This window comes from Variovorax sp. Soil_C_17, from assembly GCF_057657265.1.
Genome location: NZ_JBDGIT010000001.1, coordinates 170,760 through 394,021 on the forward strand (window position 1 = coordinate 170,760; position 223,262 = coordinate 394,021).

Sequence of the window (223,262 nt, forward strand, 5' to 3'; positions counted from 1 at the left end):
GGCGCCGGCCAAGCTCAGGGCGCTGCTGTCGACGCGGCGCGCGGGGCGCATGGCTTCCTGAGCCGGCGGCCGGCCCGGAACCCAGCCAACCGCAACTGTTATAGAAGACACGCGTGCAGTCAGCCGAGTGCAAGCGCTGACCGCTCTCGATCGATTGCGAGGCGGTCTGCGCCTAAGCATGCGGATGAACATTTCCAAGAGGGGTTGGAGCTGCATTTAAACAGCGTGGAACGGAGCCGCGGGATTCAAGAAAGACGCGTTCAGGATGGGCGAGCGCCGAATACATAGAGGGAGCTCTAACTCGACTCGATCCAGTCCCCAAGACCCGTGTTACGCAGGCTCGTCGATCCGCGAAGGCGCGATTCAGGCCGCGGCGCACGCATCCGATGCATCGGATGTCGCACCAGCGTCGGGGCCGGCTGTCGGCTGTCGGCTGTCGGCTGTCGGCTGTCGGCTGTCGGCTGTCGGCTGAGCCTGCCATGCGCCGAGACTCACCCTCGACTCCCGCGATGCGCGCGAACCCGAGGGCCGATGCGGTTACTTATCGAGCTCCGTTGCCGCCCCAAAGCCTGGGGGAACTCAGGAGCATCAGCGGTTACCTATTGCCAGAGCCGAGCCCGGCGACATTGGCTCTCATCGCAGTCTTTGCTCGGGCGGGAGCGAGCCCGGGCGGTCTTTGGCTTGGTGAACATTTCAAGAGGAGGCGCAGTTGAATCCATGGGATGAAAACTCGAGATGCCGAAGCAAGACAAGAATCGATATCCCCAAGCGATACCAATCGTTTGCGGACGACGCCACGACAAACGATCGCACAGAGATCGGTTTGTGAGGATCATCAGGACGCAGACGACATGAAGGATCTGGAAATCGCCCAACGCTTTCTGAAATTCGTCAACGACTTCTATCGGTTTGCAGGGTGGGACCAACCAGTGTTCGAGTTCGACGCGCGGGCGTCAATCGCTTTCGAGGCTTGTGTGGAGGACGTGAGCTTCAGCGTCGGTTACGACCCACTGAGCGCGCCGATGTGCCTGTTCGTTTATTGCGTGTTCGGCGTGGTGCCGCTCGCCACTGAAGCGGCGGCGTTGCGCCGCCTGCTTGCTCTCAATGTCTCGATGGCTAAGCAGCACAACGCGACGTATTGCATCGATGACAGCACGCAGGAACTCGCGTTCTACATGCGCACAACAATGGATGTCGACGCGTCGGCCCTGCACGCGAAATTAACGCAGATCGCGCAGTTGGCGCATCGGTGGCGGCGCGACTGTCTCACCTGGGAACACCAGGACACTGAGCCGATGCCAAAGGCAGGGCAACCGCCGTCCTGGACGGACTTCGCTTGATCCCAAGGATGAACATTTTTAAAGGAGTCGAAATTAACTCGATAAGTTGTGTGTATAAGAACTTGGATCTGGATATGCGATGGCGCGCAGACCCTGCCGTGGCGCCAGGCGCGTCGCCGAGACATGGTCGTCCGCCAAGTCCCTGCTCCGTTCCCCCCTCATGGGATGAGAAAGGCATTCCAGAGGGAGTAGGCTTGATTGAGGGCCAGGCTGTGCCAACGACTTCGCCGTCTCCCACGCTGGTGCCCCCGGCCATCAGGCGATCGCTGGCCGACCCCGTACCCCGGAATGCGCGAGTTTGTAATGCCTTCGCCCTTAAAAACCGGACTCTCGACGACGTGAGGAGGACAACTACCGCACTCATCAAGCGCCTTGGCTGGCGAGAGGGCCGAGCATGCATGGATGAGATGATACGAGTCGAAGCGCGGCCCAACGTCATCGTTTGCAGTGCCCTGATCACGGCCTGCGGAAGGGACGGGGACGCTGACGAAGCGCTCGCAGTCTTCGAAGAAATGCGAGCCATGGGGATTGAACCCGACGTCCATGCCTTCAGCGCTCTGATCTGGGCTTGCGCGAAAGGCGAACACCCTGAGAAGGCGCTGGAGATCTTCCAGGAAATGCGGGACGAGGGTCGCATTAAACCCAACGCCTACACGTTCAATTCTCTGCTTATGGCTTGCGCAAAACTCGGGCATGCCGACAAGGCGGTGTGGGCCTTCAATACGATGCAAGATGCAGGAGTCAGGCCCGACGACGCCACCTACGACGCATTGATCGCGGCGTGCGAGAAGCAGGGGCGCGACGACCTGTCATCGGAAGCCTTGGAGGACGCAGTGGCGTTCAAGGTGTACCAAGAGGCGCTCGGCTACGACCCGAAGTCCGGTATCTTGGATTTTCACGCCGGACCGATCGTGACCAATCCGACCCGCCGACCAGAAGCCGGCATCGCTGTCCCTGTCGCGCAGGCGCTATTCAAATATCACTTTCGCAAAGGCCATATCGTTCCGGGCAAAGTCGTTCCAGGCACACTGTTCATCGTTGGCCAACATGGCGTCCTCAAGCCTGCCATCGAGCAGTGCATCCGGGACATCGGATGGACGCCTACCGACTTCGTGGATGAGAATGGAAAACTCAACCCCGGAAGGATTTGGGGTCGAGAGTCGACATAGGAACCTCGAAGCCGCGCATCGCGTCTGGAACTCGTCACAGCTGCGAACGCCACCATGACCTGACCGCCGACGTGACGCTCCGCTTCCCGCAACCCGGCCCCGGCGCTCCGCATAATCCCCGCCGATGGACCGCCTCAAGCAACTCGAATCCTTCGTCGCCATCGCCACCCGCGGCAGCCTCACGGCCGCCGCCAAAGCCGAGGACGTCGCGCCCGCGATCATGGGGCGGCGCCTCGACGCGCTGGAGGAACGGCTGGGCGTCAAGCTGCTGGTGCGCACCACCCGCCGCATCACCCTCACCCACGAGGGCAGCGCCTTTCTCGAGGACTGCCAGCGCCTGCTGGTCGAGCTGGCCAATGCCGAGGCCAGCGTGAGTGCGGGCGGGGTCAAGGCCAGCGGGCACCTGCGGGTGACGGCGCCGGCGGGCTTCGGCCGTCGCCACGTGGCGCCGCTGGTGCCGCGCTTCCATCACCTGCATCCCGAGGTGACGATCTCGCTGAACCTGAGCGACCGCGTGATCGACGTGGCCGGCGAGAGCTACGACTGCGCGGTGCGGGTGGGCGACCTGCCCGATTCCTCGCTGGTCAGCATGCGCCTGGCCGACAACCGCCGCCGCTGCGTGGCGACGCCCGACTTCATCCGCCGGCACGGCGCGCCGCGCCATCCCAGCGAGCTGGCGCGCTTCGCTTGCCTGACGCTCTCCAGCGATGCCTCGCAGACCCGCGGCTGGGCCTTCCGCGTGCCCGGTGCCAACGGCGAGCACGAGGTCATCTACCTGCGCCCCACCGGCCCGCTGGACTGCTCCGACGGCCAGGTGCTGCACGACTGGTGCCTGGCCGGCCACGGCATCGCATGGCGCAGCACCTGGGAGGTGGAGGCCGAGATCGATGCCGGCCTGCTGGTGCCGCTGCTCGACGACTTCGCGGCGCCGCCCAACGGCATCTATGCCGTCTTTCCCCAGCGCAAGCACCTGCCGCTGCGGGTGCGGCTGTGGCTGGATTTTTTGAAGGCGCAATACGCACGGCCGGAGTTCTGGGGCGGCACAATCGCTGCGCCTGCGACTTCCCCGGAAAGAACAAGATGACCCTCGAAGCGATCCTTGCGTACATGCATTTCCTGGCCATCCTCACGATGGTGGTCTTCATCTCGAGCGAGGCCGCGCTGTGCCGCGTGGAATGGCTCAATGCAGCGGCGGTCGAGCGCATCGCCAAGGTGGACATGGTCTATGGCATCTCGGCCATCGCCGTGCTCGCCACCGGCCTGGCGCGCACCTGGTGGGGCATGAAGGGCACCGCCTGGTACTGGACCAACCCGCTGCTGCATGTGAAGCTCGGGCTCTTCATCATCATCGCCGTGCTCTCGATCTTCCCGACGCTCACCTACTTCCGCTGGCGCAAGGCCGTGCGCTCCGGCGGCACGCTGCCCGATGCGGCGGATGTCAAGAAAACGCGCAAGCTGGTGATGATCCAGGCCCACCTCATCGCGCTGATACCGCTGGTGGCCGTGTTCCTGGCGCGCGGCTTCGGGGCACGGGGCTAGCCGTGCAGCCGGCGTCCATCAAGGCGCTGTTCGCCGGCACCATCTTCCTCAGCGCCTTCCTGCTGTTCCTGGTCCAGCCGCTGGTCGCCAAGCAGATCCTTCCCTGGTTCGGCGGCTCGGCGGCCGTGTGGTCGGTCTGCATGGTGTTCTTCCAGGTCGCGCTGCTGGCCGGCTACGCTTATGCCGACTGGATTTCCCGCCGGCTTGCGCCGCGCACGCAGGCGAAGCTGCACGGCGCGCTGCTGCTGGCCAGCGTGGCCTTCATGCCAGTGCTGGCCGACGCGTCGTGGAAGCCCGGCGGCGGCGAGGAGCCGACGCTGCGCATCCTCGGCCTGCTGGTCGCGACCATCGGGTTGCCCTACTTCCTGCTGTCCACCACCGGGCCGCTGGTGCAGGCCTGGATCACGCGCACGCCGTGGGGCGCACAGGTGTACCGCTACTTCTCGTTGTCCAACCTGGCCTCGCTGGCGGCGCTGCTCTGCTACCCCGTGCTGATCGAGCCGCGCAGCACCGTGCAACAGCAGGCCTGGGCCTGGTCAACGGGCTACGGCGTGTTCGTGCTGCTGTGCAGCGCCACCGCGTTCTACGTCGCCGGACGCTGGCCGGCGGCAATCGAGGTCGTGGGGCCGTCGGGCGACGCGCCCGCGCCAGCGGCCCGCCCGGAGACGAAGCCGCGCCTCATCGACCAGCTGCTGTGGCTGCTGCTGCCCGCGCTCGGCTCGTGGCTGCTGCTGGCCGTCACCAACCACGTCACGCAGAACGTGGCGCCGGTGCCCTTCCTCTGGGTGCTGCCGCTGTCGGTCTACCTGCTGACCTTCATCCTCAGCTTCGAAAGCGACCGCTGGTACCGCCGGGCGGTCGTCCTGCCGCTCGCGGCCGCGATGCTGGCGCTGTGCGCCTACGGGCTGCAGGACGGCATCGGCTCGCAGTTGCGCACCGGCCTGCCGATCTACCTGACCGGGCTGTTCCTGCTGTGCCTGTGCCTGCACGGCGAGACGGCGCGCCTGCGTCCGGGGCCGTCGTACCTGACGCGCTTCTACCTGATGCTCTCGCTGGGCGGCGCGGCCGGCGGTGCGCTGGTGGGCCTGGTCGCACCTCATGTGCTGCCGACCTTCTACGAGCTGGGGATCGGACTGGTGCTGTGTGCACTCGCCGCGGCGCTGGTCTGGCGCCACCGGCGCATGGGCGTGCTGGCCTCGCTGGCGATGGCGGCCTGCTGCGGCTGGTTCCTGGCCGAGGAGCTGCGCGACGACGCGCGCGCCAGGCGCATGGACCGCAACTTCTACGGCGCGATGATGGTGGTGGACTCGGGCATCCTGCCCGACGACCGCGTGCGGCGCCTCTACCACGGCGCGACCCTGCATGGCGAGCAGTACCTGTCGGCCGCCAACCGCCGCTGGCCAGGCTCCTACTACAGCAGCAGCTCCGGCGTCGGCCGCGCGATCGAGGCGGCGCCGGCCGGCCCGCGGCGCGTGGGTCTCATCGGCCTGGGCGCGGGCACGTTGGCTGCCTACGGCCGGCCGGGGGACGTCTATCGCGTCTACGAGATCAACCCGCGCGTCTTCGAGCTGGCGGACACGGAGTTCAGCTACCTGCGCGACAGCGAAGCGCGCATCGAGCGCGTGCTCGGCGACGCCCGCCTGCAGCTCGAACGCGAAGCGCCGCAGGGCTTCGACGTGCTGGCCGTGGACGCCTTCTCGGCCGACTCGGTGCCGGCGCACCTGCTGACGGTGCAGGCCATGGACATCTACCTGCGCCACATGAAGCCCGGCGGCGTCGTCGCCTTCCATGTGTCCAACCGCTACCTCCATCTCGACACGGTGGTGGCGAAGCTCGCGCAGGTCCGGGGCCTGCACACGGCGCTGATCGACGACACGCCGGAGGAGATCGATGTCGAGCGCAGCATCTGGATGCTGGTGGCGCGCGATCCGCAGGCGCTCGAGCGCGAGCCGGTGCGCAGCGCCGCCACGCAGCACGAGGCGGCAGCGGACCTGGCGCCCTGGACCGACGACTTCAACAACCTGTTCAGCGTGCTCAGGTAGCGGCCGCCCATGAAATAGCCCCGCCAGACCGAAGCCTGCGGGGCTATTTTGTCTGCCGCTTGCGGCGTGGCTCAGGCGGCCGGCTTGGCGGAGAGGCATTCCTTCATGAAGGCCTTGCGCTCGTCGCCCTTCAGTGCCTTGGCCTTGGGATCGGCATTGCAGGTCTTCATCTTGTCCTGCTGCGTCACCGGCTTGGCCGAGAGGCAGGTCTTCATGAAGGCCTTGCGATCGTCGCCCTTCTTGTCGCCGGCCTCCTTGTTGCACATGGCCATCTTGCTTTGCTGGGCGGTGGGCTCTTTCGCGGCAGGGTTGGCCGGCGTGGCCGGGGTGGCCGGTGTGGCAGGCATGGCCGGCGCGGGTGCGGCCTTGGCGGCCGGAGCAGCCGGCGTCGCGGGAGCGGCCGGTGCGGCCTTGTCCTGCGCATGCGCGGCGCCGACGCAAAGACAGGCGGCCATGGCCATCAGGGAGAGAAGCTTCTTCATGGTGTGGGTGTCCTCTGAGGTGAGTGGTGACAGGGGCCCCGGGCCGGGGCCGACCTTGCTAACGGCTGCTGCCATGCGGAGGATGACCGCAGCCGCCGGGGGGCCGGGTTTGCCCCCGGTAAAATCCCGCGATGCTATTGGTCAAACAGGAGCTGCTCGCGGCGCTCGCGAACACGCTCGAATCCCTTTCCCCCGGCTCCGGTGCCAAGGCGATCTTCGAATCGCCCAAGGTCGCGGCCCACGGCGACCTGGCCTGCACGGCTGCCATGCAGCTCGCCAAGCCGCTCGCGCGCAGGCCACGTGAACTGGCCGAGGACATCAGCGCCGCGCTGCGCGCCACGCCGGCCTTCCAGCAATGGGTCGACGCCATCGAGATCGCCGGTCCCGGCTTCCTCAACATCCGCCTCAAGACGGCTGCCAAGCAGCAGGTGGTTCGCGAGGTGCTGGCTGCCGGCGAGGCCTTCGGCCGCGAGACCGCGACGGACGAGCGCGTGCTGGTCGAGTTCGTCTCCGCCAACCCCACCGGGCCGCTGCACGTGGGCCATGGCCGGCAGGCCGCACTGGGCGACGCCATCTGCAACCTGCTCGCCACCCAGGGCGCGCAGGTGTGGCGCGAGTTCTATTACAACGACGCCGGCGTTCAGATCCAGACCCTCGCCACCAGCACCCAGCTGCGTGCCAAGGGCTACAAGCCGGGCGATCCGCAATGGCCCGAGCAGGCCTACAACGGCGAGTACATCGCCGACATCGCCAACGACTTCAAGGCAAAAAAGACGGTGCGTTCGGACGATCGCGAATACACCGCCAGCGGCGACGTGGAGGACATCGATTCGATCCGCCAGTTCGCCGTGGCCTACCTGCGTCACGAGCAGGACCTGGACCTGAAGGCCTTCCAGGTGCGCTTCGACAACTACTACCTGGAGTCCAGCCTCTACACCAGCGGCCGGGTCGAGGCCACGGTCAAGAAGCTGGTCGATGCCGGCAAGACCTACGAGCAGGACGGCGCGCTGTGGCTGAAGTCGACCGACTACGGCGACGACAAGGACCGCGTGATGCGCAAGAGCGACGGCAGCTACACCTACTTCGTGCCCGACGTCGCCTATCACATCGCCAAGTGGGAGCGCGGTTTCCACAAGGTGGTGAACATCCAGGGCACCGACCACCACGGCACGATCGCGCGCGTGCGCGCCGGCCTGCAGGCAGCCGGCGAGGGCATCCCCGCCGGCTACCCCGACTACGTGCTGCACACGATGGTGCGGGTGATGCGGGGCGGCGAAGAGGTCAAGATCAGCAAGCGCGCCGGCAGCTATGTCACGCTGCGCGACCTGATCGAATGGACCAGCACCGACGCCGTGCGCTTCTTCCTGCTCAGCCGCAAGCCCGACACCGAATACACCTTCGACATCGATCTCGCACTGGCGCAGAACAACGACAACCCGGTCTACTACGTGCAGTACGCCCATGCGCGAATCTGCTCGGTGCTGGCGGCCTGGGGCGGCGACGTGGCAACGCTGGCGCAGGCCGACCTGTCGCCGCTTGAAAGCCCGGCCGCCCAGGCCCTGCTGCTGATGCTGGCAAAGTACCCGGATATGCTGGCCGCTGCGGCCCAGGACTTCGCGCCGCACGACGTCACCTTCTACCTGCGCGAGCTGGCCGCCAGCTACCACAGTTACTACGACGCCGAGCGCATCCTGGTTGACGACGAGCCGGTGAAGCGCGCCCGCCTCGCGCTCGTCGCCGCCACCGCGCAGGTGCTGCACAATGGCCTCGCGATTCTCGGCGTGAGCGCGCCGCGCAAGATGTGATTGCTACCCTCCACATGACTACAAGACGACAACGCGGCAACATCGTCATCGGCCTGATCATCGGGCTGGTGCTGGGCCTGGGCGTGGCGCTGGGCATCGCGGTCTACGTGACCAAGGTGCCCATCCCCTTCATGACCAAGACGCAGCGCGGCGGCCCCGAACAGGACGAGGCCGAGGCGCGCAAGAACCGCGACTGGAACCCCAACGCTCCCCTGGCCGGCAAGGCCGCACCCGTGCGTCCGCCGGAGCCGCCCGCCGCTGCCCCCGTGGCGCCGCAGCCCTCCGCCGCTGCGCCCGGCTTCCCTCAGACCGCGCCGGCTCCGGTGGTGGTCCCTCCGACGGCGCAGCAGCAGCAGCAGCAGCAACAACGCGCAGCGCGCCCGCCCGTGCCGGCCGAAGCCAACGCGTCGCCGCCGTCGAACGACCCGATCGGCGATCTCGCCCGAGCCCGTTCGGGCACCGGCCCCGGCACCGCCACCGCCGCCGCAGCGCCCAGTGCCAGCGATCCCTTCATGTACTTCGTGCAGGCCGGCGCCTTCCGCACCCCCGAAGATGCCGAGACGCAGCGCGCCAGGCTCTCCCTGATGGGCGTGGAGGCGCGGGTCACCGAGCGCGAGCAGGCCGGCCGCACCGTCTACCGGGTGCGCGCGGGGCCTTTCAACAAGAAGGAAGATGCCGACCGGCTCAAGGAACGGCTCGACGGCGGCGGCCTCGAGTCGGCCCTGGTGCGCGTGCAGCGCTGAGCCACCTCTTTTCACGCTCGCGCCGTCCCCGGGGAACTCCGGCGGCATCGCGGGCTCTGTCAGCCGCACAGGAGAACCTTACACATGAAACGTCGTGATTTTTCGCTGGCCGCCACTTCGCTGGGGCTGCTTCCTCTGATGACCCCGGCCCAGGCGCAGACGCTGGGGCCCAAGGCCGGCACCGACTACGCAGTGCTCGACAAGCGCGTGCCGGTCGACGCGCCGGCCGGCAAGGTCGAGGTGATCGAGTTCTTCTGGTACAACTGCCCGCACTGCAACGCCTTCGAGCCCACCCTCGAGGCCTGGATCAAGAAGCTGCCGCCGCACGTGGCCTTCAAGCGCGTGCCGGTCGCCTTCCAGGCCAGCTTCCAGCCGCAGCAGAAGCTCTACTACGCGCTCGAGGCCATGGGCAAGGTCGACGAATACCAGCTCAAGGTGTTCAACGCCATCCACCAGCAGCGCCAGAACCTCGCGAGCGAGCAGCAGATCATCGACTGGGCGGCTGCCAACGGCCTGGACAAGGCCAAGTTCACCGAGCAGTACAAGTCCTTCAGCGTGGCCAGCAAGATCCAGCGCGCCAAGCAGCTGCAGGACGCCTACCAGGTCGCCGGCGTCCCCTCGATCGGCATTGCCGGGCGCTGGTATGTCGACGGCGACCTCGCGAAGAGCATGGAGCGCGCCCTGCAGGTCACCGATTTCCTGATCGGCGAAGCCCGCAAGAGTGCCTGACAAGACCCTTCCCTTCGCAGGAAAGCCCGCTTCGGCGGGCTTTTTCATCCGGGCGACCGAAGTCCGGTCGATGAGGCCGCATACAATCCGCCAGCAAGTTTCGTGCCTTATGACTTCGCTACTTCTTACCTTCCCCCGCTCCCGCCATCTCTGTCGTGCTTTCGTATTCGCCTCGATGCTGGCGGGGCTGGTGCCGATGGCGCAGGCCGAGAAGGCGGACCGCACCAAGCCGATGAACATCGAAGCCGACGCGATGCGCTATGACGACCTCAAGCAGACCAGCGTCTTCACCGGCAACGTGGTGGTGACCAAGGGCACGATCGTCATCCGCGGCACCCGCATCGACGTGCGGCAGGACCCGGACGGCTACCAGTACGGCGTGGTCACGGCTGCGCCCGGCAAGCTGGCCTACTACAAGCAGAAGCGCGACGCCGGCACCGACGAGTGGATCGAGGGCGAGTCGGAAGTCATCGAGTACGACAGCCGCGCCGACAACGTGAAGTTCATCCGACGCGCGGTGATGCGCCGTCTCTACGGCGCGACCGTCAACGACGAGAGCAGCGGGCCGCTGATCGTCTACGACCAGAGCAACGACACCTTCACCGTCAACGGCTCCTCGCTGCCGCCCAATGCGGGCGTGGCGGCGCCGCAGGGCGGGCGCGTCCGGGCCATCCTGACGCCCAAGGCGGCTGCCTCGGCGCCCGCGGCCGGCACCCGGCCGGCGGCTGCGGCCCCTGCCGCGGCGCCGGCACCGGCGAGCGGCACCGGCCTGCGCTCGAGCACCACCCTCGGCGCGGAAGAGCGCAAGTGACGGAGGACCGGGGCATGCTCAATGGCCGCAACGACGTGCCGAACAGCCGCCTGGAGGCGCGCGGCCTGCAAAAGACCTACGGCAGCCGCAAGGTGGTCAAGGATGTCTCGCTGGGCGTCGAAAAAGGCGAGGTCGTGGGCCTGCTGGGCCCCAACGGCGCCGGCAAGACCACCTCCTTCTACATGATCGTCGGCCTGGTGCGGGCCGACGCGGGCGAGATCAGCATCGACGGCGTGCCGATCGCCCACATGCCGATTCACCGCCGCTCCCGCATGGGCCTGAGCTACCTGCCGCAGGAGGCCTCGATCTTCCGCAAGCTGACGGTCGAGGAGAACGTGCGCGCGGTGCTCGAGCTGCAGCGCGAGCCGAACGGCGACGGCCGGCCCGTCCCCCTGTCGAAGCAGCGCATCGAGGAGCGCCTGAGCGAGCTGCTGCACGACCTGCGCGTCGACCACCTGCGCGATTCGCCGGCGCTGGCGCTGTCGGGCGGGGAGCGCCGCCGCGTCGAGATCGCGCGCGCACTGGCCACCCAGCCGCGCTTCATCCTGCTGGACGAGCCCTTCGCCGGCATCGACCCGATCGCGGTGATCGAGATCCAGCGGATCATCAACTTCCTGAAGGAGCGCGGCATCGGCGTGCTCATCACCGACCACAACGTGCGCGAGACGCTGGGCATCTGCGACCACGCGTTCATCATCAGCGACGGGCACGTGCTGGCACAAGGCACGCCCTCGGAGATCGTCGACAACGCCGAGGTGCGACGCGTGTACCTGGGCGAGCATTTCCGGATGTAGGGGCCTGTTCAATGAAACAAGGGCTCTCGCTGCGGGTCTCGCAGCACCTGGCGCTCACGCCGCAGCTGCAGCAGTCGATCCGCCTGCTCCAGCTGTCGACGCTCGAGCTGAGCCAGGAGGTCGAGCAGATGCTCGACGAGAACCCCTTCCTGGAGCGCACCGCCGACGAAGCCCCGCGCGAGGAGTTCGGACTCGAGGCCGCCGACGTCCCGGTACGCGATGACGACCGCCAGGCCGAAGGCGAGAGCGAGTTCGTCACCGGGCCGGCACCGGCCACTGCCGACAGCGCGCCGGCCTCGCCCGCCGACAGCGAGACGGCGGCAGCCGCCGACGCCCCCGAGAGCGAGCCCGACTGGGAAGGCGACGGCTCCGTCGACCTGGCGCCGGACGACAGCGAATGGGGCGGCGATGCGCCCGCGCGCGCCAACAACCTCGGCAACGACGAGCGCCCCGATGCGACCGAGCTGGCCAGGAGCCAGGAGTCGCTGCAGTCCTTCCTGCACCGCCAGGCGCTGTCCCTGCGCCTGGAGGAGAACGACCGCGCCGCGCTGCGCTTCCTGATCGAGTCGCTCAACGACGACGGCTACCTCGAGGACTCCCTGCCGGCGCTGGCCTCGGGCCTCGCGGGCGACGACAACGACCAGTTCGACGAGCTGGTGCATCACTTCCAGGTCGCGCTCGGCCTGCTGCAGAGCCTGGAGCCGGTCGGCGTCGGCGCGCGCAGCCTGGCCGAGTGCCTCACCATCCAGCTGCGTGCAGGGCAGGACGAAGACGACACCGACGAAGAGGTGCAGGTGCGCCGCACCGCGATCGCGATCTGCAAGCACCCGATGGAGCTGCTCGCCAAGCGCGACTTCAAGCGCCTCGCCACCCTCACCCGCAGCAACGAGGAAGAGGTGCGCGCAGCCCTCCAGCTGATCTCCCGGCTGGAGCCCAAGCCGGGACGCCGCTTCGTCGATGTCGAGCGCAACGTGGTCATCCCCGACGTGATCGTCACGCGCATCGGCCACGGCACCAGCGCCCGCTTCCGGGTCATGCTCAACCCCGAGGTCATGCCGCGGCTGCGCGTGCACGACATCTACGCCGGCGCGCTGAAGGCGCACAAGGGCGAGGGCAGCCAGGCGCTGTCGCAGCGGCTGCAGGAGGCGCGCTGGTTCATCAAGAACATCCAGCAGCGCTTCGACACCATCCTGCGCGTCTCCACGGCCATCGTGGAGCGGCAGAAGAACTACTTCGTCCACGGCGAGCTCGCCATGCGCCCGCTGGTGCTGCGCGAGATCGCCGACGAGCTGGGCCTGCACGAGTCCACCATCAGCCGCGTGACCACGGCCAAGTACATGGCCACGCCCTACGGCACGGTCGAGCTCAAGTACTTCTTCGGCTCGGCCCTGGGCACCGAGACCGGCGGAAACGCCTCCAGCACCGCGGTGCGCGCGCTGATCAAGCAGTTCGTGAGCGCCGAGGACGCGAAAAAGCCGCTGTCGGACAGCCAGGTCTCCGAGATGCTCAAGGAGCAGGGCATCGAGTGCGCGCGCCGCACCGTGGCCAAGTACCGCGAGGCGCTGCGCATCGCGCCGGCCAACCTGCGCAAGGCACTGTAGCGATGCGCGCGCGCCCAAGCCTTTGGCCGCAGTGGATGCGCCTGGGCCTGGCGCTGATGGCGGTGCTCTTCCTGGCCAGCGGCTGTGCCATGCTGCCTGCCGAGTTCGAGCGCACGCCTTCGAAGGCGGTGCCGCTCTCCCCCGGCACCACGCTGGGCCGCATCGCGAAAAGCGCGCAGCCCGACCCCGACCTGAGCGGCTTTCGCCTGATGCCCGGCGGCGACTTCGCCCTCGACACCCGGCTCGAGCTGGCGCGCCGCGCCGAGCGCACGCTGGACGTGCAGTACTACCAGATCCACAACGACGAGACCGGCCGCTACCTGATGCGCACGCTGCGCGACGCGGCCCGGCGCGGCGTGCGCGTGCGTCTGCTGATGGACGACCTCTACACCTCGGGCGACGACGAGCTGCTGCTCGCCCTGGCTGCCACGCCCAACCTCGAGCTGCGCCTCTTCAACCCCTTCCCGGCCGGGCGCGGCAGCATGCTCGGGCGCTTCTCGGCCTCGCTCTTCGACTTCAGCCGCGTCAACCGGCGCATGCACAACAAGCTCTTCATCGCCGACGGCGCGATGGCGGTGGCCGGCGGGCGCAACATCGGCAACGAGTACTTCACGCAGACGGCCGGCGCCAACTTCATCGACCTCGACACCTTCGTGGCCGGCGCCCTCATCCCGCGGCTGGCGAGCCTGTTCGACCAGTACTGGAACAGCGAGTACGTGCGGCCGATCGAGGCCGTGGCCGCCTCCCGCGTGCCGCGCGAGGAGCGCCAGCGCCGCTTCGAGGAGGCGACCAGCCCGCAGACCACGCCGCCGCCGCGCCCGCCGGCGCCCAACGACGTGCTGGGCTACAGCCCGATCGTGGAAGACCTCAAGGCCGGCAAGCTCGACCTCATCTGGACCCGGGCCGAGGCCTACGCCGATTCGCCCGAGCGGGTGATCGGCAGGCAGGCCAACTACGGCGGCATCCCGCTGCTGGACGTCGACAGCGTGCGCTACAACGTCATCGAGCAGATCCGGCGCGGGCGCTCCGACGTGACCATCGTCTCGCCCTACCTGATCCCCGGCAAGGGAGGGCTGGAGGCGATGCGCGAGGTGCGCAGGCGCGGCATGAAGATCAGCGTGGTCACCAACTCGCTGGCCGCCACCGACGAGCCGGTGGTTCACACCGGCTACCGGCGCTACCGCGAAGACATGCTCAAGCTCGGTGCCGAGATCTACGAGCTCAGCTCGCAGCGCACCCGGCGCAGCGTGCGCCTGGGCCTCTTCGGCACGCAGATCGGGCGCCTGCACGCCAAGTCGGCCGTGATCGACGGGCGCACGCTCTTCGTCGGCTCCATGAACTTCGACCCGCGCTCGGACGTGCACAACACCGAGATCGGGCTGATCATCTTCAGCCGCGAAATGGCGCAGCAGGTGCTCAAGCTGATCGAGGTGCTCAAGCAGCAGGGCGCCTACAAGGTGCGCTTCGCGCCGGGCACCGAGCGCATCGAATGGGTCAGCGAGGAGGCGGGTGTCGAGCAGGTGCTGACCAGAGAGCCCGACTCGACATGGTGGGACCGCGTGATGCTGGAGATCCTGGCGCCGCTGGCGCCGGAGAGCCTGTTGTAGCCCCGAACGGGCGGAGGCGGCCCCAAATGGCGACCCTCGCCGAGCTGACGTTCTCCGCTTTGCCGGGCCTCAGGCTCAGCTCGGCCCGCCCGTGATGTTCACCGCCTCCACCTGCACCAGGAGCCGCACCTTGTCCTCGAAGCCGAAAGGGATGCCCCAGTTGATGCCCCAGTTGCTGCGTTCCACCGTGGCCTCGAAGTCGCCGCCGCAGACCTGGCGCTTGATCAGCGGGCTCAGGTAGCAACCGAAGCGGCTGGCCTTGAGCTTGACCGGCTTGGTCTGGCCCATCAGCGTGAGCGAACCGTCGACCTCGGTCACCTTGTCGCCGTTGAAGTCGATCTTGTCGGCCACGAAGCGGGCGACCGGAAACTCGGCGACGTTGAGGAAGTCCTTGCTCAGCACGTGGCGGTTGAGCAGGTCGACGCCGGTGTTGATGGAGCTGATGTCCATCGTGATGTCGATCTTGCCGCCCTTGCCCGTGCCATCGATCTTGATGGTGCCGTCCTTGGTGCTGAAGCGGCCGCGGTTGGTGGTGGTGCCGTAGTGGCCCATCTCGTACATCACGAAGGTGTGCGTGGGGTCGACCACGTAGCTCGCGCCCTTGACCGGCCCGCCGGCCGGCTGCGCGGCCATCTCCGGAGCGGTCTGCGCGGCGGCCAGGAATGCGGCCGCCGCCAGCGAGGCGGCGGCAACGGACTGGATGATCATCGTGGCGGGCTGGGGCATGGCGTTGGGTGCTTGCATGGCAAAGTCAAAGTGGACGCAGGCCTGTCAGGACCAGCTTGAAGCGCACCTGCACTTCGTCGCCGACCATCGAGGTGTCGGTCCATTCGCCCTCGCCGACCTTGAAGGCGAGGCGCTGGATCGTAAAGCTTCCGGTGGCGGTCGAGCGGTCTGCCGACTGGGTGATCGTCACCGGCACCACGAGTTCCTGCGTATGCCCCTTGATCGTCAAGCGGCCGGCGATGTCGAAGCGTCCTCCCCCCAGGCCCTTGATCGCGCTGGACTGGAAGCTGGCCTTGGGGAAGCGCGCGGTGTCGAGCCACGGCGCCTTGGGCAGCTCGGCGTCGCTCTGCGGCACGCCCAGCGTGGCGCTGGCCATGTCGACCTGCAGCGCCACGGTGCCGCCTTCGGGCTTCTTCGGATCGAAGGCGATCTGGGCATCGAACTTGCGGAACTGGCCTTCGACCGGCACCCCCATCTGCTTGCTGACGAAGCCGATCTGGCTATGGCCCGGCGCGAGCTGGGCCATGGGCTCGGCGCCGCCCGCGGCGGCGGCCGCAGCGAGGGTCAGCGCGGCCGCCCACAGGGCGCGCCGCGCGGGGCGAAGAAGGCTCATCGGGCGTGCCCCTGGCGCGAAAAAGGCCACATGCGGTCCATCAGGCCGTCGTGGTCGACGAAGTGATGCTTGAGCGCCGCCGCCGCATGCAGCAGCACCACGGCGCCAAGCGCGTAGGCGGCGCCGTGATGCAGCGGCTTCAGCACCGCCTCGGCGAATTCCTTGTCGACCGGCACGAAGTCCGGCAGCGGCACGACGCCGAACCAGACGATCGGAAAGCCCAGCGCCGAGCTGTAGGCCCAGCCGGCCAGCGGCACCGCGAAGAAGAGCAGGTAGAGCAGCAGGTGCGTGCCGCGGTGCGCCACCAGCTGCCAGCCGGGCATGGCCTCCACGATGCAACCCGGCAGCGGCGGCGGCGGATGCGACAGGCGCCACAGCAGCCGCAGCGCCGTCAGCCCCAGGATGGTGATGCCGGCCCACTTGTGCCAGTTGAAGAGCTTGAGCCGCTGCGGCGAGAAGGGCAGTCCCGTCATGTAGAGGCCGGCGCTGAAGGAAGCGACGATCATCAGCGCGAGCAGCCAGTGCAGCGTCATCGCCACCGCGCCGTAGCGCCGGGCGGGGACGCGGGAGGCGGCTGCGGCCTGGGGATTCAGCGGCTCGGCGGGCATGGGCAGAGCATAAGGCTACGGACGCTGCCCGAGCGCCCGTTCCGCCCGTTCCGCCCGCCGCGCCTAGCCGATGCTCCAGCGCGCGATCAGCAGCAGGCCCGAGCCCAGCACCAGCATCAGCACGAAGGGCACCACCAGCCAGGGGGCGTCGTGCGGCTCGGGGTTTTCCGGCGTCTTCATGGCGATCTTCCCTTCGAGGGCGAGGTGCTCAGAAGGTGCTCACGGCTTCGTCCGGCACCGGCGGGGCGCTGCGCAGCGCCTCGCCGGCGGCCGGCACCGAGGGGTCTCCGCTGCCGGCAGGCGCGGGCGCGGGCGAGGCAACCGAGAGCGCGGCGGGAGGGCTTGCCTCGGCCTGCCAGTGGCCGAGCAGGACCAGCACCGCGAGCAGCGCCGCCCCCAGCGCGACGGAGCCGAGCAGCAGCTGCTGCATGCGGCTGCGACGGCGGGGCGGCCGGTTGACGAAGACGGTGTGCGGATGCGGTTGCATGGTGACTCCTTCCTTGCTCCATCGAGACGCGCGACGTGCGCATGGATGCAATCTAGAAGGGAAGCGCTCGGTGAGAAATTCCGCTTTCGCGCCAGGCATCCCGCGATCGCGGGAGGGCGCCGAGGCGAGCGCGTTCCGGCAGGCGGCGCTCAGCCTGCTGCGCCCGCGGGCATCGTCATCGGCAGGCAGAGCACGACGCAGCAGCCGCCGGCAGCCGCCGTGCGCACATCGAGCGTGCCGCCCAGCCGCTGGGCCCGCGCGCGCATGTTGTGCAGCCCGTGGCCGCCGCCCTGCCGTCCAGGCCCGTCACCCAGGCCGCGGCCGTTGTCCTCGATCTCCATCTCCAGCATCTCCCCGGCACGGCGCAGCTTTACCTCGACTCGCGTGGCGTGGGCGTGCTTGAGCACGTTGGTCAGCGCCTCCTGCGCCACCCGCAGCAGCTGCAGCGCGGCATGCGGCGAGAGCGTGGTTCCATCCTCCGGCAGGTCGATGTCCCAGCCGGAGCGCACGCCGGCCGCGAGCAGCTGTGCCTCCCAGCGGAACCTGAAGTTGCCCAGGGCCGCGCCGAGGTCGTGCTCGCCGGAGGCCAGGGCGTCCAGCGCCAGCCGCATGTCGGCAATGCAGGCGCGCAGCGTGACCGCGATCTGGCCCTCGTCCATGTCGCCGCGCTCCACCCGCGACAGCGACGTGAAGAGCTGGGAGCCCAGGCCGTCGTGCAGGTCGCGCATGATGAGCTGGCGCTCCTCCGCGGCGGCATGCTCGCGCTCCAGCGCGGCCAGGCGTGCGTAGTTGGCCGCCAGGGCGCGCTCGCGGTCGGCCACCCGCGACTCCAGCGTTCGGTTGAGCTCCTCCAGCGAATGCAGGGTGCGCAGGAAGCGCGCCGTCAGCAGCGCGCCCATCGCGACCAGCAGGGTGTTGGAGCCGTAGTGCAGCAGGTGGATGCGGTGGCCGGTCCATTCCGGCAAAAAGCGCCCGAGCAGGCGCGGGTCCCAGGTCAGCAGGTAGTCGTGGATGCCCACCAGCACCGCGAAGGCCATCACGGCCGAGAGCGCCGCCGCCGTCAGCGTGCCGCGGCGCCGCGCGTAGCGGACCGCGACCGCGATGATCAAGAGCCCTACCCCCACCATGCCGCCCAGCCACCAGCGCGCGATGGCCTGCTCGGCCGCGAAGCCGCCGAGCGCGAACCACAACGGCCCCACCAGCCCGTAGGCGACCAGCGCCCGGTCGAGCCAACGGCGGCGCATGCCCGCGTAATGCAGCGTGAACACCGCCATCACGATCACGAAGCCGCCGGTGGCGCATTGGTACAGCACCCGCCACCACTGCCAAAGGCCGATGGGGAGGGCATCGATCAGGAAGGTCATGGTGCGCACCGCCCACAGCACGGCCGCCAGGCCGAACAGGCCGTAGAGCGACTCGCTCGGGCGGCGCCACCAGATGAAGGCGACGAAGCCGGCGACCAGCACCGACACCAGGACGGTGAGCTCGGGCACCGTGCGAACCCAGAACAGGCGCTGGTTGTGCAGCGGCTGGATTTCGTCCCGCGGGCCGATGCTGGGCTGCGCGAAGCGCATCGGATAGTCGCCGCTCGGCGCCGCTGCACGGATCGCCAGCTCGTTGTAGCCGGGGCGCAGCAGGGAGGCGGGCAGCAGCGTCATCTGCGGCCGATAGGTGCGCGCATGGACCGCCTCGCTGCGCTCCGCCACGCTGCCGATCAGGCTGCCGTTGAGCCAGATCTCGCCGCCGTCGTAGAGGTAGGGCACATACACGGCCCATTGCGTCTGGCGCACCGGGTCGTCCGGGTAGTCGAAGCCGACGCGGTACCAGGCCGGCGCACGCGCCAGCGCCGGGCGCGAGTAGCCGGCATCGTCGGGCAGAGTCACCGGCCGCCAGGCGGCGCCCGGGGGCGGGGGCGAACGCTCGACCGCGGGCGCCGCGAGCACGGCGGCCTGACGCGGCGACTGCAGGGCCGCCCGCGCACCGCCTGCGAGGCAGACCACGATCAGAAAGACCAGCGCCAGCCCGGCCGCCCGCGCGCCGGGGCGACGCATCACAGCAGCCCCATCTGGCTCGCTTCGTAGACAGCCTCGCCGCGCGAGTGCACGGCCAGCTTGCGGTAGATCTTCTTGACGTGCGCCACCACGGTGTGCGGCGAGATCTCGGTCAGCTCGCCGATGGTCTCGAAGCTCAGGCCCTTGGCGGCCAGGCGCAGGATCTCGGTCTCGCGCTCCGTCAGGGGCGAGGGCGTGGCGTCCTTGGGCGCCGGCTGCAGGGCCGGGGCAGGCGGCGTGGGCGCCGCGCTGATGCGAAAGCGCGCGAGCACCCGCCGCGCGATGCTGGGGCTGATGGGCGAGCCGCCGGCGCGCAGCTCGTGGATGCTGGCGGCAATGGGCCCGGCGCCCGCGTCCTTCAGCAGGTAGCCGGTGGCGCCGGCCTCGATCGAGTCCACCACGTGCTGGTCGTCGCCGAACATGGTGACGACCAGCACGTCGCATTGCGGATGGTGGCGCGCCGCGTGCCGGATCACCTCCACGCCGTCGATGTCGGGCAGGCCCAGGTCGACCAGCATCACGTCGGGCGGCTGGGCGTCCAGCATCGCGATCGCCGCGCGCCCGGTGCCCACCACGCCCGCGAGGGTGAGGCCCGGATCGGCAAGCACCGCATCCGAGAAGCGGCGCATGAACTCGGGTGTGTCTTCGACGATCAGCACGCTGGTGGTCATGGCAGCCCCTGTGGCAATGCGACCCGGGGATTTTCCCACCGGGGTCGCGCGCGGCCATAGCGCAAACGCGGTACGGGGCGCATGGGATACTGGCCGGCCATCCCCGCCATGAACGATCTCTCCCTTTTCCTGCCCTGCGCCGCCGGCGTGGAGGACTTCCTTGCCCAGGAGGTGCATGCCCTGACCGGTCGCGCCGGCGACGAGCTCCTGGTCCTGCGCGGCGGCGTGCGCGTGCGCGCCGACTGGCGCGAGGCGCTCAAGCTCAACCTGCACAGCCGTCTCGCGCAGCGCGTCCTGATCGAGCTGGCCCATGCGCCCTATCGCAACGAGCACGACCTCTACGCCATTGCCGGCGGCGTGGCCTGGGAGCTCTGGTTCACGCCGAAGAACACTTTCAAGATCGAGACCACGGCCCAGCACAGCCCGCTCAAGAGCCTCAACTTCGCGACCTTGCGCATCAAGGACGCGATCGCCGACCGCTTCCGAGCCAAGGCGAACGGCGTGCGGCCGAGCATCGAGACCCAGTGGCCCGATGCGCGCGTCTTCGCGCACCTCGACACGGAGCACTGCACCCTCTACATCGACATGTCCGGCGAGCCGCTCTTCAAGCGCGGGTGGCGGCAGGACAAGGGCGACGCGCCGCTGAAGGAGACCCTGGCCGCCGCCATGCTGGCCGCCAGCGGCTGGTGGAACCCCGAGCGCGGCGAGGTTTCGCAGGCACCGCTCTACGACCCCTGCTGCGGCAGCGGCACCATCGCCATCGAGGCGGCGCAGCTCGCGCAGGGCATCGCGGCCGGCGCGCAGCGGCGCTTCGGCTTCGAGAAGCTGCTGCCCTTCCAGGCCCATGTGTGGTCGCAGCTCAAGGCCGAGGCGCAGGCCGCGGTGAAAACAGCGCCGGCGGCCGCGATCTTCGGCTCCGACGTGTCGCACCGCATGGTCGACTTCGCCGAACGCAATGCCGAGCGCGCCGGGGTCGCCGGCGCCGTGCAGCTGCGCGGCGGTGATGCGCTGCAGCGCATGCCGCCCGCCGAGTCGGGCGTGATCGTGCTCAACCCGCCCTACGGCGAGCGCATCGACATCGGCGGCGTGGCCCGCGGCAGCCGCAGCAGCCGCGAGGAGGCGCAGACCGAGGACGGCGGCGAGTTCTTCGTGCAGCTCGCGAGCCACTGGAAGAAGCACTACGCCGGCTGGACCGCCTGGGTGCTGACGCCCGACCTGCAGCTCCCCAAGCGCATGCGGCTCAAGGAGTCGCGCCGCATTCCCATGTGGAACGGACCGATCGAATGCCGCCTGTTCCGCTTCGACATGGTGGCGGGCTCGGCGCGCGGCCGGACGGTTGCATAAAGCACACATCGCGCAGGGAAACGCCGCAGGTCGTTTGACCCGGTCCTGTGGCCTTGCAACAATCGCGCATCTTTATTTCGGAGCCTCGTGCGTGGACAGTGCCAGTCGAATCAGCGATGTGACGCGAACCTCGGCGTTTGCGGCATCTTCGGCACCCCGTTAGCGCAGCTCCCATGCGCTGCACGCCGAATCTGCCGCAGCGCAATCTTCTTCTTTCCCAGGTCCGCTTCCCGCCGCTGATGCATGCAGCCATCGGTGCGCAGCCGCGCATTGCCCGGCCGCAGCTGCCTGGTCGTCCCGCCGTGGGGCTCTTCATGTCGAAGGAGCCTTGTCATGTGCCAACGGACGAATGCGCATCCGCCCGCTCACACGCGTGATCGGGCGACTTCATCGCCTCAAGCCACCGAGAAGGAGAGCGCGCTGGACCTGGCCCAGTCGCTGGACCGCAGCGGCCTTTGGCCCTGCCGGCGCATCCGCAATTTCCTGCTGTCGCAGCAGCCGCTGCGTACGCCGCAGCGCTGAGCGATTCAACTCTGGATGTAGTTGCGCAACTGCTCGATGGTCTCTTCGTGGTCCGCGATGATGTCGTCCATCAGATCGCGGATCGAGATCATGCCGACCACCCGCTCGCCGTCCACCACCGGCAGGTGACGAATGCGCTTCTGGCTCATGAGCGCCATGCAATCGCGTGTGCGGGTGGAGGGCGTCACGGTCAGCACGTCGGGCGTCATCAGTTCGGCGACCAGGACTTCCTTCGAGTTGCGCCCCTGCAGCGCCACCTTGCGCGTGTAGTCGCGCTCGGAGATCACGCCGACCAGCTTGTCGTGCGTCATCACCATCAGCGCGCCGACCTCGTGGCTGGCCAGCGCCTCCAGCGCGTCGAACATGGTGGCGCCGGGTTCGATGCGCCAGACGGCCGAGTTGCGGCGCTTGAGCAGTTCGGAGACAGGTTTCATGGATCGCAGCTCCCGAAGAACGGTGGATCGACTGCGGCCCATGCAAGGGCCGCGCCAGCTCCCCCATCGTAGACGCAGCGCGCGACATCCCTGCGGCAATGCACGTTCCACCCGCGGGGGCAATGCGCATCGCCGATGGCCGCTGCGCCGCCCCAGCCGACGTACTAGCCGGTTCGGCGGATGGACAGCGGCAGGCGCGCGCCGCACCATGCCTCGCGCGGCGGACACCCCTGCCCGCCCGAGGAGCAGCGATGCACATCCTGATGAGCAAGGGAAGCGCCAGCGACGATGTCGAGCGGCTGCGCCGGGCACTCGCCAAGGCGCTGGGCGAAGACGCGAAGCTGTTCCCCTCCCTCCAGGCCTCCGGCACGCCGATCGACGAGGACTTCGATGGTGCGATTCGCCGTTGGCAGGCCGGCGTCGGCCTGATCGGCGACGGCGTGATCGGGCCGCGCTGCCAGCTGCTGCTGGACCTGATCGCGATCGACGCGGACAAGTTCGAGCTCACGCTCAACGTCGGCAACGTGAGCCGGCTGTTCCCCGCCACCAAGCCGGCCAACATCGCGCGCTACCTGCCCTACATCGAGGCGGCGCTCGGCGTCGCGCAGCTCACGGACCGCTCGATGATCCTGGGCACCCTGGGCACCATCCGCGCCGAGACCGAGGGCTTCGTGCCGATCGCGGAGGCGCCCTCCAAGTTCAACACGCCGCCGGGCGGCGCCCCCTTCAGCCTGTACGACACGCGCGCTGCGCTCGGCAACAGCCGGACTGGCGACGGCGAGCGCTACCGCGGCCGCGGCTTCGTGCAGCTGACCGGCAAGGACAACTACACCCGCTACGGCCAGCGCATCGGGGTTCCGCTCGAGACGGCGCCGGACCGGGCCAACGCACCGGAAGTCGCGGCGGTGCTGCTCGCGCTCTACCTCTCGGACAAGGCGACCCGGTTCCGCCAGGCGATCCGCGGCGGCGACTTCGGGCAGGCCCGTCGGCTGGTCAACGGCGGCGTGCATGGCCTCGATCGCTTCAAGGACGTGTTCGAGCGCGCCGCCGCGGTGTGGCCCGCGCCGCGCGTGGGCGCGGGTGCGGCCCGGCGCGGTGCCACCGCCGCCGAGGAGGAGGCGCCCTCGCATCGCTCCATCGTTTCGCGCACGCGCAAGGACGCGGCCGACCTGCGCGACCGCCTGTTCCAGCCGAGTGCGATCGGCCTGCCCGACGAATTCCCGCCGCAAGAGGAGGTGCGCCAATACCTGCCCGCCTACACCCGGGCCGGCCTGATCCTGGACCAGGGCCGGGAGGGCGCCTGCACCGGCTTCGGCCTGAGCTGCGTCGTCAACTACCTGCGCTGGGTCAAGGCCGGCCTGCCGCCGAAGATGGATTCGGTGAGCCCGCGCATGCTCTACACGCTGGCGCGCCGCCATGACGAGTACGAGGGCGAGAACTACGAGGGCTCGAGCTGCCGCGGCGCGCTCAAGGGCTGGTTCAACCACGGCGTCTGCCTGGAGCCGGACTGGCCCTACCTGCCCGAGAAATCGAACCCCGCCACCTACGGCTATGCGAGCCGGGCCGCGCAGAACACGCTGGGCATCTACTACCGCATCGACACCCGTTCGATCACCGACGTGCAGGCCGCGATCGCGCAGCACCGCGCGGTCTTCGTCTCGGCCTTCACGCACCCGGGCTGGGACGCGGTGCCGATCACTTCGGCGCCGAAGCGCCATGCGGACCTGCCGCTCATCGCCTTCGACGGCCGGCGTTCCGAGACGGGAGGCCATGCCTTCGCCCTCATCGGCTTCAATGCGCAGGGCTTCATCCTGCAGAACTCCTGGGGCAGGAACTGGGGCGCCGGCGGATTCGCGGTGCTGGGCTACCTCGACTGGCTGGCGCATGCGATGGACGCCTGGGTGGTCTCGCTGGGCGTGCCCGGCGTGATCGCCGGCCGGCTGGCCGTGGGCGGCAGCGGCGCCGCGGGCCTTACCGGCGCCGACCGCAGCCAGTGGTGGGACACCGGCCTGGCCTACCAGCACAGCGTGGTGCTGGGCAACGATGGCCGCGTGAGCCGCTACCTCACGGAAGACGAGCCGCCGCGCAAGCTGCAGCAGCAGGCCTGCGTGCTGCCGGACGACTGGTTCCGCAGGCAGGCGTCGGCGCGCAAGCGCCTGGTGCTCTACGTGCACGGGGGACTCAACAGCGAGGAAGAGGCGATCAAGCGCGCCAGCGCCATGGGCCGCTACTTCACCGGCAACGGCTGCTATCCGCTGTTCCTGGTGTGGAAGACGGGTTTTCTCGAATCGGTGGCCAGCCTCATCGCAGACGCCTTTCGCCGCGAGCCCGCCCGTGCCGGCTTCGGCGAGTGGTTCAGCGAGCAGACCGACCTGCTGGTCGAGAAGAGCGTCGGACGGCCGGCGGCACGGCCCTTGTGGAGCGAGATGAAGGAGAACGCCGGCTTGGCCTTCGCCGATCGGCGCGGCGGCGACCTGCTGCTGGATGCAATGCAGGCGCTGGGCAGCAACTGGGGTGCGCAGTTCGAGCTGCACCTGGTCGGCCACTCGGCCGGCGCCATCGCCATCGGCCACCTGCTCACGGCGCTGGCCGCACGCAAGCGAGCCGGCCGCGATGGCGGACTGAGCGAGCGCGTCGCCTCGGTGAACCTCTATGCACCGGCCTGCTCCGTCGCTTTCGCCAACCGCCACTATGCCGGCGACACGGCGCTGATGGAGCGGCTGCACCTGGAACTGCTCACGGACGAGGTCGAGCGCCGAGACACGGTGGGCCCCATCTATCGCAAGTCGCTGCTGTATCTGGTCTCCAATGCGCTGGAGGCCGATCTGCACACGCCGATCCTGGGGCTGGACCGCGTCAACGACGAGAGCTATTCGGGCTGGGACGGCTCGTCCGACACGGGCGAGGCGCTTGCGGTTTGGCGCCAGGCCGCCAAGGCCGTGAAGCTCGAGGCGCGCACCTGGCGGGTGCAGGAGCCACGCATCGAGGTGGCGCTCGATGGTGAAGGCCAGCCGGTGCTGCAGGCGGCGACACATGGGGGCTTCGACAACGACGTGGCGCTGATGACGCGCACGCTCGAGCGCATCACTGGTGCGAAGCTGGCGCTGCCGGTGGACGACCTGCGGGGCTTCTGAGTGGAGGGCGGCTTAGCATCCCCGTCCATGCGCATCGTCATCGACACCAACATCGCCCTCGACCTCCTGGTCTTCGACGACCCGGGCTGCGCAGCGCTGCTTGCCGCGCTCGATCTGGGCGAGCTGCAATGGATCGCCAGCAGCGCAATGCGCAAAGAGCTTGCGCGCGTGCTCGATTACCCGCTGGTGGCTGCGCGCCTCGCCCGCAACGGCCGCGATGCGGCGCTCGTGCTCGCGGCCTTCGACCGGCGCGTGCATCCGGTGGACAAGCAGCCCGCCCGCGCGCCCTGCCTGTGCCGCGACCCCGACGACCAGATCTTCGTCGACCTCGCGGTGGCGCAGCGCGCGCGACTGTTGAGCAAGGACCGCGCGCTGCTCGAAATGCGCGGGCCGCTCGCGCGCCTGGGCGTCGAGGTCGCCATCCCCGGCGGCTGATGCCGGCTACCGCCGCGTCGGCGCGGCATCGCTGCAGTACCAGCGCCACAGCAGCCGCGCCACCGCCCGCGAGCGCTGCGTGTCCCGGCCCCAGCGACGTCCCGAGGGCAGATGCCGCAGCCAGCGCATGCGCCGCGCCGCCAGCGCCAGCCGATCGCGCACCTCGTCGCCGGCATCGGCCAGCGCCGCATGCCAGTGCGTGCCGGCCGCGCCCGCCGAGGCGGCGCGCACCAGCATGGCGGTGGAGTGCAGGTAGCTGAGCCAGTCGCGCACCTGGCATTCGGCCAGCGGCAGGGTCTCGCCCGGGTCGTCCTCGAAGTCGATGTAGCCGATGGTGCCGTCCGGGCATTGCACCAGGTTGCGGTCGAAGGCCTGGCTCAGGTAGGTGCCGTGCGCGTGGACGTTGGCAATGGCGTCGAGGCCTTCGCGCCACACCGTGAGCAGCGCGCTCGGGCCGACGGCCGCCGCATGGTCCAGCCGCTCCTGCAGCACCACCGGCGGCCGGCCGCTTTCGCCGAGGTCGGAGATCAGCAGGCCGTCGGGTTGCTGGGCCAGCACCGCCGGCACGCGCAGGCCGGCAGCGCCGAGCGCGCGCAGGCGGCGCGCCTCGGTGGCGATGGCGGCCTCGCCACCGGGGTTGGGCACCGGCGTCAGCACGTCCAGCCGCAGCAGGCCGGCCACCATCGCCATCAGGTGATAGCCCAGCTTGCCGTGCGGCGGGCCCGCCTTCTTGAGCCAGACGCGCTCGCTGCCGAGCCGGTGGCTGGCCACCGCCTTCTGCTGCTGCGGCAGCATCGCGCGCAGAAATTCCGCGTAATCGCCGGGCTCCAGCGGGGCCGGGCCGGTTTCCAGGGGTGCCGGCGCCGATGCCGCGCCCTTGCGCGACTGCACGCGCGTGCCGCGTTTCGCAACGTTCATGGGGCCAGGATTGGCTGTTGCGCCCGGCCGGCCGGCGAGGCGCGATCGGAGGCGGTGCCGGTCGAAGGTCGGAAGTCGCGAGTCGCAGGCGACGGAGGCAGGGGTGCTGAAATGACGGGTCTCCCGGGAGCTTGTTGCATCATAGAGGGCTGCCGCCGCATTGCCATGATCACGACCCCTGCCCCCTCCCCCGACCACGCTCCCCTCGGCCCCGACGATTTCGACGCCCTCGATCAAGCGCTCGACGCCATGCGCGAGCATGACGAGGAAACCCCGCAATGGGAATTCTGCGAGGGCTTCATGGCGGCGCTGGTGTGCATGCGCCGCCCGGTCGAGCCGGCCGAATACTGGCCGGTGCTGCTGGGCGAGAGCTTCGTGCCGGCGCAGCACATGGAATTCGCCTGGCGCTGGAAGCGGCGCTGGCGCGAGACCGAGGAAGGCCTGGACGCCGAAGTGCAGTCGCTCGACGACGAGCGCGCCTGGCAGCCCGAGGTGCTGGACACGCGCGGCGCCGTCGCGGCCCTGCCGGAAGAAGAGCGGGGCGAGATCGCCGACGAGGACATCCCCTCCTTTGCCCAGGTCTGGGCGCTGGGCTTCATGTACGCGGTGGAGAACTGGCCCGAGGAATGGACCCCGCCGCGCGACAAGGAGGCGGCCGCCATCCTCGACGAGGCGCTGAACGCCATCGTCGCCCTGACCGAGGACGACCGCGGCAAGCCCACGCTTTCGATGTACAGCGAGGACGGCCCGCCCAGCGTGAGCCAGCAGCGGGTGGACGAATTCGGCGACGCGATCTGGGCCGTGTACGACCTGCGCCGGCTGTGGCGCAGCCAGGGGCCGCGCGTGGAGACCGTGCGCAAGGAGGCGACCCCGGGCCGCAACGACCCCTGCCCCTGCGGCAGCGGAAAGAAGTTCAAGAAGTGCCACGGTGCCGGCTGAGACCAGCCTGACGCTTCCGGTCCGCAGCGCCTGGGCCATGGTGCTGACCCTGTGCACCGCCTTCGCGCTGAGCCAGGCCTACCGCACCGTGGGCGCGATCATGGCCGGGCCGCTGCAGGCGGAGTTCGGGCTTTCGGCGCAGGCATTGGGCCTGTTCTCCGGCTCCTTCCATTTCGCTTTCGGCGCCATGCAGCTCTTCATGGGTGTCGGCATCGACCTGCATGGGGTGCGGCGCACGGTGCTGACGGCGTTCCCGTTGGCGATCGCGGGCGCGCTGCTGTCCGCGCTGTCCACCCACTTTGCACTGTTGATCACCGGCCAGGTGCTGATCGGCGTCGGCTGCGCGCCGGCCTTTTTGGTGTGCACCGTGTTCATCGCGCGGCATTTCCCGGCGGCGCGCTTCGCCTCGGTTTCCGGGCTGGTGCTGGGCATCGGCGGGCTGGGCATGCTGCTGACCGGCACGCCGCTCGCATGGCTGGTCGAGGCCCGCTCCTGGCGCATGGGCTTCGCGGTGCTGGCCGCGGCCTCGGCGCTGGCCTGGCTCAGCATCCTGCTGTGGGTGCGCGAGCCGGCGCGCGAGGCAGCGCGGCCGAAGGAATCGCTGTTGGCCGCGCTGCGCCAGTTCGGCGTGCTGTTCGCGATGCCGCACACGCTGGGCATCCTGCTGCTGGGCGCCGTGACCTACGCCGCCTTCATCTCGCTGCGCGGGCTGTGGCTGGGGCCGCTCTTGATCGAGCGCTACGGCTACTCGCTGGTGCAGAGCGGCAACGTCGCGCTGATCGTGTCGGTGGTCTCGCTCTTCGGGCCGCCGCTGTTCGGCCGGCTGGACCGCGACGGCCCGGCGCGCCGGCGGCGCATCGTGGCCTGCTGCGCGGTCTATGCGGCACTGTTCGCCGCCATCGGCGTCTTCCATGCAGCCTGGATCGACATCGGGTGCGCCATCCTGATCGGCCTGTTGTCGGGCTTCATCGTCTGGGAGTACGCCGACGTGCGGGTGGCTTACCCGGCCGCGCTCACCGGGCGCGCGATGGCGGTGTTCACCATGGCCATGTTCCTCGGCGTGGCGCTGATGCAGTGGCTCACCGGCGTGGCGGCTTCTGTGGCGCAGTCGCAGGGCGTGGAGCCCTACACCGCCGTGCTGGCGGCCATCGCGGCACTGCTGGTGGCCGGCTGCGCCGCCTTCGCCTGGCTGCCCGCGCCGCCCGGCGCGGTGGCGCCCAGACCTAGATTTTGAAGGCGCGCTGTGTCTCCGGCCGCACCAGGTCCACGTACTCGCGGTGCTTGCGGATGTAGCCGGCGATGAACTGGCAGGCGGGGATGACCGGCATGCCCCGCGCCCGGGCGTCGTCGAGCACATGGCGCGCGACGGCCGAGCCCACGCCCCGGCCCTCGAAGGCGGGCAGCACTTCGGTGTGGGTGAACATCACCGCGTTCGTGAGCAGGTTGTATTCGCAGTAGCCCGCGAGCTGGCCCTCGATGGCCGCCTCGTAGCGATGCTTTTCGGGATGGTTGGTGATGGTGATCGTCATGACGTGCGTGCCATGTAGGCGGCCAGGTTTTTCGCGGCGCCGGCGCGCACCTTGTTCTTCAGCATCGGCGTCCAGCCCAGCAGCAGGCCCGGCGGGCCCAGCGCCTGGCGTGACCAGGCCCAGAAGTCGAAGCGGTCGCGCTGGGTGGCGATCAGGCCCTCGGGCGTGAAGCCGAACTCGGAGTCGATCGCGTTGTCGACGATGCGGCCGGTGGCGCCGAAGCGGTAGTGCGCATCCCAATGGGCACGGCCGGTGTCGCCATCGGCCTGCACGTCGCGCCAGCTGAGCTTCCAGACATCGGCGCCCTTGGCGCGGGTGGCCTCGCACAGCATCTTCCACATGGCGCCGACCTCGCGGCCGCTCTTCAGCGAGAAGGCCTCGTCGTCGAAGCGCGCATCCGGCGCGTAGCAGGCGGCCATGGTGTCGGCGTCGAGCCTGGCGAAGGCTTCGTAGAGGCGCTGGATGGTGTCTGCGTTGCGCATGGGCGGGATCGTAGCCTAGGCAGCACGCTCGCTAGGCTGCGCGCAACAGCGTCAGCAGCGTCTGCAAGGCGTGATGCACCGTGGCCGCCCGCACCGCGGCCCGGTCGCCGTCGAAGCGTCGGCGCTCGGTGCGCACGCGGCCTTGCACCGACCAGCCGAACCACACGGTGCCCACCGGCTTCTCGGCGCTGCCGCCGCTCGGGCCGGCCACGCCGGTCACCGCCACCGCGACCTGGGCCCGCGAGCGCGCCACCGCACCCTCGGCCATGGCGCGCGCCACCGGCTCGCTGACCGCGCCCTCGGCCGCGATCAGCGCAGGGTCGACGCCCAGCAACTCGGTCTTGGCCGCGTTGGAGTAGGTGACGAAGCCACGCTCGAACCAGTTGCTGGAGCCCGACAGATCGGTGCAGGCACCTGCGATCAGCCCGCCGGTGCAGCTCTCGGCGGTGGCCATCATGCGGCCCTGTTGCTGCAACAGCTCGGCCAGTTGAAGCACCAGCGCGGGCGTGTCGGATTCGGGTGCGGGCGAAACGTTGGTCATGGGCACTACCAGGCGCGGAAGAAGGCAATCACCAGCAGCGTGCAGAAGGCCGCCACCAGGTCGTCGAACAAGATGCCGAAGCCCGCCGCGCTCCACGACATGGTGGCGGGCGTCGCCCGGCGTTGCTTGAAGAGCTGGTCGGCCCAGGCGACCGGCCCCGGCTTGGCGGCATCGAAGAGGCGGAACAGCGCGAAGGCCACGAGCTGTGCCGGCAGCCCGGCCGGCGTGACCAGCCACAGGACCAGCCAGAAGGCGACGACCTCGTCCCAGACGATGGCGCCGGGGTCGGCAATGGCCATGTGGCGCGCCGCCACGGTGCAGGCCCACCAGCCGATGGGCAGCGAGGCCAGGATGATCCACCCGATGGCCGCCGCGGGCAGCCAGCGCTGCATGAGCACGAAGGCGGCCCAGGCCCACAGCGTGCCCACGGTGCCGGGCGCCCGCGGCGCCAGTCCGGCGCCGAAGCCCAGCGCGATCAGGTGCGCGGGATGGGCGAGCATGAAGCGCAGCGTGGGGCGCCGCACGGGCGGGATCGGCATGGCGCTGGAGGGAGAAGCGGATTGCATGGAACGACAGTGTCGCCCAAGACGCGCGTTGCCATCTATTGCGCACATCCACCAGGCAGGAGGCAAGTTGACGCCCGGCCCCATCGAGACGGACGACCATCACCAGCAAGTCGACGCGGCGTCCGCCTACCCGACGCGGCCACGCACCGCCCAGGCCCTGGCCCGCAGCGCAATGCCGCCATCGGTCCCGACCGGCAAGCCCTCTCGAATGCGTTCACGCAAGCGCTCCCGATCTTCGTCGCTCAGCGACATCGCGTAACGTGGCGCCGAGCCCTGTCCGCCGAGGAAGGGCTTCCAGTAGTCTTCGAAGTCCTTGAAGGGCGTCTCGATCTCGATGGCGTGCAGCTCGACGCGGTGCAGCCCGGCGCCCGCGAACAGGGCCTCCACCGGTTCCGGCGCGCATAGCGCCGGGAGTCGCCGGCCCTCGTCGAGCGCTGCGGCCGCCTGATCCAGCTCGACGGCCGCGCTCCAGAAGTAGCGCATCAATTCCATCCCGGCGGCGTAGTCCCACACGTAGGCGGCCACCGTGCCTCCAGGCTCGACCGCACGCGTCATGTCGGCCACCGCGCGTGCGGGTTCCGGCAGAAAGTTCAGCACCAGCCCCGTGACGGCCGCGTTGAAGGAGCCGGGCGCGACCGGCAGCGCCTGCGCATCGCCGACCTCGAAGGACGCCCGCGGGTCCGTGACGTGCGCCCGGGCATGGGCTACAAAGCCGGCCGACGCGTCGATGCCGAGCACGGATGCGGGCTGGGCCTGGTCCAGCAGGGTCTGGGTCAGCGCGCCCGTGCCGCAGCCAACATCGAGCCACTTCAGATGCGGCCCGAGCCCGAGCCACTCCACGAAGTGCGGCGCGACCTTGCGGCTCCAGCGGCCCATGTAGGGTTCGTAGAAATCGCCGGCCGTCCAGGTTGTGTCTCGTGCTGTCATCGCTTCATCCTCGATGTCTTCATGAACGCAGCGTCGGCGCCCATGGTCCGACCGGGCCGCGCTTTCTGCAAGCGTCCCCCTCCTCAGCGGGAGGGATGTGCAGGCACCGTGCCCTTCACGATCACGAACTCGCCGGGGATGCGGTAGCCGCCGCCTTGCCGCCAGGGCTCGATCGCCTCGAGGTAGCGGGCCCGCACGCGCGTGCGGGTTTCATCGCCGAAGCGCGACCAGGCCAGCGCGACCGGCCCGCCCGCAAAAGCCGCGATGCAGGCCTCCTCGCCATCGGCGTAGCACAGCGTGCTCGCGATGCGCTGCTGCACGATGTGTTCGAAGCCGGCCTCGGCGCACGCGCGGGCCAGCGCGTCCTGCTGCCCCAGGCGGAAGAAGAGCGGGCACACCTCGCTGCGGACCTCGGCATCGACGATGGGGAACAGCGCCGACCAGCCGCAGCACGCCCGCTCGCCCCAGACCGCCAATGCCGCCCTGCCGCCGGGACGCAGCACGCGCCGCATCTCGCGCAGGGCCTGCGCGGGCTCGGGCACGTACATGAGGCCGAGCGCGCACAGCGCCAGGTCGAAGCCGCCATCGGGCAGCGCCAGCTGCTCCGCGTCCATGCGCGCGAAGCCGAGCTGGCGCAGGCCGCGCTGCGCGGCGCGCTGCCGCGCCGCATCGACCATGTGATCGGACAGGTCGGTGCCGAGCACATGGCCTTGCGGGCCCACCGCCTCCGCCGCGGCCAGCGCAATCAGGCCCGTGCCGCAGGCCACGTCGAGCACGCTTTCCTGCGGCCGAGGGGAAGCGAACGCCATCAGGGCTTCGTGCGCGGGGGCCAGCTGCGCCTGCCAGCGCGCTTCGTAGACGGCAGCCGCCAGGTCCCAGCCGTAGCGCTGGATCCTTCGCTGCAGCCGCGGCTCCATGGCTCGAAGACTCAGCGGCGGGTGATCACGATCTCGAGGTACTCGCTGGGCACCACCAACGAATCCGGCCCGGCCCGGTTCAGGCGGTTCAGGAGTTCGCCCAGATCCTTCTCCAGCTCCGAAGCCTTCTCGGGCGGCAGGCTGGCGAAGGCCTTGAGCACCGGCCCGTACCAGGTGCGGAACACCTCGATGAAATGGGCCGCGGAACGGTAGCGGAAGTTGAAGAGGCGCGGCGTCGCCTGGATCGAAGCGGCCTGGTCGCCGAACAGCGTGCGCAGGTGCGCTTCGGTGCCCCACAGCGAGGGCGGCTGCACGCCGGCGGGCGGCGGCAGGTGCCGGCCCAGGGTCTTGAACATCTGGCCGATGAAGCCCTCGGGCGTCCAGTTGGCCATGCCGATGCGGCCGCCGGGGCGGCACACGCGCAGCATCTCGGCGGCGGACTTCGCATGGTCGGGCGCGAACATCACGCCGAAGGTGGAGAGCACGGCATCGAAGCTCTTGTCGCCGAAAGGCAGGGCCTCGACGTCGGCGGCCTGGAACTTCACCTCCAGGCGCTCGGCCTTGGCGCGCTCGGCACCGCGGTCGAGCAGGCCGGCCACGTAGTCGGTGGAGGTGACCTTGCAGCCGCGGCGCGCCGCCGCCAGCGTGGCGTTGCCGTTGCCGGCCGCGACGTCGAGCACCGCTTCGTCGCAGCGCAGGTCACAGGCCTCGGCCAGCTGCTCGCCGACGATCTGCAGGGTGGTGCCGATGATGGCGTAGTCGCCGCTGGACCAGGCCGCCTGCTGGCGGGACTTGACGGCATTGAGATCGACGGGTGCGTTCATGGCGAATGGCTCCTTGGGGATGGGCCGGGGGTCCGGCAAAGGGTCGATGGGCTTGGAACGGACGGTGGCCGCTCCCCGGCTCCCGTCCTGCCGCTACTGGACCACCGCGGGGGCCGCCGCGTCCTGCCCGTGCGTCGCCCGTGCTTGCCCGATCGTCCTCGACCGGTTGCGGGCGGCCGTGGAGCTGGCGCAGCGTCCGCGATTGCTGACCCGGCGTCCGCGCGAAGGCATCGGCTGTTCGGCCTAGTTGGCCTCCGGGGCCCAGGCGCCCACAATTTCGTCCTCGGCCGACCGGAGAGCAACGGACATGAGCATGCAAGACATCGCTGCGGCCGTGCAGCGCGCGCAAGCGGCGCTGGAGCGCCGCCCCGACATGGGCCTTCACGACGACGCACCTGCCACGGCCCGCTGGCAGGGCGGCGTGCGCGTCGAATCCTGCCACCCCAACGGCACCGCCATGCTGACCGACATGCCCTGCGAGCTCGGCGGCACCGGCGACCGCGTCACGCCCGGCTGGCTGTTCCGCGCAGGCATCGCGTCCTGCGCCGCCACCTCCATTGCAATGTTCGCGGCGGCCGAGGGCATCGCGCTGGGCACGCTCGAGGTCCGCGTGGGCAGCCGGTCCGACACGCGCGGCCTGATCGGCATGGCAGGCGCCGATGGGCAGGAGATCTACGCCGGGCCGCGCGACATGCAGCTGCAGGTGCGCATCGCCGCCGAGGGGGTCTCGCCGGAGCGCCTGCGCGCGCTGGCCGAGGCCGGCGTTCGGCGCTCGCCCATCCCCAACGCGGCGCAGAACCCGACGCCGCTGGCGTTGCAGGTCGAGGTGGCCTGAGCATGGACGCGCTGTCCGAAGTCCTGCGCGTCGTGCGCCTGGTGGGCGCGATCTTCATCCATGGCCGCTTCACCGCGCCCTGGTGCTACCAGTCGCCGAGCGCCGACGCCGCTGCGCCTTTTCTGGAGCCGGGCGCGGAGCGCGTGGTGATCTTCCATCTGATCACCGAAGGCGAATGCTTCGTCGAGCTGGCCGGCGAGCCGCCGATGCGCCTGGTCGCCGGCGACGCGATCATCTTCCCGCAGGGCGATGCGCACCGCATGACCTCCGAGCCCGGCCTGCCACCGGCAACCGGCGCGCGGCTGGACGAAGTGCTGTCGCGCCGCCCGCGCATGCTGGCCTACGGCGGTGGCGGTGCCACCACGCGCCTGGTCTGCGGCTATCTGGCCTGCGATGCGCGGCTGGCGCGCCTGCTGCTCGCGGGGCTTCCGCGGCTCTTGCGCGTCAACGTGCGTGGATCGAATGCCGGCATCTGGCTCGAGAGCTCGGTGCGCTATGCGCTGGCCGAGGCGCGCTCGCCGCGCCCCGGCGGCGCCGGCGTGCTGGCCAAGCTGGCCGAGCTGCTGTTCATCGAGGTGCTGCGCCTGTACACCAGCGAGCAGGGCGAGGGCCGCACCGGCTGGCTGGCCGGCATGGGCGATCGCATCGTCGGCAGCGCCCTCACCGCGCTGCACAGCCGCCCGGCCCAGGCCTGGACGCTCGAGGAGCTGGCCCGCACGGCCGGCAGCTCGCGCTCGGTGCTGGCCGAGCGCTTCCAGCAGCTGGTGGGCACCGCGCCCATGCAGTACCTGACGCAGTGGCGCATGCTGCTGGCCGCCAACCTGCTGTGCCGCAGCAACGCGCCGCTGGCGCGCATTGCCGAGGACGTGGGCTACCAGACCGACACCGCCTTCAGCCGCGCCTTCCGGCGCGAATACGGCTGCCCGCCGGCGGCGTGGCGGCGCAACCGGTCGGCGCGTGCGCAGTTGCACTAGACATGGTGGTCGCGGCAATTGCTCAGCTTCTGAAAAACTCGCCCAGATTCGCGCACGGCTGCCTGGGCTGAGGCTGCTGGCTGCCTTCTGCCGCAAGCCATGCGTCGAGCCGGCGGCCCATCGTCCGCCTGAACAACGGCGGGATCATCGCCATCAGCAACATCACCGGATAAGAGGCCGGCAGGCGTGGGCTGTTTGCGAATCCGCCAAGTCGAAAGTAGGGAAGCGAGGGGTGGACATGATGATGTCCGTGGTACGCATGATTCAGCGTCACCCATGCTTGCATTGCGCATCTGTCTTCCCACGAGTAGCCCACGGCTCCAAGACCCGGTGAGAGCCGATCCGTGAGGCCCCAATGCTGGATATAGGTGATCGCCTGCATGGTGAACGCCGTGCCCGCGATCACGAACCCGTAGAACACGACGCCGCGCCAGCCGGCAACAAGGCCGAAACACACCATGACCGCGATCGTCATCAGTGCAGTCCAGGCAATCCTGTTGTTCCAACGCGCGCGGCCGCGCCGGACTTGATCCAGGCGCTCCCACTCCTGTGCCCGCTGAAACGATCTGACGTACCGCTTCCTGGCATAGGTGAAGATCGATTCGTCGACCTCGGGACTGTCGCCGTTGTCGCGCCCACCCACGTTGACGTGATGGGATCTGTGCTCTTCCAGCATCTGGAAGTAGCCGATGCTTCCCGCAAGAAGTCTCGCCGCGATGCGCTGCCACCCAACGGGTCGATGCAACAGCTCATGCGCGATGGTCAGGTTCAGCGAGGTGACGACCCAGAACGACAGGGCAAAGCAAGCCAGTTGAGCAGGTTGGAGTTGCGACACCACGAACATGGCCCACGGCAGGACAAAGGCCCACATGAGCGCGTGCGCCAACGGAATGCTCTTCAGGAAGATGAACTGCATCCGGGATATGCGACCGATTTCAGCAGGTTCGGCGAGATCATCCGGCAGCAGCATGCGGACCATGGGCAGGACGCCGAAGAAGAATGCGAAGACGAACCATGGCGCCCCAAAAATCACTCCTGCAACCAGGAGGACCATGGGTGACAGTGCCAGGAGATGCCCAGCGGCCCTGAGCGAGACGGACATCCTCATTCGTCGAGCAAGCCGCTCTCATAAGCAAGCTTCGCTGCCATCGCACGCGTCGGGACATTGAGCCTGAGCGAGAGTCGTGCGAATCTCTGGTCAATGGTTGCCGGCCTTGTGTCGAACAGCCGTGCGATCTCCTTCGATCCAAAGCCCTGGTGGGCAAGCCGAAGCAGCTTGAGTTCGTCTTCCCGGATGTTCAGGTTGTGCAGAAGGTCGCGCCGGATCTTTTGCGACCACCATTCCAGGAGTTCCGCGGCAATCGAACGAAGGCACATCTTTGCCGGCGCAATCGTCTGGCGGGTGAAGTAGTCCGGGTCTTCGCTGGTCAGGTAGAGCACCCCCATCCGCGAGCGCCCGGCTGCCGTGTGGCAGGGAACGATGGCCAAGCTTTTGAAGCCTGTCTCCCGCGCGCGTTGACGGAATTGCCGCTGGCCCTCCGTGCGAAGCGGAATCTCGTCGCCAGCCGTGGGCTCGGTGTGGTGCTGCGCATAGATAAGAAAGGGATCGATCGCGAACCAGCGCTGCTGCACATAGAGATTGCACCAACTTGCGGCACAGGCAACGATGTACCGATAGCTCTCGAAGTCTTCGTCGCCCCGGGTAAACGACGCGAACACGGCGCCGTTGCACCCCAGCATTCCTGCGACTTCCTTGACGATTGCAGCGACCTCCGCGGCATGAGTCTGTCGAGAAATTCGGTCGATGACGTCGCCGAGCTCACGAATGAAGGCCGAATCGCTAACCACCGTCGCAAGACTTCTTTTCATGGTTGTCTCCTGCGCCGTAGTACAGCTCGTCAAATCGGCTCTTGACGAAGACCATCAGTCCTGGGGCGTGGTGTCGATACTCATCGAATTCGATCCAGTCCAGGAACGCGGCGCGGCTGTCGAACAGAATGTTCATCTCGAACAAGCCGACGCCGACCACCTTGAGTCTGCGTACGACCCCTACACCGCTTCTGCATTGCAGGCGCACGACTTCGAACTCGAGTTTTCCGTGATGGACAGAGCCGACGAGGAACGGTTTACTCGTCATCGAGAGCATCGGGTTGCAGCTCGATGTGGCCGCACTGCGCGCATGGCAGCGCAGAAATCGGGGCTGGCACTGAATCCACCCGCCATGCCAGCGTCTGCTCGAAATCGCAGCGGATGCAATTCCTGATGCAAGCCGCAAACACCTGCTCGCAATTGGCGCAGACAAAGTCATCGTGCAACTCGTTGACTTCGATCAGCTCGAACGCATCCAGCTCGGCGTGACCGCAATGGGGGCAGAGGATTTCCATTCTTGAAAGGCGGGGCAGCGCCTTCTCCCTGGGCGTGATTTTTGATTCGATGACCGCTGTTTGAGCAGGCCGCTTCGCTCTCGCGAACCAAGTCGCGCCAAAGCCGGCCAATGCTAGAGAAGTCTGACGCTCGCAAAGTGAATCTGCGACATTTCGAGAGATTTGCTGTGTCTTGCGGTTCTCAAGCCTTCCGAACCGGCCTGCCGTCCCGGTTGTCGTACAGGGTCATGCAACCTTCCAGACAGCCCGAGCAGCCGAAGAAGTCATAGCCCTCTCCACCACACTTCAAGTGATGAACGAGCGGCTTGCCGCATTCTTCGCAGGCGAAGTCCGTGAGCATGGTCGAATCCGGAAAGATGCTGCCCATGGCGGCGATTTCCCGCTTCAGGCGTCCATAGGTCAGCGACACCCAGGAGATGTAGTTGATCTCTCTGTGGATCACTTCTTCGAGAAACTGCTCGAACTCGCGCACGTAATCGGCGTTCGGCATGGGCGATCCGCGCCTCGTCGAAGCGAGTCTCAAGTGCCCGCCGAACGCGGCAAAGGATGTTCTCACCTTCGCAACTCGCCTCGGTCTACGCTTGCCCAGCATGTCGTTCCTTTCGCAGCCGGCAACAGGATGTCGCCTTGCGGGGAACGATAGGGGTTGCAGTCATCTCCAGGATGTCAGATCCGCTGAGGCGATCTGACATCCTGAACAAGGCCGGCTGGGTTAGATGCCACCTGCGCTGCGACGGTGACCCACGCTCTCAGGCCGCGCCCCTCGCAGCCGCGCGACCAGCGCATCGACATCCGCCGGCACGCGATCGCCACGCCAGGCCACATGCTGGTCTGCGCGGCACAGCACCAGGCGATGGCCGTAGGCGCGCGGGATTTCCTTCGCGTCCACGTCGAGCACTTCGAGCGGCATGCGCGCCTCGCGGGCCGCCTTCTCCAGCGCGCCGATCTCGACGCGGCGATCGAAGCGCAGCAGCGTGTAGCCGGGGCCGAAAGCGTCGTACAGCGAACGCCCGTCGGCCAGCCACAGGTGCGGTGCGCGGCAGCCCGGCACGGTGGAGGGCGTGAAGCTTCCCATGGTGTAGGCAGGTGCCGCTTCGCCGTCGGCCACGATGATGGGCGAGCGCGTGTAGAAGTAGCCGAAGTTGAGGCCGGCGCAGCAGAACTGCTGCACGTTCAGCGCATAGGCCTCGCGCCCGATCTCGGCGCGCAGCGCATCGCCCTCGGGCCCGGGCGCCTCGATGTCGCTCGGCACGGCGCGGCGCGCGCGGATCATCTTTTGCGCATGGTCCATCGCAAACTGCGAGACCTGCTCCGTGATCGGCTGGCGCTCGGCCTGGTAGGCGTCGAGGATGCCTTCGTCGGCCCAGCCCTGCACGCAGCCCGCGAGCAGCCACGAGAGGTTGATCGCGTCGGCGATGCCGGCATTCATGCCGTAGCCCGCATAGGGCACCCACAGGTGCGCCGCGTCGCCGGCGATGAACACGCGGCGCTCGCGAAAGCGGTCGGCCACCAGCCGGCGCCCCACCCAATCCTCCTTGCTGATCACCTCGTAGTCGAAGTCCTCGCCCACGCCGAGGATCTCGCGGATGGAACGGTCGCGGTCCACGGAATCGAACTCCGGCTCATCGGCATTCAGATGGTTGTGCACCAGCCAGGTCTCGCGTCCGTCGATGGCGAACATCGTGCCGCAGCGGCGCGGATTGACCGAGTAGTAGGACCAGGCCGGCTTGCCGGGGATCAGCGCCCGCAGCTGCGGCGCGCGGATGTAGGTCGACTGCACGCGCTGGATCACGGCCGTGCCTTCCAGCTTCGCGCCGATGCGCTTGCGCACGCCGGAGCTGCCGCCGTCGCAGCCCACCAGGTAGCGGCAGCGGATGCGGCGGGTGTCGCCGGTGTCGAGGTCGGTGGCATCGGCCGCCACGCCGTCGGCATCCTGCTCGAAGTCGCCCACCTGCGTGCGGTTGAGCAATCGCACGTTCGGCAGCGAGGCGGCATGCTCGAGCAGGATCGGCTCCAGGAAGAGCTGATTGATGCGATGCGGTGGCTCCGGCGTGGGCCACCAGGCGTCCGGGCCCTCGGTCTCGGTGTAGCGGTCGCGCCGGCAAGGGATGGGGATGCGCGTGAGCTCGATGCCCGTCACGCTGGTGCGGAACACCACGTCGTTGGGATGGTCGGCCGGCAGCCCCGCGTCGCGCACCTTCTGCACCACGCCCAGGCGGCGGAACTGCTCCATGGTGCGGGCCGCCACGTGGTTGCACTTGACGTTGGGCGGCTCGGCATAGCGGCGCGTCTCGGCCACCAGCACCTTCACGCCGCGCGAGGCCAGGTCCATCGCCAGCGTCAGGCCCACGGGGCCGGCGCCGACGACCAGGACGTCGGCCTTCAGTTCTTCCTTGTCGTGCATGTGCTCAGTCCAGCTTGATGTTGGCCGTCTTGATGACCTGCGCCCATTTCCTGGTTTCGGCGCGGATGTAGTCGTCGAAGGCCTTGGGCGTGCCGGGCGCGGGTTCCACGCCGAGGTTGCGCATGGCGGCCTGGATCTGCTCGTCCCTGAGGGCGGCGTTGATCTCCGCGTTCAGGCGCGCGACGACGGGCGCGGGCGTCTCGGCCGGCGCCACCACGCCGAACCAGCCGGTGGAGTCGTAGCCGGGCAGCCCGGCCTCGGCCACCGTCGGCACCTCCGGCAGCATGGGCAGGCGCTGCGGGCTGGTCACCGCGAAGGCGAGCAGCTTGCCGGCCTTGATCTGCTGCAGCGACGAGGGCAGGTCCACCACCGCCAGCGGGATCTGGCCCGCCATCGCGTCGACGGCAGCCGGCCCGGAGCCGCGGTAGGGCACCTCGACCAGCTTCACCTCCGCCATCTGCGCGAAGAGCGCCGCCGACAGGTGCATGGCCGTGCCGTTGCCGCCATGGCCGATCGAGAGCTTGCCCGGCTGCGCCCGCGCCAGCGCGAGCAGCTCGGCCTGCGTCTTCGCGCCGATGGAAGGATGGCCCACGATCACGAAGGGAATGGCGGCCAGCATGGCCACCGGCTTGAGATCCTTCTGCGGATCGAAGGGCATTTGCGCATAGAGGCTGCTGTTGGCCGACAGCGCCCCGGCCGCGCCCACGCCCAGCGTGTACCCGTCGCCCGGCGACTTGACCACCGCCGTGAGGCCGACGTTGCCCCCGGCTCCGGGACGGTTGTCCACCACCACCGGCTGGCCGAGCCGGTCGTTGAGCTTCGGCACCAGCATGCGCACCACCGCATCGGCGCTGCCGCCGGGCGGGAAGGTGACGATCACGCGGATCGGCTTGTGGGGGAAGTCGGCGGGGGCCTGGGCGCGCGCGGGTGCGGCGAGCAGCCCGGCGGCCGCGAGGAGCAGGCCCAGGGCTCGGGCAAGTGTCTTCATGCGTGTTCCTTGTCGATGTCTCCGAAGGGCATTGGACGGCAGCGCCATTCATTCGTAAATCAAAAAATTCCGAACGAAATATGATTCGACCTGATGAATCCCCTGCCCAAGTTCAGCCCCACCATCCGCCAGCTGCGTGCCTTCGTCGCGGTGCATCAGCTGCGCAAGCTCAGCGCGGCGGCCGAGAAGCTGTTCGTCACGCAGTCCGCGGTCAGCATGCTGATCCGGCAGCTCGAGGATGGGTTGGGCACGCGGCTCTTCGACCGAACCACGCGCTCGCTGCAGGCCACCGCCGCGGCCAACGAGATGCTGCCGGCGGCCGAGCGCATCCTGCGCGACGTCGATTCGCTCTCGGCCGACTTCCGCGAGCTCGCGCAGCTGCAGCGCGGCAGGATCTGCCTGGCGATCACGCCCACGCTGGCCTCCTTCCTGCTGCCGGAGGCGATCCGCCGCTTCGGCGAGGCGCATCCGGGCGTGCGCGTGGTGGTGGACGATTGCGCGCCCGACCAGTTCGTCGCGCGCATCCTCGGCGAGCACGTCGACTTCGGCATCGGCACGCCCGAGCGGCCCGGCGCCGAGGTCGAGACCCAGACGCTGATGCGCGACCACCTCAGCCTGGTCTGCGCGCGCGGCCACGCGCTGGCGGCGAGCAAGAAGCCCGTGCGCTGGGCCGACCTGGCCGGCCATCCTGTCATCACCGTGCGCCCCGGCTACGGCATCCGGCCCCTGATCGACGCCACGGCGGCGCAGGCCGGCGTGGCGCTCGAGGTCGTGAACGAGGTGTCCTTCCTGTCGACCGCGCTGTGGATGACGGCCAGCGGCATGGGCCCGTCGATCATGCCCTCGGCCTTTGCCCGGGCCGCGGGCGATGCCGCGCTGGTGGTGCGCAGCCTGACCGCGCCGCGCGTCTCGCGCGACGTGTTCGTGGTGACCAAGCGGGGCCGCTCGCTGTCGGCGGCAAGCCGCAGCTTCATCGAGACGCTGCGGCGGGCGCTGAAGAAGGGTTGAGCCCGGCGCCCTCGTCAGAGCGCAGGGCGCGGCTGCTGGACCCAGAGCTGGACCGACGGCCGCGCCCACTGCGCCTTGGCATAGCGGGCCAGGCGCGGCGACATCTCGTCGCCATTCAGGATCAGCCGGTTGAGCATCAGCGCGAGGTCGACATCGGCGATGGACCACTGGTCGAACAGGTGGTCCCCGCCATGGCTCAGCAACTTGGTGGCGACCGCGATGAGCTTCTGGGAGGCATCGAACGCCGCCGGCGAGAGCGGCCGCGAAACAGGCCGGTAGAAGACGACTTCGGTGGTCCGCTCCTGCCGCAGGGGCCCCAGGTCGCTGCGCAGCCAGGCCTGCACCTGCCGCGCGCGGGCCCGCGATCGCGGATGCCGCGGATAGAGCAGCGGGCCGGGAAAGACTTCATCCAGGTACTCGGCGATGGCCGAGGATTCCGTCAGCGCGAAGTCGCCGTCGACCAGCGTGGGCACGCGGCGCGTCAGGGAGACACCGGCGAACGAAGGGGCCTGGTTGGCGCCGGCGCGGAGATCGAGCGCCTGGACGTCGAAGGAAAGCCCCTTCTCCTTGAGCGCCACGAAGGCGGACATGGCGTAAGGCGATGCGAACTGGGAATCTACGTACAGCAGCATGACTTTTCCGTGATGGCCGGGAGGGTGCGACCATAGCGCATCCGGCGAGCGCCGGTGCCGCCGGGCGCGCCGCGCTCAGGCCGGCTGGAAATGTTGTTGGATGCGCTGCGCCACCCGCTTGGGATGGCGGCACAGCGCGTCGATCGGGTAAGAGCCCACGAAGAGGCCGTTCACATTGAGTTCCACGCTCGCGAAATAGGCGCCCAGCGAAGCGCCTGCGTCGAACAGGCAGAAGGCCAGCGATTCGAAGGTGCCGCTGTCGCCTGCCGGCCCCGCACCGGCGACGAAGGCGCTGATGCGGTAGCTGAAGGCGTTCGATCCGACGCGTTGGATTTCGACCAGGGGCTTCATTCGACTGCGGGCGAAGGGACGGGAGCGTGAAATTGTGGGGACCCTGATGGTCGCCGCTGCGCCGGACTGCGTAAATAGTCCAATTGGACCGGGCCCAGAGAGGGGGGACTTGGGCAGAATGCCTGGACGCTCGCTCCCCCGTCCTTTCGCCTGCCCGCCTGTCGCCTGCCTTCGTGTCTGTTTGCCTCATGCTGCCGCCCCGCATTCTTCTCGTCGACGACCATGCGCTGTTCCGCAGCGGGCTGCGCATGGTGCTTGCCGCAGGCATCGCCGATCTGGAGGTGGCGGAGGCCGCCTCACTCGAAGAGGCCTTGCGCACCTCGATGCAGGAGCCGGCGCTGGTGCTGCTGGACATCCAGCTGCACGGCCTCAACGGCCTGGAAGGCATCGCGCTGGTCCGGCGCAAGTGGCCGCAGGCGCTGGTGGTGATCCTGTCCTCGGAGGTCTCGCCGCAGAAGGTCCGGCTGGCCATGGAGCGCGGCGCCGCGGCCTTCGTCTCCAAGGCCGAGCCGGCCGCCAAGATCCTCGCGGTGATCGGCCAGCTGCGCCAGGGCCTGCCCGTGGCGGCCGGCGGCCTGCCGGCGTGCGAGGGCGGCACGGACGCACAGCCGCTGCTCACGCCGCGCCAGAGCGAGGTGCTCGACCTGATGTGCCAGGGCCTGTCCAACAAGCTCATCGGCCGGCGCCTCAACCTGTCCGAGAACACCGTGCGCGGCCATGTGCAGGCGGTGCTGGCGGCGCTGCAGGTCTCGAGCCGCTCCGAAGCCGGGTTCGCGGCACGGCAACGCGGGCTCGTGGCCTGATGGTGGGGGCGTCGCGCCTGCCCGAGGACCGCATGCTGGTGGAACAGCTGCGGCTGCAGCTGGGCAACATCGGCGCCTCGCTGATCCCGACCATCCTGCTGGCGCTGCTGCTGGTCTGGGTGCTCTCCAACGAATCCAACGCACTCGCGATGCGGGCCTGGGCCGGGGTCATCATCCTGATCAAGCTCTACCTCGTGCGGGATGCGCGGCGGCTGCTGGCCAGCGAGATCAGCCCCGCGAGCGCACGCGGGCTGCTGCTGCGCAAGCTGGTGCTCAACCTCATCGACGGGGCGGCCTGGGGCTCCCTGGCCTGGGCCGCACTGGGCACCACCACGATGGCCGGCAACGTGCTGGTGCTGGCGGTGCTGGCGGGCGTTGCCGGCAGCTCCATGTCTTCGCTGGCGCCGATTTTTCCGGCATTCATCGTGTTCGGCGCCACCGAGCTGATCGTGCTCGGCTCCAAGCTCTGGACGATGGGCGACCCGGCCTACGACGCCCTCGGGGTGGCCGCGATCATCTACAGCGCGGCCCTGGTCGGGCAGGCGCGCAACGGCTCGCGCGCGGCGCGCCGGGCCATCGGGCTGCGCTTCGAGAACCACGAGCTGATCGAGCGGCTGCGCATCGAGACCGAGCATGCGCAGGCCGCGCACCGCACGGCCGAGGAGGCCAACCTCGCCAAGTCCCGCTTCCTCGCCGCCGCCAGCCACGACCTGCGCCAGCCGATCCACGCGCAGGGCCTGTTCCTCGAGGTGCTGGCGCGCAGCAAGCTCTCGGCCGACCAGTACGACGCGCTGGCCAACGCGCGCGCCACCTGGCAGGCCTCGGCCGAGATGCTCGACACGCTGCTGGACTTCTCGCGCATCGAGGCCGGCGTCGTCGAGCCGCAGATGCAGGTCTTCCCGCTGCAGCCCCTGCTCAACAAGATCGAGAACGAGCTGGCGCCGCAGGCCGATGCCAAGGGCATCGTCTACCGCTCGCGCGAGACCCACGCGGCGGTGCGCTCCGATCCGGCGCTGGTGGCGCTGATCCTGCGCAACCTGGTGTCGAACGCGATCCGCTACACCGAGCAGGGCGGCGTGCTGGTGGCCTGCCGCGCGCGCGGCGAGCAGGTGCTGATCGAGGTGTGGGACACCGGCATCGGCATCGAGCCCGCGCAGCACCGGGCGATCTTTCGCGAATTCCACCAGCTCGGCAACGCCGAGCGCGACCGCCGCAAGGGCCTGGGCCTGGGCCTGGCCATCGCGCAGGGCCTGGCACGGGCGCTGGGGCAGCCGCTCGCGCTGGCGTCGACGCCGGGTCGCGGCAGCGTCTTCCGGCTGGCCTTGCCTGCGGCGCGCGCCGGGGTGGTGGCCGAAGGCGCCGCGGAAGCGGTGCCGGGTCCGGCGCGCGTGTTCGACCTGCGCGTTCTGGTGATCGACGACGACGAATCCGTGCGCACCGGCATGCGCCAGCTGCTCGGCGCCTGGGGCTGTGTCTGCGACGTGGCCGACTCCATCGAAGAAGCGCAGGCCCTGGCGCGTACGCACCGGCCGGGCCTGGTGATCAGCGACTACCGGCTGCGCGAGCTGCGCACCGGCGCCGAAGCCATCGCGGCCTTGCGCGCGGAGTTCGGCACGGACCTGCCGGCGCTGCTGATCACCGGCGACACCGCGCCGCAGCGGCTGCGCGAGGCGCGTGCGACCGGGGTGCCGCTGCTGCACAAGCCGGTGCTGCCCAGCCAGCTCCACCGGGCGATGAGCGCGGTGCTGATGGGTCGCGAGCTCGATTCCTCGTTCGCGGGGCTCGAGATGCGCCGGGCCTGAGCCTCACTCGCAGCGAAACAGCACGCCCTGCTCCGCCGGTGCCTTCCCCAGCATCCGCGCGGTCAACCCCTTCTCCCGGCAATGGTCGCCGGCCTGCACGTAGGTGGTGGCACGCAGCGTGCCGTCGCGCAACGGGACGACCTGGTTGGGCGGCACCCCGCAACCGGCGATGAGCAAAGCGATGGAGAGGGATGCGAGCCAGTTCATGCGGGTATTCTGCAGTAGTTCCCCTGGCCCGCCGCCGCCGCGCGGCTCTATAACCCGGGGTGGACCTTCATCCGATGCCGACCATCCCTCCTCTCAAGCCGAGGTGCCCATGACCCGTACCGTCGCCGAAAAGCGCGCCCTCTTCCGCCAGCTCCATGCCGAGGGCTGTTTCGTGCTGCCCAACCCCTGGGACCTGGGCAGCGCACGCTTCCTGCAAAGCCTGGGCTTCCAGGCGCTGGCCACGACCAGCTCCGGCTTCGCCTGGTCGCGCGGCCATGCCGATGGCGCTCTTTCGCGCGCCGAGATCCTCGCCCACCTGCGCGAGCTGGTCGCGGCCACCGACCTGCCGGTGAACGCCGATTTCGAAAGCGGCTTCGCGGCCGATCCGCAAGGCGTCGCGCAGAGCGTGTGCATGGCCATCGACACCGGCGTTGCCGGGCTGTCGATCGAGGACTCGACGGGCGATGCGGACCATCCGCTGTACGACATCGACGTGGCGGTGGCGCGCCTGCGCGCCGCGCGTGCGGCCATCGACCAGGAGGGCGGCGAAACGCTGCTGGTCGGCCGGGCGGAGAACTTCTTTCAGGGCCGCCCCGACCTCGAGGACACCATCGCCCGGCTCAAGGCCTATTCGGAGGCCGGCGCCGACTGCCTCTACGCCCCGGGCATCCGCACCCGCGAGCAGATCGAGGCGGTGGTCGCCGCGGTGGCGCCCAAGCCGGTCAACCTGCTGATCGGCGGCACCAGCGAGTTCACGCTGCAGGACATTGCCGCGCTGGGCGTTCGGCGCGTCAGCGTCGGCGGCGCGCTGGCGCGCGCGGCCTGGGGCGGGTTCATGCGGGCTGCGCGTCCGTTGCTGGAAGGCCGCTTCGACGGCTTCACGGATGCGGCCTCGGGGCAGGAGCTCAACGGCCTGTTCCGCTGAGTCGAGCGCGACTTCAGAAGAACAGCCAGTAGAACAGCCCGCCGAAGATCGCCCACTTGACCAGGTAGTAGCTGGGCTTGTTCCAGGCCTTCAGCCGCTTGCCCAGCACCCGGATCTTGTAGACCTGTGCAAAGGCCTTGTTCAGCCCGCCGATCGGCTCGCCCTCTTCGTTCTGCGTGGCGGCCGCCTTGATCATGCGCCAGCCGATCTCGCGGTTGATCCAGCGCGCGATCGGGTTGTTGAGCGGGCGCTCGATGTCGCAGAACAGGATGAGCCGGGTCTCGTCGGTGAGGTTCTCGGCGTGGTGGATGTAGGTCTCGTCGAACATCACCGCCTCGCCGTCCTTCCAGTGATAGGACTGGCCGTCGACGAAGATGCGGCAGCTTGCCGCATCCTGCGGCACCTTGAGGCCCAGGTGGTAGCGCAGCGATCCGGCGAAGGGATCGCGGTGCCGCACCAGCGTGCTGCCCGGCGGCAGGATGGCGAACATCGCCGCGCGCACGGAGGGAATGCCTGCGAGCAGTTCGGTGGTCTTCGGGCACAGGCCCTTGGCCGACGGCAGGAAGTCGCCGTACCAGTTGAGATAGAAGCGCTTCCAGCCGGTGCGGAAGAAGGAGTTGAAGCCGATGTCCGTGTAGCCCGCCGCCGCCTTGATGTGGCCCTCGTCGAACAGCGCCAGGCCTTCGTCGCGAATGGTCTGCCAGTTCTGTTCGAGCACCTCGAGCTCCGGGAACTGCTTCACGTCGATGTAGGGCTTGGAGGGCACCGAGGAGAACCAGTACATCAGCACGTTCAGCGGTGCGAGGAAGGTCGAGTGGTCGCTCAACTGCCGGCCGATCCGGTGTCGCACCTTGCCGCGGAAATGCACGTAGAAGCCGGAGGCCAGGAAGACCAGGGGAATCAGGAGCTTGTAGGACAGGAAGCTGGGCATCGCTGCGGGCGAGACGGGGGGCGTCGCCGGGATGAAGAGGAGCCGGGGATTCTCGCTGAATCGCGCATGGCGCGCAGCTTCGCCCTGGGAGGGTCTGGGTCCTGCCCGTCACCCCAGCGCGGCAATCTTCCCGGCCAATTCCTGCGACTGCGCTTTGAACTTTGCCAGGTTTGCCTTCTTCAGCTTCGCCAGGTTATGCAGCTTCCACTGGATCGCCGGCAATGCATCGAGATGGTCCACGGCCATTCGGCTCCAATCCGGCTCGCCGTCGGCCAGGGACATGAGGAAGGCTCGCTCATTCGCATCCAGGTCTCGGTGCAGGATGGCGATCATCTGTTCCCGGGCCGCGAGCAAGGCATCCAGTTCGACCGGCTCGGTGGTCATCCCGTTGAAGTTGGCCTCGAACTCGTAGGTCACGTCGTGGAGCGGCGGGAACAACACCTCGTGGATCGGCCGGTTGTGGCTTGCCAGGTACACCACGAACGCACGCCGAATGCCGTCGCTGATGCCGCCGTTGGCCAACAGATGCATCACGTCGAAGAGATCACGCGGATGCTGCCGGTCCATCGCAGCGACGAGCTTCCCCCCGTAGACGTCGTCGAGCGAAACCACCGGGATTTCGAGCTCGACCTGAAGGACCTCCTGCGCCTTGGCCGTCAGCCCCGCGATCTCGACAGGCCTGACGGTGCCACGCATCACGTAGTTCACCTCGATCTTGACTTCTATTCCGTCTCGTTTCACCAGAAGCTTTGTCTCACCCGCATCGGGTGAGCCGGCAAGGTGGGTTTGAAACCCCTTTGACTTCAAATGGTCGGCAGTTCGCCCGAGCGACGCCTTGATTTGCTTGAGCGCTGCGGCGCGGGACAAGGTGTGGTCCGGCAAGACCAAATCGAGACCCACCGACAGGCGCGGCATGTCGCGCACGAACAGGTTGATGGCCGTGCCGCCCTTGAGAGCGAAAGTGTCGTCGGCAAGGACGAACGGCGCGACCTGGGTCAGCAGGCGCGCAGTCTTGAGATAGATGTCGTTCACTTCTTGAGGACCATCAACCCTTCGTTGGTTCGAGAAACCCAGGGTCGATCGGCCCCGGCCGGCAGCTTTGCGGGGTCCAGCTTTCTTGCCCAGGGCAGGCTGAGTTCTCGTCCGAGCTGCAGGCACAGGCGAACCGTCTTCACGTTCGTGCACTCTCGCAGCAGGTCGCCAAGAACCGACGCGCGAAGGCCGTAGGCGCTTTCAGCCAGCTCGCGCGCTTCGGCCAACGGCTGCCGCACGCCCACTTCGCTCATCAGCTCGAGGAACGCACGTTCAGGGGAGGACACGTTCGGCCCGTTTGCGCGGCCCTCGAAGGGGCCGGCGTGCTTCATGCCGGTCGCGTCGCTGCTGAAGAGCTGCTTGCGGTGATATTCCGCCGGGAAGGAATCCGTGAACCACGCCGGCAGTCTGGCCGACTTCAAGCCATAGAGCTGCAATTTGGGATTGTGGGAAACATAGTGGCGCACGCCATGCCAGTCCAACGCAGTCTTGCCGCCGACGTGGAGGCCAGGGATCTGGCGCTGGAGCAGCCCCAGGCTGGGATCGCGCTGCAGCGCGGCGTCGGGACGCAGGTACACGCCGCGCGCCAGACGCTTGAGCCACCCTGCGCGAACGTAGTGGACTGCCAGGTCGGCAGAGATGCCTCCCAGGGCCAAGTCTCTGCTGGTCACGGGCGTGCCGCCGGGAACCTGCGCCAGGAGCTTGTTTAGTTTTGATCGATTTATCGTAGTCAAACTACGATTATTGGTAATTTCCAAATTCGAACAACCTTTTGTTTTGTTCGAATTGTGGTAATCACACTACGATACCCAAAGCAAAACCAAATCACTGCCGGGTCCGCTGGGCGCCCTTCGTGCGTGCCTGGCGAGCAGGCTACGCCCGGGCCTGGAAATGGTCGAAGGCGGCGAACTGCTGTGCGACTGGCCCGCCCTGGGCATCGACGATGCGCAATCCGGGTAGCGCCTCGATGCGCCCGATGCGGGCGACGGGCGTCGCACTGAGCCGCCCGGCGTCGAGCACGGCGGCGGCGGCGGCGGGCGGCGCGCTGAAGAGCAGCTCGTAATCGTCACCGCCTGCCAGCGCGCAGGTGCGGCGCAGCGCCGGATCCAGCACTGCTGCGGCGGGAATGCCGATCAAGGCGCAGGCGGCGTCCGCATCCAAGGTCGCGCCCACGCCGCTGGCGGCAAGGATGTGCCCAAGGTCGCCGACCAGCCCGTCGCTCAGATCGACCGCGGCGGTGGCGATGCCGCGCAGGGCCACGCCCAACGCGACGCGCGGCTCGGGTTGCTCCATGCGCCGGCGCGCCCGGTCGAAGGCCTCGGGCGGCAGCGCCAGGGTTCCGCGAAAAACTTCCAGCGCCAGCCGCGCATCGCCGAGGCTGCCGCTGGCCCAAAGCTCGTCGCCCGGCTTCGCGCCGGAGCGCAACAGCGCCGCGCCGGCCGGCACTTCGCCGAAAACGGTGATGCAGAGGTTGAGCGGCCCGCGCGTGGTGTCGCCGCCGACCAGCTCGCAGCCATGCGCATCGGCCAGCGCGAACAGGCCGCGCGAGAAGGCCTCCAGCCAGGGCTCGTCGATTGCCGGCAGCGCCAGGGCGAGGGTGAAGGCCAGGGGCTTCGCACCGCAGGCCGCCAGGTCGCTGAGGTTGACCGCGAGCGCCTTGTGCCCCAGGCGCGCCGGCTCGACGGTGGAGAGGAAATGGCGGCCCTCCACCAGCATGTCGGTCGACACCGCGAGCTGCATGCCGGGCGCGGGCGCCAGCAGGGCGCAGTCGTCGCCCACGCCCAGCGGGGAGCGGGTGGCGGGGCGCCTGAAATAGCGCTCGATGAGATCGAACTCGCCCATCGTCGTGCTCAGCCTCTCAGCCGTGGCGAAAGCGCACGGCCGCCTGCCGCACCACCTCGGCCAGCAGCCGCTCCTTGGCCTGGCGTTCGCGCAGCCATCGCGCGTCGTTGCGATTGGCCTCCACGCTGGTGCGCAGCTGGCCCAGGGCCTGGGTGGCATCCAGCGCCTCGCTGTGCCATTCGAGCTGGGTCATGGTCATGAGGATGTGGTCGCGCAGCGGCATGTGGCTGCCGGTGGCCGGGTCCACATAGAGCGCGTCCAGGCCGAAGCGGCAAGCCTGGAAGCGGTTGTAGGTGTAGACCAGGTAGTCGTCCTCGGTGGGCGTGAAGGGCTGCTCCTGCAGGAACCAGGCCGCGAGCGACTGCACGTAGCCGGCCAGCGCCGCGGCGCGCTCCACCGTGAGCGGCGTGTCGAAGACGCGGATCTCGATGGTGCCGTACTCGGGCTTGGGCCGGATGTCCCAATAGAAGTCCTTCATGCTGCGCACGACGCCGGTTCGGGTCATGCGCTCGAAGTAGTTGCCGAACTCGCGCCAGCTGAGCGTGAACGGCGCGCGGCCCGACAAGGGGAAGGCGAACACCGAGTTGAGCCGCGCCGAGTCGAACTGCGTGTCCTGCCCCTGCACGAAAGGCGAGGAGGCCGACAGCGCGATGAAGTGCGGGATATAGCGCGACATGCGGTGCAGCATCAGCAGGGCGCCATCGGCATCGGGGCAGCCGATGTGCACGTGCTGGCCGAAGATGGTGAACTGCTTCGACAGGTAGCCGTAGAGCTCCGACAGCTCGCGAAAGCGCGGCTTGTCGTAGATGCGCCGCTCATGCCACTGCTGGAAGGCATGCGTGCCACCGCCCACCACCGCGATGTTGAGCTTGTCGGCGTTCTTCACCAGCGCGTCGCGAATGGGCGTGAGCTGCGCCACCACGTCCTTGGCCGAGTGGCAGATGTCGGTCGAGATCTCGATCATGCTCGAGGTCATCTCGGGCACCACGCTGCCGGGCAGCGGGGTCTGGGCCATCAGGCGCAGCATGTCCTCGGTATAGGGCGCGAGGTCGTAGTCGTGGGTGTTGACCAGCTGCAGCTCGAGCTCGACGCCCAGCGACAGGGCGACCGACTTGTTGAAGGGCTCCAGCGGCAGCACGCGGCTCTCGGGGGAGTCGGGCAGGCCCGGCGATGCGCTCATCGCTGCGTCTCCTCCGTGATGCTGAAGGCCTCGGGCATCCAGGGCCTGGAGCTCTCGCCGGCGCCGTGGATGGCCACGGTGGCGAGCACTGCGCCCAGCACCTCCATCAGCAGGATCGCGGGCAGGGCGATCTGCGTGATCATCGCGCCCAGCAGCGGCGAGGCGGTGACGAAGCCGGAGGTGATCAGAAGCGCGATGGAGGACAGGGGCGCCATCGCGCAGCCCACCCACAGGGCCTGGCGCCAGCTCGCGCCGCTGCCCGGGTTGGCGATCGCCACGCCGGCGATCTTGGCCACCGTGCGCACGGCGATCACGGCCAGCACCACGCTGGCGATGGGCAGGCTCCAGTCGGCCTGTGCCGCTACCACGGACACCAGCACGAACATCAGCATGGTGAGCAGCGAGGCGGCCGTGCCCAGCTGCCGCGGCCAGACCCAGGGCTTGGGATGCAGGGCCTTGAGCAGCACGCCGCCGATCAGCGCCGCCAGCGGCGCCGAGCCGCCCAGGTGCGCGGCCAGCGCGGCGCCGGCTGCAATGATCGCGAGCAGCAGGATGGAGGTGTTCTCGCTGGTCGGGCTCATCACGCGCAGGGCCGAGCGCAGCGACAGCGCCATCAGCGCGCCCACCACGAAGGACAACCCCAGCACCACCGCCACCGGATAGAGCTTCTGGAACAGGCCCAGCGGCGCATGCTCGATCAGCCCGGCTTGCGCGTAGCCGAGGGTCAGCGCATAGAAGGTGTTGAGCGTGGCGAGCGTCAGCGCCCGCTCGGTCACCGGGCCGGAGCCGCGGGTGTCGATCACCACCCGGCTCAGCACCGCCGGCGAGGCCACGATGGCCATCAGCGCGATCGGGTTGGCCACAGGATCGGGCACGTCCATCCAGTGCAGCACCCAGAACACGAAGAAGTAGGTCAGCGTGGCTTCCAGCAGGCTCTGCACCAGCACCATCGGGTTGTGGCGGAACCAGCGCAGCGGCAGCCGGCCGCCGGCCTCGAACAGCACGATCGCCACGCCGAGCTCGAGCAGGAACAGGCTGATGCCCTGCAGCGGCCACATCACGCCCTCGAAGCCGGCCAGGCCGACCACGGTGCCGACCATCGAGTAGCCGACCACCTTGGGCATGCCTGCATAGCGTTGCACCAGGTGGCCGGCCGCGGCGGCGGCGGCCAGCAGCAGCGACCACAGCACGGTGGGCAGGCCCGCCGAGGGCCGCAGCCACTCGGACCAGAAGCCCAGCAGGTCGTTGGGAATGAAAGAACTCATCAGGCCAATCTGTTAAGCACGCGAGCACCGGGCAGGCATCGCGCGTCGAGCAGAGCGCACGGGGGCGTTCATGGCTCGGGGAAGAAGGTTGCGTTCAGTGCAGCACGCGCGGGACGGGCGCGCCGCCCGCGTCGGCTTCCAGCACGAACATGGGAATCGCGACGTCGAAGCGTTCGCCGCGCTCGGTCACGAAGAAGTAGCTCCCATGCATGGTACCGCTGGGCGCCTGCAGCCGGCATCCGCTGGTGTAGCGGAAGGACTGCCCGGGCGCCAGCAGCGGCTGCTGGCCGATCACGCCGAGGCCTTTGACCTCCTGCGTCTGTCCGCTGGCGTCGTTGATGAGCCAGTGCCGCGCGATCAACTGCGCTGCCACCCGGCCGGTGTTGGTCACGGTGATCGTGTAGGCGAAGGTGTAGACCCGGTCTTCGGGCGAAGACTGGTCCGGCAGGTAGCGCGGCTCCACCTGGATCTTGATCGGAGGGCTGGACATCGGCGCGATGTTAACAATTGGTGAGGAAACAGCCTGCGACAATTGGCCCCCATGAGCAGCAGCAGCACCTTCCGCATCGCCCCTTCCATCCTTTCGGCCGATTTCGCGCGCCTCGGCGCCGAAGTGAGCGATGTGATCGCCGCCGGTGCCGACTGGATTCATTTCGACGTCATGGACAACCATTACGTGCCGAACCTCACCTTCGGCCCCATGGTGTGCCAGGCCCTCAAGCCGCACGCGAAGACGGCCGGCGGCACGCCGGTGCCGATCGACGTGCACCTGATGATCGAGCCGGTGGACGCGCTGGCCGCCGCCTTTGCGCAGGCGGGAGCCGACTACATCAGCTTCCACCCCGACGCCTCGCCCCATACGCACCGCAGCATCCAGGCCATCAAGGCGGCCGGCTGCAAGGCGGGGCTGGTGTTCAACCCCGGCGCCGGGCTGGAGCCGCTGGACTGGGCGATCGACGACATCGACCTGATCCTCATCATGAGCGTGAACCCGGGCTTCGGCGGCCAGAGCTTCATCGACTCGGCCCTGCGCAAGATCGAGCTCGCCCGCAAGCGCATCGAGGCCAGCGGGCGCGACATCCGCCTGGAGGTCGACGGCGGCATCAAGACCGACAACATCGCGCGCGTGGCCGGCGCCGGCGCGGACACCTTCGTGGCCGGCAGCGCGATCTTCAATGCGAAGAGCTACGCAGGCGTGATCGCCGAGATGCGCGCGCAGCTCCAGGCGGACTAAGGCCTGACCTTCTCGTTGTAGACCCGGTCGGCCACCGGGCCGCGGTCGGTGTCGACCACGCCGCGCTCCACGTCCTCCATGCCCTTGCGGCCCTGCTCGGCGGAGCCGCCCTGGTTCTGCTGGCTGTCCGAGGACTGGTCGCGCTCGTGGGGCAGGCGCGGAGCCGATTCGCCGCCCTGCTCGACCTTGGTCTGGCCGCCGCCGGCGTCCTTCAGCGGGTCGGTCTTCGGGGGCGCCTTCTCCTTCTTGCTTGCCATTGCTTGCTCCTTGGTCATGCCGTCTTGTGGCACGGCATCGCGGAAAGCCCGGTAGGACCGCCATGCGCGGCCCTGTAGGATCAGCGGCGAGATGAGCGAGCCGCAGCCCCACGTTCCCGACCTTCTTCGCATCCACGGATTCACTTCCCTCGAGCCCGGGCCGAAGCTGATCGTCCTGGGCGGCGTGCACGGCGACGAGACCTGCGGCACGGAAGGCATCGAGCGCACCCTGGCCGAGCTGGACAGCGGCGCGCTGCAGCTGTTGCGTGGCCAGCTCACGCTGGTGCCGGTGGCCAACCCGCTGGCGCGCCGCCTCATGCGGCGCGAAGGCGAACGCAACCTCAACCGTCTGTTCAAGCCCACCCCGTCGGGCGAGGCGCCGGCCGATTACGAAGCCCGCATCACCGACCTCCTGTGCCCGCTGCTCGAGCGGCACGACGTGCTGCTGGACCTGCACTCCTTCCAGAGCGCGGGCGAGGCTTTCGCGATGATCGGCCCGCGCGACAACGCCGGCACGCTCGAGCCGTTTTCCCGAGCGTTCGAGGAAGGGCTGCTCGCGCTGCACATGGGCACGCCGCGCGTGGTCGAGGGTTGGCTCGACATCTACGCGGCCGGCCTGGCGCAGCGCGCCGGCGGCCAGCCGGCCGACGAGGCCGCGCTGGCCTTCGGGTGGGGCACCAACGAATACATGCGCAGCCGCGGCGGCTACGGCGTCACGCTCGAATGCGGCCAGCACCAGGACCCGGCCGCGCCCGAGGTCGCGCACCGCGCCATTCATGCGGCGCTGCGCCTGCTGGGCATGGTCGCGCCCGATCCGCAGGCCGAGCCGCCGGTGGCGCCTTCGCTGCTGCGGTTGGTCAGCGTGACCGATCGCGACAGCGAAGAAGACCAGTTCGTGCGCGAGTGGGCCACCTTCGACCCGGTGGCGAAGGGCGAGCCCATCGGTGTGCGCGCCGACGGCACGGTGCTGGCCGCCGAGCGCGACGGCTTCATCGTGTTCCCGAACGCACAGGCGCTGCCCGGCGCCGAGTGGTTCTATTTCGCGATCAAGAGCGATCGCGACCTGCGCCGGCCCGGCGCCTGACGCTGGCACTGACGGCCGGCGGGTACCGCGGCCGGACGGCGCGCGCCCCTGACGCGGGGCTCCGCCGCCTTCCTACATGCGCGGCTCGAGGGACGTCCTAGGGTGGACCCCCCTGGAGATTGCCCATGCCCGCATCCAAGACCCCCGCGCCGCGCGTCCTGTGGAAAGGCGCCATCAGCTTCGGCCTGGTCCATATCCCGGTGGCGCTCTACGCGGCCACCGTCGATCACAGCATCGACTTCGACTGGCTGGACAAGCGCAGCATGGACCCGGTGGGCTACAAGCGCATCAACAAGAAGACGGGCCGGGAGATCGCGCGCGAGCAGATCGTCAAGGGCGTCGAGGTCGAGGACGGCCAGTACGTGGTGCTGAGCGACAAGGAGATCGCCGACGCCTATCCACGCACCACGCAGACCATCGAGATCGAGACCTTCGTCCCCGCCAACAGCATTCCCTTCGTCTACCTGGAGCGGCCCTACTACCTGGCGCCCATCAACCGCGGCGGCAAGGTCTATGCGCTGCTGCGCGAGACCTTGGAGCGCACCGGCCGCATCGGCGTGGCACGGGTCGTCATCCAGACCAAGCAGCACCTCGCGGCCCTGGTGCCGGTCGGTCCGGGGCTGGTGCTGAACCTGCTGCGCTGGGGCGCCGACATCCGGCCCTGGAAAGACCTGCCGCTGCCCGCCGAGAACGCGAAGAAGGCGGGCCTCGCCGAACGCGAGATCAAGATGGCCACCGAGCTGGTCGAGGACATGAGCTCGGACTGGGACCCCGAGGCCTTCAAGGACTCCTTCAAGGACGAGATCCTGCGCCTGGTCGACCGCAAGATCGAGGCCGGCAAGACCGAAGCCGTGGCCAAGCTCGGCCCCGTGGAAGAAGAGGAAGGCCGGCCGAGCGCGAAGATCCTGGACCTCACCGAGCTCTTGCAGCGCAGCCTGCGCAAGGGCGGCAAGGCAGGTGCCGACGAGGAAGAGAGCGGCAGCGAGGAAGCGCCCGCCAGGGCGCGCAAGCCGGTCGCCAAGCGCGCGGCCCGCAAGCGCGCCCCGGCCCGGAAGGCGGCAGCACGCCGCAAGGCAGCTTGAGGCACGGCCGTGGCAAGCAGGCCCCGTGCAAGCGAAGCGCTGGCGCCCTACCGCCGCAAGCGCGATTTCAAGAAAACGCCGGAGCCGCACCAGGTCGGCCGCGCCGGCCGCGGCGCCCATGCCTTCGTGGTGCAGAAGCACCACGCCCGCCAGTTGCACTACGACTTCCGCCTGGAGCTCGACGGCACGCTCAAGAGCTGGGCCGTGCCCAAGGGGCCTTGCCTCGATCCGACGGTCAAGCGCATGGCGGTGCATGTGGAGGACCACCCGGTCTCCTATGCCGACTTCGAAGGCACCATCCCGCCTCGGCAGTACGGCGCCGGCACCGTGATCGTCTGGGACCGCGGCGAATGGGAAGCCGAGGGCGACGCGCGACGCGGCCTGGCCGAGGGCAAGCTCAAGTTCGAGTTGCACGGCGACAAACTGCGCGGCCACTGGACGCTGGTGCGCATGCGCGGCAAGGGCGAGAAGCAGGAGCCCTGGCTGCTGATCAAGGAGCAGGACGCAGAGGCCCGGCCGCTCGCGGACTACGACGTCGTCGAGGCCGAGCCCGACAGCGTGCTGACCGGCCGGGACGTCGACCATCCGCCGGACCTGAGCTACGGCCGCAAGGCCGAGCCCGCCAAGCCGCCCACGGCGCGCAAGGCCGCCGCGCCGAAGCCCCGCCGGGCCACGCTGCCCGAGCGCCTCGAACCGGAGCTCGCGACCCTGGCCTCGTCGCCGCCACCGGTGCCTGAAGACTGGCTCTACGAGCTCAAGTACGACGGCTATCGCGTGCTGGCCCGCATCGAAGGCGACGAAGTCCGGTGCATCACGCGCAACGGCAACGACTGGACGTCGAAGCTGCCGGCGCTGGCGAAGTCGCTGGCGCAGTTGCCCACGCGCTCGGCCTGGCTCGACGGCGAGATCGTGGTGGCCGGCAAGAACGGCGCGCCCGACTTCCAGGCGCTGCAGAACGCCTTCGACCGGCGGGCGACGGCCGACATCGTGTACTGGCTCTTCGATGCGCCTTTTCTGGACGGCGAGGACCTGCGCGCCCTGCCGGTGGAAGAGCGCCGCGCGCGGCTCGCCAAGCTGCTGGGCAAGGCGCCGCCGGCCGGCCTGCGGCTCTCCGAGGCCTTCGATGCCACCCCGCGCGAGCTGCTGGCCTCCACGGCGGAGCTGGGCTTCGAAGGCATCATCGGCAAGCGCAAGGGCTCGGCCTATGTGTCGCGCCGATCGCCCGACTGGATCAAGCTCAAGAACCAGCGGCGCCAGGAATTCGCGATCGGCGGCCATACCGCCCCGAAGGGCTCGCGCACCGGCTTCGGTTCGCTTCTCCTGGGCGTGTACGACGACAGCGGCCGGCTGCAGTACTGCGGCAACGTGGGCACCGGCTTCGACACCGGCCGGCTGGCCGACATCAAGGCGAAGCTCGACCGGCTGGCGAGCGACGAATGCCCCTTCGAGAAGCGGCCCGCGGGTGTCAAGGCGCAGTGGGTGGAGCCGAAGCTGGTGGCGGAGATTGCCTTCGGCGAATGGACGCGCGACGGCCGGGTGCGCCAGGCCGTGTTTCAGGGCCTGCGCAGCGACAAGCCTGCCTCGCAAATCCGGCGCGAGCAGGCGCAACCCCCGGCCGCGATCCGCCAGGCCCAGGAGGCGAGCCCCACGATGAAGGCACTGAACATCACCAACGCCCAGCGCGTGATCGACAAGACCAGCGGCGTCACCAAGGGCGAGCTGGTCGCCTACTACGACCAGGTGGGCGAGCTCATGCTGCCCCACCTGAAGGGCCGTCCGGTCGCGCTGGTGCGAGCGCCCGAAGGCGTGGGCGGCGAGCTCTTCTTTCAGAAGCATGCGAGCCGGAACGAGATGCAGGGCGTGAAGCTGCTGGACCCGGCGCTCGACCCCGATCACGAGCCGCTGCTGCAGATCGACAGCGTGCGGGGCCTGCTCTCCGCCGCGCAGATGAACGTGCTGGAGCTGCACACCTGGAACGCCACGTCCAACGCCATCGACCGGCCCGACCGCTTCACGCTGGACCTCGACCCCGGCGAAGGCGTCGAGTGGGCGACGATGCAGGAGGCGACCCTCCTGGTGCAGACCCTGCTCGACGAGCTCGCGCTGCCCGCCTTCCTCAAGACCAGCGGGGGCAAGGGCATGCACGTGGTGGTGCCGATACGGCGGCATTACGGCTGGGATGCGGTCAAGGGCTTCGCCCAGGCCCTGGTGATCCACCTGGCCGAGACCATTCCCGAACGATTCGTCGCCAAGAGCGGCCCGCGCAACCGCGTCGGCAAGATCTTCGTCGACTACCTGCGCAACGGCTTCGGCGCCACCACCGTGAGCGCCTGGTCGGTGCGCGCGCGGCCGGGCCTCGGCGTCTCCGTGCCGATCGAATGGGACGAGTTGCCCATGCTGCAGAGCGCCGCGCAATGGACGGTGCGCACGATCGGCGAGCGCCTGGCAGTGGGCAACGAGCCATGGGCGGCGATGGAGAAAAGTCGCAAAGGGCTGGCGGCGGCGATGAAGAGGCTGGGCTACGAGCCCTCCGATGCGCCGTGAGCCTCAGCCCTCCACTTCCTCGGTCACCACTTCGAAGCGCTCCAGCGTGTGCTCGCCGAACACCATGGTGATCGGCACGTCGGCCGCGTCGCGGCCCTGGGCGATCATGATGCGTCCGATGCGCGGCTTGTTGTGGCGCGCATCGAAGGACCACCAGCGGTCGCCGAGGTAGACCTCGAACCAGGCGCTGAAATCCATCGGGTAGGGCACCGGGGGTATGCCGATGTCGCCGAGATAGCCGGTGACGTAGCGCGCCGGCACGTTCATGCAGCGGCACAGCGTGATGGCCAGGTGCGTGAAGTCGCGGCACACGCCCCTTCGCTCATGCCAGGCCTCCAGCGCCGTTCGCGTGGGGCGCGCGCTCGGATAGTCGAAGACCAGGTGCTGGTGCACGTAGTCGCAGATGGCCTGCACCAGCGGCCAGCCCTTGGGCACCTGGCCGAAGCTGCGCCAGGCGAAGCCCAGCAGCTCGCCGTCGACTTCGCAGTAGCGGCTGGGCAGCAGGAAGCGCAAGGTCTCCACCGGCAGCTGGTCCGGCGTGTGTTCGACCGCGCCGAGATCGACCGCGTCGGGCCAGCCTGTGTCGTAGACCTGCGCGTCGTTGCGCAGGCGCACCCGCGTGACTCCGGCGGGTACGCGCACGCGTGCGCAGTGGTTGTCGAAGGCATCGCGGTAGAAGTCGGTCACCAGCGGTGGGCTGATGGTGATGTTCTCGCCACCGACGACATCGCCGGCGCGCGAGGGGTGCACCTGCAGCATGTAGATCAAGGCGGTCGGCGAGTTCACGCCGAGTTCGATGTCGTAGCCGATTCGGATGAGCATGGGGTGTGTGGCTTGGAGGTGTGGACGCGGCGCGCGAGCGACGACGCATCCTAAGGCGCGACGCGAAAACGGTACGTGAGCCGGTGCGCGCGAGCGCGCGTAGGCCGGCCTTCAAACCCGTCAGTGCGGTCCTACCGCCGGCCGCTGGGCCTTCCCACAGACGTCGGCGCGCGGCCACTACGGGGGGTCTTCGGCGCACCGCCTAAGCTGAAGCATTGCACGCGGCCGCATTGCCGGCCGTGCCTCCCGACCTGCGATCTCCACACCACAATGACACGGAGCGAATCATGGAGCTTTCCTCGTTGCTCAGCGTCCTCGATGCGCCCTGGTTCGACGATGTCATCGTCTGGACCGTGGCAGCGGTGGCGGGCATCGTCGCCCTGGCGGTCGTGGTCAACGCCCTGGACGTCTTCTTCGATGCCGGCTGATGCCGCGGCGCCCCGGGACAACAGAAGGAACTCCCGATGACGCCAACGAACAAGACCGCGGGCAGCCGCCGCCCCAAGCCGGTCAACGGCAGTACGGACAAGCAGGAACAGCTGGCGGCCTCCGTCGCCGAGAACGCGCCGCGGCTCACGACCAACCAGGGCGTCCAGGTCCCCGACAACCACAATTCGCTGCGGGCCGGCGTGCGCGGGCCCTCGCTGCTGGAAGACTTCATCCTGCGCGAGAAGATCACGCACTTCGACCACGAGCGCATTCCCGAGCGCGTGGTGCATGCGCGCGGCGAGGCGGCCCACGGCTATTTCGAGGTCTACCGGTCGATGTCGCAGTTCACCTCGGCCGACTTCCTGCAGGACCCGTCGGTCAAGACGCCGGTCTTCGTGCGCTTCTCGACCGTGGCAGGCTCGCGCGGCTCGGCCGACACGGTGCGCGACGTGCGCGGCTTCGCCGTCAAGTTCTACACGCGCGAGGGCAACTACGACCTCGTGGGCAACAACATTCCGGTGTTCTTCATCCAGGACGCGATCAAGTTCCCCGACCTGATCCATGCCGTCAAGCCCGAGCCCCACCACGAGATGCCGCAGGCGGCCAGCGCGCACGACACCTTCTGGGACTTCGCCTCGCTGATGCCCGAGACCACGCACATGCTGATGTGGATCATGTCGGACCGCGCGATCCCACGCAGCCTGCGCATGATGGAGGGCTTCGGCGTTCACAGCTTCCGCTTCGTCAACGCGCGCGGCGAGAGTCATTTCGTCAAGTTCCACTGGAAGCCCAAGCTGGGCATCCACGGGCTGGCCTGGGACGAAGCGCAGAAGATCGCCGGCAAGGACCCGGACTTCCACCGCCGCGACCTCTGGGAGGCGATCGCACGCGGCGATTTCCCGGAGTGGGAGCTGGGCGTGCAGATGATCCCGCAGGACAAGGAGCATTCGCTGCCCTTCGACCTGCTGGACCCGACCAAGCTCATTCCCGAGGAAATGGTGCCGGTGCAGCGCATCGGGCGGCTGGTGCTCAACCGCAACCCCGACAACTTCTTTGCCGAAACCGAGCAGGTCGCCTTCCATCCGGGCCACGTGGTGCCCGGCATCGACTTCAGCAACGACCCGCTGCTGCAGGGGCGGCTGTTCTCGTACACCGATACGCAGCTCTCGCGGCTGGGCGGGCCCAACTTCCACGAGCTGCCGATCAACAAGAGCGTGTGCCCCTTCCACAACTTCCAGCGCGACGGCATGCACCGCCAGACCATCGCGCGCGGCCACGTGGCCTACGAGCCGCATTCGCTGAACGACGGCAAGGAATTCCGCATCGATGGCGGCAGCGGCGGTTTCCAGTCCTTCCCCGAGGAGATCGAAACGCCCAAGCTGCGCCGCCGCAGCCCCAGCTTCGACGACCACTTCACCCAGGCGCGCCTGTTCTTCAACAGCCAGAGCGCGGCCGAGAAGGAGCACGTCATCGCGGCCTTCCGCTTCGAGCTCTCGAAGGTGACGGCGCCGACCATCCGCCAGCGCATGGTCGACAACCTCGCGCATGTCGACGAGAAGCTGGCGCGCCGTGTGGCCGAACCCCTGGGCATCGGGGCGCCCGACCCGAAGGCGGCCGCCGGCCGCGCCGGCTTTCGCGAGCACCGCATGAAGCTGCCGATCGAAGAATCGGCGGCGCTGCGCATGGTCGACAGCGGCGACGGCTCGATCAAGACCCGCCAGATCGCGATCCTGGCGACGGACGGCATCGACTCGGCCTCGCTCAAGCCGATCCGCGAGGCCCTCGAGCAGGCCGGCGCCCAGTGCAAGGTGGTGGGGCCGCGGCTGGGCACGGTCACCAGCGCATCCCGGCGGCAGCTGGAGGTCGACGCCACCTTCCAGAACACGCCCTCCGTGATGTTCGACGCCGTGCTGGTGCCGGCCGGCGCGCAGGGTGCCGAGGCACTGGCTCGCAACGGCGACGCCGTGCACTTCGTGCTCGAGGCCTACAAGCATTGCAAGGCGGTCTGCACCGTGGGCGAGGGCGTGCAATTGCTGGCCACGCTGGGCATCGGCGCCGACAGCAAGGCCTACCCGGCCGGCGTGGTGGTGGCCGCGACGCCGACCACCAACCTGGGCGACAACACCGCGGCCCTGAAGATCGCGCATGACTTCATCGCGGCGATCGGCAAGCACCGGCATTGGGACCGGCCGAACGTCGACGCCGTTCCGGCCTAGATCTATCGGGAGCGAAACCTAGAGGCCTGCGAGTCGCCGCATTCTTGCGATGACCGTCGGCACCCTGGCTTGTTCTGCCGCATCGGTCCGAAAATGCATCGGCAATTGGTCCACGAATGAAAGATCTTGCAGGAGATCTTCGAATTCCTCCCGGAGATATTCCCTCAGCGGGTCAGGCGCATCATCGACCTCGGCGCCCAGAGTCGGGCGGCCGTCGATCAGGTTCACGATGTCTTCCATGTCGTGGTGAGCGTAGTCTCCGCCGCCCCGGCTGTAGAAGGCTTCGAGCTTTGTCGCCAGGAAGACCGGCGCAGTCGCGGCAAGAATCCTTCGTCCGCTGGGGAGCGTTAGCCTTTGAGCGCTTCGGATGACTTCGGAGTACCAGCGATTGGTTGAGTGCCCCAGAACGCTTTCTTCAGAAGGCATGACATCCAGTATGAGGTCGCCGCGCTTCCATCGGCACATGTGCTCATCGGCAGGGCTTTGTCCAAAGCCTCGTGCACGCAGGCGAGGAACGAGCCCCTGATAGTAGGCCGTCACCGATGCGACCTCGGCGACGAGATCGACGTCGATGGTTTGTCGAATGGGTGGCCTCGCCCGATCTGTGATGAGCAGGCCCACACAACTCCCCCCCACAAGGACCAGTTCTTCACTCAACGCGCCCAAAGCCGCAGCAACCAGTTCCACGATCGCGACGTTGGGGTCTCGCTCGTTCATATCAGCTCCGCAAGTCTGCTGCTTGCGATCTCGCGTTCTCTGGCAGCGCCGACGCGAAGTGCGTCCAGCAGAGACAACGCCAGGTACAACGCAGGGTCGGCCTTCGCGGCCGCCGGCAACGACGAATGAAGAGGCTGGAGACTGGGCCCCCAGGCTGTTCCCTCCGGATCGGGCCAAACGGGTGCGAGCACATCTGCAGTTCCAAACTCTTCGATGAGACCGGGCCCTCCAACCGCCGTTGGGATCCCGCGAGTCAAGCTGCCGAGTTGCCCTGGGAAGCAGTACTTGGCGCCATGGATGACGAACTCCTTCAGATTCGCCGGAATGGATCTGATGCTGCCGCTTGCTCGACTCAGCAGCCTGGCCTGCTCCGCTCTGCGAACCGAGCCATGGATGAGCGACAGCGCAATGAACAGCTCGCGCGAAAGATCGGCGAGCAAGAACGAGCGATTCGGGTTGACTGCGACCTTCACCGCAACCATCAGATCTTGTGGTTTGAGAGTCAGTTGCTTGGCCTCATTCAATGCGAGCTCCTTGTTTTCCGATTTCCGGAAACGAGAATATACCCAAACTAAAACCTCGCCACCGAGCTTTGATTTCCAGAAACACGAAAATTAGGCAGATGCCGAGTTTAACTTCCTTGCAATCTGATTGTTCGACTGATAGTATTCTTATTTTAGTATCTGATAGCGAACAAACAGGTTCTACGCGCGCTCACGATGTCCGAAAACCCACGCAAAAAGAGCCCCCGGGCCCCCTCCATCCCCCTGGATGAGGCAGTGGAACGAGCCATGCGCGCTTACGACAAGGGGCGCCTGCAGGCGGCGCCGGTGGATGTGATCGCGCAACACATCGGCTACAAGACAGCCAACAACGGAGCAGCACTACAGGCCCTCGCATCATTGCGTTACTTCGGCCTGCTGGAACGTCCCAAGGAAGGCTTGCTTGCCGTCACCAAGGACGTCGAGGCGTACCGCCTTGCCCCGGAGCCGCACATCGCGCGATCCCTCTTGCTGAGATTCCTGCGAGCGCCCGCCCTCTTTGCAGAACTGCTCGACAAGTACCAGGGCGGACTTCCTTCCGACGGCAATCTCAAGGACGAGTTGATTCAACGCGGATTCCTCCCTTCGACGGCTTCCTCCCTCGCTGCGGTGTTCAGGCGCTCCGTCGAGGTTGCTCGCTACTATGAGCATTCGCAACCAGAGCAGCTTGTTGCCGTTCCGCAGGCAGATTTAGCATTTCTGAACGATGCGCCTGCGTCAGGTCCGACAGTCGAGCGCGCCATGGCACGACCGCGCATCGCGGAGCCTGGAGATGGCGCAAAGCCCCTGCCGGGAGACGGTGGGCACGACCGCATACCGGTGCGTTTGCCCGGCGGCCGCCGGGCCTTTCTGCTCATTCCTTCGGTGTTTTACGAGGCTGACAAACAACGTCTCAAGGCACAAATAGACCTCTTGCTCACAGAGGATGGCGAGTAAATCAAGGCGCTCCGGAGCAGAACGAAATTGTTACCGGAGTTGTTACTTTAGACCGACGCGGTTACAACCCTGGGTTTGCCAGTGTTAATCCTGCTTGAGGTCGCTCGTGCTTCCCAATGATTCGGTCTACCGCTTCGACAACATCGAACTGCATCCTTCCACCCGGCAACTGCTGGTAAAAGGCCAGCCCGCCCCGCTGGGGGCGCGGGCCTTCGATGTGCTTTCGGCCTTGATCGCGCACCGCGAGCGCATGTTGACCAAGAACGAGTTGCTCGAGATGGTCTGGCCGAACGTGGTGGTGGAGGAAAACAACCTCCAGGTGCATGTGAGCGCGCTGCGAAAGCTGCTGGGGCCCAAGGCCATCGTCACGATCCCGGGCCGCGGCTACCGCTTCGCGGCTGCGCTGGACGCGCTGCCCGCATCGGCTGCGGCCGCCGCCGCGGGCACTGCCCCGCCTGCACCGAGCCTCAGGGGCGCTCCCGTTGCATCCGCCCCCCGGGCGCTGCGCTCGGACACCGGCAACCTGCCCGCGCTGCTGCCCCCCTTGCTGGGCCGTGATGCCGAGCAGACGATGCTGCGCGAGCTGGCGCGCAAGCATCGGCTGCTCAGCTTGCTGGGGCCGGGCGGCATCGGCAAGACCAGCCTGGCGCGCGCCGTGGCCCGCCAGGTGGCGCACGAATTCCGGGACGGCGCCTGGATGGTCGAGCTGGCCTCCGTCTCGGACCCGGCCGCGCTGCCCGGCGCGGTCGCGCTGGCCCTGGGCATCCACCTGCCCGGCCGGGCCGACGCGAGCGTCGAGCTGGCCGAGCGCCTGCGCGGCCACGAACTGCTCGTGCTGGACAACTGCGAGCACCTGATCGAGTCCGTGGCCTCGCTGGTGAGCGACCTGCTCGATGCCGTGCCGGAGCTGCATGTGCTGGTCACCAGCCAGGAGCCCTTGAAGCTGGCGACCGAGCGGCCGGTCCGGCTCGGCGCCCTGGCCGTGCCGGACCATGCCGTCCTGGCAGACGCGGCAACGCACGGGGCCGTGGCCCTGTTCGTGGCCCGGGTCGGCGCCTTGCAGCCGAACTTCCGGCTCGACCAAGGCAACCTGGACGCGGTGGTGGACATCTGCCGCGAGCTCGACGGCCTGCCGCTGGCGCTGGAGCTCGCCGCCGCGCGCGTGCCGCTGCTGGGCGTGCAGGGCGTGCGCCAGCACCTGGCACAGCGCCTGCACGTGCTGAAGAACGGCGTGCGCGATGCGCCCTCGCGCCACCGCACCCTGCGCACCACCCTCGATTGGAGCCATGCGCTGCTGAGCCCGGACGAGCAGAAGGTGTTCCGCCGGCTCGGCGTGTTCGTCGGCGGCTTCGGGCTCGAACTGGCACAGCAGGTGGCGTGCGACGAGAACATCGACATCTGGGCCGTGCTGGATCATCTCGGCAACCTGGTCGACAAGTCGATGGTCGTGGTCGATGCCGGTCCGGTGCCGCGCTACCGCCTGCTGGAGACGGCACGCGCCTACGCCCGCGAGCAGCTCGAGGCGGCCTGCGAATGGGACACCCTGCGGCAATGGCATGCGCGCTGCATGCACGCGGCGCTCGACCGCCGCGTCTATGCCGGGTGCCAGGTCGCCGAAACGGTGGACCAGTGGGTGCTGGCCAGCACGCCCGAGATCGACAACCTGCGCAGCGCGATCGAATGGGCTTGCGGCCCGGGCGGCGATGCCGCCGTGGCGCTCGACCTGGTGAACGTCGCCGCCGTGCTGATGTACCAGGCCGGCCGCTACCCCGAGTGCCTGCGCTGGATGCTGATGGCCGAGCCCCTGATCGACGAAGCCACGCCGGCGCAGGTGGTGGCCGAGTTCAGCCTGGGCCTGGCGCTGGTCGGGCTGCATGGCGGCGTCAGCCTGCAGCGGCGGGTGCAGCTGCTCGACCGGGCCTGCGAGATCTTCGAGCGGCAGCCGCCGGACGGTCTGCTGGCCCTCAGCCTGTGCTCGAGCGCCTACGTGGCCGCCGTGAGCGGCGATTTCGACGGCGCCGAGCGCAGGCTGGCCCAATGCCGCAAGCTGGTCGAGCAGCCCGGGCTTCGCGCCTTCAAGGGCACCTTGCTCTATTGCACGGGCATGGTGCGGCGCTACCAGGACCAGCCGGTCCAGGCGCTGGCGGCCTTTACCCAGGCGCTGCCGCACGTGCGCTCGGAGGGCAACGCGCGCACGCTGTTCCATGTGCTCAACAACCTGGCTGCGATGCACCAGGAACTGGGGCACATCGACGAGGCGGTGGCCCAGTTCCGCGGGCTCATCGACCATCTGCAGCGCTCGCCGCTGGCCGATGCGCAGATGCTGGCCTTCGCGCTGAACTGGTACGCGCACGCGCTGACCGGCCAGGGCGCGCTCGAGGAGGCCTGCGCCCAGGTGCTGCGAAGCCTGCCGCATTGCCGCCGCTCGCTGGGGCTGCGTCACTTCTCGGGCATGCTGGCGCTGCTGGCGGCGCGCCAGGGCCGGCTGCGCGAGGCCGCGCTGCTGGTCGGCTGCGACGACGCCGCGCGCCGGCGGCGCGGCGAGCGGCGCTCGCCCAGCGACGAGCGCACGATGACGGCGGCCATGGCGCTCATCGGCAGCGCGCACCCGGCGGCCAGCGTCGAGGCCTGGCGCCTGGAAGGCGCCGGGCTCGACGAGGATGCCGTGGTGGCACTGGTGTCCGACCATCTTCTCAACGCTGCGTCGGATCCGCACGTTCGAGCTGCGTGATCAGATAGGGGTAGACGTCCCGCGCCGCATCGCGTCCGATGAACAGGTCCATGTGGGCGTAGCCGTCGAAGATGTGGCGCGTGTAGAGGGCCGGGTCGTTGAAGGCCGACAGCCAGCGTTGCGTGCGGATGCAGGTCTCCGGGAAGAAGAGCTGGTTGCCGGCGCCGGCCACGAAGCTGATCGGCAGCGCCAGGCGCTTCGCCTTCTCCGGCACGAGGTAAACGTCGCGCCCCTCGCTGTCCACCGCCCTGGCCTGCTGCATCATCAGGCTCAGCTGCTCGAAGGGGCGCAGCGATACGCAGCCGAACATTTCCGCCAGCGCCGTGTGGGTGGCGTTGTTCAGCTGCGCATGCGTGTACGAAGGCCCGAAGATCGAGAACACGCGGCGGCACAGCGGGTTCTTGCATTCCTCGCCGTCGGGAACGGGCACCTTCCAGGCCAGCGTGTCGATCTCGCGGTCGAGGTCGGTGGTGCCGGGCACGCAGTCGAAGCGGTCCTCGAGCGGCGCATAGCCTTCCAGCAGCCGGGCCAGGCCGAGGTCGGCCTTGGCGTAGTTGAGCCAGTTGGTGACCGGATGCAGCGTCAGCTGCGAGGAGACGATCGAGCGCACGCCGGTCATGCCGTCGAGCAGGGCCATCAGCAGGCTCATCGAGCCGACGCAATGCGCGATCGCCTGCAGGTCCGGTGCGCCCGTGGCCTCCAGGATGAAGCGCACCGCGGCCGGCCAGTCGATGCGGGCGATGTCGTCGATGGTGAACGGAGCGATGGGGCTGCCGGAGTCGGGGCTGGCCCGGTAATCGAAGAGCCACACGTCGTAGCCGCGCGCGCACAGCGCTTCCACCAGGTTCTGCTCCACCGTGTCGGTGGCGAAGGACGAGGCCCGCACCGAGAAGCCCGGCGCCAGCACCACCGGCCCGCGGGCGCCGCCGGCATAGCGGGTCAGCTTGATCTCGAAGCCATCGCCGACGTCCACCCTGTGCGTCACCGGCACCGGTGCGCGCAATGCCCGCCGTTGCAGCTGGGGGAGGTCGAGCGCCGGGAAGTTGCTCAGGTCCGCCAGCAGGCCGCCGTAGGCGCGGAACAGCGTCGTGCCGAAGAAGCCGCCGAACTTGGCCAGGTACGCGGCGTTGATGGCGTCGCGCGCGGCCGGCACCTGCTGCTCCAGCTCGCCCAGCAGGTTCGTGGGCGGCTCGAGACGAAGGGAAAAGGCCTGCCGCAGAAGGTCTTCGAGGTCGAGCGTCAGGATGCCCTGCGCGACCAGCGGGCGCTGGGCGCTTTCTGCGTCGTGCACCCGCACGAACAGCGTGGTGGTGTCGGTCCATGGTGAGGACCCCGGCCGCTGGTGCAGCACCTTGTGCCCCTTGAAGCGCAGCCGCGAGTCGCCGCGCTGCAGCACCATCTCGTAGGTCATGGTCCAGGTTTCCACCCGCTGCGCGTCGGCCGGCAGCAGGTGGAACACGCCGCTCTGCACGGGCATCGGCTCGTGCCACAGCGCCGGGCAGGTGACGCTCCCTGAGATGGTGGCGGCGTGGGTCGGGTCCGTGACCATCTGGTACAGGTCGTGGGTATGGATGGTCAGCTCGAAGCGCATCGCCTGGTTGCGCACGCGGCCCCACGCGCTCGCAACTTCGTAGTCGTCGGCGATGCGGCGTGCCGCGCCGGAGCGCGCGACCACGGCCTCGGTGCTGATCCACCCCTGCATGGTCTCGGTGAACTGGAAGCTCGGGCTGAGCAGCGCCGGGTCTTTCTCGATCAGCAGCTTGATCGCGTGCTTCGCCAGCTCGATGGCGCCCGCTTCGAGGTGGCCGGTCGCGTTCCGGAGCAGCGCTTCGGCGTCGTGCGCGATCGACGAGATCTCGCGCGCCATCCGCTCCAGCAGGCCCGAAGGCGGCGCGGGGGGAAGTGCCGCGGCGGTTGCGGAGGCGCCGGCGCCCGCCGGCAAGACCTGGCGCGGCTGCAGGCCGAGGTCGATCGCCCAGCCCCGGGCGTCGCACAGCGCCTGGCAGGTGCGCTCGGCCAGCGCGGTGATGGTCAGCAGCGGATTCACGCCGGCCGCGCCCGGCAGCACCGCGCCATCGCAGACATACAGGCCTTCATGCACTGCGTCGCCTTCGCTGCCGGAGAACACCTGGCCCTGGTGGTTGACCACGCCATCGCCCGCGTTGTCGCCCATGCCGCAGCCGCCGAGCGGATGCACGGTGATCAGCTTGCGGCCGAGCGATTCGGCCGACAGCGGATTCGGGATGAACTGGCCCTGGATGGCATCGTTCGCGGCCCGCAGCCACGCCTCGTCCTTGGCGATGGTGGGGCTGGAGCCGGCCTCCGGCCAATCGATGCGCAGCCGGTCTTGCTCGAGGTGCAGGCGGCCGGCCGCCTCGTCCACGCTCATCACCAGGTAGGTCTGCGTGCGGCCCGCCGCGCCGGTGTAGGCCAGCCGGGTCAGGCTGCCGGGGTCGCTCTGCACCGCCTCGCCCAGTGCCTGCGCATCGAGCAGGCGGGGCTTGGCCTGCGAGGCGCCGTAGGCGAATTCGCCGCCGAGCATCGCGTCGGCGAAGAACAGGGCCGGCGTCAGCAAGGAGGCCAGGGCGCCGGGGATGACGCCCTCCTCGATCACCAGCCCGTCGCGCACCTCGGGCGTCTGGCGCATGTCGATCACGCCGGTGATGCATGGCCCCGGCAGATCGGCCGGCGCGACCTCGTTGCGCCCCGTGCCCACGCCGTTGATGTTGCGCTGCACCGCCTGGCCCTGCGCGTCGGTGCCGGACTGCCAGTAGCTGTTGTAGCCCAGCGCGAGCACGTCGCCGTTGCCGGAGAAGCGCTGGCCGAGCCGCTCCGACAGCGGCAGGCCCATCGCCTTCGAGCGCAGCAGGATCTCGGTCGAGCCCAGGGCGCCCGCGCCGAGCATCACCACGTCGGCCGTGACGCTGCGCCGGCCGGCGCTCCCCTGCGCGGCCGGGCCTTCGGCGCCGCGCAGCGCGACCTCGTCGAAGAACACGCGCCAGCGCGCGCCGTCGCGCTCGACGTGGCTGACCCGCGCGCCGGTGAAGATCTGCGCACCGCGGCCATGCGCGTCGGGCAGGTAGTTCATGCGCGTGGTGTTCTTCGCGCCCACGTTGCAGCCGCTGGTGCAATCGCCGCACAGGTTGCAGCGCGGCTGCGCCACGCCGAAGGGGTTCACCTGGTCGACGAAGTTCACCGCGATGGGCGGACGCTTGAAGGGCTTCTTCATCGTCGCGGCCGATTTCTGCAGCGCCAGCAGCTTGTTCAGAGGCGGAAAGTCTTTCGAATCCTCGGGATAGGGCGAGGGGTCGAGCATCTCCCGGGCCCGCGCGATGTAGGGGTCGAGCAGCTTCGGGTCGCGGCGGAACTGCGCCGGCCAGGGCGTGGCATCGAACAGGCGCGGGTCGATCTCCAGCGCGACGTTGGCATTGATCAGCGAGGTGCCGCCCAGGCCGCAACCCACCATCGCCAGCATGTCGTCGTTCAGGTGCAGGTTGTACAGGCCGTCGGCCGCGCCGAGCTTGCCGCGCGCACCGTCGATCTGCATGTCGGCCTGCGCGGTGGCGAGGTCGTTCGGGAACTGGCCGGGCAGGATCTCGCGGCCGCGCTCCAGCACGCACACCGCCTGGCCGGCCCGCGCAAGGCGCGAAGCCGCCACGCCGGCGCCGTAGCCGGAACCGACCACGACCACCGTGTAGTGCGCGGCGATCTCGCCGAGGGGGCGGGAAATGGGCTTCATCGTCATGCCTGGGTCCTCGCCGCCGTCCTGGCCCGGGCCGCCATCCCGGCCCGTGCGTCCGCGATCACCGACACCGAGGCGGTGAAGAACTCGTCGAGCAGCAGCGTGGCGCGGCTCTGCGTGGCCTTTTGCGCGTGGCGCGAGAACGCCTCCCAGGCCGGTGCGATGCGTTCGATGCCGGCGGCCAGTGCCGCCAGCATCGGGTTGTCGCGGTCCCGGAAGCCGCCGATGCCGCGCGCGTGCACGGGGGCCACGCGCCCGTTCACCGGATCGTTGAACAGGCGCAGCGATGCGACGTTCAGCGCGTCGTCGATGAACATCGCCGAGGCGCCCTGCGTGCTGGTCATGGTGGGCTGGTCCATCACCCAGCCGCCGGTGTTGAAGATGCCGACCGGCCGGTCGTAGCCCGGCACCGGCAGTTCGTCCTCGAAAGGCTTGTGGCTGTGGCCGAAGACGAAGCTGAAATCCAGCTCCGAGGGCTGGAGCCCGGCCTGCTCGAGCTGAAGCTTCACCGGCCCCGAAAGGTACCAGCGCAGGTCCGCCACGTCGTCGCTGCTCATCACCTCGGCATAGCCGTCCCGCTGCGACTCGGCACCCCGGCCCAGCGTGGCATCGAGCGCACCGAGCACGAGCTGGTTGACCGTGACGCCCTGGAACACGTCCGTGCTGCCGCTCACGCCGAAGTTCTGGTCGAGCTTGGCCACCACCAACGCAGCCAGCCGTTGCGAGAAGTCGTGCGATGCGGCGGCATCGCGCATCACCTCGTAGAGCTTGCCGGCGCCGGCCCCGGTGAGGCCGGAGCTGCCGAGGTCGGACCACATGAAGTCGACCCAGGCGCCGTTCTGGCCCTCCAGGTCGGAGACGGTCACGGCCGCGGGGTTTCGTCCGGCGCTGCGGCCCGGGGCCTGCGCGTTCAGCATCGTCATCACCCGGTACATCGGGTCGATGTAATGGCCGTGGTGCAGCACCACGCAGCGCCGGCGCGACGCATCGAGCAGGCCGAGGTTGGGGTAGGCGATGTCGACCCGCGCGTCGGCCAGGCCCGGGCAGCCGGCGGCGAGCCGCGTCAGCATCGCCGAGCCGATCCGGGAGGCCTCGGCCTCTTCGCCCGCAGGGTCGAACAGCGCGGTGTGCTTGATCAGGTCATCCTCGACACGGCCCTGCTGCAGTGCGTCCTGGTACTGCTGGTCCTGCGCGATGCGCCAGAGGTGGTGGTCGTGGTTGCCGGGCACGTACAGCACGCGCGGGGCGAACACGGGCCGGCCGCCGTCCTGCATCACCGTCTCCACGAAGCAGCGGAAGGCGGCCGCCACATCGCCCATCGGCGACAGCCCCATGTCGAGCACGTCGCCCAGCAGCACCAGGGTCGGGGGCGGGCCGTCCATGGTGGCCAACAGCTCGCGCAAGGCGCTGCCGAAGGCGATCTGGGTGTCGCTCGGGCGGCCGGGGTCGGGCCGGCCTTGCGCGTCGGCGTAGGTCAGGATGCTGTAGGCCGCGCCGAGGTGGAGGTCGGACAGGCAGACATAACGCGGTGCTTTGTGGGCCATGGTTCGTGGGCGATCGATCGAACCCGGCGGGGTCCGTGCCGGGACTGTCGCCGAAGGCGCACGCGGCGTCACCAAGGCGGCCCTTAAACGTTCTGAATTCGTGCGTTGGCGGGCGGCCTGAAGCGGGCTTCAGAACGCTTCAGTACTACTTAAGGACCGGACGCGGCGTGGTGCGAGATCCTTGCGCTCCTTTCACAAGCCAACCGGAAGAGCCCATGCCCAACGTGAACACCAGCCCGGCAGCAGCCATCGCCGCGACGCGTCGTGCCGTGGGAGTGCCCCGGCACGTGCGGCTGCGCAACGGCGCGCCCGTCCAGATCCGCGCCGTGCGCTCCGACGACGCGAGACGCTTCGGCGCCTTCGTCGCCAGGCTGTCGGCCGCCTCGCGGGGCGAGCGCTTCGGCCGCGGCCTGGGGGCCTGCTCGCCGGCGATGCTGGTGGACCTGGTCAACGTGGATGGCGTGCGCCATGTCGCTTTCGTCGCGACGCTCCGGCTGGATCGTCACGAGGAGGTGATCGGGGAGGCGCGCTACGACGTCAGCGCCCAGGGCGACTGTGCGGAGCTGACGCTCGTCGTGGGCGACACCTGGCAGGGCCAGGGGCTGGCCGACCACTTGCTCGATCTGCTGCTCGACTCGGCACGCCATGCCGGCCTGCGCCGTCTGGTCTGCGAGGTGCCGTCCTCCAACCGCCGCGCGATCCGGTTCATGCAGCGCATGGGCTTCGTTGCAGGCGCGCAGGGGGCTGACCGGCCGGTGCTGCACATGGAGCGCAGCGTGGTCGCTCGGATGCCGCAGGCGCCCGCGCCGCGGGCCGTCGACGTGCTGCGGCGCTGGCTGAGCAACCAGTTCTTCCAATTCGGCTTCTGAATGGCCTTTCGGGCCGGGATAAGATGCCGCGCTTTTGGCGCACCGGCGCACGAAGGGACCGACATGGCGATCACCACCGATGGACCGCGTGCGGGCGCACCCGTGCGGCGCATTCGCGAGCTGCCGGGGCCGCGCGGCCTGCCGGTGCTGGGCAACGCACTCCAGATCGAGCGCGAGCGCCTGCACCAGAAGGTCGAGCAGTGGGCGCGCGCGTACGGCGAGATCTACCGCTTTCGGATCGCCTCCCGCGAGTTCGTCGTCATCTCCGACCCGGCGACGGTCGCCGCGGTGCTGCGCGACCGGCCCGACGGATTCCAGCGCAGCGCCAAGCTCAATGCGGCGGCCCGCTCGCTCGGCTTCAACGGCCTGTTCACCGTCAACGGCGACGAATGGCGTCGGCACCGGCCCATGGTGCTGCGCGGCCTGGACCCGACCCACATCAAGGCCTTCCATCCCACGCTGGTGAAGGTCACGCAGCGCTTCGAGGGCCGCTGGCGCCGGGCCGTGGAGGCCGGGCAGGCCATCGACCTGCAGGCCGACCTGATGCGCTACACCGTCGACGTGACCGCGGGCCTGGCCTTCGGCACGGACATCAACACGCTGGAGTCGGACGAGGAGGTGATCCAGCAGCACCTGGACAAGCTGCTGCCCGCGCTGGCCAAGCGCGTGCTGTCGCCGCTGCCGCGCTGGCTGACGCGGCGCGACCGGGCGGTGGAAGCGGACCTGGCCGCGGTACACGGCGCCGTGAACGCTTTCATTGCCGCCGCGCGGCAACGGCTCGCCGACCAGCCCGAACTGCGCGAGCACCCGCGCAACCTCATCGAAGCCATGATCGCCGAGCGCGACCGGCCCGGCTCCGACCTGAGCGACGAGGACGTCTCCGGCAACATGCTGACCATGCTGCTGGCCGGCGAAGACACGACGGCCAACACGCTGGCGTGGATGATCTGGCTGCTGCATCGCCACCCCGAGGCCGCGCAGCGAGCCGCCGAGGAAGTGCGCCGCGTGCTCGGCGCCGAGGCCCATCCCAGCCACGAGCAGCTGGGCCGGCTCGATTTCGTGGAGGCCTGCGCGCACGAAACGATGCGGCTGAAGCCGGTCGCTCCGCTCCTCATCCAGGAGGCGGTGCGCGACACGGTGGTGGGCGGCGTGGCGGTGCCCGCCGGCACGCCGGTGATGTGCCTGATGCGCCCCGGTGCCGTGAATGCCGCGCATTTCGCCGATCCCCAGGCCTTCCGGCCCGAACGCTGGCTCGCAGGGGATGGCCCGGGCCGCGCCGCGGGCTCGGCCAAGCGGGTCGCCATGCCTTTCGGCGCCGGGCCGCGCACCTGCCCCGGCCGCTACCTCGCGCTGTCGGAGATGAAGATGGTGGCCGCCATGCTGCTGCGTGCCTTCGACATCGCGGACGTCTCGAACGCCGACGGCACAGAGGTGCAGGAGCGGCTGGCGTTCACGATGTCGCCGGTGGGGTTGAGGCTGCGGCTGCAGCGCGCGCCACGAGCTTGAAGGTGCCGGTGGCCATCGCCACCAGCGTGCCGTCCTCGGTGTGGACTTCACCGCGCGCGAAGCTGATGGAGCGTCCGCGCCGGTCGCAATGGGCGGTCGCGATCAGGTCGCCGCTGCCGGCCGAGACGAAGTGCAGCGTGAGGTCGATGGTGACCACGCCGAAGCCGGCGGGATCGTGCGAGCGCACGGCGGCTGCCAGGGTGCAGTCCAGCAACGATGCGATGGCGCCGCCATGCACGTCGCCGCGGCTGTTGGTCTGTGCGGCCTGGTAGTGCATGCGGATGCTGGCCCTGTCCCGACCGATGGCCTCGCCGCGCAGGGCCATGGCGCGTGCCATGGGCATCGGCAGACCGAACAAAAGGCCAAGTGCTTCTCCCTGGAAGGCGTTGGCGTCGGACACGTCGGGACTGCTCGTCATGCGAACTGCCTTGCGTCCTTGCCGTTGCGGCTGGCTTGATCGATCAGTGCGCAGTCATCATCCATACCCATCCTCGTGACCTGGCCCGAATGTAAGGCGCACGCCGCGCGCCTGACAAGCGCTGCCGCCGGGCGCGCCAGCCCTGTACCTGCGGGCGCAGATTGCAAGCTGTTCGCGCAATGGTGACGCATTGCACGAACGGCCCCAGGCCAATCGGCCGCTGGGCCGTTTGGCGGATAGGCAAGCGCGCGCTCCGGGCCTAGCATGACGACGCATCTTCTCTCCGGGAGTTCGTCGCCATGGACACCAAGCACGCCAGCCTGCAGCCACAAGACCCGGTCGCCGCCAAGCTCGGGACCTACATCACCCGCGCAGGGATCGCCCTGGCCGCCCTCCTCTTCGCGCTGTCGTACCTGCGCAGCTGACGCGGCTGCCGCGCGTCTACTCCGCGTCGGGCGCCACCGGGTGCGCCGCCATCTGCTCCAGCGCCTTGACCAAGGCCGAATGATCGAGCTGGTCCCAGCCGTGCGCGGCGCAGGACTGCATCAGCTGCGCGGCCGAAGCCGTCTGCGGCAACGCCACCCCCATCGATCGCGCGCCGGCCAGCGCCAGGCTCAGGTCCTTCTGGTGCAGCGCGATGCGGAAGCCCGGGTTGAAGGTGCGCTTGATCATGCGTTCCCCATGCACTTCCAGGATGCGGCTGGCCGCGAAGCCTCCCATCAGCGCCTGCCGCACCTTGGCCGGATCGGCGCCCGCCTTGCTTGCGAACACCAGCGCCTCGCCCACGGCGGCGATGTTCAGCGCCACGATGATCTGGTTCGCCACCTTGGTGGTCTGGCCGTCGCCGTTGCCGCCGACCAGGGTGATGTTCTTGCCCATCTTCTCGAACAGCGGCTTCGCGCGCTCGAAGGCGGCCTCGGGCCCGCCCACCATGATGGTCAGGCTGGCGGCCTTGGCGCCCACCTCGCCGCCGGAGACCGGCGCGTCCAGGTAGTCGCAGCCCAGCTCGTTGAGCTTCGCGGCGAAGCGCTTGGTGTCGATGGGCGAGATCGAGCTCATGTCGATCACCAGCTTGCCCTTCGACAGACCGGCGGCCACGCCCTCCTCGCCGAGCAGCACCTGCTCGACATCGGGCGTGTCGGGCAGCATGAGGATCACGACCTCTGCCGCGCGCGCGACCTCCGCGTTGGTCTTGCAGACGGTGGCGCCCTTCAGCGCATCCGGCACCTTGCTGCGCGTGCGCACGATCATCTCGTGGCCGGCCTGCATCAGGTTCTGCGCCATCGGCGCGCCCATGATGCCCAGGCCGATGAATCCGATCTTCATGTGGAGTCCTTTCAGTAGGTGGAGGAGTTGGAGGGCGTCGCGCTCGGCGGCGTGGCGCGCATCTTGGCCAGTACTTGCTGGGCGCCGGCGGCGATCAGGCGCGCGTCGGAGCTCACGGTGACGAACTGGAAGCCCTTGGCGACGCGGGCCAGCGCGCCCTCGGCCGTGCCGTTGTGGATGCCGGCGACCAGCCCATGGGCCTTGGCGCGCTCGAGGATGTGGTCGATGGCTTGCGCCACGGGCGGGTCCACGTCGTCGAAGACCGGACGGCAGCCGAGTGCCAGCGACAGATCCGAGGGGCCGATGTAGACCGCGTCCAGGCCCTCGACCGACAGGATGTCGTCCAGGTTGTCCAGCGCCTGTGCGGTCTCGATCATCGCGAAGGTGACGATGGTGTCGTTCGCCTCCTGCGGATAGTCGGCCCCGCCGTAGAGCAGGGCGCGCACCGGGCCGAAGCTGCGCGTGCCGCGCGGCTCGTAGTGGGTGTAGGCCACCAGGCGCTGCGCTTCCTCGCGCGTGTTGACCATGGGGCAGATCAGCCCGTAGGCGCCGGCATCCAGCGCCTTCATCAGCGCGGCCGGATCGAGCCAGGGCACGCGCACCACCGGCACCGTGTCGGTGGTGGAGATGGCCTGCAGCATGCCGACCATGGCCTGGTAGTCGACCACGCCGTGCTGGAGGTCGATGGTCAGCGAATCCCAGCCCTGGTGGGCCATGGTCTCGGCCGAGAAGCCGTTGGGGATGGCGAGCCAGCCATTGACGGCGGCCCCACCGGACTTCCACAGCGTGCGCAGGCGGTTCTCTCTCATGGGGCTTCCTTCAGGAGGGTGGGTCAGCGGACGAAGGCGGGGCGCTTCGGATCGAAGCTCCAGCCGGGGATCAGATATTGCATCGCGGCCGCATCGTCGCGCGCGCCCAGGCCATGCTGCTTGTAGAGCTGGTGCGCCTTCTCGACCTCGGCCATGTCCAGCTCGACGCCCAGGCCCGGCTTCCTGGGCACCTGCACCAGGCCACCCTCGATCTTGAGCGGGTCCTTGGTGAGGCGCTGGCCGTCCTGCCAGATCCAGTGCGTGTCGATGGCGGTCACGCGTCCCGGCGCCGCGGCACCCACGTGCGTGAACATGGCCAGCGAGACGTCGAAGTGGTTGTTGGAATGCGAGCCCCAGGTCAGACCCCAGTCGCGGCAGCTCTGGGCCACGCGCACCGAGCCGGCCATGGTCCAGAAATGCGGATCGGCCAGCGGGATGTCGACCGACTGCAGCGCCAGCGCGTGGCTGAGCTGGCGCCAGTCGGTGGCGACCATGTTGGTTGCGGTCGGCAGGCCGGTGGCGCGGCGGAACTCGGCCATCACCTCGCGGCCCGAGAAGCCTTCCTCTGCGCCGCAGGGGTCCTCGGCATAGGCCACCACGCCGCGCATGCGCTGGCCCAGGCGGATCGCATCCTTCAGGAGCCAGCCGCCGTTCGGGTCGAGCGTCACGCGCGCCTCGGGGAAGCGCTCGTGCAGCGCGACCACGGCATCGACTTCCTCGTCCCCGCGCAGCACGCCGCCCTTGAGCTTGAAGTCGTTGAAGCCGTAGCGCGCCTTGGCCGCCTCCGCCAGGCGCACGATGGCCTCCGGCGTCATCGCCTTCTCGTGGCGCAGGCGCGACCAGTCGTCGGCGGCATCGGCCTCGCGTGCGTAGGGCAGGTCGGTCTTGTCGCGGTCGCCGACGTAGAAGAGATAGCCCAGCATCTCCACCGCCTCGCGCTGCTGGCCTTCGCCGAGCAGCGCGGCCACCGGCACGTCCAGGTGCTGGCCGAGCAGATCGAGCAGCGCGGATTCGATGGCCGTCGCCGCGTGGATGGTGGTGCGCAGGTCGAAGGTCTGCAGGCCGCGGCCGCCGCTGTCGCGGTCGGCGAACTTCTTCTGCACTTGCTGCAGCACCCGCTGGTGAGCCCCGATGGGCTGGCCGACGACCAGCTCGCGGGCGTCTTCCAGCGTCTGGCGGATCTTCTCGCCGCCGGGGACCTCGCCGACCCCGGTGCGGCCGGCGCTGTCGGTCAGCACCAGCAGGTTGCGGGTGAAGAAGGGGCCGTGGGCGCCGCTCAGGTTGAGCAGCATGCTGTCGCGGCCGGCCACGGGAATCGCGCGCAGCTCGGTGATGACGGGGGTGGTGGTGTCGGACATCGCGCTTCAATCAGTCGATGGTGATCTTGCCGGTCTCGATCACTTTCTTCCAGCGATCGAACTCTTGTTTCTGGAACGTTGCAAACTGGGCCGGCGTGTTGCCCACCACTTCGAAGCCGATGGCGGTGAACTGCTGCTTGACGGCCGGGTCGTTGAGCGCGGCCACGATCGCCTCGTTGGCCTTGGTGCGCACCGTGGGCGGCAGGCCCTTGGGCGCGACGATGGCCTGCCACGAGTAGACCTCGACGTTCTTGACGCCGGCCTCGGCCATGGTGGGCACGTCGGGCAGCACCGGCGAGCGCTTCGTGCCGGTCACCGCCAGCGCCTTGAGCTTGCCGCTCTTGATGTGCTGGAACACCGCATTGACGTTCTGGAAGGACGCTTCCACCTGGCCGCCGAGCAGGTCGGTGATGGCCGGCGCGCCGCCCTTGTAGGGCACATGCAGGCCGGTGGTGCCGGTCTCCTGCCAGAACAGCTCGGCCGTGAGGTGGTCGCTGGAGCCGTTGCCGGAAGAGGCGAAGGTCATCTTGCCGGGGTTCTTTTTCTCGTGGGCGATCACGTCCGCCAGCGTGTTGTGCGGCGAGGCAGCGGGCACCACCAGCACATTGGGCGCCTGCACCGCCACGGTGATCAGGTCGAAGTCCTTCAGAGCGTCGTACTGCAGGCCCTTGATCAGGTGCGGTGCGATCACCAGCGGCCCGAGCGACGCGACGAGAAGCGTGTTGCCGTCGGGCGCCGCGCGCTTGACCAGCGTGGCACCGATGGTGCCGGTGGCGCCGGCCTTGTTGTCCACCAGGAAAGGCTGGCCGAGCTTCTCGGTGAGCTTCGGGCCGATGGCGCGCGCCACCATGTCGGTCGAGCCGCCGGCCGGGAAGGGGACGACCAGCGTCACCGGTTTCTGGGGCCATTCCTGGGCGTGGGCGAAGCAGGCCGTCAGGCCGATGGCCAGGGCGCCGAGCAGTTTCTTCATGGGCTGTCTCCGGAAAATTAAAAAAGGGGCGCCACTCGAGCATCGACCTTCGTGGTAGCGCTACCGTGGCATGCCCGAATGGTAGCGCTACCGTTTTCCGCGTCAAGTGCCCGTTGCTCAGGGTTTCTACCGATCAGGCGCTGGCCCGCTCGACGATCGAAAAGCCGATGTCCACCACCCGCTCGGGCACCGCGCGCCCCTCGGCGCGCTCCACGATGAAATGCGCCGCCTGCCTTCCGATGGCTGCGCTGTCGATGCGCACCGTGCTCAAGGCCGGATGCAGGTCGGCCGCGAACTCCAGGTCGCCGAAACCGACCACGGCCAGCTGCTGCGGCACCGCGACACCGCGCGCCTGGGCCTCGATCATCACGCCCAGGGCGAGCAGGTCGGAGCTGCAGAACACGGCGTCGATGCCCGGCGTGCCTGCGAGCAGCTCGGCCAGCGCGCGGCGCCCGCTCCCGAGCGTGGTCGGCGCGGGGACGTAGATCAGCGGCACCTCGGGCAGGCCGGCGGCGCGGGCCGCGTCGCAAAACGCCTGGTGGCGCCTGCGCGAGCGCTCGTCGTCCCCCGCCACCACCGCCAGCCGCCGGCGGCCCCGGGCGCGCAGGAAATCGACCACCGCGCGGCCCACCTCGGCATGCGAGAAGCCCACCAGCATGTCCAGCGGCGTGGGCGTGAGGTCCCAGGTCTCGACCACCGGGATGCCGGCGGCCAGCAGGCGCCGGCGCCCCTCGGTCGAATGGAGGATGCCGGTCAGCACGATGCCGTCGGGCCGGCGGCCGATGATGGCTTCGAGCAGCGCGTCTTCGCGCGACTCGGCATAGCCGCTCTGGCCCAGCATGAGCTGGTACCCGTGTTCGGCCAGCGCCTCGGTGAGGGACTGCACGGTCTGCAGGAACACCGGCCCCGCGATCGTCGGCACGACCGCGGCCACCAGCCGGCTGCGCGTCGAGGCCAGCCCGCCGGCCATCACATTGCGCACGTAGCCCGTGCGGGCGACGGCGTCCGCGACCTTCCTGAGCACCTCGGGCGAGACCTGGGCCGGGGTGTTGAGCGCCCGCGACGCCGTGATGGGCGCGACGCCGGCCAGCTTGGCCACGTCGTGCAGCGTGACGGCGCCGCTGCCACGGCGGCTGCGACGTGCGGGGGAGGCCTCGGGGTTCATTGGCGCGATTCTAGTGGGACGATAGCGCTACCTTCACCCCTTCGGCAGAGGCTCGGCAAGACAGGCGTGCGCGGCGCCGGAGCCTCCTTTCGGCTAGTGCTTCCGGTGAATGCTTCCGTTTGCAACGCGCAGTAGAGTCAATGCTCACCTACGGGACCGGACGCCATGGCCAAGCAGATCTACATCACGCGACGCGCTGCTTGCAAGCGGAGCGGGCAGCCGGTCGGCAAGGCCTGAATGCCATGGACAACCTTGCCACCCTCACCCTGCCCGTCGCGGCCTGCCCGGCGACCGTGAGCAGCGACTGGCCCACGCAGCAGCCGGACTGGGCCGAGTTCGAATGCGCCGGCAAGCGCGCCCTGCCCGAAGGCCTGCGGCTGCACGACTACGAGATCGTCGGGCCCATCGGCGAAGGCGGCTTCGGCGTCGTCTACCTGGCCTGGGACCTGGCGCAGGAGCGCCACGTCGCGATCAAGGAATACCTGCCGGCGGTGCTGGCCGCACGTGCCAGCGCCTCCACCGCGGTGGTCGTCAAGTCGCCGCGCTACCGGGACAGCTTCCGCATCGGGCTGCGCGCCTTCGTCAACGAAGCGCGCATCCTGGCCCGCTTCGACCATCCCTCGCTGGTTCGCGTGCTGCAGCACTGGGAGGACAACGGCACGGCCTACATGGCGATGCCCTATTACCAAGGCCCCACGCTGGCACACGCGCTGGCCGAGTTGGGCCGCCCTCCCGAGGAGGCCGAGCTGCGCGCGTGGCTGCGGCCGCTGCTCGACGCGCTCGGCACGATGCACGCGCTGAGCTGCTATCACCGCGACGTCGCGCCCGACAACATCCTGCTCACCGACACCGGCCCCGTGCTGCTGGACTTCGGCGCCGCGCGGCGCGTGATCGACAGCGCCGGGCAGTCCTCGGCAGTGGTGTTCAAGCCCGGCTTCACGCCCATCGAGCAATACGGCGAACTCGCCTCGATGCGGCAGGGGCCCTGGACCGATCTGTATGCGCTGGCGGCGGTGGTGTATGCCGCGATCACCGGACAGCCGCCCATCTCGTCGATGGAACGCATGCCGGACGATCCCCTGCAGCCGCTGCGCGAACTCGCGCACGGCCGCTATGGCGAGCGCTTCCTGGCCGTCATCGACGCCGCGCTGTCGGTGCTTCCGCAGGACCGTCCGCAGAGCGCGGCCGAGTTCGCAGCCCGGATGGGCGCCGAGGCCCCGGCATGCGAGACGGGCGGCGATGCCGCCCGCGCGCCCAGTGAGCCGCCGGCGGTGGAGTCAGCAAAGGCGCCTGCGCTGCACGCCGCGGCCCGGAGTTTCGTGCCTGCGATCGCCCGGCCTGCGGCGCCCAGAGTCCAGCTCTTTGCGGCAATGCCGCCGCGCCCGCGCCCGACGCCGGCGCCGGTGCCCCGCAGCCGCTTCAAGCTCCCGGCGCTGGCGGCGACCGCGGCCGTGCTGGTCGGCTTGGTAACCGCCGGGCACTACCGCGTCGGCGATCCGACGCGGACGGAACCGCCGATGGCCGTGCTGGCCACCATGCCTGCGACGCCGGCTCCGACGCCGGAACCCTCGGCTGCGGCGCCCACGGCGCCTGCTGTGCGGGTGGCAGCGATCCCCCCACCGCCGACACCGGCACTTGCGCCGGCCCAGGTGCAGCCCCCGCGCCTTCACGCCGTGCCACCGGCGCCGCTGGATGCACCGGAGTCCGCGGCGAACGTCCAGGCCTTGCCATTGCCTGGCCGCGCCGCGCTGCCGCCCGTCGCCCTTGCACCGGCGCGCGCCGATCCCTCGCCCGACAAGGCGTCGCGCGCTTCCGTCAGGCCGTCGCGGCAGGCCGTGGAGCCGGCCCGCCCGGTCCGGCGCGAGACGCGCACGCCCGCGCCCGACCCACCGCCCAGCGTGGTGGCCGCGGCCGCGCCGGCCCCCGCCAGCCGCTGCAGCGAGCTGCTGCTGCGCGCCTCGCTCGAACCTCTGGGCGCCGGGGACGCGGCCGTTCTGAAAAAGGGATGCGAATGACGATCACGACCTTCACCCGCTGCCGAGGGGCCCTGTCCCTGGCCGCCGTCCTGCTGCTCGTGGCCGGCCTCGCCGGCCTGGCCGGCTGCGCGACCCCCGCGCCGCCGCCGCCCTCCAAGGCCGAGCTGCCCTTCGACCAGGCCGTCGCCCAGGCGACCGACGGGCTGGTCATGCAGACGCCGAAGCAGCCGGCCCTGATCGCGCGCATGAGCGCCAAACGCGGCGTGGTGCTCGACCCGATGATCGATGCTCGCAGTGCCCAGCAGACCGTCGCCACGCAGCAGCTGCAGGAGCGCGTCAGCGAGCGCATCGGCTCGAAGCACGAGTCGATGGAGATCCTGCCTTTCCAGCGCTCGAACCTGGCCAGGGCACGCTACCTGCTCACCGGCACCATGACGCGGCTGTCGGTCGAGCAGGCGCGCAGCCCGCTGCGCATCGACCTGGCCTTGACCGAGCTGGCCAGCGGCATGGTGGTGGCCCAGTCTTCGGTGGTGGCGCGCGACGACGGCCTGGACCACACGCCGCTGCCCTACTACCAGGACACGCCCGTGCCCCTCAAGGACCCGATCATCGAAAGCTACGTGCGCACCACGGCCACGCCGCCGGGCCAGCGGGCCGACCCGTACTACCTGGAGCGCATCGCAGTGGCGCCGGTGATCAAGGACGCCACTACCCACTACAACGCCGAGCGCTACCAGGACGCACTGACGCAGTACAACAGCGCCGCCGGCGGCACGGCCAGCGACGCCCAGCTGCGCGTGCTCAACGGCATCTACCTGAGCTCGGCCAAGCTGGGGCGCACGGCGGAGGCCGAGCAGGCGTTCGGCAAGATCGTCGCCTACGGCATCGCCCAGCAGCAACTGGGCGTGAAGTTCCTGTTCAATCCGGGCGGCACCGCGTTCTGGTCCGACGCGAAGATCAGCGGCCCCTATCCCATGTGGCTGCGCGAGATCGCCAAGGCCAGCGCCGAGGCCGATGTCTGCATGGACATCGTCGGCCACACCAGCCGCACCGGCTCGGCCGCCTTCAACGACATGCTGTCGGTGCAACGGGCGCGCTACATCCGCCAGCGGCTCATCGGCGAGGCCATGGAGCTGAGCGGTCGCACCAAGACCAGCGGCAGGGGCTTTCGCGAGAACATCATCGGCAGCGGCACCGACGACGCGGTCGACGCGCTGGACCGGCGGGTCGAGTTCAGGATCGTGGGCTGCGGCTGAGCGGCGCGGTCTTCATGCGCGAGGGCGTGGCCTGTGCCGAATGGCGCTGCGCTGCCGCCCCGGGCGAGTCCCGCGGGACGGTTCAGGCCAGGCAGCGCACGCGCCGGTTCGACAGCTTCACCAGCAGCTCGTCGGCCACCTCGACTGCACGGTGTTCCATGACGGCGACCGGATAGCTGCCGATGACGATGTTGTCGAAGCTGACGGTGGCATAGCTGAATTCGCGGCCCAGCGCGGCCGCCGCATCCTGCAGGCACCGGGCCACCGTGGGCAGCCCTTCACGCGCGTAGCGACGGGTGCCGTCGCCGATGCCGATGTACGAGTTGAAGTTTCGGTCGCCGCGTTTCGTGATTTCGACGGCAGGTTGCATCGCTGTTCTCCCAGAGTTCGCTGGGGCGATTCTGGCGAGCAGGCGGGCCGTGCGGAACTGGCCATTGGTCTAATTTGCCGCCCGGGTCCTCCATCTTGAGGAGGCCGCCCGGCCTGCGGCGGCCTCCTCCTTGCTCAGCTGCGGGCGCGCTCCTGGTCGCGCAGCATCTTCACCTGGTCGTGGTTGCGCTGCGCGCCCTCGGCCTGCCGCTCGACCACGCTGCGCACATCGGCCGGCAGGTTGTACTTCAGGGCCTTGCGGTAGCGCGCCACGGCCGCGTCCTCGCCGCGCTCGCATTCCTCGAGCATCGATAGATCGCTGTTGGCGCCCACCATCCCCTTCACATGCACCCAGCCGCGGTGCATCGCGCCGGCCGTGCTGCCGCCCTGCGCCGGCTTGCCGCCTTGCGCCTGGATCAGCTGCGCGAGCTCGCTGGCGGCTTGCGCGCAGGCGGAGGCACGGTCGCTGAACAAGCGCTTCATCTCGGGCGATTTCACCTCCTCCGCGCAGGTGCGAAAGCCGTATTCACCGTCACGCGCGTTCTCGAGCAGGTCGTTCAGGATGTCCACCACCTCGCCGGCGGCCAGGACTTCGTTATCCACTGCCATGAAAGTACTCCTTGGAATCAGCGGTCCCCGACGCGGGAACGCTTGCTGGTGCCTGCAATGATTGAGGGCTGGGCCGCCCGCTGCGTCAGCCTCGCCTGACGGCGCCTGTAGGGCGGTGCCGCGCGCCGGAAGCCCAGGCCGCGTCACTTCGTCGAGAGGCTCGCTTAGTCCGCCATGAAGCAAAGAACGGCGAGGCGCCGGCAGCTTGATGGGCGGGTTCACCTGCCTCTTGTCGAAGCCCCGTCGTGCCTCGACTTCAGCCCTCGCAACGAAATGCCAGCCGGCTTCCCGCACAAGGGCCAGCAGTCCTTGCCGCGCGAACAGCCATCGCCGCGCATCGCGTGGCTCGTAGATATTCGAGAGCTTTTCGATGATGAACTCCAGTTCGAGCAGTCGCTTTTCTGTGCCCGCTCGGGGAAGCATTCGGCCCGCGCTCCGCGCTCCATTGCGACACCGTGTCTGGACTGTCGCTCAGGACGTTGGCAACGTCCGTAAAGCTCATGGCCCCCTTCCCGTGCATCGATTCGAGGCGTCGTGCAACCGCATTGGTTCTCATGGCCGGCGATCCAACGTGTCAACCCGCAACAACGAGCATGCAAGCTCCGACTCCCCCCGGGCATGTGCCGAAGCTGCTTCCTCGAGCAGCGCCTTGGCGAAATTCGGATCGCGTTGCATGCGAGCAGTCACGGTCTTCGCATACCTGCGAGTCAACGGCGCAGGACGCCTCCTTGTCATGCCGGTTCCAGGCCGATCGCTTCGGCGATGTGTGGAAGCTTCGAGCCGTAGTGCGAGTCACGTGACGCCGGGCTTTGCTCGGCTCGGGAAAAGTCGATGCTGTTGATCATGTACGCGGCGAACACCTCTTGTGCCAGCGCATCGTGCTCGTCCTCGCCCTGATTGCCAGGTGTCGGCTGTCCAGATATCACCGATTGCAGTCCTCCCAGCGGCGGGTGCACATGGGTCGCATCGTTCATGGCTGCTATGGCCTCCCAAAGTTTGTTTCTTCTTGAGATGGCCGCGCTCATGCGCGAAAAAGATCTTGCTGGCACTTCTAAATCGCCGTCAGATTGCGCGACAAAAAACGAGTTTTTGTTTGCCAACGGCTCGACTACAGTCCGCGGCACCAAAAACAAGCGGGCTCCCCCAATGAATAAAAAGATCGCTGCATTGCCAGCGCTTGCATCGATGTCGCACGCATCGATGCCATCCGATCGCCATCTGCCGGCGCGGATGTCGAGCCGCACAGTCCTTGCCGTTTTCCTGTTCGGCGTTGCTCTCGCAGCCCATGCCGGTTCCGTGAACCACACGTATGACGCGCTGGGCCGCCTGGCCAGCACCGTCTACAGCAACGGTACCTCCTCCACCACGATCACCTACAGCTTCGACGCCGCAGGCAATCGCACCTCGGTGGTGAACACTTCGCCGTAGCCAGCCGGCTCTCGCTGCACGTCGCAATGCGTGCAGCAAGTTCTCCAACAAAAATCCTCGGGGAGTTCCCATGTCCAAGCTCGCGCGCGCCTGCGCCGTTGTCGTGGCCGTTGCCACATCGCTTGCAGGCGGCATCGCTGCCGCGCAGATCCAGAGCGGCGTGGCTCGCAAGGCGGCACCGCCTTCGGTCGCCCTCGGCGTTCCCGTCGCCAATGCCAATGCCAGCCAGCGTTCGTCTTCCAATGCCGCGGCGGGCTCGGGCAGTTCCCTGAGCTTCGCCAGCGGCCAGCCCGCCCTACGCTACCTGCCGGACGATCTGCCCACGGCCAAGGACCCGGTGCGGCGCGAAGCCGTCAAGGACGGCGCGAAGGATGCCGGTGCTGTCGCCCGCGGTGCAGCCCCAGCCGGCAACACCAGCGAGTTCGCCCCCGCCCCCGGCGTCCTGCGCGCCAACATGCCCCCGGTCAGCTTCGCCGAGGCCCAGCGCGTGCTGAAGGCGAGGGTCCTTCCGGCCAACCTCAATCAAGGCGTCACTGCGGCTCCCAAGACCAGCAAGACCTCGGCCTCGACCTCAACCTCAATGGTCATGAAGATCTCCGGCGACGCCAACGCCCTGGGTCCGGCCTCCATCGCCGAGCTCGCGCGCTCCTTGCGCCACCACACCGGCCAGCAGCTCATCGGCGAGCTCGGGCTGTACTACTACAAGGCCCGCTTCTACTCGCCGAGCCTGGGCAGGTTCCTGCAGACGGACCCGATCGGCTACAAGGACGACGTCAACCTGTATGCCTACGTCGGCAACAACCCCGGCAACCGGATCGATCCGACCGGGCTGGCATCGCTGGGGGCGTGGGCGAGTTCCGCTCGGGCGAGTACCTCATTGAGCACCTTGGCCGGCGAAATCAGCTGGATCAATGGGGGAACTGCACCGGCGGGCTCGGGAGATGCCTCGCACCAAGTGGCTTGGATCACGCCGATGGACATGATGAATGCCAAGAGACATAGCCTACTTGAGGGCGGAGGAGGTGGCGGCGGGGGTCTTGCCGGCGGATCCGGGCTTGGAGCAGGTGCACGTCCACCGAACTACACCCCGCCCGGGGCAGGACGAAGCGGTGCCTTCAACGAAGCGAAGCGCCTGAACGGTGTACCGACAAGCCAACAGCCGACACAGGTTCTGCAAAATGTGGATAGGCGCAATGTTGAGCAGCCGGGACGAATCTACGAGTTTGAAATCCCAGCTCGAGGCGGCGACACGAAGACAATAAGAATTCGTGATGATGCAGGTGGCCATAACTATGGTCCTGGTAATTCGCAGAACCGCGGACCTCACTTCAACGATCCGAAGGGCAACCACTATGACTATTAATATCAGAGTAGAAGCGGCAGAAAACCTCTTCACAAAGAACGAAGTAATAAATTTTGCCCAAGCCGCCGCCCCATCGACGAACGCTGTGGCAGGCGCAAGCTGGGTTGTTGATGGGTCCTCTTATGAGGCATTCCTGCTTGTGTTCAATCACGTCCTTACGTTAGTAAAAAGCAGGCTTCCCGACCACGAGTTATGGCTGCTCGTCGGATCGCAGGTTTGGCAACCCGATACAAGAGTAGTTCGCTACTACAAACTTTGGGACGGTTTGCGGCGACGCGGGCACAAAATACCAGACAACAAACAATCGATTGAAGAAGTAATGATCGAATCTCAGGGTAAATTAAAATTTTTTGGAGCGGCCAAACTGTTTGAGTTCGCAGTCGAAGAGGCTGCCCGAATTCTGTTTGAGGAGCACTGCGCATACGTTGTCGCTTGGCCCAGCGGTCTCCCTATCCATACCTTGCTTGAGCATGGCTGGTCTTCCGATGCACGGCCCGACCTTGAGTTCATTAGTCGCAGCGCCGACTCCGATGCATTGCTGCTCAAGAAAATTGGGGAATTCGACGACCCCGAGCGTGGGCTTCTTGCCATGGGTCGCCAGCCCGTTGTGAACGCACTCTTTTCCTAAGGACTGCAACGAAGACAGTCACCCGGACAACAGAAGAGATTGACTGCGTCCACTTGAACGGGCGAGATGCATTCGCTGGCAGCCGCGCCTACCTCGGAAGCAGGTTGACCATCCAGCACTACCACGACCGGCCCGACGTTCAGGTACACCGGCCAGCAGCTCATCGGAAGTGGATGGGGCAACGGTTTCAGCAACGTGGGGCACTTGATCACCAAGCCGTATTGACAAGCCAATCCGGTTGGCGGCACCGATGTTGTTCGTGGCGGGCGTGGTTCCCGGTTTGGGCTCGATGGGAACCCCGTCGGCGTCGCAGACGACGCCTACCCCTACTCCCTTCGCGCTAGACCGTATTGCGAATAGCCCGCCCCCCACCCCCCTCCTAGACTCGCCCCCGACGAGGTCTGAGGGGCGCGCACTTCGCGCGTCGGCGGCACGCGAGCGCGGGCCGCGACGACCGCGCGCGGGGGTCGAATGCAAAGTCTTTCGGGGTTCGGACAGGCGCACCTTGCGCGCAGGTGGATCGGCGCAGGAGCCCTCGGACTCGCGGCGCTGCTCGGTGGCCCATGGGCGCTGGCACAGGCGCCCGATGCCGAGGCGGCGGCCAGCAAGCAGGAACAGGCACGGCTCGCCGACACCGACACGCTGCTCGCGCTCAGCAACGACGGCGCCGTGCTCTACGGGCAGGACAGTCCCAAGCTCTCGGGCTACCAATACTGCAGCCAGGCCGTCGCGCTGGCCGAGGCGGGCGAATTCCGCCAGAGCGTGCGGGCGGCGAGCAAGGCGTTGCACCTGGCCAACACCACGCGCGATCCCAACCTGCTCGCGATGGCGAACCGCGACCTCGCCATCGTCTACAGCTACTCCGGCCAGCTGGAGAAAGCCGAGGAATTCGCGCGCGAGGCGCTCAAGCACGAAGCGCGCGACCCCAAGCTGGTCGTCGGGCCGGCGAACAAGGTGATCGGCGACGTGCAGACGCGGCGCGGCGACTACGCCGGCGCGGTCGCCACCTACGAGATCGCGCTGGCCAACAGCTCGCAACGCTACGCGCCGCTGGTGCAGTCCTCGCTCGTCAACGCCTTGATCGAATCGGGCGACACCTCGCGCGCGCGGCAATTGCTCGGCACGCTGCCGACGCCGCGCGAGGCGCCGCTGGCCGCGCAGTTGGAGCGCACCCGCGCGCGCCTGCTGCTGGCCGAGAACAAGCCGGCCGAGGCGCGCGATCTCTACATGCAGCTGACCACGCGCGCCGTCGGCACCGACAGCGGCTACTACCGGCTCTGGGCCTGGGACGGCGTGGCGCGCAGCGAGCTCGCGCTCGGGCAGAAGCAGGCGGCGGCGGATGCGGTGGGTCGCGCGCTCGGCAGCGTCGACGCGGTGCGCGCGAAGTTCCGCAGCGAGGAATTCAAGATGGGCCTGTTCTCCGACCTGCAGTCGGTGTTCGAGCGCGGGGTCGGCCTGTACAGCGATGTGGGCGATTCACGGCAGGCCTTCGAGCTCAGCGAGCGCAGCCGTTCGCGCGCGCTGCTCGATGCGGTGCGCGGCCGGGCGCGGCTCCACAGCGAGGCGGCCGCGACGGTCGACCTGGCGACGCTGCAGCGCACGCTGGCGCCGGACGAGCGCGTGCTGCAGTTCCATGCGCTGCCCGACCGCCTGCAGGCCTGGGTGGTCAGCCCGACCGGCATCGAGGCCAAGAGCATCGCGATCAAGCGCGACGACCTCGTCGAGCTGGTCGAGACCTTCCGCAACTCGGTGGTGCGCGGCCGGCGCGCCGCCATCGGCAATGCCGACAAGCTGGGCGCTGCGCTGATCGGCCCGCTGGGCCTGAAGGCCGGCGAGCGCCTGGTGATCGTGCCGCACGGCCCCTTGCACTATTTGCCCTTCCAGGCGCTGCGCGTCGACGGCCGCTACCTGATCGAGACCCATCCAGTCTCCGTCGCCCCGTCGATGAGCATCGCGGTGCAGCTGGCGCAGCGCTCGCCGCGCGCCGAAGCGGTGCTCACCGCCTTCGGCAATCCGCGCATCGAGGACAAGTACGACCTGCCGGGCGCCGAGGCCGAGGTCAGGCAGTTGGCCCGGCTGTTCCCGCGCAACAGCGTCTACATGGGCGCGGCAGCGACCAAGACGCAGTTCCGCGACGTCGCCGCGCGCGCGCCGCTGATGCACGTGGCCGCCCATGCCGAGGCCGACCAGGTCGATCCGCTCTATTCGCGCATCCTGCTGGCCAACGAGGACGGCAAGCAGAACTTCCTGGAGGCGCACGAAATCCTGGGCTTGCCGATGCAGGGCAGCGCGCTGGTCACGCTCTCGGCCTGCGAGTCGGGCCTGGGCCGCGTCGCGCAGGGCGACGAGGTGCTGGGCTTCACGCGCTCCTTCCTGTCCGCGGGCACCGGCAGCCTGATCTCGTCGCTGTGGCCGGTGTCGGACGACGCCACCGCCATCCTGATGGGCACGCTCTACGCCGAACTGGCCAAGGGCAGGGACATCCAGCAGGCCATGCAGGCCGGGCAGCTGGCCGTACTGAAGGAACCCCGCATGTCACATCCCTTCTTCTGGGCCCCGTTCAACCTGATCGGCAACTGGCGGCTCAAGGTGGGGAGCCCGGCATGAGGGGAGCACACGCACGGTCGACGCCCTCGCGGATCCGCCCTGTCGCACTCGCCGCCTCCTCGCTCGCGGTGGTGTTGCTGGCGCTGGCCGCCTCGCAGGTCCACGCGGCGGGCGACGCGCCGGTCACGCTCGCGCCGACCCACGACCCGTGCGGCAGTTGCGACCGCCCCGTGGCCCAGGCACCCGCCGCACCGCAGAGCCTGCCGGCGCCGCCCGCGCCGGTGGCCAGCTTCCGGCTCAACGACCTGCGGCTCAACGGCGCCCGGGCACTCAGCAACGAGGAGCTGCAAGCCATCACGCGCCCCTACATCGGCCGCGAGGTCACGCTGGCCGACCTGGAGTCGCTCGCCCAGGCCATCACTGCCAGATATCGCGAGCGCGGCTATTTCCTCGCGCAGGCCGTCGTGCCGGTGCAGACGGTGCAGGGCGGCGTGGTCGAGATCAGCGTGATCGAAGGCCGGCTCGGCAAGGTCGAGGTGGTGGTCGCGCCCGATGCGCCGATCAGCGAGCAACGCGTGCGCGCCTTCCTCGCGCCGGTGCAGTCCGGCGAGGCGATCCACGGCCAACGCTACGAGCGCGCGATGCTGCTGCTGTCGGACCAGCCCGGCATTCGCGTCTCCTCCGGCCTGCAGGAGGGCACGCAGCCCGGCACCACCGACCTCACCGTCGAGGTCGCGGCCGGCCCGCGCTGGGTCTTCAGCGCCGAGGCCGACAACCACGGCACCAAGGAGTCGGGCCGCTATCGCGTGGGCGGCACGGCGCGCTGGCTCAGCCCGGCCGGCATCGGCGACAACCTCGATCTGCGCGCGATGGTGTCGGACGACGGCCTCTGGTTCGGCCGCGCTTCCTACGAGGCGCCCATCGGCGCAAGCGGCCTGCGCGCCGGGGTCGGCCTGGCGCGCGTGCGCTACGAGCTGGGCGGCCAGTTCGCCGACCTGGACGCGCGAGGCCGCGCCGATGTGTTCGACGTCTCGCTCAGCTACCCCCTGATCCGCCAGCGCCAGCAGAACCTGTTCCTGCGCCTGTCGGCCGACCACAAGAAGCTCGAGGACGAGTTCGGGGCGGTCAACCTCACCTCCGACAAGCGCATCCGCGGCCTCGGCCTGGGCTGGTCCTGGGAGCGGCGCGACGAGCTGCTGGGCGGCGGCTACTGGGCGAGCTCCGGCACCCTCTACCACGGCAAGCTCGACATCCGCGATCCGCAGACGCTGGCCTTCGACCAGGGCATCGGCGGCCATCGCACCGACGGCGGCTTCACCAAGGCGAGCTTCCTGTTCTCGCGGCTGCAGTCGATCATCCCGCGGCACTCGCTGTTTCTCTCGGTGGGCGGCCAGTGGGCCAGCAAGAACCTCGATGCCTCGGAGAAGCTGGCGCTCGGCGGCGCGCGCGCGGTGCGGGCCTACCCTTCGGGCGAGGTGCTGGCCGACGAGGGCTGGATCGGCACGGTCGAATGGCGCTGGTCCTACAACGAAGAGCTCACGCCCTTCGTGTTCTACGACGCGGCCCGCGGCAAGCTCGCGCGCGATCCCACGCTCTTCGACGGCGAGAACAAGCTGAGCCTGCGCGGCTACGGCATCGGCGTGTCGTGGTCGCGGCCCGGTAACTTCTCCATCAACGCGACGCTCGCCTGGCGCGACGGCACCCGGCCGCCGCAGACCGACGGCGGCGGCCGCAATCCGCGGCTCTACGTGCAAGCACAGAAGGCCTTCTGACATGAACTCCCAACCGAAGCCGAGGCGAGCCGAGCGCACACGGCCTGCGCATTTCCCCTTGCGCCCGGTGGCGCTGGCGCTGGCCTGCATGAGCGTCGCGGCGCCCGCCCTGGCGCAGCTGCCGACGTGGAACAACTTCGTCGTGCGCGGCGGGACCGTGGCAGTGGGGAGCGGGTCCGGCAATCTGCCGATCACGGCCGCCGGCGTGCCCTCGGCCGCAGGCACCATCCTGCCGATCACGCAGGGCACGGCGCGCGCCATCATCGACTGGCAGGGCTTCTCGATCGGGCCGGGGAATGCCGTGAACATCACGCAGCAGGCGGGCCCGCGCAGCGTGCTGCTCAACCGCGTGACGGGCAACGAGCTCTCCACCATCGCCGGCTCGATGAGCGCCAATGGCCGTGTGTTCCTGGTGAACCCCAACGGCGTGCTGTTCGCGAGCGGCTCGGCCGTCAACGTCGGCGGCCTCGTTGCCTCCACGCTCAAGATGGGCACCAGCGATGCGGACTTCATGGGCGGCAGCGAGCGGCTGGTGTTCCAACAGGAGGGCAACGTGCTGCGCACGGTGGAGAACCGCGGCAGCATCACCGCCGTCGGCGGCGGCACCGTGGCGCTGATCGGCGGGAGCGCCGGCAACAGCGGCAGCATGGTGGCGCAGGGCGGCACGGCCGCGCTGGTGTCGGCCGACACGGTGACGGTCGACTTCGCGGGCGACGGCCTCACCACCTTCAAGGTCTCGCCCGGCCTCTTCGGCAGCGTGAGCAACAGCGGCCTGGTGCAGGCCGACGGCGGCCGCGTGGTGCTGATGACCACCGGCGGCAGCGAGGTGGGCCAGGGCGTGGTCAACAACCGGGGCGTGCTGCGCGCCGACACGCTGTCTTCGCGCAACGGTGAGATCGTGCTGGACAGCGGCAGCTCGGCGGGCGGCGTCACCATCAACGGCGGCCTGCTCTCGGCCAGGGGCAACGAAGCCGGGCTGCAGGGCGGCACGATCGATGTCACCGGCCGCACCGTGCTGCTGCAGCCCTACGTGCCGCCGGCGTCGGCCGCGGCGGTCCCGCTGCCGAACGACGGCGGCGTCCTCGACGCCAGCGGCGCGGCCGGCGGCGGGCGCATCCGGCTGCATGCCACGGCGGTGGGCGGCAACGCGCAGACGGGCGCCATTGCGGTTGCCGCCGGCAGCCGCATCAGCGCCGACGCCACGATCGCCGGCAACGGCGGCGACATCCGCCTGATGGGAGAGCGCACGCTGCGCGCCTACGGCACGATCACGGCGCGGGGAGGGCCGGCCGGCGGCAACGGCGGCTTCATCGAGACCTCCGGTGGCTATGCCGTGCCCGCCGGCGACAACAATGGCGGCATCGACCTCGCGGGCCTGAGCACCGATGCCTCGGCGCCGAACGGGACGGCCGGCCAGTGGATGATCGACCCCTTCGACGTCACCATCGTCAACGGCGACGCCGACGGCACCCTGACCGGCAACCCCTTCGTGCCGGTCGCCGCGTCGACCATCCAGGACGGCGACATCAACGCGGCCCTCAACGGCGGCACCAGCGTGCGCATCACCACCGGCGACCCGGGCGCCGGATCGGCGTTCCTCGGCGACATCGTCATGGACGACGTGCAGATCGAATACACGGGCAACAAGGGCCCGCTCACGCTGCAGCTGGACGCCCACCGCAGCGTGCGCGGCAATACCGCCTCGGTGATCGCCTCGGTCGGCGATCCGCTGAACGTGATCTTCAACGCCGATGTCAATGGCGCCGGCGCGGCAACGGGCGGCGGCCAGGTCAGCTACAGCGGCGCGATCTACAGCAACGGCGGCAACGTCGTGATGAACGGCGCGTGGGCGAATGCCAGCAACGGCATGTGCAGCATCTGCCTGACGACGGCGCTGATCGACACGCGCACCGGCAACCAGCAGCTGACGCCCGGCGTGCCAGGCGCATACACCGGCGGCAGCGACGCGGGCCTGGGCGGCGCAGTGCAGCTGCGGGGCATCAGCACGTTCGGCGACACCTTCCAGACCAGCGTCGGCGCGGTCCTGGTCCAGAACAGCATCATCAGCACCGCGACCGGCGACATCTCGATCTTCGGCAGCCACAGCACGGGCAGCGGCGTGCGGCTCGAGAACTTCTTCAGCGTCGGCACGCTGAGCACCACCAGCGGCAACATCTCCGTGACCGGCATCGGCACTTTCAACAACAACGTCGCGGGCGCGCCGGGACATGGTGTCGAGATCAACAGCGAGACGCTGCGCACCGTCAGCGGCAACATCACGGTGACGGGCCGACGCCTGGCCGGCGGCACGGCGGTGGGCTCGGGCGTGTTGCTGCAGGACGGCGCGTTGCTGCAAACCACCGGCGGCGGCGACATCGTCGTGACCGGCCAGCACGACGCCACCGGCGCCGGCGTGAACATCGCTCCCCCGGCGTCGACCACCTCGGGGCCGGGCGGGCAGATCGACGGCAGCCGCAACGTGGTGCTGCGCGCCGTCAACGACGGCAGCACCGATGCGCTGGTCATCGGCGGCACGGTGCGTGCCGGCAATGCGCTCGACCTGCGGCCCGGCGGCGTCGACCTCGCAGGCAACGCACTGGACCGCACCGACCTGCCGATCGCCATCGGCAGCACCGTCAACACCGGCTTCGCGGTCTCGGCCGCCGAGCTCGGGCTGATCACCACGCCGACGCTGGTGGCCGGCAGCGACACGCACGCGGCCGACATCACCGTGGTGGGCCCCTTGGCGCTGGCCTCGGCGCTCACGCTGCACAACGGCGGAGGCGGCAACATCCGGCTCGCCGCGCCGGTGTCCACGCCGCAGCTGGGCCTGCTGAGCGCGGGCGACATCACGCAGGCAGCGGGCACGGCCATCACCGCCGGCGCGCTGCTGGCCCGCTCCAGCGGCGGCAATGTGCTGCTCACCGAGCCGGGCAACAACGTCGCCGTGGTCGGCGGCGGCGCGGCCGGGCGCTTCGAATACACCGACGCCGACGCATTGGCGCTCAGCACGCCCGCGGTCACGAGCTTCAATGCCGCGACCAACCTGGCGCAGACGGTGGCCGGCACGACCGTGAGCGCCGACCGGGTGCTGGTGCGCACGCTGAGCGGCGACCTCTCGCTCGGCACCGACGTCACGAGTACCACCAGCACCGACCTGGTGGCTGCTGCGCGCTTCCAGAACCTGGGCGCCTACACCATCGCCGGTGCGCCCTGGCGCGTGTGGGCCGACACCTGGGTCGGCGAGACACGCGGCGGGCTGTTCGGCTCGGGCCTGCTGCCCAACCTCTACCACTGTGCCTACCTGGGCCTGTGCACGGTGACGGTGACGGCCGCCGACGACCATTTCATCTACGCGCAGCAGCCCGCGGCAACGGTGCTGGTCCACAGCGCGGCGCGGCCCGGCGGCTTTCCCAATCCGCTGTTCACCTACAGCATCACGGGCTTGATCCTCGGCGACACCGGCGCGGGCTTCGTCGGCACGCTGAGCAGCCCGGCCACTTCATTCAGCCTGAGGGGCACGTACCCGATCAACGGCAGCTTCAGCTCGGCCGAGGGCTATGCGGTCACCGTGGTGCCCGGCGTGCTCACCGTGGGCGGGCTGGTGGAACTGATCAAGCCCGACCTGGTGCGCGACAACCCGAGCACCTGGCTCTACGACCGCAACATCGGGCCTGCGCCCATTTGCCTGGCGACCGGACCGCTGGAAGGCGACCGCGCTGCGCAGGGCGGCGACGTGCTGGCGCGCGAATGGTCGCGCGTGCGCTCGCGGCCGAATCTCACGAACTGCATCGACACGGAGCGGCGCAATGGGTGTGGGGACTTCTGATTTCGCGCGAGCTCACCGCCGGGCCAGCGCACGGCCGAAGTCCCCGGTGTAGGTGCGTTGCCCCTGGTGCGCCAGGCGCGAGTGCGCATCGACGTACACCTTGCCCTCCAGTGCCTGCCAGCGCCGGCAGAAGGCGTAGTCCTCGCTCAGGTAGCGCCCGTTGCCGGGTTCGGCCATGACATCGAAGAATCGGTAGTGCGGCCGGGCGTGCGCGGCCGGGTCGTCGGGATGCGCGTCGGGCGTGTAGCGCAGTTCGGGACAGGCCGCCGCGATCCGCTCGAGCACGCTGCGGGCAATGAGCATGAAGCCGGTGGGTGCGTCCAGCACTTCGAGGAAGCCGTCCTCGTCCGCCGTGCCCGGCGCCTGCAAGGCATTGGCCGGAAAGCGCGCATGGGCGGCCTCGAACTGCTCGCGCGTGGTACCGGCCGGCAGCGGCGCGTGCAGCCCCTCGGCCGGCCAGCCCTCGCTCTTCACCGGATAGACCCCGGCCACCACCTCGCGGCCGGCCAGCAGCAGGCGCAGCGCAGCCTCGGGCTCGAAGCCGATGTCGGCATCGATCCAGAACAGATGGGTCCAGCGCGCATCCGCCAGGAATTCGGCCGCCAGCCGGTTGCGTGCGCGCGGGATCAGGCTGTCGCCGTCGAGAAAGCGCGTCTGCATCGCGAAGCCGTGGGTCCAGGCCAGATTCACCAGTCCGAGCAGGCTGCGCACGTAGATCGAGCTCAGCGCGCCGCCATAGCTCGGCGTGGCGATGAAAGGACGGATGTGCTTCAGGGCCGAGGGGTCGAGCATCGGTGCATTGTGGCGCTCGCCAGCGGGTTCGGGAAGGCAGTGCGGCGATCGGCAGCGGGCGGGCAGGCGCCGAACAGGCGATCCGCAAGCATTCGCTAGTGGTCCGGCCTCAGTTGCTGACGTCGAAACAAGTCGATCTTCTGCCAAGACGTCTCGCCAATCGCCGTCCTCACGTCCTCGCCATCGAACATGTCCGCCATCACGCCCACGGCATGGTTCGTGGCAAGGTTGCGATCGAACCTGCAGTCTGAAGAATCGTTCAGAAGGCTGATCAGCGCATCCGCCGCCGAGGCGTGCAGCGCAACCCTTCTGCTCGGCTCGACTTGAGCAATCCAAGCAAACGTGTTGCGCCCCAATTGCTCGTCGCTCAGCATCGCGCGCATGACATTGCGCAGGGCGTCATCCGACAGCAAGCGTTCAACGCCCACGAACATGTGCAACATGGCATTCAGGGCCTGGTGAGCGAAAGGAAATTCCAATTGATGCAGCATTTCGTCCGCACCTCCGCGCACCCCGTCTGCCGCGGCAGCATCGATTGCTTTCGCTCCCAGCAGCAGCATCGGATGCCGGGGGAGCAGGGCGGGGTCGTGACCCATGGCCCACAACAGCCTCCAGCCACGCGACCACGGAAACGAGAGATCGATCCGGTGCGCAGAAAGATTGAGCAAGGACATATGCTTTGACAGCTTGATCATGTCGTCTGACGGTGTGCCTTCGGCAACCCCCGTGATCTGAGCGCTTGCGTCTTTCGTTCGTATCACCGTTGTGTGGATCTCTGGCAAGTAGGGCCCAAGATCGATGCGATGCGCGAGTAGCTTGAAAAACGAAGCGACAACGCTGCCCGGGGAAGCAGCCGCCAACAGATCGGCCACCACCGCTTGCGCGACCAATGCTTGACCCTCGCCCATCTTCAGAATGAGGTCGAGTCGCACGGAATAGTCCGCGCGGCAGAGCCTCGGCAACAGATCGGTAATGCTGCTGATCGGATCGTTGTCGATTGCAGACGAGAGATTTCCAAGCATCCGCCAGATGACCCACCGCTGGTCTCCGGGCGTCGGAAAGACCAACGAAAGAATCGCGCCGGCAAGATTCAAGTACTTCGAATCGCCGGTCTCGGCCAGCACGATGGCCATCTCAAGCGCCACTTCAAGCTGTTCCATCACCGCGGCAGCTGCATGCCTCGGTTGCAGCAACAAGAAACTGAAAGACCGCCGCTGAAAGTTGTATCCGGCCACTGCAAGCCTGTCGATCACGGCCCCGAGAAGTCTCTCCCGCGCCACGACGCCAAAGTCCGTGGATGGGGCCATCCGGATCAGAAGTGCGGCCTTCCGCAGATCCCCGCTGCCGACAGCTCGCCGAAAGTCCTCGGTCAGGCCGGCGAGCTTGCTCGTCGGCTTCCCGACCCAAATGCTGGCCCTGCCCCTCGGAGAAGTAACCTTGTGGCGCTCAAGGCCCAGTTCCAGATTTGTCAGGATCTCTTGAAGCGAGTTCTTGTAAGTCCCATAGTCCGGCTCTCCCCAATGCACCAAGCACCCCAGCAACACGAGCATGAGGTGAGATCTCAACCCTTCGCACGCGCTTTCGTCGATCTTTTCGCTCAGTGCCGCAAGAGCCCGCACACGATTCACGCACTCCTGTGTGGTCTGCGAACTGGCCGCCAGCTCCACGGCGACGCACAGCACTTCAGGTCGCTTGGAGAATTCACTCAGAACAGGACTGATGATGTTCAACATCGCCTGCGAAGCATCTCGCGCTTCGAGATCGTTGGCGATCATCAGAAGCGAGTGCAACTCCTTGAGGCACTTGCCGGGATCGTCCATCTTCTGAATCCGCTTCAGCACGATGCGCAACACTGCGACAAGCTCATCGTTCGTCAGCTTTTTGACCTTGTCGTCGTCGAGCGCTGGAAATAGTCCCTTCACGCTTTTTCTTGTTGCTTGCGAGCAAAACGGCAGCAGTCTCAACAACTGGACAACGTCGTTGTGCCCCAACGCACTCTGTGCCGCGGCGTCCAACGCTCGCTGAATGGATTTTTGGACTTTTTCATCATCGCAGGTTCTCAAACGATCGATGCACTCACGTCCGCAATGCTTTAACAGGGCCAAGCGCACCTCCAATTTGCACATGCGCAAGAGCGTGTCTGCCGCCCCGAAGCATTTTGCTTGCTCCAGGATCACGATGGCCTCGGCGATCTTCTCGAGGCCTTGCTCGCCGAGCATCGATACCGCGACGATGCAGTCCTTTTGCTTTTCCAGGCCAGTGACTCCTGCCAGAAGCTCCTGCACACGTTCCCATTCACCGCCGCAGCTTGTTTCCATCAAGGTTGGAAGTGACTTCAACGGATGTTTTTTACCTTCAACCCGCTTTGGCGAGTCGACGTGTTCATCTCGGGTCGGCCGCCATGACGCCAATATGGCAGAAGCGCGCTTGATCTCGTCAGGATTGCTTTTGACAGCGGATAAAAATGAGCTCATGGCATTGCCTTGTCTGAGGTGAGTAAGAGAGGGGAGACGCTTGCGCGCGCGCCGGCTGCCAGCGCACGCTGCTGCGCTCAGCAGCGCAGGAATGCACCAGAGCTGATTTGGGCCAGGCCCACGCCGGAATGCAGCAATGGCTCGGGCGCGTCGCGCTGGAGGCGTGCGATCCACGACTCGGCGGTCCGCATGAACGCATCCACGACAGTTGCCCATTCGGCTGGATCTTCGGGAACGGCCGAAACCAGCATGGACAAGGTCAGCAAGCCCGTCTGTCGATGGACGTCGACAGTCCAGTCCGCATCCTCGCCCGTCCAACGCGCCACGATGCCCGCCATCTGGCGCAGCTCCTCTTCGTCGACGTCGTCATCCTCGTCGGCTTCCACGATGGCCTGCAGCAGCTCGGCGCGCACGTAGCCGGCGCCGGCATGGAGCTCGACTCGGCCGTCCGGCAGCATCGCGGCGTAAACCTGCAGGCGCCCTTCCGCTTCGAACACGAGGCTGCCGCCGACGCTGACGCATGTCGGCGCCTGCTGTATCGAGGCAAGATACAAATCGAGACTGTGACCTAATAGAGCCGTCATCTTGGCGTCGCTCTTCTGGGGAATGGTTATGCCGCTGAGTAACGGATCTTTCGCTTTGGTTCCATCGCCGCGAAAGATGACGTGACTCGGCGACGAAGGCCGCGAGCCATGATGCGTGCCCTGACCCAGCCTGAAATCGGAGAACCATGAGACGTCGATGCCCCCCTTGGATGAAATGCCGCCCCAGTCCGCGCAAGGCAGAAGCGCCCCTGACGGGGCACGCCTCGTGAGCGCCGCTCCGCCCAAGGTCGACGAAGCAATCGCTCCACCCGCCCTCGTCACCTTCGCCGAAGCCTTCCGCTTCTGGCTCAAGCTCGGCTTCATCAGCTTCGGCGGTCCGGCAGGGCAGATCGCGATCATGCACACCGAGCTGGTGGAGCGCCGCCGATGGATCAGCGAGAAGCGTTTCCTCCATGCGCTGAACTACTGCATGATGCTGCCCGGCCCAGAGGCCCAGCAGCTCGCCACCTACATCGGCTGGCTGATGCAGCGGACCTGGGGCGGCATCGTCGCCGGCGGGCTGTTCGTGCTGCCCTCGCTGTTCATCCTGATCGCGCTGTCGTGGATCTACCTGCGCTTCGGCGACGTGCCCGTGGTGGCGGGCCTCTTCTACGGCATCAAGCCGGCCGTCACGGCACTGGTGCTGCATGCGGCGCACCGCATCGGCACGCGGGCACTGCGGAATGCGTGGATGTGGGGCATCGCGGCGGCGGCCTTCGTGGCCATCTTCGCCTTCGACACGCCCTTTCCGGCGATCGTCCTCGCGGCCGGGCTGATCGGCCATGTCGGCGCGCGTCACGCACCCGCGGTCTTTGCGCTCGGCGGCGGCCACGGCAACGGGCAGCAGAGCTACGGGCCTGCCCTCATCGACGACGACACGCCGACACCGCCTCATGCGCGCTTCTCGCGCGCCCGGCTGGCGAAGCTGCTGGCCCTCGGAGTCGGGATGTGGGCGGTGGCCATGGGCGCGCTCGTCGCGACGCAGGGCCTGCAGGGCACGCTGACGCAGATGGGCTGGTTCTTCACCAAGGCGGCGCTCCTGACCTTCGGCGGCGCCTACGCGGTGCTGCCCTATGTCTACCAGGGCGCGGTCGAGCAGCACCACTGGCTGTCGGGCGCGCAGATGATCGACGGCCTGGCGCTCGGCGAGACGACGCCGGGGCCGCTGATCATGGTGGTGGCCTTCGTGGGCTTCGTCGGCGGCTGGCTGAAGCAGGTGCTCGGACCCGAGGCCCTTTTTCTCGGCGGCGCGCTGGCTGCCACGGTGGTCACCTTCTTTACCTTCCTGCCCTCCTTCGTCTTCATCCTGGCCGGCGGCCCGCTGGTCGAGGCGACGCACGGCAAGCTCGGCTTCACTGCGCCGCTGTCGGCGATCACCGCGGCGGTGGTGGGCGTGATCCTGAACCTGGCGCTGTTCTTCGCGTACCACGTGCTGTGGCCGCAAGGCTTCGGCGGCCCCTTCGATCTCGTGTCCGCCGTCATCGTGGTCGCGGCTGCCCTTGCCCTGTTCCGCTTCAAGATCGGCGTGATGCCCTTGCTCGGCGGCTGTGCGCTGGCCGGGCTCGCCGTCACGTTGGGCAGGCCCTTGCTCTTTTAATGAAGAACGTTCCATGGGCAAGCCCGTCGAGCCGGCGGCGTGGGCCGCCCGTTGCGCGGTCGGGCTGCGTGTTCCTCACCGGATGTCGGACAAGCTGTCCCTCTTGTCCTCGCGGGTCACTCTCCGTGAATGACCTTGTGTTGCCTGAGCGCGGCGATCTCCGTCTCGCTGTAGCCCACCTCGCGCAGCAGTTCGCCGGTGTGCTCGCCCAGCAGCGGCGGCTGCAGCCGGATGCCCGGCCGCTCGCCGGCCAAGGTGAAGGGCATCAGCGGCACCTTCGATTGGCTGCCGTCGTTCATGCGCACCGGCGCGAGGCCGCCGGTGGCATTGAGATGCGGGTCGTCGAAGAGCTCGTGCGGCTTGGCGATGGGCGCGAAGGGCAGCTCGTTCTTCTCGAACACGGCGCTGAGCTCGGCCGCGCTGTAGCCGGCGAGGTGCGAGCGCAGCATCGGCAACATCCAATCGCGCGCGAGCACGCGGTCGTTGTTGGTCTTCAGGCGCGGATCGGCCAGCATGTCCTCGAGGCCGAAGGCCTTGCAGAAGATGGTCCACTGCTTGTCGCTGACCGCGGCCAGGAAGATCTGCTCGCCGTCCTTGACGGTGAAGACGTCGTACACCGCCCAGGCGGAGATGCGACTGGGCATCGGGTCGGCCGCCTTCCCCGTGGCCGCGAACTGCATCATGTGCTGCGCAACCAGGAAGATGTTGTTCTCGAACAGCGCCGACTGCACCTCGCAACCCTCGCCGGTCTGCTCGCGCTGGCGCAGCGCGGCCATCGCGCCGATGGCGCCGAACATGCCGCCCATGATGTCGTTGACGCTGGTGCCGGCGCGCAGCGGGTCGCCGATGCGCCCGGTCATGTAGGCCAGGCCGCCCATCATCTGCACCACTTCGTCGAGCGCGGTGCGGTGATCGTAGGGGCCGGGCAGGAAGCCCTTGTGGCTCACGTAGATGAGGCGCGGGTTGAGCTTCTTCAGGCTCTCGTAGTCCAGGCCCAGCTTCTTCATGGTCCCGGGCTTGAAGTTCTCGCTCACGATGTCGGCGCCGGCGATCAGGCGCAGCGCGGCCTGCACGCCCTCGGGCTGCTTGAGATCGAGCGCGATGCTCTTCTTGTTGCGGTTGAAGGTGGGAAAGAAGCCGGCGCCGGAGCCCAGCAGGCGCCGCGTGGCGTCGCCGTCGATGGGCTCGACCTTGATGACCTCTGCGCCAAGGTCGGCCAGGAGCATCCCGCAGGTGGGGCCCATCACCATGTGGGTGAACTCGACGACGCGAACGCCCGCGTAGGGGAGTTGCTTCTCCGTGCTGTCAGACATGTGCAGATCCTTGAACGAAGCCCTTGGGCAGCCCGGCCTCGGGCGTCATGCCGTAGACCGGTTCGCCCGGCAGGCCGGCGATGAGCGGCGCGCGGGCCGCGATGAGCTTGTCGATATCGATGCCGGTGGCGACGCCCATGGCCTCGAACATGAAGACCAGGTCCTCGGTCACGACATTGCCCGAGGCGCCGGGCGCATAGGGACAGCCGCCCAGGCCGCCCAGGGAGGCGTCGAAGGTGCGCACGCCCTCCTCGTACGCCGCGAGGCAGTTGGCGAGGCCCAGGCCGCGGGTGTTGTGCATGTGGGCCGCGCCGGCCTTGTCGCCCAGCTCGGCTCGCAGCCGCCTGAAGAGTCGGCGCACCTGGGCCGGATTGGCGTAGCCGACGGTGTCGGACAGGCCCGATTCGTCGGCACCCGCTGTCACGCACTGCACGGCGAGGCGGATCACTTCGTCCTCCGGGACCTTCCCCTGCAGCGTGCAGCCGAAGGCGGTGGAGATGCCGGCCTCGAGCTTGACGTGCGGCGCGATGTCGCGGCGCAGCTGCGCGATGGCGCGCACCTCCTCCACCATTTCCTCGCGCGTCTTGCGCACATTCGCCAGCGAGTGGGCAACGCTGGCCGACACCGGCATGGTGAGCTTGTGCACGCCGGCGGCGAGCGCGGCTTCAGCACCCTTGCGGTTGGGCACCAGCGCCATGACGGTAAGCCCGGGCAGCCTGACCGCATGGCGCACCACCTCGGCCGCATCGGCCATCTGCGGCAGGAGGCGGGCCGGCACGAAGGAGGCGACTTCGATCTCGCGCACGCCGGCGGCGTGGAGGGCATCGATCCAGCGCAACTTGTCGGCGGTCGGCATCGTGGCCCTGACGGACTGCAGGCCGTCGCGCGGGCCGACCTCGCTGATCAGCACATCGGGGATTGGCATCGGGTTTGTCTCCTGGGGAAGGTCTGGGCACCGTCACTCCCCGGCATGCACCCACTCGATGAGGTTGTTGCGCATCGTCACGATCGTCTTCTGCAAGCGCACGAACTCGTCCGGCGCGAGGCCCGTGGCGTCGGCGAGGCTCACTTCCCCGGTCTTTTCGCGCAGCCGTCGACCGCTCTTGGTAAGGCTGATTCGAACCTGGCGCTCGTCTGCGGGATCGCGCTGCCTCTCCACATAGCCCATCGCTTCGAGCTTCTTCAGGATCGGCGTGAGCGTGTTCGATTCGAGAAACAACTTTTCGCCCAGGTTGCCGACGGTCTGATCGTCCTGTTCCCAGAGCGCGACGATGGTGATGTATTGGGTGTAGGTCAGCCCAAGCTTCTCGAGCAGCGGTTTGTAGGCCTTGCCGAAGGCCAGGTTTGCGGAGTAGACCGCAAAGCACAGGTAGTCCGAGAGCTTCAGATCTTCGGGGATGGTTGTCTTGCCGTTCGATTTCATGTGTGTCCTCTTTCGCAGGAGACCCGCGTCTCACCTGAGCAAAGACTATAAATCGCATGCGATCGTATCGCAAGAACTCGAAAAGCTTCCCTGGACTCGGGGCATCTGCTGCGGCAACAGGCCCGCAGACCGTGCCTGCGGGCTCTGTTCAGCTCAGAACGCGGGGCGTCAGGTAAGGACGTTCAGGGCCACGTCGATGTTGCCGTGCACGGCCTTCGAGTACGGGCAGATGTCGTGCGCCGCATGCGCGAGGGCCTCGGCGACCTCCTGCGCCAAGCCCGGCACCCGGACATCGAAGCGCGCTTGAATGAAATAGGCCTTGCCGGTCTGGCCCAGGTCGACCTGGATGTCGACCGACAGATCGGCCGGCAGCGCGACCTTCTCCTGCTTGGCCACCAGCCCGATCGCCGAGATGTAGCAGGCGGACCAGGCGCCCGCAAACAGTTGCTCCGCGGTCGGATGCGCCTGGATGGCCGAGAACACGTGCGCGGGATTCGCGTCGCCGGGCGACGAGAGCCGGAGGTCGACGCGATCGCCAGGGCCGCTGACGCGGGTGTGGGTCTTGCCCGAGAGGAGGACTTTTTCGATCTTGCGCATGATGGTTCCTTGAAGTTGAGGTGGTTTGAAATCGCATACGTTTATATCGCATGCGATGAACTGGATGATACACACGAGCGAGATCAATCCACGGTAATTTGTCACACGCGGCGTGTGCCCTTTTCCCGTGCGGCACGACTCCGGCGAGGTAGGCGATCTATTCCGCCTTGAAGCCCGAAGCCTCGATGAGCGCTTCCCAGCGCTTCAGGTGCGCCGCCTGGATGGCCGCCAACTCGGCCGGCCCGGAAATGCGCCGGAACCAGGCCGAGGTTGTAGATGCGCTCCTGGATCTCGGGCGCGCGCGATGCGTCGCCGCCCTGCGAGAGCAGCAGGCCGGCGCGGTTCAGCGCGCGGGCGCGTGGTCCCGCAACGCCGCCAGCACGGCTTCGTTCTGCTCGGGCAGGCCGACCGTGATGCGCAGCCAGTGCGGCAGGCCGTAGTTGTCGAGCAGCGCGACCTCGATGCCTGCGGCCAGCAGGCGCGCATGCACGGTGCGGCCCTCGCCGACCTGCACCATCAGGAAGTTGCCCGCGGACGGAATCGAGGCGAGGCGAAGCTCGTGCAAGCCCGCTTCGAGCCGCGCCCTTCCGGCGAAATTGAGCTGATAACTGCGCGCCAGGAAGGCTCCGTCGCCCAACGCCGCCGCCGCCGCGGCTTGCGCCGGCGTGCTGACATTGAAGCGCGGCCGATGCGCATTCAGCCGCGCCGCCAACGCGTGCTGGGCAACGCCGTAGCCGATGCGCAGGCCGGCCAGCCCATAGGCCTTGGAGAAGGTGCGCGCGACGATCAGGTTGGGGAAGCGCCGCACCCAGGCGATGCTGTCGTAGCGCTGCCCCGGCGCGAGGTACTCCCCATAGGCCTCGTCGAGCAGCACCGTCACCTGCGGCGGCACCGATTCCAGGAAGGCGAGCAGTGGGGCGGCCTCGATGAAGGTGCCCGTGGGGTTGTTGGGATTGGCGACGAAGACCAGCCGCGTGTCTTGCCCGATGGCAGCACGCAAGGCGCCGAGGTCGTGGCCGAAGTCCCGCGCGGGCACCACCGTGCTGCGCGCATGGGCATGTGCGGCCGCCTGGCCGTAGACCACGAATCCGTACTGCGAGTAGACGACATGCTCGCCCGGCTTGACGCTGACCTGGGCCGCGAGCTCGAGGATCTCGCTGGAGCCGCTGCCCAGCACCAGCCAGTCGGCCGGCACGTCCAGCCGCGCCGACAACACGTGCTTGAGCGCCGTGCCGTTGCTGTCGGGGTAGTTGCCCGCACCCTGGAGCGCGGCTGCGGCGGCGCGGCGCGCGGACTCGGGCATGCCGAGCGGGTTTTCGTTGGAAGCCAGCAGGATCATCGCGAGGGCCGATTTATTTAAGAAGTTAAATGTAGAAAGCGTTTGCAGACTGCCTATCAGGGCCTACCCTTTGGCTTGTGCCCTTGCCGGGACCCGGCGCGGACGATTACCTCCAATTTAGTCATTGATCAATCGCTCCCGAGGCTCTTACTCATCAATGAGGTATCGAATAAAGTCACCGACTGCATTCTTCCGTCTTGAATTCAAGGAGTAGACAACCATGACCGCCCGCACGACCGTCCACGGCCTCCAGGTCGCCACCGAGCTTCATCGCTTCATCGAAGACCAGGTGCTGCCGGCCACCGGCGTCGCCGGCGATGTTTTCTGGAAAGGCTTCGACGCCATCGTCGGCGATCTCGCGCCCAAGAACATCGCGCTCCTCGCCGAGCGCGACCGGCTGCAGTCGGAGATGGACGCCTGGCACCAGGCCCACCCCGGCCCGATCACGGACATGCCGGCCTACCGCGCCTTCCTCGAAAAGATCGGCTATCTGCTGCCCCAGCCTCAGGGCGTGAAGGCCACGACGGCGAACGTCGACGCCGAGCTCGCGCTGCAGGCCGGCCCGCAGCTGGTGGTGCCGATCCTCAATGCCCGCTATGCGCTGAACGCCGCCAATGCGCGCTGGGGTTCGCTCTACGACGCGCTCTACGGCACCGACGCCATCCCCGAGACCGGCGGCGCCGAAAAAGGCAAGGGCTACAACCCGGTGCGCGGAGCCAAGGTGATCGCGTTCGCACGCGAAGTGCTGGACCAGGCCGCACCGCTGGCCAACGGCTCGCACAAGAATGCGACCGGCTACGCCGTCAAGGACGGCCAGCTGATGGTCGCGCTGCAGAGCAGCAGCACGCCGCTGGCGGAGCCCGCGCAGTTCGTCGGCTACCAGGGCGATGCGGCGGCGCCAAGCTCGGTGCTGCTCAAGCACAACGGCATCCATCTCGACATCCGGATCGATCGCAGCACGCCGATCGGCAAGACCGACGCCGCGGGCATCAGCGACGTGGTGCTCGAAGCCGCGCTGTCCACCATTCTCGACCTGGAAGACTCGGTGGCGGTGGTCGATGCGCAGGACAAGGTGCTCGCCTATTCCAACTGGCTCGGCATCCTTCAGGGTACGTTGACGGAGGAGGTTCAGAAGGGCAGCAAGACTTTCACCCGCGGCCTCAACCCGGACCGCGAGTACACCGGCGCCGACGGGAAGCCGGTCAAGCTGCACGGCCGCTCGCTGATGTTCGTGCGCAACGTCGGCCACCTGATGACCAACCCGGCCATCCTCTACGGCGAGGGCAAGGAGATCCCCGAGGGGATCATGGACGCGGTGATCACCACCACCATCGCCACGATCGACCTGAAGCGCAAGGGCAACTCGCGCACCGGCAGCGTCTACATCGTGAAGCCCAAGATGCACGGCCCGGCCGAGGTGGCCTTCGCCAGCGAGCTCTTCGGCCGTGTCGAGCAGATGCTGGGCCTGCCGGCCAACACGGTGAAGCTGGGCATCATGGACGAGGAGCGCCGCACGAGCGTCAACCTCAAGGCCTGCATTGCCGAGGCGGCGGCGCGGGTGGCCTTCATCAACACCGGCTTCCTGGACCGCACCGGCGACGAGATGCACACCGCGATGCGCGCCGGCCCGATGCTGCGAAAGGGCGACATGAAGACCACGCCCTGGATCCAGGCCTACGAGAAGAACAACGTGCTGGTGGGCCTCTCGTGCGGCCTGCGCGGCAAGGCGCAGATCGGCAAGGGCATGTGGGCCATGCCGGACCTGATGGCCGCGATGCTGGAGCAGAAGATCGGCCACCCGAAGGCCGGCGCCAACACCGCCTGGGTGCCCTCGCCCACGGCGGCCACGCTGCATGCGCTGCACTACCACCGCGTGAACGTGGCCGAGGTACAGAAGGAGCTGGAGAAGATCGACGCCGATGCGCAGCGCGACGACATCCTCGCCGACCTGCTGAAGGTGCCCGTCGCGGCCGAGGCGAAGTGGACGGCGCAGGAGCGCCAGCAGGAGCTGGACAACAACGTGCAGGGCATCCTCGGCTACGTGGTGCGCTGGATCGACCAGGGCGTGGGCTGCTCCAAGGTGCCCGACATCCACAACATCGGCCTGATGGAAGACCGCGCGACGCTGCGCATCTCCAGCCAGCACATCGCCAACTGGCTGCTGCACGGCGTGGTCACGAAGGAAGAGGTCGACGCCACCTTCCAGCGCATGGCGGCGGTGGTGGACCAGCAGAACGCGGGCGATCCGCTCTACCAGAACATGGCCGGCAACTTCGGCACCTCGGCGGCGTACAAGGCGGCGCAGGAGCTGGTGTTCAAGGGCGTGGAGCAGCCGAGCGGGTATACCGAACCGCTGCTGCATGCGTGGCGCTTGAAGGTGAAGGCCGGGCGGGGCTGACAGACCGTTTGCGGACAGACGCCACAGCGCAACGAGCGGTAGTATTCGGCCTATGCAAATCGCCACTGGAACTGTTGTCAACGGCAAGATCGTCCCCGAAGGGGTCGCTCTTGCCGAGGGGGCCGTTGTCACAATTGTCTCGCGTGGTGCTGACGAAAGCTTTTCGCTGGCGACATCGCAGGAAGACGAATTGATTGCCGCCATGGCAGAAATCGAGCGCGGGGAGTACGTGTCGCTCGAAGACCTCCTGAAGTCTCTGCCTCCGCGCGTTTGAAATGACCCTTCGGGTCAAGATTTCCCGTCGAGCGGCAGCTCAAGTGGAAGGAGCCGCCGAGTGGTGGCGGTTGAACCGCCCTGCGGCGCCTGGCGCCATCGCCACCGACATTGGAGCGGCCGTGTCGCTTCTAGCGGAACAACCCGGTGTGGGCGCGAAGTACGAAGGCGCTCGAACTCCGGGGGTGAGGCGTCTTTTTGTGAGCAGAGTCGGCTACTTCATCTACTACAAGGTCGAGGGCGACAGTCTCCATGTGCTGGCCTTTTGGCACGCAAGCCGCGGTCATCAGCCGGTCGTATGAGCACGCATGTACTTTGAAAAAGGGCGCTCGACATGGCAACTACCAAGGACGAAATCGCAGCATTCATAGCCAGCGAGTTCCCGCAAACCAAGTGCGCCGTTCTCGATGCAGGCAATGGTGGCGCGACCGTCGCTCACGAGATCGGCCCAGCCGAGTTGCGGCCGGGAGGCACGGTCTCCGGGCCTGTTCTCATGGCCACGGCCGACGTGGCGCTCTACGTCGCTATCCTCGCTGAGATCGGCATCGTTCCCTTGACGGTGACCACCAGTCTGAACATCAACTTCCTTCGCAAGCCGGTGGCATCGGCACGCGTCATCGGCGTGTGCAAGCTCATCAAGCTGGGTCGCTCGCTGGCGGTTGGCGAGGTCAGCCTGTACTCGGAAGGTCGGACTGAAGTCGTGGCACATGCGGTTGGAACGTACTCCATTCCGCCAAAGGCAAGGTGAGCCCTGACACGAGGTCTCCACCTATGCGCAATGAATCAAGGTGTTCGACACGGCGGCTCACAAGGAGCGTATTGCGGGCATCGTGGCCAAAGCCAACGAGCAGAATCTGACCCGCCTTGCAAGGTCTCAGCGTCATGTAGCGGTGCCATTACAAGCATCATCGGGTTGAAGCGACCTCATGCTCGCGCGCAGTGATGCCTTTCAACGCCCATCGCCGAGGCGCGCCTGCACCTCCCGGCGGCTGAGCTGCCGCTTGGTGGCCGCGTAAACGAAGTCCTGTCCATACATCGCGATCGATGCCCTGGCTGAGTTCCGAATACACCGCATCCCAGGGCCGGTGTAGCTGCTTGTGCAGCCAGCGCTTGAGCGGCGCGAGGTTCTCGTTGAGCCACTTCCGAGAGGCATACCCGCGCTGCATGCCCAGGTGCGCGCCGCGATCCCTGCTGTTGCGCCAGTTGCGCCCGTCGCCCTGCACGCCGCCGCCGCGGCGCGGGCGCTCGACGATCACCTTGTACATGTCCTCCCGCATCTCAAGGCTCCTCGATCTGCCGAATGGCCTTGAGCAAGGCGACCCGTTGCGCGCGCCGTTCGGCGCCTCGGGTGCGCAGGTGGCGGCCTGCGCCCTGGTTCGAGGCGCGATGCGCCATGGCCGCCACCACGGGATTGCGCGGCGCCGGCGCAGCCGGCAGCGGAAAATAAAAACGGCCCAGACGCTTGTCGTCGTTACGGGCTCTGCGTTGCGAACTCATGGCCGCACACTCCAAAAACAAAAAGCCCCGGCTATGGCTGCGCCGGGGCTTTGTCGAAAGGCCTCGGCTGGACGTGGCACATCCAGCCGGGACGGTCGGAGTGCGGATCAGGGGTTCAGAAAACAGTTCATGAATGAGGTGGCGCCAGGGAGGTCAATCGTCGCCCGGCGCGGGGCAAATGCTTGCTGAAACGGAGCGCGGATTGTGTCGAGGCAGGCCGTGACCTGCAAGCCCCGGGTCGCGCAATCGTGGCGCAAAGGCGACGGACAATTCGGGTCTCGAATTGCAACGGAACTCCGCACATGACTCCCTCGCACCGCCGGCCCCAGGTCTGCGTTCTCGGCAGCGCCGAGCCCGGCTCTGCTGCCCATGAGCTGGCAGGTGAAGCCGGGGCGCTGCTGGCGCGCCTTGGTATCACCGTGGTCAGTGGCTGCGGAAGCCCGGCAACCCGGGTGGCCGCCGAGCGCGCCATCGAAGCCGGTGGCCTGGTGCTCAGCATCGTCCCGCCCGACGAGATGCCGCCGCCGGACTGGCCTGCCACCGTGGTCATCCCCTGCGGCATGGGCGATGCACGCAACCTGCTCATGGCGCTTTCGGGGGATGCCTGCATCGTCATCGGCGGCCGTGCGGGAACGATCTCCGAGGTCTGCCTGGCCTGGCTTCACAAGCGTCCCTTGCTGCCGCTGGTGGGCTGCGGCGGCTGGTCGGATGCACTGCCGACGAATCCTCCGGACGAGCGGCAGAACTCGCCCATCCTGCCCTGGGACTCGACCGCCGAGCTCGAGAGCCGGCTGCGTGGCCTGGGCCTGGTTCGAGGGCAGTCATAGGGCGCTCCTCTTTCGTGGCGAAGGCAGGCGATTCAAGCGCTCTGGGGCGCCCTCACCCGCGCCCTCTTCCCGAGGCAGCGGCAGTCAAGCGGGGTCCGGCGCCTCTGGACGCGCTCGCGCAGGGGCCAGCGTTCGCTTCACCTCTGCCGGATCCATGCCGTACATCTCCGCGAACTCCGCCACCGAGCGACCGCTGGCCTCGAAGGCCCGGCGCAGCGCCTCGCGCTTGGCGTTGCGCGCGCCCAGTTCGGCGAAGGCCTCGTCGAGCACTGCGTTGGCGGTCTCGTCGTTGCTGCGCACGACGAGCATGTAGTCTTCGCGCGAGAGGCCCGAGGCCTCGACGGCCGCCATCAGGCGCGCGCGCAGTTGCGGACGCAGGTCCTCGCTGCTGCGCGCCTGGCGCCTGCGGAACACCTCCAGGATCGCGTGGTGCACATGCTCGGGGGCGACGGGCTCCACGGGAACGCCGTTCAGGTCGTGGCGCGGCTTGCCCGCTGCCACGGCTTCCAGGTAGCGCGTGGAACGCGCATGCAGCCCGAGCGCGACCTTCAGGTCCTCGCGCTTGAACTCGTCGGCATGCGCCGCGAGCAGATCCTCGAACACGCCGAGCTTCAGCGGCAGGAAGCGGGCGCCGAACAGCCCGGGGTAGAGCTCGAAGAGGCGTTCGAGCACGGGGTGGGTGCGGCGCGGCCGCGCGGGCTGCTTGCCCGGCGCCGGCTGCTGCGCCTGCGGTTTCGATTGGGCCGCGCCGGCGCGCCGGTGCTTGCGGCCGCGCCGTGCGTTCTGTTCCTCCTGCGCCGGCGCGGGCTGCGGCGAAGGGGCGGTGTCGGTGTCTGCTGTGTTCGAGGTCATGGATGTCGGGCCCTCCCAGGCCATAGCCGCAAGAAGCGGCGCGGACCCGAACTGTAATGCCGCGGCGAGATGCTGCGACTTGCCGCCGCAACGGCCTGCCTCGTGCTGCCCCCCCGTCCTACACCCATGCGCGCGCCGCACCGACCCGGGCCTGGACCCATGTGTCTACGTTTGCAAACACTGAGGCCCAGTCACAACCATCCACCCCTTCAAGGAGATCCTCATGTCATCCATCTCGATTCGCACCGCACTGAAAGCCTCCGCTGCCGCGCTGGCCCTTGCCGGTGCAAGCTTCGCCGTCGCCCAGGGCAACCCGCCGACCACCGGCTCGCCGAACCCTGCAACGGGGGCAGGCCAGCAGGCGCAGGGCACTCAGGGTTCACAGGGCAGCACGCCCATGGGCACGACGGGCACGCCGGCCGCACAGGGCGGCACCTCGGGCAGCGGAACGATGTCTTCGGCCGACACGGCCCCCAGGTCCTCCGACACCACGCGCATGGCGCGCGCTGACCGCAACTGACCGTGCGCCGAATGTCGCCGACCTTGCCGGGCGCGGCGCCCGGCGTGCTCGCACTGGCCCTGATCGCTGCTTCGCTGGCGCTCCCTTTGCCGGCGCGGGCCCAGGGTGAGCTCGAGAGCCTGGTCCAATGGGTGCGAGCCACCGGCGACAACGGGGGAACGGCCTTCGCCGTGGTCGACAAGAAGGGCGCTCGCGTCCATGTTTTCGACGCCGGCGGCAAGGAGCGGGCGTCTGCGCCGATCCTCCTCGGCATGGCGCGGGGCGACGATTCGGTGCCCGGCATCGGCGAGCGCCCCATGGCGCAGATCCGGCCCGAAGAACGCACCACGCCGGCCGGCCGCTTTGCCAGCGAGCCGGGGCGCAACCTGCAAGGCGAAGACATCGTGTGGGTCGACTACGACGCAGCGGTCTCGATGCACCGCGTGCGTGCCACCAACCCGGCCGAACGCCGCCTGGAGCGGCTCGCGACGCCCGGCGTCGAGGACAACCGCATTTCCTACGGCTGCATCAACGTGCCTGCGGCCTTCTACGACACCCATGTGAAGCCGACGCTCGGCACGGGGCGCGGGGTCGTCTACGTGCTGCCGGAAACGAGGCCCCTGGCCGCTGTGTTCGGCCTGGGCACGCGCGTCGCCGCGACGCCGGCTGCGCCACGCTGAGGCAGATCAGGCGCGCTGCGCGGCTTCGGCCTCGGCGCGCAGCCAACGAACGAAATCCTGCGCATCCGCATTGCCGGCCGCGCGCCGCGAGCTCTCGATGAAATAGGCCCGGCGCGAAGCCACATCCGTACCGAAGGGCGCGACCAGGCTCCCGTTCTCGACCAGCTCGCGCAGCAGCGGCAGCCGGCCGATCACCACGCCCTGTCCGGCCACCGCAGCCGCGACCGCGTCGGTGTATTGCGTGAAGCGCACGGAATTCTTCATCCGCAGTTCGGTGAGCCCCATCACCTCGAGCCAGGGCTCCCAGTCGACGGTGGGGGCCTCGTACTTGGGTGCATCGATGGTCAGCAGGGTCTGCTCGACCAGGTCGTCGGGCGATCGCAGCTGCCCGGCAATCCTCGGCGCGCACAGGGGGATCACCGACTCCTCGAAGAGCGCGGGTCCGGTGCCCCGCTCGATGGGCACGAAGCGCACCGCCACGTCGATGCGGCTGCGCTCCAGGTCCAGCACCTCCAGCGTGGCCGACAGCCGCACGTCGACCCGCGGATGGTCCGCGGTGAAGCGGGAGAGCCGCGGGATCAACCAGAAGGAGGCGAAGCCCGGCGTGCAGGTGATCGCGACCTGGCGCAGCATCGGTGCCGCCCGCAGCCGGGCCGTGGCATCGCGCAGGCGCTCCAGGCTTTCGACCACCGCGCGCTGCAGCACGGCGCCGCCCTCGGTCAGTGCCAGGGCGCGATGACGGCGCTCGAACAGCAGCACGCCCAGGCTGGCCTCGAGCTGCTGGATCTGACGGCTGACGGCCGATTGCGTGAGGAAGAGCTCGCCCGCTGCCTGCGTGAAGCTCAGCGTGCGGGCCGCGGCCTCGAAGCTGCGCAGCAGTTCCAGCGGCGGCAGCTCGGCGCTCGCGGGCAAGGGTTTCGCATTCTCTACGCGCATGCAACGAGTTCCATTTGACCGTGTGACTGTGGCTCTCCGGCTCACTATATTCATTCCACAGTCGAATGCAAAAGGATTCCGCCATGAACACCGCTCCCAGCCGTTTCCACCTGAGCCTGGCCAAGCGCACCATCTTCACCCTGCCCGACGCCGCCGGCGTGGGCATCGAATGCCGCAGCGGCAGCGTGTGGGTCACGCTGGACCACGATCCGCGCGACATCGTGCTGGCACCCGGCGAGCGCTTCGAAGGCGACCAGCACCGGCGCATGCTGGTGTCGGCGCTCGAGCCCTCGTGCATCACCGTCTCGGGCTCGCGGCCGGCGGCGATGCCGGTGCGCCAAGCGCCCGCGCAGTCGCCTTGGCGACTCCGGCCCCACGGGATGTCCCCGGCTTGACCTTGCAGCCCCGGGGTTGAACCATCGACTCTCGTGGCCGCAGTGGACCCAGCGACGCCGTCACCCCAGGTGACGGCGTTTTTGCTTTGGGTTGCGCCGGCCATGGCTTTCTCTTCTCCTGACGAGGACATCACATGGCAGAGGCATACATCGTGGCCGCCACGCGCACCGCCGGCGGCCGCCGGGGCGGCAGGCTGGCGGGCTGGCATCCGGCCGACCTGGCGGCGCAGGTGATCGACGCGCTGGTCGCGAAAAGCGGCATCGACCCGGGGGCGGTGGAGGACGTCATCCTGGGCTGCGTCAGCCAGGTCGGCCAGCAGGCCAGCAACGTGGCGCGCAACGCGGTGCTGGCGTCGAAGCTGCCCGAATCGGTGCCCGGGACCTCGGTCGACCGGCAGTGCGGCTCTTCGCAGCAGGCGCTGCATTTCGCGGCGCAGGCCGTGATGTCGGGCAGCATGGACGCGGTGATCGCGGGCGGCGTCGAGAGCATGACGCGCGTGCCCATGTTCACGCCCAACGCGCTGCCGGCCAAGGCCGGCCTGGGCAGCTACACCAGCCCGGCCATGCAGCGCCGCTACCCGGGCGTGGAGTTCAGCCAGTTCACGGGCGCCGAGATGATCGCGAAGAACTACGGCATTCCGAAAGAGGCGCTGGACCGCTACGCCTTCGAAACCCACCGGCGCGCGATCGCCGCGACCCGCGAGGGCGCGTTCGCCGGCGAGATCCTGCCGGTCGAAGTGCGGCTTGCCGACGGCAGCGCGGCGGGCGAGATGCATGCCGTGGACGAAGGCATCCGCTTCGATGTCACGCTGGAGGGCATCGCCGGCGTGAAGCTGATCGCCGAGGGCGGGCGCTGCACCGCCGCCACGGCCAGTCAGATCTGCGACGGCGCCAGCGGCGTGCTGGTGGTCAACGAGCGCGGTCTGAAGGCGCTGGGCGTGCGGCCGCTCGCGCGCATCCACCACATGAGCGTGCTGGGCCACGACCCGGTGATCATGCTGGAAGCACCGATCCCCGCCACCCGGCGCGCTTTGCAGAAAGCCGGCCTGAAGATCGACGACATCGATCTCTACGAGGTCAACGAAGCCTTCGCGCCGGTGCCCATCGCCTGGCTGCAGGTGCTGGGCGCCGACCCGGCCCGGCTCAACGTGAACGGCGGCGCGATCGCGCTGGGCCATCCGCTGGGCGCCTCGGGCACCAAGCTCATGACCACGCTGATCCATGCGCTGGAGCAGCGCGGCAAGCGCTATGGGCTGCAGACCATGTGCGAAGGCGGCGGCATGGCCAACGTGACGATCGTGGAGCGGCTCTGATGGCGGCCGTTCTCTGGGAAGCCAAGGACGGCGTGGCGACGCTGACGCTGAACCTGCCGGCCAAGCTGAACCCGATCGCGCTCGACCTGCAGCACGAGCTGCGCGCCGCGCTTGCCCGCGTGCGCGAGGACCGCGGCGTGCGTGCGGTGGTGCTCACCGGCGCCGGCAAGGCCTTCTGCGTCGGCGCGGACCTGAGTGCGATGCGCCCGCCCGAAGCCGACGAGACGCTGGGCGACCAGACGGCAAAGTGGATGCAGTCGGTGAGCAACCCGCTGATCGAGGCGCTGCGCGCGCTGCCGGTGCCGGTGGTGTGCGCGGTCAACGGCGCCGCCGCGGGCGCCGGCGTGGGCCTCGCGCTGGCCGGCGACGTGACGATCGCGGCGAAGAGCGCCTACTTCTACCTGTCCTTCCTGCCGAAGCTCGGCATCGTCCCGGACCTGGGCTGCACCTGGATCATTCCGCGGCTGGTGGGCCCGGCGCGCGCCATGGGCATGAGCCTGCTCGACGAGCGCCTGGGCGCCGAACGCGCGGCGCAGTGGGGCCTGATCTGGGCCTGCGTCGAAGACGATGCGCTGCTGCTCGAGGCGCAGCAGCTCGCGCAGCGCCTGGCGCGCCTGCCCGCGCACGCGGTCATCGAGGCGCGCCGCGCCTTCGAGGCGTCGGCGCGCCACACCCTGCCCGAGCAGCTGCACTACGAAAGCGAGCGCCAGCGCGAGCTGCTGAACCGACCCAGCTTCGCCGAGGGCGTCGCCGCCTTCCTGCAGAAGCGCGCGCCGAATTTTCCGGGGAGACAGGCATGATCGAACGCACCCTCTTCACGCCCGACCACGAGGCCTTTCGCGACAGCTTCCGCCGCTTCATGGACAAGGAGATCGCGCCCTTCCACGAGGACTGGGAGGCACACGGCTACGTCGACCGGGCGCTCTGGAACAAGGCCGGCGAGAACGGCTTTCTGTGCATGTCGCTGCCCGAGGAACACGGCGGCGCGGGCGCCGACCTGCTCTATTCGGTGATCCAGTTCGAGGAGCTGTGGGCGCGGGGCTTCACCGGCGTCGGCTTCGGTCTGCACAGCGAGATCGTGGCGCCGTACATCCTGCACTACGGCACCGAGGCGCAGAAGAAGAACTACCTGCCGAAGCTGGCGAGCGGCGAGATGGTGGGCGCCATCGCGATGAGCGAGCCCGGCGCCGGCAGCGACCTGCAGGCCGTGCGCACCGCCGCGATCAAGCAGCCCGACGGCAGCTGGCGGCTCTCGGGCAGCAAGACCTTCATCACCAACGGCTGGCATGCGGACCTGGTGATCGTGGTCGCCAAGACCGACCCCGAAGGGGGCGCCAAGGGCACCAGCCTGTTCCTGGTGGAGCGCGGCATGCCGGGCTTCGACAAGGGCCAGCGGCTGAAGAAGCTGGGCCTGAAGGCGCAGGACACTTCCGAGCTCTTCTTCAACGACGTCCACCTGCCGCCCGGCGCCCTGCTCGGCGGCGAAGCGCAGGAGAACCGCGGCTTCGTCTGCTTGATGGAACAGCTGCCCTGGGAGCGGCTGCAGATCGCGATCAGCGCGGTGGCGGCCTCGCAGGCGGCGATCGACCACACCGTCGCCTACGTGAAGGACCGGAAGGTCTTCGGCCAGCCCGTGGGGGCCTACCAGAACACGCGCTACACGCTGGCCGAGCTGCAGACCGAGGTGCAGGTGGCGCAGGTCTTCGTCGACAAGTGCATCGAGCTGCTGATGCAGCAGAAGCTGGATACCGCCACCGCCAGCATGGCCAAGTACTGGACCACCGACCTGCAGTGCAAGGTGATGGACGAGTGCGTGCAGCTGCACGGCGGTTACGGCTTCATGTGGGAGTACCCGGTGACGCGCGCCTATGCCGATGCGCGGGTGCAGCGCATCTATGGCGGCACCAACGAAATCATGAAGGAGGTGATCACGCGGGCCATGGGGCTGCCGGGGCGCTGAAGCGCTGGCATCCGGCGGAGGCCTGCGGGAGAATGCCCGCATGCCTACCCTCAATGCCTTCTATGCACAGTCCGGCGGCGTCACGTCGGTGATCAATGCCTCGGCGGCCGGCGTGATCGAAACCGCGCGCCGGCACGCCGACCGCATCGGTACCGTCTATGCCGGGCGCAACGGCATCCTCGGCGCGCTGGCCGAGGACCTGATCGACACCAGCCTCGAATCGGCCGAGGCCATCGCGGCGCTGCGCACCACGCCCGCGGGCGCCTTCGGCTCCTGCCGCTACAAGCTCAAGTCGCTGGAGAAGAACCGCCGCGAGTACGAGCGGCTGATCGAGGTCTTCAAGGCGCACGGCATCGGCTACTTCTTCTACAACGGCGGCGGCGATTCGGCCGACACCTGCTTCAAGGTGAGCCAGCTGTCGCAGGCCATGGGCTACGCGCTGCAGGCCATCCATGTGCCCAAGACCATCGACAACGACCTGCCGCTGACCGACTGCTGCCCCGGCTTCGGCTCCGTCGCGAAGTACGTGGCGGTGTCCACGCTCGAGGCCTCGCTGGACGTGCGCTCGATGGCCGCGACCTCGACCAAGGTCTTCGTGCTGGAAGTGATGGGCCGCCATGCGGGCTGGATCGCGGCGGCCGGCGGGCTGGCGGCGGACCACGGCATCCCGGTCGTGATCCTGTTCCCCGAGATCCCGTTCGACCAGCCGGCCTTCCTGGCGCGGGTCGATGCGCTGGTCAAGCACCATGGCTACTGCACGGTGGTGGTGTCGGAAGGCGCGCACCATGCCGACGGCAGCTTCCTGGCCGAGCAGGGCAGCAAGGATGCCTTCGGCCACGCGCAGCTCGGCGGTGCGGCGCCGGTGGTGGCGCAGATGGTGAAGGAGGCGCTGGGCTACAAGTTCCACTGGGCGGTGGCCGACTACCTGCAACGCTCGGCGCGCCACATCGCCTCGGCCACCGACGCGCGGCAGGCCTACGAGCTGGGGCAGCGCGCCGTGGAGCTCGCGCTCGAAGGCAAGAACTCGGTGATGCCCACCATCGAGCGCACGTCCGACAGCCCCTATGCCTACCGCATCGGCAGCGCGCCGCTCGACCGGGTGGCCAATGCCGAGAAGTTCATGCCGCGCGACTACATCTCGCCCGACGGCTACGGCATCAGCGACAAGGGGCGTGCGTATCTGCTGCCGCTGATCCAGGGGGAGGACTATCCCGCCTACCGCGATGGGCTGCCGGTGTACGTGACCCTGCAGAACCATTCGGTCGAAAAGAAGCTGCCGGCCTTCGAGATCGCGAAGTGATGGGCGTGAAGCCGGGCCTCGATGCCGCGCGCTGCCCGCTGTGCGGCGAAGCCAATCGCTGCGCGATCGAGCTCGAACGCGAGTCCGGCCAGGCGCAGGGGCCCTGCTGGTGCATGCAGGCCGGCGTCAGCGCGCAGGCGCTCGCCCGCATTCCCGCAGAGGCGCGAGGCCGGGCCTGTATTTGCGCGCGCTGCGCTGTTGATGCAGTTGCGCCGGAGCCCGCTTCGACTCCCTCTGCCTCCGGGAGAGGGTTGGGGTGAGGGTACCGGGCCTTCGCTCGGGCGCACCGCTTCATCGACCGCCCGATGCCCTCACCCCCGCCCTCTCCCCAAGGGAGAGGAAGCAAGTCCATGGGCCTATGGCTAGCAGCCGGCGCGCTGCTCCGAAATCACCTCGTGGATGAACTGCAGCTTTCCCACCGCCACGCGCGGCAGCACGAAGGGGTAGTAGTCGGGCTGGCCCATGCTGCGCGACAGCTCGTTGAGCACGTTGGTCAGCCGCACCCAGCCGTTGAGAAAGTCGAGGAACTCGGCGGCCTTCGGATGCTCGGGCTGCCACAGGTCCGAGGGCTCGAACAGGTCGCTGGTGAGCTCCACGTTTTGCGCATCGACGCCGAAGCTCATCGCGGTATCCGCGGTGTCGGCCATGTGCAGGTAATGGGCCCAGGTCTCGGCCCAGTCCTCCCACGGATGTGAGCTCGCGTAGCTGGTGACGAAGCGGTTGGCCCAGTCGGGCGGCGGGCCGCTCTCGTAATGCGCCTGCAGCGCCGCCGCGTAGTCGGCACGCTCGTCGCCGAAGAGCTCGCGGAAGGGCTCGAGCCAATGCGTGGGCTGGACCAGCAGGTCCCAGTAATAGTGGCCGATCTCGTGGCGGAAATGGCCCACCAGGGTACGGTACGGCTCGCGCATCTCGGCGCGGATGCGCTCGCGCACCGCGTCCTCGGCCTCCTCGGCGTTGAGGGTGATCACGCCCATCTGGTGGCCGGTCATCACGTGCGGGCCGCCCGGGAGGTTGCCGAGGAAGTCGAAGGCCAGGCCATGCACCGGATCGGCCAGCCGCGTGACCACAGGCAGCTGGAGCGCCAGCAACTGCGAAATCAGCCGGCGCTTGGCCAGCTCGAGCTTGCGCCACAACTCGCCGTTGCTCTCGATCGAGAGGTCGGGAATGGTGCGCGTGACGCTGCAGGCCAGGCAAAGGCCGGGGACCAGCCCGTCGGTGTTGAAGGACGGATCGTCGCCCTCGCGCGGCGCCGGCACCATCCAGTTGCAGGCCGCGGGCGTCAGCAGGTTGGCGCAGCGCCGGTAGGCCTTGCCTTCCGGGTCGCCGAAGAGGGTGAAGGTGTCGGGCTCGGCGCCCTCGCGCGTGTCGGGTGCGAGCGGCACCACGCCCAGGTGGTCGATCACGTAGCCGAGCGGCGTGTGGCAGGCCAGGCACTGGCTGTTGCGCAGGAACACGGGCCGGCCGCACTGGCACTGGTAGGCGCGGGTGACCGTCGGCGCCTTCAGCTCGGCAGCCAGCGTGGGGGCGGCCTCGGTGCCGTTGGATGTCTTGTCGTCGGTGGCGGATTCCATGTCTCTCTTCTCTTTGCGTGGCCTGCGGAAGAACGACGGGCCATTGTCGGAGCGGCCGCGGCGGCGCCCGGCCGTGCAATGCCCGTATCCTTGTAGGACAGCCCGAACAGGCTGCGCCACGATGATCGACACGCCCCCGACTCTCTCCCTCAGCGCCCGCTACGGGCCGCGCTACCGCTGGCTGCTGCTCTTTTCGGTGATGGTGGGGGTGATGGCCTCGATCATGTCCTCCACCATCGTCAACGTGGCGATCCCGGGCTTGAGCCACCATTTCTCGCTCGGACAGGAGCGCGCGCAATGGGTCAGCTCGGGCTTCATGGTGGCGATGACGGTCTCGATGCTCACCACGCCCTGGCTGCTGGCGCGCTACGGCTACCGCAGCACCTACGTGGGCACCATGGTGCTGCTGCTGGCGGGCGGCATCAGCGGCGGCCTGGCCAACCACTTCCCGCTGGTGCTGGCCGCGCGTGTGGCCGAGGGGCTGGCGGCCGGGGTGGTGCAGCCAATTCCGGCCATCATCATCCTGCGCGCCTTCGAGCCGCACGAGCAGGGCCGCGCCAGCGGCATCTTCGGCATGGGCGTGGTGCTGGCACCGGCCGTGGGCCCCAGCATCGGCGGCGTGCTGGTCGACCTGTTCGGCTGGCGTTCGATCTTCTTCATGGTGGTGCCCTTCTGCGTCGCCTCGATCTGGCTGGCCTACAAGTTCGTGCCGGTCACCGCGCCGGGAGGCGTCACCGCCGCGCGCAGCGGGGCGCTGGACTGGTGCGGGCTGGCGCTGGGCACGGTCGGCACGCTGTGCCTGCTGAACGGACTGGTCCAGCTGCGCGGCGACACCCCGCTGCAGGCCGCGGCACTGCTGGCCGGCGCCGGGCTGGCCTTCGGGGCCTTCATCGCCTGGCAGCGGCGCGTCGCGGCGGCCGGCGGCACGCCGCTGATGAACCTGGCACTGTTCCGGCATCGGCAGTTCGCGATGGGCAGCGTGGTGGCCTTCATCTACGGCACGGCGCTGTTCGGCTCGACCTACCTGCTGCCGGTCTACATGCAGGTCGGGCTGCACCTGTCGGCCTCGCACGTGGGCACCATCCTGCTGCCGGCCGGGCTGGTGCTGGCCCTCACCATCGCGGGCGTGGGCCGGCTGGCCGACCGGCAACCGACCTGGCTGCTCGTGTGCATCGGCCTGGCGCTGCTGGCCGCCTCCTTCGCGCTGATGCCGGTGCTGCAGCTGGACAGCCCCATCTGGCTGCTGGCGGTCTTCGCGGTGATCGGACGGGTGGGGCTGGGCTTCATCCTGCCCTCGCTCAACCTGGGGTCGATGCGCCCGCTGGAGAAGCCGCTGATCGCGCAGGGGTCCAGCGCGATCAACTTTCTGCGCATGCTGGGCGGCGCCGCCGGCGTGAGCCTGTGCGCGATCGTGCTCGAATGGCGGCTGGCCGCGCGTGGCGATTCGCTGGCGAACACCGCCCCCAGCACGGCGCGGCTGGCGGCCTTCGACGAGGTGTTCATGCTGCTGGCCGGGCTGTGCGCACTGGCCGTTTGCGCCGCGTGGCAGCTAAGAGAAAAGCGCGAGCCCTGAGCCCTGCGCTGCGTTCTAATCACCCGCATGTGCCAGCTTCTCGGAATGAACTGCAACACGCCGACGGACGTGACTTTCAGCTTCTCGGGCTTCGCGCAGCGCGGCGGTCGCACCGACCACCATGCCGATGGCTGGGGCATCGCTTTCTTCGAGGACCGCGGCCTGCGGCACTTCGTCGACCACCAGCCGGCCTGCGAGTCGCCCGTGGCCGAGCTGATCCGGCGCTACCCGATCAAGAGCCGCAACGTCGTTGCCCACATCCGCAAGGCCACGCAGGGGGCGGTGAACCTGCAGAACTGCCATCCCTTCGTGCGCGAGCTGTGGGGGCGCTACTGGGTGTTCGCCCACAACGGCGACCTGAAGGACTTCCGGCCGCGGCTGCACGGCAACTTTCACCCGGTGGGCAGCACCGACAGCGAGCATGCCTTCTGCTGGATCATGCAGGAGCTGGCCAAGTCGCACGCCGACGTGCCCACGGTCGATGAGCTGACGCTCACGCTGCGCGAGCTGGCGCCGCGCTTCGCACGCCATGGCACCTTCAACTTCATGCTCTCCAACGGACAGGCGCTGTGGTCGCATGCGTCGACGAACCTCTGGTACATCGAGCGGCGCCATCCCTTCCTGACGGCCGAGCTGTCGGACGAGGACCTGTCCATCGACTTCGCCGAGCACACCACGCCCGACGACCGCGTGGCGGTGGTGGTGACCGCGCCCCTGACCGTCAACGAGACCTGGACCGCCTTCGCGCCGGGCGAGCTGGCGGCCTTCGTGGACGGGCAGCGCCGGGCCTGAGCCCGGCCGAGGCTCAGCGCAGCTCGGCCTCGAGCGCGTCGATGAACATCGCCGGCACGTCGAAGCCGGTCTGGTCCGTGATCTCCTGGAAGCAGGTCGGGCTGGTGACGTTGATCTCCGTGAGCGAGTTGCCGATCACGTCCAGGCCGATGAGCAGCAGCCCGCGCTCGTTGAGCACCGGGCCGATGGCCTCGGCGATGCGCCGGTCCTGCTCGGTCAGCGGCTGCGCCACGCCCTTGCCGCCGGCGGCGAGGTTGCCGCGCACCTCGCTGCCCTGGGGGATGCGCGCCAGGCTGTAGGGCACGGGCTGGCCGCCGATCACCAGGATGCGCTTGTCGCCCTGCGTGATCTCGGGCAAGAAGCGCTGCACCATGATCGTCTCCGCGCCGTGCTTGTTGAGCGTCTCGACGATGGAGCCGAGGTTCAGCCCGTCGGCCCGCACGCGGAAGATGCCCATGCCGCCCATGCCGTCCAGCGGCTTCAGGATGATGTCCTGGTGCTCGGCATGAAAGGCGCGCACCGCATCCGGGTCGCGCGTGACCAGGGTGGGCGTGGTGTACTCCGCGAACTCCATGATCGCGAGCTTCTCGGGATGGTCGCGCAGCGACCGCGGCTTGTTGATCACGCGCGCGCCCTCGCGCTCGGCCTGCTCGAGCAGGTGGGTGGCGTAGATGTATTCGGGGTCGAAGGGCGGGTCCTTGCGCATCAGCACCAGGTCGAAGGCTTGCAGGGGGCGCTCGATCACGGCTTCCTCGCGGAACCAGGTGGCTTCGCCGGTCAGCGTGATCTCGCGCACCTTCGCGACGACGGGGCGGCCGCGCTGCCAGGTCAGGTCTTGCGGCAGGCAGGCCGAGAGCTTGTGGCCGCGGCGCTGCGCCTCGCGCATCATCGAGAAGGTGGTGTCCTTGTAGATCTTGAACTGCTCGAGCGGATCGGCAATGAAGAGGATGTGCATCAGGATGTCTTTCCGGCGTTCGATGAAGGGCGGGCCGCGTCTGCTGCCGCAGCGGCCCGGGCGTCTTGCTCGATCTTGCAGGCAGGCCCGATGTCCTTGCCGGCGAAGGGTTTGGGTGCTGGGTGCTGCATGGCCCTGGGTCGGCTAGATCTCGATCTTCGAGCCGAGCTCCACCACCGCGTTGTTCGGCAAGCCCAGGAAGCCCGCCGCTCCGCTCGCACTGTGGTGCATCTGGGCGAACAGCTTCTCGCGCCACGGCGCCATGCCGCTGCTGAGCGTGGGAATGACCACGTCGCGCGAGAGGAAGTAGCTGGTGGTCATCGGCTCCAGCTGGCAGCCGCGCAGGCGCGTATGCTCGAGCGCGCGCGGCAGGTCGACATCGTTCTTGAAGCCGTAGTGCACGATCACCTGCCAGCAGTGGTGGCCGAGCGCCTCCATCTCGATGCGCTTGTCCATCGGAATCCAAGGCACCTCGTGGTTGCGCACGGTGACGAACAGGTTCTGCTCGTGCATCACCTTGTTGTGCTTGAGGTTGTGCAGCAGCGCATTGGGCACGACGCCGGGCTCGGCGGTCATGAAGACCGCGGTGCCGTCGACCCGTGCCGGCGGATTGACGAAGACCGAGTCCAGGAAGCCGCGCAGGTCGATGGCCTCGGCCATCTGCATCTGGCCCATGAGGCGGCGGCCTTCCTTCCAGGTCAGCATCAGCATGAAGACGGAGCCGCCGATCACGAGCGGGAACCAGCCGCCCTCGAACAGCTTGAGCAGGTTGGAGGCGAAGAACAGGAAGTCGACCACGAAGAAGGCGCCGGTCGCCGCGATGCACAGCGCCAGCGGGTACTTCCAGGCGTAGCGGATCACGAAGAAGGTCAGCACCGTGGTGATCAGCATGTCGGTGGTGACGGCGATGCCGTAGGCCGCGGCCAGGTTGCTGGAGGAGCGGAACATCACCACCGCGAGCACGATGGCGACGAACAGGCCCCAGTTGACGAAGGGGATGTAGATCTGCCCCGCGGCACGCACGCTGGTGTGCTCGATGTTCAGGCGCGGCAGGTAGCCCAGCTGGATCACCTGGCGCGTGACGCTGAAGGCGCCGGTGATCAGCGCCTGCGAGGCGATCACCGTGGCCGCGGTGGCCAGCAGCACCAGCGGGATCAGCGCCCACTCGGGCGCCATCATGAAGAAGGGGTTCTTCACCGCCGCGGGGTTCTCCAGCAGCAGTGCGCCCTGTCCGAAGTAGTTGAGCGTGAGCGCCGGCATGACGATCGAGAACCAGGCGACGCGGATCGGCCGCTTGCCGAAGTGGCCGAGGTCCGCGTAGAGCGCCTCCGCCCCGGTCACGCACAGCACGGTTGCGCCCAGGATGATGAAGCTGGTGCCCGGGTTGTCCCACATGAAGCGCAGCGCGAAGTGCGGGCTGACGGCCTTGAGGATGGACGGGTGGGTGAGGATCTGCGAGACGCCCAGCAGCGCAATGACGAGGAACCACGCCAGCGTGATGGGCCCGAAGAAGCGGCCGATGCCGGCGGTGCCGTGCTTCTGCACCGCGAACAGGCAGAACAGCACGACCAGCGTGATCGGGATCACGTAGTGCTTGAAGTGCGGCGACACCACCTCCAGGCCCTCGACCGCCGACAACACCGAGATGGCCGGGGTGATGACGCCATCGCCGTAGAACAGCGAGGTGCCGAAGATGCCGACCACCAGCAGCACGTGGCGCAGCCGGGGCTTGTCGACCACCGCCTGCGAGGCCAGCGCCAGCATCGCGACCAGGCCGCCCTCGCCCTCGTTGTCGGCTCGCAGCACCAGCACCACGTACTTGAGGGAGACGATCACCGTCAGCGTCCAGAAGAACATCGACAGGATGCCGTAGACGTTCTCGACCGTGAACGGCACATGGCCGTGGCCGAACACCTCCTTGACCGCATACAGGACGCTGGTGCCGATGTCGCCGTAGACGACGCCGATGGCCGCGAGGATCAGCGCGGCGGAGGAGGATTTGGTGGGAGACACGGAAATCGATGCACAAGGGTGTGCGGCGTGAACTTCACGCCCGGCGCTTCGGCGGCCTCATGCGGCCTGTCCTGTCGCCCTCCGCCCTCGGGGTTTGCGTTGCTGTGGGGTCGCTATTTTGCCGCCACCCGGACCCGCCGCAAGACCGGGCGATTAAGAAATCATTCGTACGTCTCGGCGTCCGGATCGGTGGCCTCCATTTCGTAGCTGGCCGCCACCATGGCCAGCCGGCCGATCACCCCGTACATGTAGAAGCGGTTCGGGGCGCTCGCGCCAGGCTTGGCGCCCGGCTGCGGTAAGTGCGCACTCTCCGAGAAGGCCAGCGGCACGAAGCTGGCGCCCGGGATGTTCAGGTTTTCGTCGGGGCTGCGCTCCGCATGCACCCGGTAGAAGCCGCCGACCACGTAGCGATCCATCATGTAGACCACCGGCTCGGCCACGCCGTCATGCACGCGCTCGTTGGTCAGCACGCCTTCCTGCACGATCAGGTCGCCAGAGGCGCGCACCTCGTCGTTGGCGGCGGCGCCGCGGGCGCGTGCGCGATGGTTGAAGGCCTCCAGGTCTTTCACGTCGCGCACCGTCATCACGCCCATGGGGTCGGCGCCGTTGTCCGACTTGACCACCACGAAGGGCTTTTCGTTGATGCCGTATTCCTTGTACTTGCGGCGGATCTTGGTGAGCAGCGCATCGACGTGGCTGGTGAGCACGTCCAGCCCCTTGCCTTCCGCCAGGTCGACGCCGCCGGCGCGGGCGTGCATGGGGTTGATCAGCCAGGGGTCGATGCCCAGCAGCTTGCCGAAGCGCTTGGAGACTTCTTCGTAGCTGTGCAGGTGGTTGCTCTTGCGGCGCACCGACCAGCCCGCATGCAGCGGCGGCAGCAGGTACTGCTCGTGCAGGTCCTCGAGGATGCCCGGCGTACCGGCCGACAGGTCGTTGTTGAGCAGGATGGTGCAGGGGTCGAAATGCTTGAGCCCCAGGCGCCGCCGGCTGCGCACCACCGGTTCCAGGCACACGCTCTCGCCGTGCGGCAGCTCGATCTTCTTGGGCGACTTGATGGCGGGGTCGATGGAGCCGACCCGCACGTTGAGCCCTGCCATGTGGAAGATCCGCACCAGCCGCGCCACGTTGGCCAGGTAGAAGGTGTTCTTCGAGTGGTTTTCCGGGATCACCAGCAGGTTGCGCGCCTCGGGGCAGATCTTCTCGATGGCGGCCTGGGCGGCCTGCACCGCCAGCGGCAGCATGTCGTCGGTGAGGTTGTTCCAGCCGCGCGGATAGAGGCTGGTGTCGACCGGCGCCAGCTTGAAGCCGGCATTGCGGATGTCGACCGAGCTGTAGAAGGGCGGCGTGTGCTCCATCCATTCGAGCCGGAACCAGCGCTCGATGGCCGGCATGGAGTCCAGGATGCGCTGCTCCAGTTCGTTGATCGGGCCGGTCAGGGCGGTGACGAGGTGGGGAACCATGAGGCGGCCTTGTTATGCGTGTTCTGCGACGAAAGGTGGAGTGGAATTGTAGGATTTGAGGGCACCCGCCAGGATGACAAGCGCCTGCTCCCGGCCCTTCAGCTCCGAACTTCGCCTTGCCCCAGCACCACGTATTTCAGCGAGGTCAATCCCTCGATCCCCACCGGCCCGCGCGCATGGAACTTGTCGGTGCTGATGCCGATCTCGGCCCCCAGTCCGAACTCGAAGCCGTCGGCGAAGCGGGTGCTGGCATTGACCATCACGCTGGCCGAGTCGACTTCGCGCAGGAAACGCTGGGCATGCATGTGGTCGCGGGTGACGATGGCGTCGGTGTGGTGGCTGGAATAGCGGTTGATGTGGGCGATGGCCTCGTCCACGCCCTCCACCACCTTGATGCTGATCACGGCCGCCAGGTATTCCTCCGACCAGTCGGACTCGACCGCGTCGACCACCCGGGCACCCGGGGGCAACGCGCCCTCGGCCCGCAGGATGCGCGCGGCGGCGGCGTCGCAGCGCATCTCGACCCCCTTGGCCGCGAAGATGGCGCCGATCTCGGGCAGGAAGCTCTCGGCCATCGAGGCTGCGACCAGCAGGCCCTCGGCCGCGTTGCAGGGGCTGTACTTCTGCGTCTTGGCGTTGTCCACGATGCGCACCGCCATGTCCAGTTCGGCGGTGTCGTCGACGTACACATGGCAGTTGCCGTCCAGGTGCTTGATCACCGGCACCTTGGCCTCGCGGCTGATGCGCTCGATCAGGCCCTTGCCGCCGCGCGGGATGACGACGTCCACGAACTCGGGCATGGCGATCAGGCGGCCCACGGCCTCGCGGTCGGTGGTCTGCACCAGCTGCACTGCCTCCACCGGCAGCCCGGCCTCGGCCAGCGCCTCGCCCACCAGCGCGGCCAGGGCCTTGTTCGAGTCGATCGCCTCCGAGCCGCCACGCAGGATCGCCGCGTTGCCGCTCTTGATGGCGAGGCTGGCGGCCTCGATCGTCACGTTGGGCCGGCTCTCGTAGATCATGCCGAAGACGCCGATGGGCACCCGCATCTGGCCCACCCGGATGCCGCTGGGCTGCTGGCGCATGCCGATGACTTCGCCGATCACGTCGGGCATGGCGGCCAGCTGCTCGCAACCCAGCGCCACGGTCTCGATGGTCTTGGGCGTGAGCTTGAGGCGGTCGACCATCGGAGCCGAGAGGCCGGCGGCCTGGGCGCGCTCGACGTCGCGCGCGTTGGCGGGTGCCAGGGCTTCGGCGCTCTCGCGCAGGCGCCGCGCCAGCGCCTTGAGCGCCTGGTTCTTGGTCGCCGCGGGGGCCTTCGCCATCAGGGCGGAGGCCGTCTTGGCCTGCAGCCCCAGGGCCTGCATGTGTTCGTTGACGTTGAAGGCGTTCATGGCGGTCATTTTCCCACGCGAGGCCCGCGGGACTGGGCGGCGCATGGAAACGCCGGGTTCCTGAAAAAGCAACGCCGCCGGGGCGGCTTCAACCGCGCGCCGGCGCCGCACAGGCCCGGCACAGCATCAGCGCCAGCCGCTGCAGCGCCTGCCAGCCGCTGGCCGGCCAATCGGGCTGCTTCAAGCCCTTGACGATGCCGTCGACCACATGCGCGGCGCGCAGCAGGCGGGCCAGCGCGCGATCGTCCAGCCGCGGCAGCACGCGCTCGAAGGTGCGCTCGCGCGGGCCCCAGATGCGGTTCTCGCGCAGCGCCATGGGCAGCGGGCGGCCGGCGGACATGGCGTCCTTCACCCGCTTGAGCGCGCGGATGTCCTCGGCCAGCGTGTAGTGCACCAGCACCTCGGCCTCGCCCTCGGCCTGCAGGCCGTCGAGCATGCGCGCGACCCGCTGCGGATTGCCGCCCAGCACCGCCTCGGAGAGCTTGAAGACGTCGTAGCGCGCCACGTTGTTGACCGCGGCCTCGACCTGCTCCCAGCCGAGCTCGCCCGCGGGATAGAGCAGCGCGAGCTTCTGGATCTCCTGGTGTGCGGCCAGCAGGTTGCCCTCGACGCGGTCGGCGAAGAACTGCAGGGTGCGCTGGCCCTCCTCGCCGCCCTTCACGCGCTGGTCCTGGCGTGCCAGCCGCTGCGCGATCCACTGCGGCAGCGCGGCGCGCTCGATGGTCTCGACGGGCAACGTGACGCCATGGGTCTCGAGTGCGGCAAACCAGGCGCCGGTGCGCGTGGCCTTGTCCAGCCGCGGCAGCAGCACCAGCGTCAGGGTGCTGTCGTTGCCCACGGCCGCCTCGGCGATCTGCTGCAGCGCGGCACTGCCGTCCTTGCCCGGCTTGCCCGAGGGGATGCGGATCTCGACGATCTGCCGGTCGGCGAACAGGCTCAGCGAGCCGCCGGCCGCCAGCACCGCGCTCCAGTCGAAATGGGCGCCGGCCACGGTGTAGGAACTGCGCTCGGTGTAGCCCTGCTGACGCGCCGCGGCGCGGATCGCGTCGGCCGCCTCCTGCGCGAGCAGCGGCTCGTCGCCGTGGATCACGTAGAGCGGCTTCAGCCCCTTCTGCAGGTGGGCTTCGAGCTGGGCCGCCGCGAGCTGCATCAGAGGCTCTTGACGGCCGCGAGCCGGCGCAGGGTCTGCTGGGCGATGTCGGCCTGCATGTCGCGGTACAGCAGCTCGGTCTCGCTTTCCTTTGCGAGGGCGGCGGTTTCGTTGTAGGTGATGTCGCGGGACTGCTCGAGCACGGTCGGGCCCAGCAGCTCCTTGCCGCCGGGCGTGCGCAGCCGGATGCGCATCGTGAGACGCAACTGCAGCTCGCGCACCTGGCCGGACGAGTTGGTGGAAAGCACGGCGCTGCCGCGGGTCTCGGACAGGACGTCGAGGATCGCCTCGGCCCGCTCCTTCTCCTCCTCGGGAATCAGCTCGACGTTGCCGGCGGCGCGGAACTGGCGGCGCAGCGCCACCACGTAAGCCGACTTGCCCGGCACCGCCAGCGACTTGAAGGCGAAGTCCGGCGCCCGGCGCAACTGGAAGCCGCAGCCGGCAAGCGCAAGCATGGCTGCCGCGCCGGCGAGCAGGGTGCGGCGCGAGGGGATGGGTCTGTTCATGTCCACGGTCATATCACCACGTTGACCAGCCGCCCCGGCACCACGATCACGCGCTTGGCCGTGGCACCTTCGGCGTGCTTGACGAAGGCCTCGCTCGCCAGCGCGATCTTCTCGATCTCCGGCTTGGTCGCATTGGCCGGCACGCGCAGCGAGCCGCGCAGCTTGCCGTTGACCTGCAGCATCAGCTCGATTTCGTCCTGCTCGAGCGCGACCGTGTCGACCTCCGGCCAGCGCGCGTCGAGCAGGGCGCCGTGCAGCTTGTCGTAGCCGAGCGCATGCCACAGCGCATGCGTGATGTGCGGGGTGGCCGGGTAGAGGCAGCGCAGCAGGATGCCGAAGCCTTCGCGCACCGCCGCCCGGTCGCCCGGGCCGCCGTTGGCCTTGAAGCTCTCCAGCGCGTTCAGCAGCTTCATCGCGCCCGACACCACGGTGTTGTACTGCATGCGCTGGTAGTCGTAGTCGATCTGCCGCAGCACGGTGTGCACCTCGCGGCGCAACACCTTGGCCTCCTTGCCGAAGGCCGAGCGCGGATCGACCGTCTCGATGTCGATCTCGGTGCCTTCGGGCACCGCCGCCTGGGCCGTTCCCAGCGCGACGCCGTAGTTCCAGACCCGGCGCAGGAAGCGGAAGCTGCCCTCCACCGCGGCGTCGTTCCACTCCAGCGTGGCCTCGGGCGGCGCGGTGAACATGGTGTAGAGGCGCGCGGTGTCGGCGCCGTACTTCTCGATCAGGTCCTGCGGGTCGACACCGTTGCGCTCGCTCTTGCCCATCTTTCCGACGCCGCCGTACTCGACCGTCGTGCCGTCGGCCAGCGTGCCGCCGGTGATGCGGCCCTGCGCGTCCAGCACCTGCGTCACCTCCGAAGGCGGGAAGTACTCCTTGCCGCCCTTCTCGGTGCGCCGGTAGAAGATGTGGTTGAGCACCATGCCCTGCGTGAGCAGCTTGCTGAAGGGCTCGTCGACCTTCACCAGCCCGAGGTCGCGCATCACCTTGGTCCAGAAGCGTGCGTAGAGCAGGTGCAGGATTGCATGCTCGATGCCGCCGATGTACTGGTCCATGGGCATCCAGTACTTGGCGCCCTCGCCGACCATCGCCTGGTCGTTCTTCGGATCGCAATAGCGCATGAAGTACCAGGCGCTGTCGACGAAGGTGTCCATGGTGTCGGTCTCGCGCCGCGCCGGCTTGCCGCAGACGGGGCAGACCACGCCGGCATGGAAGCCTTCGTGCTTGTGCAGCGGATTGCCCGAGCCGTCGGGCACGCAGTCGGTGGGCAGCACCACCGGCAGGTCCTTCTCGGGCACCGGCACCGCGCCATGCTCGTCGCAGTGGATGATGGGGATCGGCGTGCCCCAGTAGCGCTGGCGGCTCACGCCCCAGTCGCGCAGGCGCCAGGTGGTCTGCATCTCGCCCAGGCCCTTCAGGTGCAGCGCATGCGCCACCGCCTTGACGGCCTCGGCATAGGACATGCCGCTGAAGTTGTCGGAGTTGATGGTCACGCCGCGCTGCTTGTCGGCGTACCAGTCCTGCCAGCGGTGGTAGTCGAAATGCGGCTCGTCGTCGACCAGCACCACCTGGATGATCTCGATGCCGTACTTGTTGGCGAAGGCGAAGTCGCGCTCGTCGTGCGCCGGCACGCCCATCACGGCGCCGTCGCCGTAGCCGATCAGCACGTAGTTGCCGACCCAAACCGGCACCGGCTCGTCGGTGATCGGATGGAGCACGTGCAGGCCGGTGGGCACGCCCTTCTTCTCCTGCGTCGCCAACTCGGCCTCGGTGGTGCCGCCGCTCTTGCATTCCTCGATGAAGGCGGCGACCGTGGGGTCCAGCTTCGCGGCATGCAGGGCCAGCGGATGCTCCGGCGCCACGGCGCAGAAGGTGACGCCCATGATGGTGTCGGCCCGCGTGGTGAAGACGTACATGCGGCCGGCCTGGATGAGCTCGCCCTTTTCGTCCCTGATGTCGTGCGGGAAGGCGAAGCGCACGCCCTCGCTCTTGCCGATCCAGTTCTCCTGCATCAGCTTGACGCGCTCGGGCCAGCCCGGCAGCTTGTGCTGGGTGTGGTCGAGCAGTTCCTCGGCGTAGTCGCTGATCTTCAGGTAGTAGCCGGGGATCTCGCGCCGCTCGACGGTCGCGCCGGTGCGCCAGCCCTTGCCGTCGATCACCTGCTCGTTGGCCAGCACGGTCTGGTCGACCGGGTCCCAGTTGACCACCTGGGTCTTGCGGTAGGCGATGCCCTTCTCGAGCATCTTGAGGAACAGCCACTGGTTCCACTTGTAGTAGCTGGGATCGCAGGTCGCGATCTCGCGGCTCCAGTCGATCGCCAGGCCCATGGCCTGGAGCTGGCCCTTCATGTAGCCGATGTTCTCGTAGGTCCACTTGGCCGGCGGGACGCCGTTCTTGAGCGCCGCGTTCTCGGCCGGCAGCCCGAAGGCGTCCCAGCCCATGGGCATCAGCACGTTGTAGCCGCTCATGCGCAGGTAGCGCGTGAGCATGTCGTTGATGGTGTAGTTGCGCACATGGCCCATGTGCAGCTTGCCGCTGGGATACGGCAGCATCGAGCAGGCGTAGTACTTCTTCCTTTTCGCGTCCTCGGTCACGCGGTAGGCATCGGCGGCAGTCCAGGCTGCCTGGGCGGACGACTCGACATCGCTGGGTTTGTAGCTGGGGTTCATGGGACTTCGACAACAGCCCGGCATCGGCTGGCCGGGGAAGGCGGATTATCGCGGCTGCGGCGCCGGGGCGGCGTCCGGCTGCGAACCCGGGCAACGAAGCAGCCAAGAGCACGCCAGAAATGCTAGGCTGGCGCCCCGACGGCAAAGACGACGGAGGCAAAAGATGGAAAGCAGCACGCAGCCGAATCTTCAGGCCCACCAGCTCGTTCGCCGCACCATTGCGCTGGTGCTGGCAGGCGGACGGGGCTCGCGCCTCAAGCAATTGACCGACCGCCGGGCCAAGCCGGCGGTGTATTTCGGCGGCAAGTTCCGCATCATCGATTTCGCGCTCTCCAACTGCCTCAATTCGGGCATCCGGCGGATGGCGGTGGTCACCCAGTACAAGTCGCACTCCCTCATGCGCCACCTGCAGCGCGGCTGGAGCTTTTTGCGTGCCGAGCTCAACGAGATGGTGGACGTGCTGCCGGCCCAGCAGCGCGTCGGCGAGGAGCACTGGTACCGCGGCACGGCCGACGCCGTCTACCAGAACCTGGACATCATTCAGACCCCCTCGACGCCGCACGACTACGTGGTCGTGCTGGCCGGCGACCACGTCTACAAGATGGACTACTCGATCATGCTGGGCGACCACGTCGCGCATGGGCGGGGCTGCACGGTCGGCTGCATCGAGGTGCCCCGCATGGAAGCCGTCGCCTTCGGCGTGATGGCGGTGGACGACGAGCGCAGGATCACCGCCTTCCTCGAGAAGCCGGCCGACCCGCCGGCCATGCCAGGCCAGCCCGAGATGGCGCTGGCCAGCATGGGCATCTATATCTTCGACTCCGAGTACCTGTACCGCCTGCTGGAGGAAGACAGCGCCGACCCGGCCTCCAGCCACGACTTCGGCAAGGACATCATCCCGCGCACCGTCGCCCAGGGGCGGGCCGTGGCGCACCCCTTCGGCATGTCCTGCGTGACGCGCGCGCGCCACGGCGCCGACGCCAAGGCCTACTGGCGCGACGTCGGCACGATTGATGCATTCTGGGCGGCCAACCTCGACCTGGCCTCGATCACCCCCGAGCTCGACATCTATGACACCAACTGGCCCATCTGGACCTACCAGCGGCAGCTGCCGCCGGCCAAGTTCGTGCTCGACCGCGCCGGGAAGCATGGGATGACGGTCAATACCATCGTCTCGGGCGGCTGCATCGTGTCGGGCTCGCACGTCAAGGATTCGGTGCTGTTCTCGGGCGTGCGGGTGCACTCCTTCTGCAGGATCGAGGAGGCGGTGCTGTTGCCGGACGTCCAGGTGGGCCGCGGCGCGCGGCTTCGCAAGGTCGTGATCGATCGCGGCTGCGTGATTCCCGAGGACATCGTCGTCGGCGAGGATGCCGCCTCGGATGCGGCGCGCTTCGAGCGCACGGAAGGCGGCGTGGTGCTGATCACGCGCGAGATGCTGAAGCGGCTAGCGTCCGAATGAGGATCCTCCAGGTCAGTGCCGAGCTGTTCCCGCTGCTCAAGACCGGTGGCCTGGCCGACGTGGCCGGCGCGCTGCCCCGGGCCTTGCTGGCCGCGCATCAGGACGTGCGGGTGCTGCTCCCGGGCTTTCCGGCCATCCGGGATGGCGTGGCCGACGCGGTCCAGGTGGCCGAGCTGGAGGCCGCGTGGGGCGAGCGCGTGCGCCTGCGCCTCGGCCACATCAGGACCGAAGGCGCGCCGGACCTGCAGGCCTACTGGATCGACGCACCGTGGCTGTACGACCGCCCGGGCAATCCCTACGAGGATGCGCAGCGACAGCCCTACGGGGACAACCACCGGCGCTTCGCGCTGCTGGGCTTTGCCGCAGCGCGGATCGCGCACGGGCTCGATCCGGCCTGGCAGCCCCAGGTGGTTCATGCGCACGACTGGCATGCGGCCCTGGCCCCGGCCTACCTGGCATTCGCGCCCCGCCGCGGGCATCCGCGCGTCGGCAGCGTCTTCACGGTCCACAACCTGGCTTACCAGGGGCTGTTCGCGCCCTGGGACTTCGCGGACCTCGGCCTGCCGGCCACCGCCTGGGGGATGGATGGCCTGGAATATCACGGCCAGCTCTCCTTCATGAAGGGCGGCCTGGGCTTCGCCGACCGCATCACCACCGTGAGTCCGACCTACGCCCGCGAGATCCAGACGCCCGGGCAGGGCTGCGGACTGGACGGCCTGTTGCGCCGTCGCAGCGGCGTTCTCAGCGGCATCCTCAACGCGGTCGACGACCGGGTCTGGAACCCGGCCACCGACGCGCTCCTGCCGCAGCGCTTCGGGCCGGGGCAACTCGCCGGCAAGATGCGCTGCAAGGCGGCGCTGCAGGCGCAGCTCGGGCTCGCGCCCGGGGCCGAGACGCCGCTCTTCGTGGTCGTGAGCCGCCTGACCGAGCAGAAGGGTCTGCACCTGGTGCTCGGCGGGCTCGACGCCCTGCTGGCCCAGGGAGGCCAGTTGGCCGTGCTCGGCAGCGGCGATGCCGGGCTGGAGCGCGCATTCCGCGAACGGGCCACGGCCACGCCGCGGTCGGTCAGCGTCACGCTCGGCTACAGCGAGCCGCTCGCGCACCACCTCTTCGGCGCCGGCGACGTGACCCTGGTGCCCTCGCTCTTCGAGCCCTGCGGCCTGACGCAGATGTACGGCCTCAAGTACGGCAGCCTGCCACTGGTGCACCGCGTCGGCGGGCTGGCCGACACCGTGGTCGATGCCACGCTGGAAGACATGGCCGACGGCCGGGCCACCGGCTTCTGCTTCGACACCTTCGACGCCGACGGCTTCGGGCGCGCACTGCGACGCGCCTTCGCCCTCTACCGCCGCCCGGCCGACTGGGAAGCGGTGCGCGCCAGCGCGATGGCCCGCCCCGCCGACTGGGGCAGCGCGGCCGCCCGCTATCTCGACATCTATGCCCGGGCGCTGGCCTGAGGCGACGACAAGCACTACCCCTCCGACATCATGTCCATCGCCGATTTCTCGTACGACCATCCCGACCGCGACGTCGCGGCCTTCAAGCGCTCCGTCGCCAACAAGCTGATCTATGCGGTCGGCAAAGACCCCGTGGCCGCCAGCCCCGACGACTGGCTGCACGCGACCGCGATGGCGGTGCGCGATCAGCTCGTCGAGCGCTGGATGTCGACGACGCGCGCCCAGTACACCCAGAAGCTCAAGCGGGTCTACTACCTGTCGATGGAGTTCCTGATCGGGCGCACCTTCACCAATGCCCTGCTCGCCCTGGAGCTGCAGGACACCGTGAAGGAGGCGCTGGCCGACTTCGGCGTCGACATCCAGGCGCTCGCCGAACGCGAGCCGGACGCCGCGCTCGGCAATGGCGGCCTCGGGCGGCTGGCGGCGTGCTTCCTCGACTCCATGGCCACGCTCGGGGTGCCGGGCATGGGCTACGGCATCCGCTACGAGTACGGCATGTTCCGGCAGCGGATCGTCGACGGACAGCAGGTCGAGACACCCGATTACTGGCTCACGCGCGGCAACCCCTGGGAGTTCCAGCGCCCCGAGGTGACCTATCGCGTGCGCTTCGGCGGCCATGTCCAGCGCCTGGACGGCAAGGGCGCCTCCCACGACGCGGCCAGGTGGATCGACACGCATGACGTGCTGGCGATGGCCTACGACACCATCATCCCGGGCTACGGCACGCAGGCGACCCAGACGCTGCGCCTGTGGTCGGCGCGCGCCACCGAGGAGATCGACCTGTCGGCCTTCAACCGCGGCAACTACATGGCGGCGGTCGAGAGCAAGAACCACTCCGAGAACGTCTCGCGCGTGCTCTACCCCGACGACTCGACGGCCTCGGGGCGCGAGCTGCGGCTGCACCAGGAGTACTTCTTCGTCAGCGCCAGCGTGCAGGACATGCTGCACCGCCATCTGCGCAACCACACCGGGTTCGACACGCTCTCCAGGCAGATCAGCATCCACCTCAACGACACGCACCCCGTCCTGGCAGTCCCGGAGCTGATGCGCCTGCTCATCGACGAGCACGGGCTGACCTGGGACACGGCATGGTCCCACACCCAGAAGGTGTTCAGCTACACCAACCACACGCTGATGCACGAGGCGCTGGAGACCTGGCCGGTCGAGATCCTGGGGCGCGTCCTGCCGCGCCACCTGCAGATCCTGTTCGAGATCAACGCACGATTCCTCCACGCCGTGGCGCACTCGAACGGCCACGACGTGGAGCTCATGCGGCGGATGTCGCTCATCGACGAATCCGGCGAGCGGCGCGTGCGCATGGCCTACGTGGCGGTGCTGGCCAGCCATTCGATCAATGGCGTCTCGGCCCTGCACTCGGAGCTCATGAAGCAGTCGATCTTCGCGGACTTCGCGCGCCTCTTCCCGGAGCGCTTCAACAACAAGACCAACGGCGTGACGCCGCGTCGCTGGCTGGCGCAGGCCAATCCGCCGCTGGCGGCCCTGCTCGACGCGCGCATCGGCCGCGGCTGGCGGCGCGAGCTGTCGCAGCTCGAGGCGCTGCGGCCGATGGCGCAGCAGCCGGCCTTCGTGCGCGCCTTTCGCCATGCCAAGCGCGAGAACAAGCTGCGCCTGGCCAACTGGATCGAGCAGAACCTGGGCATCGTCGTCGACACCGACGCCATGTTCGACGTCCAGGTCAAGCGCATGCACGAGTACAAGCGGCAACTGCTCAACGTGCTGCATGTGGTCACGCGCTACCACCGCATCCTGCACGCGCCGCAGGCACATCACGTGCCGCGCGTGGTGGTGTTCGGGGGCAAGGCCGCCTCGGCCTACCACATGGCCAAGCTCGTGGTGCGGCTCATCAACGACGTGGCGCAGGTGGTCAACAACGACGAACGGGTGGGACAGCTGCTGAAGGTCGTGTTCGTGCCCAATTACAGCGTGAGCCTGGCAGAGATCATCATGCCGGCGGCCGACCTGTCCGAGCAGATCTCGACCGCCGGGACCGAAGCTTCCGGCACCGGCAACATGAAGTTCGCGCTCAATGGCGCACTGACCATCGGCACGCTCGATGGCGCCAACGTCGAGATGCGCGAGAGCGTGGGCGCTGAGAACATCTTCATCTTCGGCAACACCACGCCCGAGGTGGCCGAGATCCGCGCCGGCGGCTACCAGCCGCGCGCAATCTACGAATCCGATCCGCATCTGCGCCGCGTGCTGGACAGCATTCGCGACGGCGTCTTCTCGCCTGCAGAGCCGGCGCGCTACCAGGAAATCTACGAGGCCCTCGTGAACTGGGGCGACCAGTACCTGCTGCTGGCCGACTATGCAAGCTACGTCAAGACGCAGGACAAGGTCGACGCGCTGTATCGCCATCCCGACGCGTGGGCACGCATGGCGATCCTCAACGTGGCGGGCATGGGCGGCTTCTCGTCGGACCGCACGATCGCGCAGTACGCGCACGAGATCTGGCACACCCGGCCGGTCAGGCTGGGCTGACCACGGCGGGGTCGGCGACGGGCGGCTACCTGGCGGGCGCCTGGGTCACGAAGCCGATGCGGCTCAAACCCGCCTTGTTCGCGATGCCCATCAGCTCGACCACCCGCCCGTAGGGGACGGTCTGGTCGGCGCGCAGCTGGACCTCGGTGTCGCGGCTGTCGGCGGCGGCCTTCTGGAGCCGGACCGCGAGCTCCTCGGGCGTCACGGGCTGGTCGTTCAGGAAGAGCCGGCCGGCCGCATCGACCGAGAGGCTCACGAACTTCGGCGTGTCGGTGGGCTGGCCGGCATCGGTGCGTGGCAGGTCGAGCTTGATCGAGCTGGCCATGAACGGGGCGGTGATGATGAAGATGACCAGCAGCACCAGCATCACGTCCACCAGCGGCGTGACGTTGATGTCCGACAGGGGCCGCTGCCCGCCGGCACCGATGGCGCGGCCGCCGGTGGCGCTGCTGCCGAGGGAGGTCCGACCGAAGGCCATGGAAACGTCCGGGTGCCGCTAGGCGGGCATCGGCCGGGCCGGCGGCAGCGGCGGCTCGCGCGCCGGGTCTTCGCCCAGGGCGCCCAGCAGGTCGTGCGCGAAGCCCTCGAGCTCGGCCTCGATGCGGCTGACCACGCGGCCGAACACGTTGTAGGCCAGTACGGCCGGGATGGCCACTGCCAGGCCGAAGGCGGTCATGATGAGCGCCTCGCCCACCGGACCCGCCACCTTGTCGATGGTGAAGCCGCCGGTCTCGCCGGCGATGCCCGTCAGCGCGCCGTAGATGCCCCACACCGTGCCCAGCAGCCCGACGAAGGGCGCGGTGGCGCCGACCGTGGCGAGCAGGATCTGTCCGGACTGCAGGCGCCGCAGGGCGGCGTGCAGCGCGTCGCGCAGCACCCGCGTGAGGCGCTGGGCGCGGGCCACCGCACCGCCGAGCGTGGCGGGATCGGGCTGCCCGCCGAGCTGGCGGACTGCGCTCACCGCCGGCCACACCAGGGCGGCGCGGTCGAAGCCCCGCAAGCGCTCCTCGGCATCGCCCAGCGAAGCGGACTGCCAGAAGGCCGCGATGCTGCGCACCACATCGTGGGTGCCGCCTCGCAGCAGCCAGCCCTTCCAGAGAATCACGACCCAACTCGCCACCGACATCAGCAGGAGCAGCGCCGCCACCGAGCGGCTGACGCCATCGCCATGGGTGAGCAGCTCCAGGATCGTCATGCGGAGGACGTCAGCGCAGCCCGAGGACGTCGAACATGTCGAACAGCCCGGTCTTGCGCTCGGCCAGGAAGCGCACGGCGCGCAGGCTGCCCTGCGCGTAGGTGGCGCGGCTGGCGGACTTGTGGGTGATCTCGATGCGCTCGCCGGTGCCGGCGAAGAGCACGGTGTGATCGCCCACGATGTCGCCGCCGCGGATGGCCGCGAAGCCGATGGTGGAAGGATCGCGCTCGCCGGTGATGCCCTCGCGCGCATAGACCGCGCAGTCCTTGAGATCGCGGCCCAGCGCGCCGGCGATCACCTCGCCCATCTTCAGCGCGGTGCCCGAGGGCGCATCGACCTTGTGGCGGTGGTGCGCCTCGATGATCTCGATGTCATAGCCGGTGGACAGGGCCTTGGCCGCCATCTCCAGCAGCTTGAAGGTGACGTTGACGCCCACGCTCATGTTGGGCGCCATCATGATGGCGATGTCCTTGGCCGCGGCGGCGATCTCGGCCTTCTGCGCCTCGCTGAAGCCGGTGGTGCCGATCACGGCCTGCACGCCCAGCTCGCGGCACACCGCCAGATGCGCCAGCGTGCCTTCGGGGCGGGTGAAATCGATCAGGACCTGCGCGTCCTGCAGGCCGGTGCGCAGGTCGGACACGATGGGCACGCCGCTGGCAGCGCCGAGGAAGGCGGCGGCATCGCTGCCGAGCGCCGGGCTGCCCGGAATGTCGAGGGCACCGGCCAGGCGGCAGTCCTGGGCCTCGCGCACCGCCTCGATCAACATGTGGCCCATGCGCCCGGAGGCGCCGGCAATGGCGATGCGGCGCAGCGCCGGCGTGGAAGAAGAAGAGGAATCGGTCACGCGAGGGAATCTTCGTGAGATGCCGGCCGGTGCGGCCGGCGGATCGGCGTGCTAGCGCGTCGCTTCGAGCGGCGGATAGCTGGGGGGCAGCGGCGGCAGGGACGCAGAGGAGCTCTCGGCTTCGGCCTCCTTGCCCTTGTCCTTGCCCGGCTCGAATTTCTTGAGCTGGTCTTCGGTGGCTTCCAGCACCGGCACCTTGCCGGCGCGCCCGCGGGCATCGACCGCGGCGACGAATTCCTGCTCGCTGGGCATCGGGTCGCCCTCGAAACGGTCGAGCAGCTCGCCGTTGAAGAACAGCGTGAGGCGCCGCTGCTGGGGCTCCACGCCCTGCCGCCGGATGGTGAAGACATAGTCCCAGCGGTTGGAATGGAACACGTCGGTCAGGAGCGAGGTGCCGAGGATCTCGCGCACCTGCTGGCGCGGCATGCCGGGCTTGAGCAGCTCGACCTGCTCCTTCGAAACGAAATTGCCCTGCACCACTTCGACCTTGTAGGGGGTGATGGCGCTGAGCGCGGTGCGCGAGCGCTCGGTGAAGCTGCTGCAGGCCCCCAGGCTCAGCGTCGCGGCGACGGCGCCGGCGAGCAGCCAGAGGCGGCTTTGGGAAATCTCAGGCATGGAAAAGGGCCAGGAGGGCAAGCGATATGATCGGGCCATTGTAGCGGCTGGCCCTCCGTGGGCCCTCGCAGGGACGGGCGCAGGAACCATCATGGCCAACATCGACGAACTCAAGAACACCGGCCTCAAGGCCACGCTGCCGCGCCTGAAGATCCTCGAGATCTTCCAGAACGGCGGCCAGCGCCACATGACCGCGGAAGACGTTTTTCGGGTGCTGCTCAACGAGCATTCCGACATCGGCCTGGCCACGGTGTACCGCGTGCTGACGCAGTTCGAGCAGGCGGGCATCCTCGAGCGCAGCCACTTCGAGAGCGGCAAGGCCGTCTACGAGCTCAACGAAGGCACCCACCACGACCATCTGGTGTGCACCGGCTGCGGCAAGGTCGAAGAGTTCTACGACCCCGAGATCGAACGCCGCCAGCAGATGATCTCGAAGGACAAGGGCTGGATCCTGCAGGACCACGCGATGTCGCTGTACGGCCTGTGCGCCAACTGCGCAAGCAAGCGTTAGCCACGCCCCGGTCGCCTAGTCGTCTTCCCGCGCGCCTTCCATCGCCTTGTGGTGGCGCGCCACGAAATCGGCGTAGGTGTCGATGCCCCGCAGCTGCAGGATCGAATTGCGCACCGCCGCCTCCACCAGCACGGCGATGTTGCGGCCGGCCACCACCTGGATGATCACCTTGCGCACCGGGATGCCCAGCACGTCCTGGGTCAGCGGCGCCGAGGGCATGCGCTCGTAGTCGCGCTCGAAGCTGTCGCGCCGCACCAGGTGCACGATGAGCTTGAGGCGCATCTTCCGGCGCACCGCCGTCTCGCCGAAGATGGCCCGGATGTCCAGCAAGCCGATGCCGCGCACCTCCAGCAGGTTCTGCAGCAGCTCGGGGCAGCGCCCTTCCAGCGTGGCCTGGTTGATGCGGTAGAGGTCGACCGCATCGTCGGCCACCAGGCCGTTGCCGCGCGAGATCAGCTCCAGGCCCAGCTCGCTTTTTCCCAGCCCCGACTCGCCCGTGATCATCACGCCCAGGCCGAGGATGTCCATGAACACGCCGTGCATCGAGGTGCGCTCGGCGAAATGCTTGGACAGGTAGGCGCGCAACAGGTCGATCACGAAGGCGGAGGATTCCCGCGTCGCGAACAGGGGCAGCTGCGCCCGCTCGCAGATCGACAGCAGCTCGTCGGGCGCCGTCTGGCCGTCGGCCAGCACCAGCATGGGAGGTTCCAGGGTCACGATGCGGGCGATGCGCCGAACGCAGTCGTCGGGCGAGCCGCGCGTCAGGTAGGCCACCTCGCGTGCGCCGAGGATCTGCACCCGGTACGGATGGATGTAGTTGAGGTAGCCGACCAGGTCTGCGGCCGACTGGGCGCGGCTGATGACGCCGGGGTCGAACTGGCGCTCCGAGGCGCCCAGGCCGGCGAGCCACTCCCAGCGGAGCGACCCGCGGAACTCCTCGAACATCGCGTCGGCGCTGATGACGGTCGGCTTCATGCGCCAGACGGTCCCGGACGACGAAATGCGCGCTTCAAGCGACCTGGGCCGATTGCCATCCTGCAATCAGGGCATGCAGCTGGGCGGCGTCGTTGCTCGACTTGATCTGCTCGCGCAAGCCGGCATCGCTCAGCAGTTCGGCGATCTCGGAAAGTATTTCAAGGTGTTTCTGGGTCGCCGCTTCGGGCACCAGAAGGAAGATCAGCAGCACCACCGGCTGTTCGTCCGGGGCGTCGAAGCCGATCGGATTGGCCAGTTGGAAGACCGCGGCCATCGGCGACTTGAGGCCCTTGATGCGGCCATGCGGAATGGCCACGCCGTGCCCCAGACCGGTGGAGCCCAGGCGTTCGCGGGCGAACAGGCTGTCGGTGATGAGGGCGCGGCCGAGGCCATGCAGGTTTTCAAACAGCAAGCCCGCTTCTTCGAAAGCTCGTTTCTTGCTGGTGGCGTCAACGCTCACGAGGACTTGAGCGGGCGGCAGGATGGACGCGAGTCGGTTCATGTTGGGGCAGGGCGGGGGCGATTATGCACCCGCCCGGCAAAAAGCAAAGGGCCGCCCCAAGGCGGCCCGCAAGAGTGTTTGCCCGAGGTGGCACTACATCACGCGTTTCGGCGCTTCGTGGAAGTGGTTCTTGAGGGACTCCTTGTGGCGCACGACCTGGCGGTCGAGCTTGTCGACCAACTGGTCGACGGCCGCGTAGAGATCAGCGTGGCTCGACTCGGCGAACATGTCATTGCCCTTGACGTGAATATTGCATTCGGCCCGTTGGCGCCCTTCCTTTTCCTTCTGCTTTTCCACCGTGAGGATCACCTTGATATCGACCACCTGGTCGAAATGGCGGGTGATTCGGTCCAACTTGCTCGTGACGTAATTGCGGAGCGCGGGGGTGACGTCGAGGTGATGACCGCTGATCGTCAAATTCATGAATGACCTCCTGGAACTGACGGTTGGGGAAAAAGACCCTGCTTCATGGAGGTGAAGCCTGGCCGGCGAAAAACAATGGGAGTGAGAAGAGAAGGAGAGGGAGCGAGGAAGAGGAAAAGAGAGAGGGAGAGGAAGACGGGGGAGCTTCGGTTCACTATGCCCATGCTGTCATCGAATTGCAATCCCTCTGGGCGCAAACCCCCGGACGGCCCCGGGGTCATGGCCCGGCCGCTATCATTTTTGTAGTGCTAAAGACCGCGCGCCGCGCTCAGCGCCAGGCGGCGCGCAGGCGTTTTTGCAGATCGATGACGGCCGCCGGGGGCGGCACGGCAGGCGCGCGTGCGGGCGGCGGCGGCCAGGTGAGCTGCTCGAAGCCCCGGGCCTCGGCGGCCGTGATGAAGCGCGTGCGGCCGGCGTAGAGATGCCGGTCCCCGCGCACCGCCTGCTGGGTGACGTAGAAGCGCTGCGGCACGATCAGGTGCAGGTGGTCGCGCGCGCGGGTCATGGCGACGTAGAGCAGGCGCCGCTCCTCCTCCAGCTCCTGCGCGCCCTGCGCCACGTCCGCGGGGATGCAGCCATCGACCACGTTGAGCACATGCACCGAGCGCCATTCCTGCCCCTTGGCCGAATGGATGGTGGACAGGATGAGGTAGTCCTCGTCGAGCAGGGGCGGGCCGGGCCGGTCGCTGGTGGCCTCGGGCGGATCGAGGGTGAGCTCGGTGAGGAAGCGCTCGCGCGAGGCATAGCCCGAGGCCAGCCGCGCCAGCTGCTCGACATCGCCACGGCGCAGGCCTGCATCGTCGTGAAGCCGCTCCAGGTGCGGCAGGTACCAGCGCAGGGCGAGCTCCATGTCGGCCGGCCAGGCGAGTTCCGGCGCACGCAGCTGCGCATAGATGGCCGCGAAGCGCGCCCACTCCTCCTTCGCGGTGGCGGGCGGCTGGAAGGTCTGCACGACGGCGCCGGGATCTTCGGCCTGGGCCATCGCATCGAGCAGCCGCGTCGAGGTGGCAGGACCGATGCCGGGGATCAGCTGCGTCACGCGAAATCCCGCCATGCGCCCGCGCGGGTTCTGCGCGAAGCGCAGCACCGCCAGCAGGTCCTTCACATGCGCGGCTTCAAGAAACTTGAGGCCGCCGTACTTGACGAAGGGGATGTTCCGCCGCGCCAGCTCGAGCTCCAGCGCCGCGCTGTGGCTCGATGTGCGGAACAGCACCGCCTGCGATTTCAGCGCCAGCCCGCCCTCGCGATGCGCGAGCACCCGTTCGGCCACGAAGCGGGCCTGCTGGGCCTCGTCGGGCACCAGCACCAGCTGCGGCCGGCCCACCGAGGGCTTGTCGGTCCACAGGGTCTTGGCATGGCGCTCCGCCGCCGCCGCGATCACGGCGTTGGAAACGTCGAGGATGGGCTGCGTCGAGCGGTAGTTGCGCTCCAGCGTGACGATGCGCGCCGGCTGCGTGAACTGACCCGGAAAGTCGAGGATGTTGCGCACCGTTGCGCCACGAAAGGAGTAGATGGCCTGGGCGTCGTCGCCCACCACGGTGAGGCCGCGGCCGTCCGGCTTGAGGGCGCGCAGGATGGCAGCCTGCAGCAGGTTGGTGTCCTGGTACTCGTCGACCAGCACGTGGTCGAAGCGCGCGCCGATCTGTGCCGCGAGCGCGGGCTCCGCCACCATCTCGGCCCAGTACAGGAGCAAGTCGTCGTAATCGAGCACCTGCTGCGCCTGCTTGGCCTCGACATAGGCGCCGAACAGGCGCTTGAGCTCGGCCTCCCATTCGGCGCACCACGGAAAGGCCTGCGCCAGTACCTCGGCGAGCGGCGCGCCGCCGTTGACGACGCGCGAGTAGATCGCGAGACAGGTCCCCTTGCGCGGAAAGCGGCGCTCCATGGCGGCCAGGCCGATGTCGCTGCGCACCAGGCCCATCAGGTCCTCGGCATCCCCGCGGTCGTGAATGGTGAAGCTGGCATCGAGCCCGATCTGCGCCGCGTATTCGCGCAGCAGCCGGGCGCCGACGCCATGGAAGGTGCCGGCCCAGGGCAGCGCCGGCGGCGCCTCCGAGCGCAGCCCGAGCACCTTCGCGAGGACCTGGCCGGCGCGCCGCTCCATCTCTTGCGCCGCCCGGCGCGAGAAGGTCAGGAGCAGGATGCGCTGCGGGTCGGCGCCACGTGCGATCAGGTGGGCCACGCGGTGCGCCAGCGTGCTGGTCTTGCCCGAGCCGGCGCCGGCGATCACGAGCAAGGGCCGCGGGTCCGCCTGCGCCTCGCCGGCTCCGTGCTCGACGGCCGCACGCTGCGCCTCGTTGAGTTCGGCGAGCACCGCGGCAAGACGCTCTTCCGGGCGCAGGGGGACGGGAATCGCGATACGCATCGGCCGCCACTTTACTGGATATCCATCCAGATCCGATCAGGAAAATGCAAGAGGCCGGTGACATAATCGCGCCTCGCTGCAACCGGAGACTCGGATGGAAACCGTTCCGCCTCGGCAGCTTTCAACTCCCCGGTGACGCGTCGTTGGCCAGGGATTTGAAAGCGCCCCACCCTCGCCAACCGCCACAAGCACCACACGGGAGTGAGCCATGCTCAACATCTTCACGCTCGCCAACGGGCGCCTCGTCCAGGAAGAAATCGAGGCGCTCGAAGAACTGTCGCAATTCCAGCCGATCTGGGTCGACCTCGAGGCGCCCACGCTGGAAGAAAAGCGCTGGATCAAGCAGTACTACGGCCTGTCCATCCCCGAGGACGCGATGGACGAGGACATCGAGGAATCGGCCCGCTTCTACGAGGAAGACAACGGCGAGCTGCATGTGCGCAGCGACTTCCTGATCGACGACGACGAGAACCCGCGCTCGGTGCGCGTGGCCTTCATCCTCAACCAGCACAACGTCGAGCTGAGAAGCCGCGGCGTGCTCTTCTCGATCCACGACGAGGACGTGCCGGTGTTCCGCCTGCTGCGCATGCGTGCCCGCCGCGCGCCAGGGCTGATCGAGGACGCCAAGGAGGTGCTGCTGAAGCTCTTCGACGCCGACGCCGAATACTCGGCCGACTCGCTGGAGAACATCTACGACGAGCTGGAAGTCGCGGGCAAGAAGGTGCTGGAAGGCAACGTGAGCGACGAGCTGGCCGGAGAGGTGCTGGCTGCCATCGCCCGCCAGGAAGACCTGAACGGGCGCATCCGCCGCAATGTGATGGACACGCGCCGCGCCGTCAGTTTCATGATGCGCAGCCGCATGCTCAACGCCGATCAGTTCGAGGAGGCGCGGCAGATCCTGCGCGACATCGAGTCGCTGGACAACCACACGGCCTTTCTTTTCGACAAGATCAACTTCCTGATGGATGCCACCGTCGGTTTCATCAACATCAACCAGAACAAGACCATCAAGATCTTCTCGGTGGCCAGCGTGGCGCTGCTGCCGCCCACGCTGATCGCGAGCGTCTACGGCATGAACTTCAAGCTCATGCCCGAGCTGGAATGGGGCTATGGCTACGCCTACGCGATCGTGCTCATGATCGCCAGCGCGCTGGTGCCCATGTGGTACTTCCGGCGGCGCGGCTGGCTCAAGTAGGCTCGTTCCCGCTCGCCCGAGGCAATCCGGCCAGCCAGCCGTTCATCAGCGCCAGGCTGTAGCGGCTTGCCACCGCGGAGACGAAGCGCATGAAGTCGGTATGGGCCTGGTCGTCGGCCCGGTCCGAGATCGTGCGCACCGCAGCGAAGGGCACGCGGAAGTCGTGGCAGACCTGCGCCACCGCGGCCCCTTCCATCTCGCAGGCCAGCGCATCGGGCAGCTCGTGGCGCAGTGTCTCGCTGTCGGCCGCCCGGGCGATGAAGCGATCGCCGCTGACCACCAGGCCGCGGTGCAGGCGCGGCGCATGCAGCCCGAAGTCGTCGACCACCTGCCGGCCCAGCAAGGCGACCGGATCGCCCAGCAGCCCTTCGGCCACGGCCGCCAGCGCATCGCTGATGGCGGTGTCGGTCGCGAAGCGCGCGTGCCCGGTCAGGGGCACCTCGTAACGGGGAAAGATCGGCGAGGCGTCCAGGTCATGCTGCAGCAGCCGGCTCGCCACCACCACGTCGCCCACCCGCACGCCGGGCGCCAGCCCGCCGGCCACGCCGGTGAAGACGATGGCGCGCACGCCGAAGCGCTCCAGCAGCACGGTGGCGGTGGTGGCCGCCGCGACCTTCCCGATGCGCGACAGCACGGCCACCACGGTCTGCCCCTGAAGGTGCCCGACCCAGAAATCACGGCCGGCGACACGCACGCGCCTCTCGTCGGGCATCGCTGCGAGCAGCGCGCCCAACTCCTCCTGCATGGCAGCCACGATCGCGACCGGCGCCGCCATGGCGGATGCCCCGCTACTTCTTGCTGTCGCGCAGTTCGCGACGCAGGATCTTGCCGACCGGCGTCTTCGGCAGTTCGGTGCGGAACTCGATCACCTTGGGCTGCTTGTAGCCGGTGAGGTTGGCGCGGCAGAAATCGCGGACCTGGGCCTCGGTGAGATCCGGAGTTTTCTTGACGATCACCAGCTTGACCGCCTCGCCGGTCTTGTCGTCGGCGACGCCGACGGCCGCGCATTCGAGCACGCCCGGCACCTGCGCCACCACATCCTCGACCTCGTTCGGGTAGACGTTGAAGCCCGAGACCAGGATCATGTCCTTCTTGCGGTCCACGATCTTGAAGTAGCCCCGCTCGTCGACGATGCCCACGTCGCCGGACTTGAAGTAGCCGTCGGCCGTCATGACCTTGGCGGTCTCGTCCGGACGCTGCCAGTACCCGGCCATCACCTGCGGGCCCTTGATCGCGATCTCGCCCGGCTGGCCGACCGGCACCTCGCGCCCGTCGTCGTCCAGCAGCTTCAGGTAGGTGCTGGGCAGCGGCACGCCGATGGTGCCGGTGTAGGCGGTGCTGGTGGTCGGGTTGCAGGTGGCCGAAGGCGAGGTTTCCGACAGGCCATAGCCCTCGCAGATCGGGCAGCCGGTCTTGTCGAGCCACAACTTGGCCACCGCGCCCTGCACTGCCATGCCGCCACCGACCGAGACCTTGAGGTTCTTCCAGTTGACGGTGTTGAAGTCCGGGTGATTGGCCAGCCCGTTGAAGAGCGTGTTGACCGCCGGGAAGCTGTGGAAAGTGTGCTTCGACAGCTCTTTCAGCACGGCCGGGATGTCGCGCGGATTCGGGATCAGGATCAGCTTGCCGCCGGTGCGCATGGACAGCATCATGTTCACCGTGAAGGCGAAGATGTGATAGAGCGGCAGCGCGCACACGCTGGTGGGCTGCTCGCCGGCCGGCACCTTCTGCATGACGGGGTCGTTCCAGGCCTCGGACTGCAGCACGTTGGCGATCACGTTGCGATGCAGCAGCACCGCGCCCTTGGAGACGCCGGTGGTGCCGCCGGTGTACTGCAGCACCGCGACGTCGTCGGGCCCGATGGCCGGCGGCTGGAGCTTGCGCCCCGACCCCTTGTCCAGCGCGTCGTTGAAGCGCACGGCGCCGGGCAGGCTGTACTCCGGCACCATTTTCTTGACGTTGCGCACCACGTAGTTGACCAGCGCGCCCTTCAGCAGGCCCAGGCGATCGCCCATGCCGCTCAGCACCACGTGCTTGACCGGCGTGGCGGCGATGCACCGCTGCAGCGTGTTGCCGAAGTTCTCCATGATCACGATGGCCCTGGAGCCCGAATCCTTGAGCTGGTGCTCCAGCTCGCGCGGCGTGTACAGCGGATTCACGTTGACCAGGATCAGCCCGGCACGCAGGATGCCGCAGACCGCGATCGGGTATTGCAGGCAGTTGGGCATCATGACCGCCACGCGGTCGCCCTTGGACAGCCCCAGGCCCTGAAGGTAGCCGGCGAAGGCGCGGCTCAGCTTGTCGACCTCGGCGTAGCCCATGTCCTTGCCCATGAAGCTGTAGGCGGTGCGGTCGGCGAACCGGGAGAAACTCTCCTCCATGAGCTGGACCAGCGAGGCATAGCGCGAAGCGTCGATGTCGGCCGGCACGCCTTGCGGGTAGCTGCTGAGCCAGGGGCGGTCTGTCATGGATCTGTCTCCTCGAACGAATTCTGGTTTCTGCTTACGAAAACGCCGCCCGGCCTCGATGGCACCGGGCGGCGGGCGCTGGTGGCGCCCACCTTCTTTACTCGATCGCCTTCCCCATGTCCTCGACCACCTTCTTGGCGTCGCCGAAGACCATCATGGTCTTGTCCATGTAGAACAGCTCGTTGTCCAGTCCGGCATAACCCGCAGCCATCGAGCGCTTGTTCACGATCACCGTCTTGGCCTTGTAGGCCTCCAGGATCGGCATGCCGTAGATCGGCGTGCCCTTGGTGAGCGCCGCGGGGTTCACCACGTCGTTGGCACCCAGGATGATCGCCACGTCGGCCTGCGCGAACTCGCCGTTGATGTCTTCCATCTCGAACACCTGGTCGTAAGGCACCTCGGCCTCGGCCAGCAGCACGTTCATGTGTCCCGGCATGCGCCCGGCCACCGGGTGGATCGCGTACTTCACCGTCACGCCCTTGTGCGTGAGCTTCTCGGCCAGCTCGTTGACCGCGTGCTGGGCCCGCGCCACCGCCAGGCCGTAGCCCGGCACGATGATCACGGTGTCGGCATTGCTCAGCATATAGGCCGCATCGTCCGCGCTGCCGCTCTTGACCGGCCGCTGCTCCTTGGCCCCGCCCGTGGCCGCGGCCGTGTCGCCGCCGAAGCCGCCCAGGATCACGTTGAAGAAGGAGCGGTTCATCGCCTTGCACATGATGTAGCTCAGGATCGCACCCGAGGAGCCCACCAGCGAGCCGGCCACGATCAGCATCGCGTTGTTCAGGCTGAAGCCGATGCCCGCGGCCGCCCAGCCCGAGTAGCTGTTGAGCATCGACACCACCACCGGCATGTCCGCCCCGCCGATCGGGATGATGATCAGCACGCCCATCACGAAGGCCAGCAGCAGCATCAGGAAGAAAGCCGTCCAGCTCTCGGTGAACATGTACACCAGCCCGAGCCCGATGGTCAGCAGCCCCAGCACCAGGTTGAGCATGTGCTGGCCCTTGAACTGCACCGGCGCCCCCTGGAACAGGCGGAACTTGTACTTGCCCGAGAGCTTGCCGAAGGCGATGACCGAGCCGCTGAAGGTGATGGCGCCGATGGCCGCGCCCAGGAACAGCTCGAGCCGGTTGCCCGCCGGGATGGCATAGCGCGCCAAGCCGTCGACCACGTACGCGCCCGCGGGCGTGTTGGCGCCGATCACCGCCGCCACCGGCGGCGGCGTGATGCCGAAGGCCCAGGGCTCGACCACCGCGGCCACGGCGATGAAGACAGCCGCCAGGCCGATCATGCTGTGGAAGAAGGCCACCAGCTCGGGCATCTGGGTCATCTCGACCGTCTTGGCGCGGTAGGCGCCGTAGCCGCCGCCCACCACCAGGCCCAGCAGCACCCAGGCCATGCCCTGGGCCTTGCCGCCGGCGAGCTGCACGATCAGCGCGGCGGTGGTCAGGATGGCAATGGCCATGCCGACCATGCCGAAGAGGTTGCCGCGGATGGAGGTGGTGGGATGGCTCAGGCCCTTGAGCGACTGGATGAAGCAGATGCTGGCGACCAGGTACAGCAGGGTGACGACATTCATCGACATGGTCAGTGGCCCTCCGCCTTGGCAGGGGCCGGCGCCTTCTTGTCCTTCTTCCTGAACATCTCCAGCATGCGCCGGGTGACCAGGAAGCCGCCGAAGACGTTGACGGCGGCCAGCGCCACGGCCAGCACGCCCATGCCCTTGCCCAGCCAGCTGCTGGTGAGCGCGGCCGCCAGCATGGCGCCCACGATGACGATGGCGGAGATCGCGTTGGTCACGGCCATCAGGGGCGTGTGCAGCGCGGGGGTGACGGTCCAGACCACGTGGTAGCCCACGTAGATGGCCAGCACGAAGATGATGAGGTTGATGACGGTGTGGGACACGGGATCCATGGGCTTCTCCTCGCTTGCTTGCTGGGCTTACTTCTTCGTGACCTGGCCGTCCTGCGTCATGCGGCAGGCGGCGACGATGTCGTCCTCGAGATCGATCTTGAAGCCGCCCTCCTTGGGCAGCACGAGCTTGAGGAAGTCGAGCACGTTGCGTGCGTACAGCGAGGAGGCGTCGGCGGCCACCAGGGCGGGCAGGTTGGTCTCGCCCACGAGGGTGACGCCGTGCTTGATGACGGTGCGCCCGGCCTCGGTCAGCGGGCAGTTGCCGCCTTGCGGGGCGGCCATGTCCACGATCACCGAGCCGGGCTTCATGGCCTGCACCATTTCCTCGGTGACCAGCACCGGCGCCGCGCGGCCGGGAATGAGCGCGGTGGTGACCACGATGTCGGCGGCAGCCACGCGCTTGGCCACTTCGACTTTCTGGCGGTCCATCCAGCTCTGGGGCATGGGGCGCGCGTAGCCGCCGACGCCTTCGGCGGCTTCCTTCTCTTCCTGGGTCTCGTAGGGCACGTCGATGAACTTGGCGCCCAGGGACTCGACCTGCTCCTTGACGGAGGGGCGCACGTCCGAGGCCTCGATGACGGCCCCCAGGCGCTTGGCGGTGGCGATGGCCTGCAGGCCGGCCACGCCGACGCCCAGGATCACCACGCGCGCGGCCTTGACGGTGCCCGCGGCGGTCATCAGCATGGGGAAGAAGCGCTGGTACTTGTCTGCCGCGATCATGACGGCCTTGTAGCCGGCGATGTTGGCCTGGGAGGACAAGACGTCCATGCTCTGGGCGCGGGTGGTGCGGGGCGCCGCTTCGAGCGCGAAGCTGGTCAGGCCGGCGCCCGCCAGGCGCTGCAGGCCCTCGGCATCGAAGGGGTTGAGCATGCCCACCACGACGGTGCCGGGCTTCATGAGCGGCAGCTCGGCCTCGGAGGGGGCGCGCACCTTGAGCACGAGCTCGCAGGCGAAGGCGCCGGCGGCATCGGTGATCTCGGCACCCGCCGCCTGGAGGGCAGCATCGGTGATGGCGGCAGTGATGCCGGCGCCGGATTGCACGCGCACGGTGTGCCCCTGCGCGACAAGCTTCTTGGCCGTCTCGGGTGTGACGGCCACTCGGGTTTCGCCGGGCACGGTTTCGGCCGGCACGCCTATCAGCATGGGGTTTCTCCTCGGGGCAGCGTTGGAATTCGCGCCGAGCTTACATGAAGATGACAACAGCAGGCCGTTCCCCGCTGTCCCGCACCCGACCCCTTCCCCACCGGGATTCACTTCCTGTACATTCGCACTCCGCGTTCGACCGGCGCCCAGATGGCCGGCGGCGTTGGACCAAGAAGCAGAAAATCTTCAGGGGGTTCCCATGCGAATAGCGATGCTCGACGACGAGCCGCGTGAGATGGAGTCGATTCGGCGCTTGATGGCGCTGATCGGTCACGAGTGCCACGGCTTTGCCGACGGCAAGTCCTTGCTGCGCGGACTCCGCGACCAGGTCTTCGACCTGCTGGTCCTCGACTGGCGACCGCCGGATGTCGACGGGATCGCGGTCATCCGGAAGCTGCGCGAGAGCTTCGGCAACCGGCTCCCGCTGCTTCTCACGGCCGCCCCGGAAGACAAGACCGGCGTGGCCGCGGCGCTGCTGGCCGGCGCGGACGACTTCATGGTGAAGCCCCTGGGCAGCGTCGAGCTCCAGGCGCGCGTGCAGGCCTTGCTGCGCCGGGCCTACCCCACGCGCTTCGAAAAAGAGCGGTCCTACGGCCCTTATCACTTCTCCCCGCTCACCAACACGATTTGCCTGCACGGAGAACCGGTGCGGCTGAAGCAGCGCGAGTACGAGCTGGCACTCCTCCTGTTCCGCAACGTCGGCCGGCTGCTGTCGCGCGAGCACCTGATGCAGGCCATCTGGGGCCGTGAACTGGGTACTCGTTCGCGTTCGCTCGACACGCATGTGTCGCGGCTGCGCGTCCAGCTGGCGCTGCGCCCCGAGAATGGCGTGGTGCTGGCGTCGGTGTACGGCCTGGGCTATCGGCTGGAGTTCCTCCCCGACGAGATTGCCGGCCTGCCCTGTGCCGTGGCAGGCGCGGCAGAATGATCAACCAAGGAGTGGAAACGATGAAGAAGATGATTCGAGGCCTGCTGGCAGCCGCGCTGCTGGGCAGCTGGCTGCAGCTCGCATTCGCGCAGGACGTCGAACCGAGCGACATGGTGCGCGGTGGCCTGCAGGCGATCCAGATGATCGACCAGAACAAGACCGGCGAGCTCTGGGACGGCGCCACGCCGGCCGCCCGCAAGCGCGTGGCCCGCGACGATTTCGTGAATCAGGTCACCAAGGCGCGTGCGCCGCTGGGTGCCGCGCAGCAGCGCACCTGGGTCGCGATCAACCGGCAGGTGGTCGGCGAGGGCAACCAGGATCTGGCCGGCCAGTACGTCAGCGTCGAATACGAGACCCGCTTCGCCAACAAGGCCAACGCCACCGTGCGCGAGCTGGTGACCTTCCAGCTGGGCGACGACCGGGTCTGGCGCTTCTCGGGCTACGTATTGCGCTGATGGCGCATCGCTGGAAGCCCAACGTCACCGTCGCCGCGGTGATCGAGCAGGCCGGCCGCTTCCTGGTGGTCGAGGAAGAAACCAGCGACGGCCTGCGGCTGAACTCGCCGGCCGGCCACCTGGACCCGGGCGAGTCGCCGGCCGAAGGCTGTGCGCGCGAGACGTTGGAAGAAACCGCGCACCACTTCACGCCCACCGCGCTGGTGGGCATCTACATGGCGCGCCAGCGCGGCGCGCGGGGCGAGGACACCACCTACATGCGCTTCGCCTTCTGCGGCACGCTGGGTCCCCCGGAGCCGGGCCGCGCACTCGACCACGGCATCGTGCGCACCTTGTGGATGACGGCCGACGAGTTGCGCGCGAGCCGCGAACGGCATCGCAGCCCGCTGCTGCTGCAATGCGTGGACGACTATCTTGCAGGCCATCGCCACCCGCTGGACCTCATCCACGTCCATGCCTCGGTGGCCGGCGAGGACGAAGCCTGAGCCCCTGCCCGAAGGTCAGGCTCAGCCGGCCCGCGAGATGACCCCGCCGCCCAGACAGACCTCGCCGTCGTAAAGCACCGCCGACTGCCCGGGCGTCACCGCCCACTGGGGCTCGGCGAAGGCCAGCCGGAACGCGCCGTCGGCGCCCTCGCCCAGCACGCAGGCGGCATCGGACTGGCGGTAGCGCGTCTTTGCCGCATAAGCGCCCGGCTCGGGCGCCACGCCCGCGACCCAGCTGGCGTCGTCGGCCTCCAGCGCCGGCGACAGCAGCCAGGGATGGTCGTGGCCCTGCACCACCCAGAGGGTGTTGCTCTCGATGTCCTTGCGCGCGACGAACCAGGGCGCATGCTCGCCGGCCCCGCGCTGCGCGCCCTTGGGCTTCAAGCCGCCGATGCCCAGGCCCTGCCGCTGGCCCAGGGTGTAGAAGCTCAGGCCCTGGTGCTCGCCGATGCGCCGGCCGCGCTCGTCGCGGATCGGGCCCGGCTCCTTCGAGATGTAGCGGTTGAGGAACTCGCGGAAGGGCCGCTCGCCGATGAAGCAGATGCCGGTCGAATCCTTCTTCTTCGCGTTGGGCAAGCCGATCTCGTCGGCAATCCGGCGCACTTCGGTCTTGTGCAGCTCGCCTACCGGGAACATCGTCTTCGCCAGCTGTTGCTGGTTCAGGCGGTGCAGGAAATAGCTCTGGTCCTTGGCGGGGTCGAGGCCCTTGAGGAGCTCGTGGCGCCCGCTCGCAGCGTTGAAGCGCACGCGGGCATAGTGGCCGGTGGCGATCTTCTCGGCACCCAGGCGCATCGCGTGATCCAGGAAGGCCTTGAACTTGATCTCGGCATTGCACAGCACGTCGGGGTTTGGCGTGCGGCCGGCCTGGTACTCGCGCAGGAACTCGGCGAAGACGCGGTCCTTGTAGTCGGCCGCGAAGTTGACATGCTCGATCTCGATGCCCAGCACGTCGGCCACGCTCGCAGCGTCGACGAAGTCGATGTTCGACGAGCAGTACTCGCTGTCGTCGTCGTCTTCCCAGTTCTTCATGAAGATGCCGACCACCTCGTGGCCCTGCTGCTTGAGCAGGTGCGCCGTGACCGCGGAATCCACTCCGCCGCTCAGGCCCACCACGATGCGCTGCTTTTCCATGGGCGGCGATTGTCCCAGGCCGCTCATGCCGGTGCCCGGGTCCGGGTAATCACGGGGCGCAGGCACGCGCGTCGCCTGAGGGTCTTCATCGAGTTGAAAGAAGCAGCGCCGAGGTTCACACTGCAACGCCGACCGGAAGCACAACAACGCGGGCGCGCGCCCAAGCGCCACCCAGGAGAAACGCATGGATCACCTCAGCGGCATGGACGCCTCGTTCCTGCACCTCGAAACCCCCGAGTCGCCGATGCACGTGGGCAGCCTTCAGCTGATCGACCTGCCGCCCGGCTACGAAGGCGACTTCGCCGAAGACGCCAAGAAGTACCTGAGCGGGCGCCTGCACCTGGCCTCGGTGTTCGTGCGCAAGCTGGCGATGATGCCCTTCGACCTGGCCAACCCGGTGTGGGTGGACGACGACGACCTGGACCTGGACCATCACATCCACCATGTGATCATGCCGCGGCCCGGCACCCTGGCGCAGCTGGAGCGCCTGGTCGGGCGGCTGCATTCCTCTCTGCTGGATCGCAGCCGCCCGCTGTGGGAGATGCACATCATCGAGGGCCTGCAGACCGGCCAGGTGGCGCTCTACAGCAAGATGCACCACGCCGCGATCGACGGGCAGGCCGGCGTCGCGGTGGCCAAGGCGCTGTTCGACATTTCGGAAACACCGGCGCCGGTGAAGACACCGCGGGTGACGCGCCGACCCGATTCGTCGCAGCTGGGCGTGGCCGAGCTGGCCACCGCCGCGCTGAGCAACGCGGTGCAGCAGTACGTGAAGCTGATCCAGTCGATCCCGGCCACGGCCAAGGCCATCACGAACGTGCTGATGCCGGTGTCCGAGAGCACGGGGCAGCGCGCCTTCGAGCTGCCCAAGGCGCTGCGGACCGCGCCGCGCACGCCGCTCAATGTCTCGATCACCAACCAGCGCTCCTTCGCCGCGCGCAGCGTGCCGCTGGCCGAGGTCAAGCAGATGTCCAAGGCCACCGACACCAGCCTCAACGACATCGTGCTGGCCATCTGTGCCGGCGCGCTGCGCCGCTACCTGGCCGACTACGGCTGCAAGCCGGCCAAGCCGCTGATCGCGGGCGTGCCGGTGTCGCTGCGCAGCGAAGGCAACACGGACTTCAACAACCAGGTCTCGGTGATGCTGGTGAGCCTGGCAACCGACATCGCCGATCCGCTGGAGAGGCTGGCGGCCATCCACGAGTCCTCCAGCGAGGGCAAGAAGCTCACCGGCAACGTCAAGGCCGCGATCCCGACCGACTTCCCGTCCCTGGGCGTGCCCTCGCTGATGTCCGGGCTGGCCTCGCTCTACGGCCGCTCGGGCCTTGCGGACAAGTTGCCGCCGGCCGCCAACGTGGCGATCTCCAACGTGCCCGGGCCGTCCTTCGCGCTCTACTTTGCAGGGGCCAAGGTCGCGGCCTATTTCCCGGTTTCGATTCCCGGCCACGGGCTTGCGCTCAACATGACGGTGCAGAGCTACAACGGCGCACTGGAGTTCGGCCTCACGGCGTGCCGGCGCGCGGTGCCTGACGTGGCGGACCTGGGCGACTATGTGGTGGCCGAGCACAAGAAGCTGTTCGGGCTGATCCTGGGGAACGCGGCGCAGGCTGCGGCTGCGGCGCCCGCCGTCGCGCCGGCGGCGGCACCAGCGGCTGCCGCCGTGCCGAAGGCGCCCGCGAAGAAGCGGACGGCAACGAAGGTGGCGGCGAAGAAGAAGGTCGCGGCCAAGGCGGTGCGCCCGGCCACGCCGAAAGCGCCGCGCAAGCCCACTGGCTCCAAGCGCGCTGCTGCGCTGAACTGAGCACGCCCGGACTTGCTCCCTCTCCCAGGGGGAGAGAAGGTCAGTCCCGAAGCCCGGCAAGGATCTCGTAGGACTTCAAGCGCGCTTCGTGATCGAACACCTGCGAGGTGATCATCAACTCGTCCGCCCCCGTGCGCTCGATGAAGGCCTTCACGCCTGCCCGCACCGTCTCCTTCGAGCCCACTGCGGCACAGGACAGTACCGAGTCGAGCAGCGCGTTCTCCGCCGGCCCGATGCGCGCGCGGTAGTTCGCCACTGGCGGCGGCAGCCGGCCGGGCCGGCCGCTGCGCAGGTTGACGAAGGCCTGTTGCCAGGAGCTCGAGCGGAACTCGGCCTCCTCGTCGGTCTCTGCCGCGAATACGTTGAAGCCCAGCATCACGTAAGGCTTGGCGAGCTGCTTCGAGGGCTTGAAGGTGTCGCGGTAGAGGCGGATCGCCTGCATCAGCTGCTGCGGCGCGAAATGCGAGGCGAAGGCATAGGGCAGGCCCAGGTGTGCTGCGAGCTGCGCGCCGAAGGTGCTCGACCCGAGGATCCACACCGGCACCTCCAGCCCCATGCCGGGTACCGCGCGCACGGCTTGCTGCGGCTCCTTGGACATGAAGTCCATCAGCTCCACCACATCCTGCGGGAACTGGTCGGCGTCGGACTGCAGGTCGCGCCGCAAGGCCCGCGCGGTGCGCTGGTCGGAGCCCGGAGCCCGCCCGAGGCCGAGGTCGATGCGCCCGGGGTAGAGCGACTCCAGCGTGCCGAACTGCTCGGCGATCACCAGCGGCGAATGGTTGGGCAGCATCACGCCGCCGGCGCCGATGCGGATGGTGGAGGTTCCGGCACCGATGTGCGCCAGCAGCACCGCCGTGGCCGCGCTCGCGATGCCCGGCATGCCATGGTGCTCGGCCAGCCAGTAGCGCCGGTAGCCCAGCTTCTCGCCGTGTCGGGCGAGGCCGAGGGAGTTGCGGAAGGACTGCGCGGCGTCGCTGCCTTCGGTGATGGGGGAGAGGTCGAGGATGGAGAAGGGCACCATGGTCGCGGCATCATGGCCCTATCGCGATGGTCGTGCTGGCGCAGGCGAATTCCGGGTTCTGATAAAACGTCGCGCTACCGCCATCCACCGAAGCCGATGCCGCCATGTCCAATTTCTGGTTGATGAAGTCCGAGCCCGACGACTGCTCCATCGACGACGCGCTGGCCGCGCCCGATGCCACCGTGCCCTGGACCGGCGTGCGCGGTTGGCAGGCACGCAACTACATGGCCAAGCAGATGCAGGTCGGCGACGGCGTCCTGTTCTATCACTCGAGCTGCCCGCAGCCGGGCATCGTGGGCATCGCGCGCATTGCTTCGGGTACCCGGCCCGATCCGACGCAGTTCGATCCCGAGTCGCCCTACTACGACCCGGCATCCAAGCCCGATCACCCCCGCTGGGTGCTGTTGGACGTGCAGGCGCTGCGCAAGACCCGCTTGCTGGGTCTGCCCGAGATGCGTGCGACGCCCGAGTTGGCGGACATGGTGGTGCTGCGCCGTGGCAACCGCCTTTCGATCACGCCGGTCGATCCGGTGCACTGGCACCTGATCGTGGACAAGATGCTGGCCTGAGGGCGGCAGCCCTCGATCGCCTCAGACGGCAGCGACGGCAAGCTCGGCGCGCTGCTCGAGGTGGACCCAGTCCACCACCTCCCCCCGAGGCCGGTAGCCGAGCACCATGTGCTGCAGCTGCTGCCGGATCGAAGGCGCGTCGTTGATCTCGAGTGCGGCCTTCAGGCGTTCCAGTTGAGGCGACAGCTCGCTCCAGGGCAGGAAATCGTCGCGTGCCTTCAGGATGCGCGGGTGCAAGGTCGGCATCGGGTTGTCGCCGATCAACAGCTCTTCGTAGAGCTTCTCGCCGGGGCGCAGGCCGACCACCCGGATCTCGATGTCGCCGGCCGGGTTGTCGGCGTCCCGCACGGTCATCCCGGAGAGCTCGACCATGCGGCGGGCGAGATCGACGATCCTGATCGGCTCGCCCATGTCCAGCACGAACACATCGCCGCCGCTCGCCATGGCGCCGGCCTGGATCACCAGCTGTGCCGCCTCGGGAATGGTCATGAAGTAGCGGGTGATGTCGAGGTGCGTCAGCGTGATGGGACCGCCGTCGCGAATCTGCTGCCGGAACAGCGGCACCACGGAGCCCGAGGAGTCCAGCACATTGCCGAAGCGAACCATCGAGAAGCGCGTGCCGTTGGGCCGGCGTGCCGCTTGCTCCGCCAGGGCCTGCAGGCCCATCTCGGCCAGGCGCTTGCTGCAGCCCATGATGTTGGTGGGGCGCACGGCCTTGTCGGTGCTGATGAGCACGAAATCGCGCACGCCGTGCGCCGACGCAGCCCCCGCCGTGATCAGCGTGCCGAACACGTTGTTGCGAACCCCCTCGGCCGGGTTGTGCTCCACCAATGGCACGTGCTTGTAGGCCGCCGCATGGTAGACAGTGTGCGGATGCCAGGCCGCCATGATCTCGCGCATGCGCCGCGCATCCGCCACCGAGGCCAGCAGAGGCACGATCCGCGGCGCGGCCGCGCCCCGGCCTTCCAGTCCCTGCAGCAGTTCGCGATGGATGCTGTAGAGCGCGAATTCGGAGCGCTCCACCAGCAGCAGCGTGGACGCATCGCCCGCGACGATCTGGCGGCACAGCTCGCTGCCGATGGAGCCGCCGGCGCCGGTCACCAGCACTACCTTGTCGCGGACGTTCTTGCCGAGCAGGATCGCGTGGGGCGGGACGGCGTTGCGTCCCAAGAGGTCTTCGACTTCCAGTTCGCGCAGGTCGCTGACCTGGACCTTGCCCTGGGCGAGTTCCATCAGGCCCGGCAGCGTACGCACCGAAACCCTGACCTGCCGCACCTGCTCGAGGATCTCGTGGCGCCGCTGGCGCGAAGCCGAGGGGATGGCCAGGAAGATGTCGCTGACGTGCAGCGCGGCCACTTGCTCCTTCAGCGTCGCGGGATCATGGACCGGCAGGCCATGGATCAGGCCGCCCTGCAGGCGCTCGTCATCGTCGAAGAAGCCCAGCACCCGCAGCTCGCTGCTCGCGGACAAGGCCTGGGCCAGCTTGCGGCCGGCATCGCCTGCGCCGTAGATCAGCACCCGAGGGAGTTCACTGCGGGCCAGCAGCCCTTGATAGACCCCTCCCAGCCAGCCGCGGGCAAGAAGACGAGAAGCGCTCACGGCAAGCAGCAGCAGCAGCGGCTGGATCAGGCCGATGGTGCGCGGCACGCCCGGTACGCCGATCGCCGCGAACACCAGGCCGTATGCCGCGGCATAAATCCCCACTGCCTTGGCGACGGCCGAGACAGCCGGCCATCCGCTGTAGCGGAAGATGGAGCGGTAGAGCCCGAACTTGACGAAGAGCGGCAGCGCCAGGGACAGCGAGATCCCCACGGCCCACAGCTCGCGGCCAGACAAGAGCACCCAGGCGTCGAAACGCAGCGACAGCGCGAGCCAGACCGTGAAAACGCAGAGGCAGGCATCCACCCCCAGCACCAGGGCACGCTTGGCGACGCGGGGCAGCGCCAGCAAGGGGGCCGCGGTCCGTGCGAGCAGGCTTGAGTGATCACTCATCGCTTGGCCTCGGTGCGAGCCGCCGGGCCAGGAGCCAAGCCATGATTTGGCCCAGCGCCCAGCCGGCAAAGAGTCCGAGCCCGTCTGCCAGCAGGTCCCCCCATTCGGCGAATCGGGTCGGCGTGAACGATTGCAGCAGCTCGATGAGCGCGCCGTAGGCCAGCAGGCCGGCCACGAGAAACACCGTGCGACCGGGATAGGCCGAGCGACCGAGCAGCATCAGCAAGGCGAAGCCGAGCATGTGGTTGCTCTTGTCCCAGCCGGTGGTGGGCATCTGGGGCACCGGAGGCATGAGCGACATCGCGAGAATCGCCAACACGCAAATCCAGAAGGCCGAACGCAGCATGGTGGTGCGCATGGTCAGGCACTCGCCTTCTGCAGCACCTGGCGGATCGCGTCGCAGGTCTTGGCAGTTTCAGCCGAGGTCAGGGTCGGATGCACCAGGAACATCAGGCTCGTCTCTCCGAGCTCGCGTGCGACCGGCAGCCGTTCGGCCGGCCGCCACCCGGTGCCGTCGAAGGCCTTCTCGAGATAGACCTCGGAGCACGAGCCTTGATAGCAGGGAACGCCCAGCGCCTGGATGGCCTCGGCGATGCGGTCGCGGCTCCAGCCCGGCGCCAGCCGGTCGGGCTGCACATACACGTAGCACTTGTAGTGGGCATGGATGCAGGAGGCAGGCAGTCGCGGCACGCGCACTGCCGCGAACGGCGCGCACGCTGCCCGGATCGCCTCGGCATGCCGCGTTCGCTTCGCAGTCCAGTCGGCCATGCTGCGCAGCTGCATGCGGCCGATGACCGCCTGCATCTCCAGCATGCGCCAGTTGGTGCCGAAGCTTTCGTGCAGCCAGCGGAAACCCGGCGGGTGCTGGCGCTCGTACACCGCTTCGTGGCTCTTGCCATGGTCCTTGTATTGCCAGACGGCGCGCCACAAGTCCCTGTCTTGGGTCGTGACCATGCCGCCTTCGCCGCCGGTGGACATGATCTTGTCCTGGCAGAAGGACCACGCCCCGGCGTGGCCGAGCGTCCCGACGGATTGGCCCTTGTAGCGCGCGCCATGGGCCTGCGCACAGTCCTCGATGACCTTGATGCCGTGCTCGGCGGCCAGGGCCATGATGGGATCCATGTCGCAGGGCCATCCGGCCAGGTGCACGCAGATGACGGCGCGGGTGCGGCGTGTGACCGCCTGTGCGATGGTCCGCGCCGAGAGGTTGCCGCTGTCGGGCTCGACGTCGGCGAAGACCGGCGTTGCGCCGGCGTTGACGACGCAGGACACGCTGGCGATGAAGGTGCGCGGCGTGACGATGACCTCGTCACCCGGACCGATGTCCATCGCCTTGAGCACCGCATCCAGCGCCAGCGTGCCGTTGCCCAGCGACACGGCATGCGCGGCGCCGGTCCAGGCGGCGAACTCGCGTTCGAACTCGCGGCATTCGTCGCCGGTCCAGTAGTTGACCTTGTTGGAGATCAGCACCCGCACCACGGCTTCGGCCTCTTGGACCGTGAAGTTGGGCCAGGGAGAAAAGGAAGTGTTCAGCACGATCAACCCTTGATGAGTGGCCGGGCAGGATTGCCGGCTACCGTCGTGCCCGCGGGCACATGCCTCGTGACCACGGCACCCATTCCGATGACGGCACCGCGGCCGATGACCAGAGGCTGCCCCGGCTTGCCCTGCTTGATGATCGCCCCCGTGCCGAGATAGGCATGGTCCTCGACGACCACGTTGCCGTTGCACTTGACGCCGGGCGCGAAGGTGACGAAGTCGCCGATGAGGCAGTCGTGCTCGACATAGCTGTACAGGTTGGCGTGGAAGTGCCGGCCGATGCGGACGTTGGAACCAAGGGTGACGAAGGGGCTGAGGATGGCGCCCTCGCCCATGGTGACCTCGTCCATCACGACCACGTTGGCGGCGATGAGCGTCCAGGGCTGGACGCCACCGGTCCGGCAGCGGTCGGCGAGTTGCCTTCGGATTTCGCTGTCGGCGATGGCCAGCACGGCATGGCGCGTGCTGGCCGGGGCTTCCAGGAACTCCTCATAGCGCAGCACGCGCTGGGCATTCACCACGGCCGCTTCGGGCCGGTCGTCCACGAAGACCAGTTGCGTCGCCGGGATTCCCTGGCGCTGCAACTGTGAACGCGCGATGGGCATCACGCTTCGGCCGCAGCCGCTCGCGCCATAGACGGCGAAAAGTGGTGCGTGGTTCATCGCTCGTGCTCCATTTGCGGGCCGGTGAAGCGCGGCATCGTTGCTTCGCCGGGGGCGCTGATGCCTTCGCGCGCCAGGACCTTGCGCAAGGTGAGCCAGAGGATGCGGAAGTCGAGCCACAGCGAACGGTTGTCGACATACCAGACGTCGAGTTCGAGCTTCCGGTCCCACGACAAGGCGTTGCGCCCGTTGACCTGCGCCCAGCCCGTGATGCCGGGGCGCACGTCATGCCGCCGTGCCTGCACGCGGGAGTACAACGGCAAATACTCGACCAGCAGGGGACGGGGCCCGACCAGGCTCATGTCCCCCTTGAGCACGTTCCAGAGCTCGGGCAATTCATCGAGACTGCTGGCGCGCAGGAAGCGGCCGAAGGCGGTCAGGCGGTCCGCGTCAGGCAACAGACGGCCATCGCTTCCGCGCGCGTCCGTCATGGTGCGGAATTTGATCATCCGGAATGGGCGGCCGTGAAGACCCGGACGCATCTGGCAGAAGAACACCGGACTGCCGAGCTCGCGGCGCACCCGCCAGACCAACAAGAGGAAGGGAATTGCAAGAAGCAGCAATCCCAGAGCGGCGCAAGTGAAATCGAAGAAGCGCTTCATTCGATGCCCATCTCGCGCAGCATGACCGCGTTGACCTTGTGCACGTCGTATTTTTCTTCCGCGATTTCGCGGGCACGACGACCCATGCGAGGGATCAGCGTAGGGTCGGCAATGAACCTGTTCATCGCGTGCTCCAACGCCTCCACGGATCGAACAGGGACCAGAAAGCCGTTGTCGCCGTGCGCCACTGTTTCCCGACAACCGGGCGCATCGGTGGTAATGACCGGACGGCCCATTGCCATGGCTTCCAGCACGGTGCGCGGCGTTCCTTCGCGATAGGAGGGAAGCACGTAGACACTGCATGCGGCAATCGCCGGGCGCACATCTGACAACCGGCCCAGATAGCTCAGCGTCCCATCGGCAACCCACGCTGCCAGCTCCGCCTGCTCGATGGCATCAGGGTTGGTGTCGATCCAGCCGGCAATCGCAAATTGCACATGCGGATGCCGATGCCGGATGCGGCGCGCTGCTTGGGCGTACTCGCGCACGCCCTTGTCGCCAAGCAGCCTGGCGATCAACAGGAAGCGCGGCGGGCCGGGTGGCAAGCCGGCTGGGCTGAACCGGGCGATGTCGATCCCCGAACCATTCACCACGCAGGAAGGCGTGGCGGCCATCAAGATGCCACGCCGCCTGAACAGGCCCTCGTCATCGGGGTTCTGGAAAAAGACCTTGTGCACTCGTCCGAGTGAGAGGCTGTACAGACGCTGAACCAATGCCTGCAAACGCCCGCGCCGCTCGTGGTCCTGAAATGCGTAGCCGAGCCCGGTGATCAGCGCGTATCGATAAGGCACACGGGCCAACCAGGCGGCGAGTGAGCCATAGATGACCGGCTTGACGGTATAACCCAGCACCCAGTCAGGCCGAATACGCCGCATCAACGCGGCCAGCGCGAGCAGCGCACGCAGGTCGGAGAGCGGATTGGCACCCGTGCGCCGCAACGGAATGTCGTGAACCGTGAGACCCCTTTGCTCCAGTTCCCGCCGAAGTTGGAGGCCTGGTTGCAGACCGGGCGCCGCCACGTGCAGCTGCAGGCCCCGCGACTGCAACGCAGCGATCAATGCACCGCGAAAGCCCAGAAGAGAATCGGCGAAACCACCGATCAGGAGAAACTTCATGATGCCTGCTGCCCCCTCGCGGTCTGCAGCAACAACTCGCCCAGAGCCGGTGCGGTGCGCTGAAGGCAGTACTCCGTTTCGACGCGCCGGCGTCCCGCCTTGCCCATCGCTTGCCTCAATGCGCCATCGCTCAAGAGCTGCGCAAGCCGGGCGGTCCAGCTGCTTTCCATGTCCGCCAGGAATCCGTTCTCACCGTCCCGGACCATCTGCCTGTTCACTCCGACGGACGAGGCGACGACCGGCAAGGCACAGGCCATGTATTGGATGAGCTTGTAGCCGCACTTGCCTCGCTCCCACGGCGAATCATCCAGGGGCATGATGCCGACATCGCATTCGGCAAGGACCTTCGCTTCGGTCGCTTCTAGCCAAGGCACGCACTCCACTTCGACGCCGGGAATCTCGAGTTCCCCTCCGATGACCCTCAAGCTGAAAGCCACGCGGCGAGTCAGCGCCAGCAACGGAGCCGAGAGCGCCGCCAGATATCGGACTGTCGAAGGCGAACCGATCCACACGATGCGCGGTGGCGTCATGGCCCTGCGCGCCGTATGTCTCAGCTCGTAGCGTCCCAAATCGATCACCGTCGGCACCACTTCCACGCGTGCGGCACCGGCATCGCAGGCGCGCGCAGCAAGGTAATCGTTGCCGGCAACCACCAGGGACGCCCCTTTCATGAGTCTGTCGATGCGGCGGCCAAGCAAGCGTCGGACCCAAGTGGAGCGGTGCAGGTCGTAGTTGTGGAAGATCGCGTCGTCGTAGTCGAGCACGTAAGGTACGCCGCGAAGCAGCAGGCGCTCGAACGACGCCGGCAGCCACGGCAGTGCTTCTTTTTCGATCCAGATCAGATCGAACTTGTGGCGGCGCATGAGTTGCCACGCGCGACGGCCATAGGCGCCGAGCACCTCGACCGGCCGGTATCCGCCGGCGCGATACCTGGCTTCAAGCATGGCATCCGGGAATAGCGGCCGAACCGTGCACCTCATTCCGGCAGCCTCGAGCCATGCCACGTACTGCAGGGAACGCAGGCGCGACGACGCACCCATGCGGCCGTAGCGCGTGAGCAGCAGGACATTCACGGCTGCTTGCCCCCCAGAATCGCTGGCAAAGCCTTGCACAGCATTCCGTAGCCGCGCAAGGTATTGCGGATGTCAGACATGCCTCCGCGTAGCAAGGAAAAGATGGAGCGGGAAAAAGGCTCTATCACGAGTGTCACCACTACCAACAACCATCGCCTGAAGGTTGAAAAGTGCTTGAAGCCATACAAGAGGCGACTGCGCAGCGAGTAGAAGAGCCGCTCCGCCTTGACCTGCCCGGAACTGGCGCCACCCGCATGGAAGGCCTGAGCGCCCGCCAGGTAAACACTGCGCCAGCCGGCTTCGCTCGCGCGATAGCAGAGGTCGACTTCCTCGTAGTAGACAAAAAAGCGCTCGTCGAAGCCGCCCAACAAGTCGAACAGTGAGCGCCGAATGAGGAAGAAGGCGCCAATGACCTGATCCACTTCACGGGTCGTGGAATGATCCCATTCCTCCATGCGATGGCTGCACGCCCGCAGGCCGTGCAGCTTGTTCAATCCGAGCGCATGAACGACAAAGCCCACCACCGAAGGAAAGCGCGCGCACGTGCGAGATATATGGCCATGCCCATCGAGCATTTGAATACCGCAGATTCCGATATTCGCGTGCTCCGAGCGCTGCAGGTATGCGAAGGGCACGATCAAGGAATCTGCGAAGAGTCGTGTGTCCGGGTTAAGGAACAGCAAATATTGACTCTTGGATTCCTGCGCACCCAGATTGCAGGCTTTGCCGAAGCCCAGGTTTGCGCCCGCACGAAGCAAAATAACGCCAGGCAAACCTTCCACACAGGCTTCGGAGCCATCAGTCGAGCCATTGTCCACCACGATGATTTTTCCTACCAAGCCATCCTCATATTGAGCAATGGAACGAATGCACGCCCGCAGGTTGGGGCCGGCGTTCCAGTTGACAATGACGATATCAATTTTGGTTTTCATGACAGAAGTGGATCATGAACGAATACGAGATACATGTTCATCAAGCCGGTTGTCAGCGCGTAGACCAGGGATGTGCATCGAACAAGCGGGGATGCCGAAATCGAGGCTCGGACGACGTACACCAGAAAAAACATGGACAACAATTCACGAAACCGCGAGGCGAGCACGGAATGCTCCACCAAGGAAAAGTGAAACGCTGCGCCGATTGCCACCCCCAGCGCGCAATACTTCATTGCAGCGTCGCTCCTGCTCCAGAGACCAAGCATCAGAAGAAAATAGATCAGATCGACAAGATAGGGTATTGGAACTAAGGTCGCCTGTCCCACGCCGTCGTAGGTCTCGAACACACTAAAAAATTCAGGCAGCACCGATAGCAAATAGTTTTTCGAGATCGTAATAGCCCCGAAACACGCAACCGCAAGAATGACAACTCGACTCCTCGTCAGATTCTTTGCAAAATAAACAAGCAAGAATACAACCGCAGAATAGTGAAATGCGACAGCCAGCGCCAGCAGCAGCACCGCACTTAGCTCGACTTCTTCGGTCTCTCTTCTTGCAAACACGAAAAAAGCCAGCGAAAAAGCACAGGCAGCGCGCAAGACGGTCATTTCAAACAGGACGAAGTAGCGCGAAAAGAAGTAAAAGCTAAAAACCAAAATCGCAAGCCAATAGCCTCGGGCTGGTGGAATGGACAGGTACTTCAGAAAAACGATGACCCAGACGATCAGTCCGTATATCGCTTGAGGGCTCGAAGTCACCAATCCAAACAAATAAACGAACAAGGAAAAACCGGGCTCGAATCTGTAGGCAAGATCAAGGCCGTTGTCGCTTTGAAGCAGATAGCCGAAGTAGAAGATGTAGTTTTCGTAATCTCTGCTTGTTCCGAGGAGCTGATACCCGGCAATGATCGCGCAGCCCAATGCGATTGCCGCGGAGACAGTCAAAGAGCGGACAAAGCTCTTATTCATTGCCGAGCCACGTTCCAGCAGGCCAAGGCGGTCGCATCGACAATCATTCGGCCCACCCATGCCCACGCAGCGCCAAGAACGCCATATTGATCGACCAAGAGGAGCAGCGCACAAATGAACAGCGGAAGCTCTATCAGGTGCAACCGCGCACTGATGTCAGGCCGCCCTCTTGCATGGAGCAGGGCGTAAAACATGGAACCAATGGCATTCGCGAAAACGCCAAGGCACAGCACCTGACCAACTTTTATGGACGCCGGGTCCAGATTTCCCTTGATCCAATGCGGCAACAGCACCGGCAGCAACACGGCCAGCGCAGTGCAGACCAGTGCCATAAGGCCTGCCACTCGCAGAAGCCACTTGCGGAAATAGGGCTGCCATTGGTCGGGCGTCTTCCGAATCGCTTGGCTAAGGCCAGGAAACATCACGGACGTCACGGCGCCCACCAGAATCAGGCTCTGAACCACGACTTCATAGGGCAGCACGTAGATGCTTACCGCAGCAGCGGACAGCGCGGACGCGATGACGAATCGATCTGCCTGAACCAGGATGGGACTCACGATACTGCTCACCGTGACCCAGCCGCCGAACGCGAAGAGGGATTTCGCAATGCCGGACGAATACGAGCCGCTTCGCTGCGCAAGGTCGACGGATCGCATGCAAGCGATGGCCAAACGGCGAAAGACAAGAAGCGCCAGCAGCCGGCTCGCCACCAAAGTAAGAACGAGCCACGGCAGGCTGGGCGTGAAGAGAGCCACCATGTAGGGGCCACCGAAATTGACGATGCCCAGTCCCACCCGCAGAAGGCTCACCCCCCTGAAACGCAAAAAGGCCTCGTTCATGCCTTTGTAGGTGGCAGTCATGGCTTGCGCCGGCAATGCCACCGCGAGCAACAACATGGCGTTTCTGATTTCACCCGGAGGAGTGCCCTCGACCCGAATCCAGGAGCCCGCGCCCATCCATGCCAGGACGGCGATCAGGAAAGCGCCCGCCAACCCTGCCAGAAGCGTCATTCGCCCCGCCGTCGCGAGCACATCCGGGATGGGCGCCAAATCGCTTTCGCCGCGCAGCTGAGCTACCTTCTGCGTCAGTGCGCGCCCGATCCCAAGATCCAGGGCACCTGCATAGCCGATCAACCCCCATGCCAGCGCCAGCAAGCCGAAGCGCTCGTGTCCCAGCTTCTCGATCAGCGAGGGAACGGTAACGACTGCCACCGCCAAGGGAATGGCCAAGCCGCTGACATTCCAGGCTAGGTGGGACAGGCGCATCGTCGGCTCGATCAGCTCTGCTTCACGTACCAAGCGAGTGCCTCGGGCACCCCTTGGGCAACGGTATGGGTCGGGGCGTATCCCAGCAAGGTCCGCGCCTTGCTGATATCGGCTTGGCTGTGGTGGATGTCGCCGGCGCGAAATTCCCGATATACCCGCCGTGCACAGGCATGGATGCCTTGCGTATTCAAGCCCTCGCGCAGGAGCTCGAACAACGCAGCCAACGACGTGCGGCCGCCCACGGCCACGTTGTAGACCTGGTTCTTCGCAGCGCGGTTTTGGGTCATGGCTGCCAGCAGATTGGCCTGAACGACATTCGCCACATAGCAAAAGTCGCGACTGGTCTGACCGTCGCCGTTGATGTAGACGGGATCGCCCTTCAGCATCGCCGCCGTCCATTGAGGTATGACGGCGGCATAGGGGCCATTCGGGTCCTGGCGCCGGCCGAACACGTTGAAGTAGCGCAAGCCGATGGTGTCGAATCCGTAGCAACGCGCGAACACCTCGGCATAAAGCTCGTTCACATACTTGGTCACCGCATAGGGACTCAGGGGCTTTCCGACGAATTCCTCCACTTGGGGCAAGGAAACGCGATCACCATAGGTGCTGCTGCTGGCGGCATAGGTGAAGCTCCTTACCTCCGCATCGCGCGCCGCCACCAGCATGTTGAGGAAGCCCGTGATGTTGAAGCTGTTCGTCGTGATCGGATCTTTCACGCTGCGCGGGTCACTGCCGAGAGCCGCTTGATGCAAGACGTGCTCCACGCCCTCGCAGGCGTTTCGGCAGTCGCCGGCATCGCGGATGTCCCCCTCCAGAAAGCGAAAGTTGGACCACTGCTTCGCCGTCACCAGGCTTTGCACCTGTTCCAGGTTGCGCCGGTGGCCGGTCGCGAAGTTGTCCAGGCCTACCACGCGCTGTTCGAGCTTGAGCAGAGCCTCCATCAGGTTGCTGCCGATGAATCCTGCGACACCCGTCACGAGCCAAGTTCGAGGCTCTGTGGCAAGACGCGCCAGAAGCTGCTCGTAGACCGTCACGGATTGACGCCTTTCACAGCCGGCCGTCCGCGACGCCCGCAGGAAGGACACCCTTCACGTCGAACAGCACGGCGCCGGGTTGGCCAAGGGCTCTCACGCCGGCTTCACCGAGCGCGATGAATTGACGATGACTCACGGCCAGCACCACGGCGGCGTACTGGCCAGGCGCAGGCATCTCGTTCAAACAGCGCAGACCGTACTCATGCTCGGCCTCGGCCACGTCGATCCACGGATCGAACACGCTCACCTGAATGTTGTAGCCCTGCAAGGTACGCACGATGTCTATCACCTTGGTATTGCGCACGTCCGGGCAGTTCTCCTTGAAGCTCAGGCCCAGTACCAGCACCTTGCTGTTGAGCACCGGCAGGTTCTTCCGGAGCATGAGCTTGACGACTTCATCGGCCACATGGATGGCCATGTGATCGTTGATGCGGCGGCCGGCGAGGATCACTTGGGGGTGATAGCCCACCTGCTCCGCCTTGTGCGTCAGGTAATAGGGATCGACGCCGATGCAGTGCCCACCCACGAGCCCCGGTCGGAAGGGCAGGAAGTTCCATTTGGTGCCTGCAGCCTGCAGCACCTCCAGCGTGTCGATGCCGAGCTTGCGGAAAATGAGGCTCAGCTCGTTCATCAGCGCGATGTTCAGATCCCTTTGCGTGTTCTCGATCACCTTCGCGGCTTCGGCCACCTTGATGCTGCTGGCCTTGTGGGTGCCGGCACTGACGACCAGTCCATACAACTGGTCCACCGCATCGGCCACTTCCGGCGTGCTGCCGCTGGTGATCTTCTTGATGGTGGGCAGGCGGCGCTCCTTGTCGCCGGGGTTGATCCGCTCCGGGCTGTAGCCGCAGAAGAAATCGACGTTGAACTTCTTGCCCGACACCCTTTCGAGTACCGGGACGCACATCTCCTCGGTCGCACCCGGATAAACCGTTGATTCATAGATCACGATCGCGCCGCTCGGCATGACGCGGCCCACGGTTTCGGTGGCGGCGATCAAGGCGCCGAGATCGGGCCGGTTCGCAAGATCCACGGGCGTTGGGACAGTGACGATGAAGACCCGGCATCCCGCAATGTCCTTGACGCAGCTGCTGAAGCGAAGCTTGCTCGCGGCGCGCAACTCGTTGGGGCCGACCTCCAGCGTCGCATCCTTCCCGGCCTGCAGCTCGGCAATGCGCGACGTATCGATGTCGAATCCGATCACCGTGCGCTGCTTGCCGAACTCCACTGCAAGCGGGAGGCCCACATAGCCGAGGCCAACGATGGCGATCGCTTCACTGTCGGCGATCAGCGCGCGCGGCACCTCGGCGAGCGCGCGCTCGCTGACATCTGCGCACTCGCCGCAGGCAATATCGAACATTTCATCCGGTAGATGTCTCATCGTTTCCTCAATTCCCTTGCAGCGAGGCTGCGTGGTTTCGCGCCACCGTGAACGGGGCAGCTGAATCAATACTGATAGTCGACGTAGCGGTACGCCCCGTACTTCGAACCTCCGTATCGGCGCCTGGACGTGTCGAGGTCATTGAAGATCACCCCATTGACCGTGACGCCCGCGCCAAGAAGTCGCTTCGCCGATTCCTGCAGCTCGCCCTGTGTACTGGTCTCGGCCCGCGCCACCAGGAAGACCGCGCCGACCATCGGGGCCAGGATGGCGGTATCGGACGCCGCAAGAACCGGCGGGGTATCGACAATGACCCAGTCGTAGTGCCTGGCGGCCTGTTTCAGCAGCCCTTGAACCGCGGGCTTCATCAGCAGTTCGGCCGAATTCGGCGGCAACACTCCGGTCGACAGGAAATCCACATTCGGAGCGATCTCCCGATGCAGCACCTTGTCCAGTTGAAGGCTGCCGCAGATGACTTCGCTCAGGCCTTCCTTGCGGTTCACGCCGATGTCGTGGTTCAAGCGACCCTTGCGCAGATCGCCGTCGATCAGCAGCACCTTCTTGTCGGCTGCACCCAGGACGGCAGCGAGATTGGCGCTGACGAAGGACTTGCCGACCCCGGGCGTCGGGCCGCTGATCAGAATGATGTTGAGGGCTGAGTCCAGCATCGTGAACTGCAGCGCCGTTCGAAAGCTTCGAAGGCTTTCCACCACTGCGTCCTGAGGATTCGCCATGGCGAGCAGGGGACGCCTGGCCGTGTACTTGCCGGCTTCACGCGCGAGCTTTGTTTGCGCATCGGAATGCGGCACGGTCGCGAATACATGCAGCCCGGTGCGTTGTTCGATATCGGTCGGGTCCTTGAGACCCGGGCGCATGCTGTTGCGCAAGAAAGCCAATGCCAAGCCAGCCAACAGCCCGAGCGTGGTCGCGAGCAGGACAGACAGCACACGCAAGGGCTTGGCCGGCTTTCTCGGCGTCGCGGCCGGATCCACGATGCGCACATTCGCGACCTTGCCCTCCTTCACCAAGCGCAGCTGCTGTGCGTTGTCGAGCAGCTTGACGTACAGCTCGTTGTTGACCTTCACGTCCCGCGTGAGACTCAAGAGTTCCTGCTCGACGTCGGGGAGTTTCTTGACGCGCTTGTTCAGAATGTCCAACTCGCCCTGGAGGGCGGCGATCTTCGCGTCGATCGCCCGGACGCTGTGGTGTGCGGCGGTGTAAAGCCCAAGGAGTTCCTTGCGCTTCTGCTGCAATTCGACAACGCTCGTCTGCAGCTTGACGGCCTGCTCCAGAATCAGCTTGCCCTCGGTGTCCAGGTCGAAGCTGCTGTTGCGATTGCGGAACTGGCTGAACCTGGTCTCGGCCGCCTCCAACTGTCTGCGCAGTTCGGGCAGGAAGGTGCTCAGGAAGCCCAGCGACTTGTCCGCCTCGGCGACCTTGCGTTCCACGTTCTGCCTTACATAGAGCGTGCCGATTTCATTGAGCACGCGGGTGATCTCGCGAGGATCCTTGCCTTCGAGGCTGGCTCGGATCACACCGGACTGCTTGCCCTCTTCCGCAATCACGAGGTCCTTTTGAAGCTGCTCGATGACCTCCAGGCGAACATGGCGCGTGAGATTGAATTCGGCACCTGGCTTGCCCGTTGCCGCGGTCACCAGCAGCAGGCCTTGCTGGCCGTCGACCGTGAATGCCAGCATCTGCCCGATTTGCTGCGCACCCAGCAGCTCGTTGTCGGGCGACAGCAGCTGGTAGCCACGGGCCGTCAGCCGCACCCGAAAGCGCTCCCCTTCCAGCGCTTCAGGCACCTCGAAGCGATCGATGCGCAGCGACTCGTTGCCGCTCACATAGCCGGGCAACATCAGGAAGCCGGGATCGGATGGCTCGCTTGCACGACGTGCCAGCCATGGCCCGACGACCGGCAGGTATCTCGGGTTCACCTCCACGTCGAGGTCGAGGTTCTCCACGGTCTGGCCAAGCACCAGGCGCGAGCGCAGGATCTGCATCTCGGCCGATGCCGGAGAGCGGATGTCGAACAGGCTGGCGGCTTCGCCCAACAGCGTGCCGGCTCCGCCCTTGCTTTCTTCCACCTGCACCATGGTGCTGGCTCGGTAGACAGGCGTGGCGAGCAAGGCATAAGCCACGCCCACCGCGAGGCCCAGCACCGTGACGGCTGCGATGAGCCAGCGGCTGTCGAGCACGATATCGAACAGATCGAGCAGGTGGATCTCGTCCTCGGCCCGCACTGAAAGCGGGACGTTGGCGGTGATGGGCAGGGGGGTTTTCATTCGCAATGGAGGAGAGGCTGTCGTGGCAGAGCACGGGGGCGCTCCAGCTGACGGATGCGCGCGGCCCAGGCGGCAACGCCGGCGACGACGTCCGTACAGGCGGCTTCGAAGGCCTTGCGGGGCTGGCGGTAGGGGTCGGCGATGTCGAAGCCTTCACCCAGCCGAAACACCTTTCCCCATACTTGCGGGTACCGCCGCCTGAGCTCGGCCTTGTGGCCCTGCTCCATCACCAGGATGAGATCGGCGGCCTGGCACATGGCATGAGTCACGTACCGCGCGCGGTGGGCCGAAATGTCCAGGCCACGCGCCGCCGCGAATTCGATTGCCATCGGGTCGGCCGGGGCGCCCACCGGCGCAGCCAGGCCCGCCGATCCGATCGTCTTGTCGGAAAGCTCATGGGCCAGCAATGCCGCCGCAATCGGGCTGCGGCAAATGTTGCCCGAGCACAGAACGAGGATGCGTCCGGTCATTTGATGCCGTTGGCCACGTTGACCACCTGTGCGCTCGGAAGGATCAGGCTGATGACGCGGTTCCAGCGCACCAGGGGCGCGGGATCGACGTACACCACGTCGCGCGCCTTGAGCTCGAAGCCTTCGGCCAGCACGTAGGAAACGGGAGCGCTCGCATCGAGGTGGAAGATCTCCGGCTCGCCACCGGTTGCGGTACGCACCACATAGATCTGCCGCGGATCTCCGGTCGTGGTGCTCACGCCACCTGCCTCGCCCAGTGCCTGGTTCAGCGTGAGCCGGCCGTTGCGCAGAGACTGGGCGGCCGGCCGCGTGACCTCACCCATCACGTAGACCTTTGCATCCTCGCGGCTGAGCACCCGCACCAGGTCGCCGGGAGCCAGGAGGATGTTGTTCGGGTTGATGCCCAGGGCGGACAGCCGCGGAAGGTCGACGAAAGTGGTGGTGCCGCTGCGCGAGACGGTAACGGAGGAACGATCGGCCTCGGCCGTGAAGCCGCCCGCGCGATGGAGTGCCTCCGGCAAGGTCATCGGGATGTCGTTGACCATCTGCAGGCCGGGCGTGCGCACCTCCCCATCCACGTACACCCGGCCAGCACGATAGGACTGGATGCGCGCCGTGATCTTCGGCTCGGCAAAGTACTTGGCAAGACGCGCAACCAGGCGGTCGCGCACTTCCGTCTCGGTGAGGCCACCCACCTTGAAGCTGCCCACGTACGGGAACTGGATCGTGCCGTCTGCGGCCACGTTGTAGCCGTTGCTGATGGGAGAGCCGGTGACGGCATCCGTGGTGAGGGAGCCCGCCGGCGCAAGGGCCAGGTCGGGGTGGTCCCATACGACGATATTCAGGATGTCGCCGCTGCCGATGCGGTACGGCTGCGCGACACCGAACAGGCGCTTGACATCCGAGCCCACCACGGTGGCCTGCGCTGCGCGTTGGCGGCGGATCAGTTCGGGTGTAATGCTTTGCAATGCGCCGGGTGGCGGCAAATCTGCGGCGTCGGGGGACCGGTTGAGACTTGCCGACGGGCCCGGGACAGTCCCACCGAAGTTCGCACCCGGAGCGAGCGCGCAGCCACTCAGGGCTGCGGCCGTGCAGATCAATGCGCATCGGAAAAGCTGAATCATCGCGGGTTGGTAGGGTTGTAGCCAGCGATGCGTATGGTGCTGAAGAGTCATCGCCGGAAACAATTGCCGCGACAATTCATCAGGATCTGCGAAGGCCTGCGCCCGCTTGCTTGCAACTACTTCACGACGACTGACAGCCCCTGAGCTTCGATCCGCCGAGGGGGAAACAAAAAAGGCGCAGGGCCGTCAAGCCCTGCGCCTTTGGAGGCGATCTGGAAGGATCTCGTCAGAAAGGGATGTCGTCGTCCATGTCGTCGAAACCTGACGAGGACTTGGCCGGCGCCTGACGCGCTGCCGGAGCCGCGGCAGGTGCGCGCGGTGCCGCGGCGGGCGCGCGCGAGTAGCTTCCACCGCCTCCGCCACCGCCGCCACCCTGCGAATAACCACCGCCATAGCCGCCATCGTCCTCGCCCGAAGGCGCGCCCTGTCCCTGGCGGCTGCCCAGCATCTGCATCTGGTCGACGCGGATGTCGGTGGCGTACTTCTCGACGCCGTCCTTGTCGGTGTACTTGCGGGTGCGGATCTGGCCCTCGACGTAGATCTGCGAGCCCTTGCGCAGATACTGCGCGGCAATCTCGGCCAACCGTCCGTTGAACACCAGCCGGTGCCACTCGGTGGCCTCGCGCATTTCGCCGCTCTGCTTGTCCTTCCACTTGTCGGTGGTGGCCAGGGTCACGTTGCAGATCTGGTCACCGCTCGGGAAGGTGCGGGTTTCGGGGTCGCGCCCGAGGTTGCCGACGAGGATGACTTTGTTGACCGATGCCATATGCACTGCCCCTGATGAATGGATGAAAGAGGAGGAAACCGCAGATTGTGCCCCATGCAGCTTGCCACCCGATGCGGGCGCCCATCCCCGTGCCTGCCCTGAAATCCCCGGGGATTTATCATGCTCGGTTGCCTTTGACCCACCGCCCCGTGAATTTCTCCCCTATGGATCGCACCGACGGCGCCCACCTCGGCGATAGCACCAGCGGCGCCTACCTCGGCGCCGCGCTCGCGCAACAGCGCATCAGCATCCGCGGCGCGCGCACCCACAACCTCAAGAACGTCGACCTCGACATCCCGCGCAACAAGCTGGTGGTGATCACCGGCTTGTCGGGCTCGGGCAAGTCCAGCCTGGCCTTCGACACCCTCTACGCCGAGGGGCAGCGCCGCTACGTCGAGAGCCTGTCGGCCTATGCGCGCCAGTTCCTGCAGCTGATGGACAAGCCGGACGTCGACATGATCGAGGGCCTGTCGCCCGCGATCAGCATCGAGCAGAAGGCAACCAGCCACAACCCGCGCTCCACCGTGGGCACGGTGACCGAGATCCACGATTACCTGCGCCTGCTCTATGCCCGCGCCGGCACGCCCTATTGCCCCGATCACGACCTGCCGCTGCAGGCGCAGACGGTGAGCCAGATGGTCGACGCCGTGCTCGCCATCCCCGACGAACCGCGCCTGATGATCCTGGCCCCTGTCGCCCGCGAGAAGAAGGGCGAGTTCCTCGAGCTCTTCGCGGAGATGCAGGCCCAGGGCTACGTGCGATTCCGCGTCGACGGCCAGACCTGCGAGTACAACGATCTCCCCAAGCTCAAGAAGACCGAGAAGCACGACATCGACGTCGTGATCGACCGCCTCCGCGCCCGCCCCGACATGCAGCAGCGCCTGGCCGAGAGCTTCGAGAACGCACTGCGCCTGGCCGAAAGCCGCGCGATTGCGCTCGAGATGCACGAGGACGGCAGCACGAAGGAACACCTCTTCAACGCCAAGTTCGCCTGCCCGGTCTGCCACTACTCGCTGGCCGAGCTCGAGCCGCGCCTTTTTTCCTTCAACTCGCCGGTGGGCGCCTGCCCGAGCTGCGACGGCCTGGGCCACCGCGAGTTTTTCGATCCCCAGCGCGTGGTGGCCTTCCCCACGCTGAGCCTGGCGAGCGGCGCCATCAAGGGCTGGGACCGGCGCAACGGCTATTACTTCAGCATGTTGGAGAGCGTGGCCAAGCACTACAAGTTCAGCGTCGACACGCCCTTCGAGGAACTGCCCGCGTCGGTGCAGCAGGCGGTGCTGCACGGCTCGGCGGAAGAAGAGATCAAGTTCAGCTACACCATGGAAAGCGGCCAGCAGGCCGGCAAGAAGCTGGTGCGCAAACATCCCTTCGAGGGGGTGATCCCGAACATGGCGCGGCGCTACCGCGAGACCGATTCGGCCATGGTGCGCGAAGACCTCTCGCGCTTTCGCAACCTGCAGCCCTGCCCCGACTGCGGCGGCACGCGCCTGCGGCGCGAAGCACGCCATGTGTTCCTGGCCGACGAATCGGAGAGCGGCACGCGGCGCATGGCGATCTACGAGATCAGCCGCGCGACGCTGCGCGAGAGCCTGGCGTACTTCCAGCAGTTGCATCTGCGCGGCGCGAAGGCCGAGATTGCCGACAAGGTGGTGCGCGAGATCGGCCTGCGGCTCAAGTTCCTCAACGACGTGGGCCTGAACTACCTGAGCCTGGACCGCAGCGCCGAGACGCTCTCGGGCGGCGAGGCGCAGCGCATCCGCCTGGCCTCGCAGATCGGCTCCGGCCTGACCGGCGTGATGTACGTGCTGGACGAGCCCAGCATCGGCCTGCACCAGCGCGACAACGACCGGCTGATCGGCACCCTCAAGCACCTGCGCGACATCGGCAACAGCGTGATCGTGGTCGAGCACGACGAGGACATGATCCAGGCGGCCGACCACGTGATCGACATGGGCCCGGGTGCCGGCGTGCACGGTGGGCGCGTCATGGCGCAGGGCAGCTACGCGCAGGTCGCGGGCCATCCCGAATCGCTCACCGGCCAGTACCTCTCGGGCGCCAGGAAGATTGCCGTGCCCAGGCGCCGCACCCCCTGGCTTCCGGTGGTCGCGAAGCCGGGCGCCGCCGAGCCGAAGAAGGCCTCGCGCTTCCCCGCGAGTCCGGCCACCGAGCGGCGCGCAGCGCGCGAGGCCGCGCACTTGGCGACGCAGACCGATCTGCAGGAGATCCGCGTGGTCGGCGCCACCGGCAACAACCTCAAGAACGTCAGCGTGGCGTTTCCCGTCGGCCTCTTCACCTGCGTGACCGGCGTCTCGGGCTCGGGCAAGTCCACGCTCGTCAACGACACGCTCTACACCGCAGTCGCGCGCACGCTCTACCGCGCCCATGAGGAACCGGCCGCGCACGAGGCGGTCGAGGGCATCGAGTACTTCGACAAGGTCATCAACGTCGACCAGTCGCCCATCGGACGCACGCCGCGCAGCAACCCGGCCACCTACACCGGCCTGTTCACCCCCATCCGCGAGCTGATGGCCGAGACCAACACCGCACGCGAGCGCGGCTACGGCCCGGGGCGCTTCAGCTTCAACGTCGCCGGCGGACGCTGCGAGGCCTGCCAGGGCGACGGCGTGGTGAAGGTCGAGATGCACTTCCTGCCCGACGTCTACGTGCCCTGCGAGGTCTGCCAGGGCCAGCGCTACAACCGCGAGACGCTGGAGGTGCAGTACAAGGGCCGCAACATCGCCCAGATCCTGGACATGACGGTGGAAGCCGCCTACGAGTTCCTCAAGGCCGTGCCCACCATCGAGCGCAAGCTGCGCACCCTGCTCGACGTGGGCCTGAGCTACATCAAGCTGGGCCAGTCCGCGACCACGCTCTCGGGCGGCGAAGCGCAGCGCGTCAAGCTGGCGCTGGAGCTCAGCAAGCGCGACACCGGCCGCACCCTCTACATCCTCGACGAGCCGACCACCGGCCTGCACTTCGCCGACATCGAGCTGTTGCTGAAAGTGCTGCACCAGCTGCGCGACGCGGGCAACACCATCGTCGTGATCGAGCACAACCTCGACGTCATCAAGACCGCCGACTGGCTGATCGACATGGGCCCCGAAGGCGGCGCGGGCGGCGGAACCGTGGTCGGCGCAGGCACGCCGGAGGAACTGGCGGCCAACGAGGCGAGCTACACGGGGCACTACCTGAAGCGGCTGCTGTAGCGGCGGCCGCCGGCAGCGCAGCCATGACCTGGGAGGTCATCGACGCTGCACGCCGGCTCTGGAACAGTGGACCCAAGCCGGAACCAAGGGGTTCCGGCAGCCACCGGGCCCAACGCCCAAGGCCACGAAAGAGCACCATGACCCAAGGCTTCGACATCCTCCCCCTCGCCGTCGCGCTTCTCATCGGCATCGCCGCCGTGGGCTCCTGCATCGGCATCGGCATCGTCGGGTCGAGGCTGCTGGAAGGCACGGCGCGGCAGCCCGAGCTCAAGGACCAGCTGCAGACCTTGTTCTTCCTGATCGCGGGCGTGACCGACGGCGCCTTCATCATCGCCACCGGCATCGGCCTCTGGTTCGCGACGGCGAATCCCTTCCGCTGAAGCGGCGGCAGGCGTGCAGTCCACAATCCCGGGCCATGCACGCCTTTACCCTGCGCCAGCTGGTCCTGCTCGTTCCCCTGACCCTGATCTGGGGCATCAACTGGCCGGTGATGAAGCTGGGCGTGGCCGACTATCCGCCGCTGGCCTTTCGCAGCCTCTCCCTTTGGCTCGGCCTTCCGGTGCTGGCCCTGGCGCTGGTCGCGATGAAGGTGCCGTTTCGCGTGCCGCGCCGGCATTGGCCGCAGCTGCTGTGGCTGGCGGCCACCAACATGTTCGTCTGGCACGCGTGCATCATCCTTGCCGTGAAGGCGCTGTCGAGCGGGCGCGCGGCCATCCTGGGCTACACGATGCCGGTGTTCTCGGCGGTCATCGGTGCCATGCTCTTCTCCGCCACGCTCACGCGCCGAGGCTGGCTGGGCGTGAGCGCCTGCACGCTCGGCGTGGCGCTGCTGTTGTGGCACGAGCTTACCCATCTGGCAGGGCGGCCCGGCTACGTTGCGCTCGCGTTGATGGCGGCGGCCACCTGGGCGCTGGGCACGCAGCTGCTGCGGCACTCGCGCATCGAGCTGCCCACGCTCACGCTGTCGTTCTGGATGACGACGCTGACCGCGGTGGTGATGAGCCTGCTCACCCTGCTGTTCGAACGCCCGCAGTGGCGTGCGCCGAACACGGCTGCCTGGGGCGCGATCCTCTTCAATGCGGTGCTCATCTTCGGCTTTGCGCACGCGGTCTGGTTCTACCTCGCGCGCAACCTGCCGCCGGTGGCCTCCACGCTCAGCGTGATGCTGATCCCGGTGCTGGGCGTGTTCAGCGGCGCGCTATGGCTGGGCGAGACCGTCTTCTGGCAGGACTGGGCCGCGATGGTGCTGATGATGGTGGCCATTGCCTCGGTGCTGTGGCCGACCCGGGCCCGCGGCGACTGAGGAAAAAGGCCGGGCCTTAGGCCACCTCAAGCACGGCCTCGCGGGATCGTGCCGCGGCGCTCGCCACGGCCGCCCTGCGCGCCGCAGGTTCGCTGGCGCCAACGATCCGGGCACTATGCGCGAAATGGTAGACCCAGCAGCTTTTGTTGCCGCCAGAAATTTAACACCTGCACCTCACCGACAAAGGTCGGAAGCGGACGCATTCAGCTGCTCTAGAAATTCCACAAGTGAAATTCGTGGCCCCAGTTTCCCGTCCTTGTTCGGAAAGGAAATACATAGAGACTCTCGCCCTTGCTCCCGATCGAGCAGCAGTAGAAATTGCCCGTCATAGCTAAGTTCTGCCACTAGATGCTCGTAGCCGATGTCGCTAAGGATCGTTGTTTCCCATTTTCCGTTCTTCATGCCCAGTACTTTCAAGGTTCAAGGAAGCCGGTGAATTTTCCATCTGGCCCGAACCGGGCACCACGCCCGCCAGGACTCTCAAGAACATCGGTGCCACCATGCCGGTTTGGCCTATCGACACGGCTTGGTGAGCCTACTATGCCGTCTAAGGTCCGTTGGCCTTGAGCATTCTTGTCCTGTGGAGTGCCTATGGCGGGATCAAACGCGCTATCAGCTCGATCGCCGTGCTTCTGCTGCGCGCGCCCTGCCTTCGTCAAATCTCCGCGATCGGGATCACTACCTGATGCTGGATTGGGTGCCGCCCCTTCATTGAACACCCAATTGCCAAGCGCGGCGGCCCCTTTTGCAAGTTCGCTGCGGCACGCAGGCATCGCTTGGCAAACCAGAAGGCCGCCGATCACAGGCACCCCAACTACAGCAGCATTGGTCCTGATCATGTTGGGATCGGAGCCGCTGCCTATGACGTAGTCCCCGGCGCCCGATCCGCTGCTCGGGGCTCCGCCGACGCCAGCAGCCAGCGCTACCGCTTCGCTGGCTTTCAGTCCGGTCGGGTCCGTCCTGTTCGCCGGGTTGTTGCCCACATAGGCATACAAGTTGACGTCATCCTTGTAGCCGATCGGATCGGTCTGCAGGAACCTGCCCAGGCTCGGCGAGTAGAAGCGGGCCTTGTAGTAGTACAGCCCGAGCTCGCCGATGAGCTGCTGGCCGGTGTACCTGAACCGCGGCCCCGTCGTGGTGTTCGGCTCGCCGAAGGGCCCGTAGCTGTAGATGCCCGTGGAGGTTCCTGTCGCGTTGGCCGTCGCCACGATGCTGCCCAGGTGGTCCGCATAAAACCAGTTCTTCGCGGTGGTGGCCTTGACCCAGACGTGCTCGATGGACACGTCGGTCAAGGCGGCCACGGTGCCGGGGCAGCTGCCGGCGCTGGTGGCGTTGATCTCGTAGACGGGGATCTGGGCCTGGCCAAGGAGCGAGAGGACGCCGCAGGCGTTGGCGGTGCTCACGCCCCACCACTCGGCGAGCTGCGCGGCGCTGAGCTTGGCGATGCCGCGCACGTAGTTGGCCTCGACGCCGGAGGCGCGCAGGAGCTCGACCATCAAGGTGGCCTGGTCGTGGGCGGTGGCCTGGTTGTCCAGCACGGCGCCGAGGGCGCCCTTTTGCGATCCGAAGACGGGTAGTACTCGATGTTGTTGCGGACGTACTGGTAGATCAGGTCGGGGTGGTGGCGCAAGGAGCGCGCGAGCTCGGCGATGGAAGCCGGGCCCAGGGCGTTGGCGTCGCCGGAGATCTTCATGACCATTGAGGTCGAGGTTGAGGTCGAGGTTGAGGTTGAGGTTGAGGTCGAGGTCGAGGTCTTGCTGGTCTTGGGAGTCGCAGTGACGCCTTGATTGAGGTTGGCCGGAAGCACTCTGGCCTTGAGGATGCGTTCGGCGTCGGCGAAGCTGACCGGGGGCATGTTGGCGCGCAGGACGCCGGGGGCGGGAGCGAACTCGCTGGTGTTGCCGGCTGGGGCTGCACCGCGGGCGGCAGCATCGGCATCCTTCGCGCCGTCCTTGATGGCCTCGCGCCGCACAGGGTCCTTGGCCGTGGGGAGGTCGTCCGGCAGGTAGCGCAGGGCGGGCTGGCCGCTGGTGAAGTTCAGCGAACTGCCCGAGCCCGCCGTGGCATTGGAAGACGAACGCTGGCTCCCACTGGCCTTGGCATTGGCATTGGCGACAGGAACGCCGAGGGCGACCGAAGGCGGTGCCGCCTTGCGAGCACTGCCGCTCTGAATCTGCGCAGCAGCGATGCCGCCCGCAAGCAATGTGGCAACGGCCACGACAACGGCGCAGGCGCGCGCGAGCTTGGACATGGGAACTCCCCAGTGTTTTGATGGAAAAGGTAAGGAGCAGCCCTGCCCTCCCGGGCCGGGACTGCGACAGCGCGCCGCCGCTACGGCGAGGTGGTCACCACCGAAGTGCGATTGCCCCCGGGGTCGTAGCTGTAGGTGATCGTGGTGGAGGAGGTACCGTTGCTGTAGACGGTGCTGGCCAATCGGCCCAGGGCGTCATACGTGAAGCTCACGGAGCCGGCATAAGCGGGAAGGCCTGCGAGCGTGGCGGCGCACAGGCCAGCGGCGAGAAGTGTGCGCAACGGAATCCGGATCGACACACGGCGATCGGATGGCATCGATGCGTGCGATCTCGATGCGTGCGCTGGCGATGCAGCGAAATTCTTCTTTTTCATGGGGGCCCCTGTTTTTTGGTGCCGCGGACTGTAGCCGAGCAGGGGCTATCAAAAACTCGTTTTTTGTCGCGCAATCTTGCAAACGACCTTCATGCCCTGCGACCCGCTGAGCCGGTGCAGCCCGAGGAAAGGAAGCTTGCAATCCACGCCTGCGCTCCTACCAACATCTGGCCGGGAAGCAGCTTCGCTATGAACCTCGGGCTGAGCGCCGGACCGCGCGCAGGTGCGCAACTCAGCGCTCAGATCGGCGCCGCACCGCCCCCGGTCGACCACGGACTTCCCTCCGGCAGCACCCGCAGCATCCCCTCCTGCGCCGTCGATGCCACCAGCCGCCCGTCGCGCGTGAACAGGCTGCCCCGGCAGAAGCCGCGCGCACCGCCGGCGCTGGGCGAATCGATCACGTAGAGCAGCCAGTCGTCCATCCGGAAATCACGGTGAAACCACATCGCGTGGTCGAGGCTGGCGGGGCGCACCCGGCCGCTCATGAAGCTCAGGCCGTGGGGCAGCATCGCGGCGCGCAGCAATCCATGGTCCGACGCGTAGGCCAGCAGCGCGCGGTGCACGACCGGGTCGTCAGGCAGCGGCGCGATCGCGCGCATCCAGAGCGCGGCCTGCGACGGTCGCGGCGCCGGTTCGAGCAGGTCGTCAGGATCGACGCGGCGGTACTCGATGCCATGCGGCGACAGGGCGGCGTTGCGCCAGCGCTCGGGCAAGCGGTCGCCGAGCCCGCGGCGCTGCTCCAGCTCGCTCGGCAGGCCTTCCGGCCCGGCCTCGGCCGGCATCTCCAACTGGTGCTCGATGCCCTCGTCCACCGTCTGGAAGGAGGCCGACATCTCGAAGATGATGCGATCGCGCTGTCGCGCCACCACATGGCGCGTCGTGAAGCTGCGGCCGTCGCGCACGCGGTCCACCGAATACTCGATGGGCGCATGCTCGCCGGGCAGCAGGAAGTAGGCATGCATCGAATGCACCGGCCGGTCGGCGCCCACCGTGCGGCTGGCGGCCACCAGCGACTGGCCGAGCACCTGGCCGCCGAACACGGCCGGGGTGCCGATGTCCTCGCTTTGCGCGAGAAAGCGATCCTCGCCCAGCGGCTGCATTTGCATCAGGGCGACAAGCTCGCCAACGAGGCGGGCGGCGGTGGCGGGGTCGGTCATCGTGGGGCGGTTCGCGGCAGACAGGAACCGTCGACGATAGCAAAGAGCCTGCCCGCCGTCTGTCTCCGGGCTGTCAGCGATCCAGGTCGACGCCGTCGGCCGCCAGCTTCTTCTGCAGCGCCGCCACATCCACCTCGGCGAAGCGCGAACTGCCCAGCGAAGCGGCCGCCGTGCCCGCGGCCTGCCCCATCACGAAGCAGCCGCCGCTCGCACGCGCGGCCGACTGGCCTTCGTGCGTCATCGAGGCGCAGCGCCCGGCCACCATCAGGTTGTCGACACCGCGCGGCACCAGCATGCGCCAGGGCAGCTGGTTGTAGCTGCGCTCCTGGTCGCGCGGGAAGGCCCATTCGATCTTGCCGGCGGCGTGCATCTCCATCGGCCAGGCGTTGATGCCGATGCTGTCGTCGAAACGCGCGGAAGACAGGATGTCCTCGCCCGAGAGCGCATAGACGCCCTCGATGCGCCGGGTCTCGCGGATGCCCACCTGCGGCGCGATCTCGACGATGGCCGACTGCTCGAAGCCCGGCACCTCGGCCTTGAGAAAGCGGAAATACTCGCCGATCTGTCGCCGGCCCTCGACCTCGCCCTCGCTGAGCTCGCGCGCGTCGACGCCGTTCATCGCATCGCCCCTGGCATTGCGGATCTGCGTGACGTTGGCACGCCATTCGCGCGGATCGATCTGCGGCCGCAGGATCGCGCCCTCGCGCGGGAAGCGGTAGGCCCCGGGACTGCGCGCCAGGGCCTTCGCCATCAGCTCGTTGATGGCCTTGAACTCGCCCACCGCGGCCAGTGCGCGCGGCGCGTCCACGTGGCCGACGCGGAACATGGTGGAGGGGAAGAGCCCGCTGCCCTGCCCGTCGCCGACCGCGAAGGGAACGCCCGCGAAGGCCGCCACGTCGGCGTCGCCGCTGGCGTCGATGAAGGCGTTGGCGCGCAGGGCCACGCGGCCCGACTTGGTCTCGACCACCAGCGCGGCGATGCGCGCGCCGTCCATCACCACCGACGCGGCCAGCGCATGCAGCAGCAGCTCGACGCCGGCATCGAGCAGCAGCTGGTCGGCCGCGCACTTGTAGATCGAGGTGTCGTAGGAGCGCACGCGGATGCGGCCCTGCATGCCGTCCTGCGGCTTGTTGAGCCCGCCCAGCGCGTCGATGCGCGCCAGCAGCTCGTCGACCACGCCGTGCACCAGCTGGGTCATCTCGCCGCCGCGCTTGCCGTAGAGGCCGGCAAAGTTGGTCACCCCGCCGGCCGTGCCCATGCCGCCGAGGAAGCCGTAGCGCTCCACCAGCAGCGTGCGCGCGCCGTGGCGCGCCGCGCTCACTGCTGCTGCAATGCCGGCCGGGCCGCCGCCGACCACGACCACGTCGTACTCGCCGAAGACGGGGAGATCGCGCGCCGGTTCACGAAGGGTCGAAGTCATCGGATGAAACCTGAAGAAGGGCTATTGAATCTTGATGCCTTGGGTCGAAATGATTTTGGTCATCACGGCGGCCTCTTCCCTCACACGCGTGCGCATGCCGTCGGGCGAGGTGCCCACCGCCTGCCAGCCCTGCTCGAAGAGCTTCTGGCGCACTTCCGGCGACTTCATCACCACCGCCAGCTCGCGCGTGATGCGTTCCTGCGCCTGCTTGGAAAGATTGGCCGGGCCCACCAGCGCAGTCCACACCTCCAGGCTGAAGTCCTTCACGCCGGCATCGGCCAGGGGCTGCAGCTCCGGCACCAGCGTGCTGCGGCCGCTGGTGAGGCCGATGGCCTTCACCTTGCCGGCCTTGACCTGGGGCATGGCGATGCCCGGCGGGATGAGCGCCATCTGGATCTGGTTGCCGATCAGGTCGGTCATGACCTGGGGGTTGCCCTGGTAGGGCACGTGAACCGCCTTCAGGCCCGGCACGCGGCTCTTGAGCAGCTCCATGCCCAGGTGGCCCACGGAGCCGACACCCACGGAGCCGTAGCTCCACTTGTCGCCGCTCTGGCGCCCGGCATCGAAGAAGGCCGAGCCGGACGGCAGGCTGTTCTGCGCCACCAGCACCAGCGGCGCGGTGGTCAGCAGCGAGAGGTAGGTGAAGTCCTTGCCCGGGTCGTAGGGCAGCTTCGGATAGAGCATCTTCGACGAGGTCAGGTTGCCGTTGATCACCACGCCGAGGGTGTGATCGTCGTTCGCCTTGGCCACCTGGTCGGCCGCGATGTTGCCCGAGGCGCCGGGCTTGTTGTCGACCACGATCGGCTGGCCCAGGGCCTTGGCCAGCGGCTCGGCGATGGTGCGCGCGGCGATGTCGGGCGTGGAGCCGCCCGGGAAGCCGACGACCAGTCGCACGGGCTTGGTGGGCCAGGTGGCCTGGGCACCGGCAGCCAGGGGCAGCGCACAGGCCGCGATCAGGAGAGCTCTCTTGGACAGTTGCATGGGATGGACGAGATGCGAAGAAAGGAAGGGGAGGATAAAGCCCGGCCGTGGCCACGTGTTACTCGAGGCTGATGTTCCCCCGCTTCACCAGCTCGCCATACACCTTGGACTTGGCCTCGGCCTGCTGCCGGATTTCCTGCGGCGACCAGGCCAGCGGCTCGAAGGCGAAGGTGTCGAAGCGCGCGCGGATCTCGGGGTCGGCGATGACCTTGGCCACGTCGGCGTTGATCTTCGACTGGATCGCCGGCGGGACGCCCTTGGGCGTGAGAATGGAGACGAAGGAATTCACCTCCAGCCCGGCCGGACCGCCGGCCTCGGCCATGGTGGGCACGTCGGGCATCTGCGGAATGCGCTTCGGCGCGGCCACCGCGATGTAGCGCAGCTTGCCGGCCTTGTAGATGCCCTGGCTCGACGGGATGCTGGCGTAGGCCCAGGGCACCTCGCCCGAGCCCACGTTGGCGTAGAGCTGCGAGACCTCGCGGTAGGGCACGTGCTGCATCTGCACGCCGGTCATCGCCTCCAGCTGCTGCGCGCCGAGGTGGCCGGGGCTGCCCACGCCCCACGAGCCGTAGCTCACCGGACCGGCCTTGGCCGCGGCGACCAGGTCCGTCATGTTCTTCCACTTGGAATCGGTGGGCACCGCGACGAAGAAGGGCGTGCGGAACAGCGAGGCGACCGGGTCGAAATGCTGCAGGGTCACGAAGTTGCGCGACTTGTACAGGTGGGGCAGCGCGGCGATGTGCTCGCTGTCCAGTTGCAGCAGGGTATAGCCGTCGGCTGTCGCGCGTTTGGCCTGGTCGATGGCGATGAAGCCGCCGCCGCCGGGCTTGTTGTCCACCACCACGCGCTGGTTCCAGAGCCGGCCGAGCTTGTCGGCCACCAGGCGCAGCACCGCGTCGGGGCCGCTGCCCGCGGCGAAGGGCGTGACCAGCGTGACGGGCTTGGCGGGGTAGTCCGCCTGCGCCCAGGCACCGGAGGTGACGAGGGCGCCGGCGATCAGCGAGAGGATGGCTTTCATGAAGGCTTGTCTCCGTGGATGTCGTTGAAATGCGATGTGCGGCTCAGCCGCCGGCGCGCTGCGCATCGGCAAGGCACTGCGCGGGGTTCCATGCGTAGAGCCATTCGACCGCATCGTAGAAGCGCTCCGGCGTGCGGCCGACCCACAGGCTGTTGCGCACCAGCCGTTCCACGCCCTTGGCATGGTAGAGCCTGCCCATCTCGCGCACCGACAGCACGACGCGGGCGGTGCGCGCCACGCGGGCATCGCTGTACAGCTGGAAGGCCGCGGGCAGGTCGAAGTCGCAGGCCTCGACGGCAGCGCCCAGCGTGACCGCATCCTCCAGCGCCATGCACGCGCCCTGCGCCAGGTACTGCATCATCGGATGCGCCGCATCGCCCAGCAGCGTGGCCGGGCCCCGGCTCCAGCTGGCGACGGGCTCCCGATCGGCCGTGCTCCAGCGGCGCCAGGAAGTCGGCCGGTCCAGCAGCTGGCGTGGGCGGGCATGGATGCCCTCGAAGTAGGAGAGCACCTCCTCCTTGCTGCCGTCGGTCACGCCCCAGGTCTCGTCGTAGCGGCTGTGGAAGGTCACGACCAGGTTGTATTGCTCGCCATGGCGCAGCGGGTAGTGCACCAGGTGGCAGTTCGGGCCCGCCCAGACCACGGGCGCGTTCCAGCGCAGGTCCTCGGGCATGTCGGCGGCCGGCACCACGGCGCGGTACACCACGTGGCCCGACACCCGCGGCGCATCGCCGATGAGCTTGCCGCGCACCACCGACTTGACACCGTCGGCGCCGACGATCGCATCGGCCTGGAAGCGCCGGCCGTCGCGCGTCACCGCGGTCACGCCACGCTCGCCGATGTCCAGCTGCTCGACCTGGGCGGAGGTGTGGAAGCGGATCAGCGGATGCTGCTTCACCGCCTCGTGGATCGCGCCATGCAGATCGGCACGGTGGCTCACCGCGTAAGGGTTGCCGAAGCGCGCACGGAAGGCCTCGCCCACCGGGACCGAGGCGACCTCGCGGCAGTCCACCGCGTCCATCATCACGAGCCGGTCGGTGAACACCGAGCCGCGACGCACCGCCTCGCCCACGCCCAGCGCGTCGAGTGCGGCGAAGGCGTTGGGGCCCAGCTGCAGGCCGGCGCCGATCTCGCCGATGGCGGCGCTCTGCTCCAGCAGGTCGATGGTCATGCCCAGCCGCGCCAGCGCCAGCGCCGCCGCCATGCCGCCGATGCCGCCGCCGACCAGCAGCACGGAGGGCTTCTCTTTCCTTGGGGTGCTCATGGTGTTCGTCTCCTGTCGCGATGGCTCGGAATTCAGTCGATCCGAACCGAGATCGGATCGAGGCCGTCGATGCGCACGCGCATCGTCTGCCCGCGCTGCACCTGGCCCACGCCCTCGGGCGTGCCGGTGAAGATCAGGTCGCCGGGCTGCAGCGCGAACAGCGTCGACAGATTGGCGATCACTTCGTTGACCGACCAGATCAGGTTGCGGATGTCGCTCTTCTGGCGCGTCTCGCCGTTCACCTCGAGCTCGATCGCGCCGCCGGCGATCTCGCCCGCATCCGCGAGCCTGCGCACCGGCCCGATGGGTGCCGAGAAGTCGAAGGCCTTGCCGATCTCCCAGGGCCGGCCCTGCTCGCGCATCTTCATCTGCAGGTCGCGGCGCGTCATGTCCAGGCCGACCGCGTAGCCGTAGATGTGCTTGGCGGCGTCTTCCACCGCGATGTTCCGGCCGCCCCGGCCGATCAGGACCACCAGCTCGGCCTCGTAGTGGTAGTTGGCGGTCTGGTCGGGGTAGGGGATGCCCACCGTCTCGCCGGCCGGCACCGGCACGATGGAGGCATCGTCGTTGGGCTTGCAGAAGAAGAAGGGCGGCTCGCGATCGGGGTCGAAGCCCATTTCGCGCGCATGGGCCGCGTAGTTGCGGCCGACGCAGTAGACGCGGCGCACCGGGAACAGGTCGGACGAGCCGACGATGGGAAGGCCGACGGTGGCCGGCGGCGTGACGACATAAGACATGGAAAGCTCCTGCCGCAGGGCGGCGCATGGTTCGGGAAGAGAAGGAAACGGGAGGGCGCCGCGCGGGCGCCGCGATCTCAGGCGTCTTGCAGGAAGGCTTCGCGCAGCACGCCCATGGCCTGCTGGACCGGGCGGTCGGAGAAGCTGAACAGCACGGCGTCTTCCGCGGCCGAGAGCCGCAGCGGCGCCCACGACGGCACGACGAAGGTGTCGCGCGGGCCGAAGTCGAAGCGCTGGCCGCCGATCTCGGCCGTGCCGCGCCCTTCGACCACGCTGTAGATGGTGCCGTCGGTGGCTCGGTGCGTCTTGCCGGCAAAGCCCTTGGGCAGCAGCTGCAGGTTCGTCCCGATGGTGGGCATCGGCGCGCCGCCGGTCAGCGGATTGACGTAGCGCAGCTTGTGGCCCAGCCAGGCGTCCGGGGTCTCCTGCTTGTGCAGCTGGGCCAGCGCCTCGCGGCTGCGCGCATAGGGGTAGTTGAAGATCGGCGAGGTGGGCGCCACGTGGTCATGCCGCACCGGCACCATGTTGTGGCCGAAGCGCGCCAGGCTGTTGCCTTCGGGCCGGGCCACGTGCTGCACCTTGGCGTCGTCGTTCTCGGCGAAGCCGGCGTCGAAGAAGCGCAGCATCGGGATGTCCAGGCCGTCCAGCCAGACCACCGGCTCGGACACGCCCTCGATGCCCTCGTTGCCGTGGTCGTGCCAGGCCCAGGAAGGCGTGATGATGAAGTCGCCCGGATACATGGTGGTGCGCTCGCCGCCGACCGTGGTGTAGGCGCCCTTGCCGTCGACGATGAAGCGCAGCGCCGACTGCACATGGCGGTGCGAGGGCGCGATCTCGCCCGGCATGATCAGCTGCAGGCCGGCATAGAGCGACTGGGTGATCGAGGAGCGGCCGGGGAGGGCCGGGTTCTCCAGCACGAGCACGCGCCGCACTGCCTCCTCGGCGGTGATGAGCGCGGCCGACTCCATCAGCAGCGGGCGGATCTCGTCGTAGCGCCAGAGCGCCGGCACGCAGGGCGTCTGCGGCTCGCGCGGCACCAGGGCGTGCAGCGATTCCCACAGCGGTGTGAGGTGCAGCGGGCGGATGCGTTCGTAGTAGTCGCGGCGCTCGGCGGCGTTGCCGTGCGCGGGGGTCTGGGGGGCGGTGCTCATGGCTCGTGTCTCCGGGCGTCCTGCGCCTTGGGGTGCATTGTTGGGCGCGACCACTATTTCCTCAAGCCCCATAGCCAATACTTCGCATTGCGTTTTTAGATAATGGGGCCCGAACCCAGGAAGGACATCCCATGGCCAAGCTCGACCTCGAATGGCTCGCCGTGTTCGACGAGATCTACAAGACCGGCAGCGTCTCCAGGGCGGCCGAGCGGCTCGGCATGGCACAGGCGGCCGCCAGCACCATGCTCAACAAGCTGCGCGCGCATTTCGACGACCGCCTGTTCGCGCGCACCGCGCAGGGCATGCAGCCCACGCCCTATGCCCAGCGCATGCTGCCGCACGTGCGCGAGGCGCTGTCGCAGATCGAGCAGGCGCGCGGCAGCCGCAGCAGCTTCGACCCCGCCCGGGCGCAGCGCAACTTTCGCATCTGCATGACCGACATCAGCGAGGTGGTGCTGCTGCCCGGCCTGCTCGATCACCTGCGCCGCAGCGCGCCGGGCGTGCACCTCGAAACCGAGATCATCTCGACCGACAGCGGGCGGCGCCTGGCCGACGGCGAGGTGGACCTGGCGGTGGGCTTCATGCCGCAGCTGGACGCGGGCTTCTACCAGCAGACGCTCTTCAAGCAGAACTTCGTCTGCGTGGCGGCGCGCAACCATCCGCGCATCGGCGAGCGGCTCACCCGCAAGCGCTTCGAGGCCGAGGCGCATGCGGTGATCTCCTCCTCCGGCACCGGCCATGCGATCGTCGACAAGACCATCGCGCGGCTGGGCCTGAAGCGCAACGTGGTGGTGGCCTTGTCCAGCTTCCTGAGCGTGGCGCGCATCGTGGCCCACACCGAGCTGATCGTGATCGTGCCGCGCATCCTGGGCGAGGTGCTGGTGACGCAGGAGCCGGTGAAGCTGCTGGAGCCGCCCTTCGCGCTGCCGCCCTACGCGGTCAAGCAGCACTGGCACGAGCGCTTTCATGCCGATCCGGGCAATGCGTGGCTGCGGCGCACGGTGGCCGGGCTTTTCGGGCCGGGGCAGGCGGCGGGCCTCGCATAATCGGCGCCATCGCGCCCGTCCCACGGTTTCCGCGATTTCCAGGACTCCCACGATTACCACCCCTTCGAGGCCGCCATGAGCTCCATCACCCTGCGCTTCCTCGCCGAACCCAGCACCGTCAACTTCGGCGGCAAGGTCCACGGCGGCACCGTCATGAAATGGATCGACGAGGCCGGCTACGCCTGCGCGACCAGCTGGTCCAAGCGCTACTGCGTGACCGTCTTCATCGGCAGCATCCGCTTCCACCATCCCATCATGATCGGCGACCTCGTCGAGGTCGAGGCGAAGCTGGCCTACACCGGCAACAGCAGCATCAACATCGCGGTCGAGGTGCGCAGCGGCGACATGAAGGGCGGCGAGATGCAGAAGACCGCCGAATGCCTGATCGTCTTCGTCTCGGTCGATTCGCACGGCCGGCCGCTGCCGGTCACGCCCTACGTGCCCGGCACGGACGAGGCCAAGACGCTGGCGGCGCGCGCCAAGGCGCACCTGGAAGCCTCTCGCGCCGCCTCGGGCATCTGATCGCCATCGTCCCGCGAGCGCCTGCTCCGGGAAACCCTGTACGTCTCGTCTGACGCCGTTTTGGGGCGGCGGTCGATACACTGCTCCGGCAAGCCCTGGCCAGGGCGGCATCTGCAGCGACCCTTTCCGATAAAGACCGGAGGCGAGAGAGATGAACGTGCTGGACAAATCCATCGCGACGGGGTCGCTCGAAGAAATGGCCATCCTTCTGGATGCGCTGACCCGCTTCCGCAAAGGCGATGCGAAGGTCCGGCTCCCACTGCACTGGACCGGCCTGTCCGGCAAGGTGGCCGATGTCTTCAACGACCTGGTCGAGCAGAACGCGACGCTGGCCGCCGAGCTGGTCCGGCTGCGCCAGGTGGTGGGCAAGGAGGGCAAGCTCAAGCAGCGCGCGGTCCTCAACGAAACCCGCGGCTTCTGGGGCGAGTCGGTCGAATGCGTCAACGCGCTGATCGACGACCTGGTCCACCCCACCACCGAGGTCGCCCGCGTGATCGGTGCCGTGGCCCAGGGCGACCTCTCCAAGAGCATGGCGCTGGAGGTGGACGGGCGCCAGCTGGAGGGCGAGTTCCTGCGCACCGCCAAGACCATCAACAAGATGGTCGACCAGCTCGGCAACTTCTCGGCCGAGGTGACGCGGGTGGCGCGCGAGGTCGGCACCGAGGGCAAGCTGGGCGGTCAGGCCAAGGTCAAGGGCGTGGCCGGCACCTGGAAAGACCTGACGGACTCCGTCAACTCCATGGCCGGCAACCTGACCGACCAGGTCCGCAACATCGCCGACGTGACCACCGCGGTGGCCAAGGGCGACCTGTCGAAGAAGATCGACGTGGACGTCAAGGGCGAGTTCCTGACGCTGCGGAACACGATCAACACCATGGTCGACCAGCTGCGCTCCTTCGCCTCCGAGGTGACGCGGGTGGCGCGCGAGGTCGGCACCGAAGGCTCGCTGGGCGGGCAGGCGCGGGTCGAGGGCGTCTCGGGCACCTGGAAGGACCTGACCGACTCCGTCAACTCCATGGCCGGCAACCTCACCTCGCAGGTGCGCAACATCGCCGACGTGACCAAGGCGGTGGCGGCGGGCGACCTCTCCAAGAAGATCACGGTGGACGTCAAGGGCGAGATCCTGGAGCTCAAGAACACCGTCAACACCATGGTGGACCAGCTGCGCTCCTTCGCGGCCGAGGTGACGCGGGTGGCCCGCGAGGTCGGCACCGAGGGCAAGCTGGGCGGCCAGGCCGACGTGCAGGGCGTGGCCGGCACCTGGAAGGACCTCACCGAGTCGGTCAACTTCATGGCCGGCAACCTCACCTCGCAGGTGCGCAACATCGCCGACGTGACCAAGGCGGTGGCGGCGGGCGACCTGTCCAAGAAGATCACGGTGGACGTCAAGGGCGAGATCCTGGAGCTCAAGAACACCGTCAACACCATGGTGGACCAGCTGCGCTCCTTCGCCGCCGAGGTGACCCGGGTGGCCCGGGAGGTGGGCACCGAGGGCAAGCTGGGCGGCCAGGCCGACGTGCAGGGCGTGGCCGGCACCTGGAAGGACCTCACCGAGTCGGTCAACTTCATGGCCGGCAACCTGACCTCGCAGGTGCGCAACATCGCCGAGGTGACGACGGCGGTGGCCGCCGGCGACCTCTCCAAGAAGATCACGGTGGACGTGAAGGGCGAGATCTCCGAGCTGAAGAACACCATCAACACCATGGTGGACCAGCTCTCCTCCTTCGCCGCCGAGGTGACGCGGGTGGCGCGCGAAGTGGGCACCGAGGGCAAGCTGGGCGGCCAGGCCGACGTGCAGGGTGTGGCCGGCACCTGGAAGGACCTCACCGAGTCGGTCAACTTCATGGCCGGCAACCTCACCTCGCAGGTGCGCAACATCGCCGACGTGACCAAGGCGGTGGCGGCGGGCGACCTCTCCAAGAAGATCACGGTGGACGTCAAGGGCGAGATCCTGGAGCTCAAGGCCACCATCAACACCATGGTGGACCAGCTGCGCTCCTTCGCGGCCGAAGTGACCCGGGTGGCCCGCGAGGTCGGCACCGAGGGCAAGCTGGGCGGCCAGGCCGACGTGCAGGGCGTGGCCGGCACCTGGAAGGACCTCACCGACTCCGTCAACTCCATGGCCGGCAACCTCACCTCGCAGGTGCGCAACATCGCCGACGTGACCAAGGCGGTGGCGGCGGGCGACCTGTCCAAGAAGATCACGGTGGACGTCAAGGGCGAGATCCTGGAGCTCAAGAACACCGTCAACACCATGGTCGACCAGCTGCGCTCCTTCGCGGCCGAGGTGACGCGGGTGGCCCGCGAGGTCGGCACCGAGGGCAAGCTGGGCGGCCAGGCCGACGTGCAGGGCGTGGCCGGCACCTGGAAGGACCTCACCGACTCGGTGAACCTGATGGCTTCCAACCTGACGAGCCAGGTGCGCAACATCGCCGACGTGACCAAGGCCGTGGCGGCGGGCAACCTGTCGAAGAAGATCACGGTCGACGTCAAGGGCGAGATCCTCGAGCTCAAGGCCACCATCAACACCATGGTGGACCAGCTCTCCTCCTTCGCCGCCGAGGTGACGCGGGTGGCGCGCGAGGTCGGCACCGAGGGCCGGCTGGGCGGCCAGGCCCAGGTGCGCGACGTCTCGGGCACCTGGAAGGACCTGACCGACAACGTCAACTTCATGGCCGGGAACCTGACCGGCCAGGTCCGCGGCATTGCCAAGGTGGTGACCGCCGTGGCCAACGGCGACCTGCAACAGAAGCTGACGGTGGAGGCCAAGGGCGAGATCGCCGCGCTGGCCGAGACCATCAACAGCATGACCGACACGCTCGCCACCTTCGCCGACCAGGTGACCACCGTCGCGCGCGAGGTGGGCGTCGAGGGCAAGCTGGGCGGCCAGGCCAAGGTGCCCGGCGCCGCCGGCACCTGGAAAGGCCTGACCGAGAACGTGAACCAGCTGGCCGCCAACCTGACCACCCAGGTGCGCGCCATCGCGGAGGTGGCGACCGCCGTGACGCAGGGCGACCTGACGCGCTCCATCACGGTGGAGGCACGCGGCGAGGTCGCGGCCCTGAAGGACACGATCAACGAGATGATCCGCAACCTGAAGGACACCACGCAGAAGAACACCGAGCAGGACTGGCTCAAGACCAACCTCGCCAAGTTCAGCCGCATGCTGCAGGGCCAGAAGGACCTGCTGACCGTGGGCCAGCTGATCCTGTCCGAGCTGGCGCCGGTGGTGGGCGCGCAGCAGGCCGAGTTCTACCTGCTGACCACCACCGGCAGCACGCCGAAGCTGAAGCTCTTCGCCAGCTACGCCTCGGGCGGCCAGCACGCGCACGGCAAGGAAATCGAGCTGGGCCAGGGCCTGGTCGGCCAGTGCGCCGTCGAGAAGACCAAGATCCTGCTGACCAACGTGCCGAGCACGGCCTTCCGCATCGCCACCGGCCTGTCCGAGGGCGCGGCCATGGACGTGATCGTGCTCCCGGTGATCTTCGAGGGCGAGGTCCGCGGCGTGCTGGAGCTGGCCTCGCTGGAGCGCTTCAATCCCTCGCACCAGGCCTTCCTGGACCAGCTGACCGAGTCCATCGGCATCGTGATCAACACGATCTCCGCCAACATGCGCACCGAGGACCTGCTGACCCAGTCGCAGTCCCTGGCCGAGGAGCTGCAGAGCCGCCAGCAGGAGCTGCAGCAGACCAACGAGGCGCTGCAGGAGAAGGCACGCCTGCTGGTGCACCAGAACCAGGAGGTGGAGCGCAAGAACCAGGAAGTGGAGCAGGCCCGCCAGGCGCTGGAGGAAAAGGCCGAGCAGCTCGCCCTCACCTCCAAGTACAAGTCCGAGTTCCTGGCCAACATGTCGCACGAGCTGCGCACGCCGCTCAACAGCCTGCTGATCCTGTCGGACCAGCTGTGCAAGAACAGCGAGGGCAACCTGACGGCGCGGCAGGTGGAGTTCGCCAAGACCATCCATCTCTCGGGCAACGACCTGCTGATGCTGATCAACGACATCCTGGACCTGTCGAAGATCGAGTCCGGCACGGTGGCGGTGGAGCTCAGCGAATTGCGGCTGGACGACCTGCAGCGCTCCGTGGAACGCAGCTTCCGCCATGTGGCCGAGGCCAAGCACGTGGATTTCGACATCCGCTCCGCGGGGCCGCTGCCAGAGACGATCGTCACGGACGTCAAGCGGCTGCAGCAGATCATCAAGAACCTGCTGTCCAACGCCTTCAAGTTCACGCACCAGGGCTCGGTGGCCATGACGGTGTCCTCGGTGGAGGCCGGCTGGTCCGCCGACAACGAGAGCCTCAACCGCGCGGGCCGGGTGATGGCCTTCTCGGTCACCGACACCGGCATCGGCATCTCCGCCGACAAGCAGCAGATCGTGTTCGAGGCCTTCCAGCAGGCGGACGGCTCCACCTCCCGCAAGTACGGCGGCACCGGCCTGGGCCTGGCGATCAGCCGCGAGCTGGCGCGGCTCCTGGGCGGCGAGATCCGGCTGGTGAGCGTGCCGGCGCAGGGCAGCACCTTCACGCTGTACCTGCCGCAAAGCTACAGCTCGTCGCGCGGCGCCCGCCTGGGCCGCCCGGCCGCGGCCGGGCCGGGCCAGCCCGCCGAAGCCCGCAGCGAAGCGCGCAGGCCGGCGCGGCGCAGCGCACCCGCCGGCGAGCCGGTGGCTGCGCCGCCGGCCGAGGCCGAGGCGACGGCCGAGCTGCTGTCCTCGCTCAACATCGCCGACGACGACCGCGACAGCATCCTGCCGGGCGAGAAGGTGCTGCTGGTCGTGGAGAACGACCTCGGCTTCGCCCGGATGCTGCTGCAGGCGGCGCGCCGCGCCGGCTTCAAGGGCCTGGTGAGCGCCAGCGGCGCGGGCGCCCTGGCGCTGGCGCGCGACCACCGGCCGATGCTCATCACGCTGGACATCTACCTGCCCGACATGGAAGGCTGGCGCATCCTGGAGCGGCTGAAGGCCGACCTGGCGACGCGGCACATCCCGGTCTGCGTGGTCTCGACGGACGACTCGCGCGAGCGCGCCCTGGCCTCCGGCGCCATCGGCTTCCTGGCCAAGCCGCTGCAGTCGATCGACGAGGTGGACGCGGCGCTGGGCGAGCTGCACCGCTTCGTCGAGGCGCGCACCCGCAAGCTGCTGGTTGCGATGCCGCCGTCGGCCCTGCGCGACCGCTATGTCGCCGCCCTGCCGTCCGACCAGGTCGAGATCGTGATCGCGGAGAGTGCCGACGCCGCCCGCGGCGCGCTGGCGCGCAGCGACATCGATGCCCTCGCGACCGACGGCCGCCTGCCCGGCTTCGGCCGGCGCGACGTGGCCGAGTTCGTGGAGGGGCGCCCCGCGGCCGTCCGGCAGTTGCCGGTCCTGCTCCTCGGCCCCGACGGCCCGGTGCCCGGCTGGGACCAAGGCCCGGGCGGCGCCGTGCCGCGGATCGCCCACTCGCTGGAAGCGCTGATCGACGCGACCGCCTTCTGCCTGCATCGCGGCATGGCCAGGATGTCCGAGGCCGAGCGGCGCGCGGTGGAGGCGACGCACCAGGCCTCCGGCTCGCTGGCGGGCCGCAAGGTGCTGATCGTCGACGACGACATGCGCAACATCTTCGCGCTGGCGGCCGTGCTGGACGCGCAGGGCATGCTGATCGTTTCGGCGGAGAACGGCCGCGACGCGATCCGCCTGGTGCAGCAGGACGACACCATCGACATCGTGCTGATGGACATCATGATGCCGGAGATGGACGGCATGCAGACCATGCGCGAGCTGCGCCGGCTGCCGCGCGGCAAGCAGCTGCCGCTGGTGGCGGTGACGGCCAAGGCCATGAAGGGCGACCGCGAGAAATGCATCGAGGCCGGCGCCTGGGACTACCTGTCGAAGCCGGTGGACACGGCCTACCTGCTGATGGTCCTGCGGGGGTGGCTGTGCAAATAGACGAGCGCACCCTGCCGCCCGAAGACCCGGACCCGGAGCCCGACGGCACTGCCGTGCAGGAGAAGGCCGACATCCTGGTGGTCGACGACCTGCCCGAGAAGCTGCTGGTGTTTCGCACCGTGCTCGAGGAGCTGGGCCAGAACCTGGTGCTGGTGCGCTCGGGCGCCGACGCCCTGCGCGAGATCCTGCAGCGCGAGTTCGCGGTGATCCTGCTGGACGTCAACATGCCCGGCATCGACGGCTTCGAGACTGCGACGCTGATCCGCCAGCACCGGCGCTGCAGGCACACGCCGATCATCTTCATCACCTCCTATGCCGACGAGATGCAGACCGCGCGCGGCTACTCGCTGGGCGCGGTCGACTACATCCTGTCGCCGGTGGTGCCGGAGATCCTGCGCAGCAAGGTCTCGGTCTTCGTCGCGCTCCACCAGATGCGGCGCCAGGTCCGGCGCCAGGGCGATGCGCGCGCGGCGGTGATGGCGGCGCAGGCGGCGCGGCGCGTCGCCGAGGAGAACGACCGGCGCTCGGCCTTCCTGGCGCATGCGAGCCGCGTGCTCAGCGGTTCGCTGCAGATTCCGGTGGCGATGAACCAGCTGGTCGAGCTGCTGGTGCCCCAGCTGGCGCCGCTGGCGGTGGTGCTGCTGCTCGATGCCGACCTCGGTGCCGGCGAGATGCTGGCAGGGGGCCGGCAGTCCGCGGACGCGCCACTGCAACGGTCGACCGGTCCCGAGGCCCGCCTGCACGCACGGGTGCGCGGCGCGCTGCACGAGGCGGCGCAGGCGCGGCAGGCCGTCCGCCTGGACATGGAAGCACCGTCTGCACTCGTCGCCGCCGACTTTGGCCTCGAGGTCCTGGGCGATGCCTTCCCGCCGCTGCGTTCGGCGCAGGCGGTGCCGCTGGTCTTCGGAGAACGCACGCTCGGCGCGGTGCTGATCGCCTGCAGCGACGCGGCCGAGCCCGGCACCGCAGACGCCGGCATGCTCGACGAACTGGCGGCCCGGGCCGCGACCGCCTTCGAGAACGCCCGCCTCTACCTCGTGCTGCAGCGCGAGATGCTCGAGCGGCAGGCTGCGCAGGAGGAATTGCAGCGCACCAACCGGCGCAAGGACGAGTTCCTGGCCATGATGTCGCACGAGCTGCGCAACCCTCTGGCGCCCATCCACACCGCGGTGCAGGTGATCCGCCGCGTCGCGGCGCCTCATCCCAAGGTCGCCTGGGCGCTGGACATCGCCGAGCGGCAGCTCAAGCAGCTGACCCGCCTGATCGAGGAGCTGCTGGACGTGGCGCGCATCAGCCAGGGCAAGATCGTGCTGAAGCACGCCACCCTCGACTTGAACGCCGTGGTCGCCCAGAGCGTGGAGACGGTGCAGCCTTTCATCGACGGCCGGCGCCAGGCCCTGAAGGTGGTGGTGCCGCAGCAGCCGGCCTGGCTGCTGGGCGACATGGCCCGGCTGACGCAGGTGATCGCCAACCTGCTGCACAACGCCGCCAAGTACAGCCCCGAGGGCACCGGCATCGAGCTGGTCTGCCGGCTGGAGGAGGAAGAGATCCTGCTGTCGGTGCGCGACCACGGGATCGGCATCGATGCCGAGCTGCTGCCGCGCATTTTCGATCTCTTCGAGCAGGGCGAGCGCGGCCTCGACCGCTCCCAGGGCGGACTGGGCGTCGGCCTCACGCTGGCGCGGCGGCTGACGGAGATGCACGGCGGCCGGATCGAGGCTTTCAGCGAGGGCCGGGACCGGGGTTCCGAGTTCCGGCTGCGGCTGCCGCGCGTCGGCAGGGTGGCGCCGGCTGACGGACAGGCGATGCCGCAAGCGGCCGCGGCGGCGCACCGCGCGGAGGCCCTGCGCATTCTGGTCGTCGACGACAACCACGACGCGGCGACCGGCATCGCCGCGATGCTCGAACTGGAAGGCCACGCGGTCCGCACCGCGCACGACGGCGAAGAGGCGCTCGCCGCTGCGAACGCGCACTGCCCCGTGGTCGTGGTGCTGGACATCGGCTTGCCGCTCATCGACGGCTACGAGGTCGCGCGCCGGATGCGCGCCATGCCCGAACTGGCCGGCGCCCTGCTGATCGCGGTGACCGGCTATGGGCAGAACGAAGATCGCGAGGCCGCCCTCGGCGCGGGCTTCGACCACCATTTCGTCAAGCCGGCCGATCCGGAGACCCTGCTGGGCTGCATTCGCCTGTGGTGCGGGCAGCGCGCCCAAGGCGGCGCCGCGAACCGGGAGCCCTCCCGGGCTGCGTCGTAGCGGTGGCGGGCCCTATCGGGCGGTGGCGGTCGCGAGGATGCGGTCCAGCACCTCGAAGTCGATGGGCTTTTGCAGATGGTGGTCGAACAGGCCGGGCGCCGCGGCGTCGCCGGCATCTTCCTTGCCGTAGCCGGACACGGCCACCAGCAACAGAGACTTGCCGCCCGCCCCGGCGCGCATGCGCCGCGCCAGCTCGGCGCCGGAGAAGTCGGGCAGTACCAGGTCGATCAGCGCCGCCTCGAAGGGCGTGGCGGCAGCGGCGTCCATCGCCTCCTGCGCGCAGTAGCTGCATTGCACTTCGTGGTCTTGCAGCGCAAGGAGTTCACGCAGCAGGTCGGCTGCGGCCTTGTTGTCGTCGACGATGAGCACGTTCACGTGAAGCTCCCCCAAAAGCAGGCGAATCAGTATGGGCAGAGGCTCGATGGCGCTGCGTAGGAAAAGGCGCCGTTCGGCTACGGCGCCACGCCTGCAGGTTGTCCACTACCGGAGGGAAGGCGGAGACGCCGCCTCATCCATATCACCGGTGTATCGCGCTGCGACTGCGGGTCATACCGGGCAAGCCTCCGCGAGCACCTTGGCCCGGAAGTTGTCGGGCAAGGCGTTGGGCGTCAGCACGTCCACCTGCACGCCCAGCAGCTTGCCCAGCTCATGGCGGATAGCGCCGATGTCGAACAGCGTCGTCTCAGGTGTCGGGTCAACGAGGATGTCGAGTCACTGCTTTCCGTGTCTTGACCGTGCAACACGGAACCGAACACCCGAGCGTTGCGGCCGCGATGAGGCTCGACCACATGCCGAATCGCGGCACGATTCGAGGCCAAGGCTTCAGAAGGCCTCATGCGTTCTCCCGACAACAAGATCTTCCTCGTATCTCCATCTATCTCGCCACCTGCCGAGGGAAATGAAGGCGAAAACGGATTTTGTGCATCCAGTCCCATTCAATCTACAACGTCACCAAATACGGCGCGATGCCAGTACTTTTGCGGATCGCGGAACCATGCAGCATATTCATCACTGTCGAACGCAACCAACTGCTTCATGTCCACTCCATAGCGACGAAACAAAGAGAGCAACTCGCGTAGCGCGTACTCATCCATCTTCCCTCCGTCGACATAGATATAAAGAACATCGAGTTGGCCTTCATAGCGTGTGACGCAGCCGATCTTGTCAAGCCATTCGAAGAAAGCCGACTCGTCATTTTCCGAGTAGTACCGGATGCGCTTCGCTGTTAGCACCTGTTCGTCATCGGTCACGACGTTTGCCTCCTGGGTAAATGTTGAAGCCATCCCCATTGGGATACTGCACGTCCCAATGGGGACCACCATGTGCAGGCCCGGATGTTCCAGAGCCCGGTGTCCCGGCTTGACCGGTTGGACACCAAACGCCGCCATCATCGGCTTGCCAACCATACCCTCGTCCATTCGGATTTGGAACCCAGTTCTCGCCGCGCTTTGGATCTCTGAAGCCCTCTGCCTCACCGGGCTTGCCCGGCGCCTTGGGACCATTCGTGTCGTATGCGTTTTCGGGTGGCTTGGCCAACATGCGATCCAGCCCATAGCCCGCCGCTCCCAAGCTGAGTCCGATCCCGACGTCCGCGAGACCAATGCCTGTTCCCCCAATGAATGGAACCGCCAAGGCAGGCAGGAACAGGCCGCTGGGGTCCGAGTAGTTCAGCGGATTGGCACCCACATAGATGCGCCGATTGAAGCCCGCCTTCAGGCCCGCTGGGTCATTCTGGGTGTAGAACCCGCCCCGCGGGTCATAGCTGCGGAAGTTGTTGTAGTGCAGACCCGACTCCTTGTCGTAATACCGCCCAGGCCAGCGCAGGTTGAAGACGAGCGATGAGTGGCTCGTAACGACCGGATTTGGCGTGATGCTGAGACTGGCGAACCGATGACTGACGGTGGTTGGCTGCTCGTCACCGAAGGCTGAGTAAATCCACTGCCATACCACTTGACCGCTTGAGTCCGTGACCCTCCTTGGCGTATTCAGATGATCGGAGTGCACCGCGTACAGCTGGCCGTTGATCATCGCAGCGATGGGCATCGGTCCCCTGGCCGTCGGCAGGTAGATGTACTGCGTGCTGCCCGCGCTGGTGGCCCCGCCTGTACCGGTCTCCGCCAGCAGACTGCCCTGCTCGTCGTACATGAAGGCATAGCCCTGCTTCTCTGCATCGCTCGCGGCTGCCCCCCACATCTTGGTGAAGAAGTTGACCAGGCTTTGCATGAAGCCGGTGTCGGCTTCATCGCCTTCTGCGGGCGGATACAGCGGTTCTGTCTTGAAGACGCGCTGCCCCAGCGCGTTATGCGCGTACCGGGTGGTGGGGCTGGCGTCGGTGGCGCCCGTGGTCACTGCGCTCAATCGACCCTCGGCGTTGTAGGTGTAGGTCCTCAGGCCATCGCTGATCAGATCCCCATTGGCGTTGTAGCTGTACGCCACGTTGGTGGTCGTGCCGCCAGCAGTCTGTCTGAAACCCTGGATTCGGTTGCTGTCGGCCGCCACCGTGTAGTTGCGACTCGTGGTCAGGCCGTTGAGCGTCTTCGTGCTCGCGGTGCGGTTCCCGTTGGCGTCATATCCGAAACTGGTCTGGCTCCCTGCGGCGTTGAACCCGGTGATGCGGCCCACCGCGTCGTAGCTCACGCTCCAGGTGGTGTTCGCGCTTGCGATGCTGTTGTGGCTCGGATCGGCATCCGCAGGCTGAAACAGGTTTTGCGTCAGGCTGATGATGCGTCCGGCCGCGTCGTACACGTAGCTGGCGAACTCGGTGGCGGTCATCCGCCCGGCGGTGTCGTAGCTGCGGCTGGCGGCGAGGCCGGGGACGAAGGCCCAGTTCCAGGCGGTGGGCTGGCCCATCGGGTTCCAGGCGATGCCGGTGACCATCGGACTGCCATTCCAGCTCAGCTGCACCAGGCGCCCGGTGGCGTCATAGCCATGGGTCAGGATGTTGCCGCTGGGGTAGGTGATGCCGGAAAGTTGCCCGGCTGCGGTGTAGCTGTACGCCACTTGCTGGGTCAGCCCGCTGGCCAGGGCCTGCGTCTTGACGATGACACGGCCGAACACGTCGCGGCTGTAGGTGGTGGTGCCGCTGCGGTCGGTGATGGAGCCGAGATAGCCCTTGCTGGTGGGCGTGAGGTCGTAGCGCAGGGTGGTGGTCTTGCCGTCGGCGAAGGCAATGAGGGTCGGGCGGCCCAGGAGATCGCGCTGGATCTGGGTGGCCTGGCCCATCGCATCGGTGATGCCGATCGGCAGGCCGAGAGCGTCGTAGCGGGTGGTGATGCTGCCGATGCCGGCGCTGCTTTGCGAAACCGCATGCCCCTGGCCTGACAGGCACGCGAGCGCGATGAGCACGGCGTACCCTGGTCTTTTCTTGTTCATTTCACTCTCTGGGTTTCACCGCCAAAACAGCGGCGGCGAGACCCTATCCGAGAGTGACGAAAGCACGCGCTTCGCGCGACAAAATGCGAGAAACTGCCTTGCAGCGAGCGACCAAGAAGAACCGGGGAAACCCGCGCCTAGCCTCCGAGCGCCGGCTCGACCGTCCCGCTCACCTCGCCCAATCCGATGCGCACCGCGCCTTCGCGCTCGCACCAGCCGCGCAGGATCAGCGTGTCGCCGTCCTCCAGGAAACTGCGGCGCTCGCCGTTGGGCAGCGCGACCGGCTGCGTGCCGCTGCCCGTCAGCTCCATCAGCGAGCCCGCCTCGTCAGCGTCGGGACCGGACAGCGTGCCCGACCCCAGCAGGTCGCCGGGCTGCAGGTTGCAGCCATTGACGGTGTGGTGCGCCACCAGCTGCGCGGGCGTCCAATAGGCCGCGCGCGTGGTGTTGGTGCGCGACAGGCGCACAGGCGCCTCGCCGGTCTCTCGCATCTTCGCGGTCTGCAACAGCACTTCGAGCGTGATCGACAAGGCGCCCTGGGCGCGGTTGGCGGACGAGTCGAGGTAGGGCAGCGGCTGCGGGTCGCCGGCCGCCCGCTCGAAGGGGGCACGAAAGGGCGCCAGCGCCTCCATCGTCACCATCCACGGCGACAGGCTGCTGGCGAAATTCTTCGACAGGAACGGGCCGAGCGGCTGGTATTCCCAGCCCTGGATGTCGCGTGCGGACCAGTCGTTGAAGAGCGCCACCCCGAACAGGTGCGACTCGGCCCGGTCCATGTCGATCGGTTCGCCTTGTGCGTTGCCCTGGCCGATGAACCATCCGAGTTCCAGTTCGTAGTCGAGCCGCCTGGACGGCCCGAGGCTCGGGACCTCGGCGTCGGGCGCCTTGGTCTGGCCGAGCGGCCGCTTGAAGCTGCTGCCGCTGACGCCGATCGAGGAGGAGCGGCCGTGATAGCCGATCGGCACCCATTTGTAGTTGGGCAGCAGCGGGTTGTCGGGGCGGAACTGCTTGCCGATCGTGGTGGCGTGATGGACGCTCGTGTAGAAATCGGTGTAGTCGCCGATGCGGCAGGGCACCGTCATCTCGACGGCCGACTGGGCCAGCAGCAGCTTCGCCCACTCGCCCGCCTCTGCACTGCCTTCGGCGAGGCCAGCAGAAAGGGCGGCACGCAAGGCCTGGCGCTCCGCCGGGGCCTTGGCCATCAAGACGTTCATGTCGTCGGTGTGGATGAGGCCCGTGGCTTTCAGGTCCAGCACCTGGTCGCCGATCGCGACGCCGATGCGGAAGGCCTCGGCGCTGCCCGCCGGCCGGAAGCGGCCGAAGGGCAGGTTCTGGATCGGGAAGTCGCAACCGGCCTGGTTGGCCGAGGCGACCCAGCTGCGCAGCTGGGGGTCGTGGGTGGCGTTCGGAGTGGTCATGGCTTGAACTTGTCCTGCAGGCCGGCCCAGCAGTCGGCGTAGTCGTTGTCGAGCGCCGGGCTCTGAAGGGCCCAGGCGGTGGGGATGAAGCGATAGCGGCTCTCGAACATGAAGGCCAGCGTGTTGTCCAGCTTCTGCGGCTTGAGCTCCGCGCCGCTGGCCTTCTCGAAGGCCTCCTCGTCGGGACCGTGCGGCACCATGGCGTTGTGCAGGCTGGCGCCGCCGGGCTTGAAGCCGCCCGGCTTGGCGTCGTACTCGCCGTAGACCAGGCCCATGAATTCGCTCATCAGGTTGCGGTGGTACCAGGGCGGACGGAAGGTGTCTTCCATGACCAGCCAGCGCGGCGGGAAGATCACGAAGTCGCAGTTGGCGGTGCCGGGCGTGTCGGAGGGCGAGGTGAGCACGGTGAAGATCGACGGGTCCGGGTGGTCGAAGCTGATCGAGCCGATGGTCATGAAGTGGGCGGTGTCGTACTTCACCGGCGCCAGGTTGCCGTGCCAGGCGACCACGTTGAAGGGAGACTGCTTCATGGGCGCGCGCCACAGGCGGCCGGAGGATTTCTTGACCAGCTCGTAGCCGCCGGCCTCGGTCTCGAAGGCGGCCACCGGGGCCTGGAAATCGCGCGCATTGGCCAGGCCGTTGGAGCCGATCGGGCCCAGCTCGGGCAGGCGGAACTGGGCGCCGTAGTTCTCGCAGACGTAGCCGCGCGAGGGACCCGCGCCGGCATCCGAATCCGGCAGCGCGACCTTGAACACCACGCCCCGCGGCAGCAGCGCGATCTCCCCGGGCTTGACCTCGAGCACGCCCATCTCGGTGGTGATCAGCAGCCGGCCCTGCTGCGGCACGACCAGCAGCTCGCCATCGGCATTGACGAAGGCGCGGCGCGCCATCGACTTGCTCGCGAGGTAGACGTGGGCCGCCAGCCCGCACTGGGCCTCGGCGTCGCCGTTGGCGGCCAGTGTGTGCATGCCGTCGATGAAATCGGCCTCGGTGCCGGTGAAGGGCAAGGGGTGCCAGCGCAGCGGCTCGGGCGCCAGCGCGATGCTGCGGTCGGCCCCCGTCTGCCAGGCCGGCTGCGCATAGGCCTCGTAGCGGCCCGAGACCACCGAGGGCTGGCGCCGGTACAGCCAGCTGCGCCGGTTCTCGTGGCGCGGCGCGGTGAAGGCGGTGCCCGAGATCAGCTCGGGGTAGAGGTCGAAGGGCGCGCGCTGCGGGCTGTTGCGGCCTTGCGGCAGGGCGCCGGCGACGGCCTCGGTGGCGTATTCGTTGCCGAAGCCGCTCTGGTAGCGCAATGCGTCGGGGTTGCTCATGAGCTTCCTTTCCTGATCGGGCGTCTTCAATCGACGCGGATGTTGTTGGACTTGATGAGGCGCCCCCAGCGCTCGCGCTCGGCCTTCACGTAGCTGGCCATGTCGCTCGGCGAGCCGGGAAGGCCTTCGACGCCGAGCGCGTCGAAGCGCGCCTTGACTGCGGGCGAGGCCAGCGCCTCCTGCAGCGCCTTGGCGTAGCGTGCCACCGTGGCGTCGGGCGTGCCGGAAGGCACGGTGAGTCCTTGCCAGGCATAGGCCTCGTAGCCGGCCAGGCCCTGCTCCATCAGCGTGGGGACGTTGGGCAGCGAGGCGATGCGCTTCGCGCTGGCCACGCCGATGGCCTTGACCTTGCCCGCCTGCACGAACTGGTTGCCGGTGGCCGTGTCGACCAGCATGAAGGGCACCTGCCCGCCCAGCACGTCCTGCATGGCCGGCGCCGCGCCGCGGTAGGCCACGTGGGCGAGCTTGAGCTCGGCCTTCTCGCGCAGCAGCTCGGTCGCCAGGTGGTGCGGGCTGCCGACGCCGGCCGAGCCGTAGTTGACACCGCCGGGCTGCGCCTTGGCCCAGGCCACGAACTCCTTCCAGTTGCTCGCCGGCACCTGGGGGCCGACCACCAGCACGAGCGGAAAGCGGGCCAGCAGGCCGACCGGCTTGAGGTTCTTCTCGGCGTCGTAGCTCAGCTTGGAAAAGAGAAAGGGGTTGGCCGCCAGCGTGGCGAAGTCGGCGGTCAGCAGGGTGTGCTCGACGTCCCGGGCGCGCACCGCGTACTCGGCCGCGATGTTGGTGGCCGCGCCCGGCTTGTTGTTGACGACGATGGGCGCGCCCAGGCTCTTGCTCATGGTTTCGGCGGTGGCGCGCGCCACCGAATCGGAGCCGCCGCCGGCGGCATAGCCGACCACCCATTCGATGGACTTGCCGTCCTGGGCGGCGGCGGCAAGGCTGGTGGCGGCCAGCGCGAGGCCGGCGAGGAGGGAACGAATCATGGTGTCTCCGGTAGATCTGGATGGGATGGAATCAGCTGCCGCGCGCTGCGTCGAGGGCTTCGCGCAGCACCGGCATGGCGCCGATGTGGTTGGCCAAGAGCAGCACCAGCCGTGCGTTGAAGGCATGGCTTTCATCGGCGGAAAGGCCCTGGTGCGCCTCGATCAGCGCTTCGTAGAAGTCGTCCGGCGCTTCGAGGTGGGAGTCGGTGATCAGGTGTCGCGTTGTCGTTTGCGGCATGGCGCTTCTCCTTCTTCAGGCTTTGGCAAGGGCACGCGCCAGCGCGGCACGGATGGCCGACGGCGTCGGGGCGCGCCAGCGGGCGCAGACGTGCTGGTCGGGCCGCAGCAGGTAGACGGTGCCGGGCTGCGCGTCGTAGCGCTCCGCGGCCAGCGCATTCGCCCCGGCGAGCGGCACGCGCAGCACGCGCAGCGCGTCGTCGGCCTCGGCGATGGCGCGGGCGCTGCGCTCCGCCGCTTCGCCCTCGCCGAACACCAGTGCGGTGAAGGCGGTGCTGCCGAGCTCGCGCAGCAACCAGCCGCTGCGACCGCCGGCCAGCGCGAGCGGCGCGTCCGCGGCCACGGCCCCGGGCACCATGCGGCCGCCGAAGGCATCCGCATCGGGCGTGTTGAGCGGCGAGCCATGCAGCGTGGCCGGCACCGAGAGCCGCCCGCTGTTCACCAGCGTGCGTGCAAAGTCATGGCGCTTGGCGAGCGCCAGCACCGCGTCGCGGAACAGCCGGCTGACCTCGCTCTTGGGCGTGATGAAGTCGGTGGCGCGCGTCGAATTGCGGATGTTCTCGTCGGCCGCGTATTCGCGCTCGGCGGCGTAGGTGTCGAGCAGCGCGTCCGGTGCGTCGCCGCGCAGCACGGCGGCCAGCTTCCACGCCAGGTTCTCGGCGTCCTGCACGCCTGAGTTGGCGCCACGCGCGCCGAAGGGCGAGACGCCGTGCGCCGAGTCGCCGGCGAACAGCACCCGGCCATGCCGGAAGCGGTCCATGCGCAGGCAGGCGAAGGTGTAGACGCTGGCCCATTCGAGCTCGAACTGCACGTCTTCGCCGAGCAGCGCCCTGACGCGGGGAATGATGTTCTCGGGCTTCTTCTCTTCCTCCGGGTCGGCGTCCCAGCCGAGCTGGAAGTCGATGCGCCAGACGTTGTCGGGCTGCATGTGCAGCAGCACGCTCTGGTTGCGGTGGAACTCGGGGTCGAACCAGAACCAGCGCTCCGCCGGGCGGGCCAGCTTCATCTTGACGTCGGCGATCAGGAAGCGGTCCTTGAAGATGCGGCCCTTGCTCTCCTGGCCGATGAGCTGGCGCACGCTGGAGCGGGAGCCGTCGCAGGCCGCCAGGTAGCCGGCCGCGAGGCGGTAGCTGCCGTCCGGCGTCTCGATGCTCAGAAGCGCGTGGTCGTCCTGCTGCTCGACGCCCACCACCTTGTTGTTCCAGCGGATGTCGATCAGCGGCAGGGCGGCGGCGCGCTCGGCCAGGTAGCCCTCGACGTAGTACTGCTGCAGGTTGATGAAGGCCGGCCGCTCGTGGCCGGGCTCCGGCAGGAGGTCGAATTCGTAGATCTGCTCGTCGCGGAAGAAGACGCGGCCGACGTTCCATGACACGCCCTTGTCGACCATGCGGTCGCCGCAGCCGAGCCGGTCGAAGATTTCGAGCGAACGCTTGGCGAAGCAGATGGCGCGCGAGCCGGTCGAGAGGCGGTTGTCGTTGTCGAGCAGGACCACGGGAATCTGCTGCTGGGCGAGGTCGATGGCCAGGGCGAGGCCGACGGGGCCGGCGCCGACCACCACCACCGGGTGGCGCACCGGTGCGGCGGCGGACTGGTCGGCATGGCGGCGGTAGTCGTAGCGCAGGGACTGGTAGTCGATCTGCGGACTCGAGATGTCGTTCACGTTCCTGGTCTCCGGTCTTGGGTGTTTGCTCCTTCCCCTCCCGGGGGAAGGGAGCCCATGCATCAGCCTTCCAGCGTCTTCCACATCTCGACGTCGCGCTCGGCGGTCCAGATGCGCGGATCGGCATGCTGCGTGACCTCGTCGTAGCAGCGCGTTACGTCGAAAGGCATGCAGTGGTCAAAGATCACCCAGTCCCCGTACTTGGGCTTGAGCGCGGCGAAGGTGTCCTTGTAGACCGCGTTGAGGTCCTTGCCGGCCGCGACGCCCTTCTGCACGCTCGCGTACACGTCGGCGATGAAGTCACGCGTTTCTGTCAGGCCCTTGGCCACGTCCTCGGGCGTGGTCAGCGCGGCGCCGCGGCCGGGCACCAGGGCCTTGGGCTGCAGCGCGGCGAGGTTGTCCAGCGTCTTCGGCCAGTCCTTGAAGTAGGCATCGCCGGCATAGGGCGTGGCGCCGAACTCGACCAGGTCGCCCGACAGCAGCGCGCGCTCCTGCGGGAGCCAGACCACCGTGTCGCCCTTGGTATGGCCGCGCCCGAGCTGCAGCAGCTGCACTTCGAGCTTGCCCAGCCACAGCGTCATCTTGCCGGTGAAGGTCATGGTCGGCCAGGTCATGCCGGGCGGCACCGTTTCGACGCCCGCGAACAGGCGCGGGAAGCGGCCGATCTCGCTGGCCTTGTCCTGCTCGCCGCGCTCGACGATGAGGTCATAGGTGTCCTGGCTCGCGAGGATGTGCTCGGCCCCGTAGGCGCTGGCGCCGAGCACGCGCACGGCGTGGTAGTGCGTGAGCACCACGTATCGGATGGGCTTGTCGGTCACCTCGCGGATGCGGCGGATCACGTCCTGCGCCATCGCGGGCGTGGCCTGCGTGTCGGCCACGAGCACGGCGTCGTCGCCGATGACGATGCCGGTATTGGGGTCGCCCTCGGCCGTGTAGGCCCAGGCGTGCTCGGAAATCTGGCTGAAGGTGACCTTCTTTTCCTCGAGGTCGGCTTGGCTCGCGAATACCTTGGTCTGGCTCATCGGGGGTCTCCTTGAAAATTCGTCTAAACCGAATCAATTTGTACTGAACGAATGGCGCGGAGTGTAGTCGGCGATTCAGATCATGTCTAATGCTTTCTGCATTAACGAACGCGGGAACAGGGTCATGGTGACGGACGACAGCAGCAGCGACCGCGCGCAGCGCGGCATCCAGAGCATCGAGGTGGGCGGCCAGCTGCTGCGCGCCCTGGTGCACCACGGCCGGCCGATGGCGTTGAAGGACCTCGCGCGCGAGGCCGAGATGTCGCCCGCCAAGGCGCATCCCTACCTGGTCAGCTTCAGCCGGCTGGGCTTGATCGAGCAGGACCGTTCCAGCGGCCACTATCTGCTCGGTCCGCTCGCCTTGCAACTGGGGCTGATCAGCCTGCAGCAGGCCGACCCGGTGCACGTCGCCACGCCGCTGGTGGCGGCACTGGTCGAGGAGATCGGCCACACCACCGCCATTGCCGTGTGGGGCGACCGCGGCGCCACCATCGTGCGGGTGGCCGAGTCGCCGGCCGCGCTGCACATGAGCATGCGGCACGGCACGGTGTTCTCGCTGACCAGCACCGCCTCGGGCCGGCTGTTCGGCGCCTATCTGCCGCCCGAGGAGGTCAAGCGCATGCTGGAGAAAGAGCGGCGGCGCGAAAAGAGCAGCAGCGCCGAGCCCGTGCGCCACGTGGGCATGCCGCCGGCGCCGCCGCTGCCGGACTGGAAGAGTTTCGAGGCGCAGCTGCATGCGGTGCGCGAGCACGGCATGAGCCGCTCCGAGGGCGAGATCGTGCCGGGCGTGAGCGCGATGTCGGCGCCGGTCTTCGACCACACGGGCGCCATCGCGCTGGCGATCACGGCGATCGGCACCACGGCGATCTTCGATGCGAGCTGGGAGGGGCCGGTCGCGCAGGCGCTGAAGCGCTGCGCCGGCGAGGTCTCGCAGCGGCTGGGGGCGGCGCGGCGCTGAGGCCGGCTCTCAACCGCGCTCGGCGGCGCGTGCGGCCTTCAGGGCGCGGGCGCGTTCCAGGCTCTCGGCCGGCCAGTGCTCGGCGCTGCGGTAGTACTCGGGCACCGCGGGCATGCCGGGCGGCAACTGCACCCAGGGCTGCTTCGACATCGTGTAGATATGGATGTCGGGCGGCAGGTGGTCCGGCATGTCGAGCGTGCCCACGCGCACGAAGCACACGGCCTCGCCGGCGCCTGCGTAGTGGCTCCACAGCGCGACGCGGCAGTGCGGACAGCGTGCGATCTTCTGGCCCTTGCCGCTCATCGAAGGCGTGAGCACCAGCTCGACTTCGCCTTGCAGCAGCTGCAAGCGGTCCGCCTCAATCATGGCATTGAGGGCGAAGGCGCTCCCGGTTTCGCGCTGGCACCAGCGGCAATGGCAGCAGTGGACGAACAGCGGGCGGGTGCTCATGCGGTAGCGCACGGCACGGCAGGTGCAGCCGCCTTCGAGCGGGAAGGGATCGGTCGTCATGGTCCGCCGTACTGTGGCGCGGCCGCGGACGAAAGGCAAATGGCGGCGGCTTCAGGCCGCCGCTGCGCCCGGAGTCGCGCGAATCGATCCGAGCCAGGCGGGGCTTATTTGGAGCGCCCGTCGAAATGCTGCACCGGCACCGATTCGAGATCGATGCCCTCGAGGCACCGGATGTTGATGGCCGCCATCTTGTTGCCCTTGGGGTCGGTGCCCTCGCCGAAAGGGTGGATGCCGCAGACCGGGCAGAAGCGGTGCGAGATCACGTGCTTGTTGAACAGATAGGTGCTCATGTCTTCGGGCGGGGTCTTGAGCTCGAGCTTGTCGTGCGGCACGAACCACATCAGCGAGCCCTTGCGCTGGCAGATCGAGCAGTTGCAAGCCATGGCGCCCTGGATCTCGCCTTCGACCTCGAAGGCGATGCGGCCGCAGTGGCAGCTGCCGGTGTATTTCATCGGGGTCTCCATTGATGAAAAACGGGCCATCAGTATGGCAGCGCACACAGTCCAGGTGGAATGCCCGGGTCAGACGAGAAACCCAATGTTCTTCGGATAGTTGATCCCATTGACGTTCCCACCGAAGTTCCTGAGGTTCGGCAGGATGCTCTCCAGGTCGCCCGCCGGCACGCCGAACCAGCTTGCGAGCGTGGCGCCGTACTGATCGACCGAGGTGGAAGGAATCAGCCGCCCCTGCCCCACGTGCCCGTCGTAGCCGGCGAGCTTCGAGTCGTTGTTGATGCTGACCACCTGCGGCGTGCCGTAGATCTGCTTGCCTTTCACCGCGCCGCCGACGACGAAGTGGTGGCCGCCCCAGCCATGGTCGGAGCCGTCGCCGTTGGAAGCCAGCGTGCGGCCGAAGTCGGAGGCGGTGAAGGCGGTGACCTTGTCGGCCATGCCCTGCACGACCATCTCGCGGTAGAAGGCCGTCATGCCATCGCTCAGCTGCTTCATCAGGCCGGGCTGGTTGGCGATCAGGTTGTCGTGCAGGTCGAAGCCGCCCATGGAGACGAAGAACACCTGGCGCCTGGTGCCGAGCGTTGCGCGGCCTCGGATGAGGCGCGCCACCATGGCGAGCTGCCTGCCCAGGCCGGTATCGGGAAAGGTGGCGGCAGGGTAGGCGCCGAAGGCATAGGCCCCGCCGATGGCCGAGGTGATGGCACCTTCGGCGTCCACCGCGCGCTTGGTGACCTTGGTGTATTCGTTCTCCAGCGCATGGCCGCGCGCCTGCTGCACCAGTTGCGCCATCGCCGCCTTGACCGAGCTCGAGCCGTACACGTTGCCGCCCGTCACGCTGCCGATCTTGACCGCGCCGCCGGTGCTGACCTGGTATTGCAGGGCCGCGTCGCCCGACAGGAACACCGCATTGCCCGAGACCGACATGCAGGTGAACAGCGAATTGCTGTTCTGCGTCAGCACCAGGTCGCCGATGTTGCCGCCCCAGCCCACCGTCGAGCCCTCGGGCGAGGACGACTGCCAGGTCGACTGCTGGTCGTTGTGCGAGAACAGCTTCGGCGGCACCGGATAAAGCTTCCTGTTGCCGCTGTTGTACTGGGCGCGCGTGAGCGGCACCACCAGCGGGCCGACGTTGAGTTGCACCGCCATCTTGGCATCGGTGTTGAAGAGCCCCGCCAGCGCGGCCATCGATGGATGCAGCGCGTACTGCCGCCCGTCGGCGAGGGCGGTGCTCGGGCTGAGCAGGGTCGCCGCGAGATCGGCCTTGCCCAGCGCGACGCCGCCGCCGGCCTGCCCGGCGCCGCCGCCGCGGATCGCACTGTAGGCGTTGTAGCTGGGGTCGTCGTACGTGACGACGGTGTTGGCGTAGTCGTTGCCGCCGAACAGGAAGACGCACACCAGCGCCTTGTAGTCGTCGCCGGGGGCAGCCTGCGCGGCCGCTTCGCCGATGGCAGCGAGGTTGAGTGCGAAAGGCAGCGCGCTGCCGGCCATGGCGAGTTGCCCGGAGCGGCGCAGGAAGGCGCGGCGGGAATGGGCCTTCGGATCGATCAGGTGCATCGCGCTTTCCTTATTTCTGGATCAGGTAGCCCGGCGCGGCCATCACCATGAGCACCGCGGCGTAGACCCGGTTGTTCTTGAGCGTGTCGCTGCTGCTCGCGGTAACCGCCGGCGTGGCCAGGGCGTTGGTGATCAGCGCGAGCGTGTCGGCGTCGAGCTGGTTGGCCGCCATCAGCAGGTTGAGGCGGCGCACCAGCGCGGCCGCATCGAGCACCAGCGCCTTCTCGGCGGCGTAGCTCGCGACCACGTCCTTGCTGTTGAAGCCGTTCGGCACGACGTTCTGCATGAAGTTGAGGTAGCCGCCCACGCTGGTCTCGTTGACCAGCTGGAACTCGGGCGCGACCAGCTGGGCGCTCGCCATCGCGCTGGACGGCGGCACATAGCCGGGGCGGAAGAAATTGAAGACCGAGGGCGAGCGCAACGGGCTCTGGCCCAGCGAGTTGGCCGCATCGGAGCGGTTGCCGATCTTCCAGGTGCCGGCCACCGAGCTGGCGCCGAAGGTGCGCCCCCACTGCACCAGCCGCAGCATCGGCTCGCGCAGGTGGCCGAAGTTCGGGTCGACGAGCCCCGCAGGGCTGCGCGCCTCGTTGTCCAGCAGCACCGCGGCGAACACGCTCTTCATGTCGCCGCGCACGCCGGCGCCGTTGTCGGCAAAGACGTCCGACACACGCTTCACGTAGGCGGCGCTCGGGTTGCTGGTGACCAGGCGCTGGATCAGCTGCCGGCCGATGAAGGGGCCGACGTTGGGGTGGTTGAACAGCGTGTCCAGCGCGATCTTGAGGGCGGCCTTGCCCTCGGTGTTGGCGGGCACCGTGGTGCCGAGGAACCTGGCCTCCAGCATCGAGTGGCGCGAAGCGGTAAGGGCCATCGGACGCGTGGTCCAGGCATTGCTCTCGATGGTGAAGCTCTGGCCCGGCGGCGTGAAGGCATTGCGCTCGGCCGAGGGAATGTCGAGGTCGTAGCCGGTGAACACGCGCGCCAGGTTGGTGACGTCGTCCTGCGTGTAGCTCTCCAGCGGCGCTCCGTCGGCGCCGAGCCGGACCGAGCCGTCGGCGTTGAGCTGGTACAGGCCGATGCTCATGAGCTGCATCACCTCGCGCGCGTAGTTCTCGTCCGGCTGGCGGCCCTGGGCGTTCTCCTTCTGGTTGCCCTTGGTGTTGAGGTAATAACCCATCGCCGGGTTGAGCGACACGTTCTCCAGCAACTGGCGGAAGTTGCCGGTGACGCCGGCGACCAGCATGTCCCAGTACTGGGCGAACATGTGGGCGGTCCAGTTGGAGCTGACGTCGTTGGCCGAGACCACGAAGATCTCCGACAGCGCGAGCGCCATGCGCTTGCGCACGCCGTCGGCCGAGGTCATGAGCTGGCTCCAGATCATGTCGTCGCTGTTGACGGTGTCGTAGGGCTTGCCGGCGACCCAGGCCCAGCCGGTCTCGGTGGGCGCCCGGTCCATCTGTGCGCCGAGCCAGGGCAGGTAGCCCTGCGCACGCACCGCGGCGATCTCGGGTTCGGAGGCGGAGAACTGCGCCTGCAGCAGGAAGCGCGCGGCCTCGTCGTCGGTCTTGGCCTGGGTGTAGATGTAAGTCTGTGCGCTGGGCGTGCCGGCCAGCGGCGTCAGGCTGCCGGCCTGGACGGTATCGCCGCTGCCGCTGCCCAGGCCGGCGAAGAAGCCGCCGCCCCCGCCACCGCCTCCACCGCCGCCGCAGGCTGCCAATGCCGCCGCGGCAGCCAGGGAAGCCGCCAGCGGCAAGGGGTTGCGCGGCGCTGCGTCCGCAGGGCCGTGCGCGTGCGTTTCAGGCGCGCGCGGCGGCTCGTCGGTCGCGTCGACGCGACCGGTCGCAATGTCTTCCACCATGTGTTCCTCGCTCCTCGGCGCTGTGACGCCGTGCCCATCAAGGCAAGCGCCATGCCGGCCCGCGGACCGGCCGCGCAGGGCCCTAAAGGCGGAGCCGAGGACAACAATTGTTCCGAAATGTGACTTTTTCTGCCATCAGGACACAATTGTTTCTTGTCGCCGCAGAGGAAGGTCGTCTCAGTTCTTCGCTTGCTCGAGACCGTCGCGAGTACGAAGGGCCTCATGCCGGGCGGCCTGGGCGAAGTCCTCGTCGGCGGAGGCGTAACAAATGGCCCGCGAGGAATTGACCACGATCGGCGCATCGGCGCGCCAGCCCGCGCGCACGGTGGCGACCGCATCGCCGCCCTGGGCGCCGACGCCGGGGATCAGGAGCGGCACGGTGGGCGCCAGCGCGCGCACCCGCTCGATCTCGGCCGGGTAGGTGGCGCCGACCACCAGGCCCAGCTGGCCGTTCAGGTTCCACGGCCCCTGGGCCAGCTTCGCGATGTGTTCGTACAGGAAGGGCTGGCCTTCCACGCCGGCGAGGCGCTGGGCCTGCAGGTCGTCGCCCCCAGGATTGCTGGTGCGGCACAGCAGGAAGGCGCCCTTTTCCTCGTGACGCAGGTAGGGCTCGACCGAATCGAAGCCCATGAAGGGCGAGAGCGTGACCGCATCGGCGCCATAGCGCTCGAAGGCTTCGCGCGCGTACTGCTCGGCGGTGGACCCGATGTCGCCGCGCTTGGCGTCGAGGATGACGGGCACCTGCGGCGCGTTGCGGCGCAGGTGTTCCATGAGTTTTTCGAGCTGGTCTTCGGCGCGGTGGGCGGCGAAGTAGGCGATCTGCGGCTTGAAGGCGATCACCAGGTCGGCGGTGGCATCGACGATGGCGGCGCAGAAGTCGTAGATCTTGCCGGCGTCGCCCTTCAGGCGGGCGGGGAACTTGGCGGGTTCGGGGTCGAGGCCCACGCACAGCAGCGAGCCGTTGCGGCGCTCGGCGGCGCGCAGCTTGTCCAGGAAGATCATGGGGCGGAATTCTAGGCGCCCGCCCCTTTCTGGCCTTTCGGCCTTTCGGCCTTTCAGCTCTTCAGCGCTGCGGCAGCTGCGCGGCCGCCAGGCACAGGTCGGCCCAGGCGCGCGCCTTGTCGGCCGGATTGCGCAGCAGGTAGGCGGGGTGGTAGGTCACGACGATCGGCACATCCTCCCAGCCCGGCATGGCGATGCGCGCCGGCGCGCCGCGCAGCCGGCCGAGGGGCTCGGCGCTTTGCAGCAGGCTCTGCGCGGCCAGCGGTCCCATGGCCAGCACGACCCGCGCGGCCGGCGCCGCCTCGGCAAAGCCGTCGGCGATCGGGCGCGGGCTGCCCGGCTGGCCCGAAGCCACGCCGCGGTGCGTGCGCATCAGGTGGACGGGCACGGCGCCGCTTTGCAACTGCAGCGCGCGCAGCATGGCCTCGAACAGGCGCCCGGCATCGCCGGCGAAGGGTTCGCCGTGGCGGCCATCGAGCTCGGGCGGCATGTCGGCGACGATCAGCCAGCCGTGCCCTGCCGCCGCTTCGCCGCCGTAGAGAAGGCGCGGCGCGTCGATGAGCACGCTCGCACCGGAGGGGGCGGCCGAGGGACGGGTTGCGACCGGCGGCGCCGACAACGGTGCCGGTGCCGCCGCCGGCGCGGCGGCGCGAACGGGCGCCTGCGCAGCGGCAGCCGGCTCGGGCGTGATGCGAGGCGAACGCGCGTCCGCCGCCGCCGGCGCCTCGGCGAGCGCCGCGGCAGGCCAGAAGAGCTTGACGCCCATCTCGTCGAGCATCGCGCGTTGCCGCGCGTCCAGGTTCAGCGTGCTTTCCATGTCTTTACTTCAAGGCTCCCCAGGCGCTGGTCGATTCGTTGAGGCGCAGGCTCATGACGACCGCGTCCTCGCGCGCGTTGCCCTCGGCCGGGTAGTAGCCCTTGCGCACGCCCACGCGGCGAAAGCCCTGGCGCTCGTAGATGGCCATCGCCCGCAGGTTGCTGGCCCGCACCTCGAGCCAGAGCCACTGGGCGTTCTGGCCGCGCGACCAGCCCGCGAGCGCTTCCAGCATCAGCGGCGCCCAGCCCTGGCCCTGGAAGGCCGGGGCCACCGTGATGTTGAGCAGATGCACCTCGTCGACGCCCTTCATGGCGACGAAATAGCCGATCAGCGTCTCGCTGCCGGTCTGAGCCGCCGGCCGGCCCCAGAGCGCGCGCGGCCGCCGCGCCGGCGACGGCTCGCCGGACGGCAGGGCCGGGGCCACCAGGCATTGGCAGTGGTAGCCGGCGACCAGCGAATCGCTGAAGTTGGCTGGCGTCCAGGGATGGGTGTAGGCGCTGCGTTCGATGGTGCATACGGCCGCGATCCGCTCGACCGTGATCGGTTCGAGGCGGGCTTCACGCGGCTGCAGGACTGCACTCATGAGGATCGGGAGGCTTGCGCCGCCTTGAGGGCGGCTCGCTCTTGCGTGGTTTGTGCGACTTTATCGCGAACATACAACGGCCAGGCCTGCGCCGGCGCAACCGCCCGGCCGGCAGCAAGCAATTCAGGGGCCAGTCTCAGCATCGCCTCGGCGCCGGGCAGCGCCTCGTGGCGCGCCGCGGCGGCCGGCAGGCGATCGCCGTAGGCAGAAAAGACGTTGCCGGCGAGCGCCCAGCCCGGCGGCACCTGCACCTGCTCGGGCGACAGCAACCGAGGCTCGGCGTCAAATTCGGCAGCCCCGGCGGGCTGGTCAAAGTCGTAGTGGGCGGCATAGAGCTCGTCCATGCGCGCATCGAGCAGCGCGACCACGCGCGTGGCGCCGAAGCGGTGGCGCGCCTCCTCGGCCACCGCATGCAAGGTGTCGACGGGCAGCAGCGGGACACCGGCGCCGAAGCCCAGCCCCTGCGCGACCGAGCAGGCGGTGCGCAGGCCGGTGAAGGAGCCGGGCCCGCGCCCGAAGGCAATGGCGTCGAGCTCGGCCATGGCCAGGCCGGCTTGGGCCAGCAGGTCCTGAATCAAGGGGATGAGGCTGCTCGACGCTTGCGCGCCGCCCGGGCCGCTGCGGGAAATCACCCGCTCGCCGCGACGCACCGCGACCGACAGCGCTTCGGTGCTGGTATCGAAAGCCAGGAGCTTCGTTTCTGCGGGCATCGCCATCACCCTCGCGCGACGGCGGCCGTGGCCACGCCGGCCGAGCGCATGCGTTGCACGCCGAACAGGATGCCCGCGGTGACGAGCAGCAGCCCGGCGATCAGGTTCCAGTGCAGCGGCTCGCCCAGGAACACCACGGCGCCCAGCGCCGACAGGCCCGGCACCAGCGCGGTGATCATGGTGGAGCGGACCGGTCCGAAGTACTGAATCATGCGGGTGAAGGTGATGCCCGAAATGACAACCGAGCCGACGCCCTGGAACAGCATCTGGAAGGCGATCTCGCCCAGCGGCGCACTGGCCAGCCGGCTCCCCGCCACGCCGAGGCCGGCCAGCAGCGCATAGGCCGGCACGTAGGTGAGGAAGGCGAACACGGTGATCGCGATGGTGGCGCGCACCGCCTCGAGCCCGTGGCGGCGCGCCGTCACGCTGTAGCAGGCCCAGCAAAAGGCGGCGCCCATGAACAGCAGGTCGCCTTTCCAGATCTGCCCGCCCTCGAAGGCGTGCAGCAGGCTGGCGCCGCCGACCAGGAGATCGCCCAGCACGATCAGCGCGAGACCGCACACGCGGGCCGGCGTCAGGCGGTCGTGCAGCACCACGGCGGCGAGCACCGCCGTCCACAGCGGAAGGCTGCCGGGCATCAGCACCGAGGCATGGGTCGCCGGTGCATAGAAGAAGCCGGCGTAGGCGAGCAGGGCGTAGGCGAGGCCGCCGAAGAGGCCGGCCACGACGGTGGCCCGCAAGGGCACGGGCGACAGGCCGAAGAGCGAGCCCTGCGCCGGATCGCTGCGGCGCGCCCGCGCCACCAGCCAGGCGCCCCAGGGCACGAGCACCAGGCTGGCGCCGCAGATGCGCGCGAAGGCAATGTCGAAGGGTGTCAGCGAACGGCCGGCGGAGGCCCGCGCGATGACGATGAAGGCCGTCCAGACCAGGACGGTGACGATCGCCGCGCCGATGCCGAGAGTGCGGGGGGAGAAACGGGGAGCGGCGGGCATCGCGCGATTATCCCGGGCCGGCCATGGACCGCGCTGCCCAGGGCCTATGGAGACTTGGGCTCTGGATAATCGCGCGATGCCTCCCGCCCCGAAGCCCCTGGCGCCGCGCGCCGTCCGCCTGTTCTTCCTGTTCGCCGCGCTGGCTTCGGCGCCCGCCCTGGCCCAGACGCTTCCGCCCGAGGTGGAGGCCGCCCTGACCCGCGCCCGGGTGCCGCGCGAGGCCGTCACGATGCTGGTGGCCGATGCCGATGCGGTGCGCCCGCCGCGGCTGGCCTGGCGCACGCAGGTGCCGGTCAATCCGGCCTCGGTCATGAAGCTGGTCACCACCTACGCCGCGCTCGACCTGCTGGGGCCGGCCTTCACCTGGAGCACGCCGGTGTATGTGGATGGGCCGGTGCGCGACGGCGTGCTGGCGGGCAACCTCTACATCCAGGGCCGGGGCGACCCCAAGCTGGTGCTCGAGCGCCTGTGGCTGCTGCTGCGGCGGGTGCAGGGGCTGGGCATCCACACGATCGCCGGCGACATCGTGCTGGACCGCAGTGCCTTCGAGGTGGCCGACACCGACCCGGCCGCCTTCGACGGCGAGGGCCAGCGGCCCTACAACGCCTCGCCCGATGCGCTGCTGATCAATTTCAAGTCGGTCGTCATGACCTTCCAGCCGAACCGCGACGGGCAGACGGCGCAAGTCAATTTCGAGCCCTTCCTGAGCGGCGTGAGCACGCCGTCGACGGTGCCGCTGTCCGCCGGCGAGTGCGGCGACTGGCGCGCCGCGCTGGCGCCGGCCTTCGGCGACCCGGCGCGCATGGGCTTCGCGGGCAGCTACCCCGCCGCCTGCGGCGAGAAGAGCTGGGCCGTGGCCTATGCGGAGCCGCGCAGCTATGCGGTGCGCGCCATCGGCGGGATGTGGGCCGAGATGGGCGCCAGGCTCAAGGGGCAGGTGCGCGAGGGCGCGGTGCCGGCCGGGCTCAAGCCGGCTTTCGCCTTCGAGTCGCCGCCGCTGGCCGAGGTGGTGCGCGACATCAACAAGTACAGCAACAACGTGATGGCACAGCAGCTGTTCCTCACGCTCGGGCTGCAGCAGAAGAAGCGCGGCACGCTGGAGGGTGCGCGCGCCGCGCTGCGCCAATGGTGGAACGAGCGCATCGGCACGGGCGAAGGCCAGCCCGTGTTCGACAACGGCTCGGGCCTGTCCCGCGAGGAGCGCATCAGCGCGGCGGCGCTCGCCAAGATGCTGCAGGTGGCCTGGCGCTCGCCGCTGATGCCCGAGCTGGCGTCCTCGCTGCCGGCCATGGGCGTGGACGGCACGCTGCGCAAGCGCACGCTGCGCGCCGGCGGCGCGGCCCACCTGAAGACCGGCAGCCTGCGCGATTCCGCGGGCATCGCAGGCTATGTGCATGGCGCGAGCGGCCGGCGCTGGGTGGTGGTCGCGATCGCGAACCACGACAGCGCGGGCGCCGCGCGGCCAGCCTTCGATGCGCTGATCGACTGGGCGGCGCAGGACAATTGAGCGCGGTCGCCCAGGCGACTGGAGCGCCGCTGCGGCTGGGGGTTTCCCTTGTCCTGCTTCGGGGAGGCGGGGCCTAGGATCGTGCGCCTCTCGCCTCTCTCTTCACCAGCAACATACCGCATGGAGACACACGCATGAATCGTCTGCACCTTCTGAGCGCCGTGATGGCGGCCGGCTTGCTCACCGCCTGCGGGGGCGGCGGCGATGGCGGCGGCTTCGCCTTCATCGGGACCGGCACCGGCACCACCGGGCCCGGCACCGGCGCGCTGAAGGAGCCGCCCGTCATCGTGACCACGCTGACCACGGCGCAGATCGACGGGGGCAGCGCCCAGAGCGGCCTGCAGGCGCTCAGCGGCAAGGCCCGGTGCGACGTCAACGTGATCTCGCTCAACTACAGCACGGTGGGCCCCAAGGGCGAGGTGACCAACGCCTCGGGCGTGCTG

Annotated in this window: 208 protein-coding genes and 1 pseudogene (2 of these 209 cut by a window edge); 80 read left to right on the forward strand and 129 right to left on the reverse strand. The window is 68.1% G+C overall.

From position 1 onward, the window contains the following. From AC3A6Y_RS00765 to AC3A6Y_RS00790, 6 genes are all read left to right on the forward strand, one after another. Window positions 1-61, forward strand: partial view of an ATP-binding response regulator gene (locus tag AC3A6Y_RS00765; protein WP_487866326.1) — the 3' end only. 1,931 nt of this gene lie to the left of the window's left edge; the window shows 61 of its 1,992 coding nt (coding positions 1,932-1,992); the start codon falls outside the window, past its left edge; it ends in the stop codon at window positions 59-61. Between the two features lie 790 nt (window positions 62-851). Next, window positions 852-1,340 (forward strand): CesT family type III secretion system chaperone, encoded by a 489-nt coding sequence (locus AC3A6Y_RS00770; RefSeq protein ID WP_487866327.1) that lies wholly within the window; start codon window positions 852-854, stop codon window positions 1,338-1,340. Between the two features lie 398 nt (window positions 1,341-1,738). Next, a complete protein-coding gene (locus tag AC3A6Y_RS00775) occupies window positions 1,739-2,509 on the forward strand; it encodes a hypothetical protein (RefSeq protein WP_487866328.1) in 771 nt (256 codons plus the stop codon). Between the two features lie 124 nt (window positions 2,510-2,633). Then, window positions 2,634-3,593: a LysR family transcriptional regulator gene (locus AC3A6Y_RS00780; protein ID WP_487866329.1), complete on the forward strand. Its 960-nt coding sequence runs from the start codon at window positions 2,634-2,636 to the stop codon at window positions 3,591-3,593. Continuing rightward, entirely contained in the window at window positions 3,590-4,048 is a 459-nt protein-coding gene (locus AC3A6Y_RS00785) for a DUF2214 family protein (RefSeq protein ID WP_487866330.1), read from the forward strand. Before AC3A6Y_RS00780 ends, AC3A6Y_RS00785 begins: the two co-directional genes overlap by 4 nt. A 2-nt stretch (window positions 4,049-4,050) precedes the next feature. Next, window positions 4,051-6,090 carry a spermidine synthase gene (locus tag AC3A6Y_RS00790; RefSeq protein ID WP_487866331.1) on the forward strand — a complete coding sequence of 680 codons (2,040 nt, stop codon included), beginning with the start codon at window positions 4,051-4,053 and terminating at the stop codon, window positions 6,088-6,090. A 71-nt stretch (window positions 6,091-6,161) separates the two neighbouring features. Here AC3A6Y_RS00790 and AC3A6Y_RS00795 read toward each other — a convergent pair whose 3' ends face one another. Next, window positions 6,162-6,572 (reverse strand): PsiF family protein, encoded by a 411-nt coding sequence (locus AC3A6Y_RS00795; protein WP_487866332.1) that lies wholly within the window; start codon window positions 6,570-6,572, stop codon window positions 6,162-6,164. A gap of 131 nt (window positions 6,573-6,703) precedes the next feature. Here AC3A6Y_RS00795 and argS point away from each other — a divergent pair, with 131 nt between their 5' ends. The 7 genes from argS to AC3A6Y_RS00830 all read left to right on the forward strand — a co-directional run bounded on the left by argS (window position 6,704) and on the right by AC3A6Y_RS00830 (window position 14,662). Next, entirely contained in the window at window positions 6,704-8,377 is a 1,674-nt protein-coding gene (argS, locus tag AC3A6Y_RS00800; protein WP_487866333.1) for an arginine--tRNA ligase, read from the forward strand. 14 nt (window positions 8,378-8,391) lie between these two features. Further along, window positions 8,392-9,120, forward strand: a complete 729-nt coding sequence (locus AC3A6Y_RS00805; RefSeq protein WP_487866334.1) for an SPOR domain-containing protein — start codon at window positions 8,392-8,394, stop codon at window positions 9,118-9,120. 84 nt (window positions 9,121-9,204) lie between these two features. Further along, a complete protein-coding gene (locus AC3A6Y_RS00810) occupies window positions 9,205-9,849 on the forward strand; it encodes a thiol:disulfide interchange protein DsbA/DsbL (protein WP_487866335.1) in 645 nt (214 codons plus the stop codon). 109 nt (window positions 9,850-9,958) lie between these two features. Next, entirely contained in the window at window positions 9,959-10,660 is a 702-nt protein-coding gene (gene lptA, locus AC3A6Y_RS00815; RefSeq protein WP_487866336.1) for a lipopolysaccharide transport periplasmic protein LptA, read from the forward strand. Window positions 10,661-10,674: 14 nt separating this feature from the next. Beyond that, window positions 10,675-11,454: an LPS export ABC transporter ATP-binding protein gene (gene lptB, locus AC3A6Y_RS00820; RefSeq protein ID WP_487866337.1), complete on the forward strand. Its 780-nt coding sequence runs from the start codon at window positions 10,675-10,677 to the stop codon at window positions 11,452-11,454. A gap of 11 nt (window positions 11,455-11,465) precedes the next feature. Further along, on the forward strand, window positions 11,466-13,055 hold the full coding sequence (locus AC3A6Y_RS00825) for an RNA polymerase factor sigma-54 (protein ID WP_487866338.1): 1,590 nt from the start codon (window positions 11,466-11,468) through the stop codon (window positions 13,053-13,055). A gap of 56 nt (window positions 13,056-13,111) precedes the next feature. Beyond that, window positions 13,112-14,662: a phospholipase D family protein gene (locus tag AC3A6Y_RS00830; protein WP_487867773.1), complete on the forward strand. Its 1,551-nt coding sequence runs from the start codon at window positions 13,112-13,114 to the stop codon at window positions 14,660-14,662. A gap of 75 nt (window positions 14,663-14,737) precedes the next feature. On the opposite strand, the gene AC3A6Y_RS00835 is transcribed toward AC3A6Y_RS00830, so the two are convergent. From AC3A6Y_RS00835 to AC3A6Y_RS00860, 6 genes are all read right to left on the reverse strand, one after another. Beyond that, the gene (locus tag AC3A6Y_RS00835; RefSeq protein WP_487867774.1) at window positions 14,738-15,370 is read right to left on the reverse strand and encodes a YceI family protein; all 633 of its coding nucleotides are present in this window, start codon (window positions 15,368-15,370) and stop codon (window positions 14,738-14,740) included. Between the two features lie 43 nt (window positions 15,371-15,413). Beyond that, window positions 15,414-16,001, reverse strand: a complete 588-nt coding sequence (locus tag AC3A6Y_RS00840; RefSeq protein ID WP_487866339.1) for a YceI family protein — start codon at window positions 15,999-16,001, stop codon at window positions 15,414-15,416. Further along, window positions 15,998-16,609 carry a cytochrome b gene (locus AC3A6Y_RS00845; RefSeq protein WP_487866340.1) on the reverse strand — a complete coding sequence of 204 codons (612 nt, stop codon included), beginning with the start codon at window positions 16,607-16,609 and terminating at the stop codon, window positions 15,998-16,000. The genes AC3A6Y_RS00840 and AC3A6Y_RS00845 overlap by 4 nt, the downstream gene beginning before the upstream one ends. A gap of 208 nt (window positions 16,610-16,817) precedes the next feature. Further along, window positions 16,818-17,096 carry a hypothetical protein gene (locus tag AC3A6Y_RS00850; protein ID WP_487866341.1) on the reverse strand — a complete coding sequence of 93 codons (279 nt, stop codon included), beginning with the start codon at window positions 17,094-17,096 and terminating at the stop codon, window positions 16,818-16,820. Window positions 17,097-17,245: 149 nt separating this feature from the next. Then, window positions 17,246-19,147: a sensor histidine kinase gene (locus AC3A6Y_RS00855; RefSeq protein WP_487866342.1), complete on the reverse strand. Its 1,902-nt coding sequence runs from the start codon at window positions 19,145-19,147 to the stop codon at window positions 17,246-17,248. Then, on the reverse strand, window positions 19,147-19,818 hold the full coding sequence (locus tag AC3A6Y_RS00860) for a response regulator (RefSeq protein WP_487866343.1): 672 nt from the start codon (window positions 19,816-19,818) through the stop codon (window positions 19,147-19,149). Before AC3A6Y_RS00860 ends, AC3A6Y_RS00855 begins: the two co-directional genes overlap by 1 nt. 108 nt (window positions 19,819-19,926) lie before the next feature. On the opposite strand from AC3A6Y_RS00860, the gene AC3A6Y_RS00865 reads away from it, so the two are divergent. Both AC3A6Y_RS00865 and AC3A6Y_RS00870 read left to right on the forward strand, forming a co-directional pair. Next, a complete protein-coding gene (locus AC3A6Y_RS00865) occupies window positions 19,927-21,162 on the forward strand; it encodes a THUMP domain-containing class I SAM-dependent RNA methyltransferase (RefSeq protein ID WP_487866344.1) in 1,236 nt (411 codons plus the stop codon). 333 nt (window positions 21,163-21,495) lie between these two features. Beyond that, window positions 21,496-21,684 (forward strand): hypothetical protein, encoded by a 189-nt coding sequence (locus AC3A6Y_RS00870; protein ID WP_487866345.1) that lies wholly within the window; start codon window positions 21,496-21,498, stop codon window positions 21,682-21,684. Window positions 21,685-21,689: 5 nt separating this feature from the next. Here the strand turns inward: AC3A6Y_RS00870 and AC3A6Y_RS00875 are convergent, their stop codons facing one another. Continuing rightward, window positions 21,690-22,118, reverse strand: coding sequence for a CBS domain-containing protein (locus AC3A6Y_RS00875; RefSeq protein ID WP_487866346.1), 429 nt, complete (start codon window positions 22,116-22,118; stop codon window positions 21,690-21,692). Window positions 22,119-22,369: 251 nt separating this feature from the next. Here AC3A6Y_RS00875 and AC3A6Y_RS00880 point away from each other — a divergent pair, with 251 nt between their 5' ends. Together AC3A6Y_RS00880 and AC3A6Y_RS00885 are read left to right on the forward strand one after the other, a co-directional pair. Continuing rightward, window positions 22,370-25,252 (forward strand): C1 family peptidase, encoded by a 2,883-nt coding sequence (locus AC3A6Y_RS00880; RefSeq protein WP_487866347.1) that lies wholly within the window; start codon window positions 22,370-22,372, stop codon window positions 25,250-25,252. Between the two features lie 27 nt (window positions 25,253-25,279). After that, a complete protein-coding gene (locus AC3A6Y_RS00885; RefSeq protein ID WP_487866348.1) occupies window positions 25,280-25,687 on the forward strand; it encodes a putative toxin-antitoxin system toxin component, PIN family in 408 nt (135 codons plus the stop codon). A gap of 6 nt (window positions 25,688-25,693) precedes the next feature. Here the strand turns inward: AC3A6Y_RS00885 and AC3A6Y_RS00890 are convergent, their stop codons facing one another. Beyond that, window positions 25,694-26,605 carry a BUD32 family EKC/KEOPS complex subunit gene (locus AC3A6Y_RS00890; RefSeq protein ID WP_487866349.1) on the reverse strand — a complete coding sequence of 304 codons (912 nt, stop codon included), beginning with the start codon at window positions 26,603-26,605 and terminating at the stop codon, window positions 25,694-25,696. A gap of 165 nt (window positions 26,606-26,770) precedes the next feature. Here AC3A6Y_RS00890 and AC3A6Y_RS00895 point away from each other — a divergent pair, with 165 nt between their 5' ends. Both AC3A6Y_RS00895 and AC3A6Y_RS00900 read left to right on the forward strand, forming a co-directional pair. Beyond that, entirely contained in the window at window positions 26,771-27,544 is a 774-nt protein-coding gene (locus tag AC3A6Y_RS00895; protein ID WP_487866350.1) for a UPF0149 family protein, read from the forward strand. 37 nt (window positions 27,545-27,581) lie between these two features. Further along, window positions 27,582-28,778: an MFS transporter gene (locus tag AC3A6Y_RS00900; RefSeq protein ID WP_487867775.1), complete on the forward strand. Its 1,197-nt coding sequence runs from the start codon at window positions 27,582-27,584 to the stop codon at window positions 28,776-28,778. Here AC3A6Y_RS00900 and AC3A6Y_RS00905 read toward each other — a convergent pair. The 7 genes from AC3A6Y_RS00905 to AC3A6Y_RS00935 form a co-directional block, all read right to left on the reverse strand. Further along, entirely contained in the window at window positions 28,768-29,073 is a 306-nt protein-coding gene (locus AC3A6Y_RS00905) for a GNAT family N-acetyltransferase (protein ID WP_487866351.1), read from the reverse strand. The two genes, AC3A6Y_RS00900 and AC3A6Y_RS00905, sit on opposite strands and share 11 nt — an antisense overlap. After that, window positions 29,070-29,555: a nuclear transport factor 2 family protein gene (locus AC3A6Y_RS00910; RefSeq protein ID WP_487866352.1), complete on the reverse strand. Its 486-nt coding sequence runs from the start codon at window positions 29,553-29,555 to the stop codon at window positions 29,070-29,072. Before AC3A6Y_RS00910 ends, AC3A6Y_RS00905 begins: the two co-directional genes overlap by 4 nt. A gap of 31 nt (window positions 29,556-29,586) precedes the next feature. Further along, entirely contained in the window at window positions 29,587-30,096 is a 510-nt protein-coding gene (locus tag AC3A6Y_RS00915; protein WP_487866353.1) for a CinA family protein, read from the reverse strand. Between the two features lie 5 nt (window positions 30,097-30,101). Beyond that, entirely contained in the window at window positions 30,102-30,662 is a 561-nt protein-coding gene (locus AC3A6Y_RS00920) for a phosphatidylglycerophosphatase A family protein (protein WP_487866354.1), read from the reverse strand. Window positions 30,663-30,788: 126 nt separating this feature from the next. Further along, window positions 30,789-31,589 (reverse strand): class I SAM-dependent methyltransferase, encoded by an 801-nt coding sequence (locus tag AC3A6Y_RS00925; RefSeq protein ID WP_487866355.1) that lies wholly within the window; start codon window positions 31,587-31,589, stop codon window positions 30,789-30,791. Between the two features lie 83 nt (window positions 31,590-31,672). After that, window positions 31,673-32,506 carry a class I SAM-dependent methyltransferase gene (locus AC3A6Y_RS00930; protein WP_487866356.1) on the reverse strand — a complete coding sequence of 278 codons (834 nt, stop codon included), beginning with the start codon at window positions 32,504-32,506 and terminating at the stop codon, window positions 31,673-31,675. Window positions 32,507-32,517: 11 nt separating this feature from the next. Further along, on the reverse strand, window positions 32,518-33,330 hold the full coding sequence (locus AC3A6Y_RS00935; RefSeq protein ID WP_487866357.1) for a class I SAM-dependent methyltransferase: 813 nt from the start codon (window positions 33,328-33,330) through the stop codon (window positions 32,518-32,520). A 307-nt stretch (window positions 33,331-33,637) separates the two neighbouring features. Here AC3A6Y_RS00935 and AC3A6Y_RS00940 point away from each other — a divergent pair, with 307 nt between their 5' ends. Next, on the forward strand, window positions 33,638-34,165 hold the full coding sequence (locus AC3A6Y_RS00940; protein WP_487866358.1) for an OsmC family protein: 528 nt from the start codon (window positions 33,638-33,640) through the stop codon (window positions 34,163-34,165). A gap of 2 nt (window positions 34,166-34,167) precedes the next feature. Continuing rightward, on the forward strand, window positions 34,168-35,139 hold the full coding sequence (locus AC3A6Y_RS00945; RefSeq protein ID WP_309959107.1) for an AraC family transcriptional regulator: 972 nt from the start codon (window positions 34,168-34,170) through the stop codon (window positions 35,137-35,139). 22 nt (window positions 35,140-35,161) lie between these two features. Here the strand turns inward: AC3A6Y_RS00945 and AC3A6Y_RS00950 are convergent, their stop codons facing one another. The 7 genes from AC3A6Y_RS00950 to AC3A6Y_RS00980 all read right to left on the reverse strand — a co-directional run bounded on the left by AC3A6Y_RS00950 (window position 35,162) and on the right by AC3A6Y_RS00980 (window position 40,915). Further along, window positions 35,162-36,193, reverse strand: a complete 1,032-nt coding sequence (locus AC3A6Y_RS00950; protein WP_487866359.1) for a fatty acid desaturase — start codon at window positions 36,191-36,193, stop codon at window positions 35,162-35,164. 50 nt (window positions 36,194-36,243) lie between these two features. After that, window positions 36,244-37,008: an autoinducer binding domain-containing protein gene (locus tag AC3A6Y_RS00955; protein ID WP_487866360.1), complete on the reverse strand. Its 765-nt coding sequence runs from the start codon at window positions 37,006-37,008 to the stop codon at window positions 36,244-36,246. Continuing rightward, window positions 36,980-37,276, reverse strand: coding sequence for a hypothetical protein (locus tag AC3A6Y_RS00960; protein WP_487866361.1), 297 nt, complete (start codon window positions 37,274-37,276; stop codon window positions 36,980-36,982). Before AC3A6Y_RS00960 ends, AC3A6Y_RS00955 begins: the two co-directional genes overlap by 29 nt. Next, the gene (locus tag AC3A6Y_RS00965; RefSeq protein ID WP_487866362.1) at window positions 37,266-37,634 is read right to left on the reverse strand and encodes a hypothetical protein; all 369 of its coding nucleotides are present in this window, start codon (window positions 37,632-37,634) and stop codon (window positions 37,266-37,268) included. Before AC3A6Y_RS00965 ends, AC3A6Y_RS00960 begins: the two co-directional genes overlap by 11 nt. Window positions 37,635-37,704: 70 nt before the next feature. Beyond that, window positions 37,705-38,013, reverse strand: coding sequence for a hypothetical protein (locus AC3A6Y_RS00970; RefSeq protein WP_487866363.1), 309 nt, complete (start codon window positions 38,011-38,013; stop codon window positions 37,705-37,707). Between the two features lie 222 nt (window positions 38,014-38,235). After that, complete coding sequence (locus AC3A6Y_RS00975) at window positions 38,236-39,927, reverse strand: FAD-dependent oxidoreductase (RefSeq protein ID WP_487866364.1); 1,692 nt, start codon at window positions 39,925-39,927, stop codon at window positions 38,236-38,238. 4 nt (window positions 39,928-39,931) lie between these two features. After that, a complete protein-coding gene (locus AC3A6Y_RS00980; protein WP_487866365.1) occupies window positions 39,932-40,915 on the reverse strand; it encodes a Bug family tripartite tricarboxylate transporter substrate binding protein in 984 nt (327 codons plus the stop codon). A 93-nt stretch (window positions 40,916-41,008) separates the two neighbouring features. Between AC3A6Y_RS00980 and AC3A6Y_RS00985 the strand changes: the two genes are divergently transcribed. Beyond that, entirely contained in the window at window positions 41,009-41,923 is a 915-nt protein-coding gene (locus AC3A6Y_RS00985) for a LysR family transcriptional regulator (protein ID WP_487866366.1), read from the forward strand. Between the two features lie 14 nt (window positions 41,924-41,937). On the opposite strand, the gene yfcF is transcribed toward AC3A6Y_RS00985, so the two are convergent. Together yfcF and AC3A6Y_RS00995 are read right to left on the reverse strand one after the other, a co-directional pair. Next, window positions 41,938-42,555: a glutathione transferase gene (yfcF, locus tag AC3A6Y_RS00990; protein ID WP_487866367.1), complete on the reverse strand. Its 618-nt coding sequence runs from the start codon at window positions 42,553-42,555 to the stop codon at window positions 41,938-41,940. Between the two features lie 75 nt (window positions 42,556-42,630). Beyond that, a complete protein-coding gene (locus tag AC3A6Y_RS00995) occupies window positions 42,631-42,906 on the reverse strand; it encodes a hypothetical protein (protein ID WP_487866368.1) in 276 nt (91 codons plus the stop codon). A gap of 188 nt (window positions 42,907-43,094) precedes the next feature. Here AC3A6Y_RS00995 and AC3A6Y_RS01000 point away from each other — a divergent pair, with 188 nt between their 5' ends. Beyond that, a complete protein-coding gene (locus AC3A6Y_RS01000) occupies window positions 43,095-43,709 on the forward strand; it encodes a response regulator (RefSeq protein ID WP_487866369.1) in 615 nt (204 codons plus the stop codon). Then, window positions 43,709-45,511: an ATP-binding response regulator gene (locus AC3A6Y_RS01005; protein ID WP_487866370.1), complete on the forward strand. Its 1,803-nt coding sequence runs from the start codon at window positions 43,709-43,711 to the stop codon at window positions 45,509-45,511. Before AC3A6Y_RS01000 ends, AC3A6Y_RS01005 begins: the two co-directional genes overlap by 1 nt. 3 nt (window positions 45,512-45,514) lie before the next feature. On the opposite strand, the gene AC3A6Y_RS01010 is transcribed toward AC3A6Y_RS01005, so the two are convergent. After that, a complete protein-coding gene (locus AC3A6Y_RS01010; protein ID WP_487866371.1) occupies window positions 45,515-45,718 on the reverse strand; it encodes a hypothetical protein in 204 nt (67 codons plus the stop codon). Window positions 45,719-45,827: 109 nt separating this feature from the next. Here AC3A6Y_RS01010 and AC3A6Y_RS01015 point away from each other — a divergent pair, with 109 nt between their 5' ends. Beyond that, the gene (locus AC3A6Y_RS01015; protein ID WP_487866372.1) at window positions 45,828-46,643 is read left to right on the forward strand and encodes an isocitrate lyase/PEP mutase family protein; all 816 of its coding nucleotides are present in this window, start codon (window positions 45,828-45,830) and stop codon (window positions 46,641-46,643) included. 13 nt (window positions 46,644-46,656) lie between these two features. On the opposite strand, the gene AC3A6Y_RS01020 is transcribed toward AC3A6Y_RS01015, so the two are convergent. From AC3A6Y_RS01020 to apaG, 7 genes are all read right to left on the reverse strand, one after another. Continuing rightward, the gene (locus AC3A6Y_RS01020) at window positions 46,657-47,574 is read right to left on the reverse strand and encodes an aspartyl/asparaginyl beta-hydroxylase domain-containing protein (protein ID WP_487866373.1); all 918 of its coding nucleotides are present in this window, start codon (window positions 47,572-47,574) and stop codon (window positions 46,657-46,659) included. Between the two features lie 108 nt (window positions 47,575-47,682). Then, entirely contained in the window at window positions 47,683-48,606 is a 924-nt protein-coding gene (locus tag AC3A6Y_RS01025; RefSeq protein WP_487866374.1) for a nucleotidyl transferase AbiEii/AbiGii toxin family protein, read from the reverse strand. Beyond that, complete coding sequence (locus tag AC3A6Y_RS01030) at window positions 48,603-49,340, reverse strand: type IV toxin-antitoxin system AbiEi family antitoxin domain-containing protein (RefSeq protein WP_487867776.1); 738 nt, start codon at window positions 49,338-49,340, stop codon at window positions 48,603-48,605. The genes AC3A6Y_RS01025 and AC3A6Y_RS01030 overlap by 4 nt, the downstream gene beginning before the upstream one ends. Window positions 49,341-49,479: 139 nt before the next feature. Then, window positions 49,480-50,448 carry a thiamine-phosphate kinase gene (gene thiL, locus AC3A6Y_RS01035; protein ID WP_487866375.1) on the reverse strand — a complete coding sequence of 323 codons (969 nt, stop codon included), beginning with the start codon at window positions 50,446-50,448 and terminating at the stop codon, window positions 49,480-49,482. Between the two features lie 16 nt (window positions 50,449-50,464). Then, entirely contained in the window at window positions 50,465-51,583 is a 1,119-nt protein-coding gene (locus AC3A6Y_RS01040) for a YbdK family carboxylate-amine ligase (protein ID WP_487867777.1), read from the reverse strand. Window positions 51,584-51,624: 41 nt separating this feature from the next. After that, window positions 51,625-52,893, reverse strand: coding sequence for a cation:proton antiporter (locus AC3A6Y_RS01045; protein ID WP_487866376.1), 1,269 nt, complete (start codon window positions 52,891-52,893; stop codon window positions 51,625-51,627). 94 nt (window positions 52,894-52,987) lie between these two features. Then, window positions 52,988-53,383 (reverse strand): Co2+/Mg2+ efflux protein ApaG, encoded by a 396-nt coding sequence (apaG, locus tag AC3A6Y_RS01050; protein WP_487866377.1) that lies wholly within the window; start codon window positions 53,381-53,383, stop codon window positions 52,988-52,990. Between the two features lie 51 nt (window positions 53,384-53,434). Here apaG and rpe point away from each other — a divergent pair, with 51 nt between their 5' ends. Further along, window positions 53,435-54,127, forward strand: a complete 693-nt coding sequence (rpe, locus tag AC3A6Y_RS01055; RefSeq protein ID WP_487866378.1) for a ribulose-phosphate 3-epimerase — start codon at window positions 53,435-53,437, stop codon at window positions 54,125-54,127. Here the strand turns inward: rpe and AC3A6Y_RS01060 are convergent. Then, window positions 54,124-54,384: a hypothetical protein gene (locus AC3A6Y_RS01060; protein WP_487866379.1), complete on the reverse strand. Its 261-nt coding sequence runs from the start codon at window positions 54,382-54,384 to the stop codon at window positions 54,124-54,126. The two genes, rpe and AC3A6Y_RS01060, sit on opposite strands and share 4 nt — an antisense overlap. Before the next feature lie 91 nt (window positions 54,385-54,475). Here AC3A6Y_RS01060 and AC3A6Y_RS01065 point away from each other — a divergent pair, with 91 nt between their 5' ends. The 3 genes from AC3A6Y_RS01065 (at window position 54,476) to ligD (ending at window position 59,094) form a co-directional block, all read left to right on the forward strand. After that, complete coding sequence (locus AC3A6Y_RS01065) at window positions 54,476-55,468, forward strand: succinylglutamate desuccinylase/aspartoacylase family protein (protein WP_487866380.1); 993 nt, start codon at window positions 54,476-54,478, stop codon at window positions 55,466-55,468. A 125-nt stretch (window positions 55,469-55,593) separates the two neighbouring features. Beyond that, window positions 55,594-56,550 (forward strand): non-homologous end joining protein Ku, encoded by a 957-nt coding sequence (gene ku, locus AC3A6Y_RS01070; RefSeq protein WP_487866381.1) that lies wholly within the window; start codon window positions 55,594-55,596, stop codon window positions 56,548-56,550. Window positions 56,551-56,559: 9 nt separating this feature from the next. Then, window positions 56,560-59,094, forward strand: a complete 2,535-nt coding sequence (gene ligD, locus AC3A6Y_RS01075) for a DNA ligase D (protein ID WP_487866382.1) — start codon at window positions 56,560-56,562, stop codon at window positions 59,092-59,094. A gap of 3 nt (window positions 59,095-59,097) precedes the next feature. Here the strand turns inward: ligD and AC3A6Y_RS01080 are convergent, their stop codons facing one another. Then, window positions 59,098-59,916, reverse strand: a complete 819-nt coding sequence (locus AC3A6Y_RS01080) for a transglutaminase-like domain-containing protein (RefSeq protein WP_487866383.1) — start codon at window positions 59,914-59,916, stop codon at window positions 59,098-59,100. Window positions 59,917-60,203: 287 nt separating this feature from the next. On the opposite strand from AC3A6Y_RS01080, the gene AC3A6Y_RS01085 reads away from it, so the two are divergent. Both AC3A6Y_RS01085 and katE read left to right on the forward strand, forming a co-directional pair. Continuing rightward, window positions 60,204-60,344, forward strand: a complete 141-nt coding sequence (locus tag AC3A6Y_RS01085; protein ID WP_181360628.1) for a hypothetical protein — start codon at window positions 60,204-60,206, stop codon at window positions 60,342-60,344. A 36-nt stretch (window positions 60,345-60,380) separates the two neighbouring features. Further along, complete coding sequence (katE, locus tag AC3A6Y_RS01090; protein ID WP_487866384.1) at window positions 60,381-62,561, forward strand: catalase HPII; 2,181 nt, start codon at window positions 60,381-60,383, stop codon at window positions 62,559-62,561. 18 nt (window positions 62,562-62,579) lie between these two features. On the opposite strand, the gene AC3A6Y_RS01095 is transcribed toward katE, so the two are convergent. After that, window positions 62,580-63,278 (reverse strand): hypothetical protein, encoded by a 699-nt coding sequence (locus AC3A6Y_RS01095; protein WP_487866385.1) that lies wholly within the window; start codon window positions 63,276-63,278, stop codon window positions 62,580-62,582. Then, window positions 63,275-63,802, reverse strand: coding sequence for a hypothetical protein (locus AC3A6Y_RS01100; protein WP_487866386.1), 528 nt, complete (start codon window positions 63,800-63,802; stop codon window positions 63,275-63,277). The genes AC3A6Y_RS01095 and AC3A6Y_RS01100 overlap by 4 nt, the downstream gene beginning before the upstream one ends. Before the next feature lie 267 nt (window positions 63,803-64,069). Here AC3A6Y_RS01100 and AC3A6Y_RS01105 point away from each other — a divergent pair, with 267 nt between their 5' ends. Together AC3A6Y_RS01105 and AC3A6Y_RS01110 are read left to right on the forward strand one after the other, a co-directional pair. Beyond that, window positions 64,070-64,756 (forward strand): hypothetical protein, encoded by a 687-nt coding sequence (locus AC3A6Y_RS01105; protein ID WP_487866387.1) that lies wholly within the window; start codon window positions 64,070-64,072, stop codon window positions 64,754-64,756. Between the two features lie 106 nt (window positions 64,757-64,862). Next, window positions 64,863-67,487: an ATP-binding protein gene (locus tag AC3A6Y_RS01110; RefSeq protein ID WP_487866388.1), complete on the forward strand. Its 2,625-nt coding sequence runs from the start codon at window positions 64,863-64,865 to the stop codon at window positions 67,485-67,487. On the opposite strand, the gene AC3A6Y_RS01115 is transcribed toward AC3A6Y_RS01110, so the two are convergent. Continuing rightward, window positions 67,450-71,232, reverse strand: a complete 3,783-nt coding sequence (locus AC3A6Y_RS01115; protein ID WP_487866389.1) for an alpha/beta fold hydrolase — start codon at window positions 71,230-71,232, stop codon at window positions 67,450-67,452. The two genes, AC3A6Y_RS01110 and AC3A6Y_RS01115, sit on opposite strands and share 38 nt — an antisense overlap. Continuing rightward, window positions 71,229-72,773: a metallophosphoesterase family protein gene (locus AC3A6Y_RS01120; RefSeq protein ID WP_487866390.1), complete on the reverse strand. Its 1,545-nt coding sequence runs from the start codon at window positions 72,771-72,773 to the stop codon at window positions 71,229-71,231. The genes AC3A6Y_RS01115 and AC3A6Y_RS01120 overlap by 4 nt, the downstream gene beginning before the upstream one ends. 215 nt (window positions 72,774-72,988) lie before the next feature. Here AC3A6Y_RS01120 and AC3A6Y_RS01125 point away from each other — a divergent pair, with 215 nt between their 5' ends. Both AC3A6Y_RS01125 and AC3A6Y_RS01130 read left to right on the forward strand, forming a co-directional pair. Then, the gene (locus AC3A6Y_RS01125; RefSeq protein WP_487866391.1) at window positions 72,989-73,642 is read left to right on the forward strand and encodes an N-acetyltransferase family protein; all 654 of its coding nucleotides are present in this window, start codon (window positions 72,989-72,991) and stop codon (window positions 73,640-73,642) included. 63 nt (window positions 73,643-73,705) lie between these two features. Next, the gene (locus AC3A6Y_RS01130) at window positions 73,706-75,148 is read left to right on the forward strand and encodes a cytochrome P450 (RefSeq protein WP_487866392.1); all 1,443 of its coding nucleotides are present in this window, start codon (window positions 73,706-73,708) and stop codon (window positions 75,146-75,148) included. On the opposite strand, the gene AC3A6Y_RS01135 is transcribed toward AC3A6Y_RS01130, so the two are convergent. Then, window positions 75,093-75,566, reverse strand: a complete 474-nt coding sequence (locus AC3A6Y_RS01135; protein WP_487866393.1) for a PaaI family thioesterase — start codon at window positions 75,564-75,566, stop codon at window positions 75,093-75,095. The genes AC3A6Y_RS01130 and AC3A6Y_RS01135 overlap by 56 nt on opposite strands. Before the next feature lie 299 nt (window positions 75,567-75,865). Here AC3A6Y_RS01135 and AC3A6Y_RS01140 point away from each other — a divergent pair, with 299 nt between their 5' ends. After that, the gene (locus AC3A6Y_RS01140) at window positions 75,866-75,991 is read left to right on the forward strand and encodes a hypothetical protein (RefSeq protein WP_487866394.1); all 126 of its coding nucleotides are present in this window, start codon (window positions 75,866-75,868) and stop codon (window positions 75,989-75,991) included. 16 nt (window positions 75,992-76,007) lie between these two features. Here the strand turns inward: AC3A6Y_RS01140 and AC3A6Y_RS01145 are convergent, their stop codons facing one another. The 5 genes from AC3A6Y_RS01145 to AC3A6Y_RS01165 form a co-directional block, all read right to left on the reverse strand. Further along, the gene (locus AC3A6Y_RS01145; RefSeq protein ID WP_487866395.1) at window positions 76,008-76,892 is read right to left on the reverse strand and encodes a 2-hydroxy-3-oxopropionate reductase; all 885 of its coding nucleotides are present in this window, start codon (window positions 76,890-76,892) and stop codon (window positions 76,008-76,010) included. An 11-nt stretch (window positions 76,893-76,903) separates the two neighbouring features. Next, window positions 76,904-77,701, reverse strand: coding sequence for an HpcH/HpaI aldolase family protein (locus AC3A6Y_RS01150; RefSeq protein WP_487866396.1), 798 nt, complete (start codon window positions 77,699-77,701; stop codon window positions 76,904-76,906). Between the two features lie 23 nt (window positions 77,702-77,724). Continuing rightward, window positions 77,725-79,059, reverse strand: coding sequence for a glucarate dehydratase (gene gudD / locus AC3A6Y_RS01155; RefSeq protein ID WP_487866397.1), 1,335 nt, complete (start codon window positions 79,057-79,059; stop codon window positions 77,725-77,727). A gap of 10 nt (window positions 79,060-79,069) precedes the next feature. Next, on the reverse strand, window positions 79,070-80,029 hold the full coding sequence (locus AC3A6Y_RS01160) for a Bug family tripartite tricarboxylate transporter substrate binding protein (protein WP_487866398.1): 960 nt from the start codon (window positions 80,027-80,029) through the stop codon (window positions 79,070-79,072). Window positions 80,030-80,162: 133 nt separating this feature from the next. Beyond that, window positions 80,163-81,194, reverse strand: coding sequence for a LacI family DNA-binding transcriptional regulator (locus AC3A6Y_RS01165; RefSeq protein WP_487866399.1), 1,032 nt, complete (start codon window positions 81,192-81,194; stop codon window positions 80,163-80,165). A gap of 242 nt (window positions 81,195-81,436) precedes the next feature. Between AC3A6Y_RS01165 and AC3A6Y_RS01170 the strand changes: the two genes are divergently transcribed. Together AC3A6Y_RS01170 and AC3A6Y_RS01175 are read left to right on the forward strand one after the other, a co-directional pair. Continuing rightward, window positions 81,437-83,209: a serine/threonine-protein kinase gene (locus AC3A6Y_RS01170; RefSeq protein ID WP_487866400.1), complete on the forward strand. Its 1,773-nt coding sequence runs from the start codon at window positions 81,437-81,439 to the stop codon at window positions 83,207-83,209. Continuing rightward, window positions 83,206-84,426 carry an OmpA family protein gene (locus AC3A6Y_RS01175; protein ID WP_487866401.1) on the forward strand — a complete coding sequence of 407 codons (1,221 nt, stop codon included), beginning with the start codon at window positions 83,206-83,208 and terminating at the stop codon, window positions 84,424-84,426. Before AC3A6Y_RS01170 ends, AC3A6Y_RS01175 begins: the two co-directional genes overlap by 4 nt. 82 nt (window positions 84,427-84,508) lie before the next feature. Here the strand turns inward: AC3A6Y_RS01175 and AC3A6Y_RS01180 are convergent, their stop codons facing one another. The 3 genes from AC3A6Y_RS01180 to AC3A6Y_RS01190 form a co-directional block, all read right to left on the reverse strand. Then, window positions 84,509-84,796: a hypothetical protein gene (locus AC3A6Y_RS01180; RefSeq protein ID WP_487866402.1), complete on the reverse strand. Its 288-nt coding sequence runs from the start codon at window positions 84,794-84,796 to the stop codon at window positions 84,509-84,511. 134 nt (window positions 84,797-84,930) lie between these two features. Beyond that, on the reverse strand, window positions 84,931-85,404 hold the full coding sequence (locus AC3A6Y_RS01185; RefSeq protein ID WP_487866403.1) for a ferritin-like domain-containing protein: 474 nt from the start codon (window positions 85,402-85,404) through the stop codon (window positions 84,931-84,933). Window positions 85,405-86,135: 731 nt separating this feature from the next. Further along, the gene (locus AC3A6Y_RS01190; protein WP_487866404.1) at window positions 86,136-86,378 is read right to left on the reverse strand and encodes a hypothetical protein; all 243 of its coding nucleotides are present in this window, start codon (window positions 86,376-86,378) and stop codon (window positions 86,136-86,138) included. Between AC3A6Y_RS01190 and AC3A6Y_RS01195 the strand changes: the two genes are divergently transcribed. From AC3A6Y_RS01195 to AC3A6Y_RS01220, 6 genes are all read left to right on the forward strand, one after another. Then, on the forward strand, window positions 86,377-86,832 hold the full coding sequence (locus AC3A6Y_RS01195) for a hypothetical protein (protein WP_487866405.1): 456 nt from the start codon (window positions 86,377-86,379) through the stop codon (window positions 86,830-86,832). The genes AC3A6Y_RS01190 and AC3A6Y_RS01195 overlap by 2 nt on opposite strands. Before the next feature lie 70 nt (window positions 86,833-86,902). Then, window positions 86,903-88,195 (forward strand): RHS repeat-associated core domain-containing protein, encoded by a 1,293-nt coding sequence (locus AC3A6Y_RS01200; protein ID WP_487866406.1) that lies wholly within the window; start codon window positions 86,903-86,905, stop codon window positions 88,193-88,195. Further along, complete coding sequence (locus tag AC3A6Y_RS01205) at window positions 88,185-88,823, forward strand: hypothetical protein (protein WP_487866407.1); 639 nt, start codon at window positions 88,185-88,187, stop codon at window positions 88,821-88,823. The genes AC3A6Y_RS01200 and AC3A6Y_RS01205 overlap by 11 nt, the downstream gene beginning before the upstream one ends. A gap of 471 nt (window positions 88,824-89,294) precedes the next feature. Beyond that, window positions 89,295-91,430, forward strand: coding sequence for a CHAT domain-containing protein (locus AC3A6Y_RS01210; RefSeq protein ID WP_487866408.1), 2,136 nt, complete (start codon window positions 89,295-89,297; stop codon window positions 91,428-91,430). After that, window positions 91,427-93,142, forward strand: coding sequence for a ShlB/FhaC/HecB family hemolysin secretion/activation protein (locus AC3A6Y_RS01215; protein ID WP_487866409.1), 1,716 nt, complete (start codon window positions 91,427-91,429; stop codon window positions 93,140-93,142). The genes AC3A6Y_RS01210 and AC3A6Y_RS01215 overlap by 4 nt, the downstream gene beginning before the upstream one ends. Before the next feature lies 1 nt (window position 93,143). Continuing rightward, complete coding sequence (locus AC3A6Y_RS01220; protein WP_487866410.1) at window positions 93,144-96,971, forward strand: two-partner secretion domain-containing protein; 3,828 nt, start codon at window positions 93,144-93,146, stop codon at window positions 96,969-96,971. A 12-nt stretch (window positions 96,972-96,983) separates the two neighbouring features. Here AC3A6Y_RS01220 and AC3A6Y_RS01225 read toward each other — a convergent pair whose 3' ends face one another. The 3 genes from AC3A6Y_RS01225 to AC3A6Y_RS01235 form a co-directional block, all read right to left on the reverse strand. Further along, complete coding sequence (locus AC3A6Y_RS01225; RefSeq protein WP_487866411.1) at window positions 96,984-97,763, reverse strand: hypothetical protein; 780 nt, start codon at window positions 97,761-97,763, stop codon at window positions 96,984-96,986. 95 nt (window positions 97,764-97,858) lie between these two features. After that, window positions 97,859-100,237 carry a hypothetical protein gene (locus tag AC3A6Y_RS01230; RefSeq protein WP_487866412.1) on the reverse strand — a complete coding sequence of 793 codons (2,379 nt, stop codon included), beginning with the start codon at window positions 100,235-100,237 and terminating at the stop codon, window positions 97,859-97,861. 77 nt (window positions 100,238-100,314) lie between these two features. Then, the gene (locus AC3A6Y_RS01235) at window positions 100,315-100,821 is read right to left on the reverse strand and encodes a hypothetical protein (RefSeq protein WP_487866413.1); all 507 of its coding nucleotides are present in this window, start codon (window positions 100,819-100,821) and stop codon (window positions 100,315-100,317) included. A 226-nt stretch (window positions 100,822-101,047) separates the two neighbouring features. Between AC3A6Y_RS01235 and chrA the strand changes: the two genes are divergently transcribed. After that, window positions 101,048-102,418, forward strand: a complete 1,371-nt coding sequence (gene chrA / locus AC3A6Y_RS01240) for a chromate efflux transporter (protein ID WP_487866414.1) — start codon at window positions 101,048-101,050, stop codon at window positions 102,416-102,418. A gap of 116 nt (window positions 102,419-102,534) precedes the next feature. Here chrA and AC3A6Y_RS01245 read toward each other — a convergent pair whose 3' ends face one another. From AC3A6Y_RS01245 to hisC, 5 genes are all read right to left on the reverse strand, one after another. Then, window positions 102,535-103,731 carry a CaiB/BaiF CoA transferase family protein gene (locus AC3A6Y_RS01245; protein ID WP_487866415.1) on the reverse strand — a complete coding sequence of 399 codons (1,197 nt, stop codon included), beginning with the start codon at window positions 103,729-103,731 and terminating at the stop codon, window positions 102,535-102,537. Continuing rightward, on the reverse strand, window positions 103,724-104,656 hold the full coding sequence (locus tag AC3A6Y_RS01250) for a hydroxymethylglutaryl-CoA lyase (protein WP_487866416.1): 933 nt from the start codon (window positions 104,654-104,656) through the stop codon (window positions 103,724-103,726). The genes AC3A6Y_RS01245 and AC3A6Y_RS01250 overlap by 8 nt, the downstream gene beginning before the upstream one ends. Before the next feature lie 33 nt (window positions 104,657-104,689). Further along, window positions 104,690-105,154 (reverse strand): MarR family winged helix-turn-helix transcriptional regulator, encoded by a 465-nt coding sequence (locus AC3A6Y_RS01255; protein ID WP_487866417.1) that lies wholly within the window; start codon window positions 105,152-105,154, stop codon window positions 104,690-104,692. Between the two features lie 168 nt (window positions 105,155-105,322). After that, the gene (locus AC3A6Y_RS01260; RefSeq protein ID WP_487866418.1) at window positions 105,323-105,751 is read right to left on the reverse strand and encodes an Ohr family peroxiredoxin; all 429 of its coding nucleotides are present in this window, start codon (window positions 105,749-105,751) and stop codon (window positions 105,323-105,325) included. Between the two features lie 343 nt (window positions 105,752-106,094). Then, window positions 106,095-107,090: a histidinol-phosphate transaminase gene (gene hisC, locus AC3A6Y_RS01265; RefSeq protein ID WP_487866419.1), complete on the reverse strand. Its 996-nt coding sequence runs from the start codon at window positions 107,088-107,090 to the stop codon at window positions 106,095-106,097. A 220-nt stretch (window positions 107,091-107,310) separates the two neighbouring features. On the opposite strand from hisC, the gene AC3A6Y_RS01270 reads away from it, so the two are divergent. From AC3A6Y_RS01270 to AC3A6Y_RS01285, 4 genes are read left to right on the forward strand one after another with little or no spacing between them, the layout of a single operon-like run. Beyond that, on the forward strand, window positions 107,311-109,488 hold the full coding sequence (locus AC3A6Y_RS01270; RefSeq protein ID WP_487866420.1) for a malate synthase G: 2,178 nt from the start codon (window positions 107,311-107,313) through the stop codon (window positions 109,486-109,488). Between the two features lie 52 nt (window positions 109,489-109,540). Next, complete coding sequence (locus AC3A6Y_RS01275) at window positions 109,541-109,762, forward strand: hypothetical protein (protein ID WP_487866421.1); 222 nt, start codon at window positions 109,541-109,543, stop codon at window positions 109,760-109,762. 1 nt (window position 109,763) lies between these two features. After that, window positions 109,764-110,063, forward strand: a complete 300-nt coding sequence (locus AC3A6Y_RS01280) for a type II toxin-antitoxin system RelE/ParE family toxin (protein ID WP_487866422.1) — start codon at window positions 109,764-109,766, stop codon at window positions 110,061-110,063. Window positions 110,064-110,095: 32 nt separating this feature from the next. Continuing rightward, window positions 110,096-110,509 (forward strand): PaaI family thioesterase, encoded by a 414-nt coding sequence (locus AC3A6Y_RS01285; RefSeq protein ID WP_487866423.1) that lies wholly within the window; start codon window positions 110,096-110,098, stop codon window positions 110,507-110,509. A gap of 157 nt (window positions 110,510-110,666) precedes the next feature. Here the strand turns inward: AC3A6Y_RS01285 and AC3A6Y_RS01290 are convergent, their stop codons facing one another. Continuing rightward, a complete protein-coding gene (locus AC3A6Y_RS01290) occupies window positions 110,667-111,038 on the reverse strand; it encodes a hypothetical protein (RefSeq protein ID WP_487866424.1) in 372 nt (123 codons plus the stop codon). A 1-nt stretch (window position 111,039) separates the two neighbouring features. Beyond that, window positions 111,040-111,258 carry a hypothetical protein gene (locus AC3A6Y_RS01295; RefSeq protein ID WP_487866425.1) on the reverse strand — a complete coding sequence of 73 codons (219 nt, stop codon included), beginning with the start codon at window positions 111,256-111,258 and terminating at the stop codon, window positions 111,040-111,042. Window positions 111,259-111,560: 302 nt separating this feature from the next. On the opposite strand from AC3A6Y_RS01295, the gene AC3A6Y_RS01300 reads away from it, so the two are divergent. Beyond that, the gene (locus AC3A6Y_RS01300) at window positions 111,561-112,085 is read left to right on the forward strand and encodes an SLOG cluster 4 domain-containing protein (RefSeq protein WP_487866426.1); all 525 of its coding nucleotides are present in this window, start codon (window positions 111,561-111,563) and stop codon (window positions 112,083-112,085) included. Between the two features lie 84 nt (window positions 112,086-112,169). Here AC3A6Y_RS01300 and AC3A6Y_RS01305 read toward each other — a convergent pair whose 3' ends face one another. Beyond that, window positions 112,170-112,937, reverse strand: a complete 768-nt coding sequence (locus tag AC3A6Y_RS01305) for a ProQ/FINO family protein (RefSeq protein WP_487866427.1) — start codon at window positions 112,935-112,937, stop codon at window positions 112,170-112,172. A 223-nt stretch (window positions 112,938-113,160) separates the two neighbouring features. Here AC3A6Y_RS01305 and AC3A6Y_RS01310 point away from each other — a divergent pair, with 223 nt between their 5' ends. Together AC3A6Y_RS01310 and AC3A6Y_RS01315 are read left to right on the forward strand one after the other, a co-directional pair. Further along, entirely contained in the window at window positions 113,161-113,457 is a 297-nt protein-coding gene (locus AC3A6Y_RS01310) for a proteophosphoglycan ppg4 (RefSeq protein WP_487866428.1), read from the forward strand. 11 nt (window positions 113,458-113,468) lie between these two features. Further along, window positions 113,469-114,116, forward strand: coding sequence for a L,D-transpeptidase (locus AC3A6Y_RS01315; RefSeq protein ID WP_487866429.1), 648 nt, complete (start codon window positions 113,469-113,471; stop codon window positions 114,114-114,116). Window positions 114,117-114,122: 6 nt separating this feature from the next. Here AC3A6Y_RS01315 and AC3A6Y_RS01320 read toward each other — a convergent pair whose 3' ends face one another. Further along, entirely contained in the window at window positions 114,123-115,052 is a 930-nt protein-coding gene (locus AC3A6Y_RS01320; RefSeq protein ID WP_487866430.1) for a LysR substrate-binding domain-containing protein, read from the reverse strand. A gap of 83 nt (window positions 115,053-115,135) precedes the next feature. On the opposite strand from AC3A6Y_RS01320, the gene AC3A6Y_RS01325 reads away from it, so the two are divergent. The 6 genes from AC3A6Y_RS01325 (at window position 115,136) to AC3A6Y_RS01350 (ending at window position 120,280) form a co-directional block, all read left to right on the forward strand. Next, complete coding sequence (locus AC3A6Y_RS01325) at window positions 115,136-115,447, forward strand: DUF2917 domain-containing protein (RefSeq protein WP_487866431.1); 312 nt, start codon at window positions 115,136-115,138, stop codon at window positions 115,445-115,447. Between the two features lie 134 nt (window positions 115,448-115,581). Then, window positions 115,582-116,760 carry an acetyl-CoA C-acetyltransferase gene (locus AC3A6Y_RS01330; protein ID WP_487866432.1) on the forward strand — a complete coding sequence of 393 codons (1,179 nt, stop codon included), beginning with the start codon at window positions 115,582-115,584 and terminating at the stop codon, window positions 116,758-116,760. Next, on the forward strand, window positions 116,760-117,560 hold the full coding sequence (locus AC3A6Y_RS01335) for an enoyl-CoA hydratase-related protein (RefSeq protein ID WP_487866433.1): 801 nt from the start codon (window positions 116,760-116,762) through the stop codon (window positions 117,558-117,560). Before AC3A6Y_RS01330 ends, AC3A6Y_RS01335 begins: the two co-directional genes overlap by 1 nt. Next, entirely contained in the window at window positions 117,557-118,720 is a 1,164-nt protein-coding gene (locus AC3A6Y_RS01340; protein ID WP_487866434.1) for an acyl-CoA dehydrogenase family protein, read from the forward strand. Before AC3A6Y_RS01335 ends, AC3A6Y_RS01340 begins: the two co-directional genes overlap by 4 nt. A gap of 40 nt (window positions 118,721-118,760) precedes the next feature. Next, window positions 118,761-120,020 (forward strand): 6-phosphofructokinase, encoded by a 1,260-nt coding sequence (locus AC3A6Y_RS01345; protein ID WP_487866435.1) that lies wholly within the window; start codon window positions 118,761-118,763, stop codon window positions 120,018-120,020. After that, window positions 120,020-120,280: a cysteine-rich CWC family protein gene (locus AC3A6Y_RS01350; protein ID WP_487866436.1), complete on the forward strand. Its 261-nt coding sequence runs from the start codon at window positions 120,020-120,022 to the stop codon at window positions 120,278-120,280. The genes AC3A6Y_RS01345 and AC3A6Y_RS01350 overlap by 1 nt, the downstream gene beginning before the upstream one ends. A gap of 102 nt (window positions 120,281-120,382) precedes the next feature. On the opposite strand, the gene AC3A6Y_RS01355 is transcribed toward AC3A6Y_RS01350, so the two are convergent. After that, window positions 120,383-121,591, reverse strand: a complete 1,209-nt coding sequence (locus AC3A6Y_RS01355; RefSeq protein WP_487866437.1) for a zinc-binding metallopeptidase family protein — start codon at window positions 121,589-121,591, stop codon at window positions 120,383-120,385. Between the two features lie 121 nt (window positions 121,592-121,712). Here AC3A6Y_RS01355 and AC3A6Y_RS01360 point away from each other — a divergent pair, with 121 nt between their 5' ends. Beyond that, window positions 121,713-123,164, forward strand: a complete 1,452-nt coding sequence (locus AC3A6Y_RS01360) for an MFS transporter (protein ID WP_487866438.1) — start codon at window positions 121,713-121,715, stop codon at window positions 123,162-123,164. Between the two features lie 27 nt (window positions 123,165-123,191). Next, complete coding sequence (locus AC3A6Y_RS01365; RefSeq protein WP_487866439.1) at window positions 123,192-123,956, forward strand: class II glutamine amidotransferase; 765 nt, start codon at window positions 123,192-123,194, stop codon at window positions 123,954-123,956. Window positions 123,957-123,969: 13 nt separating this feature from the next. On the opposite strand, the gene gshB is transcribed toward AC3A6Y_RS01365, so the two are convergent. The 7 genes from gshB to leuS form a co-directional block, all read right to left on the reverse strand. Next, complete coding sequence (gene gshB / locus AC3A6Y_RS01370) at window positions 123,970-124,911, reverse strand: glutathione synthase (RefSeq protein ID WP_487866440.1); 942 nt, start codon at window positions 124,909-124,911, stop codon at window positions 123,970-123,972. Between the two features lie 144 nt (window positions 124,912-125,055). After that, complete coding sequence (locus AC3A6Y_RS01375; RefSeq protein ID WP_487866441.1) at window positions 125,056-126,924, reverse strand: potassium transporter Kup; 1,869 nt, start codon at window positions 126,922-126,924, stop codon at window positions 125,056-125,058. A gap of 161 nt (window positions 126,925-127,085) precedes the next feature. Next, complete coding sequence (gene gshA / locus AC3A6Y_RS01380; RefSeq protein ID WP_487866442.1) at window positions 127,086-128,384, reverse strand: glutamate--cysteine ligase; 1,299 nt, start codon at window positions 128,382-128,384, stop codon at window positions 127,086-127,088. Window positions 128,385-128,482: 98 nt separating this feature from the next. Further along, complete coding sequence (locus tag AC3A6Y_RS01385; protein ID WP_487866443.1) at window positions 128,483-129,784, reverse strand: glutamate-5-semialdehyde dehydrogenase; 1,302 nt, start codon at window positions 129,782-129,784, stop codon at window positions 128,483-128,485. Window positions 129,785-129,863: 79 nt separating this feature from the next. Then, the gene (holA, locus tag AC3A6Y_RS01390; protein ID WP_487866444.1) at window positions 129,864-130,925 is read right to left on the reverse strand and encodes a DNA polymerase III subunit delta; all 1,062 of its coding nucleotides are present in this window, start codon (window positions 130,923-130,925) and stop codon (window positions 129,864-129,866) included. Then, window positions 130,925-131,431: an LPS-assembly lipoprotein LptE gene (locus AC3A6Y_RS01395; protein WP_487866445.1), complete on the reverse strand. Its 507-nt coding sequence runs from the start codon at window positions 131,429-131,431 to the stop codon at window positions 130,925-130,927. Before AC3A6Y_RS01395 ends, holA begins: the two co-directional genes overlap by 1 nt. Before the next feature lie 8 nt (window positions 131,432-131,439). Continuing rightward, a complete protein-coding gene (leuS, locus tag AC3A6Y_RS01400; protein ID WP_487866446.1) occupies window positions 131,440-134,103 on the reverse strand; it encodes a leucine--tRNA ligase in 2,664 nt (887 codons plus the stop codon). A 163-nt stretch (window positions 134,104-134,266) separates the two neighbouring features. Here leuS and glgC point away from each other — a divergent pair, with 163 nt between their 5' ends. Genes glgC through AC3A6Y_RS01415 form a run of 3 tightly spaced genes read left to right on the forward strand, consistent with a single transcriptional unit; the run spans window position 134,267 to window position 139,521 of the window. Then, window positions 134,267-135,562, forward strand: a complete 1,296-nt coding sequence (gene glgC / locus AC3A6Y_RS01405) for a glucose-1-phosphate adenylyltransferase (protein ID WP_487866447.1) — start codon at window positions 134,267-134,269, stop codon at window positions 135,560-135,562. Next, a complete protein-coding gene (gene glgA / locus AC3A6Y_RS01410; RefSeq protein ID WP_487866448.1) occupies window positions 135,559-137,019 on the forward strand; it encodes a glycogen synthase GlgA in 1,461 nt (486 codons plus the stop codon). Before glgC ends, glgA begins: the two co-directional genes overlap by 4 nt. Window positions 137,020-137,049: 30 nt before the next feature. Next, window positions 137,050-139,521: a glycogen/starch/alpha-glucan phosphorylase gene (locus AC3A6Y_RS01415; RefSeq protein ID WP_487866449.1), complete on the forward strand. Its 2,472-nt coding sequence runs from the start codon at window positions 137,050-137,052 to the stop codon at window positions 139,519-139,521. A 25-nt stretch (window positions 139,522-139,546) separates the two neighbouring features. Here the strand turns inward: AC3A6Y_RS01415 and AC3A6Y_RS01420 are convergent, their stop codons facing one another. From AC3A6Y_RS01420 to AC3A6Y_RS01435, 4 genes are all read right to left on the reverse strand, one after another. Beyond that, window positions 139,547-139,999, reverse strand: coding sequence for an ExbD/TolR family protein (locus AC3A6Y_RS01420; protein ID WP_487866450.1), 453 nt, complete (start codon window positions 139,997-139,999; stop codon window positions 139,547-139,549). A gap of 18 nt (window positions 140,000-140,017) precedes the next feature. Further along, window positions 140,018-140,716 (reverse strand): MotA/TolQ/ExbB proton channel family protein, encoded by a 699-nt coding sequence (locus tag AC3A6Y_RS01425; RefSeq protein WP_487866451.1) that lies wholly within the window; start codon window positions 140,714-140,716, stop codon window positions 140,018-140,020. Between the two features lie 10 nt (window positions 140,717-140,726). Then, entirely contained in the window at window positions 140,727-141,527 is an 801-nt protein-coding gene (gene dapB, locus AC3A6Y_RS01430; protein WP_487867778.1) for a 4-hydroxy-tetrahydrodipicolinate reductase, read from the reverse strand. An 84-nt stretch (window positions 141,528-141,611) separates the two neighbouring features. Then, window positions 141,612-142,175 (reverse strand): outer membrane protein assembly factor BamE, encoded by a 564-nt coding sequence (locus AC3A6Y_RS01435; RefSeq protein ID WP_487866452.1) that lies wholly within the window; start codon window positions 142,173-142,175, stop codon window positions 141,612-141,614. A 91-nt stretch (window positions 142,176-142,266) separates the two neighbouring features. Between AC3A6Y_RS01435 and fur the strand changes: the two genes are divergently transcribed. After that, a complete protein-coding gene (gene fur, locus AC3A6Y_RS01440; RefSeq protein WP_487866453.1) occupies window positions 142,267-142,686 on the forward strand; it encodes a ferric iron uptake transcriptional regulator in 420 nt (139 codons plus the stop codon). Window positions 142,687-142,701: 15 nt separating this feature from the next. Here fur and hprK read toward each other — a convergent pair whose 3' ends face one another. The 4 genes from hprK to AC3A6Y_RS01460 all read right to left on the reverse strand — a co-directional run bounded on the left by hprK (window position 142,702) and on the right by AC3A6Y_RS01460 (window position 146,951). Further along, window positions 142,702-143,661 carry an HPr(Ser) kinase/phosphatase gene (hprK, locus tag AC3A6Y_RS01445; protein WP_487866454.1) on the reverse strand — a complete coding sequence of 320 codons (960 nt, stop codon included), beginning with the start codon at window positions 143,659-143,661 and terminating at the stop codon, window positions 142,702-142,704. Window positions 143,662-143,695: 34 nt separating this feature from the next. Next, a complete protein-coding gene (locus AC3A6Y_RS01450; protein ID WP_068681828.1) occupies window positions 143,696-144,163 on the reverse strand; it encodes a PTS sugar transporter subunit IIA in 468 nt (155 codons plus the stop codon). A gap of 93 nt (window positions 144,164-144,256) precedes the next feature. Then, window positions 144,257-144,586, reverse strand: a complete 330-nt coding sequence (gene hpf / locus AC3A6Y_RS01455) for a ribosome hibernation-promoting factor, HPF/YfiA family (RefSeq protein WP_487866455.1) — start codon at window positions 144,584-144,586, stop codon at window positions 144,257-144,259. Window positions 144,587-144,854: 268 nt separating this feature from the next. Further along, complete coding sequence (locus tag AC3A6Y_RS01460) at window positions 144,855-146,951, reverse strand: ATP-dependent helicase (RefSeq protein WP_487866456.1); 2,097 nt, start codon at window positions 146,949-146,951, stop codon at window positions 144,855-144,857. 208 nt (window positions 146,952-147,159) lie between these two features. Between AC3A6Y_RS01460 and corA the strand changes: the two genes are divergently transcribed. After that, window positions 147,160-148,146, forward strand: coding sequence for a magnesium/cobalt transporter CorA (corA, locus tag AC3A6Y_RS01465; RefSeq protein WP_487866457.1), 987 nt, complete (start codon window positions 147,160-147,162; stop codon window positions 148,144-148,146). Here corA and AC3A6Y_RS01470 read toward each other — a convergent pair. The 5 genes from AC3A6Y_RS01470 to AC3A6Y_RS01490 all read right to left on the reverse strand — a co-directional run bounded on the left by AC3A6Y_RS01470 (window position 148,139) and on the right by AC3A6Y_RS01490 (window position 153,671). Further along, window positions 148,139-148,921, reverse strand: a complete 783-nt coding sequence (locus AC3A6Y_RS01470; protein WP_487866458.1) for a 5'-methylthioadenosine/adenosylhomocysteine nucleosidase — start codon at window positions 148,919-148,921, stop codon at window positions 148,139-148,141. The two genes, corA and AC3A6Y_RS01470, sit on opposite strands and share 8 nt — an antisense overlap. A 13-nt stretch (window positions 148,922-148,934) precedes the next feature. Further along, window positions 148,935-150,614, reverse strand: a complete 1,680-nt coding sequence (locus tag AC3A6Y_RS01475) for a long-chain-fatty-acid--CoA ligase (protein WP_487866459.1) — start codon at window positions 150,612-150,614, stop codon at window positions 148,935-148,937. A gap of 97 nt (window positions 150,615-150,711) precedes the next feature. Then, a complete protein-coding gene (locus AC3A6Y_RS01480) occupies window positions 150,712-152,199 on the reverse strand; it encodes an NAD(P)(+) transhydrogenase (Re/Si-specific) subunit beta (RefSeq protein ID WP_487866460.1) in 1,488 nt (495 codons plus the stop codon). A gap of 2 nt (window positions 152,200-152,201) precedes the next feature. Further along, window positions 152,202-152,528 carry an NAD(P) transhydrogenase subunit alpha part 2 gene (locus AC3A6Y_RS01485; RefSeq protein WP_487866461.1) on the reverse strand — a complete coding sequence of 109 codons (327 nt, stop codon included), beginning with the start codon at window positions 152,526-152,528 and terminating at the stop codon, window positions 152,202-152,204. Between the two features lie 27 nt (window positions 152,529-152,555). Then, window positions 152,556-153,671 (reverse strand): Re/Si-specific NAD(P)(+) transhydrogenase subunit alpha, encoded by a 1,116-nt coding sequence (locus AC3A6Y_RS01490; RefSeq protein ID WP_487866462.1) that lies wholly within the window; start codon window positions 153,669-153,671, stop codon window positions 152,556-152,558. Window positions 153,672-153,870: 199 nt separating this feature from the next. Between AC3A6Y_RS01490 and AC3A6Y_RS01495 the strand changes: the two genes are divergently transcribed. Genes AC3A6Y_RS01495 through AC3A6Y_RS01505 form a run of 3 tightly spaced genes read left to right on the forward strand, consistent with a single transcriptional unit; the run spans window position 153,871 to window position 155,539 of the window. Continuing rightward, on the forward strand, window positions 153,871-154,599 hold the full coding sequence (locus AC3A6Y_RS01495) for a response regulator transcription factor (protein ID WP_487866463.1): 729 nt from the start codon (window positions 153,871-153,873) through the stop codon (window positions 154,597-154,599). A 20-nt stretch (window positions 154,600-154,619) separates the two neighbouring features. After that, on the forward strand, window positions 154,620-155,054 hold the full coding sequence (locus tag AC3A6Y_RS01500) for a DUF4019 domain-containing protein (protein WP_487866464.1): 435 nt from the start codon (window positions 154,620-154,622) through the stop codon (window positions 155,052-155,054). After that, window positions 155,054-155,539, forward strand: a complete 486-nt coding sequence (locus AC3A6Y_RS01505; RefSeq protein ID WP_487866465.1) for an NUDIX hydrolase — start codon at window positions 155,054-155,056, stop codon at window positions 155,537-155,539. The genes AC3A6Y_RS01500 and AC3A6Y_RS01505 overlap by 1 nt, the downstream gene beginning before the upstream one ends. A 21-nt stretch (window positions 155,540-155,560) precedes the next feature. Here AC3A6Y_RS01505 and mnmA read toward each other — a convergent pair whose 3' ends face one another. After that, window positions 155,561-156,670, reverse strand: a complete 1,110-nt coding sequence (mnmA, locus tag AC3A6Y_RS01510; protein WP_487867779.1) for a tRNA 2-thiouridine(34) synthase MnmA — start codon at window positions 156,668-156,670, stop codon at window positions 155,561-155,563. Between the two features lie 184 nt (window positions 156,671-156,854). On the opposite strand from mnmA, the gene AC3A6Y_RS01515 reads away from it, so the two are divergent. Next, window positions 156,855-158,471 (forward strand): WS/DGAT/MGAT family O-acyltransferase, encoded by a 1,617-nt coding sequence (locus tag AC3A6Y_RS01515; protein ID WP_487866466.1) that lies wholly within the window; start codon window positions 156,855-156,857, stop codon window positions 158,469-158,471. Window positions 158,472-158,511: 40 nt separating this feature from the next. On the opposite strand, the gene AC3A6Y_RS01520 is transcribed toward AC3A6Y_RS01515, so the two are convergent. Further along, window positions 158,512-159,492 (reverse strand): LLM class flavin-dependent oxidoreductase, encoded by a 981-nt coding sequence (locus AC3A6Y_RS01520; RefSeq protein WP_487866467.1) that lies wholly within the window; start codon window positions 159,490-159,492, stop codon window positions 158,512-158,514. Between the two features lie 104 nt (window positions 159,493-159,596). Here AC3A6Y_RS01520 and AC3A6Y_RS01525 point away from each other — a divergent pair, with 104 nt between their 5' ends. Next, window positions 159,597-160,061 carry an EVE domain-containing protein gene (locus AC3A6Y_RS01525; protein WP_487866468.1) on the forward strand — a complete coding sequence of 155 codons (465 nt, stop codon included), beginning with the start codon at window positions 159,597-159,599 and terminating at the stop codon, window positions 160,059-160,061. A 21-nt stretch (window positions 160,062-160,082) separates the two neighbouring features. Here the strand turns inward: AC3A6Y_RS01525 and AC3A6Y_RS01530 are convergent, their stop codons facing one another. The 16 genes from AC3A6Y_RS01530 to ssb form a co-directional block, all read right to left on the reverse strand. Then, window positions 160,083-162,053, reverse strand: a complete 1,971-nt coding sequence (locus tag AC3A6Y_RS01530; RefSeq protein WP_487866469.1) for a polysaccharide biosynthesis protein — start codon at window positions 162,051-162,053, stop codon at window positions 160,083-160,085. Further along, window positions 162,046-162,411, reverse strand: a complete 366-nt coding sequence (locus AC3A6Y_RS01535) for a VanZ family protein (protein WP_487866470.1) — start codon at window positions 162,409-162,411, stop codon at window positions 162,046-162,048. The genes AC3A6Y_RS01530 and AC3A6Y_RS01535 overlap by 8 nt, the downstream gene beginning before the upstream one ends. A 2-nt stretch (window positions 162,412-162,413) precedes the next feature. Next, window positions 162,414-163,589: a DegT/DnrJ/EryC1/StrS family aminotransferase gene (locus tag AC3A6Y_RS01540; protein ID WP_487866471.1), complete on the reverse strand. Its 1,176-nt coding sequence runs from the start codon at window positions 163,587-163,589 to the stop codon at window positions 162,414-162,416. A 2-nt stretch (window positions 163,590-163,591) separates the two neighbouring features. Then, the gene (locus AC3A6Y_RS01545; protein WP_487866472.1) at window positions 163,592-164,254 is read right to left on the reverse strand and encodes an acetyltransferase; all 663 of its coding nucleotides are present in this window, start codon (window positions 164,252-164,254) and stop codon (window positions 163,592-163,594) included. Next, window positions 164,251-164,856: a sugar transferase gene (locus AC3A6Y_RS01550; protein WP_487866473.1), complete on the reverse strand. Its 606-nt coding sequence runs from the start codon at window positions 164,854-164,856 to the stop codon at window positions 164,251-164,253. The genes AC3A6Y_RS01545 and AC3A6Y_RS01550 overlap by 4 nt, the downstream gene beginning before the upstream one ends. Further along, window positions 164,853-165,971 carry a glycosyltransferase family 4 protein gene (locus AC3A6Y_RS01555; RefSeq protein WP_487866474.1) on the reverse strand — a complete coding sequence of 373 codons (1,119 nt, stop codon included), beginning with the start codon at window positions 165,969-165,971 and terminating at the stop codon, window positions 164,853-164,855. Before AC3A6Y_RS01555 ends, AC3A6Y_RS01550 begins: the two co-directional genes overlap by 4 nt. Beyond that, window positions 165,968-167,044, reverse strand: coding sequence for a glycosyltransferase family 4 protein (locus AC3A6Y_RS01560; RefSeq protein WP_487866475.1), 1,077 nt, complete (start codon window positions 167,042-167,044; stop codon window positions 165,968-165,970). Before AC3A6Y_RS01560 ends, AC3A6Y_RS01555 begins: the two co-directional genes overlap by 4 nt. Beyond that, window positions 167,041-167,976, reverse strand: a complete 936-nt coding sequence (locus AC3A6Y_RS01565) for a glycosyltransferase family 2 protein (RefSeq protein WP_487866476.1) — start codon at window positions 167,974-167,976, stop codon at window positions 167,041-167,043. Before AC3A6Y_RS01565 ends, AC3A6Y_RS01560 begins: the two co-directional genes overlap by 4 nt. Continuing rightward, a complete protein-coding gene (locus AC3A6Y_RS01570) occupies window positions 167,973-168,944 on the reverse strand; it encodes an EpsG family protein (RefSeq protein ID WP_487866477.1) in 972 nt (323 codons plus the stop codon). Before AC3A6Y_RS01570 ends, AC3A6Y_RS01565 begins: the two co-directional genes overlap by 4 nt. Further along, on the reverse strand, window positions 168,941-170,242 hold the full coding sequence (locus tag AC3A6Y_RS01575; RefSeq protein ID WP_487866478.1) for an oligosaccharide flippase family protein: 1,302 nt from the start codon (window positions 170,240-170,242) through the stop codon (window positions 168,941-168,943). Before AC3A6Y_RS01575 ends, AC3A6Y_RS01570 begins: the two co-directional genes overlap by 4 nt. Then, window positions 170,221-171,243, reverse strand: a complete 1,023-nt coding sequence (locus AC3A6Y_RS01580) for an NAD-dependent epimerase/dehydratase family protein (RefSeq protein ID WP_487866479.1) — start codon at window positions 171,241-171,243, stop codon at window positions 170,221-170,223. The genes AC3A6Y_RS01575 and AC3A6Y_RS01580 overlap by 22 nt, the downstream gene beginning before the upstream one ends. A 13-nt stretch (window positions 171,244-171,256) precedes the next feature. Continuing rightward, the gene (locus AC3A6Y_RS01585; protein WP_487866480.1) at window positions 171,257-172,693 is read right to left on the reverse strand and encodes a nucleotide sugar dehydrogenase; all 1,437 of its coding nucleotides are present in this window, start codon (window positions 172,691-172,693) and stop codon (window positions 171,257-171,259) included. Then, a complete protein-coding gene (locus AC3A6Y_RS01590; protein ID WP_487866481.1) occupies window positions 172,690-174,909 on the reverse strand; it encodes a polysaccharide biosynthesis tyrosine autokinase in 2,220 nt (739 codons plus the stop codon). The genes AC3A6Y_RS01585 and AC3A6Y_RS01590 overlap by 4 nt, the downstream gene beginning before the upstream one ends. After that, window positions 174,906-175,379 (reverse strand): low molecular weight protein-tyrosine-phosphatase, encoded by a 474-nt coding sequence (locus tag AC3A6Y_RS01595; protein WP_487866482.1) that lies wholly within the window; start codon window positions 175,377-175,379, stop codon window positions 174,906-174,908. Before AC3A6Y_RS01595 ends, AC3A6Y_RS01590 begins: the two co-directional genes overlap by 4 nt. Further along, the gene (locus tag AC3A6Y_RS01600; protein WP_487866483.1) at window positions 175,376-176,347 is read right to left on the reverse strand and encodes a polysaccharide biosynthesis/export family protein; all 972 of its coding nucleotides are present in this window, start codon (window positions 176,345-176,347) and stop codon (window positions 175,376-175,378) included. The genes AC3A6Y_RS01595 and AC3A6Y_RS01600 overlap by 4 nt, the downstream gene beginning before the upstream one ends. 382 nt (window positions 176,348-176,729) lie before the next feature. Further along, a complete protein-coding gene (ssb, locus tag AC3A6Y_RS01605; protein WP_487866484.1) occupies window positions 176,730-177,269 on the reverse strand; it encodes a single-stranded DNA-binding protein in 540 nt (179 codons plus the stop codon). Window positions 177,270-177,433: 164 nt separating this feature from the next. Here ssb and uvrA point away from each other — a divergent pair, with 164 nt between their 5' ends. The 3 genes from uvrA (at window position 177,434) to AC3A6Y_RS01620 (ending at window position 181,778) form a co-directional block, all read left to right on the forward strand. Beyond that, window positions 177,434-180,475: an excinuclease ABC subunit UvrA gene (uvrA, locus tag AC3A6Y_RS01610; protein WP_487867780.1), complete on the forward strand. Its 3,042-nt coding sequence runs from the start codon at window positions 177,434-177,436 to the stop codon at window positions 180,473-180,475. Window positions 180,476-180,612: 137 nt separating this feature from the next. After that, window positions 180,613-180,855, forward strand: coding sequence for a F0F1 ATP synthase subunit C (atpE, locus tag AC3A6Y_RS01615; protein ID WP_068684783.1), 243 nt, complete (start codon window positions 180,613-180,615; stop codon window positions 180,853-180,855). A gap of 35 nt (window positions 180,856-180,890) precedes the next feature. Next, on the forward strand, window positions 180,891-181,778 hold the full coding sequence (locus tag AC3A6Y_RS01620) for a DMT family transporter (protein ID WP_487866485.1): 888 nt from the start codon (window positions 180,891-180,893) through the stop codon (window positions 181,776-181,778). Between the two features lie 174 nt (window positions 181,779-181,952). On the opposite strand, the gene AC3A6Y_RS01625 is transcribed toward AC3A6Y_RS01620, so the two are convergent. From AC3A6Y_RS01625 to gtdA, 11 genes are all read right to left on the reverse strand, one after another. Further along, on the reverse strand, window positions 181,953-182,180 hold the full coding sequence (locus tag AC3A6Y_RS01625; RefSeq protein WP_487866486.1) for a hypothetical protein: 228 nt from the start codon (window positions 182,178-182,180) through the stop codon (window positions 181,953-181,955). A gap of 11 nt (window positions 182,181-182,191) precedes the next feature. Beyond that, the gene (locus AC3A6Y_RS01630; RefSeq protein WP_487866487.1) at window positions 182,192-183,316 is read right to left on the reverse strand and encodes an RHS repeat-associated core domain-containing protein; all 1,125 of its coding nucleotides are present in this window, start codon (window positions 183,314-183,316) and stop codon (window positions 182,192-182,194) included. Then, window positions 183,274-184,029 carry a hypothetical protein gene (locus tag AC3A6Y_RS01635; RefSeq protein ID WP_487866488.1) on the reverse strand — a complete coding sequence of 252 codons (756 nt, stop codon included), beginning with the start codon at window positions 184,027-184,029 and terminating at the stop codon, window positions 183,274-183,276. Before AC3A6Y_RS01635 ends, AC3A6Y_RS01630 begins: the two co-directional genes overlap by 43 nt. A gap of 80 nt (window positions 184,030-184,109) precedes the next feature. Continuing rightward, complete coding sequence (locus AC3A6Y_RS01640) at window positions 184,110-184,346, reverse strand: hypothetical protein (RefSeq protein ID WP_487866489.1); 237 nt, start codon at window positions 184,344-184,346, stop codon at window positions 184,110-184,112. Between the two features lie 296 nt (window positions 184,347-184,642). Continuing rightward, a complete protein-coding gene (locus AC3A6Y_RS01645) occupies window positions 184,643-185,560 on the reverse strand; it encodes an acyl-CoA thioesterase (protein WP_487866490.1) in 918 nt (305 codons plus the stop codon). 73 nt (window positions 185,561-185,633) lie between these two features. Beyond that, window positions 185,634-186,980 (reverse strand): FAD-dependent oxidoreductase, encoded by a 1,347-nt coding sequence (locus AC3A6Y_RS01650; protein WP_487866491.1) that lies wholly within the window; start codon window positions 186,978-186,980, stop codon window positions 185,634-185,636. Between the two features lie 21 nt (window positions 186,981-187,001). Beyond that, window positions 187,002-187,961, reverse strand: a complete 960-nt coding sequence (locus AC3A6Y_RS01655) for a Bug family tripartite tricarboxylate transporter substrate binding protein (protein WP_487866492.1) — start codon at window positions 187,959-187,961, stop codon at window positions 187,002-187,004. A 58-nt stretch (window positions 187,962-188,019) separates the two neighbouring features. After that, a complete protein-coding gene (locus AC3A6Y_RS01660) occupies window positions 188,020-188,979 on the reverse strand; it encodes a Bug family tripartite tricarboxylate transporter substrate binding protein (RefSeq protein ID WP_487866493.1) in 960 nt (319 codons plus the stop codon). 43 nt (window positions 188,980-189,022) lie between these two features. Further along, on the reverse strand, window positions 189,023-190,243 hold the full coding sequence (locus AC3A6Y_RS01665; protein WP_487866494.1) for a 3-hydroxybenzoate 6-monooxygenase: 1,221 nt from the start codon (window positions 190,241-190,243) through the stop codon (window positions 189,023-189,025). Window positions 190,244-190,275: 32 nt separating this feature from the next. Beyond that, window positions 190,276-190,980 (reverse strand): fumarylacetoacetate hydrolase family protein, encoded by a 705-nt coding sequence (locus AC3A6Y_RS01670; RefSeq protein ID WP_487866495.1) that lies wholly within the window; start codon window positions 190,978-190,980, stop codon window positions 190,276-190,278. A 77-nt stretch (window positions 190,981-191,057) separates the two neighbouring features. Continuing rightward, entirely contained in the window at window positions 191,058-192,131 is a 1,074-nt protein-coding gene (gtdA, locus tag AC3A6Y_RS01675; RefSeq protein ID WP_487866496.1) for a gentisate 1,2-dioxygenase, read from the reverse strand. A 131-nt stretch (window positions 192,132-192,262) separates the two neighbouring features. On the opposite strand from gtdA, the gene AC3A6Y_RS01680 reads away from it, so the two are divergent. The 4 genes from AC3A6Y_RS01680 to AC3A6Y_RS01695 all read left to right on the forward strand — a co-directional run bounded on the left by AC3A6Y_RS01680 (window position 192,263) and on the right by AC3A6Y_RS01695 (window position 201,877). Further along, the gene (locus AC3A6Y_RS01680) at window positions 192,263-193,177 is read left to right on the forward strand and encodes a LysR family transcriptional regulator (RefSeq protein WP_487866497.1); all 915 of its coding nucleotides are present in this window, start codon (window positions 192,263-192,265) and stop codon (window positions 193,175-193,177) included. Between the two features lie 75 nt (window positions 193,178-193,252). Next, window positions 193,253-193,699 carry an acyl-CoA thioesterase gene (locus AC3A6Y_RS01685; RefSeq protein WP_487866498.1) on the forward strand — a complete coding sequence of 149 codons (447 nt, stop codon included), beginning with the start codon at window positions 193,253-193,255 and terminating at the stop codon, window positions 193,697-193,699. Between the two features lie 151 nt (window positions 193,700-193,850). Continuing rightward, window positions 193,851-199,622: a HAMP domain-containing protein gene (locus AC3A6Y_RS01690; RefSeq protein WP_487866499.1), complete on the forward strand. Its 5,772-nt coding sequence runs from the start codon at window positions 193,851-193,853 to the stop codon at window positions 199,620-199,622. Further along, the gene (locus AC3A6Y_RS01695) at window positions 199,607-201,877 is read left to right on the forward strand and encodes a hybrid sensor histidine kinase/response regulator (protein WP_487866500.1); all 2,271 of its coding nucleotides are present in this window, start codon (window positions 199,607-199,609) and stop codon (window positions 201,875-201,877) included. The genes AC3A6Y_RS01690 and AC3A6Y_RS01695 overlap by 16 nt, the downstream gene beginning before the upstream one ends. A gap of 12 nt (window positions 201,878-201,889) precedes the next feature. Here AC3A6Y_RS01695 and AC3A6Y_RS01700 read toward each other — a convergent pair whose 3' ends face one another. From AC3A6Y_RS01700 to AC3A6Y_RS01745, 10 genes and pseudogenes are all read right to left on the reverse strand, one after another. Continuing rightward, a complete protein-coding gene (locus tag AC3A6Y_RS01700) occupies window positions 201,890-202,252 on the reverse strand; it encodes a response regulator (protein WP_487866501.1) in 363 nt (120 codons plus the stop codon). Between the two features lie 171 nt (window positions 202,253-202,423). Continuing rightward, window positions 202,424-202,713, reverse strand: a pseudogene (locus AC3A6Y_RS01705) (nucleotidyltransferase family protein). Between the two features lie 99 nt (window positions 202,714-202,812). Beyond that, a complete protein-coding gene (locus AC3A6Y_RS01710; RefSeq protein ID WP_487866502.1) occupies window positions 202,813-203,127 on the reverse strand; it encodes a hypothetical protein in 315 nt (104 codons plus the stop codon). After that, window positions 203,117-205,249: a polymorphic toxin type 37 domain-containing protein gene (locus AC3A6Y_RS01715; protein ID WP_487866503.1), complete on the reverse strand. Its 2,133-nt coding sequence runs from the start codon at window positions 205,247-205,249 to the stop codon at window positions 203,117-203,119. The genes AC3A6Y_RS01710 and AC3A6Y_RS01715 overlap by 11 nt, the downstream gene beginning before the upstream one ends. A 137-nt stretch (window positions 205,250-205,386) precedes the next feature. Continuing rightward, window positions 205,387-206,667, reverse strand: coding sequence for a fumarylacetoacetase (gene fahA / locus AC3A6Y_RS01720; protein ID WP_487866504.1), 1,281 nt, complete (start codon window positions 206,665-206,667; stop codon window positions 205,387-205,389). Further along, window positions 206,664-207,977 carry a homogentisate 1,2-dioxygenase gene (hmgA, locus tag AC3A6Y_RS01725; RefSeq protein WP_487866505.1) on the reverse strand — a complete coding sequence of 438 codons (1,314 nt, stop codon included), beginning with the start codon at window positions 207,975-207,977 and terminating at the stop codon, window positions 206,664-206,666. Before hmgA ends, fahA begins: the two co-directional genes overlap by 4 nt. Window positions 207,978-208,003: 26 nt before the next feature. Beyond that, window positions 208,004-208,960 (reverse strand): Bug family tripartite tricarboxylate transporter substrate binding protein, encoded by a 957-nt coding sequence (locus AC3A6Y_RS01730; protein ID WP_487866506.1) that lies wholly within the window; start codon window positions 208,958-208,960, stop codon window positions 208,004-208,006. Between the two features lie 31 nt (window positions 208,961-208,991). After that, on the reverse strand, window positions 208,992-209,198 hold the full coding sequence (locus AC3A6Y_RS01735; protein WP_487866507.1) for a DUF2783 domain-containing protein: 207 nt from the start codon (window positions 209,196-209,198) through the stop codon (window positions 208,992-208,994). Between the two features lie 15 nt (window positions 209,199-209,213). Beyond that, on the reverse strand, window positions 209,214-210,920 hold the full coding sequence (locus AC3A6Y_RS01740; protein ID WP_487866508.1) for an FAD-dependent oxidoreductase: 1,707 nt from the start codon (window positions 210,918-210,920) through the stop codon (window positions 209,214-209,216). Further along, window positions 210,920-211,879 carry an MBL fold metallo-hydrolase gene (locus AC3A6Y_RS01745; RefSeq protein ID WP_487866509.1) on the reverse strand — a complete coding sequence of 320 codons (960 nt, stop codon included), beginning with the start codon at window positions 211,877-211,879 and terminating at the stop codon, window positions 210,920-210,922. The genes AC3A6Y_RS01740 and AC3A6Y_RS01745 overlap by 1 nt, the downstream gene beginning before the upstream one ends. A 124-nt stretch (window positions 211,880-212,003) precedes the next feature. Here AC3A6Y_RS01745 and AC3A6Y_RS01750 point away from each other — a divergent pair, with 124 nt between their 5' ends. Then, window positions 212,004-212,837, forward strand: a complete 834-nt coding sequence (locus AC3A6Y_RS01750) for an IclR family transcriptional regulator (RefSeq protein ID WP_487866510.1) — start codon at window positions 212,004-212,006, stop codon at window positions 212,835-212,837. A gap of 9 nt (window positions 212,838-212,846) precedes the next feature. Here AC3A6Y_RS01750 and AC3A6Y_RS01755 read toward each other — a convergent pair whose 3' ends face one another. The 9 genes from AC3A6Y_RS01755 to AC3A6Y_RS01795 all read right to left on the reverse strand — a co-directional run bounded on the left by AC3A6Y_RS01755 (window position 212,847) and on the right by AC3A6Y_RS01795 (window position 221,312). Next, on the reverse strand, window positions 212,847-213,347 hold the full coding sequence (locus tag AC3A6Y_RS01755; RefSeq protein WP_487866511.1) for a GFA family protein: 501 nt from the start codon (window positions 213,345-213,347) through the stop codon (window positions 212,847-212,849). A gap of 104 nt (window positions 213,348-213,451) precedes the next feature. After that, window positions 213,452-213,799, reverse strand: a complete 348-nt coding sequence (locus AC3A6Y_RS01760; protein WP_487866512.1) for a GFA family protein — start codon at window positions 213,797-213,799, stop codon at window positions 213,452-213,454. Window positions 213,800-213,868: 69 nt separating this feature from the next. Further along, complete coding sequence (locus tag AC3A6Y_RS01765) at window positions 213,869-215,353, reverse strand: DUF1501 domain-containing protein (protein ID WP_487866513.1); 1,485 nt, start codon at window positions 215,351-215,353, stop codon at window positions 213,869-213,871. Window positions 215,354-215,363: 10 nt separating this feature from the next. Next, complete coding sequence (locus AC3A6Y_RS01770; RefSeq protein ID WP_487866514.1) at window positions 215,364-217,208, reverse strand: DUF1800 domain-containing protein; 1,845 nt, start codon at window positions 217,206-217,208, stop codon at window positions 215,364-215,366. Window positions 217,209-217,385: 177 nt separating this feature from the next. After that, window positions 217,386-218,210, reverse strand: coding sequence for an orotidine-5'-phosphate decarboxylase (gene pyrF, locus AC3A6Y_RS01775; protein WP_487866515.1), 825 nt, complete (start codon window positions 218,208-218,210; stop codon window positions 217,386-217,388). A 61-nt stretch (window positions 218,211-218,271) separates the two neighbouring features. Further along, complete coding sequence (locus AC3A6Y_RS01780; RefSeq protein ID WP_487866516.1) at window positions 218,272-219,027, reverse strand: uracil-DNA glycosylase family protein; 756 nt, start codon at window positions 219,025-219,027, stop codon at window positions 218,272-218,274. Between the two features lie 4 nt (window positions 219,028-219,031). Continuing rightward, window positions 219,032-219,610, reverse strand: a complete 579-nt coding sequence (gene rimI, locus AC3A6Y_RS01785; protein WP_487866517.1) for a ribosomal protein S18-alanine N-acetyltransferase — start codon at window positions 219,608-219,610, stop codon at window positions 219,032-219,034. After that, window positions 219,607-220,320, reverse strand: a complete 714-nt coding sequence (tsaB, locus tag AC3A6Y_RS01790) for a tRNA (adenosine(37)-N6)-threonylcarbamoyltransferase complex dimerization subunit type 1 TsaB (RefSeq protein WP_487866518.1) — start codon at window positions 220,318-220,320, stop codon at window positions 219,607-219,609. The genes rimI and tsaB overlap by 4 nt, the downstream gene beginning before the upstream one ends. Before the next feature lie 5 nt (window positions 220,321-220,325). Next, window positions 220,326-221,312 carry a DMT family transporter gene (locus AC3A6Y_RS01795; RefSeq protein WP_487866519.1) on the reverse strand — a complete coding sequence of 329 codons (987 nt, stop codon included), beginning with the start codon at window positions 221,310-221,312 and terminating at the stop codon, window positions 220,326-220,328. A gap of 76 nt (window positions 221,313-221,388) precedes the next feature. Here AC3A6Y_RS01795 and dacB point away from each other — a divergent pair, with 76 nt between their 5' ends. After that, complete coding sequence (gene dacB / locus AC3A6Y_RS01800) at window positions 221,389-222,819, forward strand: D-alanyl-D-alanine carboxypeptidase/D-alanyl-D-alanine endopeptidase (RefSeq protein WP_487866520.1); 1,431 nt, start codon at window positions 221,389-221,391, stop codon at window positions 222,817-222,819. A gap of 134 nt (window positions 222,820-222,953) precedes the next feature. Beyond that, window positions 222,954-223,262: the beginning of a lipase family protein gene (locus AC3A6Y_RS01805; RefSeq protein ID WP_487866521.1), read on the forward strand. 1,041 nt of this gene lie beyond the right edge of the window; 309 of the gene's 1,350 nt are visible here — the first part of the coding sequence; the start codon lies at window positions 222,954-222,956; its stop codon lies beyond the right edge, outside the window.

Bases quoted from the DNA above. Each gene is read 5' to 3' on its own strand.
- AC3A6Y_RS00770 (WP_487866327.1), top strand. From the start codon at position 852: ATGAAGGATCTGGAAATCGCCCAACGCTTTCTGAAATTCGTCAACGAC.
- AC3A6Y_RS00775 (WP_487866328.1), top strand. From the start codon at position 1,739: ATGGATGAGATGATACGAGTCGAAGCGCGGCCCAACGTCATCGTTTGC.
- AC3A6Y_RS00780 (WP_487866329.1), top strand. From the start codon at position 2,634: ATGGACCGCCTCAAGCAACTCGAATCCTTCGTCGCCATCGCCACCCGC.
- AC3A6Y_RS00785 (WP_487866330.1), top strand. From the start codon at position 3,590: ATGACCCTCGAAGCGATCCTTGCGTACATGCATTTCCTGGCCATCCTC.
- AC3A6Y_RS00795 (WP_487866332.1), bottom strand. From the start codon at position 6,572: ATGAAGAAGCTTCTCTCCCTGATGGCCATGGCCGCCTGTCTTTGCGTC.
- argS (WP_487866333.1), top strand. From the start codon at position 6,704: ATGCTATTGGTCAAACAGGAGCTGCTCGCGGCGCTCGCGAACACGCTC.
- AC3A6Y_RS00805 (WP_487866334.1), top strand. From the start codon at position 8,392: ATGACTACAAGACGACAACGCGGCAACATCGTCATCGGCCTGATCATC.
- AC3A6Y_RS00810 (WP_487866335.1), top strand. From the start codon at position 9,205: ATGAAACGTCGTGATTTTTCGCTGGCCGCCACTTCGCTGGGGCTGCTT.
- lptA (WP_487866336.1), top strand. From the start codon at position 9,959: ATGACTTCGCTACTTCTTACCTTCCCCCGCTCCCGCCATCTCTGTCGT.
- lptB (WP_487866337.1), top strand. From the start codon at position 10,675: ATGCTCAATGGCCGCAACGACGTGCCGAACAGCCGCCTGGAGGCGCGC.
- AC3A6Y_RS00825 (WP_487866338.1), top strand. From the start codon at position 11,466: ATGAAACAAGGGCTCTCGCTGCGGGTCTCGCAGCACCTGGCGCTCACG.
- AC3A6Y_RS00830 (WP_487867773.1), top strand. From the start codon at position 13,112: ATGGCGGTGCTCTTCCTGGCCAGCGGCTGTGCCATGCTGCCTGCCGAG.
- AC3A6Y_RS00835 (WP_487867774.1), bottom strand. From the start codon at position 15,370: ATGATCATCCAGTCCGTTGCCGCCGCCTCGCTGGCGGCGGCCGCATTC.
- AC3A6Y_RS00840 (WP_487866339.1), bottom strand. From the start codon at position 16,001: ATGAGCCTTCTTCGCCCCGCGCGGCGCGCCCTGTGGGCGGCCGCGCTG.
- AC3A6Y_RS00845 (WP_487866340.1), bottom strand. From the start codon at position 16,609: ATGCCCGCCGAGCCGCTGAATCCCCAGGCCGCAGCCGCCTCCCGCGTC.
- AC3A6Y_RS00850 (WP_487866341.1), bottom strand. From the start codon at position 17,096: ATGCAACCGCATCCGCACACCGTCTTCGTCAACCGGCCGCCCCGCCGT.
- AC3A6Y_RS00855 (WP_487866342.1), bottom strand. From the start codon at position 19,147: ATGCGTCGCCCCGGCGCGCGGGCGGCCGGGCTGGCGCTGGTCTTTCTG.
- AC3A6Y_RS00860 (WP_487866343.1), bottom strand. From the start codon at position 19,818: ATGACCACCAGCGTGCTGATCGTCGAAGACACACCCGAGTTCATGCGC.
- AC3A6Y_RS00865 (WP_487866344.1), top strand. From the start codon at position 19,927: ATGAACGATCTCTCCCTTTTCCTGCCCTGCGCCGCCGGCGTGGAGGAC.
- AC3A6Y_RS00870 (WP_487866345.1), top strand. From the start codon at position 21,496: ATGTGCCAACGGACGAATGCGCATCCGCCCGCTCACACGCGTGATCGG.
- AC3A6Y_RS00875 (WP_487866346.1), bottom strand. From the start codon at position 22,118: ATGAAACCTGTCTCCGAACTGCTCAAGCGCCGCAACTCGGCCGTCTGG.
- AC3A6Y_RS00880 (WP_487866347.1), top strand. From the start codon at position 22,370: ATGCACATCCTGATGAGCAAGGGAAGCGCCAGCGACGATGTCGAGCGG.
- AC3A6Y_RS00885 (WP_487866348.1), top strand. From the start codon at position 25,280: ATGCGCATCGTCATCGACACCAACATCGCCCTCGACCTCCTGGTCTTC.
- AC3A6Y_RS00890 (WP_487866349.1), bottom strand. From the start codon at position 26,605: ATGAACGTTGCGAAACGCGGCACGCGCGTGCAGTCGCGCAAGGGCGCG.
- AC3A6Y_RS00895 (WP_487866350.1), top strand. From the start codon at position 26,771: ATGATCACGACCCCTGCCCCCTCCCCCGACCACGCTCCCCTCGGCCCC.
- AC3A6Y_RS00900 (WP_487867775.1), top strand. From the start codon at position 27,582: ATGGTGCTGACCCTGTGCACCGCCTTCGCGCTGAGCCAGGCCTACCGC.
- AC3A6Y_RS00905 (WP_487866351.1), bottom strand. From the start codon at position 29,073: ATGACGATCACCATCACCAACCATCCCGAAAAGCATCGCTACGAGGCG.
- AC3A6Y_RS00910 (WP_487866352.1), bottom strand. From the start codon at position 29,555: ATGCGCAACGCAGACACCATCCAGCGCCTCTACGAAGCCTTCGCCAGG.
- AC3A6Y_RS00915 (WP_487866353.1), bottom strand. From the start codon at position 30,096: ATGACCAACGTTTCGCCCGCACCCGAATCCGACACGCCCGCGCTGGTG.
- AC3A6Y_RS00920 (WP_487866354.1), bottom strand. From the start codon at position 30,662: ATGCAATCCGCTTCTCCCTCCAGCGCCATGCCGATCCCGCCCGTGCGG.
- AC3A6Y_RS00925 (WP_487866355.1), bottom strand. From the start codon at position 31,589: ATGACAGCACGAGACACAACCTGGACGGCCGGCGATTTCTACGAACCC.
- AC3A6Y_RS00930 (WP_487866356.1), bottom strand. From the start codon at position 32,506: ATGGAGCCGCGGCTGCAGCGAAGGATCCAGCGCTACGGCTGGGACCTG.
- AC3A6Y_RS00935 (WP_487866357.1), bottom strand. From the start codon at position 33,330: ATGAACGCACCCGTCGATCTCAATGCCGTCAAGTCCCGCCAGCAGGCG.
- AC3A6Y_RS00940 (WP_487866358.1), top strand. From the start codon at position 33,638: ATGAGCATGCAAGACATCGCTGCGGCCGTGCAGCGCGCGCAAGCGGCG.
- AC3A6Y_RS00945 (WP_309959107.1), top strand. From the start codon at position 34,168: ATGGACGCGCTGTCCGAAGTCCTGCGCGTCGTGCGCCTGGTGGGCGCG.
- AC3A6Y_RS00950 (WP_487866359.1), bottom strand. From the start codon at position 36,193: ATGGTCCTCCTGGTTGCAGGAGTGATTTTTGGGGCGCCATGGTTCGTC.
- AC3A6Y_RS00955 (WP_487866360.1), bottom strand. From the start codon at position 37,008: ATGAAAAGAAGTCTTGCGACGGTGGTTAGCGATTCGGCCTTCATTCGT.
- AC3A6Y_RS00960 (WP_487866361.1), bottom strand. From the start codon at position 37,276: ATGACGAGTAAACCGTTCCTCGTCGGCTCTGTCCATCACGGAAAACTC.
- AC3A6Y_RS00970 (WP_487866363.1), bottom strand. From the start codon at position 38,013: ATGCCGAACGCCGATTACGTGCGCGAGTTCGAGCAGTTTCTCGAAGAA.
- AC3A6Y_RS00975 (WP_487866364.1), bottom strand. From the start codon at position 39,927: ATGCACGACAAGGAAGAACTGAAGGCCGACGTCCTGGTCGTCGGCGCC.
- AC3A6Y_RS00980 (WP_487866365.1), bottom strand. From the start codon at position 40,915: ATGAAGACACTTGCCCGAGCCCTGGGCCTGCTCCTCGCGGCCGCCGGG.
- AC3A6Y_RS00985 (WP_487866366.1), top strand. From the start codon at position 41,009: ATGAATCCCCTGCCCAAGTTCAGCCCCACCATCCGCCAGCTGCGTGCC.
- yfcF (WP_487866367.1), bottom strand. From the start codon at position 42,555: ATGCTGCTGTACGTAGATTCCCAGTTCGCATCGCCTTACGCCATGTCC.
- AC3A6Y_RS00995 (WP_487866368.1), bottom strand. From the start codon at position 42,906: ATGAAGCCCCTGGTCGAAATCCAACGCGTCGGATCGAACGCCTTCAGC.
- AC3A6Y_RS01000 (WP_487866369.1), top strand. From the start codon at position 43,095: ATGCTGCCGCCCCGCATTCTTCTCGTCGACGACCATGCGCTGTTCCGC.
- AC3A6Y_RS01005 (WP_487866370.1), top strand. From the start codon at position 43,709: ATGGTGGGGGCGTCGCGCCTGCCCGAGGACCGCATGCTGGTGGAACAG.
- AC3A6Y_RS01010 (WP_487866371.1), bottom strand. From the start codon at position 45,718: ATGAACTGGCTCGCATCCCTCTCCATCGCTTTGCTCATCGCCGGTTGC.
- AC3A6Y_RS01015 (WP_487866372.1), top strand. From the start codon at position 45,828: ATGACCCGTACCGTCGCCGAAAAGCGCGCCCTCTTCCGCCAGCTCCAT.
- AC3A6Y_RS01020 (WP_487866373.1), bottom strand. From the start codon at position 47,574: ATGCCCAGCTTCCTGTCCTACAAGCTCCTGATTCCCCTGGTCTTCCTG.
- thiL (WP_487866375.1), bottom strand. From the start codon at position 50,448: ATGGGCGAGTTCGATCTCATCGAGCGCTATTTCAGGCGCCCCGCCACC.
- AC3A6Y_RS01045 (WP_487866376.1), bottom strand. From the start codon at position 52,893: ATGAGTTCTTTCATTCCCAACGACCTGCTGGGCTTCTGGTCCGAGTGG.
- apaG (WP_487866377.1), bottom strand. From the start codon at position 53,383: ATGTCCAGCCCTCCGATCAAGATCCAGGTGGAGCCGCGCTACCTGCCG.
- rpe (WP_487866378.1), top strand. From the start codon at position 53,435: ATGAGCAGCAGCAGCACCTTCCGCATCGCCCCTTCCATCCTTTCGGCC.
- AC3A6Y_RS01060 (WP_487866379.1), bottom strand. From the start codon at position 54,384: ATGGCAAGCAAGAAGGAGAAGGCGCCCCCGAAGACCGACCCGCTGAAG.
- AC3A6Y_RS01065 (WP_487866380.1), top strand. From the start codon at position 54,476: ATGAGCGAGCCGCAGCCCCACGTTCCCGACCTTCTTCGCATCCACGGA.
- ku (WP_487866381.1), top strand. From the start codon at position 55,594: ATGCCCGCATCCAAGACCCCCGCGCCGCGCGTCCTGTGGAAAGGCGCC.
- AC3A6Y_RS01080 (WP_487866383.1), bottom strand. From the start codon at position 59,916: ATGCTCATCCGAATCGGCTACGACATCGAACTCGGCGTGAACTCGCCG.
- AC3A6Y_RS01085 (WP_181360628.1), top strand. From the start codon at position 60,204: ATGGAGCTTTCCTCGTTGCTCAGCGTCCTCGATGCGCCCTGGTTCGAC.
- katE (WP_487866384.1), top strand. From the start codon at position 60,381: ATGACGCCAACGAACAAGACCGCGGGCAGCCGCCGCCCCAAGCCGGTC.
- AC3A6Y_RS01095 (WP_487866385.1), bottom strand. From the start codon at position 63,278: ATGAACGAGCGAGACCCCAACGTCGCGATCGTGGAACTGGTTGCTGCG.
- AC3A6Y_RS01105 (WP_487866387.1), top strand. From the start codon at position 64,070: ATGCGCGCTTACGACAAGGGGCGCCTGCAGGCGGCGCCGGTGGATGTG.
- AC3A6Y_RS01115 (WP_487866389.1), bottom strand. From the start codon at position 71,232: ATGACGATGAAGCCCATTTCCCGCCCCCTCGGCGAGATCGCCGCGCAC.
- AC3A6Y_RS01120 (WP_487866390.1), bottom strand. From the start codon at position 72,773: ATGGCCCACAAAGCACCGCGTTATGTCTGCCTGTCCGACCTCCACCTC.
- AC3A6Y_RS01125 (WP_487866391.1), top strand. From the start codon at position 72,989: ATGCCCAACGTGAACACCAGCCCGGCAGCAGCCATCGCCGCGACGCGT.
- AC3A6Y_RS01130 (WP_487866392.1), top strand. From the start codon at position 73,706: ATGGCGATCACCACCGATGGACCGCGTGCGGGCGCACCCGTGCGGCGC.
- AC3A6Y_RS01135 (WP_487866393.1), bottom strand. From the start codon at position 75,566: ATGACGAGCAGTCCCGACGTGTCCGACGCCAACGCCTTCCAGGGAGAA.
- AC3A6Y_RS01140 (WP_487866394.1), top strand. From the start codon at position 75,866: ATGGACACCAAGCACGCCAGCCTGCAGCCACAAGACCCGGTCGCCGCC.
- AC3A6Y_RS01145 (WP_487866395.1), bottom strand. From the start codon at position 76,892: ATGAAGATCGGATTCATCGGCCTGGGCATCATGGGCGCGCCGATGGCG.
- AC3A6Y_RS01150 (WP_487866396.1), bottom strand. From the start codon at position 77,701: ATGAGAGAGAACCGCCTGCGCACGCTGTGGAAGTCCGGTGGGGCCGCC.
- gudD (WP_487866397.1), bottom strand. From the start codon at position 79,059: ATGTCCGACACCACCACCCCCGTCATCACCGAGCTGCGCGCGATTCCC.
- AC3A6Y_RS01160 (WP_487866398.1), bottom strand. From the start codon at position 80,029: ATGAAGAAACTGCTCGGCGCCCTGGCCATCGGCCTGACGGCCTGCTTC.
- AC3A6Y_RS01165 (WP_487866399.1), bottom strand. From the start codon at position 81,194: ATGAACCCCGAGGCCTCCCCCGCACGTCGCAGCCGCCGTGGCAGCGGC.
- AC3A6Y_RS01170 (WP_487866400.1), top strand. From the start codon at position 81,437: ATGGACAACCTTGCCACCCTCACCCTGCCCGTCGCGGCCTGCCCGGCG.
- AC3A6Y_RS01175 (WP_487866401.1), top strand. From the start codon at position 83,206: ATGACGATCACGACCTTCACCCGCTGCCGAGGGGCCCTGTCCCTGGCC.
- AC3A6Y_RS01180 (WP_487866402.1), bottom strand. From the start codon at position 84,796: ATGCAACCTGCCGTCGAAATCACGAAACGCGGCGACCGAAACTTCAAC.
- AC3A6Y_RS01185 (WP_487866403.1), bottom strand. From the start codon at position 85,404: ATGGCAGTGGATAACGAAGTCCTGGCCGCCGGCGAGGTGGTGGACATC.
- AC3A6Y_RS01195 (WP_487866405.1), top strand. From the start codon at position 86,377: ATGGCTGCTATGGCCTCCCAAAGTTTGTTTCTTCTTGAGATGGCCGCG.
- AC3A6Y_RS01190 (WP_487866404.1), bottom strand. From the start codon at position 86,378: ATGAACGATGCGACCCATGTGCACCCGCCGCTGGGAGGACTGCAATCG.
- AC3A6Y_RS01200 (WP_487866406.1), top strand. From the start codon at position 86,903: ATGTCCAAGCTCGCGCGCGCCTGCGCCGTTGTCGTGGCCGTTGCCACA.
- AC3A6Y_RS01205 (WP_487866407.1), top strand. From the start codon at position 88,185: ATGACTATTAATATCAGAGTAGAAGCGGCAGAAAACCTCTTCACAAAG.
- AC3A6Y_RS01210 (WP_487866408.1), top strand. From the start codon at position 89,295: ATGCAAAGTCTTTCGGGGTTCGGACAGGCGCACCTTGCGCGCAGGTGG.
- AC3A6Y_RS01215 (WP_487866409.1), top strand. From the start codon at position 91,427: ATGAGGGGAGCACACGCACGGTCGACGCCCTCGCGGATCCGCCCTGTC.
- AC3A6Y_RS01220 (WP_487866410.1), top strand. From the start codon at position 93,144: ATGAACTCCCAACCGAAGCCGAGGCGAGCCGAGCGCACACGGCCTGCG.
- AC3A6Y_RS01225 (WP_487866411.1), bottom strand. From the start codon at position 97,763: ATGCTCGACCCCTCGGCCCTGAAGCACATCCGTCCTTTCATCGCCACG.
- AC3A6Y_RS01230 (WP_487866412.1), bottom strand. From the start codon at position 100,237: ATGAGCTCATTTTTATCCGCTGTCAAAAGCAATCCTGACGAGATCAAG.
- AC3A6Y_RS01235 (WP_487866413.1), bottom strand. From the start codon at position 100,821: ATGACGGCTCTATTAGGTCACAGTCTCGATTTGTATCTTGCCTCGATA.
- AC3A6Y_RS01245 (WP_487866415.1), bottom strand. From the start codon at position 103,731: ATGTCTGACAGCACGGAGAAGCAACTCCCCTACGCGGGCGTTCGCGTC.
- AC3A6Y_RS01250 (WP_487866416.1), bottom strand. From the start codon at position 104,656: ATGCCAATCCCCGATGTGCTGATCAGCGAGGTCGGCCCGCGCGACGGC.
- AC3A6Y_RS01255 (WP_487866417.1), bottom strand. From the start codon at position 105,154: ATGAAATCGAACGGCAAGACAACCATCCCCGAAGATCTGAAGCTCTCG.
- AC3A6Y_RS01260 (WP_487866418.1), bottom strand. From the start codon at position 105,751: ATGCGCAAGATCGAAAAAGTCCTCCTCTCGGGCAAGACCCACACCCGC.
- hisC (WP_487866419.1), bottom strand. From the start codon at position 107,090: ATGATCCTGCTGGCTTCCAACGAAAACCCGCTCGGCATGCCCGAGTCC.
- AC3A6Y_RS01270 (WP_487866420.1), top strand. From the start codon at position 107,311: ATGACCGCCCGCACGACCGTCCACGGCCTCCAGGTCGCCACCGAGCTT.
- AC3A6Y_RS01275 (WP_487866421.1), top strand. From the start codon at position 109,541: ATGCAAATCGCCACTGGAACTGTTGTCAACGGCAAGATCGTCCCCGAA.
- AC3A6Y_RS01280 (WP_487866422.1), top strand. From the start codon at position 109,764: ATGACCCTTCGGGTCAAGATTTCCCGTCGAGCGGCAGCTCAAGTGGAA.
- AC3A6Y_RS01285 (WP_487866423.1), top strand. From the start codon at position 110,096: ATGGCAACTACCAAGGACGAAATCGCAGCATTCATAGCCAGCGAGTTC.
- AC3A6Y_RS01290 (WP_487866424.1), bottom strand. From the start codon at position 111,038: ATGCGGGAGGACATGTACAAGGTGATCGTCGAGCGCCCGCGCCGCGGC.
- AC3A6Y_RS01295 (WP_487866425.1), bottom strand. From the start codon at position 111,258: ATGAGTTCGCAACGCAGAGCCCGTAACGACGACAAGCGTCTGGGCCGT.
- AC3A6Y_RS01300 (WP_487866426.1), top strand. From the start codon at position 111,561: ATGACTCCCTCGCACCGCCGGCCCCAGGTCTGCGTTCTCGGCAGCGCC.
- AC3A6Y_RS01305 (WP_487866427.1), bottom strand. From the start codon at position 112,937: ATGACCTCGAACACAGCAGACACCGACACCGCCCCTTCGCCGCAGCCC.
- AC3A6Y_RS01310 (WP_487866428.1), top strand. From the start codon at position 113,161: ATGTCATCCATCTCGATTCGCACCGCACTGAAAGCCTCCGCTGCCGCG.
- AC3A6Y_RS01315 (WP_487866429.1), top strand. From the start codon at position 113,469: ATGTCGCCGACCTTGCCGGGCGCGGCGCCCGGCGTGCTCGCACTGGCC.
- AC3A6Y_RS01320 (WP_487866430.1), bottom strand. From the start codon at position 115,052: ATGCGCGTAGAGAATGCGAAACCCTTGCCCGCGAGCGCCGAGCTGCCG.
- AC3A6Y_RS01325 (WP_487866431.1), top strand. From the start codon at position 115,136: ATGAACACCGCTCCCAGCCGTTTCCACCTGAGCCTGGCCAAGCGCACC.
- AC3A6Y_RS01330 (WP_487866432.1), top strand. From the start codon at position 115,582: ATGGCAGAGGCATACATCGTGGCCGCCACGCGCACCGCCGGCGGCCGC.
- AC3A6Y_RS01335 (WP_487866433.1), top strand. From the start codon at position 116,760: ATGGCGGCCGTTCTCTGGGAAGCCAAGGACGGCGTGGCGACGCTGACG.
- AC3A6Y_RS01340 (WP_487866434.1), top strand. From the start codon at position 117,557: ATGATCGAACGCACCCTCTTCACGCCCGACCACGAGGCCTTTCGCGAC.
- AC3A6Y_RS01345 (WP_487866435.1), top strand. From the start codon at position 118,761: ATGCCTACCCTCAATGCCTTCTATGCACAGTCCGGCGGCGTCACGTCG.
- AC3A6Y_RS01350 (WP_487866436.1), top strand. From the start codon at position 120,020: ATGGGCGTGAAGCCGGGCCTCGATGCCGCGCGCTGCCCGCTGTGCGGC.
- AC3A6Y_RS01355 (WP_487866437.1), bottom strand. From the start codon at position 121,591: ATGGAATCCGCCACCGACGACAAGACATCCAACGGCACCGAGGCCGCC.
- AC3A6Y_RS01360 (WP_487866438.1), top strand. From the start codon at position 121,713: ATGATCGACACGCCCCCGACTCTCTCCCTCAGCGCCCGCTACGGGCCG.
- AC3A6Y_RS01365 (WP_487866439.1), top strand. From the start codon at position 123,192: ATGTGCCAGCTTCTCGGAATGAACTGCAACACGCCGACGGACGTGACT.
- gshB (WP_487866440.1), bottom strand. From the start codon at position 124,911: ATGCACATCCTCTTCATTGCCGATCCGCTCGAGCAGTTCAAGATCTAC.
- gshA (WP_487866442.1), bottom strand. From the start codon at position 128,384: ATGGTTCCCCACCTCGTCACCGCCCTGACCGGCCCGATCAACGAACTG.
- AC3A6Y_RS01385 (WP_487866443.1), bottom strand. From the start codon at position 129,784: ATGACCGCCATGAACGCCTTCAACGTCAACGAACACATGCAGGCCCTG.
- holA (WP_487866444.1), bottom strand. From the start codon at position 130,925: ATGCAGCTCGCGGCGGCCCAGCTCGAAGCCCACCTGCAGAAGGGGCTG.
- AC3A6Y_RS01395 (WP_487866445.1), bottom strand. From the start codon at position 131,431: ATGAACAGACCCATCCCCTCGCGCCGCACCCTGCTCGCCGGCGCGGCA.
- leuS (WP_487866446.1), bottom strand. From the start codon at position 134,103: ATGAACCCCAGCTACAAACCCAGCGATGTCGAGTCGTCCGCCCAGGCA.
- glgC (WP_487866447.1), top strand. From the start codon at position 134,267: ATGGAAAGCAGCACGCAGCCGAATCTTCAGGCCCACCAGCTCGTTCGC.
- glgA (WP_487866448.1), top strand. From the start codon at position 135,559: ATGAGGATCCTCCAGGTCAGTGCCGAGCTGTTCCCGCTGCTCAAGACC.
- AC3A6Y_RS01415 (WP_487866449.1), top strand. From the start codon at position 137,050: ATGTCCATCGCCGATTTCTCGTACGACCATCCCGACCGCGACGTCGCG.
- AC3A6Y_RS01420 (WP_487866450.1), bottom strand. From the start codon at position 139,999: ATGGCCTTCGGTCGGACCTCCCTCGGCAGCAGCGCCACCGGCGGCCGC.
- AC3A6Y_RS01425 (WP_487866451.1), bottom strand. From the start codon at position 140,716: ATGACGATCCTGGAGCTGCTCACCCATGGCGATGGCGTCAGCCGCTCG.
- AC3A6Y_RS01435 (WP_487866452.1), bottom strand. From the start codon at position 142,175: ATGCCTGAGATTTCCCAAAGCCGCCTCTGGCTGCTCGCCGGCGCCGTC.
- fur (WP_487866453.1), top strand. From the start codon at position 142,267: ATGGCCAACATCGACGAACTCAAGAACACCGGCCTCAAGGCCACGCTG.
- hprK (WP_487866454.1), bottom strand. From the start codon at position 143,661: ATGAAGCCGACCGTCATCAGCGCCGACGCGATGTTCGAGGAGTTCCGC.
- AC3A6Y_RS01450 (WP_068681828.1), bottom strand. From the start codon at position 144,163: ATGAACCGACTCGCGTCCATCCTGCCGCCCGCTCAAGTCCTCGTGAGC.
- hpf (WP_487866455.1), bottom strand. From the start codon at position 144,586: ATGAATTTGACGATCAGCGGTCATCACCTCGACGTCACCCCCGCGCTC.
- AC3A6Y_RS01460 (WP_487866456.1), bottom strand. From the start codon at position 146,951: ATGCGTATCGCGATTCCCGTCCCCCTGCGCCCGGAAGAGCGTCTTGCC.
- corA (WP_487866457.1), top strand. From the start codon at position 147,160: ATGCTCAACATCTTCACGCTCGCCAACGGGCGCCTCGTCCAGGAAGAA.
- AC3A6Y_RS01470 (WP_487866458.1), bottom strand. From the start codon at position 148,921: ATGGCGGCGCCGGTCGCGATCGTGGCTGCCATGCAGGAGGAGTTGGGC.
- AC3A6Y_RS01475 (WP_487866459.1), bottom strand. From the start codon at position 150,614: ATGACAGACCGCCCCTGGCTCAGCAGCTACCCGCAAGGCGTGCCGGCC.
- AC3A6Y_RS01480 (WP_487866460.1), bottom strand. From the start codon at position 152,199: ATGTCGATGAATGTCGTCACCCTGCTGTACCTGGTCGCCAGCATCTGC.
- AC3A6Y_RS01485 (WP_487866461.1), bottom strand. From the start codon at position 152,528: ATGGATCCCGTGTCCCACACCGTCATCAACCTCATCATCTTCGTGCTG.
- AC3A6Y_RS01490 (WP_487866462.1), bottom strand. From the start codon at position 153,671: ATGCTGATAGGCGTGCCGGCCGAAACCGTGCCCGGCGAAACCCGAGTG.
- AC3A6Y_RS01495 (WP_487866463.1), top strand. From the start codon at position 153,871: ATGCGAATAGCGATGCTCGACGACGAGCCGCGTGAGATGGAGTCGATT.
- AC3A6Y_RS01500 (WP_487866464.1), top strand. From the start codon at position 154,620: ATGAAGAAGATGATTCGAGGCCTGCTGGCAGCCGCGCTGCTGGGCAGC.
- AC3A6Y_RS01505 (WP_487866465.1), top strand. From the start codon at position 155,054: ATGGCGCATCGCTGGAAGCCCAACGTCACCGTCGCCGCGGTGATCGAG.
- mnmA (WP_487867779.1), bottom strand. From the start codon at position 156,670: ATGGAAAAGCAGCGCATCGTGGTGGGCCTGAGCGGCGGAGTGGATTCC.
- AC3A6Y_RS01515 (WP_487866466.1), top strand. From the start codon at position 156,855: ATGGATCACCTCAGCGGCATGGACGCCTCGTTCCTGCACCTCGAAACC.
- AC3A6Y_RS01520 (WP_487866467.1), bottom strand. From the start codon at position 159,492: ATGGTGCCCTTCTCCATCCTCGACCTCTCCCCCATCACCGAAGGCAGC.
- AC3A6Y_RS01525 (WP_487866468.1), top strand. From the start codon at position 159,597: ATGTCCAATTTCTGGTTGATGAAGTCCGAGCCCGACGACTGCTCCATC.
- AC3A6Y_RS01530 (WP_487866469.1), bottom strand. From the start codon at position 162,053: ATGAGTGATCACTCAAGCCTGCTCGCACGGACCGCGGCCCCCTTGCTG.
- AC3A6Y_RS01535 (WP_487866470.1), bottom strand. From the start codon at position 162,411: ATGCGCACCACCATGCTGCGTTCGGCCTTCTGGATTTGCGTGTTGGCG.
- AC3A6Y_RS01545 (WP_487866472.1), bottom strand. From the start codon at position 164,254: ATGAACCACGCACCACTTTTCGCCGTCTATGGCGCGAGCGGCTGCGGC.
- AC3A6Y_RS01550 (WP_487866473.1), bottom strand. From the start codon at position 164,856: ATGAAGCGCTTCTTCGATTTCACTTGCGCCGCTCTGGGATTGCTGCTT.
- AC3A6Y_RS01555 (WP_487866474.1), bottom strand. From the start codon at position 165,971: ATGAAGTTTCTCCTGATCGGTGGTTTCGCCGATTCTCTTCTGGGCTTT.
- AC3A6Y_RS01565 (WP_487866476.1), bottom strand. From the start codon at position 167,976: ATGAAAACCAAAATTGATATCGTCATTGTCAACTGGAACGCCGGCCCC.
- AC3A6Y_RS01570 (WP_487866477.1), bottom strand. From the start codon at position 168,944: ATGAATAAGAGCTTTGTCCGCTCTTTGACTGTCTCCGCGGCAATCGCA.
- AC3A6Y_RS01590 (WP_487866481.1), bottom strand. From the start codon at position 174,909: ATGAAAACCCCCCTGCCCATCACCGCCAACGTCCCGCTTTCAGTGCGG.
- AC3A6Y_RS01595 (WP_487866482.1), bottom strand. From the start codon at position 175,379: ATGACCGGACGCATCCTCGTTCTGTGCTCGGGCAACATTTGCCGCAGC.
- ssb (WP_487866484.1), bottom strand. From the start codon at position 177,269: ATGGCATCGGTCAACAAAGTCATCCTCGTCGGCAACCTCGGGCGCGAC.
- uvrA (WP_487867780.1), top strand. From the start codon at position 177,434: ATGGATCGCACCGACGGCGCCCACCTCGGCGATAGCACCAGCGGCGCC.
- atpE (WP_068684783.1), top strand. From the start codon at position 180,613: ATGACCCAAGGCTTCGACATCCTCCCCCTCGCCGTCGCGCTTCTCATC.
- AC3A6Y_RS01620 (WP_487866485.1), top strand. From the start codon at position 180,891: ATGCACGCCTTTACCCTGCGCCAGCTGGTCCTGCTCGTTCCCCTGACC.
- AC3A6Y_RS01625 (WP_487866486.1), bottom strand. From the start codon at position 182,180: ATGAAGAACGGAAAATGGGAAACAACGATCCTTAGCGACATCGGCTAC.
- AC3A6Y_RS01635 (WP_487866488.1), bottom strand. From the start codon at position 184,029: ATGTCCAAGCTCGCGCGCGCCTGCGCCGTTGTCGTGGCCGTTGCCACA.
- AC3A6Y_RS01640 (WP_487866489.1), bottom strand. From the start codon at position 184,346: ATGCCATCCGATCGCCGTGTGTCGATCCGGATTCCGTTGCGCACACTT.
- AC3A6Y_RS01645 (WP_487866490.1), bottom strand. From the start codon at position 185,560: ATGACCGACCCCGCCACCGCCGCCCGCCTCGTTGGCGAGCTTGTCGCC.
- AC3A6Y_RS01650 (WP_487866491.1), bottom strand. From the start codon at position 186,980: ATGACTTCGACCCTTCGTGAACCGGCGCGCGATCTCCCCGTCTTCGGC.
- AC3A6Y_RS01655 (WP_487866492.1), bottom strand. From the start codon at position 187,961: ATGCAACTGTCCAAGAGAGCTCTCCTGATCGCGGCCTGTGCGCTGCCC.
- AC3A6Y_RS01660 (WP_487866493.1), bottom strand. From the start codon at position 188,979: ATGAAAGCCATCCTCTCGCTGATCGCCGGCGCCCTCGTCACCTCCGGT.
- AC3A6Y_RS01665 (WP_487866494.1), bottom strand. From the start codon at position 190,243: ATGAGCACCCCAAGGAAAGAGAAGCCCTCCGTGCTGCTGGTCGGCGGC.
- AC3A6Y_RS01670 (WP_487866495.1), bottom strand. From the start codon at position 190,980: ATGTCTTATGTCGTCACGCCGCCGGCCACCGTCGGCCTTCCCATCGTC.
- gtdA (WP_487866496.1), bottom strand. From the start codon at position 192,131: ATGAGCACCGCCCCCCAGACCCCCGCGCACGGCAACGCCGCCGAGCGC.
- AC3A6Y_RS01680 (WP_487866497.1), top strand. From the start codon at position 192,263: ATGGCCAAGCTCGACCTCGAATGGCTCGCCGTGTTCGACGAGATCTAC.
- AC3A6Y_RS01685 (WP_487866498.1), top strand. From the start codon at position 193,253: ATGAGCTCCATCACCCTGCGCTTCCTCGCCGAACCCAGCACCGTCAAC.
- AC3A6Y_RS01690 (WP_487866499.1), top strand. From the start codon at position 193,851: ATGAACGTGCTGGACAAATCCATCGCGACGGGGTCGCTCGAAGAAATG.
- AC3A6Y_RS01715 (WP_487866503.1), bottom strand. From the start codon at position 205,249: ATGAACAAGAAAAGACCAGGGTACGCCGTGCTCATCGCGCTCGCGTGC.
- fahA (WP_487866504.1), bottom strand. From the start codon at position 206,667: ATGACCACTCCGAACGCCACCCACGACCCCCAGCTGCGCAGCTGGGTC.
- hmgA (WP_487866505.1), bottom strand. From the start codon at position 207,977: ATGAGCAACCCCGACGCATTGCGCTACCAGAGCGGCTTCGGCAACGAA.
- AC3A6Y_RS01730 (WP_487866506.1), bottom strand. From the start codon at position 208,960: ATGATTCGTTCCCTCCTCGCCGGCCTCGCGCTGGCCGCCACCAGCCTT.
- AC3A6Y_RS01735 (WP_487866507.1), bottom strand. From the start codon at position 209,198: ATGCCGCAAACGACAACGCGACACCTGATCACCGACTCCCACCTCGAA.
- AC3A6Y_RS01740 (WP_487866508.1), bottom strand. From the start codon at position 210,920: ATGCATGGGCTCCCTTCCCCCGGGAGGGGAAGGAGCAAACACCCAAGA.
- AC3A6Y_RS01745 (WP_487866509.1), bottom strand. From the start codon at position 211,879: ATGAGCCAGACCAAGGTATTCGCGAGCCAAGCCGACCTCGAGGAAAAG.
- AC3A6Y_RS01750 (WP_487866510.1), top strand. From the start codon at position 212,004: ATGGTGACGGACGACAGCAGCAGCGACCGCGCGCAGCGCGGCATCCAG.
- AC3A6Y_RS01755 (WP_487866511.1), bottom strand. From the start codon at position 213,347: ATGACGACCGATCCCTTCCCGCTCGAAGGCGGCTGCACCTGCCGTGCC.
- AC3A6Y_RS01760 (WP_487866512.1), bottom strand. From the start codon at position 213,799: ATGAAATACACCGGCAGCTGCCACTGCGGCCGCATCGCCTTCGAGGTC.
- AC3A6Y_RS01765 (WP_487866513.1), bottom strand. From the start codon at position 215,353: ATGCACCTGATCGATCCGAAGGCCCATTCCCGCCGCGCCTTCCTGCGC.
- AC3A6Y_RS01770 (WP_487866514.1), bottom strand. From the start codon at position 217,208: ATGGTGGAAGACATTGCGACCGGTCGCGTCGACGCGACCGACGAGCCG.
- pyrF (WP_487866515.1), bottom strand. From the start codon at position 218,210: ATGATCTTCCTGGACAAGCTGCGCGCCGCCGAGCGCCGCAACGGCTCG.
- AC3A6Y_RS01780 (WP_487866516.1), bottom strand. From the start codon at position 219,027: ATGGAAAGCACGCTGAACCTGGACGCGCGGCAACGCGCGATGCTCGAC.
- rimI (WP_487866517.1), bottom strand. From the start codon at position 219,610: ATGAGTGCAGTCCTGCAGCCGCGTGAAGCCCGCCTCGAACCGATCACG.
- tsaB (WP_487866518.1), bottom strand. From the start codon at position 220,320: ATGCCCGCAGAAACGAAGCTCCTGGCTTTCGATACCAGCACCGAAGCG.
- AC3A6Y_RS01795 (WP_487866519.1), bottom strand. From the start codon at position 221,312: ATGCCCGCCGCTCCCCGTTTCTCCCCCCGCACTCTCGGCATCGGCGCG.
- dacB (WP_487866520.1), top strand. From the start codon at position 221,389: ATGCCTCCCGCCCCGAAGCCCCTGGCGCCGCGCGCCGTCCGCCTGTTC.